Origin of the sequence: Speluncibacter jeojiensis (genome assembly GCF_029589495.1) — a bacterium.
Lineage (GTDB): Bacteria > Actinomycetota > Actinomycetes > Mycobacteriales > Mycobacteriaceae > Speluncibacter > Speluncibacter jeojiensis.
This window is the reverse complement of the sequence record NZ_JAAIVF010000001.1, coordinates 171,643-401,450: the sequence shown is the minus strand read 5'-3', so window position 1 is coordinate 401,450 and position 229,808 is coordinate 171,643. Positions and strand designations below refer to the sequence as shown.

Below are 229,808 nucleotides of genomic sequence, written 5' to 3'. Positions count from 1 at the left end.
GAGTCGCGGGTGGCGCTGGCGATGCGCCGGTCGGTTGAGTTGATGGTGGGCGTGTACGCGGTCCTCGCCGCGGGCGGGGCCTATGTGCCGGTCGACCCGGACCAGCCGGCCGAGCGTATCGACCGTGTTCTCGCCGGTGCGCGGCCGGTGTGTGTGTTGTCCACGAGCCGGGACCCGCTCCCGCTCGAGGTCGAGGTGCCGGTGCTCGACATCGACACGCTCGACCTGTCCGCGCGCTCGGCCGCCGAGCTGACCGACGCGGACCGCAGTGTCCCGCTGGCGGGCTCGAATGCCGCCTACGTGATCTTCACGTCGGGTTCGACGGGTCTGCCCAAGGGTGTGGCGGTCGAGCACGCGGCGGTCGCCAACCAGGTGTTCTGGCTCGCCGGCCAGTACGGTTTCGGCGCCGAGGACGTGGTGCTGCAGAAGACGCCGATCACGTTCGACGTGTCGGTGTGGGAGTTGTTCGTGCCGTTGGTCACCGGTGGCCGGGTGGTCGTCGCGCGGCCGGACGGTCACCGCGATCCGGAGTACCTGGCCCGCGTCATCGACGAGCGGTCGGTGACCGCGACGTCGTTCGTGCCGTCGCTGCTGTCGGTGTTCGTCGACGGGCTGGGCGAGGGTTCGGGACGGTCGCTGCGCGCGGTGTTCGCCGCCGGTGAGGCGCTTGCGGGTGACACGGTCGCCCGCTTCGCCGCGGCGGTCCCGCACGCCCGGCTGCACAACCTGTACGGGCCGACCGAGGCGGCGGTGCACTCGACGCACTGGTCCGTTCCGCGCTCGGGTGAGGTCACGGTCGTGCCGATCGGTGTGCCGGTGTCGAACACGCAGGTGTTCGTGCTGGACGCGCGCCTGCGTCCGGTTCCGGTCGGTGTCGCGGGTGAGCTCTATCTCGCGGGTGCGCAGCTGGCCCGGGGTTACGTCGGGCAGCCCGAGTTGACGGCGGACCGGTTCGTGGCATCGCCGTTCGGCTCCGGCAAGCGGATGTACCGCACCGGTGACCTGGTGCGGTGGAACCGCGCCGGTGAAGTGGAGTACCTGGGCCGCACCGACTTCCAGGTGAAGTTGCGTGGTCTGCGGATCGAGCTCGGCGAGGTCGAGGCGGCGCTGCTGGCGAATCCGGAAGTGGCGCAGTCGGTCGTCGTGCCGCACCGGGGCGAGCGGACCGGCGAGTCGCTGGTCGCATACGTGGTGCCGGTGGCCGGCGCGGTCGTCGACCCGCGGGCCGTCAAGACCGCGGTGGCCGCGGCGTTGCCGTCGTACATGGTGCCGGCGGTGGTGACGGTGCTCGAGACGTTCCCGCTGAACGCCTCGGGCAAGCTGGATCGGCGCGCGTTGCCGGAGCCGGTGTTCGAGGCACGTGCCTACCGTGCACCGTCGACCGCCGCCGAGGAGCTGGTGGCGGGCGTGTTCGCCGAACTGCTCGGTGTCGAGCGGGTCGGTGCGGACGACGACTTCTTCGAACTCGCGGGCAACTCACTGATCGCCTCGCAGCTGACCGCGCGTCTGGGCGCGGCGTTGTCGGCGTCGGTGCCGGTGCGGGTGGTGTTCGAGTCGTCGTCGGTGGCGGCGTTGGCCGCGGCCGTGGAGACGCTGGCGGGTGCGGGTGGCCGGGCGCCGTTGGTCGCGCAGGAACGTCCGGAGCGGATCCCGCTGTCTCTTGCGCAGCAGCGCATGTGGTTCCTCAACCGGTTCGACACCCAGTCGGTGGCCTACCACATCCCGGTCGCGTTGCGGCTGTCCGGCGATCTGGACGTCGCCGCACTGCGGCTGGCGGTGGCGGACGTGCTCGAGCGTCACGAGTCGCTGCGCACCGTGTACCCGGAGGTCGACGGAACCCCGTATCAGGTGATCCTGCCTGCCGCGCAGGCTGTTCCGGACCTGTCCGTCGTCTCCGTGCCCGAGGACCAGGTCCTCGGCCGGGTCGTCGGATTGCTCACGGAGAACTTCGACGTGACCACCGAGGTGCCCATCCGCATCGGCCTGTTGCGGATCGCCCCCGAGGCCTCCGAAGCGGTCGCGTCGGGGGAGCGCGGTGAGTACGTGCTCGTGCTGGTCGTGCACCACATCAGCGCGGACGGATGGTCGATCGCACCGCTGACCCGCGACGTGATGGTCGCCTACTCGGCCCGCACCGCGGGCCAGGCGCCGGCGTGGGCTCCGCTGCCGGTGCAGTACGCGGACTTCGCGCTCTGGCAGCGCGACGTCCTCGGCGACGAGTCCGACCCCGAGGCGCTGGCCGGCCGGCAACTCGAGTACTGGCGCGAGACGCTCGCGGGCCTGCCGGACCTGCTCGAACTGCCGACCGACCGTCCCCGGCCGGCGGTGGCGTCGAACCGTGGTGCGCGCCTGTCGTTCTCGATCCCGGCCGAAGTCCATTTGGGGCTGTCGCGGATCGCCAAGGAGCGCAACTCGAGTCTGTTCATGGTCGTGCACGCCGCGCTGGCGGCGCTGCTGGCCCGGTTGTCCGGTACCACCGACATCGCCGTCGGCGCGCCGATCGCGGGCCGTGGCGAGGCGGCACTCGACGATCTCGTCGGCATGTTCGTCAACACCCTGGTGCTGCGGACCCGGGTCGGTGCCGACGACACCTTCGCGGAGTTGCTCGAGCAGGTGCGCGACACCGATCTGGGCGCCTTCGGCAACACCGATGTCCCGTTCGAGCGTCTCGTCGAGGTTCTCAGTCCGGCTCGGTCGCAGTCGTATTCGCCGCTGTTCCAGGTCTCGCTGACCTTCCAGAACATGGCGCGCACCGAGCTGGACCTGCCGGACCTGCGCATCGAGGCCCTCGACCACGACGCCGCCCTGACCTGGTTCGACCTCGACTTCACCTTCGTCGACCGGTACGACGACGAGGGCCGGCCACTCGGCATCGACACGGCCGTGACCTATGCGACCGACCTCTTCGATCACGCGACGGTCGAGCGGTACGGCCGGGCGTTCGAGCTGATGCTGGAATCGGTCGCGCGCTCGGTCGACACACGGGTCGGCGACATCGACCTGGTCGGGGCACAGGAGCGGGCCGGCGTGCTCGGCGCGTTCAATGCGACGGCGGCGGAGGTGCCCGACGCGACGCTCACGGAATTGATCGACGCTCAGGTCGCCCTGCGGCCCGCCGACGTGGCGCTCGTCTTCGAGGACGACGCGCTCACCTATGGGGAGCTGGGTGCGCGGGTGAACCGCCTGGCGCGCTGGCTGATCGCCGAGGGGATCGGCACAGAGGATCTGGTCGGGCTTGCGGCATACCGGTCAACGGAGATGCTGATCGCGATGTATGCGATCGTGACGGCCGGCGCGGCCTACGTGCCGATCGATCCGGACCACCCGGCCGAGCGCACCGGCTATGTGCTCGGGTCGGCCCGGCCCAAGCTGGTCCTGGTGACGCCGACCGCGCGCCCCGAACTGCCCGTCGGCATCCGGTCCGTCCGGATGGACGAGCTGGAACTGGAGGGCTTCGACGCGGCGCCCGTCCCAGACGAGGAGCGGGTCCGGCCGCTGCGGACCGGCAACACCGCCTACGTCCTGTACACCTCGGGCTCGACCGGCCGGCCGAAGGGCGTGGCGATCGGCCACCGCGCGATCGTCAACCAGTTGCACTGGCTGGCAGGCGAATACGGGGTCACCCCGGCAGACCGCATCATGCAGCGTGCGCCGTTCACCTTCGACGTGTCGGTGTGGGAGTGCTTCCTGCCGCCGATCGTCGGTGCACGGTTGGTCGTCACCAAGCCCGGCGGACACCTGGATCTGGACTACCTCGCCGACCTGATGCGTGAGCACCGGATCTCGTTCGCCGAGTTCGTACCGTCCGTGCTGTCCGCGCTGATCGCGGCCGGATCGGGGGACGCATTGGCCTCGCTGCGGCACTTGCACAGCGGTGCCGAATCGCTCTCGGCGGAACTGGTCGCGAACCTCAGGGAGGTCTTCACCGGGGGGCTGCACAACACCTACGGCCCCACCGAGGCGGCGATCACCACCACCGGCTACGAGATCACCGGGCCGATCCAGGGTTCGGTCCCGATCGGTGGTCCGGTCTGGAACACCCAGGCGTACGTCCTCGACACGCGACTGCGGATTGTTCCCGTCGGTGTCCCGGGTGAGCTGTACCTGGCCGGTGAGCAGTTGGCCCGCGGATACCAGGGCCGCGCCGACCTGACCGCGGACCGTTTCGTGGCGAACCCGTTCGGCGAGACCGGCTCGCGGATGTACCGCACCGGCGACCTCGTGCGCTGGAGCACCCGGGCGAGCGAAGCGACGGGGGATGTCGCAGTCGGGCAACTCGAATTCCTCGGCCGCACCGACTTCCAGGTGAAGCTGCGCGGCCTGCGGATCGAGCTCGGCGAGATCGAGTCGGCGTTGCTGCGCGCCGAGGGTGTCTCGCAGGCGGTCGTGCTGATGGCCACCGACGAGCGCGCCGGCGAGCACCTGATCGGCTACGTGGTGCCGGAGCCCGGCGCGGCGGTCGACGTCGCGGCGCTGCGGGCGGCGGTCGGCGCCGACCTGCCGTCGTACATGGTGCCGTCGCAGATCCTGGTTCTCGACGCGTTCCCGGTGAACACGTCGGGCAAGCTGGATCGCAAGGCCCTGCCTGCGCCGGTGTTCGCAGCCAGGGAGTTCCGCGCCCCCACCAGCGCGGTCGAGCAGACCGTGGCGGACGTCTTCGCCCAGATGCTCGATGCGGACCGGGTCGGCTTGGACGACGACTTCTTCGCGCTCGGCGGCAACTCGCTGATCGCCATGCAGGTCGTCGCCCGCATCGGCGCCGTGCTCGACACCCGGATCGCGGTCCGGGAACTGTTCGAGGCCACCACGGTCGAGGCGCTCGCCGCGCGGGTGCAGGCTTCGGCCGGCACCGGCGGCCGCCTCGAACTGGCTCCGCGGCCGCGGCCCGAGTCGGTGCCGCTTTCGCTCGCGCAGCAGCGCATGTGGTTCCTCAACCGGTTCGATCCGCAGTCGGCGGCCTACAACATTCCGGCTGCGGTGCGACTGACCGGTGAACTGGATGTGCCTGCCCTGCAGGCCGCGGTCACCGACGTCATCGCCCGGCACGAGGTGCTGCGCACGCGCTACCCGGAGCAGGACGGCACCGGCTACCAGGTGATCGATCCAGACTTCCGCGTCGATCTCACGCCGCAGGTGGTGCGGGCAGGTGAGCTCACCGAGCGGATCCTCGGTGTGGTCGGCGTCGGTTTCGACGTCACCGCCGCCGTGCCGCTGCGCGCCGCGTTGCTGCGGGTGGACGGCGCGGAGCAGGAGCACGTGCTGGTCGTGGTGATGCACCACATCGCCGGTGACGGGTTCTCCACCGCGCCGCTGACCCGTGACCTGGTGGTCGCGTACGCGGCCCGCGGTGCCGGAGCGGCACCCTCCTGGGAACCGCTTCCGGTGCAGTACGCGGACTACACGCTCTGGCAGCGTGAACTGCTCGGTTCCGACCGGGACCCGGAGTCGCTGCTGTCGAGCCAGCTCGACTACTGGACCCGCGCCCTGCGGGGGTCGCCGGATGTTCTGGAGCTGCCGACGGACCGCCCGCGCCCCGCGGTGATGTCGAACCTCGGTGCCCTGCACGAGTTCACCGTCGATGCGGAACTGCATACGGCGCTAGACGCGGTTGCCCGCCGCAGCGGTGCGACGCTGTTCATGGTCGTGCACGCGGCACTCGCGGTCCTGCTGGCGCGACTGTCGGGGACGAGCGACATCGTCGTCGGCACTCCGGTCGCCGGCCGCGGCGAGGCGGCGCTCGACGACCTGGTCGGCATGTTCGTCAACACGCTCGTGCTGCGCACCGAGGTCGCCGGCGAGGCGTCCTTCGAGCAGCTGCTCGGGCAGGCCAAGAATGTCGACCTGGGCGCGTTCGGTCACGCGGACGTGCCGTTCGAGCAGATCGTCGAGGTACTCAATCCGGCTCGGTCGCAGGCGTATTCGCCGGTGTTCCAGGTCGCGCTGTCCTTCCAGAACCAGCGGACGCCGGAGGTCGAGTTCGGCGGGCTGTCGCTGAGCGGTGTGGACACCGACGTGGTGCTGGCGAAGTTCGACCTGGACTTCGGGTTCGCCGACAGTTACGACGACGACGGGGCCCCCGCCGGTATCGCCGGCATGCTCACCTACGCCACGTCTCTGTACGACGCCACCGGCGCGGCCCGTCTGGCCGACGCACTGACACGGGTCCTGCGGGCGGTGGCTGTCGATGCCACGACCCCGGTCGGCGACATCGACCTCCTGGAGGCGGACGAGCGCGAGCAGGTCCTGGCCCGGTGGAACGACACCGGTGCGCCGCTCGAGGCGGGCACGCTCGACACGCTGTTCTCGGCCCAGGTCGCCGCGACGCCGGATGCGGTCGCGGTCGTGGACGGATCGACGACGCTGAGTTACCGGCAGTTCGACGACCGCGTCAATGCGTTCGCACGGCGACTGATCGGTCGGGGCGTGGCCGTCGAGTCGCGGGTGGCGCTGGCCATGCGACGCTCGGTGGACCAGGTCGTCGCCATGTACGCCGTCGTCCGGGCCGGCGGTGCCTATGTGCCGGTGGACCCGGATCAGCCGGCCGACCGGATCCGGTACGTGCTCGACACCGCCGATCCGCGGCTCGTGCTGGTCGGCGCCGGTGTGGGCACGGACATCGCCTGCGGACGGCAGGTCGTCGAGGTGAGCAGCGATGGACTCGACGACACGCGGCCGGTCACCGATGCCGAGCGGATCGGGACGCTGATCCCGGGCAACGCCGCCTACGTGCTGTTCACCTCGGGCTCGACCGGCCGACCCAAGGGCGTGGCCGTGACGCACGCGGCGGCGGTGAACCAGTTGGTGTCGATGCAGCGCGAGTATCGGCTCGACGGAACCGACTCGGTGCTGCAGAAGACGCCGGCGACGTTCGACGCATCGGTGTGGGAGTTCTTCTGGCCCTTGCAGACCGGCGCGCGTCTCGTCATGGCGAGCGCGGACGGCCACCGTGACCCGCAGTACCTGGCGCGGACCCTCGTCGAGCAATCGGTGACCACGGTGCAGTTCGTGCCGTCGATGCTGTCCATGGTGCTGTCCGCGCTGGCGGAGACCGGTGCGCCGGCGCTGCGCCGCCTGTTCGCCGGCGGCGAGTCGTTGCCTGCCGAGCTGGCCACGCAGTTCGCCCGGGCCACCGGTGCCCGCGTGCACAACCTGTACGGACCCACCGAGGCGGCCATGCAGGTCACCCGACGCGAGGCCGCCGAAGCGGACACGGCGGTCGTCCCGCTCGGCGGTCCGGTCGAGGGGACGCGCGTGTTCGTCCTGGACGGACGGCTGCGGCCGGTGCCGGTCGGCGTTCCCGGCGAGCTGTACCTGGCGGGTGCGCAGTTGGCGCGCGGTTACGAGTCCCGTGCGGGCCTGACCGCGGATCGCTTCGTCGCCAACCCCTTCGCGGCCGGCGAGCGGATGTACCGCACCGGCGATCTGGCGCGGTGGAACGGCGTCGGCGAGCTGGAATACCTGGGCCGCACCGACTTCCAGGTGAAACTGCACGGTCTGCGGATCGAGCTCGGCGAGGTCGAGGCGGCGCTCGCGGACCACCCGGCGGTGCGGCAGTCGGCCGCGGCCGTCGTCGACACCCAGGTGGGCGCGTTGCTGGTCGGCTACGTCACGGTGGCCGCTGCCGGTGGGGCGAACGGCGAGGTCGACCCGGCCGCGGTGCTGGCGAAGGCCGCCGAGCGGCTGCCCGCGTACATGGTGCCGTCGCAGGTGCTGGTGCTCGAGGAGTTCCCGGTGAACGCGTCGGGCAAGCTGGATCGCAAGGCGTTGCCCGCGCCGGTGTTCGAGGCGGCGGAGTTCCGCGCGCCGACCACGCCGGTCGAGCAGACCGTCGCCGACGTCTTCGCCGACGTGCTCGGCCGGGAGTCAGCCGGCCTGGGCCCGGTCGGTCTCGACGACGACTTCTTCGCACTGGGCGGCAATTCACTGATCGCCATGCGGGTCGTGGCGCGACTCGGGTCCGCGTTGGACACCACCGTGCCGGTCCGCGAGATCTTCGAGGACTCCACCGTCGCGGGTCTGGCGGCGCGGGTGGCGCGCCTGGCGGGCCGTGGACGGCGTGCCCCGCTGGTCGCACAGGAACGCCCCGAGCGGGTGCCGCTGTCGCTGGCGCAGCAGCGGATGTGGTTCCTCAACCGGTTCGATACGGATTCGGCGGCGTACAACATCCCCGCGGCCATTCGGCTGTCGGGCGAGCTCGACGTCGAGGTGCTGCAGGCCGCGGTCGGCGACGTCGTCGCCCGGCACGAGGTGCTGCGGACGGTGTACCCCGAGACCGTCGACGGGCCGATCCAGGTCATCGTCCCGGCCCGGGACGCGATGCCGGACCTGACCCCGGTCGTGGTGACCGAGGCGGAGCTGATCGGCGTGGTCGGCGGGTTCCTGCAGTCCGGGTTCGACGTCACCGCCGACGTCCCGGTGCGGGCCATGCTTCTGCGCATCGACCGTCCCGAGGAGGCGGCCGCCGAGCATGTGCTGGCCGTTGTCGTGCACCACATCTCGGCGGACGGAGCCTCGATGGAGCCGTTCACGCGCGACGTGATGATCGCGTACGCGGCTCACTCGGCCGGCCGGACTCCGGACTGGGCTCCGCTGCCGGTGCAGTACGCCGATTACGCACTGTGGCAGCGGGAACTGCTCGGCTCCGAGGACGACCGGCTGTCGCTGATCTCCGCGCAGCTGGACCATTGGAAGACCGCGCTGGCCGGGCTGCCGGATCAGCTGGATCTGCCCGCGGACCGGCCGCGACCCGAGGTGCAGTCGTACCACGGCGGCCGGGTGGCGCTGGAGATCGACGCAGAGCTGCACCGACGCCTGGCGGAACTCGCGCGGGCCAACAACGCGACGCTGTTCATGGTCGTGCACGCGGCGTTCACGGTGCTGCTGGCGCGGATGTCGGGAACCACCGACATCGCCGTCGGGACCCCGTTCGCGGGCCGCGGCGAGGCGGCACTCGACGACATGGTCGGCATGTTCGTCAACACCCTGGTGCTCCGCGCCCAGGTCGACGGCGACCTCTCCTTCACCGCGCTGCTCGATCAGGTCCGTGACACCGACCTGGGCGCGTTCGGGAACGCGGACGTGCCGTTTGAGCGACTGGTCGAGGTGCTCAACCCGGCACGGTCGACGGCGCGGCACCCGCTGTGCCAGGTCGGCTTCTCCTTCCAGAACCTCGCCCCCACGAGGTTCGAGCTGCCGGGGATGTCCATCGCCGCAGTGGAATTCGACTCCGAGATCTCGCAGTTCGACCTGCACCTGATCGTCGCCGACAGCTACGACGAGCACGGTTCTGCGGCGGGGATCTCGGGCGGGCTCACCTACGCGACCGCGCTGTTCGACGCGGCGACGGTGGAGGAACTGGCCGGCCGGCTCGCGCGGATCCTCGAGGCTGTGGTCGCGGATCCGTCCGCCCCGGTCGGCGACGTCGAGCTGCTCGAGAAGGCCGTACGCTCCGACTTGGTGTTGCGCCGCAACGAGACCGCGCATCCGCTGGAGCCCGGGCTGCTGTCGGACGGCTTCGTCCGTCAGGTGGCGGCCACGCCGCACGCGCCTGCGCTCACCTTCGGGGACGCGACGCTCACCTACGGCGAGCTCGCCGAACGGGTGAACCGCTTGGCGCGTCATCTGATCGCCGAGGGAGTCGGCCCGGAGTCACTGGTCGCGTTGGCGATGCGGCGCTCGATCGACCTGGTGGTCGGCATGTATGCAGTGGTCGCGGCGGGCGGTGCCTACGTGCCGATCGACCCGGATCATCCGGCCGAGCGGACCGGCCATGTCCTGCAGACCGCGGATCCGATGTGCGTGCTCACCACGGCCCGGGACGGCTTCGCCGCGCCGGACCACACGGTGCTGCACGTCGAAGACCTCGACCTGTCGGGCTGGTCGTCGGCGCCGATCTCGGACGCCGATCGGACCACGCCGCTGCGCCCCACCCACCCGGCGTACGTCCTGTTCACCTCCGGTTCGACGGGCGTGCCGAAGGGCGTGGCGGTGCCGCACGCGGCGGTCGCCAACCAGATGGAGTGGATGCGGTCCCAGTACGGCGTGGACGGCACGGACGTGTACCTGCAGAAGACGGCCGCGACCTTCGATCTGTCGGTCTGGGGCTACTTCCTGCCGCTGTCCTGCGGTGCACGGCTGGTGCTCGCGGAGCCCGACGGGCACCGCGATCCGGCTTATCTTGCGGAGACGATCGCCGTGCACGCGGTGACCGTGACGGACTTCGTGCCCTCGATGCTGTCGGTGTTCGCCGGGTCGGTGGAGGCGGTGGACCTGGTGTCGCTGCGGGCGGTGTTCGTGATCGGCGAGGCGCTGCCGGCAGAGACGGTCCGCGACTTCGGACGCGTGTCCGCGGCCGCGGTGCACAACCTCTACGGCCCGACCGAGGCGGCGGTGTCCGTCACCTACGGTGAGGTGACCGGTGCCGCGCAGGGCCCGCTGTCGATCGGCCTGCCGGAATGGAATTCGCAGGTGTACGTGCTGGATTCGCGTCTGCGTCCGGTTCCGGAGGGTGTCCCGGGCGAGCTGTACGTGGCCGGTGCCCAGCTGGCGCGCGGCTACTTCGGACGGGTCGACCTGACCGCGGAGCGCTTCGTGGCGAACCCGTTCGGCGAACCGGGTGCCCGGATGTACCGGACCGGTGACCTGGTCGTGTGGCGCCGCGACGGCGAACTCGGCTACGTGGGCCGCACGGACTTCCAGGTGAAGTTCCGTGGGCAGCGAATCGAGCTCGACGACATCGCGTCGGCGTTCGTGGCGCACGAGGCGGTGCGGCAGGCCGCGGTGCTGGTCGTCCCGACCGCCACCGGCGATCAACTGGTGGCGTACGTGGTGTCCGGCGACCCTGTCGATGCAGACGAACTGCGGGCCTTCGTCGCGCGGTCGCTGCCCGGCTACATGGTTCCGGCGGCGGTCGTCGAGTTGGACACCTTCCCGCTGAACCTGTCCGGCAAGCTCGACCGCCGGGCACTGCCGGCCCCGGTGTTCGCGGCCAAGGCCTTCCGGGCTCCGGAGACGGTCACCGAGCAGACGGTCGCCGACGTGTTCGCCGAGATCGTCGGCATCGAGCGGGTCGGCGCAGACGACAACTTCTTCGAGCTCGGGGGTAACTCGTTGGTCGCCACCCGCGTCACCGCCCGCCTGGCGGAGGAGTTCGGAGTCCGGATCCCGGTGTTGTGGCTGTTCTCCGATGCCACGGCGGCGGCGCTCGCGGCCCGGATCGACGCGGCCGTGGCCGGCGTGGTCGATGTCGGCGCAGGCTCGGCCTTCGACGTGCTGCTGCCGCTGCGGACCGGTGGGGCGAAGCCGCCGCTGTTCTGCGTGCACCCGGTGGTGGGCCTGTCGTGGGCGTTCGGCGGTCTGGCTGCCCACGTCGACCGGGATCGCCCGATCTACGGCCTGCAGTCACCTGCCTTCGGGGACGACGAGGACCTGCCGGAATCGGTCGAGCTGTGGGCCGAGCGCTATGTGCGGGAAATCCGTTCGGTGCAGCCCGAGGGGCCGTACCATCTGCTGGGTTGGTCGATGGGCGGCGTGCTCGCCCACGCGATGGCCGTCCAACTGCAGAACGACGGGCAAGAGGTCGCGCTGCTGTCGATGATGGACAGTGTCGCGGGTGTGTCTGCCGCACAGTCCGATCCGGGCTCACCGGTGACGGTGCGTGAGTTGCTCGGCGGACTGCTGCCCGCCGCGCAGGTCGGTGGTCTCGAGGTGGACGCCCCGGTGACCCCGGAGTCCGTCACGGGACTGCTCGAGGCGCTGCCGGAACCGTTCGCGAGCCTCGGTGCCGACCGCATCGTTCGGGCGCTCGGATCGGTGGAGCGTTCCTACGCGCTGCTCGCCGAGCACCGTCCCGCCGTGTACAAGGGTGACGTGGTGTTCTTCACCGCGCAGCGCGACGATCCCATGGGTCATCGCAACGCCTCGACGTGGGCCGACGTGGTGGACGGACGGATCCTCGACCATGCGGTCGACGCCACGCACTGGGAGATGTCGTCGCCCGGTGCCCTGGCCCGGATCGGTGAAGTGCTCGATGAGGGGTGGGCGAGCGGCCGGTAGATGGGACTGCGCGAATCACCTTGCAGGACAAGACGGATACTGCAGTGCGAGATAGCTTCTGCAGACAGCGGACAGATACACTGACGAAAGAGGACAACCGATGAGCAACCCCTTCGACAACGAGGACGGCCAGTTCCTGGTGCTGGTCAACGACGAGGGCCAGCACTCGCTGTGGCCGGTGTTCGCCGACGTGCCGGCGGGCTGGACCACCGTGCACGGCCCGGCCGCCCGTCCGAACTGTGTCGAGTACGTCGAGACCAACTGGACCGACATGCGCCCCAAGAGCCTGATCGCCGCCATGGCGGGAGATCCGGTGTAGGAGACGTCCTACGCCCGTCACCGGCCCCGAAGCACTCCCTATGCTTCGGGGCCGGTCGCGTTCTGCGGCCGGTTTCGGGCCGGGGACTACCGTGGGATCCGACGCGAGGACGGAGACCACCATGCACACGCAGTTCGACCACGTGGCGCGAGAGCTGTCCGGGGTGGTCGAGGGCGAGGTTCTCTTCGACGCCACATCCCGTGCTCTCTACAGCGCCGACGCCTCGAACTACCGGAAGGTGCCAGCGGGGGTCGTGCTGCCGCGCAACGACTCCGACATCGCCGCCGTGCTGTCGGTCTGCGGCGACCACGACGTGCCGGTGACGATGCGCGGCGGCGGCACCAGCATCGCGGGCAACTCGATCGGCCCCGGTGTCGTGCTCGACACCTCCCGGTACATGAACGCCGTCCTCGACATCGATCGGCGGGCGCGGACGACGACCGTGCAGCCCGGCGTGGTGGCCGGTCATCTGGCCGACGCGCTGGCTCCGCACGGGCTGATCTTCGCGCCCGACCCGTCGACGGTGCGGCGCGCGACGATCGGCGGCATGATCGGCAACAACGCCTGCGGCTCGCACTCGGTCGCCTGGGGCAAGACGTCGGAGAACGTGCGCGAGCTGGACGTGCTGCTCGCCGACGGCACCCGGCTGACCGTCGGCCCGACCACGCCGCAGGAGTTGTCGGCCGTGTGCGCCCGGCCCGGGCGCGTCGCTGAGATCCATCGGGAACTCGGACGTTTGGCCGACGACAACCTGGCCCCGCTGCGCACCGAGCTCGGCCGCTTCGGCCGGCAGGTCAGCGGCTACGGCCTGCACGAGTTGCTCCCCGAGCACGGCCGGAACCTCGCCCGTGCACTCGTCGGCTCGGAGGGCACCTGCGCGGTGGTGCTGTCGGCGACGCTGCAGCTGATCGAACCGCCCGCGCAGCGGGTGCTGCTGGTCGTCGGCTTCCCTGACGACGTCGCCGCGGCCGCCGCGGTCCCGCAGATCCTCACCCACGCGCCGCTGACCGTGGAGGGGATGGGCCGCGCGCTCATCGCCGGACTGCACCCGCACGGCGACACCGCCGCGGCGATCGGCCGCCTCCCCGACGGTGCGGCCTGGCTGTTCATCGAGACCGGCGGCGGCTCCGTCGCCGAGGCCGTGGACCGCGCGAGGCGGATCGCGGCCGACCTGCCCGGAGCGCCCTGTGAGGTGTTCACCGATCCGCGGGCCCGGCGCGCGCTGTGGACATTGCGCGCCGACGGGTCCGGACTGGCCACCCGCGGGCCCGGAGGCGTCCCCGCCTACCCGGGTTGGGAGGACTCGGCCGTCCCACCCGACCGCTTGGCCGGCTATCTTGCCGGACTACGGGAACTGCTGGGGCAGTACGGTTTCGATGGGGTCCCGTACGGGCACTTCGGTGAGGGTTGCGTGCACATCCGGATCGACGCGCCACTCACCTCGCAGCCGGGGACTTCCCGCTACCGCGCGTTCCTCGAGGACGCAACCGATCTCGTCGTCGCGTACGGCGGCTGCCCGTCCGGCGAACACGGCGACGGCCGCGCCCGTTCCGCGCTGCTCGGCCGGGTGTACTCGCCGCGGATGATCGAGCTGTTCGGGCGATTCAAGGCGATCTGGGACCCGGCGAACATGCTCAACCCGGGGATCATGGTCGACCCCGTTCCGGTGGAGGCGGACGTGCGCTGGCTCGACCTGCCCGACCCGACGGCGCCGACCGAGTTCGACTATCCCGGAGAGACGTTCGCGGGAGCGGTGAGCCGCTGCGTCGGCGTCGGCAAGTGCCGGGTCGAGCACGGCACCGCGATGTGCCCGAGCTACCAGGTCACCCGCGACGAGTTGCACTCCACCCGCGGCCGGGCGCGGATGCTGTTCGAGATGCTGCGCGGCGAGGTGATCGAGGACGGCTGGCGCTCCACCGAGGTGCTCGGCGCCCTGGACCTGTGTCTGAGCTGCAAGGCGTGCAAGAGCGACTGCCCCGTCGACGTCGACATGGCCACCTACAAGTCCGAGTTCCTCGCACACCACTACCGGGGCCGGCTGCGACCGCGCTCGCATTACGCGCTGGGCTGGCTGCCACTGTGGTTGCGGGTCGCCGGCGTCGCGCCGGGCATGGTGAACGCGCTTGCGGCGCGGGAACTCCCGGCGCGGATCGCGAAGCGGGCGGCCGGTGTCGATGCGCGCCGCGACCTGCCGGTGCTGGCGTCTCGGGCCGGGCGCGCACCGCTGCGCACGCGCGAGAGCAGCGGTCCGACGCCGCGCGGGGACGTGCTGCTGTGGCCGGACACGTTCACGACCTACCTGGACCCCGACATCGCTGTCGACGCCGCCGCGGTCCTGCGCGCGGCCGGATACCGTGTGCTGCGACCGCGCGGTCGGGTGTGTTGCGGGCTCACCGCGATCACCACCGGACAGCTCGGCCTGGCCAAACGGGTCGCTCGACACAGCCTGCGGGTGCTGGCGCCGCACTTGGCGGCCGGCACACCGATAGTCGGGCTCGAACCCAGCTGCACCGAGGCGTTGCGCCACGACCTGTCCCGACTGCTGCCCGGCGACGACCGGACCCGGTGCCTGGCCGACACCACCTTCACCTTCGCGGAATTGCTGGCCGACCACACGCCCGGCTGGGAGCCGCCGCGGGTCGACGCCGCCGCCGTCGTCCAGACGCACTGCCACCAGCTGTCGGAGAGCGGCGACGACGCCGACCGGCGGCTCGAGCGGCTCGCCGGGATCGACCGGGTGGAGATTGCGCCGGGGTGCTGCGGCCTGGCCGGGAACTTCGGCTTCGAGCAGGGGCATTACGAGGTGTCGATCGCCGTGGGCGAGCAGAATCTGCTGCCCGCCGTGCGGGCACTGCCCGACGATGCGCTGGTGATCGCCGACGGGTTCAGCTGCCGCACCCAGGTGGCCGGCGGCACCGATCGCCGGGCTCGGCACCTGGCGCAGGTGCTCGCCGAGCGGCTCTGATCCGGTCGGGCCGCGATCCGGGCAGGCAGTGCTCCGGGTCAGCGGGCCCGTGCTAGCGCCGGCCGTACCAGGGTGAGCAGCAGGTGCCGGAGCATCGCCACGAACACGAGCAGCCACGCGGCGAACGCCACCCACGACCCGATCTCGCCGATGCGGCGCACGATCGGCAGGTGGTCGGCCTCGCCGAGATAATGCCCGGCGACGCCGTACATGCCGAGCGGGAAGATGATGCTCCACAGTGTCGCGTCGTACCTCAGCGGCAGCTTGTGGACGACGTGGCGCCACCAGCCGGCCGCGATCAGCACCGGGATCAGCCAGGTGCCGAAGGCCCAGAACATCACCGACGCGCCGGCGATCAGGCCGCGGGTCGCATTGACCATCGGGGCGTCGGCCATCTGCACGATGCGGGCACCGGCCAGCACCGTGATCGCGGTCGCGCCCATCGACACCCAGTACGCGGGGATCAGGTCGGCCGGGCGTAGCCGGTAGAGCATCAACCGGGCGGCGACCAGCACCGCGGCGGTGGGGTAGAGGAACGATCCGACGGCCCAGGAGAAGACGGCAAGCAGCGCGAGCTCGCGGCGCCCGAGCCCCTCGCCTGGCTGCAGCGCCGCGGCCAGCACCGCCACGGACTGGCTGGCGACCACCCACACGAACCAGGTTCCGTTGGCGCCGGGCAGGGTCGGGCGGATCGACGGGTTCAGCACCGCGGTCCACGGCACGATGTAGCCGAGCGCGAACCAGCTGATCGATCCGATGATCAGGGCGACGATGGCGACCGGACGCCAGCCCTCGAGCGTGCAGCGGGTGCCCAGCACGCAGGTCGCCGCGACGAAGGTGAAGAAGCCGAAGCCGCGACGGGGGTCGCGGAAGTCGGCGATGAACAGATCCCGGTAGCGGAGGATGCGCCACGCGGTCAGCACCACCAGCACCACCCAGGCGGCCGCCGCGACGGCGAAGAGCGCCCACGACAGTGCCGTGTGGCCCTTGGTGTGCATGGCGATCGAGATGATCCCGCTCGCCATCACCAGCGCGAAGTAGCCGGGGTTGAGGGTGGAGACCGCCTCGCGGATCGTTCCCGCGGACGGCCCCACCTCAGACCTTCACGACGGTGAGCAGAAAGGAGGAGTCCTCCAGCGCCTCGACGCTGTGCCGCGCCGGCGGCACCACCAGCAGGTCGCCGGTGCGGCCTTCCCAGGAATCCTCGCCCGCGCGCAACACGATCCGGCCGGAGAGCACCAGCACCGTCGCTTCGCCGGGGCTGTCGTGCTCGCCGAGCGAACTCGCGGCGTCGAGCGTGATCAGGGTCTGGCGCAGCGCCTTCTCGTGTCCGCCGATGACCGTGCGGGACGCCAGTCCGCGGGAGTTCCCCTCGGCCCGGCCGCGCAGTTCACGAGTGAGCGCATCGAGCGAGATCTTGTTCATGGACACAGCCTTTCACCCGGTGTGCCGGCAAGACCAGCGAATGTGGCAATCGTCCTACGACGAAGGGTCGTAGGACGATTGCCGCTTCTAGTACTGCGCGTCGTGCTCGTCGGACTCGGCCGGGGAGTACTTCGGCGCGTGCCGGTCTTCCTCGATCAGCTCGTTGGGCTTGCGGCCGTGGCCGGGTCCGATGTGCGCCTCGTCGCGCATCCGCTCGACCATGTACGGGTAGTGGAGCTCGAACGCCGGACGCTCCGAACGGATGCGGGGCAGTTCGGTGAAGTTGTGCCGCGGCGGCGGGCAGCTGGTGGCCCACTCCAGGGAGTTGCCGTAGCCCCACGGGTCGTCCACGGTGACGACCTCGCCGTAGCGGTAGCTGCGGAAGACGTTCCACACGAATGGCAGCGTCGAGGCGCCGAGCACGAACGCGAAGATCGTCGAAACTGTGTTGAGCGTGGTGAATCCGTCCGTGGGCAGGTAGTCGACGTAGCGCCGCGGCATGCCCTCGTTGCCCAGCCAGTGCTGCACCAGGAACGTGCCGTGGAAGCCCAGGAAGGTGGTCCAGAAGTGCCACTTGCCGAGTTTCTCGTCGAGCATGCGTCCGGTCATCTTCGGGAACCAGAAGTAGATGCCGGCGTAGGTGGCGAACACGATCGTGCCGAACAGCACGTAGTGGAAGTGCGCCACCACGAAGTACGAGTCGGATACGTGCCAGTCCAGCGGCGGGCTGGCCAGCAGCACACCGGTAAGGCCGCCGAACAGGAAGGTGATCACGAATCCGACCGAGAAAAGCATCGGTGTCTCGAATGTCAGATGGCCCTTCCACATGGTGCCTATCCAGTTGAAGAATTTCACGCCGGTCGGCACCGCGATGAGGAAGGTCATCGCGCTGAAGAAGGGGAGCAGGACGGCGCCGGTGGCGAACATGTGGTGCGCCCACACCGCGACCGACAACGCGGCGATGGAGATCGTCGCATAGATGAGGCCCGTATAACCGAAGCAGGGCTTTCGCGAGAACACCGGGAAGATCTCCGAGACGATGCCGAAGAACGGCAGCGCCACGATGTAGACCTCGGGGTGACCGAAGAACCAGAACAGGTGTTGATAGAGCATGACGCCGCCGTTGGACGGGTCGAAGATGTGGGCGTCGAATCTGCGGTCTATCTCCAGTCCCATCAGCGCCGCGGTGAGGATGGGGAAGGCCAGCAAGACAAGGATCGACGTGACGAAGATGTTCCAGGTGAAGATCGGCATCCGGAACATCGTCATCCCAGGCGCGCGCAGGCAGATTACGGTGGTGACCATGTTGACCGCGCCGAGAATGGTGCCCAGGCCGCCGACGGCCAGGCCGAGAATCCACAGGTCGGCGCCGGAACCCGGCGAGTGAAGCGCATCCGAGAGCGGGGTGTAGGCGGTCCAGCCGAAGTCGGCGGCGCCGCCGGGGGTGATGAACCCGCCGAGGACAGTCAGTCCGCCGAACAGGAACAGCCAGTAGGCGAGGGCATTCAGCCGGGGGAACGCGACATCCGGCGCGCCGATCTGCAGCGGCAGGATGTAGTTCGCGAATCCGAACACGATGGGCGTCGCGTAGAGCAGCAGCATGATCGTGCCGTGCATGGTGAACAGCTGGTTGAACTGCTCGTTGGACAGGAACTGCTGTCCGGGGCGGGCCAACTCGGCGCGCATCAGCAGCGCCATCAACCCGCCGACCAGGAAGAACGAGAAGGCCGTGAACATGTACATCATGCCCAGGACCTTCGGGTCGGTCGTCGTGACCCACTTGTAGATGTAGCCGCCCTTGAGGCCGTGTGTGGGCGGGTAGGGGCGCGCGAGTGTCGGTCGAGGTACGGTCGCGGTCATTGCCATCTCCCAACCCCGGAATGTCCCGGGCGAATCACAACGATCTGGACTTGTGGCGCTGCGGTCCGGTTCGTCGATTCGCTCGTCGGCGAGCGCGTCGAAGGACCCCGGCTGGACCGGCTGGTTCAACGCTAACCGGAATCGTCGACGCGCACAGTCAGTCCGACAGGATTGGTCCGCCGAACCCCGCGGTCGGCGGACCAATCCCTGCAATTGCCCGGATTACTCGTGGGTAGCCGGTGCGTGCCGGTCTTCCTCGATCAGCTCGTTGGGCTTGCGGCCGTGTCCGGGGCCGGCGTGGGCCTCGTCGCGCATCCGCTCGATCATGTACGGGTAGTGCAGCTCGAACGCCGGACGCTCGGAGCGGATGCGTGGCAGTTCGGTGAAGTTGTGCCGCGGCGGCGGGCAGCTGGTCGCCCATTCGAGTGAATTGCCGTAGCCCCAGGGGTCGTCCACGGTGACGACCTCGCCGTATCGGTAACTACGGAAGACGTTCCACACGAACGGCAACATGGAGGCGCCGAGGACGAACGCGAAGATCGTCGAAACTGTGTTGAGCGTGGTGAATCCGTCCGTGGGCAGGTAGTCGACGTAGCGCCGGGGCATGCCCTCGTTGCCCAGCCAGTGCTGGACCAGGAAGGTCCCGTGGAAGCCGATGAACGTGGTCCAGAAGTGCCACTTGCCGAGCTTCTCGTCGAGCATGCGCCCGGTCATCTTCGGGAACCAGAAGTAGACGCCCGAATAGGTGGCGAACACGATGGTGCCGAACAGCACGTAGTGGAAGTGGGCGACCACGAAGTAGGTGTCGGTCAGGTGGAAATCGAGCGGCGGACTCGCCAGCAGCACGCCCGTGAGCCCGCCGAACAGGAAGGTGACCACGAATCCGACCGCGAACAGCATCGGTGTCTCGAAGGTCAGATGACCCTTCCACATGGTGCCTATCCAGTTGAAGAACTTGATGCCGGTCGGTATCGCGATCAGATAGCTCATCGCGCTGAAGAAGGGGAGCAGCACCGCTCCGGTGGCGAACATGTGGTGCGCCCACACGGCCATCGACAGCGCCCCGATCGAGACGGTGGCGTAGATGAGCCCGGTGTAGCCGAAACAGGGCTTGCGCGAGAACACCGGGAACACTTCGGAGACGATGCCGAAGAACGGCAGCGCCACGATGTACACCTCGGGATGGCCGAAGAACCAGAACAGGTGCTGATACAAGATGACGCCGCCGTTCGACGGGTCGTAGATGTGCGCGCCGAATCGGCGGTCGATCTCCAGGGCGGCGAGCGCGGCGGTCAGCACCGGGAACACCAGCAGGATCAGCACGCTGGTGACGAAGATGTTCCAGGTGAAGATCGGCATGCGGAACATGGTCATGCCGGGGCAGCGCAGGCAGATCACTGTCGTCACCATGTTCACCGCGCCGAGGATGGTGCCGAGGCCGGAGACGGCCAGCCCCAGGATCCACAGGTCGGCGCCCGATCCCGGCGAGTGCAACGAGTCGGACAGCGGGGTGTAGGCGAACCAGCCGAAGTCCGCGGCGCCGCCGGGGGTGATGAAGCCGCCGACCACGGTCAGCCCGCCGAACAGGTACAGCCAGTAGGCCAGGGCGTTGAGCCTGGGGAAGGCGACGTCGGGCGCGCCGATCTGCAGCGGCAGGATGTAGTTCGCGAACGCGAACACGACGGGCGTCGCGAACAACAGCAGCATGATCGTGCCGTGCATGGTGAACAGCTGGTTGTACTGCTCGTTGGACAGGAACTGCTGGCCCGGCCGCGCCAGTTCGGCGCGCATCAGCAGGGCCATCAGCCCGCCGACGAGGAAGAACGAGAACGTGGTGAAGAGGTACATCAACCCGATGGTCTTCGGGTCGGTGGTGGTGATGAGCTTGTAGACGAACGATCCGCGCAGCCCCCGCACGGCTGGATGGGGCCTGGTCAGGACCGGGCGTGCCTCGGTGGTGGTCATCGTCTGCTCACCTCAACTCACTTCCTCACCGTCTGAAGCACCAATCCGATCGGAATACTCACCGCGAGAAGGACGATCAGGAGCCGGTACAGGCGCGGCATTGGTCCGGGTTCGGCGCCGCGGATGCCGACGAGCATCACCAGCAGCGTCAGTGTCAGTGCTACCGCGCCGATCCCGAGCAGCCAGGTCTGGCCGGTCACCGTGCCGACGATCACCGCCACGTTGGCGGCGTTGAACACGGCGGCGAGGCCGAGTGCCCGTCGCGGCGATTGCGGTTGCTGCGACAGCGTCGCGTAGCCGAGGCCGATCGCGAACTGGCAGGCGCCGGCGACCAGGACGAGGTAGGCGACGGACCAGGTGCCGTGCTCGGTCGGGTTGTGGGCGGTGGCGGCGGCGAGGATCCCGCCGATCACGATCGCCGCCGCGCCCGCCACTTCGAACGGCAGGGCGCCTGGTCGTCGCGTGGACAACTGCGGTGGCACGGGTGCGGCGGTCGGCCGGGTGTGGTCGACCGCCGATCTCTCGCTGGTGGTTTCGCTCTCGTCGATGCGATCCGTACCGACACCGCAATTATTCACGGCTCCCACTGTAATAAATAGTGAAGTGGGACACCAGACCCCCTGAGGTGCCGGTTCGTCCCCGGTGCTCAGTTGCGGACCCGGATCGTCCCGTGCGCGCCGCGATCGCCGTTGACCATCACGTGATCGAGGAACTGGTAGGTCCCGGGTTCGGGGAAGGCGAGCTCGACGAAGCCACCCTGTCCGGGTGCGAGTGCGAGCACCTGGCTACCGCCGTGCTCGGGGTTGTCCGGTCGCAGCAGGTAGCGGCCGCCGGCGAACACGGTGTCGAACTGGCCGCCGACGACGTGGAACGAGAGGGCTGCGTCGGGCCCGGCATCGACGACCCAGATACGCACGCGATCACGGGTGTTCACATCGATTGTTTGCCTGTCGTACTGGTTCGGGACGCTGTTGAACGCGGCGGACCCGCGTGCGGACGAGGTGGATTCGACCAGCAGGTATTCGCCCGCGACCGGGGCCAGTCCAGGCGGGTTCACGACGATCGCGCCCGTCTCGTCGGTACCGCCGAAGTCGTCGGGGCCCTCGGCGCCGTTGCGGCAGCGGTACAGTCCGGCGCCGCCGCCGAGCGCGGTCAGTCGATAGATCGTGGCATCCGGTTCGGTGCGGACCGAGTCCGTGGCGAGTCCGCCGAATCGGCACGCCCCACTGTGGGCTCCCTTCACGGTGACGACGAAGGTGTCGCCTGGCCGTCCGTGCAGCACCGGGGCAGGGCTGCCGTGCGCGATGTCGACCGTGTGGACGCTTGCCGGGCCCACCGGCGGCAGCGCGGGATCGCGTGGGCTCATGTCGACGCGCGGGCGCGGATTGTCCTGTGCCGCCCTGTCCTGTGCTGCGGTGTCGTGGCCCGCGGTGGTCCCGGGCGGCGCGGCCCCGGAGTGGGCCGCGGCCGGATCCCAGGCGACCCCGGCCACGACGGCCAGTACGACCGCGACCAGGCCGATCGAGGCGCGGCCCGCGCGCTGCCCGGCGCCGATCTCGGGCGGGCGGACCCGCGTAGGAGCCCGGGTGCGGTCGACCGGCACGTCCTCGGCGCGGTGGGTCGCCACGACCGCGGCGATCGTGAGCGGTACGAGGGCGGACATCGACACGACAACGACTGCGCCGCAGGTCCATCGGACGGCGTCGGGTACCGGCAGCACGCACAGCAGCAGTGCGGCATTGGTCGCGACGACCCGCGCGCCGCCCGCGCGATCGAGCATCGCGGTCGCCGCCTGCGTCGCGGACGGGCGGCGGCCCAGCACCACGGGAAGCAGGTAGGACAGCGCCCCGAAGAGCACCTGGCCGAGGAACCCCACCGCGAAGGGAATCGCCAACGTGCGCAGCCGTTCCCCGGCCGTGTGCCAGTCGGGGCCGGCGAACAGCGACACCGCCAGCGCGATCAGGGTGCCGATCAGCCATGCGACGCCGGACAGTGCGGACAGCGTCGGGAACGAGACCGGCGGCTTGCGCCGGGCCTCGTCGACGTGCGGGCGCAGCACCAGCACGACCGCCGCCAGGTACAGCAGCACCCCCGCGCCGGCGAGCGGGCGCAGGCCGCCGAGCGCGCCGCCGGCGATGACCGCGACACCCGCGGGCAGCACGAACAGGCCACGGGCCGCGGCCTTCTCGACGCCGTCGGCCATGCGGGTGCGCAGCATTGTCGGCCACAGCGTCACCAACGTGCCCAGCACGGCCAGTCCGATCCAGCCCAGCACGTTGACCGCCGCGTGGGCGACGAGGAACCGGGCGTGCCAGGTCCCGGGCAGCGCGCCCGCGGCCATCGCGATGCCGAGCCCGATGCCGATGGGCAGGCAGCACCCGGAGGCGATGTAGTACCGCACCATCGGGCCGAAGCGTGACGGCAGCGACGTGCGAAATCGGTGTAACAGCGCGACCGCATGCCAGACGATCGCGGTCCCCGAGGCCAGCCCACCGCCCAATACCACGGGCCACCACGAGGACGCGGATGTGTGGCCGAGGCTGTAGCCCACGACCACCGCGGCGGCGCCGGAGTTGAACAGCGCCAGCCGGGCCGCCTGGCTGCGCCGGTCGGCCTGGTGCGGCAACCGCAGCACCGACTCGGTGAAGTACCAACTCCAGATCAGGATGGCGTTGCTTCCGGCGCCGAGCGCGAGCAGGTGCACGAGCAGCCAGTACGAGTCCGGTGCCGACCGTCCCGCGACGGCGACCGCGAACAGGGCCAGCAGCCACGCGAACACGATCGACCCGGTGCGCAGATGCCAGGGCCTCATGCGGCCTCGTTCCGGCCCGCCGCGGTCGGCCGGCGGGATCGGTGTGGCCGGCTGTGTGATTGCGCTGCAGGAGTCTTCGTCGCCGACCACACGGCCACCGCGACGAACGCGAGCACCGAGACGACGTTCAGCACACCAGCGATCTGCACGGCGGCGGCCACGTCGAGGCTGTCACCGATCCCGATGCGCACCAGCAACGACAACTGCAGCAGTACGGCCGGCCCGTACATGACCGCACTGTAGGGGAGCGGTCGCCGCAGCACCGCCGGGAAGATGATCGGCGCGTGCGCCATGATCATCGACATCACGAAGCCGAGGAACACCGAGTGCACTACCGCGTCGTACGACGCGCCGGCACGGGTGGACCCGGCGAACAGCCACCAGCACGCGGTGACCGCGAGCCAGCCGTAGCCGGCCAGCAGGCAGGCGGCGCTGAACCGTGGAAGCCCCTTGGAGTGCAACGTCTTTCGTGCGACATCGTAGTTGCACAGCCAGGCGACCAGCGTGATCAGTGCGGCGCCCAGCAGCGGATAGCCGGCTGCGGGCCACAGCAGCGACACCGTCAGCGCCGCCGCCACAGCGACCGAGATCAGCACGGCCAGCGGCTCGGCGCGGGGGTCGCCCAGGGCGATCCGGGCCAGTTCGAGCCGCTCGCCGGAGATTGTCAGGACCAGGAAACACACCAGCCACGGCAGCAGCGAGGGCACCGGTACGTCGGCCGCCCACAATGTTGCCGCCCCCACCCCGAGTATCGCCCCGATGGCCTGGATGAGTACCGCGGCGGCGTGATTGCGCCGCCACAACGGCACGTACAGCGCGGCGAGCGCGACGGTGCCGGCGAGCAGCAGTGCCGCCCCGACCTCGCGGGACGTGGGGGTGACCAGCGAGACGGCGCCGATGCCCAGGGAGGCCGGTGCGAGGTATCCCCAGGCGCGGCCGAGCGCCACGGCGCGTTCGAGCGCGACCACCGTGCCGACGAAGCCGAGCGTCATCAGGATGCCGTGGGCCCGGGCCAGCGAGGCGCCGGTCACGGGGGAGGAGACGCCGAGCAGGAGCAGCGCGGCGTCGAGCCCGGCGAGCAGGGCGAACCCGCCCGGGATCAGCAGCAGCAGGCGGGGCAGGCCGGAGCGCCGCCGCGCATCATCCATGGCCCGGATCCGCCGCGCTCAGCACCAGTCGGCAGGCGCCCGGCTCGGCGAAGGGGATCAGGTCGGTGCGATCGGCGGTGCCGCCGAACACTTCCAGTGCGCCGCGCACGATCCCGAGGTGCACCTTGCACACCACGTCCGGGTAGCGCTCGGCCGCGTCGAGCAGCGGGCAGCGTCGCAGCGCGGCGGTCGTGCACGCGGCGTCGGGCTCGGGCGCGAAGCCGAGACCGCGCAGCAGTTCCATCACCGCGGCGTTCGGTGCGGCGGCGGGGTCGGTCGCGCCGGGAACGGCCGGTAGCGCGACGGCGAGTTCACGGCCCCACTCGCGTCCGGCGGCCAGGGCGTCGTCGGCGGGGTGGCTGCTGGTGCGCTGGATGTGGCCGGCCAGCGCAGTGGCCAGTCCGGCGTAGTCCCGCACTCGCACATCGGGTTCGGCGCGATCGGTGGCGCGGTACAGCCAGGCGGGGCGGCCCCGGCCGGAGCTCGGTGCGCGGGTCTTGCTGACGACGTCGAGCTGGACCAGCGCCTCGAGGTGCTCGCGGGCGGTGTTGGTGTGCACGCCGAGCTCGGCGGCGAGGTCCGCGACGAGGACCGGCACATCCTTGCGGCGCAGGTGGTCGAGCACCTGCGCCCGCTGCCCGGACAGGTGCGGCCGGTCCTGCGGCGGCAGCGCGGGACGAGGGCCGGGTTCACTCGGTCTATTTACCACGGAAATAACTGTAGTAAATTGGCGCCGGAGGGGCCACCCGGCCGCCTCAGACATTCCGGGGCGAGGATCCCAGTGCCGGCGTCGCCGGCCACCCCGGACGGCATCGTTCGAGAGGTCAGGGAAGAGATGGCAACAAGCGAAGTCGTGATGGCGACGACCGCGGAAGACGCGGCGGCGCTCGAGGACCTGCGGGCGCGGCACGCGGAGATCAACGGGCGACTGGCCGCACTGGTCGAGTCGCTCATCGGCGCGGCCGGGGCGAGCCTGTCCGCGGTGCACCGGGACGGCGCGGACTTCGTGGCCTCCACGCTGCTGCCGCTGCTGGCGGCCGAGAACGGTGAGTTGTACGCTCCGGCAAGGGCTTCCGGCCGGACGCGCCTGTTCGCCGACGCCGCGTTGGCCGCGGTCACTTTGCTCGAGGTCGAGGCGGACCGGTTCCTGCGGGCCGAGGATCAGGCACGGGCGATCGCCGCGGCCGAGGGGTTGCGGGTGCTGGTGGCGGCCCGCTTCGCGGCCGCCGACGAGTTGCTGGTGCCGGCGGTCGCGGCCGACCCGGCGACCTCGCTCGCCGAGCTGGTGGCGAAGCTGCCGGAGTCGGGCAGCGGGGCCTCCGGTGAGGTGAACGGCGGTGCGGGCCACGGTCACGGCGGCTGCAGTTGCGGCGAGCACGACGACGAGGTCCCGGAACTCGACGTGCGCACGATCCCGCATGCGATCCGGCACGCGACGGTGTTCGGCGCGTTCGACGCGGTGCCCTCCGGCGGCTCGATGATGCTCATCGCCCACCACGATCCGATCCCGCTGCTGCACCAGCTACAGGAGCGCAGCGGCGGCCGCCTCCAGGTCGACTACGAGGAGCGCGGGCCCGAGGCGTGGCGCCTGCGGCTCAGCCGCGTCTGAATCGCGTCGGAAGTCCTTCTCGGGCAACCATTCCGCTCAGCGGCGGCGGGTGAGGCGTCGTGCTCCCAGCAGCAGCACGAGCAGTGCCAGCCCGCCGCCGAGGACGAGCCCGTACCGCAGCACCTGCGTTCGCTCGTGTTCGGGCGTGGCCTGCACCTCGACGTGGTGCGCGACCGCGGCCGCCGGGGGAGCGGCCACGGTCGGCAGGGTCGGGGTGGTCCCGCCTACCGAGCCCGGCGCGACCAGCGTGCCGACGGCCGCCTCCCGGGGCAGTGCGAAGCCGTAGTCGAGCAGCTCGGCGGCCTGGCGCCACGGCACGATCGGCTTGCGGGTGCCCTGCATCAGCGTGACCACCAGCCGGCGTCCGCCGCGTTCCGCGGAGCCGATGTACGTCTGCTGTGCGTCGTCGGTGTAACCGGTCTTGCCGCCGAGCGCGCCTGGATAGCCGACGAGCAGTTCGTTGTCGTTGGCGATCATGAAGCCGGGGTGGTCGTGGTCGCCGGGGATCGCGGGATCGGCGGGATAGCCCGGGAACTGTACGGGTGGCGCCGCCACCAGCTCGGCGAAGGTGGGGTTGCGCATCGCGTCGCGGAAGAACAGCGCCAGATCGTAGGCCGAGGTGGACATGCCGGGGCCGTCGAGACCCGACGGGGTCGCCGCACGGGTGTCCAGCCCGCCGAGGGTGTGTGCCAGCGCATTCATCTTCTCGACCGTCGCCCGGTCGCCGCCCAGCTGGGCCGCGAGCGCGTGCGCGGCGTCGTTGCCGGAGTTCATCACCAGTCCCTGCATCAACTGGCGGTTGGAGTAGTGCCCGCCCGGCCCGATGCCGACCCGGCTGCCGTCCGCGTCCGCATCGGCCTGGGTTCCGACGACGACCTTGTCCAGGTCGAGGTTCTGCAGCGCGACCATCGCCAGCAGCACCTTGATCGTGCTGGCCGGTCGGTGCCGGCCGTGGGGGTCCTTGGCCGCGAGGACCTCTCCGGTGTCGAGGTCCGCGAGTACCCAGCCGGCGGCGGAGACGTCCTGGGGCAACGGCGGCGTGCCGGCCGCTTGGATCGCCCCGCAGGCCCGCAGGCCCGGGCCGCCGACGGGCTGCGTCGGCACCGGCACCGGCGGGGGCGCGGTCTGGCCCGGAGAGGGCACCTCCGAGCGGTCCACCGGTGGCGGGGGACTGATCCGATACGGGCACGCGTCGGTGTTCGGTGTCGTCACCGGCGCCGCCGGGCCGGGATCGGTGACGGGCGCGGCGGCCGCCGGGGTGGCCGTTCCGGGGACGGCGGACAGGCCGGCGAGCGCGAGCGCGGTCGCCACGGCCGCAGCGCGAATGGAGGGCTTCATCGACTCAGCAGGCTAGACGGTCGGGCCGATGCGCGGAAGTGCGGTCGGCCGTTGTCCGGTGCGGGCCGTGGCCGGTCGGGCCACGGGACGGTCAGGCCTGCGGGGCCTCGAGCAACGCCATCGCCAGCGTGCCCAGCTCGTCGGCCAGCGCCGCCCAGGATCTGCCCGCGTCTTGACCGGCCTCGCCACCATCGCCGTCGCCGACTTCTCGGTCGCGTTCGGCGGCCGCGAGCGAGGTGATGACGAAGCGGCACATCAGCGCGACCCGGCGCCGGCGCGCGGGCTCGGGCAGTTGGGTCAGCCGGCTGGAGATCTCCTCGAGCAGGTCGCCGAGCACCCACAGTTCGTCGGTGTCCGGGTTGTGCTCGCGCGACGGTCCGGCCACCCCGGGCCGCACGGTCATCTCGAGGGGCGCGGCCGCCAGCCACTGCTCGTTGAAGCGGGCCCAGTGGCTCGGCCGGTGCCGGGCGATCTCCGCGACCAGCGGGTCGAGGTAGGCGCGCAGAAGGGTGCGCAGCTCGAGCGGCCCGGCCACGCGTTCGCGTGCCAGGATCGCCGCCCGCTCGGCGTTGACCGGCAGCGCATGCAGCCGCCACACCGTGTCGAGCAGTGCATCCCACGACCCGAAGTGGTACGTGATCGCGGAGTTGTTGCGGTGTCCCGCCGCCTTGATGACGTCCCGTGCGGTGACGCCGTGGAACCCGCGCTCGCCGATCAGCCGCTCGGCGGCGCGCGCAAGTGCAGTCTTACCTGGTGAGAGTTCATCGTTCATGATTAAGAACACCATCTTATTCTGAGCCGTCTTTGTTGGCTTCACTCGATCGGAGAATGCTCGTGACCGCTCGTCGAAACCGGGTAACACGTCGTCAGATGATGGGAGTCGTGCTCGCCGCGTCGGCCGTGTTGGCCGCCGCGTGCTCGAGCGGCGGCGGCTCATCGGCCTCGGCGCAGGCCCTCAAGCCCGGTGAGCTGCTCACCAGCCGGCCGCTTACCGATGCCGCCGCACTTCCCGGCGCGGCCGGCAACAAGCTGATCACCTACATGTCCGACGACTCGAGCGGGAACCCGATCGTGGTGTCGGGCACCGTCTCGGTGCCGAAGTCGGCGCCGCCGAAGGGCGGCTGGCCGGTGATCAGCTGGGCCCACGGTACTACCGGCTACGCCGACACCTGTGCGCCGTCCGCGGACACCACCGACGGCCCCGACCACGACTACCTCGGGCCCGTCGACACCGTGCTGAACCAGTGGCTGGACAAGGGATACGCGGTCGTGCAGACCGACTACCAGGGCCTGGGCACCCCGGGCGGGCATCCCTACGTCGACGGAACCAGCGAGGCCAACACGGTCATCGACATCGTGCGCGCCGCGCGGCAACTCGACTCGTCGATCGGCAAGAACTGGGCCGTCGTCGGCCACAGCCAGGGCGGCCAGGCGGCGCTGTTCACCGCGCAGGACGCGAAGAAGCGGGCGCCGGAGCTGGACCTGAAGGCGGCCGTGTCGATCGCGCCGGGCGGCGTCGGCCTGAGCCAGACCGTCGACTACGTCAAGACCAACCAGCCGGGCGCCGAGGCAGCCGAGGCCTTCCTGCCGGTGATGATCCTCGGGGCCGCCGCGGCCGATCCGGCGATCAACCCCGACGCGATCCTGTCGCCGGAGGCGAAGCCGCTGCTCACCGCGGCCCGCACCGGGTGCCTCGCGCAGATCCGTGAGGTCAAGCCGATCCCGCCGACGCAGTTCTTCGCGCCCGGGGCCGATCTGGCGCCGGTCACGAACTTCCTCAAGAAGCAGGACCCGGACCTGGTCAGCCCGGCCGTGCCGACCATGATCGCGCAGGGCACCGCCGACACGGTTGTCGCCAAGCCGGGTACCGACGCTTTGGTCAAGACCTACTGCGGCAAGGGCATCGACCTGGACTACCGCACCTACCCGGGGCAGGATCACCGCGGTAGCGTCCCGGCGTCGCTGCAGGATGCGCAGGACTTCGTCGCGAAGGCGATGGCCGGCCAGAAGACCCCGACCACCTGCCAGGCCTGATCGCGGCGGTCACGCCGACCGCGTGCCCGCCCGACTGTCGGAGCCAGCCGCGGTTGACACAGGGCAGCCGGGCCGCACGGCGCGCTGGGCGCGCCTTCTCACACACAAATCGAGCCGGATCCGGGTGAACCCCGTTTTCGGCTCGATTTGTGTTGGGAAAGGCGCATGGGAGCAGGTGCGCACGGGGCCGGGCGTGAGCGGGGAGCAGGAACGCGCGGGAGCCGGAGCGCGCAGGGCACAGGCAACCGCACCGGACCGACCACACAGACGAGAGAGGACCCGACCGAATGGCCGGGCCCCCTCTCGTCGTCCTACCGGGACCGCCGGGCGATCAGCGCGCGAACAGCAGTGCGCGCTTGACCTCCTGGATGGCCTGGGTCACCTGGATGCCGCGGGGGCACGCGTCGGTGCAGTTGAAGGTGGTGCGGCAGCGCCACACGCCGTCGACGTCGTTGAGGATGTCGAGACGCTCGGCGGCACCCTCGTCACGGCTGTCGAAGATGAAGCGGTGCGCGTTGACGATTGCCGCGGGGCCGAAGTAGCTGCCCTCGTTCCAGTACACCGGGCACGAGGTGGTGCAGCACGCGCACAGGATGCACTTGGTGGTGTCGTCGAACCGGGCGCGGTCCGTCGCCGACTGGATCCGCTCGCGGGTCGGCGCGTTGCCGTGCGTGATCAGGTACGGCTTGATCGCGCGGAACGCGTCGAAGAACGGCTCCATGTCGACGACCAGGTCCTTCTCGACCGGCAGGCCCTTGATGGGCTCGACCGTGATGGTGACCGGCTTGCCGTCCTTGGGCAGCAGGTCCTTCATCAGGATCTTGCAGGCCAGGCGGTTGACGCCGTTGATCCGCATCGCGTCCGAGCCGCACACGCCGTGCGCGCAGGAGCGACGGAAGGTCAGCGTCCCGTCGAGGTAGCCCTTGACGTACAGCAGCAGGTTCAGCATCCGGTCGGTCGGGAGGGCCGGGACCTGGAAGGAATCCCAGTGCGCGCCCTGACCGTCCTCCGGGTTGAACCGGGCGATCTTGAGCGTCACCATCGTTGCGCCCTCGGGAACGGGGGGCAGGGCAGGTGCATCCACAGCAGGCGCCGACATCAGTACTTACGCTCCTTCGGCTCGTAGCGGGTCTGGACCACGGGCTTGTAGTCGAGCCGGATGTCCGAGATGAGCTCGGTTCCCTGCTTGTAGGCCATGGTGTGCTTCATGAAGTTCGCGTCGTCGCGCTTGGGGAAGTCCTCGCGGGCGTGTCCGCCGCGCGATTCCTTGCGGTTGAGCGCGCCGACGACGGTGACCTCGGCCATCTCGAGCAGGAAGCCCAGCTCGATGGCCTCGAGCAGGTCGCTGTTGAAGCGCTTGCCCTTGTCGTGCACGGTGATGTGGTTGTAGCGCTCCTTGAGTGCGCGCACATCGCTCAGCGCAGTGGTCAGCGTCTCCTCGGTGCGGAACACCGAGGCGTTGTTGTCCATCGTCTGCTGCAGTTCCTTGCGGATGTCCGCGACGCGCTCGTGGCCGTGATCGGAGAGGATCAGCGCGAGCCACTCCTGCACCATCTTGGCCGGCTCCTCCGGCAGCGGCACGAACTCGGCGGACAGCGCGTACTCGGCGGCGGCGATGCCGGCGCGACGGCCGAACACGTTGATGTCGAGCAGCGAGTTTGTGCCGAGACGGTTCGCACCGTGCACCGACACGCAGGCGCATTCGCCGGCGGCGTACAGGCCCGGCACGTGGTCCTCGTTGTTGCGCAGCACCTCACCGTGGATCTTGGTGGGGATGCCGCCCATCACGTAGTGGCAGGTCGGGTAGACCGGCACGAGCTCCTTGACCGGGTCGACGCCCAGGTAGGTGCGGGCGAACTCGGTGATGTCGGGGAGTTTCTCCTCGAGCACGTCCTCGCCGAGGTGGGTGACGTCGATGTAGACGTAGTCCTTGTTCGGTCCGGCGCCGCGGCCCTCGAGTACCTCGAGCACCATCGAGCGGGCGACGATGTCACGCGGCGCGAGGTCCTTGATGGTGGGGGCGTAGCGCTCCATGAACCGCTCGCCCTCGGCGTTGCGGAGGATGCCGCCCTCGCCACGCACGGCTTCGGAGATGAGGATGCCCAGGCCGGCGAGGCCTGTCGGGTGGAACTGGTGGAACTCCATGTCCTCCAGCGGCAGGCCCTTGCGGAAGATGATGCCCATGCCGTCACCGGTGAGGGTGTGCGCGTTGGACGTCGTCTTGTACATGCGGCCCGAGCCGCCGGTGGCGAACACGATCGACTTGGCGTGGAACGTGTGCAGCTGACCGGTCGCGAGTTCGTAGGCGACGACGCCGGTGGCGACCGGTCCGTCCTCGGTCTCGGTCAGGCACAGGTCCAGCGCGTAGTACTCGTTGAAGAACTCGACGTCGTGCTTGACGCAGTTTTGGTACAGCGTCTGCAGGATCATGTGGCCGGTGCGGTCCGCGGCGTAGCAGGCGCGGCGGACGGGAGCCTTGCCGTGGTCGCGGGTGTGGCCGCCGAAGCGACGCTGGTCGATCTTGCCCTCGGGGGTGCGGTTGAACGGCAGCCCCATCTTCTCGAGGTCGAGGACCGCGTCGATGGCCTCCTTGGCCATGATCTCGACCGCGTCCTGGTCGGCGAGGTAGTCGCCGCCCTTGACGGTGTCGAAGGTGTGCCACTCCCAGTTGTCTTCCTCGACATTGGCGAGCGCCGCGCACATGCCGCCCTGGGCGGCACCGGTGTGGCTGCGGGTGGGGTACAGCTTGGTCAGGACCGCGGTGCGGGTGCGCGGTCCGGCCTCGATGGCCGCGCGCATGCCGGCGCCGCCGGCACCGACGATGACCACGTCATAACGATGTTCTTGAACACTGGGTTCCGACATGAAGTCTTAGCTCCCCTAGCTCGCCGAGATGTTGGGGTCGAAGGTGAAGATGACGTACGTGCCCAGGCCCATGATGAGGATCATCGAGATCAACAGCAGGGTGTTGAGCCAGAAGCGCGTGGAGTCCTTGCGCGAGTAGTCCGAGATGACCGTGCGCAGGCCGTTGCCGCCGTGCAGCTGGGCGAGCCAGAGCATCAGCAGGTCCCAGCACTGCCAGAACGGGTTGGACCAGCGGCCCGCGACGAAGCCGAAGTCGACCCGGCGGACGCCGTCGCCCAGGACCAGCATGATGAGCAGGTGCCCGAGCACGAGCACGAGCAGCGCGACGCCGGACAGACGCATGAACAGCCAGGCCAGCAGTTCGAAGTTGCCGCGCTTGGCCTTGCGGGGGGAGCGGGGGTTGTCCAGGCTGGCGGGACGGTCGTACTCACGTCCCAGGGTTTTGGCCTCGGTCATGTTCAGAATTCCTCGATGATGTGCTGGATGATCCGGATCGCGCCGGGGATCATCACGACGAACCAGATCACGACGATCGTCCAGAGCATCGGACGCTGGTACTTGCAGCCCTTGGACCAGAAGTCGACGAGCATCACGCGGACGCCGTTGAGTCCGTGGTAGAGGATGGCCGCGACGAGCGCGAGCTCCATGAACCCGACGATCGGGTTCTTGTAGGTCTCCACGACGCTGTTGTAGGTGTCGGGATTGACCCGGACCAGAGCGGTGTCGAGCACGTGAACGAAGAGGAAGAAGAATGTGAGGACGCCCGTGATCCGATGTAGGACCCAGGACCACATGCCCGGGTCGCCCCGGTAGATAGAGCGGGTGCGCTCCCGTTCGGGTGCGACTTCTGCCGTACTGGTCATCGAGTGCAATGCCTCCAACGTCTGGGTACGTCGGACCCGATAGACGTGGTCGACTGCAAAAGGTCCCTGCAGTGCTCCGGCGGGTGTGACTCCCGACGGGGGATCTTGCAGCCAGGCGTCAGGGTCGACGGGAACCTGAACCGACCACTGCACTGTAAACCCACGACAAGGGTGGCACTAATTCACGCCTGGTATAAGCAGGACGGGTGTTCAGAAGTTAGGTTTGCCTGCCCTTTTCTCTGAATGCGTTGCGCGCGAAGCGCAGCCGCGCGTACGTCGTCGTGAAAGGATGGTCGCTGTGTCGAGAGTGGACTGGAATGTGTTGCGCAGCACTGCGATTGATATCCGTTCCCGGGCGTACGCGCCGTACTCGGGGTTTCCGGTGGGGGCGGCCGGGTGGGCCGAGGACGGTCGGGTGGTGGCCGGCTGCAATGTGGAAAATGTCTCACTGGGGCTGACGCTGTGCGCGGAATGCGTACTCGTCGGTAACTTGATTTCGGCTGGTGGCGGACGGCTCGTGGCGCTCGCCTGCGTCGACGGGCAGGGCGCGGCGTTGATGCCGTGCGGACGGTGTCGCCAGGTGCTCCTCGAACATGCCGCGCCCGGGATGCTGATCGATGCCCCCGACGGCCCGGTCGCGCTGGCCGACCTGCTGCCGCACGCGTTCGGTCCCGATCAGGTGGCGCGCGGCGAGCTGGGCGGGCATCGTGCATGACGCCGTGTCGGTCATCCGGGACAAGCGCGACGGCCGGGAACTGTCGGCAGAGCAGATCGACTGGGTGATCGGCGCGTACACCGCCGGCGAGGTGGCCGACGAGCAGATGTCGGCGTTGGCGATGGCCGTCGTATGGCGGGGGATGAGCCGCGCGGAACTGTCCCGGTGGACCGCGGCGATGATCGCGTCCGGCGGCCGGCTCGACTTCACCGCGCTGACCCGGGCCGGCCGGCCGCTGCCGACCGTGGACAAGCACTCGACCGGCGGGGTCGGCGACAAGATCACGCTGCCGCTGGCGCCGCTGGTCGCCGCATGCGGCGCGGCCGTGCCGCAGCTGAGCGGCCGCGGTCTCGGCCACACCGGCGGCACCCTCGACAAACTGGACGCGATCCCCGGCTGGCGCTCGGACCTGACCCCGGCCGAGATGGACCGGCAGTTGGTCGACGTCGGCGCCGTGGTGTGCGCGGCCGGGTCGGGGCTCGCGCCGGCCGACAAGAAGCTCTACGCCCTGCGGGACGTGACCGGCACCGTCGAGTCGATCCCGCTGATCGCGAGTTCGATCATGAGCAAGAAGCTCGCCGAGGGCGCGGGCGCGCTGGTGCTCGACGTCAAGGTCGGGTCGGGCGCGTTCATGAAGGACATCGACGACGCGCGGGCGCTCGCCGCCGCCATGGTCGAACTCGGCTCCGACGCCGGACTGTCGACGGTGGCGCTGTTGACCGACATGGACACCCCGCTCGGGCTCACGGCGGGAAACGCGCTCGAGGTGACGGAGGCCGTCGAGGTGCTCGCCGGCGGCGGCCCACCCGACGTGGTGGAGCTGACCGTGGCGTTGGCGCGGGAGATGCTGGCCGCGGCCGGGATCGACGGCGTCGACCCCGCCGACCGGCTCGCCGACGGGCTGGCGATGGACAGGTGGCGGCGGATGGTCCGCGCGCAGGGCGGCGACCCCGCCGCGCCGCTGCCGCGTGCACGGCACGAGCTGACGGTGCGCGCCGACCGATCAGGGGTTGTCGGGGCCGTCGACGCGATGGCGGTCGGGATGGCCGCCTGGCAGCTCGGCGCCGGACGGAGCCGGCCCGGGGATGCGGTCAGCCTCGGTGCCGGGGTGCGGCTGCACGCCAAACCGGGCGACGCGGTCACCGCGGGGGCGCCGATGTTCACCCTCTATACCGACGATCCCGCCCGGCTCGACCGCGCCACCACGGCGCTCACGGGTGGCTGGCGGATCGGCGACCGGCCCCCGCCCCCACGCGCACTGGTCAAGGAACGGCTCGGTGAACAACCGTCGCACGGCGGGCGCGGCGCCCGTGCCGGCGGTAGCGTCGAACCATGACGACTGCGCGCACGCCCGCGCCCCTGGACGAACGGTTCCTCCGCATCGCGCCGAAGGTGCTGCTGCACGACCACCTCGACGGCGGGTTGCGGCCGGCCACGGTGCTGGATCTGGCGCGCGAGCACGGGTACCCGGATCTGCCGGCCGACACCCCCGAGGGGCTGGCGCACTGGTTCCGCACCGCCGCCGACTCGGGCTCGCTGCCGCGGTACCTGGAGACCTTCGTGCACACGGTCGGGGTCATGCAGCAGCGGTCGGCCCTGGTTCGCGTCGCCCGCGAATGCGCCGAGGACCTGGCGGGCGACGGTGTGGTCTACGCAGAGGTCCGGTTCGCCCCGGAGCAACACCTCGAGGGCGGGCTCGACCTGGACCGCGTCGTCGAGGCGGTGCTCGAGGGCTTCCGCGAGGGCGAGGCCGTGGCGCGGGCCGACGGGCGGTCGATCCGGATCGGTTGCCTGGTCACGGCCATGCGGCACGCGGCGCGGTCGCGGGAGATCGCCGAACTGGCCGTCCGGTTCCGCGATCGTGGCGTGGTCGGCTTCGACATCGCCGGCGCCGAGGCGGGGCACCCACCGAGCAGGCACCTCGACGCTTTCGAGTACATGCGGCAGGCCAACGCGCACTTCACCATTCACGCGGGCGAGGCGTTCGGTCTGCCGTCGATCCACGAGGCCATCGCATTCTGCGGGGCCGACCGGCTCGGGCACGGCGTCCGGATCACCGACGACATCGCCGATCTCGGCGACGGCGCGGCCCCGGTACTGGGACTGGTCGCGAACTACGTGCGCGACAAGCGGATCCCGCTCGAACTGTGCCCGAGCTCGAATGTGCAGACCGGGGTGGCCGCGAGCCTGGACGAGCACCCGTTCGACCTGTTGGCGCGGTTGCGTTTCCGGGTGACCGTCAACACCGACAACCGGCTGATGAGCGACACCACGATGAGCCGGGAGATGGCGAAGCTGGTGCGCACCTTCGGCTACGGCTGGAGCGAGCTGGAGCGGTTCACGATCAACGCGATGAAGTCGGCCTTCATCCCGTTCGATCAGCGGCTGGAGTTCATCGACGGCGTGATCAAGCCTGGCTACGCGGTCCTGGTCGGTTGACGGCTTTCCCCGGTGGGCGCCGGACCGCGCCGATACCGTGACGTCATGAGTGCGCTGTCGCATGCCGGTGAACCGCACACCATGGGATCGTTGGGCGCCAAGCTGAACTGGCTGCGCGCGGGGGTGCTCGGTGCGAACGACGGGATCGTCTCGACGGCCACCAGCGCCCGCGGGCCGATCCTCACGGCGGGGATCGCCGGCCTGGTCGCCGGCGCGGTGTCGATGGCGCTGGGGGAGTATGTCTCGGTCTCGACCCAGCGGGACACCGAGCGGGCGCTGCTGGCGAAGGAGAGCCGCGAGCTGACCGAGACCCCGGAGGCCGAACTCGAGGAACTGGCCGGCCTGTACCGGGCCAAGGGGCTCGGTGACGAGACCGCCCGGCAGGTGGCGACGGAGCTGACCGCGCACGACGCGTTCGCGGCGCACGCCGAGGTGGAACTGGGGATCGACCCGTCCGAGCTGACCAATCCATGGCACGCGGCGGTGTCGTCGGCGATTTCCTTCACTGTCGGCGCGGCCCTGCCGTTGCTCGCGATCCTGCTTCCGCCGGCGGACGCGCGGATTCCCGTCACCTTCGCGTGGTGCTGCTGGCGCTGGCGCTGACCGGTTCGATCAGTGCCCGCCTCGGCGGCGCGAACCCGCGCCGGGCGGTGCTGAGGGTGGTGTTCGGCGGTGCGGTCGCCATGGTGGTGACGTTCGCCATCGGTGCGCTCGTCGGCGCCACCGGGGCCGGCTGAGCCGCCCGCGTTCCATACGCCGGCGCCCGGCAGAGCCCGGCTCAGTGCTTGCGCAGGCGTGCCTCGAAGCCGTGCTCGAGTGCGCGCCACGCGTCGGCCTCCGCGTCGAACGGGGCGCTCGGCGCCAGCCGGGTCGGATCGGGACGCAACACGAACGAGAACAGCCAGCCGAGCGGATTCGACGTCACCAGCGCGGACTTCACCGAATCGTCGTCGGCCCAGTCGGCCGCGTCCGAGACCAGTTCGACCGCCAGTTCCAGCTGCTCGGCGTCGATTGCCGCGGGACCCTCGGCGATGTCCTCGGCCAGACCCGGCAGCACGTACACGTTCTCCTCGGTGACCTCGATCTCGAGGGATCCGTCGGTGGCCGCGTGGACGATGTCCTCGTAGGTGCTGACCTGGGCCAGATCGTGGTCGTGCGCATCGGCCAGGTACCGGGCCAGCGCCCGCTCGGAGGCGAACACCGAGATCAGCCCACCGCGTCCGAGGAACACCGGAGCGTCGTCGAGGTAGCACCGCAGCGAGTAGTAGGTGCCGTCCCGGGTGATGATCCGGACCGGGTCGATGCCGACCTCGGACCAGAACGACTCGTCGTCCCCGTCCTCGTCGCTGTCGGTCGGACCCGACTCGTCTTCGTCCAGCAGATCCAGGTCCTCGTCCGCCTCGTCGACGTCGTCGGTGTCGACCTCGTTCTCGGCGGCCGCGAGAAGCTCCGCCTCGGCCACCGCGACCGCGGCCTGGTCGACGTCGGGGGTGGTGATGATGTGGTCGACGGCGTCGAGGACCGCGTCCCAGCCCTTCGCCACGGCGAGGCCGATGTCGGTCCAGAGCGCCTCGCCGTCCTTGCCGTAGAACGTGGACATGCCGCTGGACACCGCGCCGAGGACCGGGTTGGCGTGGAAGAACCGGGTGACGACGTCGAGTTCGCAGACCTCGCCGATCGACCGCACGATCGACAGGCAGCCCTCGAGCTCCGCGACGATCTCCGGGCTCGGGTCGCCGGCGGCCATCTCGGGCACGCCGATCAGGTCGTAGCTGTGCTCGTCGTCGGGTTCGAACTCGTCGGCCGAGAGCGCCGCGAACACCGACCACGACGGGTGCTCGTCGAGGTCGTGCTCCTTCTCGGTCCGGATGAAGGCGACCAGTTCGGCGACCGATTCGAACCCGAACAGGTCCTCGTCGCGACCGAGGAACGCCTCCCATTCGTCGTCGCCCTCACGCCACTCCGGCGCCCACAGGGTGACCAGGTCGCCGTCGGTGAGACCGAGTTCGATGGGGACGATGTCTCCTGCCATGCGCGGAAGCCTAGCGAGATTTACTGAGAACTGTCGTCCGCGGGGTGGCCGGGGCCGATGGGGCCGCAGGTACGGAGACCGGTCCCGGCGCGGAGGGGAGCGCGATGGGCTCGGTCAGTGTCTGCATCGCGGCGCCCTGACCCGCGAGTTGCTGCTCCACCCCGACCGCCACGGTGATCGCCTTCCCGAGGTGTTCGAGGGCCGCGCCGAGCAGTAGCACCTGCCCCTCGAGGGTGCCGCGCATCGGTGTCAGGTCGCGGGTGATCCGGGCGAACGATTCGAGCAGGCCGTCCAGTTCGGCGGCCCCGGTCCCGACCGTCCCCGCGGCCCGCGAGACCGTCGCGGCGATCTGTGCGCCGCGCTCGGCGAGGTCGGTGACCGCCGCGGTCACCGTGTGCAGCTTGTCCAGCGCGGAGGCTGCGGCCGGGCCGTTCCAGGCGGCGTCGAGCTCGGCGATCGCGGCGGAGCCCTGCTCGTGCAGCGTGGTCAGGCCGTCGGTGGCCGCCGTGAGCGCGGCGGCCGGTCCGTGCGGACCGAGCACCCCCGAGCCGAGTCCGTCGGCGAGGTCGGCGATGGGGCGCACCAGCGCATCCACCGGGCGGGCGAGCGGGTCGCTCATCGCAGGGCCGCCAGCTCGTCGGCGGCGCGGCGCTCCGCGTCCGCATAGGCGCCGGCCGTCGCGTGCGCGGTGTCGGCGACGTCGCGGATCAGCCCGGCCAGCGAGATCAGCGCCTCGCGGTGCCGGCTCTGGGCCGCGTCGCAGGAGGCGACGAATTCGCCTCCGACACAACCGAACACCGGCCGCAGATCGAACCCGGCGGCGTCTCCGACCGCGGCGGCGGCGTGCTCGGCGTGCTCGGACAGTCCGGCGATCCGGTCGGCGGCCGCTGCCATGGCCGCGGTGTCGGCACGCAGGGTGCCCGTGGTGGTGCTCGTGTCGCTCATGTGTGCGCCTCCCCTGATGGCCCTCCCCGGATGGCGGTGGGCCGGTCACCTCGTTGGACGGGGCAGACGGCGAACCGGTTCCCGCGCCAGGGCTTCCGCGATCCCGCACCGGAGCGAGGGCGACCCCCGAGATCGGTCGTGCACGGGCGTCGTTGTGCCTACGCTTGCGGACATGGACGTGCTCGTCGTCGACCATCCGCTGTGCCGCTCCCGGCTCACCACCCTGCGTGACCAGCGCACCGACAACGCGGCGTTCCGCGGGGCGCTGCGTGAGCTGACCACGATGCTGGTCTACGAGGCCTGCCGCGACGCCGCGCTGACCGAGATCGACGTGCAGACCCCGGTCGCCACGACGACGGGGGCGCGGCTGAGCAACCCGCCGCTGCTGGTGCCGGTGCTGCGCGCGGGACTCGGCATGGTCGAACAGGCCCAGGCGCTGATCCCCGAGGCCCAGATGGGTTTCGTGGGGCTCGCCCGCGACGAGGACTCGCACCTGCCGGTGCCGTACCTCGAGGCGCTGCCGCCGGACCTGAGCGCCCGCTCGGTGTTCGTGCTCGACCCGATGCTGGCCACCGGCGGCTCGATGGTGCACACGGTCGACCTGCTCGCGGCCCGTGGTGCGGTCGACATCACCGCCGTGTGCGTGGTGTCCGCGCCCGAGGGCCTGGCGGCGCTCGAGCGGGCGGCGCCGACGGTGCGTGTGGTCACCGCGGTCGTCGACACGGGTCTCAACGACGACGCGTTCATCGTGCCGGGGCTCGGCGATGCCGGTGACCGCCAGTTCGGTCCCCGCTACCTGTGAGCGCAATGCGATGGCCGGACCCCGAAACTCACGCACAGGGCAGGTCCGGGTCGGGATCTCCGGGTGGACCTATCCGGGCTGGCGGGGCGACTTCTACCCGCCGGGGCTGGTCCACCGCCGCGAGCTCGCCTACGCGGCGGAGCGGTTGACCTCGATCGAGGTCAACGGCTCGTTCTATGCGCTGCAGCGCCCGGCGAGCTATCTGCGGTGGCGCGACGAGACCCCGGACGACTTCGTCTTCGCGGTGAAGGCCAACCGGTACATCACCCACATGAAACGTCTCGTGGACGCCGAGACCGCGGTGGCCAACTTCCTCGCCTCGGGGCTGCTGGCGCTCGGACCGAAGCTGGGGCCGATCCTGTGGCAGCTGCCGCCGACGCTCGCGTTCGACGCCGACCGTCTGGAGGCGTTCCTCGGCGTGTTGCCTGCCACCACGGTGCGGGCCGCGGCGCTGGCCGCCAGGCACGACGACACGATCGGCGACGACCGGGCCTGGACCGAGACCGACGCGGACCGGCCGCTGCGGCACGCGGTCGAGGTGCGTCACCACGGTTTCGCGGTCCCCGAGGCGGTGGAGATCTTCCGGCGGCACGCGGTCGCGATCGTCGTCGCCGACACCGCGGGCCGGTACCCGCTGATCCGCGAACGCACCGCGGACCTCGCCTACCTGCGGTTACACGGGGACAAGGAGTTGTATGCCTCCGGCTACACCGACGCCGCGCTGGACCGGTGGGCGGACCTCGTCACCGGCTGGGCGGACGACGGGCAGCAGGTGTTCGCCTACTTCGACAACGACGTGAAGGGACGGGCGCCGTTCGACGCCCTCGGGTTGCTGGAACGACTCGCGCGCCGCTGACCGCCGCCGACCTGGGGTCCCGTCGCGCCGGCCACCGAACACGCGCGGGCGGCGAATTTCGGACTCAATGCGTGCCACCGGGGGATTCGTACTGCATGATGACGGGGACAGTGCATTTACGAGTGGGGAGGATTCCACGCATGGCGCTTCCACAGTTGACCCCTGAGCAACGTGCCGAGGCCTTGGCAAAGGCCGGCGAGGCGCGTCGCGCCCGGGCGGAACTGCTGGCTTCGGTCAAGTCCGGCGATCTGAGCATCGCCGATCTGCTCAAGAAGGCGGAGACGGACGAGATCATCAAGAAGACCAAGGTCTCCGCGGTCGTCAAGGCGCTGCCCGGCGTCGGCGCGGTCGGAGCGAAGAAGCTGCTCGACGAGCTCGGTGTCGCCGACACCCGCCGCATCGGCGGGCTCGGGGCGAATCAGCGCGAGGCGCTGCTCGCCCGCACCGCCTGAGTCAGGCAATCGACGGGCCCATCTCCGCGTGAACGCGCGGGGATGGGTCCGTTCGCCGTTTTCGGGCCGCACCCGCTATCCGATGCGGGCGTAGCGTGAGACCCGGAGCTGTACGACGCCGGAACGCCGAGCCATGGCCGGAAACGCACCTCACGACGACAAGATCCCCGTCGACAAGGTCCCCGATGCCGGGGGCCGCGCTCGCTGTGAGTTCCGCTTCTACGAGGAACTGAACGACTTCCTGCGCCCGGCGCTGCGCAAACGCACCTTCACGCACGACTTCGACGGCACGCCGACGGTCAAGGACCGCGTCGAGTCACTCGGGGTCCCGCACACCGAGGTCGACCTGATCCTGGTCGACGGGCAGTCGGTGGACTTCGACAGGCGGCTGTGCGGCGGTGAACGCGTCGCGGTGTACCCGGTGTTCGAGCGTTTCGACCTGCACGGTGTCACGCGGTTGCGACCGCACCCGCTGAGGTCGCCGCGGTTCCTGCTGGACGTGCATCTGGGCCGGCTCGCCGCCTACCTGCGCCTGCTGGGCTTCGACAGCCGGTACCGCAACGACGCAGACGACGACGAACTGCTGGACATCGCGACCGAATCCGGGCGCATCCTGCTCACCCGCGACGTCGGACTGCTCAAGCGCGCGGCCCTGACCCGCGGCGCCTTCCTGCACGAGACGGATCCGCGCCGGCAACTCCGCGAGGTCGTCGACCGGTTCGAGCTGTGGGGCACGTTTGCGCCGCTGACCAGGTGCGCGCGCTGCAACGGGCTCATCACACCGACCACCCGGCAGGACGCCCGCGGGTCGGTGCCGGAGCAGGTCGCCCGCGAACAGCGGACGTTCAGTCGCTGCGGGGACTGTTGCCGGATCTATTGGCGCGGAAGCCATGTGGAGCGGTTGCGCCGCCGGCTCGCCGAGGTCGGGGTCACCTGGTGAGCATGCTCACTCCCACGGCACCGCGGTGCGCAGTTCAGCCAACAGCCTCTCGGCACGTGCTCGCGCGCCTGCGAGCGCGGCGCGGTCCGCGACCGGCACCACCGCCTCCATGTATGCCTTGAGCTTCGGCTCGGTCCCGGACGGGCGCAGCACCATCCGCACCGATTCGCCCGCGCGGGCGCCGCCGAGCACCACCGCATCGGTGCGCAGGCGGTCGCGCCGGACCGCCAGGTCCTCGGACTCCACCGCCATCCCGGCCAGCGTCGACGGCGGACGGCGGCGTACCGCATCCATCACCGCGGCGCGCTCCTCGATCCTGTCGAAGCGTCGCGAGACCTGGCCCGTCGCATGCACACCGAACTCGACGGCGTGGTCGTCGAGCAGGTCCGCGAGGCTGCGATCCCGCGCCATGAGCCCGGCGGCGAGGTCGCAGACGAGCACTGCCGCGGAGATCCCGTCCTTGTCGCGCACCGCGTCCGGATCCACGCAGTGCCCGAGCGCCTCCTCATACGCGTACACCAGCCCGTTGCCGGCCCGCACCAGGTGCTTGAACCCGGTGAGCGTCTGCACATATCGCGCGCCGCGGGCGGCCGCGAGCGCCTCCAGCAGCCGCGAGGACACCACCGTCGTCGCCACCAGCGAGCCCGCAGGCGCGACGGCGAGCACATGGTCGCCGAGCAATGCGCCCGTCTCGTCGCCGGTGAGCATCCGCCATCCGTGCGGTTCTGGGATGCCCACCGCGCAGCGGTCCGCGTCGGGATCGAGGGCGATCGCGACATCGGCACCCACCCGCTCGGCCAGTGCCAGCAGCGCGTCGGTCGCCCCGGGTTCCTCCGGGTTCGGGAAGGCCACCGTCGGGAAGTCCGGGTCGGGATCGAATTGACCTGCTACCGTGTGGATGTCGCTGAAGCCGGCGCGCCGCAGCGCGGCGACCGCCGTGGCGCCCCCGACGCCGTGCAGCGCGGTCAGCGCGATCCGGATGCCGCGGTCCGTCCCGTGCGGCAGCGCGGCCACCCGGTCCAGGTAGCGCTCGACCAGATCCTCGCCGGCCGGGTCCACCGGCGTTCGCGGGATCGCGTTCGCCGGGCCGGCCTGCGCGATGGCGGCCTCGATCTCGCGGTCGGCGGGCGAGATCAGTTGCGCGCCACCGTCCACGTACACCTTGTAGCCGTTGTCGCGCGGCGGGTTGTGCGAGGCGGTGACCTGCACGCCCGCGACCGCGCCGAGGTGCCGCACCGCGAACGCGACCACCGGGGTGGGCAGCGGCCGGGGCAGCAGCGCCACCCGGAACCCCGCGGCGGCGAGGACCTCGGCGGCGGCGTGGGCGAACGACTCGGAGCCGTGGCGGGCGTCCCTGCCGACCACCACCGTCCCGCCGCCCAGGCAGCGGTCGGTCAGTCGGCGGGCCAGCCCGGCGGTGGTCCGCAGCACGACCGCCTCGTTCATCCCCGACGGGCCCGCCTGCAACGGCCCCCGCAGTCCGGCGGTCCCGAACGTCAGCGGCGACGAGAAGCGCTGGGCCAGTTCGTCGTCGGTCAGCCCGCGCAGCTCGTCCCGCGACGCCGGGTCCGGATCGGCCGCGATCCAGGCGGCGACACGATCGGCGAGGTCGTCGGTTCCGGTCTCCGGGGCGCTCACAACCGCTCGACCACGCCACGCAGCAGTTCGCCCAGCGCGGTCGCCGCGGCGGCCCCGGCCGCCAGTACCTCGGTGTGGTCGATCGGCATGCCGGTGATGCCTGCGGCCGGGTTGGTCACCAGCGACAGGCCGAGCACCCGGGCGCCCGCGGCGCGCGCGGCGATCGTCTCGTGCACGGTCGACATGCCGACGAGGTCGGCGCCGAGCGTGCGGAGCATCCGGATCTCGGCGGGCGTCTCGTAGTGCGGGCCGGGCAGCCCGGCGTAGACGCCCTCGGCCAGCTCCGGGTCGACCCGGCGAGCGAGGGCGCGCAGGTCGGGGGAGTAGGCGTCGACCAGGTCGACGAACTGCGGGCCGACCAGCGGCGATCGGCCCGTCAGGTTGAGATGGTCGCTGATCAGTACCGGCCGCCCGACCATCTGGTCCTCGCGCAGTCCGCCGGCGGCGTTGGTCAGGATCACCGTCTCGGCGCCGGCCGCGCAGGCGGTGCGCACCGGGTGCACGACATAGCCGAGGTCGTGGCCCTCGTAGGCGTGGGTGCGGCCGAGCAGCACCAGCACCCGGCGCTCGCCGACCAGCACGGAGCGGATCCGTCCGCGGTGGCCCGCCACGGTCGGGGGCGCGAAGCCGGGCACCTCGGCCATCGGCAGGTCGGCGAGCGGTTCGCCGAGCACGTCGGCGGCGGCCTGCCAACCGGAGCCGAGCACGATCGCGACGTGATGTTCGGGGATGCCGGTGTGGCGGACCAGGAACTCGGCGGCGCGTCCGGCGCAGAGCTGCGGGTCGGTGACGGGTGTCGGGTCGACTTGACGCGGATCACTGGAGGCCATGGCGTCGATTGTCGCCTCTCGACGATATTCTCGCCGCATGCCATACCTAGAGCGCGAGGGCGACGTCTTCATCCTGTACCTGGGCAACCGGGACGAGGTCGACAACGAGAATCGGTTCCATCCGGACTGGATCACGGCCGTGCACGCCGCGCTCGACGAGGTCGAGGCGCACGAGGGTCCCGCGGCCCTGGTCACCACGGCGACCGGCAAGTTCTACACGAACGGCCTGGACACAGAGTGGCTGTTCGCGAACATGGACTCCTTCGGCGAGTACCTGGACCGCGTGCACACCGTGTACGCGCGGCTGCTGGCCTTCCCGATGACCACGGTCGCGGCCGTGCAGGGGCACGCGTTCGGCGCCGGCGCCATGCTGGCGACCGCGCACGATCTGCGGGTCATGCGCGGCGACCGCGGCTTCTACAACCTGCCCGAGGCCCAGCTGAACATGCCGTTCACGGTGGGCATGAACGCGTTGATGACGACCCAGCTCCCGCGCGCCACCGCGGTGGAGGCGATGACGACCAGCCGGCGTTACGGCGGCGCCGACGCGTTGGCCGCGGGCATCGTCAATCAGGTCGCCGACGAGTCCGAGCTGCTCGGCGCCGCGGTCGCCCGGGCCGCTGCGACCGCCGCATTGCACGGACCGAACCTGGCGGGGATCAAGCGCGGCATCCACGCCGCGCTGCTCGAGGCGCTGTCGGTCAAGACGCCCAAGCTGGTCTGAGCCGGACCGCATCCGGCCGGATCGCCGGGCGCCGGTGTGCACACGGCCCGGCCCGCCCGGTGAGAGACTGGGCGGGTGACTCTCGACGTGCGTGCACCGGTCCTGGCGGCTGCGGCCGACCTGATCGCGCTCTCGCACTCGATCCACGCCGAACCGGAACTGGCGTTCGCCGAGCACCGCAGCGTCGCCAAGCTGACCGAGCTGTTGGGTGCCCGCGGCTTCGAGGTCCGGCGTCCGGTGGCGGGCTTGGACACCGCGTTCACCGCCGAATGCGGTAGTGGCGAACTGGTCATAGGTATCTGCGCGGAGTACGACGCGCTGCCGGGTCTCGGCCACGCGTGCGGGCACAACATCATCGCCGCGGCGGCGGTCGGCGCGGCCCTCGCGCTGGCCGCGCATGCCGACGCGCTGGGCGTGACGGTCCGCGTGATCGGCACCCCGGCGGAGGAGACCGGCGGCGGCAAGGTGCTCATGCTCGAGCGCGGAGTGTTCGACGACGTGGCTGCCGCGATGATGGTGCACCCCGGGCCGCTCGACATCGCCGGGGCGACCTCGCTGGCGCTCGCGGACCTGTCGGTCGCGTACACCGGCAAGGAGGCGCACGCTGCCGCGGCGCCCGAGCAGGGGCGCAACGCCGGCGACGCCGTCACGGTCGCCCAGGTGGCGCTGGGGCTGCTGCGCCAGCACCTCGAGCCCGGGCAGCAGCTGCACGGCATCGTGTCCGAGGGAGGTGTCGCACCGAACGTGGTGCCGGCGCACACCGAGTTGCTCTATTACCTGCGCGCCCCGGACGCCGACTCGCTCGACCGGCTGCGGCGGCGCGCGGACGACTGCTTCGCGGCCGGGGCGCTGGCCGCCGGGTGCACGCACGAGGTGCGCGTCGTGTCGCCGCCCTATGCGGAGCTGCGCCCGGACCCCTGGCTGGTCACGGCCTACCGCGAGGCGGCCCTCGACCTCGGGCGGGTGCTGCTGCCGGTCGAGATGGAGCGGGCGCACCCGTTGGGCAGCACGGACATGGGCAACGTGACCACGGTGCTCCCGGCTATCCACCCGGTGATCGGGCTCGACACGGGCGGTGCGGTCACCCACCAGCCCGAGTTCGCGGCCGCGTGCATCACCGGATCCGCCGATGCCGCGGTGCTCGACGGTGCGACCGCGCTGGCCGCCACCGCGGCCGCACTGGCCTCGGATCCGGCGCAGCGTGCCCGGGTCCTGGACGGCGTGGCCTCACGATCGAGGGGAGTATGCGGGTGAACGAGTGGCTCGACGGCTGGATGGCCAAACACGGTGATCAGATCACGGTGTGGCGCAGGCACATCCACGCACATCCCGAGCTGGCCCGGGACGAGTACGAGACGACGGAGTACGTCGTCTCGCATCTGACCGCGGCCGGGCTGTCGCCACGGGTGCTGCCCGGCGGCACGGGGCTGGTGTGCGACATCGGGTCGCCCGGGCCGGACGGGAAGCGGATCGGGCTGCGCGCCGACATGGACGCGTTGCCGCTGCCGGAGCAGACGGGGCTGCCGTTCGCGTCGACCGTGCAGGGACTGGCGCACGCGTGCGGTCACGACGCGCACACGGCGGTCCTGCTCGGCACCGCGCTGGCGCTGCAGGAGGCGGTCGGTGCCGGGAGGCCGTTGGCGGCGCGGCTGATCTTCCAGCCGGCGGAGGAGGTCATGCCCGGGGGAGCGCTGGACGTGATCGCGGCCGGTGCACTCGAGGGAGTGTCGAGAATCTTTGCGCTGCATTGCGATCCGCGCCTGGAGGCAGGCCGGGTGGGCGTGCGTGAGGGGGCGATCACCTCGGCGGCGGACACCGTCGAGCTGGTGCTTCATTCCGAGGGCGGGCACACCTCGCGCCCGCACCTGACCCAGGACCTCGTCCATGCGCTGGGGATCGTCATCACCGGGCTGCCGGGCCTGCTCAGCCGGCGTATCGACCCGCGCACCGGCACCGTGATGGTCTGGGGTGCGGTCAACGCCGGGCAGGCGCCGAACGCGATTCCGCAGGTCGGGGTGCTGCGCGGCACCGTGCGCACCGCCGACCACCGCACCTGGGACCTGCTCGAGCCGCTGGTCCGCGAGATCGTGACGGCCCTGCTGGCGCCGACCGGCGTGACCTTCGACCTGAACTACCGCCGCGGCGTGCCGCCGGTCATCAACGACCAGTGCTCGACGACGATGTTCCGGCACGCGATCGAACAGCTCGGCCCGGACGCCCTGGCCGACACCCCGCAGTCCGGTGGCGGCGAGGACTTCTCGTGGTACCTCGAGCACGTGCCCGGCGCGATGGCGCGGCTCGGCGTGTGGTCGGGCAGCGGTCCGCAGCTGGACATCCACCAGCCGACGTTCGACCTGGACGAGCGTGCGCTCGCGGTCGGGGTGCGGGTGATGGTGAACCTGGCGGCGCTGTCCGTGCGGCGGTGACGACGCGTCGAAAGGTGCGGCAGGCTCAGCCGACGCCGTTGCCGGGGCCGACGTTGCGGCTCTCGCGGGTGCGCAGGTCGCGCACGTAGTCAGCGGGAGCGCCGGCGATCTCGGCGGCCTCGGCCATCACGCCGAGGTAGCGGGCCGACGGCAGGCCGCCCTCATAGGCGTCGAGCACGTACAGCCAGGCGAGCACCGGGCCGTCGTCGACGGTGTCCACCCGCACCCGGATCTTGCGGTGCAGTCCGAGCTCCGAGCCCTCCCAGCGGTCCAGGCTGTCCTGGTCCTCGTCGGGCACGTCGTAGAGCACGACGAACACCTTCGCGGCCGGCTCCTCGACGACGGTCGCCAGGGCGCCCTCCCAGCCGATGTCGCCGCCACTGAACGTCAGGCGCCACCCGTGGATCCAGCCGGTCCCGGACATCGGGGAGTGCGGCGCGCGCTGCAGCATCTGCTCCGGGTGCATGTTGGACCCGTAGGCGGCATAGATCGGCACAGATCAAGATTAGGCGCTCCTCGCCGGGGCAGGACACGGCGGTCGGAAATGTGAGCAACTCGGTGCGCCGCCGACTGCGCGAACCGCGGCCACGGCGACTAGCGTGGATGCGACCATCGTGTGCGGTCACCCCGTCGGTGGTCACCGAAGTTCTCAGGTGAACCGTATGGAGGACACATGGCACGGATCGTGATCGTCGGTGGTGGACCGGCCGGCTACGAGGCGGCTCTGGTCGCGGCGCAGTACGGGGCGGACGTCACCCTGATCGACGCGGACGGCGTCGGCGGTGCCTGCGTGCTGTGGGACTGCGTCCCGTCGAAGACGTTCATCGCCTCGACCGGCGTGCGCACCGACCTGCGCCGCGCGGCGGCACTGGGGGTCTCGCTCTCGGCCGACGACGCATCGGTCTCGCTGCCCGCGGTGCACGCCCGCGTGAAGAGCCTGGCGCAGGCGCAGTCCGCCGACATCCGCGCGCGGCTGCAACGCGAGGGCGTGAACCTCGTCGCCGGCCGCGGCGAGCTGATCGACCAGGTCGTCGGCATGGCCTCGCACCAGGTGCAGGCCACGCTCCCCGACGGCGAACAGTTGGTATTCGAGGCCGACGTGGTCCTGCTGGCCACCGGCGCGAGCCCGCGGGTCGTGCCGGGCGCCGAGCCCGACGGCGAGCGGATTCTGACCTGGCGCCAACTCTACGACCTCGAGGAGCTGCCGACGCATCTGGTGGTGGTCGGCTCCGGCGTGACCGGTGCCGAGTTCGTCTCCGCCTACACGGAGATGGGCGTCCAGGTCACGCTGGTCTCCAGCCGCGACCGGGTGTTGCCGCACGAGGACGCGGACGCCGCTCTGGTGCTCGAGGACGCACTGGCCGAACGCGGCGTGACGTTGGTCAAGCACGCGCGGGCCGACTCTGTCGAACGCACCGAGGACGGCGTGATCGTCAAGCTCGCGGACGGCCGCACCGTCACCGGCAGTCACGCACTGATGACGGTCGGCTCGGTGCCCAACACGTCCGGGCTGGGGCTCGAGCGGGTCGGCATCGAACTCGAACGCAGCGGCCACATCCCGGTCGACCGGGTCTCGCGGACCCAGGTGGCGGGCATCTACGCGGGCGGCGACTGCACCTCGCTGCTGCCGCTGGCCTCGGTCGCCGCGATGCAGGGGCGCATCGCGATGTACCACGCGCTCGGCGAGGGCGTCACCCCGATCAAGCTCAAGACGGTCGCCTCGGCTGTGTTCACCCGGCCGGAGATCGCCACCGTCGGCGTCAGTCAGGCGACCATCGACAACGGTGAGATCCCCGCGCGCACGGTGATGTTGCCGCTCAACACCAACCCGCGGGCCAAGATGATGGGCCTGCGCCGCGGTTTCGTGAAGATCTTCTGCAGGCCCGCGACCGGCGTGGTCATCGGCGGCGTGGTCGTGGCGTCGACCGCGTCCGAGCTGATTCTGCCGATCGCGATCGCGGTGCAGAACAACCTCACGGTCGCCGACGTGGCCGCGACCTTCTCGGTGTACCCGTCGCTGTCGGGTTCGGTCACCGAAGCGGCGCGTCAGCTGATGCGCCACGACGATCTGGACTGACCGCTCGGATCAGGACGCCTCGCACGGCGTCTTCGGGCCGCCCTGTGCCCGCAGCACCCGCCAGCCCTGGGCGTCGGGGTACTGCGCGTTGACGACGGTGAAAGTCACCTGCGCGTGGTCGAGGATGCCCGGTGCGGTGGGGACCTTGCTGCCGTCCTGCTGGGTGACGGTGATCCCGGTCGGGTTGTAGCACAGCCGGACCTGTGCGGTGGCCTTCTTCTCGCCGCCCTTGTCCCCGGGCAACTGCGTGGACAGGACCGTGACGTGGTCGGCGGCGTAGCTGCCGGTGGCGCTGAAGTGGCGGGTCAGGATGTTCTGCGCGGTCTGGTGCATCTGCTGCGCGGCGCCGCCGGTCGCCACCGTCTCGATCTGCCCCTGGTATTTCGCGGGATCGGTCTGGACCCCGCTGAAGACGGTCATGAACCGCCCCGTCAGGTCCTGCACCTGCTGCTGCGCCGCCGCCTGCGGGTTCCCGCCGCCGGTCGACGAAGAGGACGAGTTGCTGCTGGCGCAGGCGCCAAGTCCGGTGACGGCGGCGACGGCGATCACCGCGGCGCGTGCGGCCCGGTGGCGGAGGGGACGAATCGTCATGGGGGCCATCCTGGTTTGCCGCGTATTCGGTTGTCCAACCGGGTATTCAACGGACCGCCTGAATCCCGCCGGGCGCGGCGGCATAGTGACGAGGTGGTCAACCTCGACATGTCGTGGCGGCAGGGTGGGCTGCTGGCCGGGGCCCTGTTCGTCGCCGCGGCGCTGGCCGGTCGGTCCGGCCGTGCCCGGCTGGTCGCGAGCGCGCCGGCCGTGCGCGAGGCAGGGGTGATCGCCGCGCTGTTCACGCTGTGGCAGTGGGTCGGTGCGCTGGCGCTGACCAGGTCGGCGGGCGCGGTCGAGCGGGGACACGCGATCGTGCGCGCCGAGCGGCGGTGGCTGCCGCTGCCCGCGGAATCGACCGTCCAGCAACTGATCACGCCGCATCCGTGGCTGACTCAGGCGTGCAATCTGTTCTATGCGACCGCGCACGTGACCGCGCTGCTGGTCCTGCTCGTATGGCTGTTCTGGCGCCGCCGCGAGCACTACGCGCGCGTGCGGACCACGCTGGTGCTGGTGACGGCGGGATGTCTGCTGGTGGCGCTGCTGCCGGTCGCCCCGCCACGCCTGCTGCCACGGTCCGGATTCGTCGACACCGCAGCACAATACGGACAGTCGGTGTACGCGGCGTTGGACACGCTGTCCGCCGACCAACTGTCGCCGAACCAGCTGTCGGCCATGCCCTCGGTGCACGTCGCCTGGGCGCTGCTGGTCGCGGTCGGGGTGATCACCGCGGGGGTGAGCCGGTGGCGGTGGCTGGTGCTGGCGCATCCGGCGGTGACGGTGTTCGTGGTGGTGGCCACCGCCAACCACTACTGGCTCGACGGCATCGTCGCGGCCGGGGTGCTGGCCCTGGCGATGGCGGTGCAGTGGGCCGGGCGCCGGTTGATACGCCGAGGTCGGAGGACGGCGCGGCAGCTCCCACCAGCGGCGCAGGCCACGATCCCGGGTCAGGGCCCGACACCGTCCGAGACGGTGGCGCGGGTCACAGAATGACCGCTCTTGTTCTACCTGTGACGCCTCGTTACACTGATTGCCACGATGGTGGCAGTGGGCCGGGATCTGTGGTCCGACGAAAGGAATCGATCGATGACGACGATGGAGACCCCGGCGACGCAGTCCGGCGAGGAGTACGAGGAGATGCTCACGCGCCTCTCCGACGGATCCATCCACCGCAGCTTCGATCCCTACAGGGACATCGACTGGGACGCGCCGGAGTTCCAGGTCGTCCCCGACGACACCCGGTGGATCCTGCCGGAGATCGACCCGCTCGGCGCGCACCCCTGGTACAAGGCGCTGCCGCGCGAGAAGCAGATCGCGGTCGGCATGTACCGCCAGGCCAACGTCGCCAAGGTGGGCCTGGGATTCGAGCAGGTGCTCATCCGGGGCTTCATGCAGTACGTCTCGATGCTGCCCAACGGCTCGGCCGAGTTCCGGTACGCCACGCACGAGGTCAAGGAAGAGTGCAACCACACCCTGATGTTCCAGGAGATGGTCAACCGCACCGGCGTGGACGTTCCGGGGTTCGGACCGGTCATGCGCCGGGTCGCACCGTTCCTCGGGCTGGCCGCGTGGCCGTTCCCGTCGATCTTCTTCATGGGTGTGCTCGCCGGTGAGGAACCGATCGACCACATTCAGAAGAACTACCTGCGCACCGACGGCGACTTCCACCCCACGCTCAAGGGCGTCATGCGCATCCACGTCGCCGAAGAGGCCCGGCACATCTCGTTCGCACACGAGTTCCTGCGCCAGCACGTGCCTGCCAACGGCCGCTTCGCCAAGTACATCCTCTCGCTGGCCTTCCCGATCATCATGCGCATCCTGTGCGACGTGATCGTCATCCCGCCGAAGGAGTTCTTCAAGGAGTTCGACATTCCCAAGCAGGTCAAGAAGGACCTGTTCTGGGACGCCCCGGCGTCGCGCCGCGAGCTCAGCGGTTACTTCGGCGACGTGCGCATGCTCGGCGAGGAACTCGGCCTGATGAACCGGTCCTCGAAGAAGCTGTGGAAGCTGCTCAAGATCGACGGCCGTCCGTCCCGGTTCCGCAGCGAGCCCGAGCGCGAGCCGCTGGCACCCGCCGCCTGATACGGAAGTAGCCGTTCCATGCCTCACGTTGTCACCCAGTCCTGTTGCAGCGACGGCTCGTGCGTCTACGCGTGCCCGGTCAACTGCATCCACCCGACGCCGGACGAGCCGGACTTCCTCACCGCGGAGATGCTGCACGTCGACCCTGTCGCCTGCGTCGACTGCGGTGCGTGTGTGACTGCCTGCCCGGTCGGCGCGATCCTGCCGCATGGCAAGCTCAGCGAGGAGCTGTTGCCGTTCCTGGAGATCAACGCGGACTTCTACAAGCAACCGCGTGAGCGGCCGCTGCTGGCGCCGATGATCGAGTCGACCACAGCCCGCGCCGACCTCGGCGGACTACGGGTCGCCGTCGTCGGGTCGGGACCGGCCGGGATGTATGCGGCCGACGAGATCCTCCGGCAGGCCGGTGCCCAGGTCAACGTCTTCGACCGGCTGCCCGCGCCGTACGGGCTGGTCCGCGCCGGGGTGGCACCCGACCATCAGCACACCAAGCAGGTCACCGACCTCTATGACAAGGTCTCCCGCGAACCCGGCTTCCAGTTCTTCCTCAACGTCGAGGTCGGCGACGTGGCCGCGGGGGCGGACGTCTCGCACGAGGAACTGCTCGCGCACCACCACGCGGTGATCTACGCGGTCGGCGCCTCGTCGGACCGGCGGCTCGACGTGCCCGGCGCGGACCTGCCCGGCATCGCCTCGGCCACCGAGTTCGTCGGCTGGTACAACGGCCATCCCGACCACGCGCACCGCACTTTCGACCTCTCGCACCGGCGGGTGGTGATCGTGGGCAACGGCAACGTCGCGCTCGACGTCGCCCGGATCCTCGCCTCGGATCCCGACCGGCTGGCCGGCACCGACATCTCCGGCGCGGCGCTGGCGGCGTTGCGCGGGAGCAAGGTCGAGGAGATCGTGGTGGTCGGCCGGCGCGGCGCCGCCCAGTCGGCGTTCACCCTGCCCGAGCTCACCGGGCTGGTCGCCGGCACCGACTACCGGGTGGTGGTCGACCGCGATGGCGAGATCATCAGCTCGCAGGAGGAGCACCGGCTGCACGAGGGCGGGCTCGGTCACGCCGCCGACCACAAGCTCGCGGTGCTCGGGCAGCTCCCGTCGGCATCCGATGACGCGGTCGCCGGCGGCAAGCGCATCGTGCTGCGGTACTTGTTGTCGCCCAAGGGGTTCGATGGATCCGATCGGGTCGAGGCCGCCGAGTTCGCGCCCGGGGCGTTCACGGCCGACGGCATCGACTACGCGGACGAGCCGGTGCGGATCGAGACAGGGCTGGTGCTCACGTCGGTGGGCTACCACGGCCGGCGGGTCGCCGACCTGCCCTTCGATCCGGCGACCGGAACCGTGCCGAACGACGGGGGCAAGGTCACCGACAGCCCCGGCGCCTACGTGACGGGCTGGATCAAGCGCGGGCCGTCCGGGTTCATCGGCACCAACAAGAGCTGCGCGCACGACACGGTCGAGCAGTTGCTCGCCGACGTCAATGCCGGGCCGGGACGGACGGTCGGCACGCAGGCGGAGTTGACCGCGCTGGTCCGGCGCCGTCGACCGGACGTGGTCGACCGCGAGGGCTGGGCCGCGCTCGACGCCGCCGAACGCCGGGCCGGCGCCACCCAGGGACGCGTCCGCGACAAGATCATCGATGCCGACGAGGCGGTGCGGACCGCGCTCGCGGTGGCGCCCCCCGCCCCCGAACGTCGCTTCACGCTGCGGCGGAAGTCCTCCGTCCGATAGATCGGTAGCCTCGGTAACGGCCGCCTCGCCTGGAGGCGGCCGTTGTCGAATGGAGAACCGCAATGCTGAACAAGACCGCCACCTCCGCCCTCGCCGCCGCCGGACTCGTCGGCGGGTACGCCGTCGCGCGGCAGACCGGCAACCGGCAGCTCGGCGGCGCGGTGCTCGCGGCGGCCGGCGGGGTGTGCACTTACAGCTGGGTCAAGAACGCCGGCGCGGGCAAGGCCGCCGCGCTGATCGGCACCTATGTCGGCGCCTTCGGGGCCTCGCACCCGCTGTCCAAGAAGGTCGGCGCGTGGCAGTCGGTGGGCCTGGTCGCGGCCGGGACCGCGCTCGCGTCGCAGGTCCTCGGCGGACGCTGACACCGCACGGCCCGGCTCAGACCTGGTCGTGCAGGTCCTTGAGCGCGAGGTAGACCTGTGCGTTGAGGGCGATCTTCGCGCGCTGGGCCTCGGACAGCTCGCGGCGGACCTTGGCGGGCACCCCGGCGACCAGCGATCCGGGCGGGATCTGCGCTCCCTCGGGCACGACGGCACCGGCGGCGATCAGGCTGCCGGTGCCGATGCGTGCCCCGTTGAGCACGACCGCGCCCATGCCGACGAGCACCTCGTCCTCGACAGTGCAGCCGTGCAGGACCGCGTTGTGCCCCACCGACACCCGCTCGCCGACCGTCAGCGGAAAACCGGGGTCGGCGTGCAGCACGCAGCCGTCCTGGATGTTCGTCTCGGCGCCGATGGTGATGTCCTCGATGTCGGCGCGGATCACCGTCGAGTAGAAGATGCCGACCCGCTCGGCGATGCGGGCCCGGCCGACGACGGTCGCGTTGGGCGCGATCCAGGCGGAGTCGTCGATCTCGGGCGTGTGGTCGGCGACGGTGATGATCATCGGTGCGTTACCTCGTGTTCCGGTGGGCTCGGGTCGATCAGGACGCCGGGGTTGAGGATCCCGGCCGGGTCGAGTGTCGATTTTGCCGCGCGCAGTGCGGCGGCGAACGGGTCGGGGCGCTGCCGGTCGTACCAGGGCCGGTGGTCGCGGCCGACGGCGTGGTGGTGGGTGATGGTCGCGCCCTGCGCGGCGAGCGCCTCCGAGACGGCCGACTTGATCTCGTCCCACTGCTCGACGGTCCGGCCCCAGGTGCCGGGCGCATAGATCCCGAAATACGGTGCGGGCCCGTCCGGGTACACGTGGGTGAACCGGCAGGACACCACCCCGGTCGTGCCGACCGACGCGAACGCGGCGGCAGCGGCGCCCAGGACAGCTGACCGCAGCGCATCGAAACGGTCCCAGGTGCACGCGGTTTCGAAGGTCTCGACGATCATCGACCGGGCCGCCAGCGCATCCCGCTGATAGGGCATCCGCAGGAACGACGACCGCCAGGTGCCGGCCGCGCCGGACTCTGCCGCGCCGGGCGTGCGCGGGCCGCTGACCCGGATGCCATCCGGGAGCGTGCCGCCGTGGTCGCGGCAGATCTCGACCGCGCGGGCCAGTGCGGCGTCGACGGGATGGTCGGCCGATTCGAAGCCGAGCACCAGAACACCCCCGCCGCAGGCGGTTCCGGCGTTGATGAATGCCTCGACCGGATCGAGCAGCCGGCAGTTCGCCGGGAACAGTGCGGACTGCGCAATGGTGCGGGTCGCGGCGACCGCGCGGTCGTGGTCGCCGAACACCGCCGAGGCGCCGGCGCGCCACCGCGGGCGCTCCTGTAGCCGCATCCACGCCTCGGTGATCACCCCGAGCGTGCCCTCGGAGCCGAGGAACATCCGGTCCGGCGACGGTCCGGCGCCCGAGCCCGGGAGCCGCCGGGACTCGCCGGTCCCGGCGGGGGAGACCACCCGCATCGACTCGACCATCTCGTCGATGTGGGTGTAGACGGTCGCGTAGTGCCCGCCGGAGCGGGTGGCCAGCCAGCCGCCGAGCGTGGAGAACTCGAACGACTGCGGAAAGTGCCGCAGCGTCAGGCCGTCCGGGCGCAGCGCGTCCTCCAGTGCCGGGCCGAGGATCCCGGCCTGGATGCGCGCGGCCCGGCTGGTGCGGTCGATTTCGAGCACCCGGTTCAGCTCGCCCAGATCGAGCGCGACGGCGCCGGCGTGGTCGCCTGCGCAGCGCGGCTCGACCCCGCCGACCACCGAGGTGCCGCCGCCGAACGGGATCACCGCAACGCCGGCGGTGGTGCACCAGTCCAGCACGTCGACCACGTCGCGCTCGGTCTGCGGGCGCAGCACCAGATCGGGCACGTGCCCGACCCGGCCGAGCAGCATCCGCACCACGTCCCGGAACGCCTGTCCGTGTCCGTGCGAGATCCGGTCGCGGGGATCGCCGGAGGCCAGGTGCGCCAACGGCTCGGGCGTCGAGATCCGCGGGGCGGGGATCGGCAGCGAGTCGAGCGGGGGAGGGTCGTGCGCGGTCAGGTCGGCACTCGGCAGCATGGCCGCCACCCGCGCGGTCAGCGCGCCCAGTTCGCGACCGGTCACCGCGTCGTCGACGTTGCCCCAACCCCACCACGATCTGCGGCCCATGCGCGGTTCCTCCATCGCTCGCCCGGTGACGCAGCGGATGCTAGATGACCGCGGGGCCGATTTCCGGTGATCGCGCCCGTCTCACACCGTGGCGAGCAGGTCGGTGGCGAGTTGTGCGACGGTCTCGGCCGCGCAGCCGCGATTGTCGCCGACACCGCCGGAGGCGCCGCGCTTCGCCCAGCCGACGACGTACAGCCCGTCGAGCGGTTCGCCGGTCTCGGCGGAGATCACCTGGCCCTGCCGGTTGGGGACCACCCCACGCCTGTCGAGCGGGACGCCGTCGATCACCTTGGTGGTGAAGCCGGCGGCGCAGATCGCGGAGCCGGCGTGGAAGGTCCGTCCCGCGGCGGTCGTGATGACGACACCGCCGTCGTCGGTCACCGCGACGTCGGTCGCCTCCTGCCCGAAGGACAGCACGATGCGCAGGCCCGCCGGCTCGGCGTGCGGATCGTGCAGGTCGACGGTGTTCAGTCGCGAGAGTGCCCGCAGTAGTGCGCTGTCCGAACCCGCCGGTGGGAGCGCGCCGGCGTCGTCGACCGTGACCTCGACGCCGTCGAGCTCGAGGAGCTCGTAGAACGCCGACGGGGTGAACGAGGCGCGCTCCGGCGCCGACCGCGACAGGACCACCAGCTGCCCGACCTGACCGCCGGCGGACCGGTCGCGGTTCTTGGCGACCCACCGCACCGCGTCGAAGGCGACGTTGCCCGCGCCGACCACGATGCAGTCGGGTCCGGCCAGGGTTGGCGGTCGCAGGTTCGGGGATCCACTGTTCGCCGCGACCAGCAGGTCGATGGCCTGATGGATGTTGCCGGCCTGCCGGAGGTTCGCGGACCCGTGCGTGCGGTCGCCGGCGGTCGCCGAATCGAGCCGGCGCGGTTGGGTGGCGCCGCAGGCGATCACCACGGCGTCGAACGTCGCGCGCAGTTCCTCTACCGACACGTCGACGCCGATCTCCGTGTCCGGGACGACCGTGACGCGGTCGTCGCCGAAGGGGACGTCGAACAGGCGGATCATGTCCCGCACGCCGGTGTGATCCAGCGACACCCCGCGGCGCAGCAGTCCGCCGAAGGTCTCGTGCTGCTCGTAGACGGTGACCCGGATCGACGTCGAGCGCCGCAGCAGCTCGCGCACCGTGTACATCGCGGCCGGGCCCGAGCCCACGACGGCCACGGTCAGCCGGGCGGCGGGCGTCGCCAGCGGCAGCCCGAAGACCGGGCGCGGGCGTACCCGGGGGGCGGGCGGCGCCGACTCGAAGAACTCACGGTTGCGCTGCGCGAACGGGAGTTCGGTCGCGGTCAGCGCGTAGCCGGGTTTGATGGCCGACGCCGGGCAGGCCTCGACGCACGCGGTGCAGTCGATACACGAGTTCGGATCGATGAAGAGGGTCTCGGCAGAGGCGAAGCCGTCCTCGCCGGGTGCGGGGTGGATGCAGTTCTGCGGGCACACCTGCACGCACGACGCATCCTTGCAGCAATGCCCCAGGATGACGTGGGTCATGGTGACTCCTGGTCAGAGAAGGTTCGACTTCCGGTAGATCCATCGAGCGCCGAAATTCAGCAGTCCTTCTTTGCTCAGGAATTCGATGAACGGTTCCGCGGCCCGGCGGAACATCATGCGGTGGTGTTCGTTGCCGTCGATGTTCGCGCGCACGACCTCCCAGTCGAGGCCGAGGTCCTCGTACACGCGGCGGTTGATCATGCCCTTCGCGATCAAGTGCGTGCCGATCGCGATGATCAGGGTGCTCACCGCGCGCCGGATCCGGGACAGGCCGACCAGCCGGTCACGGATCTTCCGGCGGGCGAACGCCATGTGCCGGGACTCTTCGACGACGTGGATGTAGGCAGCGCGGCGGATCGGCGCGGCGACGTCCTCGTCGGTCATCCAGTCGCGCTGCATGACGTCGAAGATCTCCTCGCCGGCGAGCACCACCCCGTAGGCCACCTCGTCCCAGACGAAGTGCCGGAAGATCCAGCCGAAGAAGTCGAGCGCCCGGTCGCGCTGATAGAACTTCGCACCGATGGCCTCGATGGCGCCCACGAACATCAGCGAGTGCATGTTCTCGTCTGCGCACTCGTTGAACAGGAACTTGATATCCGGGCGGGACGGGTCGGCGCTGTGGCCCGCGCGCAGCAGCGCGACCTGCAGGCCGACCTCCAGCCAGATGCCGACGCCGAGGAACTGTGCGACCTCGTTGCGGGTCAGGCGGGCCCGCTCCTGCTCGGTCATGCTGTTCCACAGCGGGGTGCCGTAGAGCGGGGACCACTCGGGGGTCATCCCATGTCGTTCGTCGTCGCCGCTTTCGAGCTCGTAGAGCTGCGGGCTGCGGGAATCGAAGGACAGCCGCTGGGCAGATTCCAAAAGGTTCTCGAAGAGTGCATCGCTTCTGGAAGCTGTCATCCTTCCTCGTCCTCACTTCGGTCTCAGCAGACCATCGATTCGATCTGGGTGTGCGGGGGATGTTATCTGGCTCACCCGTCCGCTCGTGCGCCCCACCGAACCACATGCCGGGTCCGTGCCCCAGCGGTGTCCCGCACACCGGTACGAAAATCGTTGGTTTTCACTATTCGGTGGCGGATTGCGTTCTGATCTGGTAGTCGGGGTCGGTGTGGTGGGTGTGGCTCATGTTATCCACGGATGCGGGTTCGGCGCGTGTCCTGCGCGCGTCGTGACCAGAACGCAATGCGCGCGGCGTCCGCGCGTGATTCCCGAATGGTGAGATGGCGCTTCCACAGGTTGGTCGGGTGTGTGAAGCTGGACCGGTCGGCGGTGCACTCGAATCGCCGCATCTCCGTTACGCCGGTGGCCCACCGCCGCACGGCACGGATGCCGCATACGCCGCGATCCAGGCGAGGCGAGTCAGCATTTCCGCGCACTCACCCGAGGTGATCCCATGCCCGATCCGTCCGTCCGGCTGTCCGGCTCCGTCCGCGGGGTGGACAGCTCCGCCATCCGCGACCTGCTCACCCTGACCGCACGACCCGAGGTGATCAGCCTGGCCGGCGGCCTGCCCGCGGCCGAGATGCTGCCGACCGCGCGGATGGCCGACGCCGCACGGCGGGTGCTGCGTTCGCCGGAGGCCGCGCAGTACACCGAGACCACCGGCATCGGCGCGCTGCGGGAGCTGCTCGCACAGCGGCAGTCCGCGGAGCTGGGCCGCGAGGTCGACGCGCACGGTGTGGTCGTCACCAGCGGATCGCAGCAGGCGCTCGATCTGATCGCACGGGCGCTGGTCGACCCCGGCGATGCGGTGGTGCTCGAGGAGCCCGCCTATCCGGGGGCTCGGCAGGTGTTCCAATCCGTCGGCGCCCGAATCGAATCCGTCCCGCTGGACGCGGACGGCATGTGCACCGGCCGGCTCGAGGAGATGCTGACGGCGGGGCTGCGGCCCGTGCTCGTGCACACCGTCGCGACCTTTCACAACCCACGCGGGGTCACCCTGGCGGCGGCGCGGCGGGCCCACCTGGCCGCGCTCGCCGATCGCTACGGCTTCCTCGTCGTCGAGGACGATCCCTACGGGCAGCTGTATTTTCACGCACCGCCGCCGGCGCCGGTGGCGGCCGCCTCGGATCGCGTGGTGCGACTGGGCAGCACCTCGAAGACGCTTGCGCCCGCGCTGCGCACCGGATGGCTGACCGGACCGCGCGAGCTGTGCCGGGCGGTCGAGCGGCTCAAGCAGGCGGCGGACCTGTGCGGTTCCGCGCTGTCCCAGTCGATCGCGGTGGAGTTGCTCTCCGACGAGGAATGGTTCGCCGCGCACCTCGCGGCGCTACGCGCCATCTACGGCGAGCGGGCGACCGCGCTGGTCACCGCGATGCGGTCGGCGTTCGGCGAGTGCGTCACCTGCACCGAGTCGGACGGCGGCATGTTCTGCTGGGTGCAGTTCCGGGACGGCACCGACACCGACCGACTGCTCGCGGCGGCGGTCGGGCACGGCGTCGCCTTCGTGCCCGGCGGCGCGTTCAGCCCACGGCTGACCACCGCGCTGCGGCTGAGCTATGCCACCGCGGCGCCGGAGGTGTTGCGCGACGGCGTCTCACGGCTTGCTTCGGCCCACGCGTCGATCTGAGCCGACCCTCGATCCGGGCTCACTCCTCGATCCAGTCGTAGGTCCGTTCGACGGCCCGGTTCCAGTCGTGGAACAGGGCCTCGCGGTCCGCGGCGGGCATGGTCGGGTGCCAGGTGTGCCCGGCGGACCAGTTCTCCCGGATCTCCTCGGTGCTGTCCCAGAAGCCGACGGCCAGCCCGGCCGCATAGGCGGCGCCGAGCGCGGTGGTCTCGTTGACCACCGGCCGGACCACCGGCACTCCGAGTATGTCCGCCTGGAACTGCATGAGCAGGTCGTTGACCACCATCCCGCCGTCGACCTTCAACGTGGTCAGATGCATGCCCGCCGCGGCCGCTGCATCGATGACCTCGCGGGTCTGAAAGGCGGTGGCCTCCAACGCGGCCCGGGCGAGGTGGCCCCTGTTGACGAACCGGGTCAGCCCGACGATGGCGCCGCGCGCCTCGGGCCGCCAGCGCGGCGCGAACAGCCCGGAGAACGCCGGCACGAAGTAGGTGCCGCCGTTGTCGTCGACGCTGCGTGCCAGTTCCTCTGCCTCCGCGGCCGAGGAGATCAGGCCGAGGTTGTCGCGCAACCACTGGATCAACGATCCGGTCACCGCGACCGAGCCCTCGAGCGCGTAGACCGCCGCCTGCTCGCCGAGCTGATAGCAGACGGTGGTGAGCAGTCCCTGCTCGCTGATCACCGGCGTGGTGCCGGTGTTGAGCAGCAGGAAGTTCCCGGTGCCGTAGGTGTTCTTGGCCTCGCCGGGGAGCAGGCACGCCTGCCCGAACGTCGCGGCCTGCTGGTCGCCCAGGATGCCGGCCACCGGCACCCCGCCGAGGACGCCGCGCGCCCGGACCTCGCAGTAGACCTCGGAGGAACTGCGGATCTCCGGCAGCATCGACATCGGGATCCGCAACTGTGCGCAGATCTCCTCGTCCCAGTCCAGGGTTCGCAGGTCCATCAGCAGGGTCCGCGATGCGTTGGTGACATCAGTCAGGTGCAGTCCGCCGTCGACGCCGCCCGAGAGGTTCCACATCAGCCAGCAATCCATGGTGCCGAAACACAATTCGCCGGCCTCCGCGCGCTCGCGGACACCCTCGACGTTGTCGAGGATCCAGCGGATCTTCGGCCCGGCGAAGTACGTGGACAGCGGCAGCCCTGTCGTCTGCCGGTAGCGGGTCACGCCCGCGCCGTCGGCCAGTTCGCGGCAAAGCACGTCGGTGCGGGTGTCCTGCCAGACGATCGCGTGGTACACCGGCTCGCCGGTGGCCCGGTCCCACACCACCGTCGTCTCGCGCTGATTGGTGATGCCGATGGCGGCGATGTCTGCCGGGGTCAGGTCCGAGGCGGCCAGCGCCTCGCCACACACCGCGCGGATGTTCGTCCAGATCTCGACCGGATCGTGCTCGACCCACCCCGGACGCGGGAAGATCTGCCGGTGCTCGCGCTGCGCGATCCGCACGACGGCGCCGTCGTGATCGAAGATGATGCAGCGGCTGGAGGTGGTGCCCTGGTCGATCGACGCCACGTACCGGCGCCCGCTGACGACGTGTTCGCTCATCTGACGCTCCTGCATACTCACGGTCCTGCCGTTAGCCTGAGACTGTGCCGGGGCCGCAACTCTAACCGGCGCGACGGGACGGCGAACGTACAGGAGCTGATCTTGACTGAACAAGCGGGTACGCGGTCACTCGGGCCGGAGCAGCGGGAACGGGCCTGGGAACAGTTGGGTTCCGAACAATTCGACGTGGTGGTGATCGGCGCCGGCGTCGTGGGCAGCGGCGCGGCGCTCGACGCCGCCACCCGCGGGCTGAAGGTCGCGTTGATCGAGGCCCGCGACTTCGCCTCGGGAACCTCGAGCCGCTCGTCGAAGATGTTCCACGGCGGGCTGCGCTACCTCGAGCAACTCGAGTTCGGGCTGGTCGCCGAGGCCTTGCACGAACGCGAGCTGTCCATGTCGAGCCTGGCGCCGCATCTGGTCAAGCCGCTCAAGTTCCTGTTCCCGCTGACCCACCGGCTGTGGGAGCGGCCGTACATGGCCGCGGGCATCTTTCTGTACGACACCATGGGTGGCTCGAAATCCGTTCCCGCGCAGAAGCATCTGACGCGGGCGGCCGCCCTGCGCATGGCGCCGAGCCTCAAGCGCGGCTCGTTGATCGGCGGTATCCGCTACTACGACACCGTGGTCGACGACGCCCGGCACACGATGACCGTCGCCCGCACCGCGGCGCACTACGGTGCGGTGGTGCGCACCTCGACCCAGGTGGTCGGGTTCCTGCGGGAGGCCGACCGGGTCAGCGGGGTGAAGATCCGCGACTCGGAGACCGGCGCGACCACGCAGGTGCGCGGCCACGTGGTGATCAACGCGACCGGGGTGTGGACGGACGAGATCCAGTCGCTCTCCGGCGAGCGCGGGCGCTTCCAGGTGCGTGCCTCCAAGGGCGTGCACGTCGTGGTCCCGCGCGACCGGATCGTCAGCGAGGCCGCGATCATCCTGCGCACCGAGAAGTCCGTGCTGTTCATCATCCCATGGGGCAGCCACTGGATAATCGGCACCACCGACACCGACTGGAACCTCGACCTGGCGCACCCGGCGGCCACCCGCGCCGACATCGACTATCTGCTCGGCCAGGTGAACAAGGTGCTGGTCACGTCACTGACCCCGGACGACATCGAAGGCGTCTACGCCGGGCTGCGGCCCTTGCTCGCGGGTGAGAGCGACGAGACGTCCAAGCTCTCTCGCGAGCACGCGGTCGCGCGGGTCGCGCCCGGGCTGATCGCCATCGCCGGCGGCAAGTACACCACCTACCGGGTGATGGCGGCGGACGCGGTCGACGCGGCCGCCGAGGACGTCCCGGGCCGGGTCGCCGACTCGATCACCGAGAAGGTGCGACTGGTCGGGGCCGACGGATACTTCGCGCTGATCAACCAGGCGGACCAGGTCGCGACCCGGTACGGGGTGCATCCCTATCGGGTGCGGCACCTGCTCGACCGGTACGGTTCGCTGATCGACGAGGTGCTCGCGCTCGCGCAGGACCGGCCGGAACTGCTCGGCCCGATCGCCGAGGCGCCGAACTATCTACAGGTGGAGGCGGTGTACGCGGCGGCCGCCGAGGGCGCGCTGCACCTCGAGGACGTGCTGGCCCGGCGCACCCGCATCTCGATCGAGTACGCGCACCGCGGGGTCGACTGCGCCCAGCAGGTCGCGGAACTCATTGCGCCGGTACTGGGTTGGGATGCCGAGATGGTCACCCACGAGGTCACCAACTACCGGTGCCGGGTGGAGGCCGAGGTGCTCTCCCAGGAGCAGGGCGACGACGAGGGTGCGGACGCGTTGCGTGCGGCGGCCCCAGAGGCGCGCTCGGAGATCCTCGAACCCGTGATCCTGTGATGCCGTGTCCTCCGGTGGGACCCCGGCCCCGAAAGTGTTGTGCTGTAGTACTCCCATGACCCCGGTGGAACAGCTCGACCCGCGCACCCCCGTCCTCGTGGGCGTCGGACAGTACAGCGAGCGGATCGACGACGCCGACTATCGGGCGCTCTCCGCCGTCGCCCTGGCCGCGGAGGCCGCGAGTGCGGCGCTGGCCGACACCGGAGGCGACGTCGCCGCCCTCGCCGCGGCCGTCGACACCGTGGGCGGGATCCGGCAGTTCGAGATCTCCACGCCGGTCGCGTGGGCGCCGCTGGGGCGGTCGAACAACTATCCGCGCTCGGTCGCGGCCCGGGTCGGTGCCGACCCGGCCGGGGCGGTCCTCGAGGTCGTCGGCGGGCAGGGGCCGCAGCACTTGGTCTCGGACGTCGCCGGGCAGATCGCTGCCGGCGACGTTCGCGTGGCCCTGCTGTTCGGCTCCGAGGCGATCTCGACGGTCCGGTACCTCGCGGATGCGCCGGACCGGCCGGACTTCACCGAGACGATCCCCGGTGATCTCGAGGACCGCGGCCTCGGCATCGAGGGGCTGGTGACGCCGTCCGCGCTCGGACACGGTCTGACCGACGCGGCCTGCCAGTACGCGATGCTGGAGAACGCCCGGCGTGCGCGGCTGGGCCGGTCGCGCGCGGAGTACGCCCGCGGCATGGGGGAGCTGTTCGCACCGTTCACCCGGGTGGCGGCCGGCAACCCGCACGCCGCGGCGCCGACGGAACGCGACGCGGCCGAACTGGCCGAGCCGTCACCGCAGAACCGGGTCATCGCCGACCCGTACACGCGCTACCTGGTCGCGCGCGATCAGGTCAATCAGGGTGCGGCCGTGCTGATCATGTCGGTCGGCGCCGCACGGGAACTGGGCATCGGGCAGGACCGCTGGGTGTTCCTGCACGGCCGGGCGGACCTGCGCGAGCGCGAGTTGCTCGAGCGGCAGGATCTGGGCGCGAGCCCGGCGTCGGTCATGGCCGCCCGGTCGGCCCTCGATGCCGCCGGGATCACCGTCGCCGATCTGTCCACGATCGACCTCTACAGCTGCTTTCCGATCGCGGTGTCCAACGTGGCGGACGGGCTCGGCCTGGGCGCCGACGACCCGCGGGGGCTGACGGTGACCGGTGGACTGCCGTTCTTCGGCGGTGCCGGCAACAACTATTCGATGCACGCGATCGCCGAAACCGTCGACCGTTGCCGCAAGGAGCCCGGGTCGTTCGGGTTCGTCGGGGCCAACGGCGGAATCCTGTCGAAATACTCGGCCGCGGTCTACTCGACCACCCCGACCGGGTGGCCGGCCGACCGCAGCGCGCAGGCGCAGGCCGAGATCGACGGGTGGCCCGCGGTCGCGAGCACCGACCGCGCCGACGGCTGGGCGACGGTCGACACCTACACCGTCAAGTACGCCAAGGACGACAGCCGCCTGGCCATCGTCATCGGGCGTCTGGAGGCCACCGGGGAGCGCTTCTATGCGAACGAGGTCGAGGGCGACACGGAGTTCCTCGAGTGGCTGACCGCGGACGAGCCGATCGGCCGGCGCGTGTATGCACGCTCGGTCGAGGGCCGCAACCGGGTGACGCTCACCGAGATCCGGATGAACGAACTCGGTGTCGGTGTGGGTGAGCGTTGTTAGGGTGGCCACCGTGACCCGGATACGGCCGTTCCTCATGTTCCAGGGCGGCGTCGGCGCCGCCGCGATCGAGCTGTACACCTCGGTGTTCGCGGGGGCGGAGGTGATCGCGTCGACCCCGCACGACGATCCGTCGCTGGGCATCCAGCTCGCCGAACTCGATCTGGCCGGTCAGCGGATCCTGGTCAGCGACAGCGCGATTCCGCATGCCTTCGACTTCACCCCGTCGACGTCGCTGTTCGTGGACTGTGCCGACCGTGCGGAACTCGAGCACCTGGTGCAGGCGCTCGCCGCGGACGGCAGCACCCTGATGCCGCTGGGCGAGTACGGCTTCTCCACCGCCTTCGCCTGGGTGGCCGACCGGTTCGGGGTGTCCTGGCAGCTCAACCTGCCGTGACCTGAAGTCGGTTCGGCCTCGGCACCCGGTGACGGATGCCTGCCGGGTGCGGTCCTACTTCGCGCGCACCCGGACCAGGTCGCCCTGACTGTGGCCGGCGAGCGTGCGGGACATCGCCATCGCGGCGAGCAGTGCGACGGTGGTGGCGGTCGTGGCAACGGTGAGTGCGGTCTCGATCATGGTGTCCTCCTGCGCCGAGTGGTCTCCGTTCGAGCATGGCAAGGCGACTCATGCGGGGGCTGAGGGATCGTTGTGGGAAAGCTGAGAATGCCGAGGCGTCGGCCGGTCGTCCAGCCGCCCGGCTGCTCCCCGTCAGGCCCGGCGCTCGGCGTGCACGGGGCAGTAGTGCATCGGGTTCGACCGCTGGGCGGCCGGCGGTAGATTGCGCTCGGGTGTGTGCACCAGTGCGGTGCCGGACGGGATGCGGCCGAGCGCGCGGTCGACCCCGTCGCGCGCCCGCGGGTGCTTGCGGCGGCGCTCGGGAACCAGCCGGAACACCAGGTCGATGGCCTTGCCGGCCAGCGCGTGCAGCCGGCGGTCCCGGTCGGTCCACGAGTAGCCGAGCAACTCGCGCACCGGCTGGTCGTACATGCCGACGGTCAGCCACACGAACGACGGCGCGAGCACCGCGCGGACCGGTCGCCACAGCAGCTCCGGGATCCACGGCGCGAACGGCGGGGGAGGCAGCTCGGTCAGGTCGAGCACGTCCCGGGTGGCCTTGTTGTCCTCGAGTACGTTGCGGCACATGTGATCCCAGTACTGCAGGAAACCCTCCCAGGTCTCCGGGACCGGCCGCATGCTCATCCCGTACTGGCGGTACCACTGCTTGTGCTCCTCGAAGAGCGCCCGCTTGTCCGCCTCGGTGAGCCCGCCCGCGAAGTTGTCGGCCGTCAGGATGGTGCCGACGAAGAACGTGGCGTGCGCCCAGTAGAAGACGTCCGGGTCGAGGGCGTGGTAGCGACGGCCCTGCGCGTCGACGCCCTTGATGTCGCGGTGGTAGTCGCGGACCTCGCGGCCGGTGTCGTACGCGCGGTCGCCGTCGAAGACCACCCCGCCGATCGGGTACAGCGACCGGAACAGCCGTTCCCAGCGCTCCTCGAAGAACCGGGAGTGCTGCTCGACCGCGGCGCCGAGCTTGGGGTGCATGTTCTGCATCGAGCCCGCCCACAGGCCCTGCAGCATGCCGCGCCAGTCGCCGAAGTATCTCCACGTCAGCGAATCCGGTCCGAGCGGTGCGGGCCGCGGACGCTCGGGTGACGACGGTGCCGGGCGTACTGGCGTTTCGGTCATCGCGACTCCCCGATGCGCGCGGCCGACGCCGCGGGTCGAATACTGACTACGAATGTTGTCAGGCTATGAATGACAATGACCGTTGTCAAGGATGTGTGGAGTGTTCAGGAGGTGGCCATGGCCGTCGACCGAGGCGCGACACTCGAGGTCCGGCAGGCCGCCCGCCGGCGGGATCTGCTGGCCGCCGGGATCGCCCTGCTCGGTGATCCCGCTGGTCCCGCGGTGACCGTCCGCGCGGTGTGCCGTCGGGCCGGGCTGACCGAGAGGTACTTCTACGAGAGCTTCGCCGACCGCGACGAGTTCGTGCGGTCGGTGTACGACGAGGTCGGCGCCCGCGCGCAGGACGTGCTGGTGGGGGCGGTCTCCCGTGGCGGGCACGGCAGCCGCGAGCGGGCCACTGCCGCGGTGGAGGCCTTCGTCGCCCTGATGGTGGATCAGCCCGAGATGGGCCGGGTGCTGCTGCTCACGCCGCTGACCGAGTCCGCGCTGAACGGCCGGGGGATGGCGCTGATGCCGGCGTTCGTGACGCTTGTGCACGACCAGCTCTCGGGCGTGCCGGATGCGGACGAGAAGCAGATGACCGCGATCGGGGTGGTGGGCGCGCTGAGCAGCCTGTTCATCGCCCTTCTCGACGGCACGATCGGGGCGCCGCGGGAGCGGTTCGTCGCGCACTGTGTCGAACTGGTGGCCGGCGCCGACACCACCCGCGGCTGATCGCCGGCGTCTGAGCGCACGCGGACGGGGCCCGTCCGATCGGATCAGGAAGGCCACTCGCTCTCGACGGTCAATCCCAGCCCGGACTCCGCGAAGCGCCGGACCGCGGCCTCGCCGTCGGCCAATGCGCCGTCGTGCCCGTCCCGTGCGCGGCCCTCCAGCAGTGCGGTGCCGTCGGTGAGCGTGAGCCCCACCTCGGCGAGCATCTCGCCGCTCGTCGGCTCGCAGATGGCCCACGAGTAGTGCTCGTCGTCGACCCATTGGCGGGCGCGCTGCTCGACGTAGCCAGGGTCGGTGATGCCCATCGACCGCAGCGCGGGACGGTCGTCCACGCGGTCATCGGCACGCATCGCGCGCAGATACCAGCTTCCGGCGTTGACCTCGACCGGTTCCATCAGCTTTCCCCCTGTTGGCTGTCGCATCGACGACGATCGTGGCGGTCGCCCTCGCGCAGGCCCCCGTGCACCTCTGTGCCGACGGGGATGCCGGGCAGGTCGACCATGCATAAAAGGCTAACGCCCGGGTGTCTTCCCGGCCTGGCGACAGACCGAATAGACACCCGGGTGTGAAGCGCGAGCGCTCGACTACTTCAGTTCGAGCAGGACGGTGCCCTGGGTGATGGCGGCGCCCGGCTCGACGGACAGGCCGGTGACGACGCCGGCCTTGTGCGCGGTGACCGGGTTTTCCATCTTCATGGCCTCGAGCACGAGCACCAGATCGCCCTCGGCGACCTCCTGGCCCTCCTCGACGGCGATCTTGACGACGGTGCCCTGCATGGGCGCGGTCACCGAGTCGCCGGAGGCCTTGGTGCCGGCGGCGCCGCCGCGCTTGCGGGGCTTGGGCTTCTTGCGCAGCGCGCCGCCGCCGTTGCCGCCGCCGTTGCCGATGGCCAGATCGCCGGGCAGGGAGACCTCGACCCGGCGGCCGCCGACCTCGACGACGACGTTCTGGCGGGGGGCGTTGTCGTCCTCGTCGAGCTCACCGGGCGCGTTGAACGGCTCGATGGTGTTGTCCCACTCGGTCTCGATCCACTTGGTGTAGATGCTGAAACCGTTCTCGTCGCCGATGAACGCGGGGTGCTCGACGATCGCGCGGTCGAACGGGATGACCGTGGCCAGGCCCTCGACCTTGAACTCGGCCAGGGCGCGGCGGGCGCGGGCCAGGGCCTGACCCCGGTCCTCGCCGTACACGATCAGCTTGGCGAGCATGGAGTCGAACTGGCCGCCGATGACCGAGCCGGACTCGACGCCCGAGTCCATGCGCACGCCCGGGCCGGTCGGGGGCTCGAACAGGGTGACGGGGCCGGGGGCGGGCAGGAAGCCGCGGCCCACGTCCTCGCCGTTGATGCGGAACTCGATCGCGTGTCCGCGGGGGGTCGGGTCCTCGGTGAACTCGAGTTCCTCGCCGTTGGCGATCTTGAACTGCTGCAGCACGAGGTCGATGCCCGCGGTCTCCTCGGTGACCGGGTGCTCGACCTGCAGGCGGGTGTTGACCTCGAGGAAGCTGATGGTGTCGCCCTGGACCATGTACTCGACGGTGCCGGCGCCGTAGTAGCCCGCCTCGCGGCAGATGGCCTTGGCGGACTCGTGGATCCGCTTGCGCTGCTCGTCGGTCAGGAACGGCGCGGGGGCCTCCTCGACGAGCTTCTGGAAGCGGCGCTGCAGCGAGCAGTCGCGGGTGCCGGCGACGATGACGTTGCCGTGCATGTCGGCGATGACCTGGGCCTCGACGTGGCGGGCCTTGTCGAGGTACTGCTCGACGAAGCACTCGCCGCGGCCGAACGCGGAGATGGCCTCACGGGTGGCCGACTCGAACAGCTCGGGGATCTCCTCGACGGTGTGGGCGACCTTCATGCCGCGGCCACCGCCGCCGAACGCGGCCTTGATCGCGACCGGCACGCCGTACTGCTTGGCGAACTCGACGACCTCGTCGGCGTTCTTGACCGGGTCCTTGGTGCCGGCGGCCATCGGCGCGTTGGCGCGCTCGGCGATGTGCCGGGCGGTGACCTTGTCGCCGAGGTCGCGGATGGACTGCGGTGAGGGACCGATCCAGATCAGCCCGGCGTCGAGGACGGCCTGGGCGAAGTCGGCGTTCTCGGACAGGAAGCCGTAGCCCGGGTGGATCGCGTCGGCGCCGGACTTCTTGGCGGCGTCGAGGATCTTGGCGAAGTCCAGGTACGACTCGGCGGAGGTCTGACCGCCGAGCGCGAAGGACTCGTCCGCCATGCGGACGTGCGGGGCATTGGCGTCAGGCTCGGCGTAGACGGCCACGCTCTTGAGACCGGCGTCGGCTGCCGCCCGGATCACCCGCACGGCGATCTCACCGCGGTTCGCGACGAGCACCTTGGTGATCTGTGCGTTTGAGTGGCTGGGCACTGAGCCTCCTGTTGTTCACGTGCGGAGCCCCGGTCCCTCGTGGGGTGGGGTTACTGACATCACATCGGAGTGTAAGCAGCGCTCCTGAGCAGGCTTACACGGGTGCCCCTTTTTACCGGCCTAGCGTTTGCTTGGTGGCGGGGCGAAGGCGCTCAGGCGGTCGCTCGCAGTCGCCGTTTGATCCTGGTCAGCATCGCCGACAGGCCCCGCAGCCGCAGCGGGCTGACGACCTCGGCGAGCCCGAGCGTCGAGTAGAAATCGTCGGGGACCGCGAGGATCGCCGCCGCGCTCTCGCCGTTGAGTCCCTGGTGCAGGATCGACGCGAAACCGCGGGTCGTCGGCGCCTCGGGCGGCGAGCTGAAGTGCAGCACGACGTGCCCGGGATCGGAGTCGTCGACGGACAGGAACAGCGGCGACTGGCACTCCGGCACCGGCTCCATCGCCGCCTCCTCGAGCTCGGCCGGGAGCGGGGGGAGCTCCTGGCTGAACTCGAGGAGCAGGCGCAGCTTGTCCTGACCCTCCACCGCGGCGAAGTCGTCGATGATCTCGGCCAGTGCGGCCGGCAGGGTCGAGCCGGTGTTCATGCCTTCGCCGGCACCTGTCCGGGCTCCTCGCCCTTGACGATCGGAACCCGAACGACGTTGCCCCACTCGGTCCAAGAGCCGTCGTAGTTGCGGACGCGGTCGAAGCCGAGCAGGTGGGTCAGCACGAACCAGGTGTGGCTCGAACGCTCGCCGATGCGGCAGTACGCGACGACGCTCTCGGACGGATCGAAGGCGCCGTAGATCTCCGCGAGTTCCGGGCGGGTGCGGAAGCGACCGTCCGGTGCCGCGGCCTTGGACCACGGGATGGATACGGCGCTGGGGATGTGCCCGCCGCGCAGCGCGCCCTCCTCCGGGTAGTCGGGCATGTGGGTGCGTTCTCCGGTGTACTCCTGCGGCGACCGCACGTCGACCAGCGGGCCCTCGCCGAGGTGTGCGAGCACCTGATCACGGTAGGCCCGGATGGCGCTGTCGTCGCGCTCGACGACCGGGTAGTCGGTGCGCGACGGGGTCGGCACGTCGAGCGTGGTCTCCCGCGCCTCGGCAAGCCAGGCGTCACGTCCACCGTCGAGCAGGCGGACGTCTTTGTGCCCGAACAGCGTGAACACCCACAGTGCGTAGGCGGCCCACCAGTTGCTCTTGTCGCCGTAGACGACGATGGTGTCGTCGCGGTTGATTCCCTTGCGGCTCATCAGATCTGCGAACGCAGGGCCCTCGATGTAGTCGCGGGTGACCGGGTCGTTCAGGTCGAGGTGCCAGTCGATCTTCACCGCGCCGGGAATGTGCCCGACGTCGTAGAGCAGCACGTCCTCGTCGGACTCGACCACCACCAGTCCGGGGCTGCCCAGATGTGCGGAGAGCCATTCGGTGGACACCAGACGTTCGGGGTGGGCGAACTCGGCGAAGGCGGCGTTCTGCTCAGGTGCGACGGGCACTGTGCACTCCTGGATTTCGGCAAGGCGATCGGACGTGATCAGCCTAGTACCCGTGTCCGACGGCGGGTCCGGTCGCGGCCCCCGGTCCGCCGCCGACACTCAGCCGGCGACCTTGGTGGCGACCAGCGAGACCGCGGTCATCTCGCGCCGGTACTTCACGAAGGTCGAGCGCATGTCGAGGACGCGGCGCAGCGCCTGACGGTCGCGCAGCAGGTTCGCGGTGATCCGTGCGGTCCGGGCGACGCCCTCGTCGGCGAGCAGCCGCCGCGCCTCGAGCAGCGCCATCGGCGCGGTGGTCACGGAGGTCACCTCGAAGCCCCCGTCGGTGAGCAACCGGCGCCACTCGGCGATCGTCAGCGGGCGGGCGTTGACCTTGATCGACCGTGCCAGCGAGCGCTGCACCTCGTTCTTGAGCCGGTCGTCGAGGTCGTCCGGGCGCAGGGCCAGCTCGTGGACGGCGTACCGGCCGCCCGGGCGGAGCACACGCGACGCCTCGGCGATGATCTCGGCCTTGTGACGGTCGGTCTGCATGGTCAGCATGGCCTCGCCGAGCACGACGTCGGCACTGTGGTCGGGCAGCCCGGTGCCGGCGGCTTCGCCGACGACGCAGCGGCCCCGCGTGCCGATCCGCTCGCGCACGATCGCGGCAGCGGATTCGTCGTACTCGACGCCGGTGTAGGAGCCCGGGGCCCGGTCGAGCAGTCGGGCCGCCGTGTGGCCGAGGCCCGGCGCGAGCTCGACCACATCGGCTCCGGCGAGCCCAGCCGTCGGCCGCGGCCAGGTTGTCGAGCATGGCGGAGGTCAGTTCGACGCCGCCGGGCCGGAGCACCCGCTTGCCCAGGCGGGCCAGCAGCCAGTGGCCGGGTAGATGGGCGGAGTCGCGTTCGGCCAGCGGGAGCGGCGCAGGTGCCGGCCGTGCGCCGCGGGACGAGCGGGAGGCGGTCGACGCCGTGTGGTCGCCGGGGTGGGTGAGTGCCATGATCTGGTGCCTTCCTGTGCGGGCCGACCGGACCGTCGGATGCCGACGTGAAATTAAGGTAAGGCAAGCCAAAGTAGGCGTCAACGGTTCTGGGCACTAAAATCAAGCAATCTGATCATTCAAATCGACGGGGTGGGAGGTGGAGTCCACATGGCCGCAGACCGGCAGCGCGACCGGGTGCTCGAGCTGGTGCGCGCCCACCAGGGGCCGATCGACGCCCAGGAACTCGCCCGCGCGACAGGGCTGCACGTGACCACCGTCCGCTTCCACGTCGACGCGCTGTGCGAGTCAGGTCTGGTCCAGCGGGTGCGGATGGCGCGCAGCGGAGTGGGTCGCCCTCGCACCGGCTACGAGCCGACGGCGCAGCGGGTCGACTACCGGGCGCTCGCGGAGGTGCTCGCGCTCGAGCTCGGGGCGACACCCACGGTGCGGTCCGGTCGGGCGCGCCAGGCGGGGCGGCGCTGGGCCGCCCGACTGACCCGCGGCGAGTCCGTGGACGACGGCGCGTCCGCGCTGGACCGGTCCACCGCCGCCGTGGCCGAGGCCTTTGCCGCGATGGGCTTCGTCCCGGTGCCCCGGGACGAAGCCGAGACCGGTGCGGGGGAGTCGGAGGCACGCGAGCTGGAGCTGTGCGCCTGCCCGATCCGCGGTTTCGCGCGCGAACATCCCGAGGTCGCGTGTCAGGTGCACGCCGGGCTGCTCGAGGGGCTGGCACAGGAGGGGGTGCAGGTGGCGCTGAGCCCGTTCGTGGAGCCCGAACTGTGCGTGGCGCGGCTTGCGGTGCGGTCGGGACCTGCCGAGCCCGCAGGAGCCGGGGACGCCGGTCATGACTGAGCTGACGACGACCGCCGCGGGCGAGGCGGAGGCGGAGTCGGCCGACCTGGCCGACCGCGCCGACATCGATCGTCTGCTGCGCCACTTCTACGGGCGCGCCCTGTACGACGACGCGCTCTACGAGCTGATGGAGCAGATCCGGGTCAAGGGTCTCGACTCGCATCTGCCGGTGATGTGCGACTTCTGGGAGACGGTGCTGCTGCGGGCCCGCAGCTACCGGAGCAGCGTGCACACCGTGCACGGAGAGATCCATGCCGGCCACCCGTTCGCGGCCGCGCACTTCGTCCGGTGGCTGGAGTTGTGGACGGCGTCGGTGGACGCGCTCTTCCGCGGGCCCCGCGCGGAGCGGGCCAAGCTGCAGGCGGGGCGGATCGCGTGGGCGATGCATCGGCGGCTGACCGGTGGTGATTCCGCGGAACTCGACGGCGTGCTCGCCGGACAACCCGGCACGCGGTTCACCGAGCGGGAGCCCTGAGCCGGCTTCGCCGGTTCAGGTCCGGTTGGCGGCCCAGAGTTCGGCGACGCCGACCCCGAGGTCACCGAGCAGCCTGCGCACCAGCGGCAGGCCGATGCCGATCACCGACGACGGGTCGCCCTCGATGCCCTCGACGAACCAGCCGCCGAGGCCGTCGAGCGTGAACGCGCCCGCGACCTTCAAGGGTTCTCCGGTGGCCAGGTAGGCGTCCAGGTCCGCGTCGGTGGGCGAGGAGAAGTGCACCGTTGTGGTGCTGTGGTCGGCGACCTCGCCGGCGAGTCGGCCGCCGTGCACCCGCAGCACGCAGTGCCCGGTGAGCAACGCGCCGCTACGTCCGCGCATGACCTCCCAGCGGGCGCGGGCCACCTCGGGGGTGTGCGGCTTTCCCTCCAGTCGGCCGTCGACGTGCAGCATCGAGTCGCAGCCGACGATGACTGCGTCGTCGAGCACCCCGCCGTGCGGGTATTCGGCGGACAGTGCGCGCAGCACCTCCCGCGCCTTGGCGGTCGCGAGGGCGGTCACCACGTGTTCGGGGGTGGCGTCAGGTCCGAGTGCCGCCGCGACGGCGTCCTCGTCGACGTCCGAGACGCGTACCAGCGGTTCGACGCCGGCGGCTCGCAGCACCGACAGACGCGCAGGAGAGGCCGACGCCAGCACGAACCGTGGTCCGGCCGGCGTCGGCCCCTCCTGCTGCGACATCCGTGCTACCGGCCCCAGCGCCGGTCGTTCTGGTAGGACAGCGGCGAGCCGGGGACCGTGCGGTCCAGCGCCTCGGAGAAGTCGCCCCACAACTCACGCGGCTTGCCGGAGTCGCCGCCGCCGTCGTCGGCCGAGCCGGCCGCGGCCAGCACGACCACCAGCGCGGCGATCTCCTCGTCGCTGGGGTTGCCCTTGACGATCTTGATCGTCCGGGCGTCCTCGGCCTGCGCTGCCTCGGTGACCGCCGCGACCATGTCGTCCACGACGCCCACCTCGTCCACCAGTTCGTCGATGCTCACAGTCTCGCAGTCCATCACAGCTTCGGTGCTCATAGCGGGATGTTTCCGTGCTTCTTGGGCGGCAATGTGACCGACTTGCGCTCGAGCAGGCGCAATGCGGACGCGATCTGGCCGCGGGTGTGGCTCGGCGGGATGACCGCGTCGAGATACCCGCGCTCGGCCGCCACATACGGGTTCACCAGGGTGTCCTCGTACTCCTGCTGGAGCTTGAGGCGCAGCGCGTCGACGTCCTCGCCGGCTGCCTCGGCCGCCTTGATCTCCTTGCGGTAGACGAATCCGACCGCGCCGGAGGCGCCCATGACCGCGATCTGCGCGGTCGGCCACGCCAGGTTCACGTCGGCACCCATGTGCTTGGAGCCCATGACGTCGTACGCGCCGCCGTACGCCTTGCGGGTGATGACGGTGATCTTGCCGACGGTGGCCTCGCCGTACGCGAACAGCAGCTTGGCGCCGCGGCGGATGATGCCGTCGTACTCCTGGCCGGTCCCGGGCAGGAAGCCGGGCACGTCCACCAGGGTCAGGATCGGCACGTTGAACGCGTCGCAGGTCCGCACGAACCGGGCGGCCTTCTCCGAGGCGGCGATGTCGAGGGTGCCGGCGAACTGCATCGGCTGGTTGGCGACGATGCCGACCGAGCGGCCGTCGATCCGGGCGAAGCCCACGATGATGTTCATCGCGCGCTGGGCCTGGACCTCGAGGAACTCCTCGTCGTCGACCAGGCGGGCGATGACCTCGTGCATGTCGTACGGGGTGTTCGGCGAGTCCGGGATGATCGTGTCGAGATCGAGATCCGACTCGGTCAGGTTCTCCTCGATCGAACCGGCCGGGTTCGACGCCGGGTAGCGGGGGGCCTCGCCGCGGTTGTTGCTCGGCAGGTAGGAGAGCAGTTCCTTGACGTAGTCGAGCGCGTCCTGCTCGCCGGAGGCGACGTAGTGGGCGACACCGGACTTGGTCATGTGCGTGTGCGCACCGCCGAGGTCCTCCATGGTGACGTCCTCGCCGGTGACGGTCTTGATGACGTCCGGGCCGGTGACGAACATCTGGGAGGCCTGGTCGACCATGACGACGAAGTCGGTCAATGCGGGCGAGTAGACGTGACCGCCGGCGGCAGGGCCCATGATCAGCGAGATCTGCGGGATCACGCCGGACGCCTGGATGTTGCGGTGGAAGATCTCGCCGTACAGGCCGAGCGAGACGACACCCTCCTGGATGCGGGCGCCCGCACCCTCGTTGATCCCGATCAGCGGACGGCCGGTCTTGAGCGCCAGGTCCATGACCTTGACGATCTTCTCGCCGTAGATCTCACCGAGGCTGCCGCCGAAGACGGTCGCGTCCTGCGAGAACACGCAGACCTCGCGGCCGTCGATGGTGCCGTAGCCGGTGACCACGCCGTCGCCGAGCGGACGGGTCGCGCCCAGGCCGAAGTTCGTCGAGCGGTGCCGGGCGAGCGCGTCGAGTTCGACGAACGAGCCCTCGTCGAGCAGCGCCGCGATGCGCTCGCGGGCGGTCAGCTTTCCCTTCGCGTGGACCTTGTCCACCGCCGCCTCGCCGACCGGGAGCTTGGTCTCGTCGAGACGCCGTCGCAGGTCCGCAAGCTTTCCGGCAGTCGTGTGGATGTCGATGGCACCGGGATCTTGTGGGTCCGCGGCGCCGGTCGCCGATTCAGTCGCACTGGTCATGTAGGCGATGTTAGCGAGGGGTGGTACAGGTCACCGGAGGCAGGGGCGGTTACCCGTGAGTAGCGCGAGTGGAACACGTGTCAGGTTTGGGCGGCCGTGTCCGCACCGGCCGCGACCTCGGTGACCACCGGGTCCCGGTGAGTGGGAACTGGAACACGATCGGACTCGCCGTACCGCCGATCGCAGGGTCCGCCCCCGTACGCTGAGCCGCATGTACAGCGATTTGAGCCGGCCGCCGCTGAACGCCGCGTCCCTGCGCCGCGGACTGGTCGAGGGGCCGCGCGCCACCTGGTCCCAGCTGGACGTGGTCGCGGAGACGGGCTCGACCAACGCGGATCTGCTCGAGCGGATCCACACGTCCGGTGACCCCGAGTCGCTGGACCGCACGGTGCTGATCGCCGAGCACCAGAACTCGGGCCGTGGCCGACATGCGCGGCCCTGGACCTCGCCGCCGCGCGCACAGATCTCGATGTCGGTGGTCGTGCGCAATCCGGGGGTCGACCCGTCGGCGCTCGGCTGGCTGCCGCTGCTGACCGGGGTGGCCGTGGTCGACGCGCTGCGGTCGATCGCCGAGGTCGACGCGGAACTCAAGTGGCCCAACGACGTTCTCGTCGGCGGACGCAAGATCTGCGGGATCCTGGCCGAGGTGGCGGCGCCGTCCGGTCACGGCGGCGCGCCGACGGTCGTCGTCGGGATGGGACTGAACACCGGTCTGCGCGAAGAGGAATTGCCGGTCGCCACGGCGACCTCGCTGGTGCTCGAGGGCGCCGCGTGCGTCGACCGCGATCCGGTGATCCGTGCGGTGCTGCGTGCGCTCGCCGATCGAATCGATCAGTGGCACAAGGTGGTCGGTGCCGGTGTGTCGGTGGACGAGGCGCTCGTCGCCGCCTATCGAGCGCGCTGCGCGACGCTGGGCCAGCGGGTTCGGGCGATCCTGCCCGGCGACCGCGAACTGATCGGGATCGCGGAGGACGTCGACGAGGAGGGGCGGCTGCTCATCCGCCCCGAGGCGGGCGCGGTGGTGGCCGTGTCGGCCGGCGACGTCACCCACCTGCGCCCGCACTCGTGAGCCGCAGGGTCAGAAGCGATCCGGATCCCAGGTGCTGATCGCCCAGATGACGAAGACGTCGAGTGCGATGACCAGCACCGCCCACCACGGGTTGTAGGGCAGCCACAGGAAGTTCGCGATGATCGACAGTGCGACCAGGATCAGTGCGGTGATCCTCGCCCACGCGAGACCGGCCATCAGCGAGATGCCGGTGACGGCGATCAGGACACCCAGCACGATGTGGATCCCGCCCCAGGCCGTGACGTCGAACTGGTAGGTGTACTGCGGCCCGACGACAAGGATCTTGTCCTTCGCGACCGCCGAGATGCCCTCGAGGAACTGCAGGATGCCGACGGTCAGCAGCACGACGCCGCCTGCGATGGAGCCGACCGCGGCGAACGTCTGCCGTGTCGTGTCCGAGCCCCGCTCCGATGATTCCGTAGCCGTTTGATGCGTCATTCGAGTGCCTCCTGTGGGGGTGGTCTCGCTCACGGATCGCCGGCGCTGTCGTGCCGGCGATCAGAGTGTGCCCACCCCGAGGCGGCGGGCGCCCCATCCTCGACGGGTGATTTGTCGATCATGTTGAGCTCATCGGGCAGCGGACCGTGCCGTTCGGTGCTTGAATCCTGCGAAAGCCGTCCGCTCGGGCGGCCGCGGACCGACATCGGGGAGAACGTCACATGAGTACACCGACCGGGGCACAGCCCTACGGCGCGCAGACCGCACAGGTCGAGGTCCGCTACGACGAACAGACGGTGAAGGCGTTGTCGGGGCTGAGCCTGGTGCTCGGGCTGGTCACCTTGATCCTCGGGATCCTGCTGGTCGCCTGGCCGTCGGCGACGCTGTACGTGCTGGTCGTGCTGCTGGCGATCGACCTGTTCGTGTTCGGGGCGATCCAGCTGGCCCGCGCCTTCCTGGCGGGCAGTGCCGCCACCGGTACCCGGACCCTGGTGGGAATCGGTGGCGCACTGTCGATCCTGCTGGGCTTCCTGGTGCTTCGTCAGCCGCTGCAGACCGTGGTGGTGATCGCGCTGCTGATCGGCGCGTGGCTGGTCGTGCGGGGCGTGTTCGACATCGTCGAGGGCGCGGCCGGCCGCACCGCGTCGCGCGCGTGGTCGATCGTGGTGGGCATCGTCAGCATCGTCGCGGGTGCGATCGTGCTGCTGCAGCCGGACCTCTCCCTCAAGACGCTCGTCGTGATCATCGGTGTCTGGATGATCGTCTACGGAATCCTGTTGGCGCTGGCGCCCCTGGTGCTCAAGCGCGCGCTGAACGAGGCCTGAGTCGCGGCGACGGGTACCGTCGTGGTTCCCGTCCGGTCGTCGAGTCAGGAGTCAGTGTGGCCTATCCGGAGGACGTCCTCGCCGATGACGAGGAACTCCTGCTGCATCGTCACCCGCACTGGCGCGGCATGGTGGTGCCGGCCTCGATCCTTCTGCTGGCCACGTTGATCGCGGGATTCCTGGCGGGCCTGGCGGGCCACCGGTTGCCGGTCGGTGCGCAGGCGCCGGTGCTCGGCATCATCGCGCTGATCTGGGTGGTGCTGGTTCTCTGGCGCTGCGCGGTGCCGCTGATGCGCTGGCGCAGTACGCATTTCATCGTGACGTCGCGTCGGGTGCTGGTGCGCGAGGGCGTCGTGACGCACAGCGGCCTCGACATCGCGCTCAGCCGGGTCAGCGACGTGAAGTTCCGGCGCGGGCTGCTCGACCGCATGCTCGGTACGGGCACGCTGATCCTGTCCTCCGCCTCCGACGAGCCGCTCGAGTTCGACGACATCCCCGACGTGCAGCAGGTGCACGCGCTGCTCTACCGCGAGGTGTTCGACCGTTCCTGGCGGTGACGTGACACCATGGTCACTCGTGTCAGCCTCATCCGAATCCTCCGCCTCGCCGTCCAGCACCCCCGTCTCGCCGACGCCGCGGGACACCGTCGCCCCAGGCCGTGACGGCCAGACGCCCGTCGTCGCGATGATCGGCGGCGGACAGCTGGCGCGGATGACCCACCAGGCGGCCATCGAACTGGGGCAGACGCTGCGGGTGCTGGCGAACGGCCCGCTCGAGTCTGCTGCGCAGGTGACCCCGAACGTGGTCTTCGGCGCCCACGACGACCTCGACGCGCTGCGCGAGGCGGCGAAGGGGGCGCACGCGCTGACCTTCGACCACGAGCACGTGCCCCAGGAGCACCTGCAGACGCTGGTCGAGGAGGGCGTGAACGTGCAGCCGCCGCCGCAGGCGCTGCTGCACGCCCAGGACAAGCTCGTGATGCGCAATCGGCTGCGCGAGCTCGGCGCGCCGGTGCCGGAGTTCGCGGAGGTTGCCACCACCCAGGACGTGCTCGACTTCGGCAACGAGCACGGCTGGCCGGTCGTGGTCAAGGCCGTGCGCGGCGGCTACGACGGTCGCGGCGTGTGGATGCCGGCGGACGCGTCCGAGGCAGTGCAGGTGGTCGAGGAGCTGCTCGACCGGGGCACCCCGTTGATGGTGGAGCAGAAGGTCGCCATGACCCGGGAGCTCTCCGCGATGGTCGCGCGCTCGCCGTTCGGACAGGGCGCGAGCTGGCCGGTGGTCGAGACGGTGCAGCGCGACGGGATCTGCGTCACGGTGGTCGCGCCGGCGGCGGACCTGCCCGCGGACCTCGCCGCCGAGGCCGAGGCGCTGGCGCTGCGGCTGGCGGCCGAACTCGGCGTGGTCGGCTCACTGGCGGTCGAGCTGTTCGAGACGGTCGGCGCGGACGGTGCGCACGGGATCGTAGTCAACGAGTTGGCGATGCGCCCGCACAACTCCGGGCACTGGAGCCAGGACGGCGCCCGCACCTCGCAGTTCGAGCAGCACCTGCGCGCGGTGCTGGACTATCCGCTCGGCGACACCTCGCCGGTCGCGCCGGTGACGGTGATGGGCAATGTGATCGGCGCCGAGGTCACCCCGGAGATGTCGATGGACGAGCGCCTGCACCACCTGTTCGCGCGGCTGCCCGAGGCCAAGGTGCACCTGTACGGCAAGGGCGAGCGGCCCGGCCGCAAGATCGGTCACGTCAACGTGCTCGGCGCGGCCGGCGGATCACTCGAGGACCCCGACTACGTGGCCGGGGTGCGCGAGCGCGCCGAGCGTGCCGCGCACTGGCTTTCGCACGCGGAATGGACCGACGGATGGGATGGGCACACGCATGAGTGACGGCACGCAGACCGGGGCACAGGTCGGGCTCATCATGGGCAGCGATTCGGACTGGCCGACGATGGAGGCCGCCGCCGAGGCGCTGGCCGAGTTCGGCATCCGTTTCGAGGTCGGCGTGGTCTCCGCGCACCGCACCCCGCAGCGCATGCTCGACTATGCACGCGACGCCGCCGGGCGGGGAATCAAGGTGATCATCGCCGGAGCGGGCGGTGCGGCGCACCTGCCGGGCATGGTCGCCTCGGCGACGCCGCTGCCGGTGATCGGCGTGCCGGTGCCGCTGAAGTACCTCGACGGCATGGACTCGCTGCTCTCGATCGTGCAGATGCCGGCCGGGGTGCCGGTCGCGACCGTCTCCATCGGCGGCGCCCGCAACGCGGGGCTGCTGGCCGCGCGCATCCTGGGTGCCTCCGACCCGGCGCTGCAGCAGCGGATGAGTGCGTTCCAGGCCGGCCTCGAGCAGATGGTGCTCGACAAGGACGAGGCGCTGCGCCGCAAGCTCCTGGGCTGACCCTGCCCCGCGTTCGGGGGTCTTGCCGTGCCCTGCCGTGCGGGGCAGGCTGGTCGCTGAGCGCGGGATGCGCCGACCCCAACGGAGGCGGGCATGGAGACCACGACCACCGAGATCGCGCCGGACGTCTACCGGTTCTCGACCTTCGTCGCCGAGGCGAACCTGGTGATGAACCAGTACCTGGTCGACGCGGAGGAACCGCTGCTGTTCCACGCCGGTCAGCGGGCGTTGTTTCCGCTGGTCTCCGCGGCGGTGGCGCGGGTGATCCCGCTGGAGCGGCTGCGGTGGATCACCTTCGGGCACGTCGAGGCCGACGAGTGCGGGTCGATGAACTCGTGGCTGGCGGCGGCGCCGCACGCCGAGGTCGCGCACGGCGCGGTCGCCTGCTTCGTGCAGGTCGACGATCTGGCGGATCGTGCGCCACGGCCCTTGCAGGACGGCGAGGTGATCGCCGTGGGGGAGCGCAGGATTCGGCACATCGGCACCCCGCATGTGCCGCACGGCTGGGACGCGGGGCTGGTCTTCGAGGAGACGACGAACACGCTGCTGTGCGGTGACCTGTTCACCGCCTTCGGCCGGCATCCCGACCTGACCGAGAGTGACATCGTCGGTCCCGCTGTGGCAGCGGAGGGCCTGGGCCACCCAACGGCCCTGACCCCCGATCTCGCACCGACCCTGCGCGCCCTCGCGGATCTCGAACCCACGACGCTCGGCCTGATGCACGGACCCGCCTACACCGGTGACTGTGCGGGCGCACTGCGGGAGTTGGCGGCAAGCTACGAGGCGCTGTTCGAGGCGCGGACCGCCGAATAGCTTTCGGGCTCTGCACGACCGCTACCGTTGATCCATGACCAGCGACGACCCGACCCGGTTCCGGCTTGCCGTCGTCGACGACGCGTTGCGGCTGTTCGCCGAGAACGGGTACGAGGCGACCGCGGTCGACGAGATCGCCGAGGCGGCCGGGATCTCCCGGCGCACGTTCTTCCGTCAGTTCCGCAGCAAGGAGGACGTGGTCTTCGCCGACCACGAACTGCTGCTCGAACAGGCCCGCGAGTATCTCGACCGCGGCCACGACGATCCGTGGGTGGCGGTGTGCGGGGCGGCCATGCTGGTGTTCGAGCGGTTCGCCGGCTGGCAGGACATCGCTCGGCGGCGGTACACGGTGGTGCACGAGGTGCCGGCCCTGCGCGACCGCGAGATCGTCACCACCTTCCGATACGAGCGCCTGTTCGTGGCCTACCTGCGGCGCGCGGTGCCGCAGGTCCCGGACCTCGAGGTCGTGCAGTTCGCGTCCTCGGTGACCGCCACGCACAACTACCTGCTGCGGCGGATGCTGCGCGATGGCGCCGAGATCACCTCGGGGGAGCTTCGCCAGGCGCTGGACGTCCTCGTCGACCGTCGGCGTCAGGCCGCGCGTGCCGAGGCGGGTGAGGTCGTCGTCGCGGTGTTCCCGCGGCAGACCGCGCCAGAAGAGGTGGCGGCGCGGGTGGCAGAGGCCGTCCGCCGCGCGCTGCCGGACGACTGACACCGCCGAACCACCCGCGCTCGCGTTGGCACTCAGTGCCGGGCATGTCGGGAGGATGCTCGGCTATACTCGAAGTCGATCGATATTTGCTGGCACTGAGTGCCCGGTCTCGCCCCCACCTCCAAGGAGCACGCCCGATGGCTGGAAACCCCGATTTCGACCTGTTCAAGCTCGGTGACGAGCACGACGAGCTGCGGACCGCGATCCGCGCGCTGTCGGAGAAGGAGATCGCCCCCTACGCCAAGGACGTCGACGAGAAGTCCCGCTTCCCCGAGGAGGCGCTCAAGGCGCTGGTGAACTCGGGTTTCAACGCCGTGCACGTCCCCGAGGAGTACGGCGGCCAGGGCGCCGATTCGGTCGCGACCTGCATCGTCATCGAGGAGGTCGCGCGTGTGTGCGGCTCGTCCTCGCTGATCCCCGCGGTCAACAAGCTGGGCACCATGGGCATGATCCTCAACGGCTCCGAGGAGATCAAGGCGCAGGTGCTGCCGACGTTGGCCTCCGGTGAGGCGATGGCCTCGTACGCGCTGTCCGAGCGTGAGGCCGGCTCCGACGCCGCGGCCATGCGCACCCGCGCCAAGGCGGACGGCGACGACTGGATCATCAACGGGTCGAAGTGCTGGATCACCAACGGCGGCAAGTCGACCTGGTACACCGTGATGGCCGTGACCGATCCCGACAAGGGCGCCAACGGCATCTCGTCGTTCGTCGTGCACAAGGACGACCCGGGTTTCTCGGTCACCGGCCTCGAACACAAGCTCGGCATCAAGGGCAGCCCCACCGCGGAGCTCGCGTTCGAGAACTGCCGTGTCCCCGGCGACCGGATCATCGGCGAGCCGGGCACCGGTTTCAAGACCGCGCTGCAGACCCTCGACCACACCCGCCCGACCATCGGCGCCCAGGCCGTCGGCCTGGCGCAGGGTGCACTCGACGCGGCCATCGCCTACACCAAGGATCGCAAGCAGTTCGGCAAGTCCATCGCGTCGTTCCAGAACACCGAGTTCATGCTCGCCGACATGGCGATGAAGATCGAGGCCGCCCGGCTGATGGTCTACACCTCGGCCGCTCGGGCCGAGCGCGGCGAGAAGAACCTCGGCTTCATCTCCGCGGCCGCCAAGTGCTTTGCCTCCGACGTCGCGATGGAGGTCACCACCAACGCGGTGCAGCTGTTCGGCGGCGCGGGCTACACCACCGACTTCCCGGTCGAGCGGATGATGCGCGACGCCAAGATCACCCAGATCTACGAGGGCACCAACCAGATCCAGCGCGTCGTCATGTCGCGCGCGCTGCTCAAGTGAGCTGACGCGTCACGCGGCGATCCCCGAGACGACACCGGCGGGCCGGCGAGCATCGTGCTCGCCGGCCCGCCGGCGTCTGTGTTTGCCCCGCCGATGTCTGTGGAGTTGCTGTGCAGTCGGTCCCGGCGGTCGTCGGCCTGTAACGATCTTCCGTGCCTTGGCCGAAACTGGAAATGTGAGGCGGAACACAGCGCACGTCGGGTGTGGCGGCCGCCGGACGGAATCGAGGAGTCATGGGATCGTCGGGAATGAACAGCAAGGTGCTGATGGACATCGTGCAGCTGATCTCTGATCTGCTGACGCCCGGTACCGGTGGCGGGCAGACTTCGCCGCAAACAGGCGGTGGGACGGGCCTCGGTGGCCTGCTCGGCGGCGGTGGCACGGGAAGCCTCTGACGTCTACCGGCGCTTGGTGACCTTCTCCATCTCGGCCCTCCGCTCGAGCGCGCCGAGGTCGGGGTTCGTGACCAGCACCAGCGAGGCACCGGCCGCGAGCGGCGCCAGCAGCCCGTCGACGAGCGCGTCGACGTCGTGCCAGTCCGCGGTGGACAGCACCCGGTCCCCGGCGACCAGCTGCTGCCTCGCCGCGGATTCGCGCGCCGCGGCGAGGACCTGCTCGACACAGCGCCCGTCGAGGGCCGGCGCAGTCGGGGAGGCGGGCATGGGGCGGTACTGGTCGCCGTGCACGCGAACCGAGGTGGCGTAGTCGGTCACCCCGGCGGGCAGGTCCGGTACCGGCCGGCCGAACGCGTCGAGCGAGAGCACCGCGACCTCGTCCAGGTCGGCTACGTCGTCGAAGCGCTCCATGGTCGTCAGCGCCAGTTCGGCGCCGGGATCGGGGGCCGGCGTCACTTCGGCTCCGGCCCACCACAGGCCCAGCAGCACCGCGGCGGTCTGCCAGTGTGCGGGCAGCAGCACCGCGACCCGCGCACCCGGCTCTAGGCCGAACTCGTCGCGCACCAGGTTGGCCGTCTTGGCGGCCCAGTTCATCAGCGTGATCGCGGACAGTTCGATCCGCTCGCCGGTGGCATCGTCGTAGTAGGTGACCAGCGGTGCGGCCGGGTCTGTGGCCATCGCGGGGGCGGTCAACGCGTCGGTCAGGGTGGGGTGCATGTGTTCCCTCTGGTCGTCTGCTAGTTCACGCACGCGGGACCGGAGCCGCCCGCGGTGATCGCACGGTCGGGGGTCGGGGTGGCCGACCCGGTGCCGGTCGGGTCCTGCTGGTCCGAGGATGCACCCGCGCCCGTCGCGCCCGCGGACCCGGGTCCGGAATAGTCGTCGGCGAGCACGACCTGCACGGCCCCCGCGGGCAGGGTCGGATCCGCCTGCACGGTCAGCCCGCCGAGCGCCGCGGCCACCGCCGCCGCGCCGTGGTCGTCGGCGCCCCGGGCGCGCACCTGGCTGGAGTCGACCGACGTGCCGGAGAAGTTGCCGACGTCGCCCTCGCGGTACCCCATCGAGGTCAGCGCCGCCGACACCTCCGAGGCGAGACCGGAGACCGTGCTGTCGTTGGCGACGTCGACGGTCACCGTCGCCGGGTCGACCTTCGGGGCCGGGGTGGCGGTCGCCGCACCGGACGGCGAATGGTCGGAGCGGCCGACCAGCTCGTCCACGAACGCGTGCACCCGTACGGGGTCGACCTTCACGATCGATTCTCCGTCCGGGCTGGTGGCGTCGGGGTTGATCACCGGGATCGTCATGAAGCGCACGTGACCGCCTGCCAGGTTCTGCAACTGCTGCGCGAACTTGATCACGTCCCAGTCCGAGTCCAGCACGATCGACCGCTGCACCGCCTTGGTGAGCTGGTCCACCTTGCCGGGATTGGCCAGCGTGCCCGCCGAGAGCACCTTGTGCGCCAGCGAGGCCATGTACGCCTGCTGCCGCACGATCCGGTCGAGGTCGCCGCGGGGCAGGTCGTGCCGCTGGCGGACGAAGCTGAGCGCGTTCGGCCCGGACAGCGTCTGTTCGCCGGCGGGGAAGTGTGCCCCGGACATCGGCTCGTCGACCGGGTTCTTCAGGCACACGTCGACGCCTCCGACGGCGTCGGTGAGCAGCACGAACCCGAGTAGGCCCACCTCTGCGTAGTGGTCCACGGTGATGCCGGTCAGTCCCGAGACGGATTGGATCAGGGCCTCGCGGCCGGCCTGGGTGCTCTTCTTCTCGACGTCCGCCGGGTTCTTGTCGCCCTGCTCGACCAGTTTCCGGCGGGTCGCCTCCTTGGTGGCGCCGAAGGCCGCGTTGATCTTCGACATCCCGATGCCGGGCACCTTGACCCACGAGTCCCGCGGAATGGAGATCGCGGTCGCGGAACTGCCGTCGTTCGGCACCCGGATCAACACGATGGTGTCGGTGTTGGTGGCGGTCGCGTCGCCCGCGCGGAGCATGTCCAGTTCGCTCTGCGGCAGCGGATTGCCCTGCGCGTCGGTGCGGCTGTCCACACCGACCATCAGAATGTCGGTGGCGCCGTCGTCGTGGCCGCCGAGCCCGAGCCCGCCCACGGTGGTCAGGTGCGACTTGAGAGTGTCCAGTGAGCGCCAGGCGTAGCCGGTGATCACGAGCACGACGACCGACAACACGGCGAGGGTGATCTTGGCGGTCCGGCCCGGCCGCTGCCGGTCCCGCGCCGTGACGCGGGTCTGCTCGGCTCCCACCGGGGTCCCGTTCCCGCTCGCCCCTGCGTCTCCCACCCCTGTCCCTCCGCCTGCGACCTGTGACCCGCCCAGGCTAACGGCGGATCGGGCCGCTGCCGCGGAACCGACGGGCCGGGCGTGCCAGACTGACGCCCATCGCAATGTGATCGGTGAGGAGAAACGGTGAGGCTGTTGGTGACCGGCGGGGCCGGGTTCATCGGTTCGGCGTTCGTGCGCAACGCGTTGCAGGGCCGGCTGCCGGACGTGGAACCGAGCTCGCTGCTGGTGCTCGACGCCCTCACCTACGCCGGCACCGAGACGAACCTCACGTCGGTGGCCGGGGACCCGCGGCTGACCTTCGTCGAGGGCGACATCCGGGACGGACGGCTGGTGCGGGAGCTGGTCGGGGTCGCCGGGGCCCCCGAGGTCGACGCGATCGTCCACTTCGCGGCCGAGTCCCACGTGGACCGCTCGCTGAGTGCGGCCGAGGAGTTCGTCTCCACCAACGTCGGCGGCACCACGACTCTGCTGCAGGCGGCGCTGGAGGCGGGGGTCGCCAAGTTCGTGCACATCTCCACCGACGAGGTGTACGGCACCATCGCGCAGGGCTCGTGGCGCGAGGACCACATCCTCGAGCCGAACTCGCCCTACTCGGCGTCGAAGGCGTCCTCGGACCTGGTCGCGCGCTCCTTCTTCCGTACGCACGGCCTGCCGGTGTGCATCACCCGGTGCTCGAACAACTACGGACCGCACCAGTTCCCGGAGAAGGCGATCCCGCGGTTCGTGACGAACTTGCTCGACGGCGGGACCATCCCGCTCTACGGCGACGGGCGCAACGTGCGGGACTGGTTGCACGTCGACGATCACTGCCGCGGCATCGCGCTGGTGCTCACCCGCGGCCGCGCCGGCGAGATCTACAACATCGGCGGCGGCACGGAACTGAGCAACCGGCAGCTGGTCGACCGGCTGCTGGAGATCCTCGGCGCCGACGAGTCCGTGGTGGTCCCGGTGGCCGACCGGCTCGGCCACGACCTGCGCTACTCGGTGGACATCACCAAGATCGCCGACGAGCTCGGCTATGCGCCGCAGGTCGACTTCGCCGAGGGGCTGGCCGCGACCGTGCAGTGGTACCGCGACAACCGCCACTGGTGGGAGCCGCTCAAGGCGCGGGTGGCGCAGTGAAGGTGCTGGTCACCGGCGCGGCCGGGCAGGTCGGCCGCCAGCTGCCGGCGCGGGCCGGCGACGGCGTGGACGTGGTCGGGCTGACCTCTGCGGATCTCGACATCACCGACGCGGCCGCGGTCGACCGTGCGGTCGTCGACCACGGCGCCGCGGTGCTGATCAACTGCGCCGCCTACACCGCCGTCGATGCGGCCGAATCGGACGAGGAGGCTGCCTACGCGGTCAACGCGGCCGGCCCGGGCAACCTGGCCCGCACCTGCGCGCGCACGGGTACCCGGCTGATCCACCTGTCGACGGACTACGTCTTCGCCGGTGACGCGGCGGCGCCGTACGAGACCGGCGACGAGCCGGGCCCGCGCACCGCCTACGGCCGGACCAAGCTCGCCGGTGAACGCGCCGTGCGCGCCGCCGACCCGACGGCCACCGTCGTGCGCACCGCCTGGGTGTACACCGGCTCCGAAGCCGACTTCGTGGCGACCATGCGGCGGCTGGAGGCCGAGCGCGACACCCTCCGGGTCGTCGACGACCAGCGGGGCTCGCCGACCTACGCGGCCGACCTCGCGGACGGGCTGCTCGAGCTGGCCCGTCGCGTCAGCGCAGGCAGTGTCACAGGCCCGGCCACCGCACCGGTCCTGCACGCCACCAACGCGGGCGAGACCACCTGGTTCGAGTTGGCGCGGGCCGTGTTCGCCGAACTCGGCGCCGACCCGGAGCGGGTGCAGCCGTGCACCACCGACGAATTCCCGCGGCCGGCGCCGCGGCCTGCATACTCGGTGCTGTCCGGGCGGGCGTGGTCTCACGCGGGCCTGACCCCACTGCGGGACTGGCGGGCCGGGCTGCACGCGGCACTGTCGGGGGAGCAGTGCCAGCTCGGCTAGTCTGACCGGCGTGACTTCTCAGCTGGCGGTGGTGACCGTGACGTATTCACCGGGTGAACACCTACGCCATTTCCTCGACACGCTCGCGGACGCGACGGATCTGAATCCGCAGGTCATCATGGCCGACAACGGCTCGACGGATGGTGCTCCCGAGGCGGCGGTCGAGGAATACCCGAACGTGCGGCTGCTGCGCACCGGCGACAACATCGGCTACGGCGGCGCGATCAACCGCGCGGTCGCCGAGGTGGACCCGTCGATCGAGTACGTGCTGGTCGCCAACCCGGACGTGCGCTGGGGGATCGGCTCGATCGACGCGCTGCTCGAGGCCGCCGGCCGCTGGCCGCGCGCCGGTGCGCTCGGGCCGCTGGTCCGTGAGCCCGACGGCACCGTCTATCCGTCGGCACGCGAGGTGCCCGGCCTGGCCTCGGGTGCCGGGCACGCGCTGCTGGGTGCGGTCTGGCCGTCGAATCCCTGGACGAGCGCCTACCTGCAGGACACCGAGATGGTCGCGGAGCGGCCCGCCGGCTGGCTGTCGGGTTCGTGCCTGCTGCTGCGCCGCGACGCCTTCGACTCGGTGAACGGCTTCGACTCGCGGTACTTCATGTACATGGAGGACGTCGACCTGGGCGACCGACTCGGCAAGGCCGGCTGGCTGAACGTGTACGTCCCGGCGGCCGAGGTGACCCACGCGAAGGGGCACGCGGCCGGACGGCACCCCGAACTGATGCTCCCGGCGCACCACCGCAGTGCCTACCGGTTCCAGGCCGACCGTCACCCGCACTGGTGGCAGGCTCCGCTGCGTCTGGCGCTGAGGGCCGGTCTGGCACTGCGCTCGAAGGTCGCCGTGGCCGCGGCGTCGCGCAAGCGCGCGGCGGAGGACGACACCGAACCGCAGGGGGCGCTGCGATGACCGAACCTCGCTCGATCGTCGGCGAGACCGACGCGGTCGTGCTGGTCGGCGGGCAGGGCACCCGCCTGCGGCCGCTGACGCTGTCCGCGCCGAAGCCGATGCTGCCGACCGCCGGGCTGCCGTTCCTGACCCACCTGCTCTCCCGCATCCGGGACGCCGGCCTGACCCACGTGGTGCTGGGCACCTCGTTCAAGGCCGAGGTCTTCGAGGAGAACTTCGGCGACGGTTCCAAGCTCGGCCTGGAACTGGAGTACGTCACCGAAACCGAACCGCTGGGCACCGGCGGCGGCATCCGGAACGTGCTGCCGAAGCTGCGCCACGACAACGTCATGGTCTTCAACGGGGACGTTCTCGGGGGGACCGACCTCGGTCAGGTGCTGCAGACCCACGTCGACAACGCGGCCGATGTCACCCTGCACCTGGTGCGGGTCGGCGACCCGCGGGCGTTCGGTTGCGTGCCCACCGACGCGGACGGCCGGGTGACCGCTTTTCTCGAGAAGACGCAGGATCCGCCGACCGACCAGATCAATGCCGGCTGCTACGTCTTCCGCCGCGAGATCATCGAGAAGATCCCGGCCGGCCGGGCCGTCTCGGTGGAGCGGGAGGTCTTCCCGGCGCTGCTCACCGCGGGCGCCCGGGTCTACGGCCACGTGGATGCCGCGTACTGGCGGGACATGGGCACGCCGGAGGACTTCGTCCGGGGGTCCGCGGACCTGGTGCGCGGGATCGCGCCGTCACCCGCGCTGCCCGGTCAGCGCGGCGAGTCGCTGGTGCACGAGGGTGCGGGCGTCGCTCCGGGCGCGCTGCTGATCGGCGGGACCGTGGTCGGTCGCGGCGCCGAGGTGGGCGCGGGCGCCCGGCTCGACGGTGCCGTGCTGTTCGACGGTGCCAAGGTCGAGGCCGGCGCGGTGGTCGAGCGCTCGATCATCGGCTTCGGCGCGCGCATCGGTCCGCGCGCCCTGGTCCGGGACGCGGTGATCGGCGACGGCGCGGACATCGGCGCGCGGTGCGAGTTGCTGCGCGGCGCCCGGGTGTGGCCGGGTGTGCAGTTGCCCGACGGCGGGGTCCGGTTCTCGACCGACGTCTGAGGCGCCTCGGGACATCACACCGGGCCACGGTGCTTAGCGTGGATAATGAACACCATGAGTGACGCTCCCTTCACGACGTATGTGGCGCTCGGCGACTCGTTCACCGAGGGCGTCGGCGACCCCGACCCGACCCGGCCGAACGGGCTGCGGGGCTGGGCGGACCGGGTCGCGGAGCAGTTGGCCGTCGGCAACCCGGCCTTCCGCTACGCCAATCTGGCGATCCGGGGTCGGCTGCTGCCGCAGATCATCGCTGAGCAGGTCGACGCGGCGCTGGCGTTGTCCCCGGACCTGGTGACGATCTATGCGGGCGGCAACGACATGATGCGGCCCGGCCTGGACGTCGACGCGATGGTGGCCGAGTACGACCTTGCCATCGGCAAACTGGTCGCGAGCGGCGCGAAGGTACTGGTGTTCACCGCCTACGACGCGGGCTGGGCGCCGGTGTTCCGCCGGCTGCGCGGGCGCACCGCCATCTACAACGAGCTGGTACGTGAGGTCGTCGAGCGCAACGGGGCGACTCTCGTCGATTACTGGCGGATGGACGGCTTCGCCGACACCCGCATGTGGGACGTCGACCGCCTGCACATGTCGCCGCTCGGGCACACGAGGATGGCCGCGAACGTGCTGAACCTGCTCGCCGTTCCGCACGTCGTCGATGCGCCCGCCCTGCCGGCCCGCCCGGAGCTGACCGCGGCCGAACAGCGGCGCGAGAACCTGCACTGGGTGCGGATCTTCCTGCTCCCGTGGCTCGGGCGGCGGGTGCGCGGCGCGTCCTCCGGCGACGGCGTAGCGGCCAAACGGCCCGAACCCGCCCCGATCTGAGCCACCCCGGGCACCCGCGCACCCTTGTGTGCGCGGGTTCCCGCTGATACAAAAAGATGTATTCGTCTCTCTGAATCAGCGAGGTGGGTGCGATGACCGGTGTGCTTGCGCCGCCGCCCGTGGGCAGCGACCTCCGAGCGGTGCCCGGTGTGGGTGGCATCGGCGTGGTCGAGACCCTGCGCGCCATGCACGATCCGCGCGGTGTGCAGCGGGAGCGGTACCGCCGTCTCGGCCCGGTGTCGTGGTCGAGCACGCTCGGTGTGCCGGTGGTCGGGTTGCAGGGCCCCGACGCCGCGCAGGCGGTGCTGGTCAACCGCGACGAGGCCTTCGCCAGCGGTCCGGCCTGGGGCTACTTCATCGGCCCGTTCTTCCGGCGGGGCCTGATGCTGCTCGACTTCGACGAGCACCATCACCACCGGATGATCATGCAGGACGCGTTCGGCCGTCCTCAGCTGCGCGGCTACCTCGACGCGATGGGACCGGGCATCGAGCGCGGGCTGGACGGCTGGCTCCCCGGTGCGGGTTTCCGGGTGTACCCGCACCTCAAGCAGCTCACGCTGGATCTGGCGGTCGACGCCTTCCTCGGTCTCCCGCTGGACCCCGGCGAGCAGGACCGGCTCAACGCGGCGTTCGTCGACACCGTGCGCGCCGGCACCGCGATCGTGCGCCACCGTGTCCCGGGCCTGCGCTGGTCCCGCGGCCTGCGCGGGCGTGCCGTGCTCGAGGACTTCTTCCACGGTGCGCTCCCCGGCAAGCGGGCGGCCGCCGAGTGCGGGGACGGGACCGCCGACCTGTTCGCGCAACTGTGCCGCGCCGAGTCCGCCGACGGACATCGGTTCGACGACGCGGACGTCGTCAACCACATGATCTTCGCGTTGATGGCCGCACACGACACCACCACGATCACGATGACCTCGATGGCGTACTTCATGGCGAAGCACCCGCGTTGGCAGGAGCGGGCGCGCGAGCAGTCGGTCGCGCTGGACAGGCCGGTGCTCGACTACGCGGACCTCGAGCGGATGGATGTGCTGGACATGGTGATGCGTGAGTCGCTGCGCATGTGCCCGCCGGTGCCGGCCATCCCGCGGCGCACGGTCGCGGACACCGAGGTGTTCGGTTACTTCCTGCCCGCCGGCACCTTCGTCGCGGTCGCCAACTACACCAACCATTTCCTGCCCGAGTACTGGCCGGAGCCGGACCGGTTCGACCCCGAGCGGTTCGCGCCCGATCGCCGCGAGGACAGGGTGCACCGCTACGCCTGGGCGCCGTTCGGCGGCGGTGCGCACAAGTGCATCGGCATGTACTTCGGGATGCTAGAGGTCAAGTCGGTCTTCCACCAGTTGCTGCGCCGGTTCCGCTGGACCGTGCCCGACGACTACCGCTGGCCGCTGGACGTGACGTCGCTGCCGCGGCCGCGGGACGGATTGCCGGTGACCCTGAGCCGGTTGTGAGCCGGCCGCGTTAGCCTGCAGGACATGACGGCAGACCCCGCTGCGATCGGCGCGTCGCCGCCTGTGGACGAGCTCGACGCGAAGATCCTCGACGCCGCCCTGGCCGAGTTCGAACACCACGGGCTGCGCCGGGTCGGTGTCGACGACGTCGCGCGCCGTGCGGGCGTGAGCCGCTCGACGGTGTACCGGCGTTACGCGGGCAAGAACCAGCTCGCCGAGGCGGTCGTCCTGCGGGAATGCCGCCGATTCCTGCTGGTGCTCGGCGAGGCGGTCACCGGACTGTCGCTCGAGGATGCGGTGGTCGAGGCGTTTGTGGTGGGGCTGCGGACCGTCCGGGAGCTGCCGCTGTTCGGGCGGGTGCTCGTCGGCGAGCCCGGCGCGCTGCTCGAACAGCTCACCGACAGCGGCGCGGCGATCATGCTGGCCGCGCGGGACGTGGTCGTCGACTCGCTCGCGCGGGCCGAGCCGCAGCGGGACCGCGACGACCTCGCCGTCGTGTCGGAGACCATGCTTCGGGTGGGCATCTCCCTGCTGCTGATCCCCGGCGGCGGGCTCGACGTCGACGGGGACGCGCAGGCGCGGGTCTATGCGCGCGACTATCTGGTCCGGCTGCTGCGCTGAAGCAGGTCAGCTGGCGCGGGCCCGGGCCAGCCGGACCAGCTGCGCGATCGTGTCGTGTTCGGCGGTGTCGGGCAGCGCGTCGACCGGCCACCAGCGCAGGTCGTCGGACTCGTCGCTGCGCACGATGCGGGCGCCCTCGGGCGCGCGCACCAGAAAGCGCAGGTCCAGGTGCCGGGTCGGCACACCCAGCGAGCAGGTGATCGGGTGGGTGTGCAGCGCAAGCAGTTCCGGGTCGATGGTCAGCTCGGCGATGCCGGACTCCTCGCGGGCCTCCCGCAGCGCGGCCGCCAGGACGGTGCCGTCGGTCTCCTCGCAGTGTCCGCCCAGCTGGATCCACCGGCCGACCCGCGGATGCAGCGTGAGGAGCACCCGGGTGCCGGTGTGGTCGAGCACCAGCGTCGAGGCGGTGACGTGGCCGGCGACGCACCGGCGCAGGCAGCCGTCGGGCGCGGCATCGAGGAACGCAAGCATGGTGTGCCGCAGCGCATCTTGTTCGCCATCCGGTGCGGACCAGCCGGTCAGTGTGGCGACGGCGGAGTCGTGCAGGCCGGTCACAGCTCCATCAACCGGTCGGTCGTGTCGGCGGGTGGCCGCGGTGACAGCGGCTCGTCGGGATGCCCGACGGCGACGGCGCCGAGGGGCTGCCAGCGTGGATCCAGTCCGAGCTCGGTGCGCACCAGTTCCGGGGTGAAGATCGTGGAGCCGATCCAGCAGCTGCCGAGTTCGCGAGTCGCCAGCGCGACCAGCAGCCCCTGCACGGCGGCGCCGACCGCCACCGTGAACATGGTCTGTTCGGCGGCGGTGCGGCGCTCGTCCGGATAGTCGTGCGCGCCGTCGGGAACACAGAACGGGATCACCAGTTCCGGCGCGTCGTACAGGATCCGTCCCCGACCGGTTCGGGTGGCGATGCGCTCGGCGGACCAGCCGTCGGCGACCAGATCGGCGTCCCAGGCGGCGCGCATGGCGTCGAGCAGTCGGGTGCGGCGGGCGCGGTCCCGGACCCAGACGAACCGGACCGGAGCGGTGTGATGCGGGGCGGGTGCGGTCAGCGCGTCGGCGACGGCGGCGCGCAGGAGGTCGGGCTCGACGGCTTCGTCGGTGAAGGTGCGCACCGAGCGGCGAAGCAGCAGTGCCTCGGCGCGGCCGCGTTCGATGGCCTCGGCGGTGCCCAGCCAGAACAGGTCGTCCTCGCCGCCGCGGACCAGCGCGGCCGCGCCCGGTCCGTCTGGGCGGGGGCCGGAGCCCGGCGCGACGAGTCCGCGCACCACCGCGACAGGAAGGGCGCCGAGCTTGCCCTTCACCAGGTCTCCGGCGGCGGCCAGTTCGTCGGCGACGGCGATCTCGGTGACCACCAGGTCGTTGCCGTGCTCGTCGATGCCGCCGGCGTACGCGTGCGTGACCGGCAGGCCGGCCGCGCCGATGGCCGCGTCGATCTGTCCGACCCGCCATGCGCGGCCCATCGTGTCGGTGATGACCACCGCGACGTCGACGCAGAGCCTGGCAGCCAGTTCGGCGCGCAGGTGCCGGGCACTCGCGTCCGGATCGACCGGCAGCAGCGCGAGTTCGTCGGTGCGCACGTTGGAGCCGTCGATGCCAGAGGCCGCCTGGACGATGCCGAGCCGGTTCTCGGTGATCAGCGTGCGGCCCTTGCGGGCCAGCACCCGGACCGCCTCCTGGTCGATGAGCCGGCGCCGGGCGGCGTCGCGCTCCTCGGGGTCGGTGGGGGCGGCCACGATCCGGCCCTCCACCTTCGAGACGATCTTGCTGGTGACGACGAGCACGTCGCCGTCGGCGAGCCACGGCGCCGCCTCCGCCAGCGCGGCGGCCAGGTCGTCGCCGGGACGGAACTCGGGCAGTCCGGTGACCGGACGGATCTCCAGCGCCGTGGCGGCGTGGTCGGCGACCGGCGCGGAGCCGCCGGTGGGGATCCCGTCCTCGGAGGTCCCGGTCACAGGGTGATCCCGGCGAGATCGAGAGCGGCGCGGGCCATCTCGGCCGTGGCCTCCTCGTCGGTCATCAACAGCGGTACTGCCCGGACCTCGACGCCGGGCACGGCGGCCTGGTCGCCGGTGTGGATCAGCCAGCCGTCGAGCAGGCCGGTGTCGCCCCGGGCGCCGAAGTGCCGCGCGATCGCCTCGGCCGATGTCTCGACCCCGATCACCTCGAGGCATTCGTCGGCCATGCCGCGCAGCGGCTTACCCCCGATGACGGGGGAGAGCCCGACCACCTTCGCGTCGGTGGTGCGCAGGGCCCCGCGGATGCCCGGGATCGCCAGGATCGCACCGATGCTCACGACCGGGTTCGACGGCGCCAGCAGCACCGCGTCGGCGGACTCGATGGCCTCGAGCACGCCCGGCGCCGGGGTGGCCTTGTCGGCGCCCACGTGCACGAAGCCGTGCGTGGGCACCTGGGCGCGGTGACGCACCCACCACTCCTGGAAGTGCACGGCCCGCTGCTCGTCGTCGGTGGGATCGGTGATGACCACGTGCGTCTCGCTGCGGTCGTCGGACGCCGGGAGCAGTCGGACCCCCGGCTGCCAGCGGTTGCACAGGGCCTCGGTGACCGCGGAGAGCGGATAGCCGGTGCGCAGCATCTGGGTTCGGATCAGATGGGTGGCGATGTCGCGGTCGCCCAGGCCGAACCAGTCCGGCTTGGCGCCGTATGCGGCCAGCTCCTCCTTGGCATGCCAGGTCTCGCCCACGTGGCCCCAGCCGCGCTCGGGATCGATGCCGCCCCCGAGTGTGTACATGCAGGTGTCCAGGTCCGGCGTGATCCGAAGGCCGTGCATCCAGACGTCGTCGCCGACGTTCACGATCGCAGTGATCTGGTGCTCTGCAACGGATTTCGATTCGCCTGTCAGCCCCAGCAGCCGCCGGAGGCCGAGGAGGAACCGGGCGCCTCCGACGCCACCGACCAATACAGTCACCTTCACGGGATCCGAGCCTAGTGGGTCCCGGGCGGTGCGGCTTCCGCGGGAGTTCGGTCACCGAGACGGGTACGATGTGAGCGAGAACACAGGCGGATTCGCCGGGTAAACGGACATATCGGGCACCGCTCGTCGTGTCGCCGAAGCTTTCCGGGTCGCTTCGGTGGTAATGCGTTTTTTCCCATTCAGGTTGAACGCCTCCGTAGGGCAGTGTTTAATCACAGCCATGTCATTCAGTGGCCGGTCCGAGTCGGGATCGGTTGCGGCGAGCACTTTTTCCATTCGGTGCTCGAGTTCGAGCGACATCCAGGGGTCGGGCCTTGGTCGTCCGATGGGGTAAGTGGGGGTTGGTTGTGAGTCCTGCAGATTCGGTCAGAAGTTACTGCGCGACAACAGGTGAGGAGGCGGAGCGATGCTGAATGAGCACCGCGGCTTTGATGCACGCAGCGATCTCGGCGACGAACCGCAGACCAGTTTCGAAATCGGCGCAGTCGCCGGTGCGGGCACGGCCTCCGGGTTGACCCCGGTGCCGAGCGAGCGTCCCCAGTTGAGTCTGGTGTCCGTCGGATTCGACGAGATGTTCGACTCGATCGAGGATCAGTGGCAGGAGCGCGCGCTGTGCGCGCAGACCGACCCGGAGGCGTTCTTCCCCGAGAAGGGCGGTTCGACCCGCGAGGCCAAGCGGATCTGCCAGGGCTGCGAGGTGCGCGACGAATGCCTCGAGTACGCACTGGCGAACGACGAACGCTTCGGCATCTGGGGCGGACTGTCCGAGCGGGAGCGCCGGCGCCTCAAGCGCGGCATCATCTGATCCGGACTTCGACCGCCGGGGCCTGCGGGCCCCGGCGTCGGTCGTCTGGCGGTCGCCTTCGGCGTCAGTCGTCCCGAAGGCTCGGGTCGATCGTCTCGGGATCGAGCCCGAGGTAGGTCGCCACCTGTTCGACGAGCACGTCGTGCACCAGCAGCGTGAGCTCGTCCGGGTGCTTCGCGCGCAGTTCCAGTGGGCGCCGGAACAAGACGACGCGGGCGCGCGTCGGGTCGCCGTTGCGGTCCATTCCCGCAGGCACCAGTCGGGACAGCGGCACCGGCCCCTCCGCGACCACCTCCGGCGGCCAGGTGACCGAGTCCGGATCGAGCGCGCGGATACGCGGGACGTCGTCGACCGCGATGTCCAGCTTGGTCAGTTGGTCGTGCCAGCGCCGGTCGATCTCGGAGAAGGCCTCGATCACCAGCCCGTCGAAACGTTCCGAACGGGTGCGCCGGCCGGGTACGCCCAACGGCAGCAGCGACCCGCGGATGCCGCGGCCGCGTCGCTGCGAACCCCGTGACGACAGTCGACGTCGACTGCTCTCATCGTGCTGTCGGACCATGTCCGAACCATAACCGCTTCCGCCCGACGGCCGACGCCCCGCGGACGCGGCCGCGTCTTCTCGACCGGGCGTCGTCCGGGCGACCTGACCGCCGCGCGGCGCGTCGCGATAGGAGAGTGGCGCTCGGCACGCTACCCTCCCTGATTGTGAGAGCTCTACGGAAATGCTGCCGACCCGGGTGCAACAACCCTGCCGTCGCCACATTGACGTACGTGTACTCCGACTCGACCGCGGTCGTCGGTCCGTTGGCCACCAACGAGGAACCCCACTCGTGGGACCTGTGTGAGGCGCATGCGGTGCGCATCACCGCGCCGCGGAACTGGGAGTTGGTGCGTTACGAGGGCGGATTCGCCGTCGGCGAACCCGACGAGGACGACCTGACCGCACTGGCCGAGGCGGTACGCGAGGCCGGTCGTGGTGAGCGCGCCGTGCCGGCGCCCGAGGACGGCGAGGACCCGGCGCGGCCCATCTCCATCGCCGCACGCACCGGGCGCCGCGGACATCTGCGGGTGCTGCCGGACCCGACCCAGTAGTGCGCGGCGGGGCGACTAGGCTTTCCCTGTTCGATCCCGCAGCAGGTCCGCATTGTTCAGCACTATCCCAGGAGTCTTCACCGTGGTGCGCGCAGCCGAGTCCGTTCACGCTGTCATCAAGGCCTACGACGTCCGTGGAGTGGTCGGGGAGCAGATCGACGAGCAGTTCGTGCGTGAGGTCGGCGGTGCCTTCGCCCGGCTGATGCGTGCCGAGTCGGCCACCCGGATCGCGATCGGGCACGACATGCGCAGTTCGTCGCCGACGCTGGCGCGCGCCTTCGCCGACGGGATCGTCGGGCAGGGCCTCGACGTCGTCCTGATCGGGCTGGCCTCGACCGACCAGCTGTATTTCGCCTCCGGTCTGCTGGTCTGCCCGGGCGCGATGTTCACCGCCAGTCACAATCCGGCGCGGTACAACGGCATCAAGATGTGCCGAGCCGGTGCGAAGCCGGTCGGGCAGGACACCGGGCTCGCGCAGATCGCGGCCGACGTCATCGCGGGGGTCGCCGACCACGAGGGCGCCCGCGGCGAGGTCACCGAGCAGGACGTGCTCCCGGACTACGCCCGCTTCCTGCGCGGACTGGTGGACCTGTCGGGTCTGCGTCCGCTGCGGGTCGCCGTGGACGCGGGCAACGGCATGGGCGGTCACACCGTGCCGGCGGTGCTCGGGCCGCTGCCGCTGGAGATCGAACCGCTGTACTTCGAGCTCGACGGCACCTTCCCGAACCACGAGGCCAACCCCCTCGACCCGGCGAACCTGGTCGACCTGCAGCGGCACGTGGTCGCCACCGGGGCCGACATCGGCCTGGCGTTCGACGGGGACGCGGACCGGTGCTTCGTCGTCGACGAGAAGGGTGATCCGGTCTCGCCGTCGGCGGTCACCGCGCTCGTCGCCTCCCGCGAGCTGACCCGCGAGCCCGGCGCGACGATCATCCACAACCTGATCACTTCGCACGCGGTGCCGGAACTGGTCACCGAGCTCGGCGGTACGCCGGTCCGGACCAGGGTCGGGCATTCGTTCATCAAGCAGCAGATGGCCGAGACCGGCGCGATCTTCGGCGGCGAGCACTCGGCGCACTACTACTTCCGCGACTTCTGGGGTGCCGACTCCGGCATGCTCGCGGCGCTGCACGTGCTGGCGGCGCTCGCCGAGCAGGACGGGCCGCTGTCCGAGCTGATGGCGGAGTACGAGCGGTACGCGGCGTCGGGTGAGGTCAACTCCACCGTCGCGGATGCGGCCGGGCGCACCGAGGCGGTCGTCGCGGCCTTCGCCGCCCGGGCAGTGGAGGTCGATCGGCTCGACGGCGTCACCGTCGACCTGCCCGGCGGGGCCTGGTTCAACCTGCGGGCCTCGAACACCGAACCGCTGCTGCGGCTGAACGTCGAGGCGCGGACCCGCGGCGAGGTCGACGCGCTCACGGCCGAGATCCTGGGGATCGTGCAGGCCTGATTCGGGTGGGGCACGTCGACCCCGCCGGTGACGTAGGTTGAGAGGTCGACGGCTTGCGCGCGGGCGGCCCCGAGGGTGCCGCTTCGACGAAGACCGTGAACCGTAAACGAGGAAAGGGATGTTCGCCATGGCTGTAGTTCTGGACCCGGTTCTGCAGGAGATCCTGGCGTGCCCGGCACCGGACCACGGTTCCCTGCGCGTCGGTACCCCGACGGACCCCGAGGCCGACGCACTCACCTGCACCGTCTGCGGCCGGATCTATCCGGTCGAGGACGGGATCCCGGTGCTGCTGCTCGACGAGGCCACCGACGCTCAGAGGGAGGAACCGAACGAAGGGGCCTCGCAATGACCGCACCCGCCTCGGACATCGACTTCGACGACGTCGAGGCGTTGCTCGCGGGTGACACCCGTGGTGCCCTGCGGTCGGCGGCACTGGGCGGAGCCCAAGTGCGTGCGGTGGCGGCCGCCGTCGAGGAAGGCGCGCTGGCCCGGCTCGCCGGGCTGCGCCCACGCAGTGTGGTGCTGGTGGCCGGACACGGCTCGTCCGCGCGGGCGGCCGGGCTGGTCGTCGCGACTCTGGGTGCGCGACTGGGTGTTCCGCTGATCCACGTGGCGCAGGCGCCGTCCTGGGTGGGGCCGCTGGATCTGGTCGTCGTCACCGGCGAGGACGCCGGTGATCCGCGGCTGGTGCATTCGGTCGCGCAGGCGGTCCGGCACGGCGCCGAGGTGATCGTCGCGGCACCGGACGAGGGGCCGCTGCGGGCGGCCGGTGCGGGCCGCGCGATCACGGTCCCGCCGCGCATGCACGTGCTCGACATCAATTCGCTGATGCATCACCTCGCGGTGATGCTCGCGGCACTCGAGGTCGTCGAGTCCGGCACGGCGACCGCGCCTTCCGGCTTCGCCGAGTTCGCCGACGTGCTCGACGGCGAGGCCCTGCGCAACCATCCCCGCCGCGAGTTGTTCCACAATCCGGCCAAGTCCCTGGCCTCACGCATGCAGGGCCGACGGGTGGTGCTGGCGGGCGACTCGGCCGGGGCGCGGGAGTTGGCGGGGCACGGCGCCGCCGTGCTGCTGCGGGTCGCCGGCACCGTCGCGGCGGCCGCGGAGTTGTCGGATGTGCTGGCCGCCGGCCCCGCGTTGACGAGCGGATCGCTCTTCCACGATCCCGATTTCGACGAGCCGGGCGCCGGTGCCCGGCTCGTGCGGGTGTTCGCGCTGTCCACGTCGGCGTCCGCACGCGCGGTCGAGATGCGCATGGCCGCACTGCCGGACGCGGACCTGGTGCTGGCGGGGGAGGAGCCCACGCCGGCACATTTGCATCGGCAGGAGGGCCGGGCGGACCACGGTGCGGCCGGTCGGCCGGGCGTCGTGCAGGCGCCGGCGGCACCCCCGGCGGCGGAACTCGACGACCGGGCCGAGATCGAACAGCTCGCAGTGCTGGCCACGCGTCTGGAGATGGCGGCGGCCTACCTGCAGTTGGTTGGTGCGGGCTAGTGCGTCTGCTCGAAGGTGCGGTCCGCCCCTACGCGTGGGGTTCCCGGACCGCCATCGCCACACTGTCGGGGCGCCCGTCGCCCACCCCGCACCCGGAGGCGGAACTGTGGATGGGCGCGCATCCGGCGAACCCGGCTCGGTTGCTGGGGCCGGAGGGATCACGCTCACTGCTCGACGCGCTCGGTGACGCACCCGAGCGGCAACTGGGTACGCGCAGTCGCGCCGCCTTCGGGGACCGGCTGCCGTTCCTGCTCAAGCTGCTCGCGGCGGACGAACCGCTCTCGCTGCAGGCGCACCCGAGCATGAGCCAGGCCGAGGAGGGGTACGAGCGCGAGGAACGCCTCGGCGTCCCGCTGGACTCGCCGATCCGCAACTACCGCGACCGCAACCACAAGCCCGAACTCGTCGTCGCGCTGACCGAGTTCCACGCACTCGCCGGGTTCCGCGACCCCGCGCGCACCGTCGAATTCCTCTCGGCCCTGGACGTGCCCGAACTCGAACCGCACATTGGCCTGCTGCGCGGCCAGCCCGACGCGGCCGGGTTGCGCGCGCTGTTCACCACGTGGATCACGCTGCCGCAGCCTGTACTCGACGCGCTGGTGCCCGCGGTGCTCGACGGCTGTGTGCGGCACCTGTCGGCCGGCGATGCCCCGTTCCGGGACGAGGTGCGCACGGCGCTCGAACTCGGCGAGACCTATCCGGGCGACGCGGGCGTGCTGGCGTCGCTGTTGCTCAACCGGGTCACGCTGGAGCCGGGGCAGGGTCTCTACCTGGCCGCGGGCAACCTGCACGCCTACCTGCAGGGCATGGCCGTGGAGATCATGGCGAACTCCGACAACGTGCTGCGCGGCGGGCTGACGCCGAAGCACGTCGATGTGGCGGAACTGCTTCGGGTGCTGGACTTCTCCGCTGTGGACGCGACCGCGCTGACCGGTACGCCCACCGACGCGGGCGAGTTCGTCTACCGGACGCAGGCGCCCGAGTTCCGGCTCTCCCGGATCGAACTGGACGTGACCGCGGAGGACCGCGACGCCGCCGTCGCGGTGGACGACGACGGCCCGCAGATCCTGTTGTGCACGCTCGGTACGGTGATCGTCCGGTGTGCCGATCAGGTGCTCGAATTGTCGGCGGGGCAGTCGCTGTGGATCCCCGCCGCCGACCCGGGGGCGGTCGTCAAGGCCGAGATCGGTCGCGCCCAGGTCTTCCGGGCCACCATCGGCCCGCGCTGAGACGCGCCGGCGGACCATTGCCGTCGGACAACGAGAGGGAGGCCGATGTCGGCGGAGGGAAGCAAGAAGGCGATCTTCGCGGCGTTGGCCGCGAACGCCGGTATCGCGGTGTCGAAGTTCGTCGGCTTCGCGATCACCGGATCCTCGTCGATGCTCGCGGAGGCGGTGCACTCGGTCGCGGACACCTCGAACCAGGGGCTGCTGCTGATCGGCCAGCGGCAGGCCGCCCGCCGGGCGGACCGGTTGCACCCGTTCGGCTACGGCCGCAACCGGTATTTCTACTCCTTCGTCGTGGCGCTGGTGCTCTTCACGCTCGGCTCGGTGTTCGCCCTGTACGAGGGCGTGCACAAGATCGAGCATCCCGAACCGCTGACCATGCCGGTGGTCGCCGTGGTGATCCTGTTCATCGCGATCGCGTTGGAGGGCTTCAGCTTCCGCACCGCCTTCCGCGAATCCCGGCCGCTCAAGGGCGACGCGAACTGGTGGCAGTTCATCCGGAACTCGCGCAGCCCCGAACTCCCGGTGGTGCTGCTCGAGGACACCGGCGCGCTGATCGGTCTGGTGTTCGCGCTCGCCGGTGTGGGGCTGACGGTGCTGACCGGGGACCCGGTGTGGGACGGCATCGGCACCGTGGCGATCGGCCTGCTGCTCGGCATCATCGCGATCGTGCTGATCGTCGAGATGAAGTCGCTGCTGATCGGTGAGGGTGCCACCGAGCAGGAGGAGCACCTGATTCTCGACGCACTGGTCGGCGGCGGAGTCGACCGCGTGATCCACCTCAAGACCCAGTATCTCGGCCCGGACGAGTTGCTGGTGGCCGCTAAGGTCGCGATGCCGCCCGGCACCGGACTGCCCGCCGTTGCGGCCGCGATCGACGATGCCGAGGTGCGCGTGCGCGCGGTGGTGCCCGCGGCGCGGGTGATCTACATCGAGCCGGACCTGGATAGGACACCGTCCCACCGAATCGGTTGAACTGCGCAATACTGACACCTCGAAGTGCCGGGTGAACCGGGTGTGCGAGGAGGCGGTGGATGGTGCGCAGTACGGGGCCGGTCGAGAAGGGGGCGCCGACCGGGGCCGGTGCCCGCCGCGGGATCTGGCGCACGAAGTCGGTCGAGCAGTCCATCCGCGACACCGACGAGCCCGACACCAAGCTCCGCAAGGATCTGACGTCCTGGGACCTGACCGTGTTCGGCGTCGCGGTGGTCGTCGGCGCCGGCATCTTCACCGTCACCGCCTCGACCGCCGGTGACGTCGCCGGGCCGTCGGTGTCGCTGGCCTTCGTGCTCGCCGCGATCGCCTGCGGCCTCGCCGCGCTGTGCTACGCGGAGTTCGCCTCGACGGTGCCGGTGGCCGGCAGCGCATACACGTTCTCGTACGCGACCTTCGGCGAATTCGTCGCCTGGATCATCGGCTGGGACCTGATCCTCGAGTTCGCGCTCGCCTCGGCGGTGATCGCCAAGGGATGGTCACAGTACCTGGGCACCGTGATCCACGAGCCGTCGTGGACGGTGCTGAACTGGGGGCCGGTCAAGTTCGACTGGGGCGCGCTGCTGCTGGTCGTGGTCATCACGGCGCTGCTCGCGCGCGGCACCAAGCTGTCCTCGCGGGTGTCGCTGGTGATCACCGCGATCAAGGTGGCCGTGGTGCTGCTGGTGATCGTGGTGGGCGCCTTCTACATCGACAAGCACAACTACAGCCCGTACATCCCGCCGGCGGAGGGCGGCTCCGGCGCCGGCAGCGGCCTCAAGCAGTCGCTGTTCTCGCTGCTGACCGGCGCCGGTAACAGCACCTACGGCTGGTACGGGTTGCTCGCCGCGGCCAGCCTGGTGTTCTTCGCGTTCATCGGGTTCGACGTGGTCGCCACCACCGCCGAGGAGACCAAGAACCCGCAGAAGGCCTTGCCGCGCGGCATCCTCGGGTCGCTGGCCATCGTCACCGTGCTCTACGTCGCGGTCACCCTGGTGCTCACCGGGATGGTCAGCTACACCGACCTGCGCTCACACAACGGCGAGTCCGCGACGTTGGCGACCGCCTTCGCCATCCATCATCTGGACTGGGCCAAGAACATCATCTCGATCGGTGCGCTGCTGGGCCTGACCACGGTGGCGATGGTGCTACTGCTCGGCCAGGCGCGGGTGCTGTTCGCGATGTCCCGTGACGGGCTGATGCCCCGCAAACTCGCGCACACCGGCAAGCGCGGCACCCCGTTCCGGATCAACATCCTCGTCGGCGTCGTGGTCGCCGTCCTCGCCACCTTCGTGAACATGGGCGATCTCGAGGAGATGGTCAACATCGGCACGCTGTTCGCGTTCGTGCTCGTCTGCGGCGGCGTGATCGTGCTGCGCCGCACCCGTCCCGATCTGGAGCGCGGCTTCCGGGTGCCGTGGGTGCCGGTCGTGCCGATCCTGGCGATCCTGGCCTGCTTCTGGCTGATGCTCAACCTGCAGGTCGAGACCTGGCTGCGATTCGTCATCTGGATGGCGATCGGATTCGTCGTCTACTTCTCGTACGGCCGACGGCACTCGGTGCTCGGTCGACGGGAGCGGGCCGGGCTGGGCGGCTGAGTCCGGCGCGCCGAGAGGCGCGTGAGCGGGCTGTGTTGTCCGACGGGCCGGTTGTTCGACGGGCTGTTTGACGGGGGCCCGGCGTGGTGTAACTGTCGTGTACATGACGACGAAGCCGCGTATCCGCGTGCCCTATCAGGAGGCCGCGCGTCAACTGCTGCGGCAGTCGGTGTTCGACGCGACCCGCGAGCTGCTCGACGCGCGCGACTGGGGCGAGATCACCATGGCCGATCTCGCCACCGCCGCCGGCATGAGCAGGCAGACCCTCTACAACGAGTTCAAGTCGCGCCAGGGCGTGGCCCAGGCCTACGTCCTGCGCCTCGTCGACGGCTATCTCGACGACGTCGAGAAGGCGGTCGCCGACCACCCGTTCGACGCGAAGGGAGCGCTGCGCGAGGCGTTCTCGGGCTTCCTCGCCGGGGCGTCCTCGGACCCGATGGTGCGCTCGGCGATCCTCGGCATCGCCAATCCCGACGTCATGCGGCTGGTCACCAGCGAAGGGGCGCCGCTCCTGGAGGTCGCGACCGCGCGGCTGGGCCGGATCTTCGTCGAGTGCTGGGCGCAGGTCGACGAGGACCAGGCGCGGCTGCTGAGCACGCATCTGGTGCGGTCGGCGCTCAGCTATGTCACCCTCGGCCCCACCGCGGGGGAGCACCCGGCCGAGGACATCAGCGCACTGCTCGCGCCGTTCGTCGACGCCGTCATCGGTGCCCAGGTGTCGCAGGACGAACCGGGCCGATAGCCTTGGGCCGGTGACGACATCCGACGAGGAGAGGTACATGACGCAGCTGACCGCGGACAACCGGAACGGGATCGACTTCAAGGTGGCGGACCTGTCGCTGGCGGAGTTCGGCCGAAAGGAGATCCGCCTCGCCGAGCACGAGATGCCCGGACTGATGGCGCTGCGGCGTGAGTACGCGGATGTGTTGCCGCTCAAGGGTGCCCGCATCTCCGGCTCGCTGCACATGACCATCCAGACCGCCGTGCTGATCGAGACCTTGGTCGCGCTGGGTGCCGAAGTCCGTTGGGCCTCGTGCAACATCTTCTCCACCCAGGACCACGCGGCCGCGGCCATCGTCGTCGGCCCGAACGGCACGCCGGAGGAGCCGCAGGGCGTCCCGGTGTTCGCGTGGAAGGGCGAGAGCCTCGAGGAGTACTGGTGGGCCGCCGAGCAGATGCTCACCTGGCCCGGCGAGCCCGCCAACATGGTCCTGGACGACGGCGGCGATGCGACCATGCTGGTGCTGCGCGGTGCACAGTTCGAGAAGGCGGGCGTCGTGCCGTCGGCGGATGCCGAGCACGACAGCGAGGAGTACCAGGTCTTCCTGAACCTGCTCCGCCGCTCGCTCGAGGCGGACGCGAAGAAGTGGTCGACGGTCGCCGCGTCGGTCAAGGGCGTGACCGAGGAGACCACCACCGGCGTGCTGCGGCTGTACCAGTTCGCGGCCGCGGGCGAGCTGGTGTTCCCCGCCATCAACGTCAACGACTCGGTCACCAAGAGCAAGTTCGACAACAAGTACGGCACCCGCCACTCGCTGATCGACGGCATCAACCGCGGCACCGACGTGCTCATCGGCGGCAAGAAGGTGCTGATCTGCGGCTACGGCGACGTGGGCAAGGGCTGCGCGGAATCGCTCGCCGGACAGGGTGCCCGCGTCCAGGTCACCGAGATCGACCCGATCAACGCGCTGCAGGCGCTGATGGACGGCTTCGACGTGGTCACCGTCGAGGAGGCCATCTCGCAGGCCGACATCGTCGTCACGTCGACGGGCAACAAGGACATCATCGGCCTCGACCACATGCGGGCGATGAAGGATCAGGCCATCCTCGGCAACATCGGCCACTTCGACAACGAGATCGACATGGCGGCGCTCGAGCGTTCGGGTGCGGTGCGCCTGAACATCAAGCCGCAGGTCGACCAGTGGACGTTCGGCGACAGCGGCAAGTCGATCATCGTGCTGTCCGAGGGTCGGCTGCTCAACCTGGGCAACGCCACCGGCCACCCGTCGTTCGTGATGAGCAACAGCTTCTCGAACCAGACGATCGCGCAGATCGAGCTGTTCACCAAGCCCGACGAGTACGACAACGAGGTCTACCGGCTGCCGAAGATCCTCGACGAGAAGGTCGCGCGCATCCACGTCGAGGCGCTCGGCGGGTCGCTCACCAAGCTGAGCAAGGACCAGGCCGAGTACATCGGTGTGGACGTCGAGGGCCCGTACAAGCCCGAGCACTACCGCTACTGACCGCTGTGCGTGAGTTGCGGGGTCCGGACCCCGCAACTCACGCACGGGTCGTTAGGCTCGGCGGCCGTGGGCACACTGCTGGTCATCGAGGGCGTCGACGGCGCCGGTAAACGCACGCTGACCGACAAGCTGGTCGGCGCCTGGCGCGGCCGCGGACTGTCGGTGGCCACCGAGGCCTTCCCGCGCTACGGGCGGTCGGTCACCGCCGACCTCGGTGCAGAGGCGCTGCGTGGGGCTCATGGCGACCTCGCGGAGTCGGTATATGCGATGGCGCTGATGTGGGCGCTCGACCGCCACGCCGCGCGCGGTGAGCTCGACGAGCTGGTGCGCACGCACGATGTCGTGCTGCTCGACCGGTATGTCGCCTCCAACGCCGCCTACGGTGCGGCCCGGCTGCATCAGGAGCCCGGCGACGGTTTCGTGGAGTGGGTGCGCGAGCTCGAGTTCGAACGTTTCGCCTTGCCGGTCCCGGACCGTCAGTTGTACCTGGACGTGCCCGTGGAGCTCGCCCGGGCGCGCGCGGTCGCCCGCGCGCAGTCCGACCCCACCCGCGAGCGAGATGCGTACGAGCGTGATGCGGAACTACAGGCGCGGACGGCGCAGGCGTACCGGCAGCTGTCCGCCGCGGGCTGGGGCTCGCCGTGGACCACGGTGGACCCGGACGCCGACGCCGAGTCCCTGGCCGACGGATTGCTCGGCTGACCACCCGGCCGGCACGCGTACCCTGGACAGGGCAACGCGCCGAGCGGCCCAGGTGAAGCCGCTCGCGGTCGAACTGGTGCCACGATGGAGATATGAAGCCGAGGATTCTGGTCGTCGATGACGACGCCGCATTGGCGGAAATGCTCACGATCGTGCTCCGCGGAGAGGGCTTCGAGCCGACCGTTGTCGGCGACGGGGCGCAGGCGCTGGGCGCGGTCCGGCAGGTGCGCCCGGATCTGGTGCTGCTCGATCTGATGCTTCCCGGGATGAACGGCATCGACGTGTGCCGCGCGGTCCGCGCCGAGTCGGGCGTGCCGATCGTCATGCTCACCGCGAAGACCGACACGGTCGACGTGGTGCTGGGCCTCGAGTCCGGTGCCGACGACTACGTTGTCAAGCCGTTCAAGCCGAAGGAACTGGTCGCGCGGGTGCGCGCCCGGCTGCGCCGCGCCGACGACGAGCCGTCCGAGGTGCTCGGCATCGCCGACGTGCTCATCGACGTGCCCGCGCACAAGGTCACCCGCGAGGGCGCGCTGATCCCGCTGACCCCGCTCGAGTTCGATCTGCTGGTCGCGCTGGCGCGCAAGCCGCGTCAGGTGTTCACCCGTGAGGTGCTGCTCGAACAGGTGTGGGGCTACCGGCACGCCGCCGACACCCGGCTGGTCAACGTGCACGTGCAGCGGCTGCGCGCCAAGGTCGAGCAGGATCCGGACAACCCTGAGGTGGTGTTGACCGTCCGCGGGGTCGGGTACAAGGCCGGACCCCCGTGATCGGTATGCACAAATCGCGGCGCCGGCTGAACGGAGCGTTCTCGCCGGTGCTGCGTTGGTTTCGGGGCTTCGGCCGTTTCCTCGCCCGTCGGTGGCGCAGGTCGCTGCAGTTCCGCGTGGTCGTCTCGACGCTGACGCTTTCGCTCATCGTCATCCTGATCCTGGGCTTCGTGCTGTCGAGCCAGATCACCGACCGCATGCTCGAGACGAAGGTCGGCGCCGCCACCGAGGAGATCGACCGCGCCCGCGGCACGGTCGAGCGGGTCCTCGCCAACAGTGACGAGTCCACCTCCACAGAGAGCCGGCTCGAGGTCGCGAAGGCCGCGCTGATCGATCCGTCCGCCGAGTCGCAGAGCTCCGGCGGCGCCGGCGCGTTCGACCCGGTGCTGGTCGCCTCGAGCAGCGCCCCCGGGCGGAGCACCTCGGCCGGACCGGTCGGCGAGATCCCCAAGACGCTGCGCTCGTTCGTGCAGGCCGGACAGGTGAGCTATCAGTACTCGTCGGTGCCCGGACCGGACGGGGCGATGATGCCCGCGCTGATCGTCGGCACCCCGGTGAGCTCGAACATCACCGGTGCGGAGCTGTACCTGGTTTTCCCGCTCGGCGCGGAGGAGCGCAGTCTGTCGCTGATGCGCGGCATCCTGCTGACCGGCGGCGTGGTGCTGCTGGGCCTGCTCGCCGCGATCTCGATGCTGGTCGCGCGGCAGGTGGTGTTGCCGGTGCGGTCGGCCTCGCGCATCGCCGAGCGGTTCGCCGACGGCCGGCTCAAGGAGCGGATGCCGGTCCGCGGCGAGGACGACATGGCCCGGCTCGCGATGTCGTTCAACGACATGGCCGAGAGCCTCTCGCGTCAGATCACCCAGCTCGAGGAGTACGGCAACCTGCAGAAGCGGTTCACCTCGGACGTGAGCCACGAATTGCGCACGCCGCTGACCACCGTGCGGATGGCGGCCGACATCATCCACGACGGCAGTCCCGGTCTCGACCCCACGCTGCGACGCTCGGCTGAGCTGCTGGTCACCGAGCTGGACCGGTTCGAGTCGCTGCTCAACGACCTGCTCGAGATCAGCCGGCACGATGCGGGCGTGGCGGAGCTGGCCGCCGAACAGCTCGACCTGCGGGTGTGCGCCCGAGCGGCGGTGTCGACGGTGCGCCACCTCGCCGAGGAGACCGGCACCGAGCTGGTCGTCGACCTGCCGGACGAGGCGGTGGTCGCCGAGGCCGACCCGCGCCGGGTCGAGCGGGTCCTGCGCAACCTGCTGGCCAATGCCATCGACCACGGCGAGAGCCGGCCCGTGCTGCTGCGGATGCGCGCCGATGACGACGCCGTCGCGGTGGTCGTGCGGGACCAGGGGATAGGGCTGCGACCCGGCGAGGAGAAGCTGGTCTTCAACCGGTTCTGGCGGTCGGACCCGTCGCGGGTGCGCCGATCCGGCGGCACCGGGCTGGGCCTGGCGATCAGCGTGGAGGACGCGCGCCTGCACCAGGGGCGGCTCGAGGCCAGCGGCGAGCCGGGTAAGGGCGCCTGCTTCCGGCTGACGCTGCCACGCCACCACGGACACAAGCTGACCGGCAGTCCGCTGCCGCTGCGGTCGACCGCACCGGCGAAGTCGGACCGGCCCGCACCGCCGGTGCCACAGGAACCTCGGGTGGAACGGGAGCCGAGCGCGTGACCCTCTTCGGAAGCCGCGCGGGTGCCGTGCGCAGTCGTGCCGCGCGTGGTCGTGTCGCGAAGGCGCTGGCCGCGGTCGCCGGCGCGACCGTCATCGCCACCGTCGCCGCGGGATGCGCCACGCTGCCGACGTCGTCCTCGCCGCAGGCGATCGGCACCGTGGCCCGCGAACCCGACACGTCGTCGGTGCCCGCCCCGACACCGGGGCGCGAACCGGACCTGCTGGTGCGCGACTTCCTCAAGGCGAGCACCGAGCCTGCCGGCCGGCACGCCGCGGCCCGGCAGTTCCTCACCGCGCAGGCCAACTCCAAGTGGGACGACTCGCAGAGCGCACTGGTGGTCGACAAGATCGATGTCTTCTTCGAGAACCGCGCGACCGACTCCGCACGGATCCTTGTCAGTGCCGCGAAGGTCGGCGAGCTGAGCCCGGACGGGGTGTTCAAGGCGGACGACGGCACGCTCGAGGCGCGCTTCGAGATGGTCCGGCAGGACGGTCAGTGGCGGATCGACAACCTGCCGGCGGGCGTGATCATGGACCGGTCGCAGTTCCTGAGCGTGTACCACCGCCAGTCGCTGTACTTCGTCAACTATGCGGGCACCGCGCTGGTTCCGGATCCGCGGTGGATCGCGGTCCGTAAGGAGGGGCTGGCCGCCCAGCTGATCGCGATGCTGCTGGCCGGGCCGAAGGCGCCGCTCGCGCCGGCGGTGCGGACCCAGCTCGGGGAGGGCGTGCACCTGCGTTCGACCCTCACGAAGATCGACGGGCGCGACAGCGACGTCGGGGTCGGCCCCGGCGGCATCCGGATGGACTTCCAGGGGATCGGGAACCTCGACCCGCACGACCGTGAACTCCTCGCCGCACAGGTGGTGTGGACACTGTCCGGCGCGGGTATCACCGGTCCGTACGAGGTGCTTGCCGACGGGGCGCCGATCGACCCGCGCTTCGCCGAGGGCTGGACGACCGCGAGCCTGGCCGCCTGGGATCCGAGCTTCCCGGCCGGCCCGTCCGTCGGCCTGCACGCCATCGTCGACGGCGTGCTCGACAGCGTCGACGACTCGAGCGTCACCCCGGTGGCGGGTCCGCTCGGCAAGCCCGCGCCGGACGGCGGGAACGTGCTGTCGGCGTCGCTGTCCCGCGACGGCAAGCTGGTCGCGGCCGTGCGCTCGACCGGGCGTCCCGGGTCCGGGGTCGAGCTGGTGGCCGGACCGCTGGAGGGGCCGCTGAACGTGGTCGCGGGCGGCGCCACCATCACCCGCCCGACCTGGGGCGGTGACGACCACGTCGTGTGGGCGGTGGTCGACGGGACGAAGGTCACCCGGGCGGTCGTCGACCCCGCCGCCGGGGCGACAGCGGCGCCGGTCGACACATCCGCGATCGCGGCGCTCGGCGGGCCGATCACCGAGCTGCGGCTGTCGCGGGACGAAGCCCGCGCTGCGTTGATCGTCGGCGGCCGGGTCTACGTGGCGTATGTGACGCCGGGGGCGAACGGGGGATTCGCCTTGACCAGCCCGCGTGCCATCGCGTTCGCGCTCGGCAGTTCGGCGATCTCCCTGGACTGGGGGCGGACGGACACGATCTTCGTGACCCGGTCCGGGGCCGACGCGCCGGTCGTCCAGCTGGCGGTGGACGGTTCGAGCATGCAGGCGTTGCCGAGTCGGAACCTGTCGCCGCCGGTCACGCTCATCGACGCGACACCGACCGCGAAGCTGGTCGCGGACAGCCGCGGCGTGCTGACCCTGTCGACGACCTCGCCGGACGACGAGCAGTACTGGCGCGAGATCCCCGGGCTGGTCGGCCGGCGTGCGGTGCCGGTGATGCCGGGCTGACCGGCGCCGGGTGGCCTGCTCGCACAGGGGTCTCGCCCCGCAGGTTGTGCACAACCGTCCGCGTTGTCCACAGCATCCCGCCGCCGGCCCGGCCGGGCGGGCGGCGGCTGTCAGTCTGAGCGGATGCGCGCACTGATCGACTTGGTGCTGCCGCTCGAGTGCGGCGGCTGCCGGACACCGCGCACCCGCTGGTGCCGGCAGTGCGGGGAGGCTGTGTCCGGCGAACCCGTCGGGGTGCACACCCGGCTGGATCCCGGAGTCCCGGTGTGGAGCCTCGGCCCGCACGACGGGCCGCGGCGCCGCGCGGTCATCGCCGCCAAGGAACACGGCCGCAGGGACCTCGCACGCCCGCTCGGCGTCGCGCTGGCGGGCGCGGTGGACATGTTGCGCCACTGGGGCGAGCTGGACCCGCCGCAACTGGCCCCGCTGGTGCTGGTGCCGGCGCCCACCCGAGCGGGCGCTGCCCGCCGCCGCGGGGGCGATCCGGTGACCGCGATGGCCCGCGCGGCCGCGGCCGCACTGCGGCCCGAACCGGTCACCGTCGCGCCGCTGCTGCGGCTGGGCGCGGGCGTGCGCGACTCGGTGGGGATGTCGGCCGCGCGCCGACGGCGTAACCTCGCCGGCCGGGTCCGCCTGTGCGGGGGACTGCGGCCCAGCCCGGCATCGACGGTCGTGCTGGTCGACGACGTGGTCACCACGGGGGCGACCGCATGTGAGTCGCTGTCGGCGCTGGCGGCGGCGGGCGTGCGGGTGCACGCGGTGCTCACCGTCACCTTCGCCGAGTGACGTTCGCCGAATGCCGGTGGCCGGTGTGGTCGGGTTGGTCACGTCCCCCCGACCGGACGCCGACACGAGTGCCGGTGACCATACGCGTAAATGTGCCGAAACGCTGCGTGAACACCCCGCCGACACGCCGTGACGAAAGCGACGCGCGGTGTGTGGCGCAAACCCTGGCACTGGCGTCCAACCCGGACTACCGTCGCGTTCACCAGCCCCGAATGCACGGTAGGAGGTGAACTCTTCCGAACTGGTGCCGGGCGGTGCAGTGGTCCTCTCACTCCCGGCACAGCAGGTGGTACCGCCGGTACCGGGCAAGGGTGCCGGCCAGATTTGGGAGGTACGAGTGTCGACCAGTTCAGAAGCCGCGATGGTCACTCAGGTCGCCGAGAGGTTGGCAGCCGACGGAGCCAGCACGGAGCACATGGACGTTCCCCAGGCCGACGTCGTGGTCAAGGGCCGCAATGTCGAGGTCCCCGATCATTTCCGCGCCTATGTCGCGGACAAACTCGCGCGATTGGAACGCTTCGACCCCTCCATACATTTGTTCGACGTCGAGCTGAAGCATCAGCCGAACCGTCGCCAGCTCAAGAACTGCCAGCAGGTCGAGATCACCGCCCGGGGTAAGGGTCCGGTGGTCCGGGCGGAGGCCAAGGCGGACAGCTTCTACGGGGCGTTCGAATCGGTCAGCGCCAAGCTCGAGAGCCGGCTGCGCAAGGTCAAGGACCGCCGGAAGGTCAGCTACGGCGAGAAGACGCCGGTGTCGGTGTCCGAGGCCACCGCGCGGCTCGCCGCGGACGACTCGCTGGGCATCTCGCCGGGTGTGGGGCTGGACAACGAGACACCCGAGGCCGTGGGCCCGGGCCAGATCGTCCGCACCAAGGTGCACTCCTCGGCCCCGATGAGCGTGGACGACGCGTTGTACGAGATGGAACTGGTCGGACACGACTTCTTCCTGTTCCACGACGCGGCCACGGATCGTCCGTCGGTGGTCTATCGCCGCCACGCGTTCGACTACGGATTGATCCGACTCGCCTGATCACGCGGATCTGCGCCTACCATGGGTCCGGCCGGGGTGAATGCGCCCCGGCCGGACCTCTCGTTCCGGGCCCGTGACGCCCGGTCGAGTGTGAACCGACTTCCGACACAGGATTGAGGACGAGGGAACCCGTGCTGTCGAAGCTGCTCCGCATCGGTGAGGGTCGCATGGTCAAGCGACTCGCACGTATCGCCGACGTTGTCTCCAGTCAGTCCGAGGACGTGGAGGGTCTCTCCGACGCCGAACTGCGTGCCAAGACCGACGAGTTCCGCAAGCGCTACGCGGACGGCGAGTCCCTCGACGAGCTGCTCCCCGAGGCGTTCGCGGTGGCCCGGGAGGCCTCGTTCCGGGTGCTCGGGCAGAAGCACTACCCGGTCCAGATCATGGGCGGCGCCGCGCTGCACTTCGGCAACATCGCCGAGATGAAGACCGGTGAGGGCAAGACGCTGACCTGTGTGCTGCCCGCCTACCTCAACGCCATCTCGGGCGACGGCGTGCACGTGGTCACGGTCAACGACTATCTGGCCAAGCGCGACTCGGAGTGGATGGGCCGGGTGCACCGGTTCCTCGGCCTCGAGGTCGACGTGATCCTCGGCGGCATGTCCCCGGTCGAGCGCCGCAAGGCCTACACGGCGGACATCACCTACGGCACCAACAACGAGTTCGGCTTCGACTACCTGCGCGACAACATGGCGCACTCGCTCGAGGAGCTGGTCCAGCGCGGCCACGCCTTCGCGGTGGTCGACGAGGTCGACTCGATCCTGATCGACGAAGCCCGCACGCCGCTGATCATCTCCGGTCCGGCCGACGCGTCGTCGAAGTGGTACTCGGAGTTCGCCCGCATCGCCCCGCTGCTCAAGCGCGACGTGCACTACGAGATCGACATCAAGAAGCGCACCATCGGCGTGCACGAGGCGGGCGTCGAGTTCGTCGAGGACCAGCTCGGCATCGAGAACCTGTACGAGGCCGCGAACTCGCCGCTGGTGAGCTACCTGAACAACGCCATCAAGGCCAAGGAGCTCTACACCCGCGACAAGGACTACATCGTCCGCGACGGCGAGGTCATCATCGTCGATGAGTTCACCGGCCGTGTGCTCGTCGGACGCCGCTACAACGAGGGCATGCACCAGGCGATCGAGGCCAAGGAGAAGGTCGAGATCAAGGCCGAGAACCAGACCCTTGCCACGATCACGCTGCAGAACTACTTCCGGCTCTACGACAAGCTCTCCGGCATGACGGGTACGGCCGAGACCGAGGCCGCAGAGCTGCACGAGATCTACAAGCTCGGCGTCATCCCGATCCCCACCAACAAGCCGATGGTCCGCCAGGACATGGGCGATCTGATCTACAAGACCGAGGAGGCGAAGTTCGATGCCGTCGTCGACGACGTCGTCGAGCGGCACGAGAAGGGTCAGCCGGTCCTCATCGGCACTACCAGCGTCGAACGTTCCGAGTACCTGTCGCGGCAGTTCACCAAGCGTGGTGTCCCGCACAACGTGCTCAACGCCAAGTACCACGAGAAAGAGGCGACGATCGTCGCCGAGGCCGGCCGGATCGGCGCGGTCACGGTGGCCACCAACATGGCCGGCCGTGGTACCGACATCGTGCTGGGCGGCAACCCCGACATCATCGCCGACCTCGAGCTGCGCGCTCGCGGTCTCGACCCGGTGGACACCCCCGAGGAGTACGAGCAGGCCTGGGACGACGAGATCGTCAAGGTGAAGGACCAGGTCAAGCAGGAGGCCGGGAGGGTCCTCGAGGCCGGCGGACTGTACGTCCTGGGTACCGAGCGGCACGAGTCCCGGCGGATCGACAACCAGTTGCGCGGTCGCTCGGGCCGCCAGGGCGACCCCGGCGAGTCCCGCTTCTACCTCTCGCTCGGCGACGAGCTGATGCGCCGGTTCAACGGCGCCACCGTCGAGGCGATCATGACCCGGCTGAACCTGCCGGACGACGTGCCGATCGAGGCCAAGATGGTCTCGAAGGCGATCAAGAGCGCGCAGACCCAGGTCGAACAGCAGAACTTCGAGATCCGCAAGAACGTCCTCAAGTACGACGAGGTGATGAACCAGCAGCGCACCGTCATCTACGAGGAGCGCCGCCGGATCCTCGAGGGCGAGGACTTCGAGGGTCAGGTCGAACACATGATCACCGACGTGATCACTGCCTACGTCGACGGCGCGACCCGCGAGGGCTATGTCGAGGACTGGGACCTCGACGCGTTGTGGACCGCGCTCAAGGCGCTGTACCCGGTCGGCATCGAGTGGAAGAGCCTGACGGAGGAGAACGAGTTCGGCGAGCGCGGCGAGCTGAGCCGCGACGATCTGCGTCAGGCCGTGCTCGACGATGCCCGTGCGGCCTACGCGCGGCGCGAGGCCGAGATCGACGCGCTCGGCGGTGAGGGCGCGATGCGTCAGATCGAGCGCAGCATCCTGCTGCAGGTGCTCGACCGCAAGTGGCGCGAGCACCTGTACGAGATGGACTACCTCAAGGAGGGCATCGGCCTACGGGCGATGGCCCAGCGTGATCCGCTGGTCGAATACCAGCGCGAGGGCTTCGACATGTTCAGCGCGATGCTCGACGGGCTCAAGGAGGAGTCGGTCGGGTTCCTGTTCAACGTCGCGATCGAACCGGTGCAGGCACCCGAACCCGAGCCGGAGTTGGCGGGGGTGTCGCTCGGCAAGCCCGCGGCACCGTTGCCGACCGAACAGGCGGCCGCGGAGGCACCGCAGTCCGCGGCGCCGACCGCGCTGCGCGCCAAGGGACTCGACGAGCAGTCCGCCCGCGGACTGATGTACTCCGGACCGTCCGAATCCGGTGGCACCGAGGTACGCCGCGGCAAGGACGAGGACGGCGAAGAGGCCGGTGGCACGCGCCGTGAGCGCCGCGCCGCGGCCCGCGCGAAGTCGAAGGGGCCCAAGCCCAAGCGCAAGAAGTAGGGCATCCAGGCGCGGCCCGTGCGGCCGTGGCCGTCCCCGGAATCAGACGATCCGCAGTGCGACGCACCGCCAACCGGCGGTGCGTCGTTCTGTACGGGCCGCGATCGCGAACACGCGCGGTCCGCGGGCATAGGTGGCGAAGACCTCGGCCGCGGCGGGGCCGACCATCGACACGTGTACGCGGGACAGGGCGGCCGCGCCCAGTCGGCGGGCGGGCAGTTCCGCGCGCGACAACGTGGCGACGGTGTCGACCAGCCCGGCGGCGAGCATCGGACGCAGATGGTCGGGTTTGCGCCGCCGGTCGAGCACCTCCAGGATCATCCGCAGCGTGTGATCGGCGAAAGCCCTTGCCTCGGTGACGTTCTGCGGCGCAGGTGGAGCTACCCGCGCAGGTCCGGCAGGTCTCTCGGGCCGCGCGGACGCCGTCACGCACAACTCGGCAGACCCCGGCGCCGGTGAGTGCCGCGACGGTGAGGACCGGGCCAGGGGCGCATGGGATCCGTCCGCGCGGCGGCCGGTCAGCGGCCGGGCCGCGGGCTCGCAGTGCGGCGGGTGTGAGAGGAACCGTGCGGTGAGCGGGTCGGACATGATCTCTCCTCGTCGGGCACCACCGAGTCGGTGGTGAGTTCGGCCGGACGGCGCCAGGGCAGCCCGAATCGGACCGGTCGACAGGAGAGGGTGTCGGTACGGCGCCTGTGAGAATGCCATGAACGGTCCTCGCGCGGCGCGTTTTCGTCCGCGGAGATCGGGCCGCCGGCTCCGGCTCCACTAGGGTTGGCTCATGCGGGATGAGTCCAGTCCAGAGCTTTTCGGCCCCGAGTTTCCCGGCGGGCCGTCGACCGGCCCTCAGATGCCGGCGCACCGCACCGGGGGTGCGTCTCGGTGGTGAGCAGGCTGGACGGTCAGGACGCCGCGTTCTACTACCTCGAGACGGCCGCGACCCCGGCCCACATCGGCTCGCTGGCGATCTTCGAGACCCCGAAGGGCGGGGTCGACTACGAGGACCTGCTCGCCCTGGTGGATGCCCGGCTGGCGCTGGTGCCGCGGTACCGGCAGAAGGTCCGTGAGGTCGCGCGCGGGCTGGCGCGTCCGGTGTGGGTGGACGACCTGGATTTCGACCTGACCTATCACGTCCGCCGCTCCGCGCTGCCCAAGCCCGGATCGACCGAGCAGCTGACGGATCTGGTCGCGCGGCTGTCGTCGCGACTGCTCGATCGCCGCCGTCCGCTGTGGGAGATGTACCTGATCGAGGGGCTCGAGGGCGGCCGGTTCGCGATCTTCACCAAGTCGCATCAGGTGCTTGTCGACGGGGTCGCCGGGCGGGAGATCGACCAGGTCGTGCTCGACCCGACGCCGACGCCGCGGCAGCTGCCGGAGGAGATGTGGATGCCGCGGCCCGAGCCGGGGACCTCGAGCCTGCTGCTCGGCGCGGCCGCCGAGCTGGTCACCAGCCCGGGGGAGGGTGTCGAGTTGGTGCGCCACGCGGTCGGCGACGTCGCCGGCATGCTGGGGCGGGCGACCAAGCTGGTCACCGGGGTGGCGTCGATTCTGCGCAGCGCGACCAATTCGGCGCCTGCGAGCCCGCTGAACGTGCAGGTGTCGAACAGCCGACGCTGTGCGGTCGCCACCACCCGGCTCGCCGACTACCGCGCGATCCGGGCCAGGTACCGCTGCTCGATCAACGACGTGATCCTGACCGTGATGACCGGGGCGCTGCGCAACTGGCTGATCTCGCGCGGCGAGCCGGTGCAGGCATCGAGCACGATCCGGGTGCTGGTGCCGATCTCGGTGTACTCCACGGAGCCCGGTGTGCCCGACGAGGAGCAGCCGCCGGCGGAAAGCCCAGCGCGACCGGAGGTCTCGTCGGTCCTGGTCGACCTGCCGGTGGGGGAGCTGAACCCGGTGGTGCGGTTGTCCCAGGTCGCGCACGCGATGGGCAACGAGCCCGGTCCGGTCCGCCAGGTGGCGGCGAGCAGCCTGGTCCGGCTCTCCGGTTTCGCGCCGCCGACGATGCACGCGATGAGCGCACGGGTCGCCAGCACGATGTCGCGGCGGGCGTTCAACCTGGTCATCACCAATGCGCCGGGGCCGCAGATGCCGCTGTACGTCGCGGGCGCGAAGATGGTGGAGATCTATCCGGTGGCACCGCTGCTGCGGAACCAGGCCCTGACGGTCGGCCTGACCTCGTACGACGGCAAGGTCTTCTACGGGATGAACGGCGACCGCGATGCCATGCCGGACCTGGACCTGTTCCCGGAGCTGATCCGGGAATCGGTCGAAGAACTGCTCGACGCCTGCGGGTGACCCACCGACGAGAGGACAGTGCCAGATGAGAGTCTTTGTGCCGGTGACGATCCGGATGCTCCAGGGCCTCGTCGCCGACGGCGAGCTGCGGGCGCGCAGCGGTACCGCGTTCGCGGTGACGCCGGCGCTGCGCGAGGCGTACACCTCCGATGACGACGATGAGCTGGCCGACGTCGCCATCCGGGAGGCGGCGCGCGCGTCGCTGCGGCTGCTGGCCGCGGAGCTCGACGCCGACGCGGGCGAGCCCGCGTTCCCGGTGCGCCGCGCGGTGCTGGCCGCGGACGTGGACGGGGCGAAGCCGCGGCCCGACCTCGACGACGCGGTCGTGCGGTTGGACGGGCCGATCGCGATGCGTCAGGTCGCCTCCGTGCACGTGGACCTGTCCGACGCGGAGGAGTCGCTGCTGCGGGCCGTGGAGGTGATCGACGCGGCGGATCTGGGCGACGAGGACGCGGAGTTCGTCCTCGGGGACGCCGAAGATCACGAGCTGGCGTGGTACGCCACGCAGGAGCTGCCGTTCCTGCTGGAGCTGCTCTAGTTTTCGGTGCTGGCGGCCACCGCCCCGACCCGGTAACCTACGGGACCGTAGGTTAGGTCGGGCGGTTGAGCGGATGGGCACATCACAATGGGATTGAAGGAATGGCTGGAAGCGCCGGTCGGTGAGGCGACCACGTCGAAGGCTCCGTTGAACATGTTGCGCGGCGCGCTGGCGCGGGTCACCACGCCGCTGCTGCCGGACGACTACCTGCACCTGGCGAACCCGCTGTGGTCGGCGCGGGAGTTGCGCGGGCAGATCGTCGAGGTGCGCCGCGAGACCGGCGACTCGGCCACGCTGGTGATCAAGCCGGGCTGGGGCTTCACCTTCGACTACCAGGCCGGTCAGTACATCGGCATCGGCCTGCTGGTCGACGGCCGCTGGCACTGGCGCTCGTACTCACTGACGTCGGCGCCGCAGCGCAACCAGAAGCTGATCTCGATCACCGTCAAGGCGATGCCCGAGGGCTTCCTGTCCTCGCACCTGGTCGGCGGCGTCGCTCCCGGCACGATCGTGCGGCTGGCCGCGCCGAAGGGCAACTTCTCGCTGCCCGAACCGCCACCGGCGAAGATCCTGTTCCTGACCGCGGGCAGCGGCATCACCCCGATCATCTCGATGCTGCGCACCCTCGACCGGCGCGGCGACATGCCGGACGTCGTGCACGTTCATTCGGCTCCGACCGAGGACGATGCGATGTTCCGCATGGAGGTCGAGCAGCTCCAGTCCGAGCACGCGGGCCTGCGGGTGCACCTGCAGCTCACCCGCAGCATGGGCAAGTTCGCGCTGGACGAGCTCGACGAGGTCTGCCCGGACTGGCGTGAGCGTCAGGTGTGGGCCTGCGGCCCGACCGCCATGCTCGACGACGTCGAGGCGAAGTGGCGCGAGGCCGGGTTGGCGGAGTCGCTGCACACCGAGCGTTTCGCGATCGAGCGGTCGGCGCGCGGCGGTGAGGGCGGCACGGTGACGTTCGCGCGGTCCGGCAAGTCGGTCGAGATCGACGGTGCGACGACGATCCTCGAGGCCGGCGAGAAGGTCGGCGTGCAGATGCCGTTCGGCTGCCGCATGGGCATCTGCCAGACGTGTGTGGCCACCCTCGAGGAGGGCTGCGTGCGCGATCTGCGCAACGGTCGCGAGCACGAGGAGGGTACGCGGGTCCAGACGTGCGTATCCTCGGCATCGGGTGATTGCACAATCGATCTGTGACCACCGTCAACATCGCGCACTAGCGGAGGCGTCCGGGTGGCCATCACCGACATCAAGGAGTTCGCGCATCTGACCGAGGCGGACATCGAGGAGCTCGGCCGCGAGCTCGACACGATCCGCCGCGACGTCGAGGAGTCCCTCGGCGCCCGCGATGCGCGGTACATCCGGCGCACCGTCGAGTTCCAACGGATCCTCGAGGCGACGGGCCGGATCGTGCTGTTCCGCAGCCGGACGCGGACGAGCTGGTGGGTCGGCACCGGAATCCTGGCGGTCGCGAAGTCGATCGAGAACATGGAGCTGGGGCACAACGTCATCCACGGCCAATGGGACTGGATGAACGAACCCGAGATCCATTCCACGTCGTGGGAGTGGGACATGGCGTGCCCGGCGCCGCAGTGGAAGCACTCGCACAACTTCCTGCACCACAAGTACACGAACGTGGTCGGCATGGACCACGACGTGGGCTTCGGGGTCATGCGGGTGACCCGCGACCAGCAATGGAAGCCGATGCACCTGCTGCAGCCCCTGCAGAACCTCATCCTGGCGGTGACGTTCGAGTGGGGCATCGCGGTCCACGACATCAAGATCGGACGGCTTCGCACCGGCACCGAGCAGGAGCAGCAGGAGACGCGCGCGCAGTTGCGCGAACTCGCCCGCAAGGTCCGGCGCCAGGTGGCCAAGGACTACGTGTTCTTCCCCGCACTGTCGGGGCGCCGGTTCGTCAGGACGTTGCAGGCCAACGCGCTGGCGAACGTGCTGCGCAACCTGTGGACTTATGTGGTGATCTTCTGCGGGCACTTCCCGGACGGCGCGGAGAAGTTCACCGTGGAGGAGCTCGAGCACGAGACGCCGGCCGAGTGGTATCTGCGCCAGATGCTCGGTACCGCGAACATCGACGCCGGACCGGTGATGGCCTTCATGACCGGCAACCTGTCGTACCAGATCGAGCACCATCTGTTCCCGGACCTGCCGAGCAACCGTTACGCGGAGATCGCGGTACGGGTACGCGCGCTGTGCGAGAAGTACGACCTGCCGTACACCACGGGGTCGCTGGCCAGGCAGTACCTGCTGACGCTGCGCACGATCTACAAGCTGGCCCTGCCGAACGAGATGCTCAGCGCCACCGCGGACGACGCCCCGGAGACCAGTTCGGAACGCAAGTTCCGGTCGGCCGCGGGGACGGGCCGCACCGCGCTGCGTGAGGCGATCGCGGTCGACCCGACCACCGGTCGGCGGCGCGGCCTGCGCACCGCACTACGGGAGATGCGCGGTCGCTGACCGGTCCCCGCTCGGAACGTCCGGTCGGGCTCGGTCACGGTGTGGCCGTGGGCTTCCCGTCGGGGAGCTCTTGTGATGCAATGGATCCGTGCATCTCACGCAGATCCGACTGATCGTCTCGGACTTCGCCGGGACGTTCGAGTTCTATCGGGATGTGATCGGCCTGGTCCCCCAGAATCCCGACCCCACCCCACCGTATGCGGCGTTCAAGCCGGACCTCGGCAGCGCGCTGTGCCTGCACGAGCGCGCCGACCTGGCACGGGCGCTGGGCGGCGCGGCGGAGGTCGACGGACCGCGCGGGCGCGACGCCGCATTGGTGGTTCTCCGGGTCGACGACCTGGAGGGTTACCTCGAGGCGATCACCGCGCGTGGTGCGCGCCCGCTGGCGCCACCGTCGATCCGGTGGGGAACGATCGCCGGTGCCTACCTGCGCGACCCCGAGGGCAACCTGATCGAGATCCAGCAGTGGATGGCCACCCGTGACGGCGGTCCGGTGCCGCCGGCGTCGTGACCGGGCGGCACCGGGCTGGACCTGACGCCGACCCTCACGGAGCCGAATTCGTCTCCCACGCACGGGCGTACCGACGGCTCGGACGCACGCGGTCCCGGCTGCGGTAGACCACATACGGGCGCACCAGGTACCCGACCGGCGCGCTGAACATGTGCACCAGTCTCGTATACGGCCAGATGGCGATCAGGCTCAGCACGATCAGGTTGTGCACCTGGAAGCTCGGCGGCGTGCCGACCATCAACTCGGGTTGCGGGTGCAGGGTCAGCAGGCTCCGGAACCACGGCGCCACGGTCTGGCGGTAGTCGTAGGGTCCGCCGATCAGGTTGCCGCCGATCGTGTTCCACAGTCCGGCCAGCATGGCGCAGACGAGCAGCGAGTACATGACCCTGTCGCCGCGGGTGGTCGCCTGACGGACCGCCGTCACCGTGCAGCGGCGATAGAGCAGGATCGCCATGCCGGCCACGGTGACCAGCCCGACCACGGTGCCGGCCGACACCGACACCAGGTGGTAGGCCTCCTCGGACACGCCCAATCCGGCCGTCCAGGTCTCCGGGATCAGCAGGCCCAGCACGTGCCCGCCGAACACCCCGACCAGGCCGAAGTGGAACATCGGGCTGCCCAGTCGCAGCAGGCGAGCCTCGTGCAGCTGCGACGAGCGGGTGGTCCAGCCGAACTGGTCCTGGCGGTAGCGCAGCACGTGCCCGACGACGAACGACGTGAACGCGATGTACGGCAACGTCATCCACAACGCGGTGGTCATTTGCGGCCTCCGGCCCCTGTGGTCATTTGCGGCCGCCGATGTCGGGGAGCAGGCTCGGGTCCATCGCGAACGGATCGAGCCCGACCTCTTCCTCCGGCGGCCCCTCTGCGGCGAGCGCGGCAACCCGCCCGCGGTCCACCTCATCCAGGTCGGGCAGCGTGACACTGATCGCGTCGAGCACCGATGCATAGCCGGAACCGTTGTCGTGCAGCGACAGTCGCAGCAGTTCGATCACCGGCAGGTGGTCCATGAGCAGTCGTCGTCCGCCCTCCGGGTCGGCGGTGGCGGCGAACTCCAGCACCACCGCGAGGTGATCGGGCAGTTCGTGGTCGCCGAGCTCCACCCCGGCGGTGCGGTAGGCGTGCTTGAAGCGCAGCAGTGCCATCCCGCGCTTGCGGGTGTCGCCGTACGCGTAATAGGTCAGGTGCAGGCAGCTGCGCCGGCGCAGGTCGAACGTCTCGACATAGTCGGCGGCCAGTGCGATCGGGTCGCGTCCGGCGACGTCGTCCAGGAAGGCGCGCAGCGCGAGTCCCGCGCGACCGGGGATGGTCTGCGCCGCATCGGACAGTTGCGGCACCAGACCGAGCAGTTCCGCATCGGGGTAGTCCAGCGCGAGCGCCGCGATCCGCCAGACCAGTCGTTCCTGCTCCGGGGTCAGTTCGGGTGCGCGCGTGCGGGCGCGGCGCAGGGGCAGTGTGATCACGGCACCGACTCCTCGGACCTGGTGGGGAGCAGGCCGTCGGTGGTGCGGCCGTCCCAGTTGAGCAGGTTGATGCGACGATCCTTCTCCTGCGGCGCGGCATCGTTGGTGTCGGTCAGGTGGAAGCGTTCGGCCACAGCGTCGAACGCGGTCATGCCGGGCCCGCCGTCGTCGTCCAGGCTGCATCCGGTGGCGAGCGCGTCGAGCCGGTGTGCGTCCGAGCCCGCGCCGGTGGGGATGACGTAGCGGTCCTGGTACTTGGCGATGGCCAGCAGCCGGTACATCTCCTCGACCTCGTCGGGATGCAGGCCGACCGAGTCCGCGATGTGCGGACGCCGGGGTTCACCGAGGTTCACGGTGCGCATGTGCGCGCGCATCGCGGCCAGCCGCTGCAGCGCCGCGCGGACCGGGCCCACGTCGCCGGCGGTGAACAGTTCGGCCAGGTACTCGACCGGGATGCGCAGCGAGTCGATGGCCCCGAACAGGTTTCCGGCGTCTTCGCCGTCGTGGCCGGTCTCCGCCAGCACATCCACGACCGGGGACAGCGGCGGCACGTACCAGACCATCGGCATCGTGCGGTATTCCGGATGCAATGGCATCGCCACCTGATAGTCGACGATCAGCTTGTACACCGGCGAGTTCTGCGCCGCCTCGATCCACTCGCCGGAGATGCCGGCCCGCTCGGCCTCGGCCACCACGCGCGGGTCGTGCGGGTTGAGGAACACACCCAGCTGGGACGGGTACAGATCCTTGTCGTCCTTCACCGACGCCGCCTCGAGCACCGCGTCGGCGTCGTAGAGCAGCACCCCGATGTAGCGCAGCCGTCCCACACACGTCTCCGAGCACACGGTCGGGATGCCGACCTCGACGCGCGGATAGCAGAAGGTGCACTTCTCGGCCTTGCCGGTCTTGTGGTTGAAGTAGATCTTCTTGTACGGGCAGCCGCTCACGCACTGGCGCCAGCCGCGGCACTTGTCCTGGTCCACCAGAACGATGCCGTCCTCGCTGCGCTTGTAGATCGCGCCGGACGGACAGGAGGCCGCGCACGCGGGATTGAGGCAGTGCTCGCAGATCCGCGGCAGATAGAACATGAACGTCTGCTCGAACTCCAGCTTGACCTGATCGGACAGCTTGGCCAGCAACGGGTCCCGGCTGATCTGCGCGGATCCGCCGCCGAGGTCGTCGTCCCAGTTGGCACCCCAGGTCACCGCGGTGTCCTCGCCGGTGATCGCCGACTTGGGCCGGGCCACCGGGGTGGTGTCCGACGCCGGTGCGGAGAGCAGGTTCTGGTAGTCGTAGGTCCACGGGTCGTAGTAGTCCGAGACCGTGGGCAGGTCCGGGTTCGCGAAGATGTTCAGCAACCGGCGCATCCGGGATCCGGTGCGCAGCGTCAGCTTGCCGCGCTTGGTCAGCGTCCAGCCACCCTTCCACCGGACCTGATCCTGGTATCCGCGCGGATAGCCCTGCCCGGGACGGGTTTCGACATTGTTGAACCAGGCGTATTCGACACCGCCGCGGTTGGTCCAGGCCTGCTTGCAGGTCACCGAGCAGGTGTGGCATCCGATGCACTTGTCCAGGTTCATCACCATGGCCAGCTGTGCCATGACCCTCATGGGTTCACCTCGTTCACGCGTGCATTGCTCATCAGTACTGCACCTCCTGCGAACGCTTGCGGATCGTGGTGACCTCGTCGCGTTGGTTTCCGGTGGGCCCGTGGTAGTTCATCGCGAACGACTGCTGGGCGTAGCCGCCGATCAGGTGGCTGGGCTTGATCATCAGCCGGGTCAGCGCGTTGTGGATGCCGCCGCGCTTGCCGCCGGCCGACCGACGGGCCGGGTCGGCGCTGTCGGGTGCCGGGTCGATGCGCGGCACGTTCACGGCCTTGTCCTGCGCGTGGTACATGAACACCGTGCCCTCCGGCATGCGGTGGCTGACGATCGCCCGGGCAACGACGATCCCGTTGCGGTTGACCGCCTCGATCCAGTCGTTGTCGACCACGCCGATCTTGTGGGCGTCGACCTCCGACATCCAGATGGCCTGTCCGCCACGGGAAAGCGTGAGCATGTGCAGGTTGTCCTGGTACGCGGAGTGGATCGACCACTTGCTGTGCGGCGTCAGGTAGCGCACGGTGACGCCGACCTCGCCGTCCAGCTTGCCGACCGCACCGACCGCCGGCTCGCTGAACAGTGCCGTCATGTCGAGCGGTGGCCGGAAGATCGGCAACTGCTCGCCGAGTTCGGCCATCCAGTCGTGGTCGAGATAGAAGTGCTGTCGGCCGGTCAGCGTGTGCCACGGCTTGAGCCGCTCGGTGTTGATCGTGAACGGCGAGTAGCGTCGGCCACCGGTCTCGCTGCCGGACCACTCCGGCGAGGTGATCACCGGGACCGGTCGGGACTGGGTGTCGGCGAACGTGATCCGCTTGCCCTCGTTCTCGGCCGCGAGGTCGGCGAGTTCGGTGCCGGTGCGCTGTTCGAGAGCCTCGAAGCCCTCGGTGGCGAGGCGGCCGTTGGTGGTTCCGGACAGCGCCAGGATCGTCTCGGCGGCGTGCACGTCCTTGGACAACGACGGCCGTCCGGCCGCGACACCCGAGGCGGCCGTGCCGTTGACGCCGCGCAGGTACTCGACCTCGACGCCGGGGTGCACCGTCACGCCCTTGGTGGTCAGCCCGACCGTTTCGACAAGCGGCCCGAGCGCGGCCATCTTCTCGGCGATCGTGCCGTAGTCACGTTCGACGACGACGATCCGCGGCATGGTCTTGCCCGGGATCGGGTCGCACTCACCGTACTTCCAGTCCCGTACGCGCCCGCCCGGTTGGGCCAGCGCGTCCGCGGTGTCGTGGGTCAGCGGCACCGCCACGACGTCCTTGCGTACGCCGAGGTGCTTCTCGGCCAGCCAGGAGAAGCCACGGGCCAGGCGGTGGAAGGCGTCGAAGTCGGTCTTGGTCTCCCAGGGCGGCGAGATGGCCGGCGAGAACGCGTGCACGTACGGGTGCATGTCGGTGCTCGACAGGTCGTGCTTCTCGTACCAGGTCGCCGCCGGCAGCACGATGTCCGAATAGAGCGTGGTGCTGGTCATCCGGAAGTCCAGCGACAGCAGCAGATCCAGCTTCCCGACGGGGGCCTCGTCGCGGCGGCGGACCTCGGCGGGCCGCACGCCCTCGTCGCGGGCCTGCACGTTCGAGTCGGTGCCGAGCAGGTGTCGCAGGAAGTACTCGTTGCCCTTCGCCGAGGACCCCAGCAGGTTCGCCCGCCACACCGTCAGGGTGCGCGGAAAGTTCTCCGGCGCATCGGGATCCTCGCAGGCGAACTGCAGGTGTCCGGTCCTCAGCCCGTCGACGACGTGGTCGGCGGCGTCCCTGCCCAGCCTTTCGGCCTCGTCCGCCAGGTCCAGCGGGTTCCGGTTGAACGTCGGGTAACTCGGCATCCACCCCAGCCGGGACGCCAGCGCGATGTTGTCGGCGGCGGTGCGCCCGGCGAACCGGCCCTCGGCCAGCGGTGAGGCCATCGCCTCGGCCGTGAACGGGTCGTAGCGCCACTGGTCGGTGGCGAGATACCAGTAGACGGTGCCCTGCATCTGCCGGGCCGGCCGCTGCCAGTCTCCGCCGGACGCCAGTGTCGCCCATCCGGTGACCGGGCGGCACTTCTCCTGCCCGACGTAGTGGGCCCAGCCGCCGCCGTTGACGCCCTGGCACCCGGTGAGGATCGTCAGCGTCAGGAACGCCCGGTAGATCTGATCGGAGTGGAACCAGTGGTTGGTGCCGGCCCCCATGAGGATCATCGAGCGGCCGCCCGACCGGTTCGCGTTGTCGGCGAACTCTCGGGCGATGCGCGCCGCGGCCGCGCCCGGGACACCGGTGATCTTCTCCTGCCAGGCGGGGGTGGTCGGGTCGTCGGCGTCGTCGTAGCCGGCCGGCCACTGCCCGCGCAGTCCCGGACGGCCCACCCCGTACTGGGCGAGCAGCAGGTCGAAGACGGTCGTGACCCGGTGTCCGGCAACGAGCTTCGTCGGGACCCCTCTGCCGACGACGCCCGGCCGGTCGCTGTCGAACCGCGGCAGTGCCAGCTCGACCGACTCGTCGGCGAACGCGTGCACCGACAGCAGTGGCCGCACCTCGCCCAGATCGAGGTTCCACCGCCCCGCCCCCGACGCGGTGAACCGGTGCCCCAGTGACCCGTTCGGGACGACGGGCTCGGCGTTCTCGTCGAGCAGCACCGTCTTCGACTCCGCGCCCTCCCTGTCGTCGCCCAGGTCGGCGGCGGTGAGGAACTTACCGGGCACGATCACCCCGCCGCGCTCCTCGAGCGTCACCAGGAACGGCAGGTCGGTGTAGCGGCTGACGTAGTCCGTGAAGCGCGGTGTCATCTTGTCGACGAAGAACTCCTTGAGGATCACCTGCCCCATGGCCATCGCGAGCGCGCCGTCGGTGCCCGGGCGGGCGGGCAGCCACTCGTCGGCGAACTTGGTGTTGTCGGCGTAGTCGGGGGAGACGACGACGACCTTCTGGCCGCGATAGCGGGCCTCGGTCATGTAGTGCGCGTCCGGGGTTCGCGTCACCGGCACGTTCGAGCCCCACATGATCAGGTAGCCGGCGTCGAACCAGTCCGCGGACTCCGGCACGTCGGTCTGGTCGCCGAACACCTGCGGCGAGGCCACCGGCAGGTCCGCGTACCAGTCGTAGAACGAGATCATCGAACCGCCGAGCAGCGAGATGAACCGCGATCCGACCGCATGGCTGACCATCGACATGGCGGGGATGGGGGAGAAGCCGGCGACCCGGTCCGGCCCGTAGCGTTTGATCGTGTGCACGTGCGCGGCCGCGGCGATCTCGGTGGCCTCCCACCATTCGGCCCGGACGAAACCGCCCTTGCCGCGCGCGGACTTGTATCGCCGGGACAACTCGGGGTCCTCGACGATCGACGCCCAGGCGAGCACGGGATCCTTCAGCCGCTCCTTGGCCGCCCGGTACATCTCCAGCAGTACGCCGCGCACGTACGGATAGCGCACGCGCGCAGGCGAATACGTGTACCACGAGAAGGAAGCGCCGCGTGGGCACCCGCGGGGCTCGTACTCGGGCTTGTCCGCGCCGATCGACGGATAGTCGGTCTGCTGCGACTCCCAGGTGATGATCCCGTCCTTGACGTACACCTTCCACGAACACGATCCCGTGCAGTTGACGCCGTGGGTCGAGCGCACCACCTTGTCGTGCGCCCACCGGTCCCGGTAGAACACGTCGGCCGCGCGGCCGCCGCTCTTGTGCACTGTACGTAGATCCTCGGACGTCTCGCCCCGCTGGAAGTGGCGTCCGAGTCGCAGCAAGGTGTCGGCGAAATCGGTGGAATCAGGCACGGCACAGCCCCTTCCGTGGCGGTCACGACCGGCCCCGTGCGGATCGGTTTCCCGACTGTAGGGCGGTGCGGCAGCGGATCGAAAGCCCTCACTGCGCCGCCGTCGCGGCTGTGGACCCGCCGTAACACGGCGGTCATCGGACGGGCGGACGCGCGGCGGCGCACGCCGCGAGAACCTGCGCCGACAGGAGGAACCGGGCACGGCGAGGCGGAGTATGCGAGGGCCGGCTGCGCCGAAATTATCGCCTCGTTCACACGGGAAACCCCGCGGTTACCAGCTCTCGTTGGTCGCCAATGCGGTCAGCAGCAGTCGCACCGCGGACACCCGGGCCGCACTGTGACCGGTGAGCCGGTCGAGCGTGCACTCCGGATCCGCGGGCGGTCCCAGATGGGTGCAGCCGCGCGGACAGTCCTGCGCGGCCTCGGCGAGGTCGGCGAACGCGTCGACCACGTCCTCCGGTGAGATGTGCGCGAGCCCGAACGAACGGATGCCCGGTGTGTCGACCACCCAGCCGCCGTCGGGCAGCGGCAGCGCGACCGACTGGGTGGAGGTGTGCCGGCCCTTGCCGACCCCGGACACCACGCCGGTGGCCCGATCGGCTTCCGGCACGAGACGATTGACCATCGTCGACTTGCCGACGCCGGAGTGTCCGATCAGTGCGGTGACCCGCCCTGTGAGCATGGTGGCGACCGCCTCGATCGGGTCCTCCCGCCCGGCCAGCACGATCGGCAGGTCCAGCCCGGTGAACGCGCTGACGAACTCGTCGGGATCGGCCAGGTCGTTCTTGGTGAGGCAGAGGATCGGCTGCAGGCCACCGACGTACGCGGCGACGAGCGCCCGCTCGACGAAGCCGGTGCGCGGAGGAGGGTCGGCCAGGGCGACCACGATCAGCAGCTGCTCGGCGTTGGCGACCACCACGCGCTCGAACGGATCGGTGTCGTCGGCGGTGCGCCGTAGCACGGTGCGCCGCGGGGAGACCCGCACGATCCGGGCCAGGGTGTCCGGCCGGCCGGACAGGTCGCCGACGACGTCCACCTCGTCGCCGACGACGACCGGGGTGCGGCCGAGCTCGCGGGCCCGCATCGCCACGACCGGACGGTCCGGGTCGCCGCCGAGCACGCAGCCCCACCGGCCGCGGTCCTTCGAGACGACCATCGCCGACTCGGCGTCGCGGTGCTCGGGGCGGTTCTTGGTGCGGGGCCGCGAGCCCTTGCCCGGGCGGACCCGGACGTCGGACTCGTCCCAGTGCTGGGTCCCGGCGCGGCGGCTCAGGAGCCGACCCCGGTGGCGAGCATGCGCGCCCACATGCTCTCGAACCCCGGCAGGGTCTTGCCGGTGGTACCGATGTCCTCGACCATCAGGTCCGGTACGCGCAGGCCGAGGATGGCCCCCGCCGTGGCCATCCGGTGGTCCGCGTAGGAGTGCCAGGTGCCACCGCCCAGTGGCGCCGGCTCGATCGCCAGGCCGTCCTCGGTCTCCGCGACCCGGCCGCCCAACGCATTGATCTCGGCGGAGAGCGCCGCGAGCCGGTCGGTCTCGTGACCGCGCAGGTGGGCGATGCCGCGCAGCCGGGACGGTGCGGCGGCCAGCGCGGCCAGCGCGGCGACGGTCGGGGCGAGCTCGCCGATGTCGTGCAGGTCGACGTCGATACCGCCCAGCTCGGCGGGGCCCTCGACGGTCAGCGCGCCGTCCGCCCAGCCGACCTCGGCGCCCATCTGGCGCAGGATCCCGCGGATGGCGTCGCCGGCCTGGGTGGTGGTCTCCGGCCAGTGCGGAATGGTGACGCGACCGCCGGTGACCGCGGCGGCCGCCAGGAACGGCGTCGCGTTGGACAGGTCCGGCTCGACCGTCCAGTCGACCGCCTTGACGGGGCCGGGCTGCACCTGCCAGGTGTCCGGGGTGGCGGAGCCGGCCGACGAGTCCTGTCCGACCTGTACGCCGCTGCTGCGCAGCATCGCCAGCGTCATCTCGATGTGCGGCATCGACGGTACCGGGCGGCCGATGTGCCGGATGGTCACCCCGTGGCGGTACCGGGCGCCGGAGAGCAGCAGGCCGGAGACGAACTGGGAGGAGCCGGAGGCGTCGATCTCGACGTGTCCGCCCTCGGCGGCGCCGGTGCCGCAGACCGTGAACGGCAAGGCGTTGCCCGACACCTTGACGCCGAGCACCCGTAGTGCCTCGAGGATGACGCCGAGCGGTCGCAGTCGGGCCTGCTCGTCGCCGTCGAAGACGACCTTGCCCTCGGCGAGGGCGGCCAGCGGAGGCAGGAACCGCATGACGGTGCCGGCCAGGCCACAGTCGATCGCGCCGCCGTGCAGCGCGCCGGACTCGACCACCAGTTCGGTGTCGTCGCCGGTGATCGACACGCCGAGCGCGCGCAGGCCGTAGATCATCAGGTTGGTGTCGCGACTGCGCAGCGCGCCGTTGATCCGCGAGGTGCCCTCGGCCAGGGAGGCCAGGATCAGCGCACGGTTGGTGATCGACTTGGACCCCGGCAGGCTCACGGTGGCGTGCACGGGGCCGTCGGTGGTGGGCGCGCTCCAGTAACTCACCCCCCCATCTTGGACCATTGCCGCGCGAACTCCCGGAGGCGTGCCAGCATGGAGGCGTGTGCGGCAGATATGCGACCACGGTCGATCCCGCGAAGCTGGCGGTCGAGTTGGACGCGGTCGACGAGACCGGCGCGGCGGGGGCACAGGCGTGCAGCTACAACGTCGCGCCGACCACCGAGGTCCTCGCCGTCGTCGAACGTCATCGGGACCCCGGCGACGACCCCACACTGCGGATCCGGCTGATGCGCTGGGGTTTCGTCCCGCACTGGGCCAAGCGCGTCGGTGACGGGCCGCCGCTGTTCAACGCGCGGGCCGAGACGGTGACGTCGAAGGCGATGTTCAAGGCTGCGGCGTCGGGTAAACGCTGCCTGGTGCCGATGGACGGCTGGTTCGAATGGGAACGCGGGGTCTCGGCCGCCGGCAAGCCGGTGAAGGTGCCGTTCTACATGACCCCGCGGGACGGCTCGCGCCTCTACATGGCCGGTCTGTGGTCCGCCTGGCGGGGCGGCTCCGGCGAGCCGCCGGTGCTGAGCGCGACGATCCTGACCACGGACGCGGTCGGGGAACTCGAGGGGGTGCACGACCGGATGCCGCTGATCCTGCCGCGTGAGAGCTGGGAGCGCTGGCTCGACCCGGACGCGGCGATGGACTCCGCGCTGCTGGCCCCGCCGGACCCCGCGGTGGCGGCGGCGATCGAGATCCGCCGGGTCTCGACACTGGTGAACAGCGTCCGCAACGACGGTCCGGAACTCGTCACGCCGGATGCGGGGGAGGACCCGGCCGAGCAGCTCACCCTGCTGTGATCTCGGCGGTGACCGCGCCGCTCAGCCGCACCAGCTCGCGCGGGTCGAGTTCGATCTCCAGGCCGCGCCGCCCGGCGCTGCACAGCACGCGATCGAACGTCAGCGCGGAGGAGTCGACGACCGTCGGCAGCGGCTTGCGTTGCCCCAGTGGGGAAACCCCGCCGAAGACGTAGCCGGTCGCCCGTTCGGCCTCCGCGCGTTCCGCCATCGCGGCCTTGCCGATGGACAGCGCGCCCGCGGCGGCCTTGAGCGACAGTTTCGCCGGCACCGGCAGCACCGCGACCGCGAGCTTGCCGTCGGCCTTGATCACCAGCGTCTTGAAGATCTGCTCGGGTATCACCCCTAGGCGCTCGCCGAGATTGTCGACGGCCTCGGTGCCGTACGAGTCGGCGCGTGGGTCGTGCGGGTAGCTGTGCACCAGGTGCGCGACCTTCTGCTTGTCGAGCAGCTTCGTTGCGGGGGTGGAGGTACCGGCCATGACCGCGAGCCTAGTGGCGGGCGGGCGCGAGGCGCGTCCCTCGCGAGGGTACGGCCCGCGGTCGGGCGGCCACATGATCGGACGGCCGGGGAACACACCCGCGCCCGCCTGTGTTGAACCGACCGTCGAGGGCGTGCCTCGGCAGCAGGAGGTGTGGAGACATCGTGGCGGTGTTGTGTACCCGGCGTGAGCGTTCGGCATCCGACGATCTGGTCTGGACAATCCCGGTAACGTTGGACACCGAAGCCGGCGAAGGGACGAGTGTGCCGAGTAACGACGGGCCTGCCGGCGGCAGGACAGCTGCCGCCGAGACTGCAGCCGCGGAAACCGCCGCGGTGGAAGCTGCCGCCGAGGACCAGGCCGCGGAGTTGACCGCGCGGTTCGAACGTGACGCGCTGCCGCTGCTGGACCAGCTCTACGGCGCCGCCCTGCGGATGACCCGCAACCCCGCCGATGCCGAGGACCTGGTGCAGGAGACCTACGTCAAGGCCTTCTCCGCGTTCGCCTCCTTCAAGGAGGGCACGAACCTCAAGGCCTGGCTGTATCGCATCCTGACCAACACCTACATCAACGGCTACCGCAAGAAGCAGCGCCAGCCCGCGCAGTACCCGACCGACGAGATCACCGACTGGCAGCTGGCCGCGACGGCCGAGCACACCTCGACGGGGCTGCGCTCCGCAGAGGTCGAGGCGCTCGACGCGCTGCCGGACGACGACATCAAGGCCGCGCTGCAGGCGCTGCCCGAGGACTTCCGGATGGCGGTGTACTACGCCGACGTCGAGGGCCTCCCGTACAAGGAGATCGCCGAGATCATGGGCACGCCGATCGGCACCGTGATGTCGCGGCTGCACCGCGGTCGCAAGCAGCTGCGCGGGCTGCTCGCCGATGTCGCCCGTGAGCGCGGGATCCGGACCGAAACCGAGCAGGAGGCCACCCGATGAGCGAGCAGGACAATCGGGGCGCCGAGCTCGACTGCTCGGCGGTACTCGCCGACGTCTGGCTGATGCTCGACAACGAATGCGACGAGGCCACCCGGCGCCGGCTCATGCAGCACATGGAGGAGTGCGGCGCCTGCTTCGAGGCCTACGGCATCGAGGAGAAGATCAAGGGCCTGCTGCACCGCAAGTGCTGCGAGCATGCGCCCGAGGGGCTGCGCGAGCGGCTGCGCATCGAACTGCACCGGACCACCATCATCCAGGTCGATCCGGGGGCCTGAGCCCGAACGTGAGAAGGGCCGGGACGCATGGCGTCCCGGCCCTTCTGCTCACCTTCGGCGCGTCAGGCGTTCGGACGCTTGCCGTGGTTGGCCTTGTTCTTCTTGCGGTCGCGCTTCTTACGGCCACGCTTGCCCATGGATGTTCCTTCCGGTCCTGCAGTTCCTACCGGTTCTGCCCTGTCGACGGTTCATTCTCGCACGACGCCCCGGCTGTGGTTCGATTGGCGGGACAGATGTGCGGCCGGGCAAGAGGAGGACGTCGATGACCGAGGACGTGCGCGCCGAGATGGTGGCGAGCGTGTGGCAGGTCGTGGTGCACGAGGGTGACGCGGTCAAGGAAGGCGACACCCTGGTGATCCTCGAGTCGATGAAGATGGAGATCCCGGTCCTCGCCGAGGTCGACGGCACCGTCAGTTCCCTGGCCGTGGTCGTGGGGGACGTCATCCAGCAGGGCGACCTGATCGCGACGATTTCCTGATCAACGTGACCGCGCCGAGCGCCCGGGCACGCACCGATCGGCTGGAGCCCGATGTCGACGCTCAGTGACCTGCTCGCCGAACACACCCACCTGCCCGGTGGTGCGGTCGACCACCTGCAGCGGGTGGTCGGCGAGTGGCAGTTGCTGGCGGACCTGTCGTTCGCCGACTTCCTGCTGTGGGTGGCGCAGACCGGGGCTGCCCCGATGGTGTGCGTCGCGCAGTGTCGCCCCACCACGGCGTCCACCGCGTACTCGGAGGACGAGGTCGGCTCCACCGTGACCGACGTCGACGCCCCGCAGGTGCTGCGCGCCCTCGACGAGGGTGAGGTCTTCCGCGACGAGCAGACCCGCTGGTACAAGGGCGTACCGTTGCGGATGGAGGCCGTGCCGGTGACCTGGCGCGGCCAGGTGATCGCGGTGCTGTCGCGGTCGACGAACCTGGCGCAGCCGCGGTTCCCCAGCCCGCTGGAGATCGCGTATCTCGACTGCGCAGACGATCTGTGCCAGATGATCTGCGACGGCACCTTCCCGATGCGCGAGGAACTGACCGCCGTCCACTCGAGCCCCCGCGCGGGGGACGGCTTCATCCGGCTGGACCCGGCGGGAAATGTCGCCTATTCGAGCCCGAACGCGCTCTCGGCCTATCACCGGATGGGGTTGTCCACCGACCTGGCGGGCCGCGACCTGGCCGAGGTCACCCGCTCGCTGGTGTCGGACTCGTTCGACGCGCAGGAGGTGGCGTCGCGGTTGCGCTCGACGCTGACGGGCGATTCGACGCTGCGGATGGAGATCGACGCACGCGGCGCAACGGTGCTGCTCCGGGCGCTGCCGCTGCACCCGCGCGGCGAGCCGACCGGAGCTGCGGTGCTGGTGCGCGACGTCACCGAGGTCAAGCGGCGGGACCGCGCCCTGCTCAGCAAGGACGCCACCATCCGCGAGATCCACCACCGGGTGAAGAACAACCTGCAGACGGTCGCGGCGCTTCTGCGGTTGCAGGGCCGGCGCACCGACAACGAGGAGGCCCGGCACGCGCTGACCGAATCGGTCCGGCGGGTCTCGTCGATCGCGCTGGTGCACGAGACGCTGTCGATGTCGGTGGACGAGGAGGTCAACCTCGACGAGGTGGTCGACCGCCTGGTACCGATCATGGCGGACGTGTCGGCCGCCGGCAGCCGGGTGCAGGTACGCCGCGAAGGCGGTCTCGGCGTGCTGCAGGCGGAGCGGGCCACGCCGTTGGTGATGGTGCTGGCCGAGCTCGTCCAGAATGCACTCGAGCACGGGTTCGGACCGGACGACGCCGGCGAGGTGGTGATCACCGCCAAGCGGTCGGCGCGCTGGCTCGACGTCCTCGTGCACGACAACGGCTCCGGGCTGCCGGAGGGGTTCTCGATCGAGCACTCCAAGCGGCTCGGACTGCAGATCGCGCGCACGCTGGTCGACTCGGAGCTGGGCGGGTCACTGGGCCTGCACCCGGCCTCCGGCGGCGGCACCGACGCGGTGCTGCGGGTGCGGCTCGGACGTCGGCCGCGGCTCGGCCCCGACGTGCGGTGATGCGCCGGAGTGTCCCGCGACGGTGAGCCCGCACGCAACGACAGTGGCCCGACACCATACGGTGCCGGGCCACTGTCGTAAGCTCTGGTCTGCTAGACCGCGCTACGCGAACGAGTGCGCGCGTTGCGACGCTTGAGCGCGCGACGCTCGTCCTCGCTCATGCCGCCCCACACTCCGGCATCCTGTCCGGACTCGAGCGCCCAGGACAGGCACTCGGCGGTCACGGGGCAGCGGTTGCAGACAAGCTTGGCATCTGCAATCTGCGCGATCGCCGGACCGCTGTTCCCCACCGGGAAGAACAGTTCGGGGTCCTCGTCGCGACAGATTGCCTCATGGCGCCAGTCCATGCCTGCTCCTCCTAAGTGCGATCCGCACCGTGTAGTCATGATTTGTTCATCCGCGCGGCAGTGTGCTGCACGCGTTGTTGCTTGTGAATGCTTTCACGAACTGGGCAGATGTCAATAGAGATCGTGTAACTCGTGGGCAAGGTCACTTGACGCCACGAACCGCTGTTCGCCGCGTGTTCACCGTGCTATCGGGGCCGTCCGGGTGGGGTTGTCCGGGCGCCGCGACGTGCGTCGGACGCGGTGCTCGATCAGGGCGCCGGCGGCGCGACGACGTCCAGCGCGGAGGGGACGGAGGCGAAGTGCACCTCGGTCCGCTGCCCGATGTAGTCACCGTCGAGTTGCAGGCCGATGGGCTCGCTGCTGTGGATCGTGAGATTCGACACGTCGTCGATTCGGGTGAGCGCGCCGACCTTGGGCTGAGCCCCGGGCGCGAGCAACTGGCGCGACAGGCGCAGGCTCGTGAACACGCCCATGCTGCGCATCGCGAACAGGCCCAGTCCGGTGTCGTACCCGGTCTCCGGGTTGGTGTGCACCGGGCGCTGGTTCAGGTAGGTCCACGGGCTGGCGTTGGAGACGAACGCGTAGTGGACGCCCTCGATCGGCGGCCGGCCGGGCAGCCGCACAGAAAGGGTCGGCGCGCGCCGCGAGGTGCGGAAGAACGTGCGGACCGCGGTGCGCACGTAGCGGGCGGGGGTGGCGGTGCGGCCGGCGTGCCGGGCCGCCTCGATCGCCTCGACGACCATCGCGTCCAGCCCCATGCCGGCATTGAAGGTGAACCAACGATTGTCGCAGTGCGCCAATCCGATTCGGCGTCGCTCCTTGGCGGCCAGCAGGTCCAGCAGCTGGTTCGTGGCCTCGACCGGATCCGCGTGGATGCCCAGCGACCGGGCGAAGACGTTGGCCGAGCCGCCGGGGACGACGGCGATCGCGGGGATCGGGCCGATCGGCACGGACTGCATCGACGCCGGCTTGGGCGGTCCGAGCAGACCGTTGACGACCTCGTTGACCGTGCCGTCGCCGCCGTGCACCACGATCAGCGACGCGCCGTCGGTCGCCGCCTGCCGGGCGAGTTCACCGGCATGACCGCGATGCGTGGTGTGCACGACCTTCAGCCGCAGCCGGCTGGCGAGCGCATGCGCGAGCAGATCGCGACCGGCGGGGGTCGTCGAGGTCGCGTTGGGGTTGACGATCAGCAGCGCACGCACGGACATTCACCCTAGTAGGCGACAGTTGCCCCGCCTGTCTTAGGCTGGTGACGTGCCAGTTCAGCCAGATCACGACCAGCACGCGCTCCTCGGACCGCCCCGCACGTTCCTCGCCGCGGGCGCGTTGGTGGCCCTCGAAGGCGCGGTGGCCGTCGTCGTCGCCGTCGTCCTCGTCATCCGGGCGCTGACCGGCCACGACCAGTCCACCGCGCTCGGCTACGGCGTGGCCGCATGGCTGGTGATCCTCGGCGGCGCGGTGCTGGCCGCCGGCGTCTCGATGTTGCGCAGCGGCCGGTGGGGCCGCGGGGTCGGCGTGCTGGCCCAGCTGCTGCTCGCGCCGGTCGCCTGGTCGCTGCTGGGCGAATCGCACCAGGTGGCCTGGGGTGCGCTGCTGACCATCGTCGTCGTGCCGACGTTCGTGATGCTGGTGCTGCCGTCGTCGACGGCGTGGTCGGGCCGCCCGCGCGACTGACGCGGAACCGATCCGTCCGCGACGCTCAGTCGGCGCGTTCGGCCAGCGCGGCCAGCTCGGCGCCGGTGAGCCGGAAGTTCGTCCACTCGTCGCGCGACCGCGCCCCGATTGAGCGGTAGAAGCCGATCGACGGCTCGTTCCAGTCGAGCACCTCCCAGCCGAGCCGGGTGTATCCGTGGGTGGCGCATTCGCGGGCGAGCGCGGCCAGCAGCGCAGTGCCGTGGCCGCCGCCGCGACGATCCGGCCGGACGTAGAGGTCCTCGAGGTAGATGCCGTGCACCCCGTCCCACGTGCTGAAACTGAGGAACCACAGCGCCATCCCGACGACTTCCTCGCCCGCGGCGTCGGGTGTGGCCTCCACCGCCACGTGGCCGAACACCGCCGGGTTCGGGCCGAACAGTGCGGCCTCGATCTGCTCGGGGGTGACCGTGCACTCGTGCCGGAGCTTCTCGTACTCGGCGAGACCGTAGATCAGGTCCACGATCGCCGGCACGTCCTCGATCTGCACCCGGCGGATCATCGGGCCACCGCCAGGGGGGTGCGACCGAGCGAGGCGATCTGACGCACCCCGTGCTCGAAGCCGAGTTCGGCGACCCCGGCGGCGGCCATCGCGAACCGCGACCCCTCGGTGACCGGCAGCTGGACCCAGCGGGCCAGCAGCGCGCGGGAGAAGTGCCCATGACCGACGAGGACCACGTCCTGGTCGGCGACCGCCCCCAGCGCGACCTCGAGGACCCGGTCCGCGCGTTCCCGGACCTGTGCGGCGGTCTCGCCACCCGGGCACGGGCGGGTGAACACCGTCCAGTCCGGGACTGTTCGGCGGATCTGCGGTGTGGTCAGGCCCTCGTAGTCGCCGTAGTCCCATTCCTGCAGGTCGTCCCACACCCGGTCGACGGTCAACCCGGCCAGGGCCGCGGTGTCGCGGGCGCGGGCGCGGGGACTGCTGATCACCAGCGGGCGGGTCAGCGTGAGGTCGGCGAACGTGCCGGCGAGCGCCTGGGCCTGGGCGGTGCCGCGATCGTTCAGGGGGACGTCGGTGCGGCCGGTGTGCCTGCCGGTCGCCGACCATTCGGTCTCGCCGTGCCGGACCAGGAACAGTCGGCCGAGATCAGAAGCCATGGGTTCATCATGCCGGGTCAGGACCGGGGGACCGGCCGCCGGTACCGGCTTCGGGACGGTACTGGCTTCGGGTGGGAGTTTGGGCAAGGATGGGCCCGTGACGACGGTACTCGCGGTGGCAAATCAAAAGGGTGGGGTCGCGAAGACGACCACGGTGGCCTCGTTGGGGGCGGCGCTGGCCGCGCTGGACCGGCGGGTGCTGGTCATCGACCTCGATCCGCAGGCGTGCCTGACGTTCTCGCTGGGCCACGACCCCGACCGTCTGCCGGGTTCGGTGCACGAGGTGCTGGTCGGCGACGTCAAGGTCGAGGAGGTGCTGCTCGACACCCATGACGGGGTGCGGCTGCTGCCCGCCACCATCGACCTGGCCGGCGCCGAGGCGCTGCTGCTGATGCGGCCGGGACGCGAGCACGCGCTGCGGCGCGCCCTGGCCCAGGTCGAGGGCCAGTTCGACGTGATCCTGATCGACTGCCCGCCGTCGCTCGGTGTGCTCACGCTCAACGGGCTCACCGCGGCCGACGCGGTGATCGTGCCGCTGCAGTGCGAGACCCTGGCCCACCGCGGTGTCGGCCAGCTGCTGCGCACCGTGCACGACGTACAGGCGATCACCAATCCGAAGCTCGAACTGCTCGGCGTGCTGCCCACGCTGTACGACGCCCGGACCACCCACAGTCGCGACGTCCTCGGCGACGTCTCCGACCGGTACAGCACCCCGGTGCTGGCGCCGCCGATCCCGCGCACCGTCCGGTTCGCCGAGGCCTCCGCATCGGGCGCCACCGTGCTCTCGGGGCGAAAGTCCAAGGGTGCGCAGGCATATCGCGATCTCGCTGCGAATCTGGTCGGCTACTGGGACGGCAACGCCGATCTGATCACGTTCTCCCCGTACGAATCCTGACCGACACCGCTCAGGAACCCTTGAGCGCCACCAGTTCCGGGCCGCGCCGCTCGAGCAGCATGTCCCCGGTGGCGGCGAGGCCGATCGGCCCGCGCACGTTTTCGGGGCGCGGCACCGGGATCCGCGCGTTCTCGCGTCCGGTGACGACGTCGACGACCGCGACGGCCCCAGGCGTGGGGACGAGCAGGGAGCCGGCCATCATCGTGCCGGGGCCGAGCGTGCCCGGCACCGTCCAGCGCGGGGTCAGGTCGATGGCGTTCAGCGCCACCGTCGAATCGCCGGTCCAGAAGGTGAACATCGAGCTGTCGTCCACTGCGGCGGTCACGTCGGCACCCCCGTCGGGCGGCGTGGCCACCGGGTAGGCCGAGATGAGGTTGGCGTCGCCGTCGAAGATCCCGATCTGCGCGGTGGTGCCGGGCAGGAACACCGCGGTCAGCTGGCCGGATACGGCGAGAATGCGGGCGCCGCGCACGGCCTGTCCGTTGCCGATCAGGATGGTCGATCCGTAGGGCTCGGGCTTGCCGGGGTCCTTGGGTGCCGGGCTCATCACGGTGAGGCGGTCGCCCTGCTCGCCGGGGCATGTCTCGACCACTGCCAGGCGGCTGTTGCCGATCCCGTCGGAGCGCAGCGTGCATCCGGTGCGCGGTTGCGCATCCGGATTGACGGGGGCGTCGACCCGGCCGTACTCGAGGGTGCGCACCAGATCCGAGCGCCACACCTCGAGGCGGGTGTCGCCGCGGGAGACGACGTAGGTGCCGTTCGTCGACAACTGGACCGTGTGGTCCGCCAGGCTGGAGCGCTGCGGTTGGCGGACGCCGGTCGCGGCGTCGAGCGCGGTCACCTCGCTGCAGCCGCGCCGGTCCCGGTAGACCGACACGGCCCGGTCCCAGGCGCCGACCACCCCGCACAGCGCGATGTCACGCTGGTACTTCCAGATCTGGCGTCCGGTGCGGGCGTCCCGGCCGACCACCGAACCGCTGTCCGCTGTGACGACCGCACCGGACTCCACCGTCGGCAGTGCGGTCGCCGGGCTCGGCGCACTCCAGGCCTCGGTGAAGGCGGTCGGCACCTGCAACGCGGCCGGCGCCGGAACCACCGGACCCGAGGCGACCTCGTCGCTCGTGTGACGTTCGGGGCTGCGCCACCACACGAGCGTGGCCAGCACCACCACCAGCACGACGATGGACGCGGCGGCGATCAGGTCGGCGCGGGTCCGACGCTCCGGTTTCGGCACAGCGTCAGGCTAGTGGCTACTCCTGCGAGCCGGCGTCCGCACCGGGCGTGGCCGCGGTGGCGGCGGGCTTGCGGCGACGCCGGCGGCGCTTGCGAGCCGGTGCGTCACCCTCGGTGGCCTGGCCCGACTCGGCGGAGTCGGCGGTGGCCTCGGAGGCTGCGTCCTTCGATGCGGTCGCCCCCTGCTCGGCTGCGCCCTCGCCGGTCTTGCCGCCGCGGGTGCGCCTGCGATTCCGCGTCGACTTCGGCCGGGTCGAGTCGCGCCCCTCGCTCTCGCCGTCGGCGTCACGGGCCGGGCGCTGGGCCTTGGGCCGGGCGATCGAGCCCTTGGCATCGGTGGGGATGTCCAGGTCCACGTACAGGTGCTCGGAGCTCGAGTAGGTCTCCAGCGGGTCCGGGACCCCGAGGCTCAGCGCCTTGTCGATCAGCTGCCAGCGGGGGACGTCGTCCCAGTCGACCAGGGTGACGGCGGTGCCGGTGCGGCCGGCGCGGCCCGTGCGGCCGATGCGGTGCACGTAGGTCTTCTCGTCGTCGGGGCACTGGTAGTTGATGACGTGGGTGACGTCGTCGATGTCGATGCCGCGCGCGGCGACGTCGGTCGCAACGAGCACGTCGATCTTGTGGTTGCGGAAGGAGTTGAGCGACTTCTCACGGGCGACCTGGCCGAGGTCACCGTGCACCGCGCCGACCTTGAAGCCGCGCTCGGCGAGCTCGTCGGAGACCTTCTGTGCGGTGCGCTTGGTGCGGGTGAAGATCATCGTGGCGCCGCGCTCGCGGGCCTGCAGCACACGCGAGACCATCTCGACCTTGTCCAGCGCGTGGGCGCGGAAGATGTGCTGCACGGTGCGGTCGTGCACGGCCGACGAATCCGGCTCCTCCGCGCGGATGTGCGTCGGGCGCGTCATGAAGGTGCGGGCCAAGGTGATGATCGGCCCGGGCATTGTGGCGGAGAACAGCATGGTCTGACGCTTGTCCGGGACCATGCCGAGGATGCGTTCGATGTCGGGCAGGAAGCCCAGGTCGAGCATCTCGTCGGCCTCGTCGAGGACGAGTACGCCGACCTTGCCGAGGATCAGGTGGCCCTGGTTGGCCAGGTCGAGCAGGCGGCCGGGGGTGCCGACGACGACGTCGACGCCCCTGCGCAGCGCGTCGATCTGCTGCTCGTAGGGGCGGCCGCCGTAGATCGAGAGGATCTCGAGCTTGCCGGTCGGGCCGGGCAGGTGCTTGGCGGCGTTCTCCAGGTCGGAGGTGACCTGGATGCACAGTTCGCGGGTCGGCACGATGACCAGCGCGCGCGGGGTGCCGTCGAGCGGCATCGCCGCGGCCGGGTCGCTGACCCGGTGCAGCAGCGGCACGCCGAAGCCGAAGGTCTTGCCCATGCCGGTGCGGGCCTGACCGATCAGGTCGTCGCCGGCGAGGGCGAGCGGCAGCGTCAACTCCTGGATGGCGAAGGTGTGCTCGATGCCGATCTCGGCGAGCGCGCGCACGATCTCGTCGCGGACGCCCAACTCGGCGAACGAGGGAGCGGGGGCATCCGGGGTGTGGTTGAGGGTGCTGGAATCGACGTCCGGCGCCGGCGGATTCGTGTCGACAGTCGTCTTGCTCAGGGGTCTGGCCTTCCTCGCGTCTTCGCGCGCACGAGGAGGAACCGGGCCTTGGGGCCCACGTTCGGCACTCCCGGCGCGGATGCTCTCGGCTCGGCGGGACGGGGCGTCCCGGATGCTGCGCGGCCGGTCATGCGGCCTGCGACAGGCGTGGCGGCGAGCTCATCCGACAAGTGGTGCGCGCACAGTATCGATCAGTCGTGACGGAAATGCCGACGACCTGCAGCCATGGTACCCGTAACCCGCGTCCAGGGTGACCGTGCCCGTCGCGGGGCGACTAGTGTCCACGACCATGGCGTCGAATGTGTCCGAGTCCCCGGTCCCCACGATCTCGTCCGATGACCCCGGCGTGACTGAACTGTTCGCGTTGCTCGCCTACGGCGAGATCTCCGCGTTCTATCGACTCTCCGCCGACGCCGCCAAGGCGCCCGACCTGCGCGGCAAGGTCGCGCTGGCCAGCATGGCCGCCGCCGAGATGGGCCACTACGAGCGGCTGCAGGAGGCGCTGGAGCGCCGCGGGGTGGACATCTATCAGGCGATGGAACCGTACGTGCAGGCGCTCGAGGACTATCACGCGTCGACGACGCCGAGCACGTGGCTGGAGTCGCTCGTCAAGGCCTACATCGGCGACGGGCTCGCCGCGGACTTCTACCGCGAGATCGCGGGCACGCTGTCCGGTGAGGTCGCGGAGATCGTGCGCGAGGTGCTCAGCGAGACCGCGCACTCGACGTTCGTGGTCGACGAGGTGAGCAAGGCGGTCGCGGCGAGCCCGCAGACCAAGGCGCGGCTGACGCTGTGGGGCCGGCGGCTCCTCGGCGAGGCGATCACGCAGGCCCAGTACGTCGCGGCCCGGCGTGAGGAACTCGCCGATCTGGTGCTTGCCGCGGTCGGTGACATCAACCATCTCGTCGAGTTGTTCGACCGCATGCAGGAGCAGCACGAGGTGCGGATGGAGGCGCTGGGCCTGGTCTGAGCGGTGTTCGCTCAGGGCACAGCGCCGGAGTCCTGTTCGCGCCGTCGGGCTGCACTAGCCTGGTCGGAGAATCTTCTGCCACACGAATTCGGAGGTTGACCGTGGAGGTCAAGATCGGTGTTTCGGACAGCCCGCGCGAGCTCGTCATCAACAGTGGGCAGACGCCGGAAGAGGTCGAGAGCGCGGTGCGCGCGGCCCTCGAGGGCGACCGGTCGGGCATGCTGACGCTCGAGGACGACAAGGGGCGCCGCTACCTGGTGGCCGCCGCGCGCGTCGCCTACGTCGAGATCGGCCCGTCCGACTCGCGCCGGGTGGGCTTCGGCGCTCGCTGAACATTCGCGGACGCGGCGGTGTGGGAGTTCCCGCACCGCCGCGTCGTCGTATCAGGGTGGTATCGGGGTGGGTCAGAACGACTCGAGCAGGGCATCCCGCGCCGACCGCCACTGCACGCCCAGCTCGTCGTGCGTGCGTGAGTCGTCGGTCGGGGTGGCGGCGGTCAGCAGGCTCGCGGCCTCGTAGCTCAGCCCGGAGCTGACGGGGACGACCTTCGACAGGGCATCGGTGATCCGGCCGAGGCCGAGCATCACCTTCCGGCCGGTCGGGATGCGGCGCAGTTTGCGGCCCGAGGCGCGCTCGAGCAGGTCGACCAGATCGTTGAACGGGATCAGCTCGCCGCCGCACATGTAGCGGCGCGGCCCCCGGCCGGGTTTCATCACCGCGGCATGCACCGCTGCGACGTCGCGGACGTCGATCATCTGCATGCCGCCCTCGAATGTCGGAGCGACACCCATCTTCAGGATCGCCTGCCAGCCGTCGGCGGTCACGCCGCGTCGGTCGCCGAGCGCCGGGCCGATCACGCTGGACGGATAGGTGATCACCACCGGGGCGCCGGCCGCCTGCAGGGCGCGGGCCACCCGGTCGGCGGCCGATTTGGTGCGGCCGTAGGCGCTGCGACCGACCGCGGTCGGGCTGTCCGGCCCGATAACCGGATCGGGGCTGGGGAACAGCACGGCGTAGCTCGCCACGTGCACGATCGGGTCCAGGCCCATCATCGCCGCGCGGACCAGCACGTCCGTGGTCGCCTGTGTGTTGATCTCCCACATCAACTGCTCGCGGGTGTCGTCGGTGCCGACCACGCCGGCGGCGTGCAGCACGGCGTCGCAGCCGGTGAGCAGCGCCCGCACGGTGTCGGGGTCGCGCAGATCGCCGACGAGCACGTCGACGCGGCCGGCGGCAGGGCCGAACAGCGCGAGCGTTTCCGTGACGTCCTCGGCCGGATGGACCAGCAGGCGGACGTCGTGACCCGACTCGAGCAGGGCCGCGGTGGTGTGGGTGCCGAGGAAGCCTGTTCCGCCGGTGACTGAAATCTGCACGAACTCTCCCTAGAAATACGGTGCCAGTGGACTCGTATTGGGAGACTACCGGCCTCGGTGGCCGATAATGCAAGGCTGTGGACGTGGTGAAAGGCAGTGATTCGGGACCGAGCGACACCGCGGGTACCGCCGCCGGACCCGGCCGGCCGCGCGACCCGCGCATCGATGCCGAGGTCCTGGAGGTGACCCGGGCGTTGCTGCTCGAGGTCGGGTGGGACGCGTTGAGCGTGCGCGGTGTGGCCGCCCGGGCCGAGGTGAGCCGGGCGGCGCTCGCCCGCCGCTGGCCGTCGAAGGCGCACCTCGTCCTCGACGCGCTGCTCGGCGCGACGCCGGACCTCACCCCGTTCGAGGGGACCGACCGCGCGGGCTGGATTCGCTGGGTGGTCGCCGGGAGCACGGAGCTGTTCGCGCGGCCGGAGGTGCGGGCCGCCGCGCCGGGGCTGTTGGCGGCGCTACGCGATCACGAGGATCTGCGCACCCTGCTGTGGCGGGGGTTCAGCGAGCCCAGCACCGCCCTGTTCGCGCGCGGCGGGCCCGCCGACGACGACGATCTGCTGGACGCTCGGGCGGTGCTGGTGATGGCCGCCGGGGCCGCGCTGTTCACGAGCCTGGTGGCGGCCGACGACGACACCGCGCAACTGCGCGGCCGGATCCTGGAGTTGCTGCTGCCGGCGGCAGGTGACGCCGACTAGACCGGGTGGGTCAGTCGTCGCGGCCGGACTGCAGGGGCACGTGCGACAGGCCGCCCCACGCGAGTGCGGCGGTGGTGTCGATGGCCACATCCTTGGGGATCGGCCGGTTGGCCTCGAGCCAGTAGCGGGCACTGACCTGACTGGCGCCGACCAGCCCGACGGCCAGCATCCTGGCGCGGTAGGGATCGAGGCCGGAGTCGGCGCTGACCACGTCGAACACCGCGTCGATGCAGGCGTCGGTGGCCTTCTCGACGCGTTGCTGCACGCCCGGGTCGCCCATCAGGTCCGATTCGAAGATCAGCCGGTAGCCCTGGGTGTCGTTGTCGACGAAGTCGAACAGCGCCTGCACGGCCGCGCGCACCCGTCGCTTGTTGTCGGTGGTCGAGCGCAGCGCCTGGCGCACGCCGGAGATCATCTGCTCGACGTGACTGTGCAGCACGGCGAGGTACAACTCGAGCTTCCCGGGGAAGTGCTGATAGAGCACCGGCTTGCTGACGCCGGCGCGCTCGGCGATCTCGTCCATGCCGGCGGCGTGGTAGCCGCGGGTGACGAAGACCTCGCTGGCCGCGATGAGCAACTGCTGACGGCGCTCGTCCCGCGGCATCCGGGTGCCACGCTTCGAGGGCTCCGCGGGCGGCCGGTTCCGGGTCCCATTCGGAAGTCGCCGCGTGTGCGCGAGGTCGGTCATCGCTCTCCAGTCTGCGCGCGGTCGCTGCGGGTCGGTGTCCTCGAACGTATCCAGACGCGGTCCATCGGGTGCCAATGGTGGTCGACCACCGGCGAATGTGCATTAGTGAGATACACAGAATACGCGGCGGCGATGCCCAGGCGTGCGCGCCGCCCCGCTGAGTCGGATCATCGCCGGGTGACCGCGGAGGTCGGGTGTCCGGTCACCGGCGGGTGTCGGCGCGCCGGGTGACCCGCCACGGCCCGTATGAGATTCTGTCGCGGTGACCTACCGCGGAGAGCCACATCGATCCCGCGATCGCGCCGACTCTCCCCCCGGGACGGACCCGCAGTCCGGTCGTGACATGTTCGGCTACGACACGCACGAACTGCACGAGGGGGACCTGTTCCGGGAGCCGGACTTCGACCGCCCCGGTTGGAACGACCCGCTCCGCGCCGACCGCGACCCGACGGCGGAGCCCCGGGCGCAGGCCCGGGGTCCACGGCGCAGCGAACTCGAGGGGATCCGGCGCAGGACCAGGCTCGGCACCTTCTTCGCCGCTTATGGCTGGCGGGCCTACGCGGTCCCGATCCTGCTGGTGGTCACGATCCTGGTCGTGGTCAGCGCCGTGCGGTCCTCGGGCGGGGGCAGTGGCAGCGGCGGTGACCCGGGACTGGGCGCCCGTGAGGCGAACGTCAGCGGCATCGTCGGCGCGCCGAAGGGCGACGGGCGCTTCGACGCCTCGGTCGAGTCGGCCGCGCTGCCGGTGGGGGGACCGTTCACGGAGGCGGGCAAGGGCACCTTCCACGTCATCCCGGGTTCGACCGGGCAGGTCGGTAAAGGCGCCGAGCACGTGTTCGCCTACACCGTCGACGTCGAGGACGGCGTCGACACCGTCGGCTACGGCGGCGACGGCGCCTTCGCGCAGATGATCGATCAGACACTGGCCAACCCGAAGAGCTGGATCCGCGACGAGAAGGTCGGCTTCCGGCGCGTCGACAACCCCGACGAGGCCGACTTCCACATCTCGCTGACCTCGCAGATGACCGTCCGGCAGGACTGCGGCTACACGATCCCGGTCGAATCCTCCTGCTACAACGCCGACCTCAAGCGGGTGATCCTCAACGAGCCGCGCTGGGTGCGCGGGGCGGTGTCGTATCAGGGGGACATCGGTTCGTACCGGCAGTACATGATCAACCACGAGGTCGGGCACGCCATCGGCTACGCGCAGCACCAGCCGTGCGAGTCGGACGGCGGGCTGGCGCCGGTGATGATGCAGCAGACGTTCGGCACCGCGAACAACGACATCGCCCGGCTCGACCCGGATGGTGTGGTGCCGATGAACGGGCTGGTCTGCAAGCCGAATCCGTGGCCGTATCCTCGAGGGTGATCCGCCTGACGAGGAGTGTTGATGGGGCTGCCGCCGCTGGTTGAACCGGGTCCGGAACTCACCACGCAGGAGTCGGCGCGGTACAGCCGGCACACGCTGCTGCCGGAGCTCGGTGTGACCGGGCAGCGCCGCCTGAAGAACGCCCGCGTGTTGGTGATCGGTGCCGGCGGGCTCGGTTCGCCGACACTGCTGTACCTGGCCGCCGCGGGCGTCGGCACGATCGGCATCGTCGAGTTCGACGACGTCGAGCTGTCGAACCTGCAGCGCCAGATCATCCACGGCGAGTCGGACATCGGCCGGCCCAAGGGGGAGAGCGCGCGCGAGTCGATCGCGGCGATCAATTCCGGCATCGACGTGGTGCTGCATCCGGCGCGGCTGGACGCGGCGAATGCGGTCGCGCTGTTCGAGCGGTACGACCTGATCCTCGACGGCACCGACAACTTCGCCACGCGGTATCTGGTCAACGATGCGGCGGTGCTCGCGCACCGGCCGTACGTGTGGGGCTCCATCTTCCGGTTCGCCGGCCAGGTGTCGGTGTTCTGGGAGGACGCACCCGACGGCCGCGGGCTGAACTATCGCGACCTCTACCCGCAGCCGCCGGAACCCGGCACGGTCCCGTCCTGCGCCGAGGGCGGCGTGCTGGGCGTGCTGTGCGCGGCGGTCGGGGCGATGATGGCCACCGAGGCGGTCAAGCTGATCACCGGCATGGGTGAGTCGCTGCTCGGCCGGCTGCTGATCTACGACGCACTGGCGATGTCGCACCGGACGATCGAGCTGCGCAAGGACCCCGACGCGCAGCCGATCACCGAACTGGTCGACTACGAACTGTTCTGCGGCACCGCACCGCAGCCGTCCGGCGCGGACACCATCGGCGCGGCCGAGTTGCACGGGCTGATCGAGTCGGGCGCGGACGTGCGACTGGTCGACGTCCGAGAGCAGGTCGAGTGGGACATCGTGCACCTGCCGGGGGCGACGCTGGTGCCGAACTCGAGCATCCAGTCGGCCGGAGTGGACGGCGTCGGCGCGCTGCTGGGGCTGCCGGCCGAGGACCCGGTGGTGCTGTACTGCAAGTCGGGGGTGCGGTCGGCGCAGGCGCTGGAGTTGTTGCGCGCGGCCGGGTATCGGAACCTGCGGCACCTCGAGGGCGGCATCGAGGCCTGGGCGAGCGTGGTGGACCCGACGATGGTGCGGTACTGATCGAGGCCGTTATCGACACGTGACCGCGCTGCCGGACCGGACCGTTTACCGACGGTAACCTCCTGAGAGTGAGTCCTACGGAGCCGCCGCAGCATGTTCGCTCGACCTTCGGTCTGCGCGAGATAGAGCCGGTGTACCTCGGGGATGCTTGGGACGGCGGCTGGCGGTGCGGGGACGTGGTGCTGTCACTGGTGCCGGATCACGCCAGGGCCGCATGGTCGGCGAAGGTGCGCGAGACGCTGTCGGTGGAGGGTGTTCGCCTGGCCCGGCCGGTGCGGTCGAGTGACGGGCGCTATGTCGTGTCCGGGTGGCGTGCGGACACCTTCATCTCCGGCTCGCCCGAGCCGCGTTACGACGAGGTCGTGTCGCTGTCGGTGCGGTTGCACGCGGAGACGGTCGCGCTCGACAAGCCCCGGTTCCTCGGCCAGGCGCCGGTGCCGCCGTGGCAGGACGTCGACGTGTTCGTGCTCGCGGATCGGGCGGCGTGGGAGGACGTTCCGTTGCGCAGCGCGCGCGTCGGCGGTCCGGTCGAGACCACCAGCCCGGAGGGGGAGCGCAGCCTCGACCTGATCCGTCAGCTGGCGACGCTGCGCAAGCCGATCCGCACCCCGGACCAGCTCGTGCACGGCGACCTGTTCGGCACCGTGCTGTTCGCCGGCGCGGCCGCTCCGGGACTGACCGACATCACCCCCTACTGGCGCCCGGCTCCGTGGGCGGCCGGTGTGGTGGTGGTCGACGCGCTGTCCTGGGGCGGGGCGGACGAGGGGCTGATCGACAGGTGGAGTCAGCTGCCGGAGTGGCCGCAGATGATGTTGCGCGCCTTGCTGTTCCGGCTGGCCGTGCACGCCCTGCACCCGCGGTCCACGCCGTCGGTGTTCCCGGGCCTGGCGCACACCGCCGAACTGATCCGCATGCGGCTGTAGCCGGGCCTGCGGGGGAGTGCTTGCGCGGTCGGCCGTTACGTCGCGCGCGGGGACAGGCGCTGCAACGCCAGGGCCAGCAGTCGTGGCATCTGTTCGGCCGGATCGTCGGTCCGGGAACCGCATCCACCGTCGGCGGCAAGATGGTTGGACATCGCGAGTCCGTGCAGGATCACCCAGAGCAGCGGACCGACGTCCCGTACGTCGCCTGCGAGGAGGGTCCGGGTGCGCTGTGCTTCGACGACGAGTTCCTCGAAGTAGGAATTGAAGTCGGCGGAGGCCGTACCGAGTGCCGAGTTCGGCGTGAACGTGTGGTCGCCGGCGAATTCCAGCCGGTAGTGGTTCGGGAACTCCCAGGCGGTGCGGACATAGGCGAGACACGCGCGGTACAGGGGTGTGGACTCCGGTGCGCCGAGGTGTGCGTCGGCGGTGCTCGGTGTGGTCGCATCGGCGGCGGCGAGCTGCATCACCAGCTTCATGCGGACAAGGCTTTCCGCGGCCACGGTGCTGAGCAGATCGTCTTTGTTGCGGAAATGCCGGTAGGGCGCGGTACGGGACACCTCCACCGCCGCACCGACCGCGCGCAGGGTGACCAGGGCGGGCCCGCCGCGCGACAAGAGGTCGTCGGCCGCGGCGATCAGCATGCGGCGCGTGTCCGGGGCGTCTTCCTGCACTCCCGGAGGATAAGTCAGGTTGACGTTGTCAACAAACGAGCTTAGGTTGACGCTGTCAACTCGGCCGGGCCGGCAATGCACCAGGGGATCGCCAACCGGCCCGCACGTCCGTCCAATGGGAGGCTCGATGACGTCCGCGTCGCCATCCAGGCCGACGCGCAGTCCGGTCCGGGAGGTCCCGACGGCGCGGTCGACGTCGAGTTCGCGCGAAAGCTCGGCTGATCTGCTCCGGTCCGGCGTTGCCGCCTGGAACCTCGCCCGAGCCGAACGTCCTTCGGTAGAAGTCGATCTCGTCGACGTCGATCTGTCCGGGCTGAACCTGGCCGGCGCCAACCTCAACGGCGTGGATCTCACCGGGGCCGACCTGTCGGGAACCGATCTCACCGGTGCGGTTCTCGCGGGCGCGAACCTGACCTCCGCCGACCTCTTCGGGGCCGACGTGGCGAGGGCCGACCTGACGGGTGTGGTCGCGCACGACGCCGATTTCACCCGTGCGTACCTGACCCGCGCGTGGTTGCGAGACGCGGACCTGACGATGGCCTATCTGACGTCGACCTTCCTCGGGCACGCGGACCTCACCGGGGCGGACCTGTCGGGCGCATACATGACCGGTGCGTATCTCGGCGAGGCCGACTTGACCGGCGCCACACTCGCGGGCGCCTTCCTCGGGAAGGCGAACCTGACCGGCGCGACGATGTCCGCCGTCGTCCTCGACGGCGCAGATTTCCGGGACGCCACCATGCCCGACGGCATCACTCACGACTGAGCGATCGCGTGTGCTGGTGCGCGACGTCGGCGGAGATCCTCAGCCGCTGAAGCCGGGGACCACCAGACCGGACTCGTACGCGATCACCACGGCGTGGGTGCGGTTCTGCGCGCCGAGCTTGGTGAGCACGTTCCCGACGTGTGTCTTCACGGTTTCCGCACTCACCGTGAGCGCGGTGGCGATCTCCTGGTTGGACAGACCGGTGGCCACGAGCCGGAGCACTTCCTCTTCCCGATCCGTCAGTCCGGCCGCCGGCAGGGCGTCCGCCGAACCGAGCGGCTGGGCCGAGACCATGCGGCGCAGCGCCGTCGGGAACAGGATCGCCTCGCCGTCGGCGACCACCCGCACCGCATCCGCGATCTGCCGGACCGGCAGCCGCTTGAGCACGAACCCGCTCGCCCCCGCGCTGAGCGCGGCGGTGACATAGCCGTCGTGCTCGAAGGTAGTGATCACCAGGACCTTCGGCGGATCGGCCGAGTCGCCGAGCAGTTCGCGGGTGGCCTCGATGCCGTTGCGCCGCGGCATCCGCACGTCCATCAGCACCACGTCCGGCCGCAGCAGTCGTGCCTGCTCGACCACGTCGACACCGTCGACGGCCTCGCCGACCACCGCGATGCCGGGCTGCGCGGCGAGCAACGTGCGCAGCCCGCTGCGGGTGACCTCGTCGTCGTCCGCGATCAGCAGTCTGACGGTCGCGTCGCCCGGCTCGGGTGTGCTCGCCTCGGTGCCGGTCATTCCGACAACCGTAGCGGCAACCGGACCGCCAGCCGCCAGTGCCGCGGTTCGGTGGGGCCGGACTCGATCTGCCCGCGCAGCAGCCGAACCCGCTCGGCCAGGCCGGGCAGGCCGTGCCCGGACGTCGGGAACGTCCGTGCGGCCGAATCGGTTTCGTCCGGCGTCCCGGTCCGGTTGACGACCTCGAGGTCCACCGCGTCCGCCGTGGCCACCAACCGCACCTGGACGGGACCACGGGCCCCGTGTCGGAGCGCGTTCGTCAACCCTTCCTGCAGGATCCGATAGGCCGCGCGCGACACCGTCGCCGGAACCGCGGTCAGATCACCCGAAAGCTCCGGCTCCACGACCGCTCCCGTGTGCCGCACCCGGTCCAGCAGCTCGGGCAGGTCGGCCAGGGTCCGGGTCGGCGCCGTGCCGGCCGCCTCCTCGCGCAGCACGCCCAGCACGTGGTCGAGGTCCTCGAGCGCGGCCCGGGTCGACTCCTCGATGCTGCGCAGGGCGGCGCGCGCCGCCACCGGATCGGTGGCGAGCATCTCGCCCGCCACCGCTGCCTGGATCGTGGCCGCCGTCAGCGTGTGCCCGATCGAGTCGTGCAGCTCGTGGGCCAGTTCGTTGCGTTCGGCCAGCAGCCGCTCGCGTTCGGCCGCGTGCACCAGCAGCTCGGCCGGCGACGGCCCGAGCAGTCGCGGAGCCGCCCACCGCAGCACGCCGGTGACCGCCGCGCACAGGACCGGCGCCAGCAGCAGGCAGCCGAGCGCCACCGCCCAACTCCACCCGCCATCGGTCACCCGCACGGACCAGCCGAACAGGCTCAGCCGAAGCTCACCGCCGAGCCACCCGCCGGGCAGACAGACGGCCATGATCAGCAGCACGGGGACCAGCGCCGCCAGCCAGCCGAGGGCCACGTGCAGCAGCATCCAGACGGAGGTGCGCCACCGGGCGGTGCCCGGGGCGCGGCCGGCCACCGGATCCGGCAGCGGCACCCGTAGCAGGCGGCGGACGGCGACGATCAGCACCCGCCGCGTCGTGCGGGCAGCGCCGACAGCCGCGACCAGTACCGCCCAGATGAGCAGGGCCAGGGCGATCCGCGCGCCCTCGGGGCCGGACTGCCACGCCATCGCCGGCACCAGCGCGAAGGGCTGCAGCACCAGGCTCGCCAACGCGCCGCACCACGCCAGCAGCACTCCCGTGTACGTGGAGCCGCTCAGCAGCGGCCGCAATCCCCAGCTCACGATCAATCAGTATCACCGGCGCCGGCGCCGGGCGCCTCCCCCGATGGAGTGAGCCGATTTTCCTCCGGCGGGGCGATGTGGCGACGGCGTGCGGGAACCCATGATCATGTCCGGCCCGAATCGTGGAAGGACAGCCGATGGAAACAGAAGTGATGCGTGCGCCGACGAAGCGGAGACGGACGCGGCTGATGATCGTCGCGTCGGCGGCGGTCGTCGCGGTGGTCACCGCGGTCGTCCTGACCGGCATCGCCCTGGTCTGGTACGCAGACCGGACGCAGAACTGCTACCAGTTCAACCACATCCGCCAGTACGGGCAGTGTGTGGCCGGTCAGTTCAGTTCGACAGGCGGCCTCATGAGCAGGCTCGGCCACGCCCTCGGATGCCTGCTCGCGCGCGGCTGCACGCCGGCCGGCATTCCGCTTCCCCGATGACCGAACAGGAGTCGACCCATGTTTGATCGAACAGGACAGCAGACGCGTTCATCCCGACGGGACGGTCGACGGAAGACCGTGACGGCGGTCGCCGCGGCGGCGGTCGGCGTGATCGCGGTGGGTGCGGTCATGGTGGGCGGTCTGGTGCCGCGCGCGGGGTCCGCCACCACCGAGCCCGACGCGGTCCAGCAGGGCCTGACCGCACTTGTGCACGATGCCGGCCTGCCCTCCGCGTCGGCCGGTGTGCGCGACGGTCGCGGCAGCAGGAACTACACCGCCGGTGTCGGCGACCTGGCCACCGGCGCGCCGGTGCCGGTCGACGGGCAGGTGCGGATCGGCAGCAACACCAAGGCCTTCACCGCGGTGGTCGTTCTGCAACTGGTCGGGGAGGGCAAGATCGCGCTCGACAGCCCGGTCGAGACCTATCTGCCGGGGCTGGTCCGCGGCGACGGGATAGACGGACGCCGCATCACCGTCCGCGAACTGCTCCAGCACACCAGCGGGCTGCCCGACTATGTGAACTACATCGACGACGCAGCGCTGCGGGACCGCTACTTCGAGCCGCGCGACCTCGTGGACATCGCCCTGCAACACAAGGCCGATGCGGCGCCAGGGGCGCAGTTCGGGTACAGCAGCACCAACTACGTGCTGGCCGGGCTGATCGTCGAGAAGGTCACCGGCCGGCCGCTGGCCGAGGAGATCGACCGGCACATCATCGACCGCATCGGGCTGCGCCACACCTACTTTCCCGCTCCGGGCGACCGGACCATCCGTGGGCCGCACCCGCACGGCTACCTCGCGGATCCGGCCAGCGGACCCCCGCAGGATTTCACGGAGATGGATCCCTCCGCGGGATGGGCCGCGGGCCAGATGATCTCCACCAACTCCGACTTGGACGAGTTCTTCACGGCACTGCTCGCCGGACGACTGCTCCCGCCGGCCCAGCTGGAGCAGATGCGCACGACCGTCCCGATGGGGGTCGGCGGCGCGCGCTACGGACTGGGCATCGTCAGTAGGCCGTTGTCGTGCGGCGGGGTCTACTGGGGTCACGGCGGTGATCTACCCGGATTCGAGACGCGCGGCGGTGCCACCGATTCCGGACGCGCCGCCAACATCGCCATCACCGCGGTGCCCGCCGACGACGCCGTCGCCGGCGCGGTGGAGAAGGTCGTCGACACCGCGCTGTGCGGCTGAGGTGCGGGTGAGCCGACCACGCTGAGTGCAGTCAGAGTTGTCTCAACCACTCGGAAAGGGGAAACTTGGCGTCGCCGGACTGTCGGCTGGGGTGAGGGGAAGTGAAGCCCTCAGGCGCTCGCTCCGTCTCGCTCAACCGAAAGCCGTGACGAACTCGGCAACGAGTTCGGGCCAGTCGAGTCCGTAGGTGTGGAGCGCGGTGCGAAGCGTTGCCAGGCCGCATGGAGAGGGTCGTCAAGGTAGGGGGTGAAGAGTGCCAGTACGGCCATATCCTGCTCGATGAATTCCCACTCGAGGTGACGGCCCGGGACGATCCGCCGGCTGATCCGTTGATCGGCCCACATCCGGTTAAGAACCGCCCCGCTACCTGCTAGATCCTTAGGAAACGGTCGACCCGCGTCGATTCGGTCGAGCAGTTCACTGATCCAATCGATATCGGCGAGGCCCGCACGTACGCATGCGCGGCGTGCAGCCCAGCGGGCCATGGATCGCCAGCGATCCGATCGAGCGGATTCGACAACGTCGATGATCCTGCGATCGAGTTCGGCCAAGGTTTTTGCATCCCAGTAGTTGCTGAGCGTACTGCTGGGCTCTCGCCCACCCCAGGGCACGCGCTGGGCAAGGGCACCGTTATATTCCGAGCCCAGCGCCTTCACGGTCCGCCATCTGCCGTCCGGTGACACGAGCGTCACCTTGGTCATGTCAGGTGTAAGAACCTCTCCCGGCGCCTCGCCCCAGGCCTGGTCCTCCTTCTTCAGCTGCACGACCCTCACGTCACCGCCCGTACTGGGCCAGAGTTGAAGCAGGTACTTCTCGCTCGGTTCGGTGACGTCCATGTCCCAGTTGGCGTCGCGGCCGTGTGCATGTGCCCGCAACCGGTATGTTCCGGCCGGTTGGTCCGCGAAGTGGCTGAACCCTTGGGCCGGTTCGCCTTCGAGTGTCATGACCACCATCGCCGCCGAGTCGACCGTCAGTTCGGTCTCCTCAACCACTTCCCAGCCGGTGAAATCTGCTGTCGTGGGCGGCCCATCGAGGAGGTCGACGGTGACCTCGACCGGTCCGTAAGCGGCGCCGGTGAGCACGGTGGCGAACCCGGGACCCGCCTCGATCAGCGTGGCCCGTTCGTGCACGTCAAGAGTATCCGCCGCGGGCGCGCCGAGGCAGAACTGATGGTGATCCGTGTGGACCAACGCCGTCTCGCTCATGTCCGCACCTTATAGCTGCGCTACCCAGCCGTTCGCGAGCAGCGATCTGTCCGTCGCCGAACAGCAGTCCAAAAGCAGGTTCTCAGTACACGTCCCGGACGTACCGCTTCTCGGTGCCGAGTTGCTTGAGGTACCTGCTCGCGGCGTCGTCGTCGAGTCTGCCGTGGTTGCGGGCGATCTCGTGCAGGGCGCGGTCGACGTCCTTGGCCATCCGGCCGGCGTCGCCGCACACATAGAAGTGCGCGCCCTCCTGCAGCCACTGCCACAGCTTGGCGCCGTGCTGGCGCATCTGGTCCTGGACGTAGACCTTCTGGCGCTGGTCGCGGGAGAACGCCAGATCGAGTCGCGTCAGGAAGCCGTCGCGGTGCATGCCCTCGATCTCGTCGCGGTAGTAGTAGTCGGTCGCGGCATGCTGCTCGCCGAAGAACAGCCAGTTGCGGCCGCCGTGGCCCCGGGCGCGCCGCTCGTGCAGGAAGGCCCGGAACGGTGCGATGCCGGTACCCGGCCCGACCATGATCATCGGGGCGTCGGGTGCGGTCGGCGGCCGGAAGTGCGCCGACCGCTGCAGGAAGACCGGGATGTCCGCGTCCGCGCCGCGATCGGCCAGGAACGTCGAGCAGACCCCACCGCGGGTGCGGCCGTCCGCGTCGTACCGCACGGTCGAGACGGTCAACTGCACCTCGTTCGGGTCGACCTTCGGGCTCGACGAGATCGAGTACAGGCGTGGCTGCAGCCGCTTGAGCACGCCCATCCAGTCGACGACCTCGGCGCGGAACCCGAACGCGTGCAACAGGTCGACCGCCTGGCGACCCCACAGCCACTGCTGCAGCTCGATCTTGTTCTGCGGTCGCATCAGTTTGGCGAGCTCGGCGTCTTTGGTGCGGTCCAGGACGAAGCGCAGCAGATCGGGTGTGACCTTCGAGATCTCGAGTCGGCTCGTGAGTGCCTGTCGCAGCGGCATTTCCGGGGCGTCCCCGACGGCGACGGGGACGCCCGGGTCCAGGCCGGTGACCGTCAGCCATTCGTCGACGACGTCGGGTGGGTTGGTCGGCCACACACCGAGCGCGTCGCCGGCCTCGTAGGCGAAGTCGTCGGGCAGTGCGAAACCGATCTGCCGCACCTCCTTCGCGGAGCCGGCTGCGTTGAGCCGGACGTTGCGGGTCAGCCGGGTCAGCAGCGGAGACCGCCTGGTGAACGGGGCCTCGACCTTCTCCGCCGACGCGCCGGCCGGCGGCGCCACCGGTGACGGGCCGGTCGCAGCGGACGCATCCGGTCGGCGCAGCGCCGCCTTCACCTGCTCGAGCCAGGCCTGGGCGGTGGCGAGGTAGTCGGGCTCGCAGTCCGTGCGCGGCGCGATCCGCTGGGCGTCCAGCTCGGCCAGTCGCGCATCGAGCCGCCGGCCGTGACCGCAGAAGTCGTCGTAGTTCGAATCGCCGAAGGCCAGCACCGAGTACCGCGTGTTCGGCAGCCGCGGGGCATCCGAGCCCGACAGCCGCGCCCAGAAGTCGCTGCCGTTGTCGGGGGAGTCGCCGTCGCCGAAGGTACTGGTGACGATCAGCAGTTCGCGGGCTGACTCGAGTGTGGCGATGTCGCAGTCGGCCATTTCGATCAGGTCGACGGCGGTGCCGGCGGCGCGGAGCTGCTCGGCGCACTCGGCGGCGAACTCCTCGGCGTTGCCCGTTTGCGAGGCCCACGTGAGCAGCACCGGTGCCGGTCGATCCGCCGCGACGGATCCCGCAGGCGCTGCCGCCACGGAACCGGCCGGGGCCGCGAACATCCCGGCGAGCAGGCCGTCGAGGAACAGACGTTTGTCGGTGGCGATCGGTGCCCCGACGGGCAGCACCGGAACCGCCGCGCCGGTGCCGACGGTCTTGAGTGCGGTGAGATAGCCGGTCAGGTAGGACGATTCGGCGCCGTCGAGTTCCGGCATGCGCAGCTCGCCCAGACCGAGGGCGGCGGCGAGCAGGTCGACGGCGACCGGGGCCGCGGAAGGGAGGGAGGGCTCCGATGGCTTTGTCTGTGCAGTCTTCGTCTCCGCCGCAGCGGCCGCGGTGGTGGCCACGCGGGTCAGCGACACCGCGCAGGCCTTGTACTCGGGCTGATACGAGATCGGGTCGACGGCGTCGTTGGTGACCGCGTTGATGCTCAGGTACTCGCCGTAGGCGTCGTTCCAGTGGAACGGTGCGAAGCAGTTGCCGGCCAGCACCCGGTCCGAGACGACCGCGGGCAGCACCGCGCGCCCGCGCCGCGACGCGACCTCGACCTGGTCGCCGTCGACGACACCGAGCCGCTCCGCGTCGCCGGGGCAGATCTCGACGAACGGTCCCGGGTTCAGTTTGGTCAGCTTCGCGACCTTTCCGGTCTTGGTGAGCGTGTGCCACTGGTGGGGGAGGCGGCCGGTGTTGAGCACGAAGGGGAAGTCGTCGTCGGGCAGCTCGGCCGGCGGCATGTGGGGCCGCGCGTGGAACACCGCCCTGCCGTTGCCGGTCGGGAACCGGACGGCCGCTGAATCCGCGTCGACATAGCGGATCGGGTTGCGACTGTCCGAATTCTCTGTTGCGCAAGGCCATTGGGCCGGGGTGCGGCGCAGTCGGTCGTGGCTGATGCCGCGCAGGTCGTAGCCGGTCTGCGGGTTCGCCGCACGCTTGAGCTCCTCGAACACCTCGGCGGCACTCGCATAGGTGAAGTCGGCTTCGAATCCCATTGCACAGGCGACCTCGGCGATGATGCGCCAGTCCGCAAGTGCCTCTCCGGCCGGCTCGATCGCCTGCTCGATCAGGGTCAGGTTGCGCTCCGAGTTGACCATCACCCCCTCCGACTCGACCCACAGCGTCGCGGGCAGCAGGATGTCGGCGTAGTCGTTGGTCTCGGTGTCGGTGAACACGTCCTGCGCGATCACCAGTTCGGCGGCCTCGAGCCCCTCGATGACGGTGCGCCGGTTGGCCACGGTGGCAACCGGATTGGTGCACATGATCCAGCAGGCCTTGATCCGGCCCTCGGTCATCGCCGCGAACATGTCGATTGCTCCGGTGCCGACGTCGGCGCGCAGGGTTCCCTCCGGCAGCTTCCACAGGTCCTCGACGAACCGCCGGTCCGGTTCGGCCAGCACCGAGCGCTGGCCGGGCAGCCCGGGACCGAGGTAGCCCATCTCCCGTCCGCCCATCGCGTTGGGCTGGCCGGTCAGCGAGAACGGCCCGCTGCCCGAGCGACAGATCGCACCGGTGGCCAGGTGCAGGTTGCAGATCGCGTTGGTGTTCCAGGTGCCGTGGGTGGACTGGTTCAGCCCCATCGTCCAGCAGCTCATCCAGTTCCGCGCCGCGCCGATCATCGCCGCGGCGGCGCGGATGTCGGCCTCGGGGATCCCGGTGGTCGAGGCCGCCACGTTCGGCGGGTAGTCGGCGAGGAACTGCGGCATCGACTCCCAGCCCTCGGTGTGGTCGGCGATGAACTCCGGGTCGGTGTGGCCGGCCTCGACGATCAGGTGCAGGAGGCCGTTGAGCAATGCCAGGTCGGTCCCGGGGTTGATCTGCAGGAACAGGTCGGCCTTGTCGGCGGTGGCCGTGCGGCGCGGGTCCACCACGATCAGCTTGGCGCCCGCCTTGACGCGATCCATCATGCGCAGGAACAGGATCGGGTGGCAGTCGGCCATGTTCGACCCGATCACGAAGAACACATCGGCGTGGTCGAAGTCCTCGTAGGAGCCGGGCGGGCCGTCGGCGCCGAGCGAGAGTTTGTAGCCGCTGCTCGCGCCCGCCATGCACAGCCGCGAATTCGACTCGATCTGGTTGGTGCGCAGGAACCCCTTGGCCAGCTTGTTGGCCAGATACTGCGCCTCGAGGGTCATCTGGCCCGACACGTACAGCGCCACGGCGTCCGGACCGTGCGTGTCGACGATCTCGGTGAGGCGGCGGGCCGTCTCGGTGATGGCCTCGGCCATCGGGGCCGGCAGGCGGTCGTCGCCGCGACGCTCGCGCACCAGTGGCTGCTCCAACCGCCCGGGCGCGCGGAGCATGTCGGCGCTGGTCGCGCCCTTGGTGCACAGCCGGCCACGGTTGGTGGGGTGCTCGGTGTCACCGCTGACCTTGAGCACCCGTCGTCGGCCGGTGTCCGGGTCCGTCTCCACCTCGAGCACCATGCCGCAGCCGACCCCGCAGTACGAGCATGCGGTCCGGACGGTCGACGTGGCGAGATCGGCGCGCATCAGGGCAGCCCCTTCCCGTCGGGCAACTCGGGTCGACGACCATGCTGCTGTGGAGTTGTTTCTGCCGGATTAACCCCGGTGAGCCGGCGGTGACATTTGGCCGGACCCGGCGTGCCCGGAACGGGTCAGCCGCGTTGCCGGACCTCACGTCCGGGTTCCGGTCGCGGCGCGGCGACGGTGAAACCGTCCGCGACGATCGCCGCGAGCTCGAGGAACGAGCGGCGCGTGGTCTTGCCGATCAGATCCAGGTCGATCTCGGCGCCCTCGGCCAGGTGCTCGTCGTAGGGCACCACGTGCACCGCGCGGCAGCGGCCGAGGAAGAGGTTCTTCAACTGGTCCAGGTCGATCGAGGACGCGCCGCGGCGTGCGGAGTTGACCACGACGATCGAGCGCTTGACCAGCTCGCCGTAGCCGTGGTGGTCGAGCCAGTCCAGGGTCGCCGAGGCGCTGCGTGCGCCGTCGATTGCGGGGGAGCTGACCAGTACCAGTGCATCGGCGGTGTCGAGGGCGCCGTTCATCGCCGAGTGCATCAGCCCGGTGCCGCAGTCGGTGAGGATGATGTTGTAGTACGCCTGCAGGATCTTGACGACGGAGCGATAGTCGTTCTCGCTGAACGCCTCCGAGACGGCGGGGTCCTTCTCGCTCGCCAGCACCTCGAGCCGGCTCGGCGCCTGCGAGGTGTGGGCGCGCACATCCGAGTAGCGCTGCAGGTTCGGGTCCTCGAGCAGGTTGCGGACGGTCGAGGTGGTCTGGCTGGGCACCCGCTGGGCCAATGTGCCCAGGTCCGGGTTGGCGTCGACCGCGATCACGCGGTCGCCGCGCAACGACGCGAAGGTGGCGCCCAGGCCGACCGTGGTGGTGGTCTTGCCGACTCCACCCTTGAGGGACAGGAAGGCGATCCGGTAGTCGCCGCGGATGGGCTGGTTCACTCGGTCGACCAGCTCGCGGTAGGCGATGTCGGCCGGGGACTCGCCCGGGTTGATCCGGCCGCCGGAGATGCGGTGCACCAGCTTGCGCCAGCCGCTGCGCGGCGGGCGCTTCGCCCGGCGCAGCAGATTCAGGTCGGCGCCGGGGGCGAGCTTGGCCGGCGGCGGGGTCGGTGCACCCCACTGAGGGGCGGCGTCCGGCTGCTGGGGCAAGGGCTGCTGGGGCAGGGGTTGCTGCGGCAGTTGCTGCTGCGGCAGGGGCGGATGTCCCGGGTGCGGGGGCTGCGGCGCCATCGGCATCGGCTGGACCGGAACCTGCTGTGGGGAAGCCTGCTGCGGGTAGCGATACGGCTGTAGCTGTTGCGCCGGCGCGAACTGTGCGGCGTCCGGCGGGACCGGTGCGGTCCACTGCGCGGCGACCTCGGACAGCGGTTGTCCGGTGGGCGGTTCGGTGACCGCCTGCTCGGTGACTGCCTGTTCGGTGACTGCCTGTTCGGCCGGCAGCCACGGCGGGTTTGCCGCGCCGGTCTGTTCGCCCCCGGAAGTCTGGTCCGGCCCCGTGTTCATGCCATGGTTCTGCACTTCGATCCCCCCGAAATGTGATTGTCGAACGTCCCGCCCAGGCTAACAGTGGCCGGTCAATCGCCCAGGGGAGAGCCGTGGGCGTCGAGCAGCCCGGCGAGCAGGCCGCGTGCGGCGGAGGCGGCGCGCTCGGGATCGCCGTCGATGACCGCCCGGACCAACTCGGTGTGTTCGTCGTTGAAATGGCGGCCGGTCAGCGCCGAGTTCGTGTCGACGGAGACCTCGATGTCGGGCACGAGCGCGTCATAGACCTCGAGGTAGAGCTGATTGTGGGTGGCCGCGACGACCGCGCGGTGCAGAGCGACGTCCGCGGTCACCGCGGCCGCGGCGTCACCGCCTGGCCACAGCGCCAGGCGCTCCTCGAGCAGCGCGGTGAGGGCCCGAACGTCGTCTTCGTCGCGGCGGGTGGCGGCGAGTGCCGCGGCGGTGACGTCCAGCGCGTGCCGCAGTTCCAGGACCTCGCGCAGACGGGCGGCGCTCACCCGGCGGCCGAGCGCGCCGACGACCTCCGAGGTGGCCAGCACGTACGTCCCCGAGCCCTGCCGCCGCTCGACCAGCCCGGCGTGGGCCAGCGACTGGACGGCCTCGCGGACCGTGTTGCGTCCGGCGCCGGTCAGCTCGCACAACTCGACCTCCGTGGGGATCCGGCTGCCGACCGGCCAGCGACCGGCGCAGATCTCCTCGCGCAACTGCTCGGTGATCTGCTCCACCAGGCCTGCCCGTCGCACCGTCTGCACGGCGCACCTCCTCTGTTGGCCGACTCCTCCGCTGACCGTCGGGGTCGTTCTCGTCGGGTATCGCCGAGCATAATTGCGTTGGCGCGATACATCGGGTCATCCTACAATTTGTGCTGTCGTGTTGGGACGAGCGAGTGGGGTAGGTATGAGTGTCGGTGCGGGTGAAGAGGTGAGTCGGCAGATGACGAGCGGGCAGGAGCGGGACGCACGGCCGGGCCTGATCGCGGGTCGGGTGCTCGTCCTGCTCGCGATCGTGCTGTCGGCGCTGACGTTGCGCACGGCGGTCACCGCGATCACGCCGTTGCTCGACGTCATCGGCGACGAAGTCGGCTTCGGCTCCGCAGTGGCCGGTGTGTTCGGCATGATGCCGACCGCGATGTTCGCGCTGTTCGGGTTGCTCACCCCGATGCTCGCGACGCGGTTCGGGCTCGAACGGATCGCGCTGGTGGCGATGGTCATGGCCGGCGTCGGCATGCTCACCCGGGCCATGGTCGGCGACACCGCCCTGCTGCTGGTGTTGTCCGCGGTCGCCCTCGGCGGCATGGGAATCGGCAACGTGGTCATCCCGCCGTTGGTCAAGCGCTACTTCTCCGACCGGGTCGCGCTGATGAGCGCCGTCTACATCACGTGCGTGCAGCTGGGTACCGCGGTGCCGCCGCTGCTGGCGGTGCCGGTGGCGCACGCGCACGGCTGGCGGGTCTCGCTCGCGGTCTGGTCGGTCGTGGCCTTCGCCGCGGTGCTGCCGTGGATCGGGGTCATCGTCGACCGGCGGGGCCGCGACGCGCGCGCGATCACGACTCCGCAGGCGCCGCAGCATCATTCGACGCACTCCGGTCGGCCCATCTGGCATTCGTCGCTGGCCTGGGGGATGGCCGCGATGTTCGGCATGACCTCGCTGATCACCTATTCGCTGTTCACCTGGCTGCCGAAGATCCTGACCGAGTCGGGCGCCTCCGCGGAGTTCGGCGGCGCGATGGTGGCGATGTTCTCGGCGGTCGGGTTCATCGCGGCGCTGGGCGCGCCGACCCTGTGCGCCCGGATGGTCAACCCGTTCCCGGTCGTGATGGCCTGCGCGGTCTGCTATCTCGTGGGCTTCGCCGGCCTGGTGTTCGCGCCGTCGACGGTGCCGTGGCTGTGGGTGCTGGCGATCGGACTGGGACCCAGCACCTTCCCGATGTCGTTGACACTCATCAACCTTCGATCGCGCACCGGTGCCGGCTCGTCCAAGCTGTCGGGCTTCACCCAGGGGGTCGGCTATACGGCGGCATGCCTGGGCCCGGTGCTGTTCGGCGTGCTGCACGAGAGCACCGACGGGTGGGGATGGCCGTTCGCGTTCCTGCTCGTGGCGGTCGCGGTGATGCTCTTGGGAGGCCGACGGGCGTGCCGGCCCAGCATGATCGAGGACGACCTCGCGGCCTGACTATGCGAAAGGCATACCGGCGCGGGGACGTTCGGCACCGGACTGGTCGTCGGGAAGGTCCTGTGAGTCGCTGTTGATCAGGCGTTCATCGTCGGTAGCGTCGGCGCAACACCCGGTGCCTAGCTTGGGGACATCCCCGAGCACCTGGAGGCATCCGTGTCGAGATCTGCCGAGAAGCGCACCCGCCGCATCGCGAACTGGGACCCCGAGGACGTGGTCGCCTGGGATGCCGGCGGCAGCCGGATCGCCCGCCGCAACCTGATCTGGTCGGTGATCGCCGAACACGTCGGGTTCTCGGTCTGGTCGATCTGGTCGGTCATGGTGCTGTTCATGCCGGTCGACGTCTATCACATCGACGCGGCCGGCAAGTTCTTCCTGATCGCGATGCCGACGCTGGTCGGCGCGGTGCTGCGGATCCCGTACACGACCGCGACCGCGCGGTTCGGCGGGCGCAACTGGACGATCTTCAGCGCGCTGGTCCTGCTGGTCCCGCTGCTGCTGACGATGTACGCGATGGCCCACCCGGGGCTGTCCTACACCGCGTTCATGGTGATCGCCGCGGTCGCCGGGTTCGGCGGCGGCAACTTCGCGTCGTCGATGACCAACATCAACGCGTTCTATCCGCAGCGGCTCAAGGGCTGGGCCCTCGGACTGAACGCAGGCGGCGGCAACATCGGCGTCACCGTGGTGCAACTGCTGGGCCTGCTGGTGATCGCCACCGTCGGCGACCGGTCACCGCAGATCGTGCTGTCGGTGTACCTGGTGCTGGTCGGGTTCGCGGCATTGGGCGCGGCGCTGTTCATGGACAACCTCGACGGCGTCGAGGCCTCGGGGCGCCGGATGGTCGAGGTGCTGCGGTACCCGGACTCGTGGGCGATCGCCTTCCTCTACATCGGCACGTTCGGCTCGTTCATCGGCTTCAGCTTCGCCTTCGGCCAGGTGCTGCAACTGAACTTCCTCGCCGAACCGGGCACCACCGCGGCGAGCGCGTCGCTGCACGCCGCGCAGATCGCGTTCCTGGGGCCGCTGCTGGGCTCGCTCACCCGGCCGATCGGCGGGCTGCTGGCCGACCGGATCGGCGGCGGCAAGATCACGCTCGGCTGCTTCGCGGCGATGACGCTGGCCGCCGGCACGCTGGTCGTCGCCGGCACCCGCGACGACGCCACCCCCGGGGCGGCCACCGGCGGCGTCTTCGCCGCTTACCTGATCGGCTTCATCGCACTGTTCCTGCTGTCCGGTCTGGGCAACGGCTCGGTCTACAAGCTGATCCCGGCGGTGTTCGCCGACCACGCCGCCCGCCTGCGCGGCGTCACGCCCGACGAGGCCGCCGCCTGGGCCCGGGCGATGTCCGGCGCACTGATCGGGGTGGCCGGCGCGGTCGGCGCCCTCGGCGGCGTCGGCATCAACCTGGTGCTGCGGGCCTCCTACTCGGGCTCGGCGCACTCGGCGACGATGGCCTTCTGGGTCTTTTTGGGCTTCTACGCGCTGTGCATCGGCGTCACCTGGCTGCGATACATCCGGCCGTCCTCGCACGCCGAAGTGCCCGTCGCCGCCCCGGCCGCGCCGGCGGGTGAGCCTGCGTTCACACGCCGGTAACGGGCCCCGACCACCGGCGTTCGCCCGTCACCTGCGGTGACGGGCGACCCGGCCGTTACCGCCGTGTGAACCGGCACCCGCTCACGGGCGGTGAACGTGAGAACCAGTTGACCTGCTGTTCATCTGAGGCAGCACCTGCGCAATACCGCGCTCGTAGTTTTGGGACGTCCCCGCAGGCAGGGCTGATGAGAAAGAAGGTGCAGCATGACGACGCAGACGGTCGTGGTTGTCGGCCACGGGATGGTCGGACACCGCTTCGTCGAGGCACTCCGTTCCCGTGACGCCGAGAACCGCTGGGATGTGCTGGTGCTGTGCGAGGAGCCGGTTCCCGCCTACGACCGGGTGGGCCTGTCGTCGTACGTGAACTCGTGGGACCCCGCGCAACTGGCGCTGTCCGGCAACGACTACCCCGGCGACGACCACGTGAGCGTGCGCCTGGGCACCCGCGCCGAGTCAGTGGACCGCGACGCCAAGACGGTCACCACGTCGTCGGGCGAGGTGATCGGATACGACGCGCTCGTGCTGGCGACCGGCTCCTACCCGTTCGTCCCGCCGGTGCCGGGCAGCGACGAGGCCGGCTGCTTCGTCTACCGCACCCTCGACGACCTCGACCGGATCCGGGACGCGGCCGAGGCCGCCGGGACCGGGGCGGCGGCGGTCGTGGTCGGCGGCGGCCTGCTCGGATTGGAGGCGGCGAACGCGCTGCGGATGCTGGGGCTGACCCCGCACGTCGTCGAGTACAACTCGCGGCTGCTGCCCAACCAGGTGGACGAGGGCGGCGGTATCCTGCTCGAACGACTGGTCACCGACCTGGGGCTGGCCGTGCACACCGGGGTGTCGACCCAGTCGATCACCCAGGACGCCGGCGGGTCGCTGCGGGTGTCGCTGTCCGACGACTCCGACATCAGTGCCGCGATGCTGGTCTTCTCCGCCGGGGTCCGCCCGCGCGACCAGATTGCCCGCGACTGCGGTCTGCAACTGGGCTCGCGCGGCGGCGTGCTCGTCGACACCGCCTGCCGGACCTCGGATCCGGATGTCTACGCGATCGGCGAGTGTGCCGCGGTCGAGGACCGCTGCTACGGGCTGGTCGGTCCCGGCTACGCGACCGCCGAGGTCGTCGCCGACCGGTTGCTGGCCGGCGGCGCCGAATTCCCCGGTGCGGACCTGTCGACGAAGCTCAAGCTGCTCGGCGTCGACGTCGCGAGCTTCGGTGATGCGCTGGCCGAGTCCGAGGGGGCCCTGGAGGTCGTGCTCAACGACGCGGCCAAGCGCACCTACGCCAAACTGGTGCTCTCCGACGACGCGAAGACCCTGCTCGGCGGTGTCCTCGTCGGCGACGCGAGCGCCTATGCGAGCCTGCGCCCGCTCGTCGGCCGGGAACTGCCCGCCGATGCGGCGTCGTTGATCTCGCCGGCCGGCGCCCAGGTCGGTGCGGGAGCACTTCCGGACGATGCGGAGGTGTGCTCGTGCAACGCCGTCACCAAGGGCACGATCTGCGGGGCCATCGCCGACGGCGCCTGCGACATCGCCGCGATCAAGGCGTGCACCTCGGCCGGCACCACCTGCGGCGGCTGCGTCCCGATGATCAAGCAGATCCTCGAATCCTCCGGTGTCGAGATGTCGAAGGCGCTGTGCGAGCACTTCGAGCAGTCCCGCGCGGAGCTGTTCCAGATCGTCCAGGCGACCGGGATCCGCACGTTCTCCGGGCTGATCGCCAAGTACGGCAAGGGAACCGGCTGCGACATCTGCAAGCCGACGGTCGCCTCGATCCTCGCGTCGACCTCCGGCGACCACATCCTCGACGGCGAGCAGGCCGCGCTGCAGGACTCGAACGACCACTTCCTGGCGAACATCCAGAAGAACGGCACCTACTCGGTGGTGCCGCGGATGCCCGGCGGCGAGTGCACCCCGGAGCAGCTGATCGTCATCGGAGAGATCGCCCGCGACTTCGGCCTGTACACGAAGATCACCGGCGGTCAGCGCATCGACCTGTTCGGCGCGCGCGTCGAGCAGTTGCCGCTGATCTGGCGGCGACTGGTCGATGCCGGCATGGAATCCGGTCAGGCATACGGCAAGTCGGTGCGCACCGTGAAGAGCTGTGTCGGCTCGAGCTGGTGCCGGTACGGCGTGCAGGACTCGGTCGGCATGGCGGTGGCGCTGGAGAACCGCTACCGTGGGTTGCGGTCGCCGCACAAGCTCAAAATGGGCGTGTCGGGTTGCGCCCGCGAGTGTGCGGAGGCGCGCGGCAAGGACGTCGGCGTCATCGCCACCGAGCGCGGCTGGAACCTGTACGTCGCCGGCAACGGCGGGCAGAGCCCCAAGCACGCGCAGTTGCTGGCGGGGGATCTGGACTCCGAGACCCTGGTCCGGTACATCGACCGCTACCTGATGTTCTACATCCGGACCGCGGATCGGTTGCAGCGCACGGCCCCGTGGCTCGAGGCGCTCGACGGGGGACTGGATCACCTGCGCGCGGTGGTGTGCGACGACAGCCTCGGCATCGCGGACGACCTCGAGGCGGCGATGGCCCGGCACGTGCACAGCTACACCGACGAATGGGCCGGGGTGCTGGCCGATCCGGAGAAGCTGGCGCGGTTCGTCTCGTTCGTCAACGCGCCCGACGAGCTCGACCCGACCGTGGCGTTCAACCAGGACGCCGCCTACGCCGAGGACGGATCACGGAAGGTGCCCGTGCTCATCGGGATGCCGGCCGTGCGGTCCCCGCACGACGACTTCGTCACCGCCGACTGACCGACCGTCGGACCCGACAACTCGACCATCGACGAACGCATGATGAAGGGAGAAACACCATGACCGTCATGGACATTCGACCGAAGGTGACCGCCGCTCTCGGACGCTCCACCGACTGGACCCCCGCCTGCATGATGGGCGACCTGATCCCCGGGCGCGGTGTCGCGGTGCTGATGCGTGGCGGCGACCAGGCGGCGCTGTTCCGGCTCGCCGACGACTCGCTGCGCGCGGTCGGCAACATCGACCCGTACGCCTTCGCCGCCGTCATGTCCCGCGGCATCGTGGGCGACCGGGCCGGCGAGCCGACCGTCGCGTCGCCGTTGCTCAAGCAGGTCTTCTCGCTGGAAAGCGGCGTGTGCCTGGATGATCCGTCACATGCCCTCCCGGTCTACCGGGTCCGTGTCGTCGACGGTGTGGTCCAGGTCGCCCATGGTGGGTAGTGCGGCCGTGGCGGACCGGACCGCAGCGACCGACGGTGCACCCGGCGCCCAGCTGGCCGGGTTCACCGTCGGCATCACCGCGGCCCGGCGGGCCGACGACTTCGCCGCACTGCTGACCCGGCGCGGCGCGGAGGTCGTGCAGGCCCCGGCGATCCGGCTGATCCCGCTGCCCGACGACGTGCAGCTACGGCAGGCGACCGCCCGGGTGATCTCGAGTCCGCCCGACATCGTGGTGGCCACCACCGCGATCGGGTTCCGCGGCTGGGTCGAGGCCGCCGACGGCTGGGGGCAGGCCGACGAACTGCTCGGCGCGCTGCGGTCGGCCCGCGTGGCCGCGCGCGGACCCAAGGTGACCGGCGCGGTCCGGGCCGCGGGACTGCGCGAGGACTTCTCTCCCGAGTCCGAGTCGTCGGTCGAACTGCTCGAGCACCTGCTCGGTGCCGGGGTGTCCGGCTGCCGGATCGCGGTCCAGTTGCACGGCGCGGCCACCGAATGGGAACCGATCGTCGACGTGTGTTCGGCGCTGCGGTCCGCCGGCGCGGAGGTGATCGAGATCCCCGTCTACCGGTGGCTGCCCCCGGAGGACCCGCGGGCGGTCGACGCGCTGCTGCGCACCACCATCGACGGCGGGCTCGACGCGCTGGCCTTCACCAGCGCCCCCGCGGTCGCCGCGATGCTGGGGCGGGCCGACGACAACGGGCTGCTCGAGCCGTATCTGGCGGCGCTGCGCGGCCAGGTGCTGGTCGCCTGCGTCGGGGCGGTGACCGCGGCACCGCTGACGAGGCTCGGCGTGGAGACGTTCCAGCCGAGCCGGGCCCGGCTCGGCGCGTTGGCGCGGGAGCTGGCCGAGGCGCTGCCGGCTCGGGCCGTCCAGGTCCGCGCGGGCGGGCGCGAGCTCAGCATCCGGCGCAACTGTGTGGTCGTCGACGGCGCGGTCCGGGAGGTCACCCCGGCGGCGATGGCGTTGCTGCGCGAACTGGTCCGCAGCCCCGGCCGGGTCGTCTCCCGGACGGACATGCTGCGCGCGCTGCCCGGGGGCAGCGCGGACACCCACGCGGTGGACTCGGCGGTCGCGCGGCTGCGGGCGTCGCTCGGCGACGGGCAGATCGTGCAGACGGTGTTCAAACGCGGCTATCGGCTGGTGACAGAACAGGAGCGACGATGAGCGACAGCAACATCGGCAGCAGGGACCCCGAACTGGTGCTGGTCGCGCACGGCACCCGCAACCCGCGCGGAGTGCAGGTGATCGGTGCGCTCGCGGAGGCGGTGTCCGAGCGCGTCGGCCGGACGCGGGTCGCCTTCGTCGACGTGCTCGGGCCGTCACCGTCGGAGGTGTTGCGGCGCATGGAGACTCCGACGGTCGTGCTGCCGGCCTTCCTCGCCTCCGGCTATCACGTGCGGGTCGACGTGCCGCGCGAGGTCGCCGACAGCGGCCACGCGGATGTGACGGTCACCCCGGCGCTCGGGCCGTCGCCCGCGCTGGCCGGGGTGCAGTTCGACCGGCTGCGCGCGGCGGGCTGGCGCCCCGGCGACGACGTGGTGCTGGTCGCCGCGGGATCGTCCGATCCCCGGGCGCTGGCGGACGTCCGCGCCGCCGCCGCCGTGCTCTCCGACCTGATCGGTCGTCCGGTCGAGATCGGCTACGTGACCACCGCCGCGCCCCGAGTTCCCGAGGTCGTCGCACGGATCCGTGCTCGCGGGGCGCGGCGGGTTCTCCTGGCCCCCTACCTGTTGGCGCCGGGGCTGTTCCACGACCGGTTGCGTGAGGCCGGCGCCGACGCGGTCGCCGACCCGCTGGGTGTGCACCCGGGACTGGTCGACCTGGTCGTGCGGCGCTACACCGACGCGGTCCGGGTGCCGGCCAGGGTGCGCTGACCCGCGTGGCCCCGGTCGTTACGCTGGTGGCCGGGTGCCGGCGCATGTTGCCGCACATGAGCGGCAGGGATGGCGTCGATGGGCAGGCAGCGCGGCGGCGGATCGCGTAAGGGACGCTCGAGCGGTGGTGTCAGGTCCGGCGCGGCCCGGTCGGGCGGTGCCGGGGTCCCGGTGGCCGGTGTCCACGAGATCGACACCGGCACCTGCGAACTCGAGCCGGACCCGTTCGACTCCAACGGCTGGGTGCTGCGGATCAACGGCGAGCCGAGCTCGCACATCGACCTGGCCGAGCCGCGCGCGCTGTCCTTCGACTACATGCGGTGGATCGCCGAACTCGTCTACTCGCAGTGGGATCCGTCTTCGGCGGAGTCGTCACCGCGGATGCTCCATCTCGGCGGCGGCGCCTGCACGCTGGCGCGCGCGTTCGGTGCGGTCTACCCGCAGGCCCGTCAGGTGGTCGTCGAACTCGACGGGCGCCTCGCGGTGCTGGTGCGCGAGTGGTTCGACCTGCCGCGCGCCCCGCTGCTACGCATCCGGGTCGGTGAGGCCCGCGCGGTCACCGAGACGCTCACCGAGAACAGCCGCGACCTCGTGATCCGCGACGTGTTCGCCGACCACAGCACCCCGCTGCCGCTCACCACCGTCGAGTTCGCCGCGCACGTCCGCCGGGTGCTGTCGCCCGGCGGGATCTACGTCGTCAACTGCGGCGACACCGCGGACCTGCGCGGCGCCCGCGAGGAGGCCGCCACGATCGGCGAGCGCTTCGAGCACACCGCGGTCATCGCCGACCCCGCCACGCTCGGCGGCAAACGTCGCGGCAACATCATCCTTGCGGGAAGTGATGTCCCGCTGGGGAATTCGCCGCGGCTTGCGAGTCGGCTGTTGGGTGGCGGAACCCAGGCGCACGTGTGGCAGGACGCGCAGGTGCGCCGATTCGCCGGTTCGGTCCGCGCGCGCCGCGACCCGGCCGGCGCCTGAGTTCCGGGGTCAGAACCGCCAGCGCGCGACCGCGAGGTCGACGCGCCCGTCGAGGATCGGCGTCCCCTCGCCGGCCAGCCGTTCCAGCTGGCGCTCGGCGAGGTGTGCTGCGGGCCGTCCGTCGGCGCGCAGCACCCGATGCCATGGCAGATCGGCCGCGTCGGTGCGCATGATCCAGCCGACCGTGCGCGGGGTGCTCAGACCCGCCGCGGCGGCGATGTCCCCGTAGGTCGCGACACGGCCACGCGGGATCGACGCGACCAGCTCGCGGACCCGTTCGACCTGTGCCTCGGTGGTCGGCATCTACAGCAGCTCCCGCACCAGCCGGCCGACGACATCGGGCCTGGCCTGGGGGATCATGTGGTCGCAATCGACGTCGTGCACCGTCAACCGGTCGGCGAGGTGCGCGCGCAACGCCGTGCGGAAGTCGTCGGTGACGAACGGCGGCTGCACCCGCATCGCCTGCACCAGCACCGTGCGCAGGCCCGCCGGCGGCAGCACGAAATCGCGGGCCATCTCGCCCCACGCGGCGATCGCCGCCGGTGTGCTGACACGCCAGCCGACGCGGCCGCTCGGCAGCTCGACAAGGTGCTCGACCAGCTCGTGCTCGAGCACCGCCGCCGGCACATCGGTCCAGCCGCCGTGCTGCTTGTCGCTGCGCGCCTCCGCGACGTCGGTGTAGTCCGGCGAGGCGATCGTCAGGTCGGCGACCTGCAGCGCCCACTTCGGGTCCAGCCCGATCGCCGGGTCCAGCAGCACCAGCGCGCCGATCAGCTCGGGCACCGTGCGGGCGAGGTGGATCGAGAGCATCGCGCCGAACGAATGCGCGACCAGCACCACCGGCGCCGTCGCCTCCCGCCGCAGCAGCGCCGCGAGGTCGGCGACGTGCCCCTCGATCGTCCACGGTGGCGTCCACGGGGAGTGACCGTGCCCGCGCAGGTCGGGGGCGAGCACGCGCACACCCGGTAGCTCGTCGGAGGTCAGCGTCGACCACCGCTTGCCGTGGCCGGTGAGCCCGTGCACGGCGAGCACCTGCACGGGTCGGTCGTCCGGTCCGAAGCGGTGCACGTGCAGCGAGTCCATGTCTCGATTCTCGCAAAGCGGTGCGAACCGTACGCAGGTGCTTGTCGTGCGAGGCGATCACAGTGGATCATGGATCGAGGTGGTTTCCGTCAGGAGAGGGGAGTCACGATGACCGGCACAGACCCGGCCCAGCAGGAGCAGGCTCACGCAGAGCTGTCCGGCGATTACGACATCGACGTGGCGCACTCCAGATTCGGGTTCATGGCCAGGCACGCGATGGTCACCCGCGTGCACGGCACGTTCAACGACGTCGACGGTGTGCTGCACCTCGACGCCGGCGACATCGGGCGGTCGACCGCGCGGGTGACGCTGGTCGCGGACAGCATCGACACCGGTGTCGAGCAGCGTGACCAACACCTGCGCAGCAACGACTTCTTCGACATGCCGACGTACCCGGAGATCACCTTCGTCAGCACCGCGATCAACGGGTCGGCACCGTCCTTCGAGGTGACAGGGGACCTGACGGTGAAGGGGATCACGAAGCCTGTCACGGTCGACGTCGAATTCACCGGCGCCGCGGTCGATCCCAGCGGGAACCACCGGGTCGGCTTCGAGGTCTCCGGGACGCTCAACCGGCGCGACTGGGGCGTGAACTGGAACGCGGCCATGGAGGCCGGCGGGATGCTGGTGGGCGACAAGGTCACCCTCGAGATCGACATCTCGGCGATCCGTCGGCAGGAGTGATCGCCTCGGCGGTATCCCCGTGCGCGCCACGGGGCGTGTGAACGATCCGTGAAAACTCGCTGTTCGACGGCGATATGGGCGCATCGGGGGTTACCGTCGGGGCTGGCCGAAACCGGCCATCCGTTGCCGGCGATATGGGGAACACCATGAAGCACGCAATGACAGTCCGGGCCGTCGAGGCCGGTGCGCTGAAGACGGGGGCGGTGAAAGCGGCCGCACTCAAGACGCTGGCGGCGACGACGATCGTGGCCGCTGCCGCGGCCGGTGCCGGGGTGGGTGTGGCGGCCGCAGCGCCGGTCACGACACCCGTCGGCCCGTCCATCACCCTCGCCGACGCGCCCGCGGCACCGGCGCATCCGCGCAACAAGGCCGAGGCCCTGGCAAACCTGCAGAACGAGCTCGGGAAGGGCTTCGTCAACGGCGGCGGCGCGGGCACCGCGATCGGCGGGGCGATCGGGCTGGTGATCGGGTGCCTGTCGATGTTCCCGGGCAGCCTCGCCGGCTGCATGATCGGCGCGCCGACCGGATCGGCGACCGGTGCGGCCATCGGCACCGCCACCGGCAACCCGCAGGTCGGCCAGGCCATTCAGGATTACCTGAACGCGCCGAACTGAGCGACGTCCGGCGCGGGACGGCCGCGGCGTACTGAACGGTCGGCGGCGACGCTGTCGGTGCCTCGTGGTGTCATGCTCGCATGAGCGAAGGCGGCGCCGGCCACGGAGACGATCGTCGGTGGGCGCGGCTGGTGCCGCAGCAGCAGGTGGACGCCGCCGACGGCAGGGAATGGACCGGCGCGGCGGCGGACCTGCTCGCTGAGCCGGACAGCCCGGTCGGCGGCGCGGTGCAGATCCTCGGCGGACCCGGCACCGGCAAGACCTCGCTGCTGATCGACCTCGCCCGCAATCGTCTCGCGCGAGCGGGCACCGACCCGGAGTCGTTGCTGGTGCTCGCGCAGTCGCGGCGTGCCGCCCTGCGCATCCGGGAGTCCGTCACCGCCGGGCTGCTGGTCGACGGCCGGCTCCGGGCCACTCGCGAGCCGCTGGTCCGCACCGTGCACTCCTACGCGTTCGGGGTGCTGCGGCTGCACGCGGCCCGCCACGACAATCCGCCGCCGCGCCTGATCCCCGGCGCCGAGCAGGACGCGGTGATCCGCGAGCTGCTGCGCGGCGACGAGCTCGACGGCACCGGGAAGTGGCCACCGCACCTGCGCCCGGCGCTGGGACTGGCGGGTTTCGCACACGAGGTCCGTGACGTGATGCTGCGTGCGACCGAGCGGGGGCTCGGCCCCGAGGGGCTGGCCACGCTGTGGCAGCACTCCGGCTACGAGAAGTGGCGCGAGGTCTGGGAGGCCGTCGCCGACTTCGCCGTCCGGTACGAACACGTCCAGCAGCTCCGGGCATCGGTCGGCATGGAGGCGCCGGAGGCGACCGCCCCGGCGGTCAACGCGGCCGAACTGGTCGGCGCGGCGCTCGACGCGTTCACCGCCGACCCGGAACTGCTGGCCGCGGAGCGGTCGCGCATCCGCTACCTGCTGGTCGACGACGCACAACACCTCGATCCGCTGGCGGCCGAGCTGGTGCGGGCGCTGGTCCCGGGCAGCGCGCTGGCCGCGATCGCCGGCGATCCGGCCCAGTCGATCTTCCGGTTCCGTGGCGCCTCCCCGCGCTTCCTCGAAGGTCTCGGTGCGGGCCGATCGGTCGCGCTGACCGTGAACCACCGCAGTGACGAAGCCGTGGTGCGGGCGGCGGCGGGTATCGCCCGGAAGATGCCGCGGCACCTGCCGCAGTCCCCGGCACCGGAGCGATCCGGTGGCGTCGTTCGCGTCGAGGTGCACACGACCGCGGCGAAGGAGGCGGCGGCCGTCGCCGACACCCTGCGCCGCGCCCATCTCGTCGACGGCGTGCCGTGGTCGTCGATGGCGGTGATCGTGCGGTCGGTGCCGCTGTCGATGGCCCCGCTGCGGCGCGCGCTGCTCGCCGCGGGCGTGCCGGTCATCACCGCCGCGGCCGAGCTGCCGCCGGCCCGTCAACACGGCACGGCCGGGCTGCTGCTGGCGCTCCGGGCGGTCGCCGCGCCGTCGGTCATCGGCGGGTTCGGCCCCGACGATGCGCTCGCGCTGCTCGCCGGCCCGCTCGGCGGCGCCGACCCGATCGCGCTGCGCCGGTTGCGCCGCGGCCTGCGCCGCCTGGAGCTGGGCGCGGGCGGTGAGCGGGACTCGGCGGAACTGGTGCGGTCGGCGCTGCTGTCCGCGCCCGGCGACCCCGACACCGACAGGCTGCTGAGGGAGCTGAGCGAGGTCGAATCCGCGCCGTTGGTGCGGGTGCGCAGGATCGTCGCCAAGGCGCGGGCGGCGGTGGCACGCGGGCGGGGCGTCGAGGAGGTGCTGTGGGCGCTCTGGCAGGCGAGCGGTCTGCAGCGCCGGTGGGTCGAGGCGGCCGCCCGCGGTGGGTCGGTGGGGGCGCAGGCCGACCGCGACCTGGACGCGGTGGTCGCCCTGTTCGACGCGGCCGCGGACCACGCCGACCGGTCCCCGTCGGCCAACGTGTCCGGTTTCGTGGACCACATTGTGGCCCAAGAGATCCCGGGTGGGTCGCGGCTCCGTGCGGAGGTCGTGCCCGAGGCGGTCACGGTGCTGAGCGCGCACGCGGCGGCCGGTCGCGAATGGGACGTGGTCGTGGTGGTCGGTGTGCAAGAGGGCATCTGGCCGAACCTGCGTACCAGGGGCACGCTGCTCGGCGTCGGCGACCTGGTGGACGCGGTCGAGCTGGGCGGCGGCCCCGGTCAGGAGACCAGGCAGCTGTCGAAGATGGCGCCGCTGCTCGACGAGGAACGGCAGCTGTTCGCGCTCGCATGCAGCAGGGCGCGCAGTCGGCTGCTGGTCACCGCGGTCGAGTCGGCGGGTGACGGTGACGAGCTGGTCCCGTCGCGTTTCCTCGACGAGATCCGGTCGAGCGGCGAAGGCGACGATGCCGTGGAGCCCGAGGACACCGGTGCGGACGGGCCGGAGGAGCGCCGGGTGCTGGCGTTGCCCGCGCTGGTCGCCGAGTTGCGCAGCGTCGTGTGCACCGATCCCGGCGACGACGGGGTCCGCCGCGCCCGGCGGGATCGGGCGGCGCGGCAGCTGGCGCGGTTGGCCGCGGCCGGCGTGCCCGGAGCCCACCCCGACCAGTGGTACGGGCTGGCCCCGTCGAGCACCGACGCGCCACTGTGGCGACCGGAGGACGGTCCGGTGCGGCTGTCGCCGTCCACCGTCGAGACCCTGCACCGCTGTCCGTTGCGCTGGCTGCTCGAGCGGCACGGCGGCACGGACGGCGATTCTACGACCGCGGTGACCGGCACGCTCGTGCACACGCTCGTGCAGGCGGTCGCGGGCAACGTGCCCGATGAGCAGGTGCGTGCGGCGCTCGGCCGGGCGTGGACGGAAGTCGACCTGGGTTCGCCGTGGTTCTCCCGGCACGAGCTGGTCCGTACCGAGGGCATGCTCGAGAGCTTCCGGACCTGGCTGCGCGAGACCAGGACCGAGCTGACCGAGGCGGGGGTCGAGGTGACGGTCGAGGGAGTGCTGCCGGCGCCGGAGTCCGGCGGACCGGACGTGAAGCTGACCGGCCGGATCGACCGGCTCGAACGCGACGCGCTCGACAGGCCGGTCATCGTCGACGTGAAGACCGCCAAGACCCCGGTCAGCAAGGCCGACGCGGAGGCGCACGCGCAGCTGGCCACCTATCAGGTCGCGGCCGCGAAGGGTCTTGTGGAGGGTGTGGACGCGGGCGAACCGGGCGGCGCGAAACTGGTGTTCGTCGCGAAGCGGACCAAGACGCAGGCCGCCACCGAACGCACCCAGGCGCCGCTGGACGGCGACCGCATCGACGAGTGGATCGGCGAGATCCACCGCGCCGCCGCCGCCACCCGGGGCCCGACCTTCGAGGCGATGGTCAACGATGGATGCCGGCACTGCCCGGTGCGGACGAGTTGTCCGGTCCAGGACTCGGGGAGGCAGGTGTGCGGAGCATGAACGCGGTGGTGAGCGCATCGGTACTGGCGAAGGCGCTGGGCGACAACGAGCCCACGCCGGAGCAGGCCGCGGTGATCGAGGCCGATCCGACGTGCCCCGCGTTGGTGGTGGCCGGCGCCGGGGCCGGCAAGACCACCACGATGGCGGCCCGGGTGGTGTGGCTGGTCGCCAACGGGCATGCCCGGCCGGAGCAGGTGCTGGGCCTGACGTTCACCCGCAAGGCCGCGCAGCAGCTGAGCAAGAAGATCCGGGGGAGCCTGAACCGGCTCAAGGCGCCGGATGCGCTGAGCGGGATCGGCGCCGGGGCGGAGTTGCGTGAGATCCTCGCCGCGGGCGAGCCGGAGATCAGCACCTATCACTCGTATGCGGGGCGGCTGCTCACCGAATACGGGCTGTTGCTGCCGATCGAGCCGGGTGCCCGGCTGCTCGGCGAGACCGAGCTCTGGCAGCTGGCCTACCGGGTGGTCAGCGGCTGGGACCGGGACCTCGAGACCGACAAGAGCCCGGCCACGATCACCGAGGCGGTGCTCGGGCTGTACGGGCAGCTGGCCGAGCACCTTGTCGACCTCGACCGGCTCGACGAGACGTACCGGGAGCTCGAGCACCTGGTGCACAACCTGCCGCCGGGTCCGGGGAAGAAGGGCGCCCCCAACCAGAAGCTCCTCTCGGTCGTCGACGCCCAGCAGCGCCGGGTGGCGCTGCTGCCGCTGGTGATCGCGTTGCGCGACACGCTCCTTCGCGAGGGGCTGCTGGACTTCGGCAGCCAGATGTCGCTGGCGGCGCAGGTCGCCGACCGGCACCGCGAGGAGGTGGGCGGGGCCGAGCGGGAGCGGTTCCGCGCGGTTCTGCTCGACGAGTACCAGGACACCGGTAATGCGCAGCGGGTGCTGCTCGCGAGCCTGTTCGGTGTGGGCGTCGACGGTTCCGGCACCGGCAGCCCCGGGCACACGCTGGCGCTGACCGCGGTAGGCGACCCCATCCAGTCCATCTACGGCTGGCGCGGTGCCTCCGCGGTGAACCTCGACAAGGTCGTCGAGGACTTCCCGCGGCCCGACGGCACCCCCGCGCCGCGCCTGGAGATGCTCACCAGCTGGCGTAATCCGCCAGAGGCGCTGACGCTGGCCAACGCGGTCTCCGAGTCGCTGCGCGCCCGCGGGGCGAAGGTGGGCACGCTCAACGCGCGTCCAGGGGCCGTGGCGGGTGACATCCGGGCGGCGTTGCTGCCCGACGTGGGCGCCGAACGTCGCTGGGTGGCCGAGCAGATCGCGCAGACCTATGCCGCCGCCCGCGCCGAGGGGAAGGCCGTGCCCAGCGCGGCGGTCCTGGTGCGGCGCAACGCCGATTCCGCGCCGCTCGCGGAGGCGCTGCGCGAGCAGGGTCTGCCGGTCGAGGTGGTCGGGCTCGGCGGTCTGCTCGACGAACCCGAGGTCCGTGACGTGGTTGCCATGCTGCGACTGATCGCCGATCCCCTCGCCGGCAGCGCGGCGATGCGCATCCTCACCGGCGCGCGCTGGCGGATCGGCGCTGCCGACCTGGCGGTACTGGCGTCGCGGGCGCGGGCCCTGGCCATCCGCACCGCCTTCGCCGAGGCCGGTGTGCTCGACGACGCCGAGACGCTGGACCGCGGGCTCGCGGCGGCGCTGCCCGGAGAGCACGCCGACCAGGCGGGGCTGGCCGATGCGATCGCCGATCCCGGTCCGGCCGAAGCGTATTCGGCCGCCGGCTACCACCGCATCACCCAGATCCGCCGCGAGCTGGCCTCGCTACGCGAACGTCTCGGCCAGCCGCTGACCGAACTGGTCGCCGAGGTCGAGCGCACGCTACGCATCGGCATCGAGTCGGTGGCCCGTCGCCCGGACGAGCCGGCCGGCGCGGGTTCGGTGGCCGGTCGTGAACATCTCGATGCGTTCGCCGACGTGGTGGCCGGCTATGCGAGCCTGCCGAACGCGACGCTCACCGGAATGCTGGCGTATCTGGCCGCGGCCGAGTCGATCGAGGACGGCTTCGACAGTGCCGAGGTGGCCGTGCACCCGGAGCGGGTGCAGGTGCTCACCGCGCACAAGGCCAAGGGCCTGGAATGGCAGGTGGTGGCCGTTCCGCACATCGTGGACGGCGTCTTCCCGTCGGACCGGGCGTCGAGCACGTGGCTCGGCGACGTCACCGAACTGCCGCCGCGGCTGCGCGGCGACGCCGCGGTACCACCCGACGGATCCGATCCGGGTGCGAACCACGTTGCGGTCGAGGGGTTCCCGTTGCTCGATCTGGACGGGGTGAACACCCGCAAGGACCTCGAGGAGGCGATCGAGCGGCACAAGAAGGCGCTGGCCGCGCGTCGGCTCGACGAAGACCGCCGGCTGCTCTACGTGGCGCTCACCCGCACCGAGCGGGTGCTGCTGGTTTCCGGGCACCACTGGCCGGACGAGGGTAAAGCCAAGGGGCCGTCCGGGTTCCTGCTCGAGCTCAGGGAACGCATCGAGGCAGGCGTCGGCGAGGTGCAGGAGTGGGCGCCGACGCCCGAACACCCGGAGGCCGAACACAATCCGTTGAGCCAGGAGAAGCGTGCGGCGCCCTGGCCTCCCGTGCAGCCGCTGGGTGCGCGGCAGCGTGACGTCGAGGACGGCGCCGAACTCGTGCGGCACGCGGTGGCGGAATTCGCGAGCACCACCACCACCGCCGCGGCCTCCGCTACGAAAGCCGCCACGACCTCGGCGGAAGCCGACGAGGACGGCGAACCTGCCGAGGACGAACCGGACGTGGACGATCCGGAGGGCTGGTCCCGGGATGTCGAAGTGCTGCTGGCCGAACGCGCACAGCGCCTCGCGCCGCAACTCGCGGTACCGCTGCCGCATCAGCTCTCGGTGAGCCAGCTTGTCGAACTGCGCGCCGACCCGGACCTGCTCGCGCAGCGGCTGCGCCGGCCGCTGCCGTACCCGCCGAATCCGTTCGCCCGCCGCGGAACCGCGTTCCACGCCTGGGTGGAGCGCCGATTCGGGGCGACGCGGCTGCTCGACCTGGACGAGCTGCCCGGGGCCGCGGACAGCGAGAACGGCCCCGTGGCCGACCTGGCCGAGCTGCAGGAGGCGTTCCTGCGCTCGCCCTGGGCGCAGCGCAACCCGGCCGAGGTGGAGGTCCCGTTCGAGACCTCGATCGCCGGAACCGTGATCCGCGGCCGCATCGACGCGGTGTTCCGCGACGCGGACGGCGGGTGGACGGTCGTCGACTGGAAGACCGGCGGCGAGCCGACCGCCGAACAGCGGCGGTCGGTGCTGATCCAGCTGGCCGCCTACCGGGTGGCCTGGGCGGAGCTGGCCGGCGGCGACGAGCCCGTCCCGTTGACGAGCGTCCGCGCGGCGTTCCACTACGTGCGCACCGGCCGCACCATCGCCCCCGACGACCTGCCCGACCGCGAGGAACTGGGCCGGTTGATCGAGTCCGCCGGCGCGGACCGGCACCAGTAGGGTCGCCCTATGACGCGACGAATCCTGCAGATCGGGGCCACCGGTCACACCGGCGCACTGACGGCGGCGGCGCTGGTCGCGGCCGGCGAACGTCCGGTCCTGGTCGGTCGCGACGCGGACGCGTTGACGGCCGCCGCGCAGAAACTCGCACCCGACCGCCCACTCGAGACCCTGGTGCTCGACGTGACGGATGTGGGCGCGTTGCGCCGCACTATCGGCGGCGACGACGTCGTGCTCAGCACCGTCGGCAGGTTTCCGGATCGGGGGCGTCCGGTGGTGGAGGCCGCCGCCGAGGCCGGGGCGTCCTACCTGGACTCCAGCTGGGAGCCCGGGTACATCCGCTGGGTTTTCGACAAGCTCGGCCGCCGGGCGCAGGTGCGCGGCGCACGGCTGATGCCCGGTTTCGGCTACGACTACGTGCCCGGTCAGCTGGCCGGGGCATGGGCGCTCGAGTCGGCCGCCGAGGTGGGCATCCCGTTCCGGCTGGAGGTCGGCTACTTCTGCGACGGTGTGTGCCGGGCCAGCGGTGCGCGGGGCCTGGCCGCGGTGACCGAGACGGCACTCGAGCCGGGGTTCACCTTCCGCGGCCGGGTGTGTGAGGACCGCCCGGCGGCGCGTACCGCCGAGTTCGAGATCGGCGGACACACCCGGGTCGGGCTGTCCACCGGGTCCGCCGAGCACCTCACGTTGCCCGAGCTGGCGCCGAGCCTGTCCGAGCTGGACGTCTATCAGGGCTGGTTCGGGTGGGCCACCGAGATCGTGTCGAAGCTGTCCGTGCTGGGGCCGGTGATCGCCGGGGTCCCCGGCAGCCGGGCACTTGCCGGCCGGATCAGCACGCTGCTCGCCGGCGGTCCGGATTCCGAGGGCCCGTCGGCCGAGGCGATGGCGCAGGGCCGCAGCCTCGTCGCGGCACGGGTGACCGACACCGGCGGGACCGTGCTGGCCGCGCTCGACCTCGAGGGCCCGGGACCGTATCCGCTGACGGCGCAGTCGCTCGCCTGGGCGGCGGCCGTCGAGGCGCACACCGGGCCGAAGACCGTGCACCGCCGAGTCGGCGCACTGGGGCCGGTCCAGGCGTTCGGCCTGGACGCGCTGCGCGACGCCGCGACACAGGCGGGCCTCGAAGCGCAGGTCGTGACCGCGGCCGGTTGATCCGCGTCGGCGCGCGGTACGGCGGTCAGCGCGCGGTACGCGCGACCTTGAGCGCCTCGGTCACCAGCGGGACCTGCAACGGCAACCGTCCCAACGCGACCGCGCGGTACGGCAGCGGGCGTCGCCACCACTGAGCGGCCATCGCGACGTTCGCCGGGAACACCGCGACGAACAGGGCCGCCGCGGCGAGCCCGCCGATCCGGCGGGTGCGCGGGACCGCCAGTGCCGTGCCGACGGCGAGTTCCGCGACACCTGATGCGTGGGTCCACAGGCGCGGTTCGCCGGGCAGTGCGCGCGGCACGATCGAGTCGAACGGTGCGGGGGCGACCAGGTGCAGGGTGCCGGCGCCGAGCAGCAGCGCGGACAGGCGAATCGCCGCGCGCGTGGCGCGGTCGCGGCCGGTGCGGGCAACGATCTGGGGTGCGTTCATGCCGACAAGCCTGCCAGTCGCAGCGGCCGCGACGGAATCTCGATACGCTGCCGCCTTGTGATCATCAGCGAATGTGGGGCCGGGTGCACCGATGGCCGGTAAGTTGCGCAGCCGCATCGCGCTCGACGACGAACTGACCGACCGGCCCGACTACGACCTCGTCAACGTCGTACGCGTCCCGGTGCGCCGTTCGAGCCCGTCGCGGTCCATCACCCTCCGCGTCGTCGTCGCGGTGGCGCTGGTCGTGCTCAGCGGACTGATCGTCTACCTCCAGCGCGACGGCTACCAGGACATCTCCGGCAAGCCGATGACGCTGCTCGACTGCATGTACCACGCCACGGTGTCGATCACGACCACCGGATTCGGCGACATCTCGCCCGTCTCGGAGAGCGCCCGGCTGGTCAACATTCTCATCATCACCCCACTTCGGATGGCCTTCCTGGTCGTGCTGGTCGGTACCACCATCGAGGTGCTCACCGAGCGGTCCCGGCAGGCCGCCAAGATCCAGCGATGGAGGCGCAAGTTGCGTAATCACACGGTCGTCGTCGGCTATGGCACCAAGGGCCGCTCGGCCGTCGACGCGCTGATGGGCGACGGCGTCCCGGCCTCGGAGATCGTCGTTGTCGACACCGACCCCGCGGTGCTGGAGAAGGCGAGTCACGTCGGGCTGGTCACCGTCAACGGCTCCGGCGCGAAGTCCGACGTGCTGCGGCTCGCCGGTGCGCCGCGGGCCTCGGCGATCATCGTCGCGGCCAACCGCGACGACACCGCGGTGCTGGTCACCCTGACCGCGCGGGAGGTCGCGCCCAAGGCCAAGATCGTCGCCTCGGTTCGCGAGTCCGAATACATGCACCTGCTCAAGCAGTCCGGGGCGGACTCGGTGGTCGTGTCGTCGGAGACCACCGGCCGGCTGCTGGGCGTCGCCACCGCGACCCCGGCCGTCGTCGAGATGATCGAGGACCTGCTCACCCCGGAGGCCGGGTTCGCCATCGCCGAGCGTGACGTCGAGCCCACCGAGGTCGGCGGCTCGCCGCGGCACCTGTCGGACATCGTGCTGGCGGTGGTGCGCGGCGACCGCTTGCTACGCGCCGGCACCGCCGAGGTCGACGCACTCGAACCGGCCGACCGGTTGCTGTACATCCGCAAGGTCTGACGTGGCCGTCGCGACGGCCACGGGTCGATAGGCTGGGGCGTGGCCTTCGCTCCGCGCTACCGCCGACTCACCCTGGGAAACGGGCTGCGGGTGCTCATCGCGCCCGACCGGAACACACCGGCGGTGGCGGTCGCCGTCCACTACGACGTCGGCTTCCGGTCCGAACCCGAGGGGCGCACGGGTTTTGCGCACCTGTTCGAGCACCTGATGTTCCAGGGATCGGCGTCGCTGCCGAAGCTCGAGCACGCGCGCGTCGTGCAGTCCTCCGGCGGCTCGTTCAACGGGTCGACCCGACCCGATTACACCGACTATTACGAGGTGCTGCCGGCCGCCGCTCTCGAGCGTGCGCTGTTCCTCGAGGCGGACCGGATGCGCGCACCGCGGATCACCGCCGAGAACCTCGCCAATCAGGTGGAGGTCGTCAAGGAGGAGATCCGGCTCAACGTGGTGGGTCGTCCGTACGGCGGGCTGCCGTGGATCCTGGTCCCGCCGCTGCTGTTCGACACCTTCGCCAACGCGCACAACGGGTACGGCGACTTCGCGCACCTCGACGACGCGACCGTCGCGGACTGCGAGGATTTCTTCGCCACCTTCTACGCCCCCGCGAACGCGGTCCTCACGATCGCCGGCAATGCGGACCCCGACCGCGTGGAGGAACTGGTGCACCGGCACTTCGGCGACATCGAACCTCGCCCGGCGCCGCCGCGCCGGTCCTTCGCCGAGCCCGGTCTGCGCGCCGAACGCCGTGGTACACATCATGATCCGTACGCGGAGTTGCCGGCGGTCGCGGTCGGCTACCGGATGCCCGACGCCGCGACCGATCTGACCGGGTATGTCGCGCACGTGGTGCTGGCGGCGGTGCTGGCCGACGGCGACTCGGCGCGGCTGCAGCGCGGTCCGGTCCAGCGCGACGGCATCGTCACCGACATCACCGTGGGCCCGGGGCTGTTCGGCACGCCGCTCGACTCCCGGGACCCCGAGCCGCTGCTGCTCACCGCCGTCCACCCGGACACGGTCGGCACGGATCGGGTGCTCGCGGCGATCGACGCCGAACTCGACGAGTTGGCCGCCGCCGGGCCGAAGGAACGCGAGCTGGCCGGGGTGGTGGCGCGCTGGCGCGCCGACACGCTGCGGCACAGCGATCGGCTGACCGCCCGCACCCTCGAACTCGGTTCGGCGGAACTGCTGTTCGGAGTGCCGGAGATGACGTGGCAGCTCGCCGACCTCGTCGCCGCGGTCGACCCGGAGCAGGTGGCGCAGGCGGCCGCGGCCGTGCGGGGGCAGTCGAGAGCAGTACTGGAGGTCACCGTGGAACAGGAGTGCTCGTGACGGACCACGACCGGCCCCGTCGGCTGCCGGAGCTGACCGCCGCGCCCGTCGAGGTGCCGATCGCATCGGCGACGTCGGTGTCGGCGAACGGCCTGCGGGTGGTGGCCGTGCGCATGCCGACCGTCCCGATGGTCGAGCTGCGGATGACGGTGCCGTTCGCCGGGCCGGACCGGCGGCACGCCGCCCGCGCAGACCTGCTCTCGTCGTGCCTGATGACGGGGACACGCTCGCGCACCCGGCTCGATCTGGACACCGACCTCGCCGTGGCCGGTGCGGCGCTGGGCGCGGCGGCCGGACCGGACTTCCTCACCTTCGCGGGATCGGCTCCGGCCGAGCATCTTCCGACTCTGCTCGACCTGCTCGACGACGTGCTCGAGCACGCCGCGTATCCCGTCGGCGAGTTCGACGGCGAGCGGGACCGGTTGGCCGAGCGGCTACGGGTGTTCCGCGCGCGCCCCGGTGTCCGAGCGCGGGAAGCGTTGCTGGCTAAGGCGTTCGGCGCACACCCGGTGACCTTCGAGGTGCCGCTGGCCAAGGATGTGGCCGCGCTGGGCGTCGAGGAGGTGCGCGCGCTGCACCGGGCCGGGGTGTCGCCGCGCGGATCGGTGCTGACGCTGGTCGGCGACCTGGACCCGGACACCGCGATCGACGCGGTCGGTGCGGCGCTCGCCGGATGGACCTGTCCGCGGCCCGCGGCGGTCCTGGAGCGGTTCGAGCCGGTCCGGCCGTCGCCGCTGCAACTGGTCGATCGGCCGCGCGGGGTCCAGTCGCAGATCCGGTTGGTCGGCAACTCGGTGGCACGGTCGGACCCGTCGTATCCGGCGGCGAAGATCGCGAATCTGGTGTTCGGCGGCTACTTCTCGTCGCGGCTGGTCGAGAACGTCCGTGAAGACAAGGGATACACCTACGGGGCTTCGTCGCTGCTGGACTCGGGTATCGCCGGCGACATGCTGCTGGTCGCGCTCGACACCGCGCGCGAGACCACCGCGGCGGCCGTGCTCGAGACCGTCTACGAACTGTCCCGCATGGTGACCACGCCACCGACGGCAGCCGAGGTGGACGCAGCACGCCAGTATGCGATCGGCGCGTTGAGCATCTCGCTGTCCTCGCAGTCCGGGCTGGCCGGCACGGTCGCCGGGATGCAGACGGTCGGCCTGGGCCTGGAGTGGCTCACCGAGCACCCGCGGGCGCTGGCGACGGTGACCGTCGACGAGGTCGGTGCGGCGGCCGCTGCGCTCTTCGGCGCCCACCGGTTCACCGGAATCGTTCAGGGCGACGCGGCGTCGCTGACCGATTCGCTGCAGTCCGTGGTAGGTGTGGTGTCGTGACCGACTTCGAACTGTTGCAGGAGCCGCTGCTCTCCCGGGGCGCACTCGACCGCCCGGTGACCCTCCGGTCCGATGAAGACGCGCTGGACGCCGGCTGGGGGGATGCGCTGGTGCTGCGGGTCAGTCCGCGCGGGCGGGTCCGGTTGCAGGGCGACCGTCTGCTGCTCGAGCGGGCCGCGCAGTTGTTCCCGCAGCGCCCGCAGGAGGCGGTGCTGCTCGGCGTCGACGCGGGCTTGCACGTGTGGGCGGTTCGGGACACGGGTTTCGACGAACGGGTGGTGCCGGGGGAGTCGGACGGGACGGTCGAACTCGGCGACCTGCGATCGTGCGGCGCGCTGCTGGGATCGACCGAGGCCGGTCAGTACGTGACCGCGCTGGCGGTGCTCAGCTGGCATACGAACGCCCGCTTCTGCTCGCGTGACGGCGCGGCGACGAAGCCCGTGCAGGCCGGATGGGTGCGCATCTGTGAGAGCTGCGAGCGCGAGGAGTATCCGCGTACCGACCCGGCGATCATCTGCCTGGTGCACGACGGAGCGGACCGGATTCTGCTTGCCCGCCAACCGGTGTGGCCGGAGCGGATGTACTCGGTGCTGGCCGGGTTCGTCGAGGCCGGCGAATCGTTGGAGGCCTGCGTGGCCCGTGAGATCGCCGAGGAGGTCGGTGTGCTGGTGCACGATGTGCACTATCTGGGCAGCCAGCCGTGGCCGTTCCCGCGCTCGATCATGCTCGGCTTCCACGCGAAGGCCGACCCCGCACAGGAGTTCGTCTTCGCCGACGGCGAGATCGCCGAGGCGCAATGGTTCACCCGCGCCGAGGTCCGCGAGGCGCTCGAGGCGGGAGACTGGTCCACCCGGGCGGATGCGAAACTGCTGCTGCCGGGTTCGGTCTCGATCGCGCGGGGGATGGTCGAATCGTGGGCGGCGGTGGGTCGGTAGAGCGGTTCCCGGGCTCGGCCCGACCCACGCGGGTAGCGTCCACACCGATTCCGTCCGAACGAAAGGCCGAACCATGCGGCTGTCCACCCGAAATCAGCTCTCCGGTGTGATCGTGTCGGTCACGCCCGGCGCGGTCATGGCCACCGTCAAGGTCCGTCTCGACGGCGGTGACCAGATCGTCACCTCGTCGATCACCAAGGAAGCGGCCGAGGAAATGGGGCTCGCGGCGGGCCAACCCGTCACCGCCTTGATCAAGTCGACCGAGGTCATGCTCGGCGTCGACTGATCGGCGGAGCACCGACCCGCCGCGCGGCCACCAGGGGGCGGAGTTCTACAGGCCCAGCGTGCGCTTCACCGCCGCCAGGGTCGGGTTGGTGGCGGTGGTCCCGTCCGGGAACTCCACGGTGGGAACCACGTGGTTGCCGCCGTTGACACTGCCGACGAACTCGGCCGCGGCCGGATCCTGCTCGATGTCGACCTCGACGTAGCCGATGCCGGCCTCCTTGAGCTGGGTCTTGAGGCGACGACAGTACCCGCACCAGGTGGTGGAGTACATGGTCAACGTGGGGGCGGACTGTTCCTGATCAGCTGTGGTCACGGCTGCGGTAACGATGCCGCCGCCGGGTTTGTTCCCCGCGTCGCCCGGTGCCGCGCCGTTGCCGTCGGTACGCACTGCAATGATGGCTGCATGCCTACTGCCGCCACCGTGACCGGTCTGGACCCGGAGCAGACGGCGGCGGTGCTGGCCCCCCGCGGTCCCGTCTGCGTGCTGGCCGGCGCCGGTACCGGCAAGACCCGCACGATCACCCGGCGGATCGCGCACCTGGTCGCCGACGGTCACGTCGCGGCCGGTCAGGTGCTGGCGGTCACGTTCACCGCACGCGCGGCGGGGGAGATGCGCACCCGGCTGCGCGAGCTGGGCATCTCCGGCGCCGGGGGTACCGTGCAGGCCCGCACCTTCCATGCTGCAGCCCTGCGTCAGCTGAAGTACTTCTGGCCGCAGGTGGTCGGTGACGTCGAGTGGCAGTTGCTCGACCGCAAGTTCCAGGTGGTCGGGCAGGCCGCCGCGCGGGCCGGTGCGGGCACCAGCCGGGAGAACATCCGCGACCTGGCCGGCGAGATCGAATGGGCGAAGGCCTCGCTGATCGCGCCGGAGGACTATCCGGCCGCGGTCGCCCGGCTGCGCCGCGAGCCGCCCGCCCCGGCCGAGCAGGTCGCCTCCGTCTACGCCGGCTACGAGGCGCTCAAGGCGCCGCACAACGCGCTGGACTTCGACGACCTGCTGCTGCACACCGCCGCTGCGCTCGAGGACAATGCGGCCGTCGCCGAGGAGTTCCGGGACCGCTACCGCTGCTTCGTCGTCGACGAGTACCAGGATGTGACGCCGCTGCAGCAGCGGGTACTGGACGCGTGGCTGGGCGACCGCGACGACCTGACGGTGGTGGGCGACGCGAACCAGACGATCTACTCGTTCACCGGCGCCTCGCCGAAGTTCCTGCTCGACTTCTCCCGCCGCTTCCCGGACGCGACGGTGGTGCGCCTCGAACGCGACTACCGGTCCACGCCGCAGGTCGTCTCGCTGGCGAACCGGGCGATCGGCGCGGCCCGCGGCCGCATCGCGGGCACCCGGCTGCAACTGATCGGCCAGCGTCCGGCAGGCCCGGAGCCGCAGTTCGCCGAGTACGACGACGAGCCGGCCGAGGCCGCCGCGACCGCGAAGGCGGTCAAGATGCTGATCGACTCCGGGGTCCCCGCGTCCGAGATCGCCGTGCTCTACCGCATCAACGCCCAGTCGGAGGTGCACGAGCAGGCGCTGACCGAGCTCGGGGTGCCCTACCAGGTGCGCGGCGGTGAGGGGTTCTTCACCCGGGCCGACGTGCGGCAGGCGGTCGGCGCGCTGCGCCAGCTGGCCGGCCGTGCGGATCTGCCCGCCGAGGCCACCTCCGGTCCCGAACTGGTCCGGCTCGTGCGGGCGGCGCTGGTCCCGCTCGGGCTCACCGACGCCGAGCCGGTCGGTACGCAGGCCCGCGAGCGCTGGGAGGCGCTGCGCGCGCTGATGCAGCTGACCGAGGATCTGCAGGTCCACGAGCCCGCGCTCACCCTCGAGGGACTGCTGCGCGAACTGCAGACCCGCGCGGAGTCGCGGCACCCACCGGTCGTCGAGGGTGTCACGCTCGCGTCGCTGCACGCGGCGAAGGGCCTCGAATGGGATGCGGTGTTCCTGGTGGGGCTCACCGACGGCACCCTGCCGATCGCGCACGCGCTCGGCAGCGGCGGCGAGCCCGACGACCAGGCGGCGGTCGAGGAGGAGCGCCGGTTGCTGTACGTCGGCATCACCCGCGCGCGTGAACACCTGCAGCTGTCCTGGGCGCTGGCGCGGTCCGAGGGTGGCCGCAAGTCGCGCCGCCGGTCGAGGTTCCTGTACGGGCTGATCCCCGAGGACTCGCCGGCCGCACGGATCGCCGCGCCGGCGAAGGAACGCAAGCGGCCGCGCTGCCGGGTGTGCGGCAAGCCGCTGGTCGGGACCATGGCGACCAAGCTGGGGCGCTGCGAGAAGTGCCCGTCGAACCTCGACGCAGCGTTGTTCGACGCGCTCAAGATGTGGCGGTCGGAGAAGTCGAAGGAGTTGAAGGTGCCGGCGTTCGTGGTGTTCACCGACGCCACCCTCACGGCCATCGCCGAGCAGTTGCCGACAGACGAGGCCGCGCTGGTGGCGATTCCGGGCATCGGTGCGGCGAAGCTGGAGCGGTTCGGGTCCGAGGTGCTCGCCGTGGTGCGCGCCGCCGGCTGACCCGGATGCGCCCGCGCCGCGGCGTCGGGTACGAAACTGCAGGTCAAAAATAGGTTGTGGGTTTCCGGAACGATCAATACCCTTGGACCGTATCGTTCGACCCGTGCGGTCCGAGTTGTTCGGGACCGAGACTCGACGGACAATGTTCCGCTGATGTAGTCCGATACCGACAGCGTGGGGTTCGCCCCGCGGAGGCACGAGCGCGTAAGGGAGGTGATGAGAATGTGGATCAAGGATCAGTGCGTGACGGAAGTCGCAGTCGCACTTGCTCCTTCGGCACCCCGTGCCGCAGCGACTCCGGCCCTTCGCGCAGCAGCGAGTCGGGCACCGCGTGCAGCGGCACCGCGTCCGGCATTCCGTCGTCGCACCGCAACCCGCGCATCCGTGAGCAGACATCCCGGCCAGGGGTAGAACACCCCTGACGCCGATGGCCACGGATCCGCACAGCGGGCCCGTGGCCTTCGTTTTTCATCACCTCTCGTCTCGGTCGAGTCAGGTGTGGACGACGGTCCGGGTCACCGACCATCGACCACACAGCTACCGACAGAGGAGATCGACGTGTTGACCACAACCCGCCGACCCATCACGCAGACCGTCCCCGCGCACAGTGACCGCATCAGGCTGGATCGGCTCCCGTGCCGCGCCGGCGAACCGGACCTCTGGTTCGCGGAGAACCCCACCGAACTCGAACAGGCCAAGGCGCTGTGCGGCGACTGCCCCGTCCGGCAGTCGTGCCTGTCCGCCGCACTCGAGCGGGGCGAGCCGTGGGGCGTGTGGGGCGGCGAGATCCTCGATCACGGCACGGTGATCGTCCGCAAGCGCCCCCGCGGCCGCCCGCGCAAGGTGGTGTCGGCGGCGTGAGCCCAGCGTTCACCGCACCCGGCGTCACCCGGCGCTCGGCGCCACCGCGGACGAGGGTGAAGATCACTCCGCGAGCGGCTCCGGGTCCGGCGCGTCACCGTGTGACGCGCCGGAGTCCGGGTCGATCAGCATCTCGGGCGCCCACCGACGGATCACCTCGCGGTAGGGCGCCTGGGCGTCGAGTTGGCACAGGATGGCCACCGACCCGAGCAGCACGCGGTGGACCATCAGGTACTGGGGCGGCAGCGTGAACGAGCGGCTGGTGGCGAACTCCCTGCCGCGCACGTCGGAGTAGCGGCCGGCGATCTCCTGCATCCACGCTCGGGTGAAGTGGAAGCGGTCGGTGTGCAGCGGTTCGACGAACGGGCGCAGGAACTCCATCGCATCGGCGGCGTCGAGCCGTTCACGTCGGGTGACGTAGCCCGCGAGTGTCATCAGGTTCACGAGTTCGTCGCGCCGGTCGTGCACTGCCAGGCGCACCATGGTGGTCAGCTCCGGCGGGATGCCGGCCGACATCTTCACCGCGGCGCCGAAGTCGATCACGCCGAGCCGTCCGTCGCCGAGCATCATGAAGTTGCCCGGGTGCGGATCGGTGTGCATCAGCCCGACCCGGGCCGGTGCCGCGAAGTGGAACTCGCACAGTCGTTCTCCCGCGGCGTTGCGCTCGTCACGACTTCCCCCGGCGATCACCTGAGCGAGCGGGGTGCCGGTCATCCACTCGGACACCACGACCTTCGGCGAGCTGGCGATGACCGCCGGCACCGCGATGTGCGGATCACCGGCGAACTCGGTGGCGAACGCGCGCTGGTTGTCGGCCTCGATCCGGTAGTCGAGTTCCTCGACCGAGCGGTCCGTCAGCTCGTCCATCAGACCCTTGATGTCGGTGCCGGGCGCGAACGGTTTGAACAGCGGTGCCAGCCGTCGCAGCTGGCGTAGGTCCGACAGCAGCGCCTCGTCGGCGCCCGGGTACTGGACCTTGACCGCCACGTCGCGCCCGTCGGACCACACCCCGTGGTGCACCTGCCCGATGCTGGCGGATGCGGACGGGGCGTCGTCGAACGAACGGAAGCGTTCGCGCCAGCGGGTGCCGAGCTGGTGGTCGAGCACCCGGTGCACCGTCTTGGCGGGCATCGGCGGGGCCTCGTTCTGGAGCTTGGTCAGCGCCTCGCGGTACGGCTCGGCTAGCTCGTCGGGCATGGCGGCCTCGAACACGCTCATCGCCTGCCCGAGCTTCATCGCACCGCCCTTGAGCTCGCCCAGGACGGCGAAGAGTTGCTCGGCGGCCTTGGCGGACAGCTCGGCGGTGATCTCGTCGCTGCTCTGGCCGGCCAGCCGCTTGCCGAGGCCGGCGGCGGCACGCCCCGCCATGCCCAGCGGAAGGGTCGCCAGCTTGGCAGTTCGTGCGGCACCGCGGCGGGGAATGTCGGACACGTGTCCCATTGTTCCTGATTCTGCCGCCGCGGGTCGGTCAGGTGGCGGGGGACGCATCGCGGAGGGTGCGGCAGCGGCACAGGGGATGCGGTGACCATGGGCGTGTGACCAGCGCGTTCGTGTCCAGTTCGACCTCGACGGTCGCGTCGAGCGTCGCCGGTGGACGGTCGGCGACCCGGCGGAACACGCGGTCGATCTCGTGCAGTGCGACGGCGGTGGTGGCCATGACCGTCGCCGTCGGTGCGCACCCGATGGTGCCGAGCAGCTGGGCGGCCAGGTGCGGCCATTCCGGATCCCGGTCGCGGCGGTGCAGGTCGGCGCAGCCGAGGCAGCTGGTGCTCCCCGGGAACACCAGTGGGCCCACGATGCCGACCCCGTCGCGCAGCCGAACCTGCAGATGCGGCACACCGGCCTCGATCAGCGCCATGACCAGGCGCGGATCGGCCACCTGGTCGTCGGTGAGGACGACCAGGTCGGTCTGCCACCGGTCGACCGCGAGATCACAGGTGTAGCGCCGGGACCGGCTCACCTGCGCACCGTCGCCCGTGAGCGCCGCGCACAATCCGTCGCCCAGGGGGCCCGGCCCGTGTACCCGGACCCGCCGCTCCGAGCGGGACGGGGCGGCGGCGACCGCGGTGACCAGCCCGGCGTGCTCGAGCTCACGCAGCACCGCATCCACCTCGGCGGGGTGGGCGCCGGACTCCGCGACCCGCGCGCGCAACTGGTCGGGGCCGGCGCTGCCGTCCAACGAACGCAGCCACGCGGCGAAACGAGCGGCGGGCACCCCGTCCGGCGGCGTGACCAGCAGGGCGCGTTCTGGATCGGAACCGATCTGGATCCGGCCGGTCGGCCGGATCAGCACGGCGAGATCGCGACGCAGCGCCAGTGGCCTGTCGTGCACAGCTGTCATGCGGGCATGGTGACACGCCGGACCACCTCGCGCCCCCGTCCGGGAGGGAGTTGTCCACAGGCTCCGGCTTTCTCCCCAGGGCGTGTTCCGTGCGGGTGCTCACCGGGGGATGAGGCCGGCATGTCGGTGCCGGTCGCTACGTTGTCGGTCATGAGTGCAGCGGGTGGGGGCGGGGCTTGCGCAGACGGGCGCTTCGCAGACCGGACTTCCGAAGGAACGCCGGCGGTCAGGTCGGCGCCGGTGGTGGAGATCAGGCGCAGCACGCGGCGCCGCCGCACGGTCAGCGCCCGCCGCGAGGGCGAGACGGTCGTGGTGCTGATGCCTGCGGGGCTGTCCGCGCAGCAGGAGTCCGAACTGGTCGCGGAGATGATCGAGAAGCTCGAACGGGCCGATCGCCGGGCGGCGCAACGTAGCGCCCGCAGCGACGACGAACTGGCGCGGCGCACCGCCGAGTTGTCGGTGCAATGGCTCGACGGCCGGGCCCGGCCCAGCTCCGTGCGCTGGGTTCCGCCGATGCGCACCCGGTGGGCGTCCTGCACGCCGTCGGACCGGACCATCCGGGTCAGCGAACTGCTACGCGGCGTGCCGCCGTACGTGCTCGACTATGTGCTGGTCCACGAGCTCGCGCATCTGCTGGTCGCCGGTGGGCACACACCGCAGTTCTAGGAGCAGGTGCGCCGCTATCCCAAGACGGAGCGTGCGCTCGGTTATCTGGAGGCTTACGCCGCGGTCGGACGGTTGCCGGGTGCCGTCCCCGGCATGGACTCGGACCCTGACGTCGCGTCCCAGCCGGGCGTGCCCGGCTGGGACGGCGAATGCGAGGCGGCCGGCTAGCGGGTCCTGCCTGCGGCCCTGATCCCGCGGACCCTAATCCCGCGGTCCCGGGTCCCCGGGCTTCGGGTCTTCGGTGTCGGCGTCGCCAGGGGGCGCGCCACCGTCGGCGTCGCGTTCGCGCTGGGCACGCTCGCGCTCGGCGGCTTCTTTCGCCTCGGTCCGCAGCAGTTGCGCGATCGGGTCGTCGAAGGCGCTGGTCCCGCCGCCGAGGACGCGATCGATGAATGCCGCGGGATCGTCCAGATCGGAGCCGTCGGGCAGCAGATCCGGGTGGGCCCACACGCCGTCGCGCTTGTCGATGCCGCCGGCCTCCGCCAGCCGCGTCCACAGTGCGGCGGCCTCACGCATCTTGCGGGGCCGCAGCTCCAACCCGACCAGTGTGGCGAACGTCTGCTCGGCGGGCCCGCCGCTGGCCCGGCGGCGGCGCAGCGTCTCGCTTAGCGCGTCGACGCCGGGCAGTCGGTCGCCGAGGGCGGCGGACACGACGGTCGACACCCAGCCCTCGATCAGTGCGAGCAGCGTCTCGAGTCGCTCGAGCGCGAGCTTCTGCTCGGGTGTCGTCTGCGGCTCGAACGCGCCCTGCTGCAGGATGTTCTCCAGCGCGGACGGATCCGCCAGCATGGACGGGTCGAAGTTCTTTGCGGCCTCCTCCATCGCGGAGAAGTCGACGCTGATGCCGCGGGCGTACTCCTCGACGGTGGCCAGCACCCGCTGGCGCAGCCACGGGACGTGGCTGAACAGGCGGTGATGGGCGGCCTCGCGGGCCGCCAGGAACACCACCAGCTCCCGCTGCGGCTGGTCGAGCCCTTCGCCGAAGGCCGCGATGGCCTCGGGCATCAGGGCGGCGGTGCCGGCCGGGCCCAGCGGCAGACCGATGTCGGTCGAGGTGAGGACCTCCTTGGACAGCTGGCCGAGCGCCTGGCCGAGCTGGGAGCCGAAGGCGAAACCGCCCATCTGCCCGACCATCCCGAGTAGCGGGCCGGCCATCTCCCGGGCCTCTTCGGGCAAGCCGCCCATCCACATCGTCGACAGCTTCTCCGCGACCGGGTCGCAGAGTCGCTGCCAGGTGTCCATGGTGTGCTCGAGCCAGTCGGCAGGGGTCCAGGCGGCGGTGACGGTGGCACCGGCCGGAAGTGTGGTGGCGTCGTCGAGCCAGAGCTCGGCCAGTCGCACGGAGTCGGCGACGGCCTGGGTGCGTTCGGCACCGATCGGTGTCGCCGATCCGATCTGCTGAAGTGCGAGCTTCTTGGCGAGGCCGTAGTCGACCGGTCCCTTCTGGGTGCCCGAGGCCATCGAATTGCCCATGCCGCTGAGCATCTGGCCGAACTGCGTCAGCATCTGACCCAGCGCTGCCGGGTCGAATCCGCCCATGGCGCCGGGATCGGTGCCGCCGGCACCCGGGCCTCCGAACATCCCGCCGAGCCCACCGGGGCCGAAGCCGAACGGGAACTGCTGGCCGCCGACGTCGTCCCCGCGGCCTTGGTCGTCCTTCCGCTTGCCGGAATCGCCCGAGCCGGAATCGTCCGGGTCGGAGTCGTCACGGTTGGAGAAGCCGAACGGCACATCGCTCATGGCTTCACGGTACAAGGATTCGCGGGCCCGGACCCGCCCCGAGATCACGCTCACGGCGAAATCCGGTTCCTGCGACCGGCGGGGCGAGGGCCGGATCGGGGCGCCTGCGTCCGGCATCGAGGCGACTATCCTCGAAGGCAGTGGCCGGACGTGCCGACCCCGCATTCCCGGAGCGATCTGCGCCGGGCGACCGGGTCGGGACGGCGGGCCCGCTGAAGGGGGCGTTCGGTGAACGATGGCCCGATCCTGGTGCTCGCGGCGACCGGCGGGCAGGGCGGTGCCGTCAGCGAGGCCCTGCTCGTCCGCACCTCGCACCTGCGGGCGCTGGTGCGCGATCCCACCTCTTCGTCGGCCGGACGGCTGGCCGATCGCGGCGCCGAGATCATCACGGGTTCGCTCGAGGACGTCGTGTCGCTGTGCGCGGCGATGCACGGTGTCGCCGCGGTCTATGCGATGACGACCCCGTTCGAGTCCGGAGTCGAGGCCGAGATCGCGCAGGGGCGGGCGATCCTGACCGCGGCGCGCCGCGAACACGTCCCCCACCTGGTGTTCAGCTCGGTGGCGGGCGCCGACCGGGGCAGCGGGGTGCCGCACTTCGAGAGCAAGGCAGTCATCGAGGGCGAACTCGCGGCCAGCGGGATCCCCTACACGATCCTGGGGCCGACCTATTTCTTCGACAACGCGCTCGCCGGCGCGCGGCGCATCGGTGAGGGTGTGCTCGAGTTGCCGCTGCCGTCCGATCGGCCGCTGCAGCAGTTGGCCCGCGTCGACCTCGGCCGGTTCGCGGCCCGGGTGCTGCTCGAGCCCAACGGCTACCTCGGCCGGCGGATCGACCTGGCCGGCGACGAACTGACCCCGAGGATGATGGCCGTGGAGTTGGGGCGGGCGCTGGGGCGGACGGTCCGGCACGAGCGGGTCGCGCTCGAAGCGATCCGCGACCCGGACCAGCGGGCCATGTGGCGCTTCCTCGACGATCCCGGGTACCGCGTCGACATGCGCGAACTGCGCGCCGCGCACCCCGGACTGGCGTGGACGTCGTTCGCGGGGTGGGCCGGTCGGGCGTTCGGGACCGCCGCCTAGTGGCCCGCCGCAACCGCGGGCACTCTACGCTGGTCCGAGTGAACCGACGGATTGTGACGATTGTCGCCGCGCTGGTGCCGATCGTGGTGCTCTGCGTGATCGGCTCGACGGTGCGGGTGCCGTTCGTGGCGTTGGGCCCGGGCCCGACGTTCAACACCCTCGGCAACGTCGACATCGACGGCAAGTCCACGCCGGTCGTCGACATCCAGGGCACCCAGCTGGACCCGACCGCCGGGCACCTGAACATGACGACGGTCTCGGTGCGCGACGACCTGACCGTCTTCGAGGCGCTGGGGCTGTGGGCCAGCGGCAGCCAGGGCCTGGTCCCGCGCGACGAGGTGTACGCGCCCGGCAAGTCGCGCGAGCAGATCGACAAGCAGAACACCGCCGAATTCCAGGGCTCGGAGGCCGACGCCGAGTCCGCCGCGCTGCGCTATCTGAAATATCCCTTCGTTGCCACCGTCGGCGGGGTCTCCCAGAGCGGACCCGCGCAGGGCAAGCTCGAGACCGGTGACGAACTGGTGCAGGTCGACGGCGCGCCGGTCGCCACCTCGGATCAGGTGCAGGCGGTGATGAAGGACACCAAGCCGGGTCAGCAGATCCCGGTCGTCTACCGCCGCAAGGGCGTCGAGGGTGCCACCTCGATCACCCTGGCACCCGGTCCCGACCCGAAGGACTCGAAGGGCGTGATGGGGATCGTGCTCGCGGATCGCCCGCAGGTGCCGTTCACCGTCGACTTCAACCTGGCCAACATCGGCGGTCCGTCGGCGGGACTGATGTTCTCGCTGGCCGTCGTCGACAAGCTCAGCCCCGGCGAGCTCAATGCCGGCAAGTTCGTTGCGGGCACCGGCACGATCGATCCCGACGGCCAGGTCGGGCCGATCGGCGGGATCGAGTACAAGATGCGCGCGGCCCGCGATGCCGGTGCGACCGTCTTCCTGGTCCCTGCCGACAACTGCAGTGTCGCGAAGCAGACTGCGCCGCAAGGACTCTCGTTGATCAAGGTCGACAGCCTCAGCAGTGCGATCGCCGGACTGGGGGACTACACCACCGGCAAACCCGTCCCTCAGTGCTGACCGTGCAGTGCTGATTCCGCAGTGCTGATCCGGTACTGACCGCCCAGGCCTGGTGCGTCCGCGGACGGTGTCTCGCTCGGCGGCGAAAATGGACAGAGTTGGAACTATGCGCACACTTCCAAGTTTGGCGCGGCGGTGAGACACGCCGCCGTGAGGCTTGAGGCTCAGCCGGGTCGGCCGTTGCCCGAGACGCGGTCGGCCACGGCGGCCGGCACCAGTTCGTGCCGCAGATGGGTGCGGGCGAACTCGGCCGTCCCGCGACTGAGCGCCCGCAACTCGATCGGGTAGCGGGCGAGTTCGATCTCCGGGACCTCGGCGCGCAGCCGCGTCATGCCCTCGTCGCCGAGTTCGGATCCCAACACCCGCCCGCGCCGGCCGGACAGGTCGCTCAGGACGGCGCCCTGGTACTCGTCGGGCACGAGCACGCTGACCGCGGCGACGGGTTCGAGCAGCCGGATCGAGGCGTGTTCGGCCGCATCCTTGAGCGCCATCGCGGCCGCCGTCTGGAAGGCCGCGTCCGACGAGTCGACCGAATGCGCCTTGCCGTCGACGAGCGTGATCCGCACATCGACCAGCGGGTGTCCGGTGGCGACGCCCTTGCTCAGCTGGGCCCGGACCCCCTTCTCGACCGACGGGATGAAGTGGCGCGGCACCGCGCCGCCGACCACGTGCTCGCAGAACTCGACGCCCGATCCGGTGGGCAGCGGTTCGACCTGGAGGTCGCAGATCGCGTACTGGCCGTGTCCGCCGGACTGTTTGACCAGCCGGCCGTGCCCCGACGATGCCGAGCCGAACGTCTCCTGCAGCGCCACCTGGTAGGGCACGGTGTCCACGTGCACGGCGTACCGGCTGCGCAGCTGGTCGAGGACGGCGTCCGCGTGGGCCTCGCCGGTGCACCAGAGCACCAACTGGTGGGTGTCCGGGTTCTGCTCGAGCCGGACGGCCGGATCCTCGGCGCACAGCCGGGCCAGCGCCTGCGTGAGCTTGTCGTCGTCGGCCTTGCTGTGCGGCTCGATCGGCACCGGCAACAGCGGCTCGGGGACCGGCCAGCTCTCCAGCGCGTCGTGTTCGCCGTCGCCGAGGGTGTCGCCGATGCGCGCGCCGGAAAGGCGCGGCACGCACACCAGATCGCCGGCGAGCGCCTCGCGCACCGGTCGCTGCTGCTTGCCGAACGGGCTGGTCAGCGTGGTGATCCGCTCATCGGACTCGGTGTCGGTGGTGGCGGTGGACCGGCCGGGGCCGGACACGTGCACGTGCATGTCCGGGCGCAGCGTGCCGGCGAACACCCGCACCAGGGAGATCCGGCCGACGTACGGGTCCGAGGCGATCCGGACCACCTGCGCCGCGAGCGGGGAGTCGGGGTCGCCGGACGCGGGTCCGCGGCGGTGGGTGGGGTCGGGGAACGAGGTGACGACGAGGTCGAGCAGTTCGGCCGCACCGAGGCCGGCGTCGGTGACCGCCAGCGCCGGGTGCAGCGCGCAGTCGTGCACCTCCCGGCGGATGCCCTCCTCGAGCATCGCCGCGTCGATCGGTTCGCCGGACAGGAAACGCTCGAGCAGGGTGTCGTCCTGGCCGGACACCGCCTCGATCAGGCTCTCCCGCGCGGCCGCGACCGACGGTGCGGCGGCGTCGGATTCGGTGGCCTCGCCGTAGGTGCGGCCGGTCAGCAGGTCGACCGATCCGCAGGGCACGCCGTCGCGCAGCACCGGTGCGTACACGGGCCGGAGCGTGTCCGGCCCCAGACCGAAAGCGTCGTGACAGGCGGTGAGGATGTCCTCGAAACCGGCGCGGGCCACGTCGAGCTTGGCGACGGCGATCGCCCGCGGGATCCCGGCTTCGGCGCACTCGTGCCACAGCAGCCGGGTGGGTTCGGTGACCGGGTCGGTCGCCGAGACCACGAAGACGGCGGCGTCGGCAACGTGCAGGCCGGCCCGCAGTTCCGCGGCGAAGTCGGGGTGGCCCGGGGTGTCGAGCAGGTTGATCTTGGCCCCGTTCCACGGCAGCGGAAGCACGGCCAGGTGCACGGAGTGCTGCTGCTTCGTCTCGATCGGCTCGAAGTCCGAGACGGTGGTGCCCTCGGTAACCTGCCCGGCACGGCCGATCATGCCCGCGGCCAGCGCCAGCGACTCCGCGAGGGTGGTCTTGCCGACTCCGCTGCACCCGATGAGCACCACGTTGCGGAGCTGGTCGGGTCCCGACACCGGTGGCGCCTGTCCGGCACGGGCAGAGGTGCGGTCGGACATGGGGCTCTCCTCCCAGACGGCGGGGCCGAGCTCGAGTGGATGGCCTCCCAGTCTAGGAGCCGAGGAGCGGCAGGGAGACGGGTTCGCCGGACGGGGTGTGGGAACGCGCCGGGTCAGTCCGCGGTGAGCTCGAGTGACGCGCGCAGGTACCGCTCGGTGATCAGCGACTGCCCGAGGCGCCCGAGCGGACCGGACCACCGGGCGACCCTGGTCGCCGGGCGGGAGAAGGCGCGGATGCGCAGCCGCACACCGCCGTCGGGCTCACGTTCGACAAGGAAAAGTTCCTCGCCGCTCTCCGGATGTCCGGGCAGCGTGCCGTAGGCGAATCCGCGCGCGTGCTCGTCCTCGTACACGGCGACGACCCGGCAGGGCGCCGTCAGACCCAACGGCACCACCCCGAGCCGGAGTTCGCACACGGCGTCCGGCTCGACCGTCGGCGACGACGCCCGTGGGCGCAGTCCCGCGCCGAGTTGCAGCCCCCAGGACAGCACCAGGTCGGAGGCGCGGCGAAAGTTCTCGTCGCCGTGCCCGATCCGTGCGGACCGCTCGAACTGCTTATGACCGGCGGGCGCGGCGCGCGCGGCGCGCTCGGTGCCGATCAGCGGGTAGGTCAGCGGTGCGGCGCGCAGTTCGGCGACCCGTCCGGATGCTAGCGGCTCGACCGTGCGTCGAGCGTTCACCAGGGTTCGGCGTCCTCGAACGTCGCGTGCAGGGCGTTGACCAGGTTCGGTGCCAGGCCCTCGTACCGGAGCAGCTCCACGGGGGCGTCGGGATCGGCCCCGGCCTCGGGCCGTAGCTGCAGCAGGCAGAGCGACTCGCCCGTGCGCAGCGTCGCTGCCACCAGTCGTGCCTCGCGTCGTTCGGGGTGCGCGTCGGCCACCGACCGCAGGGCGCGGTCGGCCGCGGCGGCCTCGGCGTCGGCGGTTGCGCCGTCGCCCTCGAGCAGGGCGTCGTCGAGCAGTGCCGCGTCGATCGTCTCCTCGGCGGCCGGCGGCAGCACGACGATCTCCTGCACCAGCGCACAGCCGGCGACGGCTTCCGGCCAGCTGATCGTGGCGAGCACCTCGTCGAGTTCCGGCGATCCCCCCGAGACCGACGGCGGCAGCGACTCCTGCTCGACGGGGGTCAGCTCGGCGTCGGTGGTCAGTGCGTCGACCAGTTCGGGTTCGGTCTCGGCGAGCAGCGCGGTCGGCACCAGTGCGAACATCTGCGGCGGCTGGTCCCAGCCGGCGGCGTCGACGAACTCGACCACCTCGCGCACGCACCGGCCGAGGGCATCCGGCCCGATGTCGAGCGGATGGGCGCCGGAGTCGTCGGCATGGTTGCGGTCGGAATCGTCGAAGTCGTGGCGATCGGTCACCGGTTCATCTTCGCACCGCGCAGTGCCGTGTCGCCGTCCCCCGTCGGCCGCGCGGCCGCTCCCGCCGCCGGACCGCGCGGCGAGGGAACCGGACCGTGCGCCGGTCCGTTGCCACTGTGGCCGACACCCGACGCGGGTTGTCACTAGAGTCGGACCAAATGGCGGCAGCGCCGGATCGGCGGGCGCCGGATGTTTCGGAGCCTGCCCGTGCGGTGGTGTCGCCACGGTTGCGACGGGTCGCGCCCAGCCGGGTGCCGACCGTCGCCGGAGAGGTTGGAGCGTGACAGGTGGGCATGCGGGCCCCTAGCGGAATGCCGAAGTTGTCCCGTCGTAGCCGAATCTTGCTGATCGTGGCGGTGATCATCGCCGCGCTGTTGCTGATCGGCCCCCGGCTGCTGGGCGCCTACATCGACTGGCTGTGGTTCGGGGCGATCGGGTTCCGCGAGGTGTTCAGCACGATCCTGCTGACCAGGATCGCGTTGTTCTTCGTCGTCGGACTGGTGGTCGGCGCGATCGTCTTCGGCGCGTTGCTGCTGGCGTACCGGATGCGGCCGGTGTTCGTCCCGGTGTCGGGGCCGCACGACCCGATCGCGCGGTATCGCACGGTGGTGATGAGCAGGCTGAAGCTGTTCGGGCTCGGCATCCCCATCGTGGTCGGTGTCATCTCCGGACTGGTCGCGCAGAGCAAGTGGGCGATGATCCAGCTGTTCCTCAACGGCGGATCCTTCGGCATCGAGGACCCGCAGTTCCACAAGGACGTGGGCTTCTACGCGTTCGACCTGCCGTTCATCCAGTTCGTGCTGAGCTGGCTGTTCGCCGCGGTGCTCGTCGCCTTCTTCGCGAACCTGGTGACGCACTACGTCTTCGGCGGGCTGCGCCTCGCCGGGCGGGACGGCACCCTCACCAAGGCCGCCCGCGCGCAGCTGGCGATCCTGGCCGGCACCTTCCTGCTGCTCAAGGCCGTCTCGTACTGGTTCGACCGGTACTCGTTGCTCACCGCGACCGACAAGGAGCCGACCTTCACCGGGATGGGCTACACGGACGCCAATGCCGTGCTGCCCTCCAAGCTGGTGCTGATGGCGATCGCGATCATCTGCGCGGGGGCGTTCTTCGCGGCGATCGTGCTGCGTGATCTGCGGATCCCGGCGCTGGCGACCGCGCTGATGGTGCTCTCGTCGATCCTGGTCGGCGCCGCCTGGCCGCTGGTGGTCGAGCAGTTCTCGGTCAAGCCGAACGCCGCCGACAAGGAGCGGACGTACATCGAGCGCAACATCCAGGCGACGCGTGAGGCGTACGGCATCACCAAGGACAACGTCACCTACGTCGACTATCCGGGCGTGGGTACCAAGGCCCCGCAGGATGTTCCCGCCGACGTGACGACCATCGCCAACACCCGGCTGCTGGACCCGAACCTGCTGTCGCCGACCTTCACCCAGCAACAGCAGTTGCAGAACTTCTACGGCTTCCCGTCCAAGCTGGCGGTGGACCGCTACACGATCGACGGCAAGAAGCAGGACTACGTCGTCGCCGCGCGCGAGATGTCGCCGTCGAACCTGACCGGCAACCAGACGGACTGGATCAACAAGTACACCGTCTACACCCACGGCGACGGCTTCATCGCGGCGCCGGCGAACCAGGTGACGGCCAGCGGCCCGGACAGCAAGGCCAACGCCGGCGGCTACCCGATCTACAAGGTCAGCGACCTGGCCTCGCAGAAGAGCGGCAACGAGCTGATCAAGGTCACCCAGCCGCGGATCTACTACGGCGAGGTCATCGCCAAGCCGAAGCCGGACTACGCCATCGTCGGCGGCAAGGACGACGGGCAGGGCCGCGAGTACGACGGGCAGGGCGCCAAGTACACCTATACGGGCTCCGGCGGCGTCTCGATCGGGAACTGGTTCAACCGGCTTGCGTTCGCCGCCAAGTACGGCGAGCGCAACATCTTGTTCTCCGGCGCGATCGGATCCGATTCGAAGATCCTGTTCGACCGCGACCCGCGGGACCGCGTGCAGAAGGTCGCCCCGTGGCTGACCACCGACGGCAGCGCCTACCCGGCAGTCGTCGGCGGCAGGATCGTCTGGATCGTCGACGGCTACACCACGCTCGACAACTTCCCGTATGCCCAGCGCACCTCGCTCGAGGGTGCGGTCGCGGACAGCGTCGACACCACCACCGGCCGGCCGCTGCCGAAGAAGGAGGTGTCGTACATCCGGAACTCGGTCAAGGCGGTGGTCGATGCCTGCGACGGCACCGTCAAGCTCTATCAGGTCGACAAGAACGACCCGGTGCTCAAGGCGTGGATGAAGACCTTCCCGGGAACCGTGCAACCGGAGAGCGCCATCGACAAGGTGCCGGGGTTGCGCGAGCACTTCCGTTACCCGGAGGACCTGTTCAAGGTGCAGCGCGAGATGCTCGCCAAGTACCACGTCTCCGACCCGGTGCAGTTCTTCAACGGCAACGGGTTCTGGTCCGTACCCAACGATCCGACGGTGGACACCAACCAGAAGCAGCCGCCGTATTACGTGATCGCCGGCAACCCGGACACGGGCAAGCCGGAGTTCGAGCTGACCAGCCCGATGAACGGCTTCAACCGGCAGTTGCTGTCCGCCTACATCTCGGTGGACTCGGATCCCGAGAACTACGGCAAGTTCACCGTGCTGCAGTTGCCGACCCAGGTGCAGACCCAGGGTCCGCAGCAGGCACAGAACACCATGAAGTCCGATCCGCGGGTGTCGTCGGACAAGACGCTGTTCCAATCGAACAAGATCCAGTACGGCAACCTGCTCACACTGCCGATCGCGGACGGCGGCATCCTCTACGTGGAGCCGCTCTACGCGGAGAACAGCGGCGACAGCAGCGGCTCGACCTTCCCGCAACTCTCGCGGGTGCTGGTTAGCTACAGCGTCGGCAACAACAAGGTCATCGTCGGCTATGCGCCGACGCTGGCGGAGGCGCTCTCGCAGGTGTTCGGGCCCGGAGCCGCGAACTCGGCGACGGCACCCAGCCCGGAGCCACAGCCGCAGTCGCCGGCCCCGGGACAGCCGGCCACCCCGCCGACGTCGCCGACCACGCCGTCGCCGGAGCCCACCCCCGCCCCTGCGCCGACGGCACCGGCGCCCGCCGGTGAGGCCGCCGCGGTCGGTCAGCTGAACGCGGCGCTGCAGAATCTGAGCAAGGCGCAGTCCAGCGGCGACTTCAACGCCTACGGCCAGGCGCTCGCGCAGTTGCAGACCGCGATCGACAACTACGAGAAGGTGACAGGGAACACAGGAACCGGTGCGTCGCCGGCCCCGGCCCCCAGCGGCGGGGGGAACTGAATAATTCCAGGTCAGGGCGGGTCGGAGCGGTAGCGGCCGGGCGATTTGCTTTCCGTTCCGATCCGCCTGTAACCTGGGCTTCACCCAACGCGGGGTGGAGCAGCTCGGTAGCTCGCTGGGCTCATAACCCAGAGGTCGCAGGTTCAAATCCTGTCCCCGCTACTACAAGGAAACGGTCCCGGACATCACGTCCGGGACCGTTTCCGTTTATGACGGGCGGGTGGGAACGGCGGCGAACCGGGGTTTCCCTCGCGGCGGCACGCCGGGGTGCGGGCCCGATTTGCTTTTCGTTCCCGCCCGTCTGTAACCTGGGTTTCACCCAACGCGGGGTGGAGCAGCTCGGTAGCTCGCTGGGCTCATAACCCAGAGGTCGCAGGTTCAAATCCTGTCCCCGCTACCAAGTACGAAGAACACCGGCGTCCTGCACAGCAGGACGCCGGTGTTCTTCGTCGTGGGTGTTCTTTGTGCTCGGCAGGGTGTTTACGGGCGGGTGCTCAGCAGTCGAACACCGACCAGCAGATGTCGTTCCGCAATCGTTGATCGTCGAGCACGAGCGCGTGGACCGCCTCGGGGAGCTGCTCGCGCTGCCATCGGCACTCGAGTCGTTCCGCGGCCTGCTGCTCGCTCTTCGGCGCGGCGGCACGCGCGGCCTTGATCGCATAGGCGGCGGCGCCGAGATCATGCGCGGCGACGTGGGCGACGCAGGCGGCCTGTCCGGCGGCGTAGGCGGCGAACCGTGGTGCCCCAGCCAGATCCCTGGCCGCCCCCATCGCGTGCCCGCCGGCGGCGCGGGCATCCATCATCTTGGCCTCGCCACGCACCCAGGCCCGGGCCTGCTCGATCGCGTGGCGCGGCCGGGGGTCCTCGGGGCAGGCCGTCTCGAAGTGCCCGAGGACGTGCTCGGCGCAGGACGCCGCCCACAATGCGAGCAGATGGTGGTCCGCGTCGGTGAGCGTCCCGCCGCGGCGGATCGTGGTCAGACGGGGATCGCGGACCTTCGGAAAGATCATGAGTGCACTCCCGGTGGCGGTTCGGCGCGGCTCGCTCGGGCCTACCGGGCGACGGAACCGAGCATCACCCGGCAGCCGGTGCGCAGGTCGGATTCCGCCTCACGCATCGACATGCGGGCGCCGAGGGTGGCCTGCAGCAGGCCCAGCCACATCAGCTGGACCAGACGCAGGATCGCGGCCTCCTCGACTGTCGGGACGTCGATGCCGAGCATCTCGAGCAGCAGCGCGTTGAACTGTTCGTCGATCCGTCCGAGCTCGGCCGCGACCTCCGCACCGCCGGCGGAGGCGGACCGGAGCATCGAGGTGGTCAGCTTGGGCTTGTTCAGCAGCGACCGGGTGGCGCGCCAGAGAACGTCGGCGACCCGCTCGTGGGGTGCCTTGGCGGGGTCGGCGAAGCGAGCGATCGATCCGGACAGCGACTCCACCTCGGCGACCATGACCCCGGCGAACAGGTGGGCCTTGGAGGGGAAGTAGCGGTACAGCGTGCCCAGGGCGACCCCGGCGCGGGTGGCGACCTCGGTCATCTGCACGGCGTCGAGACTGTTCTCGGTGCCCAGTTCCGCGGCGGCCCGCAGGATCCCGTCGCGGCGCTCACGCTGTACCGCCGAGGTCGGCTCGGCCGCTGCTCGTCCCTCCGCCACCCGTGGCACCGCGCCTCCTCGTCCGCTCCTCGATCGACCTCGCGACAGTATCAACAGATCCGCCGATCCCCGGCGGGCGCACGCTCGGTGGCCGCCGGGGATCGGTGGAGAGGGTGGTGACGCGGAGCCGCGAGGCCTACTTCACCTGCAGTCCCTGACCGGTGAGGATGATGTTCGGGTTGGCCAGCACGTCCTTGTTCTTCTCGAACAGGGCCTGCCAGCCGCCCGGGGTGCTGTACTCGGTCGCGATCTTCGAGAGGGTGTCGCCGGCCTTGACGATGTAGTCGGCGCCCTCCGGCGAGACGTTGAGGACCGCGTCGGCGGCCTGGCTCGCGGTGTCCTGCACCTGGGTGGCCGCCTCCTGCTGCGGGGTGGTCTCCTCGACCTGGGCCGGGGCCTGCTGGACCGGCGCGTTGTAGGACGCGTCGGTGGTGTCCGCGCCGCCCGAGTAGTCGCCCTGCAGGTACTGGCCGCACACCGGCCAGGCGCCGGGGCCCTGGGTGTCGAGGACGTTGTTGGCGACACGGATCTGCTCGGCGCGCGACGCGTTGGCCGGGCTGCCGGTGCCGCCGTTGGCCTGCCAGGTGCTCTGGCTGAACTGCAGTCCGCCGTAGTAGCCGTTACCGGTGTTGGTGTTCCAGTTGCCGCTGCTCTCGCACTGGGCGACCGCGTCCCAGTCGCTGGCGTTGGCGGTGCCGGCGGCGAGGCCGAGCGGGACGGCGACGAGCGCGCCGGTCAGGGTGACCCAGCCGAGGGCCTTCGCTGCGCGATTCGTGGTCATCTGGGTGGATCCTTTCCGCACCGCTGACGAGTTCCGCGCACGCCGGCCACCCGGGATGGATGCTGCCACTGCGTGGGAGATGGTGAACTCGTCCCCGCCCCGAGGTGGGTTCGTGGTGCCGGGCCGCGGGGCGGGTTGGGTCGATCAGCGGGCGGACCGGCAGTGGCCCAGGCTTGCGGGCCGAGGACGACACTAACGACGGATCTCGGGGCGGTCACGGGGCCGGAAATCGCACGTAACGCCCACAGCGTGGGATTCGATCCGGCTTATATCGCCAGGTCATCGCGCCGCTACACCTCTGCGTATCCGGTTTGTTATGCATTTGTTATGTGTCGGGTCTCACACGGGGACAGGCGATTTCCGCCGGTTCACGACGCGAGGGCCACCCGGAACGGGCGGCCCTCGCGGTCTGAACGGTGTGCGGCTGCGGCGCTCAGATCTCCATCTGCTCGAGCACCTTCCGAAGGACCTTGCCGGTGGCGTTGCGCGGCAACTCGTCGATGAAGACGACCTCGCGAGGCGCCTTGTACCGGGCCAGGTTCGCCTTGACGAACGCCTTGATCTCGTCGCCGTCGCGGGCGGAATCCGGCCCGGGGACGACATACGCGCGCAGGCGATGCCCGAAATCCGCATCGGGCACGCCGACGACGGCGGCATCGAGTACATCCGGCCGGTCCGCGAGCAGGTTCTCGACCTCGAGCGGATAGACGTTCTCGCCGCCGGAGACGATCATGTCGTCGTCGCGGCCGTCGACGAACAGCAGCCCCTCTTCGTCGAAATGTCCGACGTCGCCGCTGGAGAGCAGGCCGTCGATGATCTCCTTGTGCCGGCCATCGGTGTAGCCGCCGAAGCTCAGGCCGCTGGCGACGAAGATTCGCCCGGTGTGGTGCGGTTCGGTGATGGGCTTGCCGTCGGCGTTGAACAGTGCGACCCGGCAGGTGACCGGGGCCCGCCCTGCGGTGCCGGGGGCCCTGCGGAGCTCCTCGGGGGTGGCGACGGTCGCCACCGCGACCTCCGTCGAGCCGTACAGGTTGTAGAGGACGTCCCCGAAGCACTCCGCGGTGCGGCGGCACAGGTCCGGGGACAGCGCGGAGCCGGCCGCGAAGATGATGCGCAGCGCGGAGGTGTCGTAGCGCGCGAGCACCTCGGGACCGAGGTCGATGATCCGCTGCAGCATCGTCGGGACCACGATCAACGCGTCGGCCTTGTGCTCGGCCACCCCGCGCAGCGTCTTCTCCGGGTCGAACCGCCGGCTCATGATCACCGTGCAGCCCAGTGCGAACGACAGCACGAACTGGGACAGCCCTGTGCCGTGGAAGATCGGCGCCGCCATGTAGGTGATCCCGCCCGTGCGCAGCGGCACCCGGTCGAGGAACTGGGCGCTGGCGAACACCGAGGTGTGCTCGCGGGGGGCGCCCTTGGGGGTGCCGGTGGTGCCGCTGGTGAGCAGCACGAAGCCGCCGGGCTTCGGCGGTACCGGGACCGGATCGGTCGAGGTGTTCGCGATCAGGTCGTCGAGGGTGGGGATGTCGGGGTCCACGGCGTGCTCGGGGTCGACCCAGGCGAGGAAGTGCGGCGTCGATGCGGGGATGCCGGAGAGCAGTTCGGTGAACTCGCTGTCGTACACCAGGGCCTGCACGCCCTCGCGCGCCGAGACATCGGCCAGCTGGGGCCCGGCGAACCCGGTGTTCATCATCACCAGCCGGGCGCCCGTCTTGCCTGCGGCGAGCATGCACAGCACCAGGCCGCGGTGGTCGCGGCACAGCACCGCGATCACGCTGCCCGGTCCGAGTCCGCGCTGCGACCAGGCGCGGGCGAGGGCGTTCGACTGGGCGTCGAGCTCGGTGAAGGTCATCGGGCCGCGTTCGTCGATCAGTGCCACCGCGGCCGAATCCTGGTGGGCCGCATGGCGGGTGGCCGCGACGAACGGGCCGAACCGGCGGGCCGCCAGCAGTGACTCGACGCCCAAGTCGGGGCGGGTGACGGGGATCAGTCCCGAGCGGTACATCACCTGCACACTCTTGGCGAAGTCCACGGCGCGTCCGGTGACGTCGCGCAGCAGCGGTGCGGCGGTGGTGAGAAGTTGCGTCATCGATGACCCCTCCGGCCGGGTACGGACTCGGCGTCCGCCCGCGGCTCCGTTATGTGGTACCAGCCGTATCACGTTATCGGATCGTGAGACCCGCGTCACTGTCGAGTGTGCTACCTGTCCCGGACACACTCGGACGGCTCCGGGAAAGTGGTTCCGGAGCCGTCCGAGTGCGGGGGTGACTACTTCAGTTCGCTCGACGAGAGGCCGAGCACGCGGCGGGCGACCACCAGCTGCTGGATCTGCTGGGTGCCCTCGAAGATGTCGAGGATCTTCGAGTCGCGCGCCCACTTCTCGAGCAGGGTCCGCTCGGAGTAGCCCAGCGAGCCGGCCAGCTCGACGGCCTTGAGCGTGACGGCGGTGCCCATCCGGCCGGCCTTGGCCTTGGCCATCGACGCCTGCAGCGAGTTCGGCTGCTTGTTGTCGGCCATCCAGGCTGCGCGGATCGAGAGCAGGTACGCGGCCTCCCAGTCGGCCTCGAGCTCGAGATACGTTGCGGCGGCGGCATGCTGGCTCATCGCCGGGGTGTCGTAGGAGATCTCGATGCCCGCGTCGGTGAGGATCGTGCGCAACTCCTCGAGCGCCGCGCGGGCGCAGCCGATCGCCATGCCGGCCACCAGCGGACGGGTGTTGTCGAACGTCGCCATCACCCCGCCGAAGCCCTTCTCGGTGTCGACCTCGGGGCTGCCGAGCAGGTTGTCCTTCGGGATGCGGCAGTTCTCCAGCAGCAGCACCGCGGTGTCCGACGCACGGATGCCGAGCTTGTGCTCGAGCCGGGCCACCGACAGGCCGGGGGCGTCACGCGGGACGACGAACGACTTGATCGCCGCGCGGCCCTTGGACTTGTCGACGGACGCCCACACCACGATGTGGGTGGACCGCTCGCCGGCGGTGACGAAGATCTTCTCGCCGTTGAGCACCCACTCGTCGCCGTCGAGGACCGCGGTGGTGGTCACGGCCGAGGAGTCGGAGCCGAAGCTCGGCTCGGTGATGGCCATCGAGGCCCACACCTTGCCGAAGCGTTCCATCTGCTCGTCGGTGGCGACCGAGGCGATGGCCGAGTTGCCCAGGCCCTGATAGGGGATCGACAGCGTCAAACCGACGTCACCCCAGCAGGTTTCGATGACATTCATCAGCGAGGCCATGTTGCCGCCGTTCACGTTGCCGGCGGCCTTGGCCTGCGTGCCGCGGCCGAGGGTCGCGCCCGAGGCGGCCTGACCGGCGTCGGCCAGGCCCTCGACGAGGCTGGCCATGGTGTCCAGCTCGACCGGACGGGTGTGCTCGGCGAGGTCGTACTTGCGGGAGATGGGCCGGAAGATCTGCGCCGCGGCCTGGTGTGCCTGGTTCGACGCGGCCTTCATCTTCTTGGGGAGTTCGAGGTTGATCATGGTGTCTCCGTTACGGAAGGACTACGAGGTCCGGGATCAGAGTGGGACTGTCGCAGAAAGGCTGGTCAGAGGAGGACGACACCCTCGGCGATGCCGATGGCGCGCAGGTCGCGGTACCAGCGTTCGACCGGGTGCTCCTTGGTGAACCCGTGCCCGCCGAGCAGCTGCACGCCGTCGAGGCCGATCTGCATGCCCTTGTCGGTCGCGAGCCGCCGGGCCAGCGCGGACTCGCGGGCGAACGACAGTCCCTGCTCGGCACGGGCTGCGCCGCGGTAGGTGACCAACCGCAGGCCGTCGAGCTCGATGGCGATGTTGGCGACCATGAACGCGACAGCCTGACGGTGGCTGATCGGCTCGCCGAAGGCCTCACGCTCGTTGACGTACGGGGTGACGTAGTCGAGTACGGCCTGACCGGTGCCGGTCGCCAGGGCGGACCAGCCCAGCCGGGACAGGTGGATGGCGTCGGCGTACTGCCCGCTGCGCTCGACCGCGTCGGGGGAGCCGAGCAGGGCGGACTCCGGCACGCTCACGTCGGTCAGCTCGATCCGGCCGAGCCCGGCGGCGCGCAGGCCCATGCTCGGGTCGGCCTCGACGACGAGGCCCGCGGTGTCGGACTCGACGATGAAGAAGGCGGGGCGACCGTCCAGCTCGGCGGCGATGACGAACAGTTCGGCAGACCCGGCCGAAGGCACCAGCGACTTGACGCCGTTGAGGCGGTAGCCGCCCGGCGAGCGAACGGCCTTGGTCTGCAGGGCGAATGGATCGAAGAGTGCGCGGGGCTCGTTGACCACGACCGCGGCGGCGGGGACGTTCTCGCCGGCGAACGCGGGCAGATAGGTCTGCTGCTGGGCGTCGGTGCCCCACTGCGTCAGCGCGACCGCGACTCCGCTGGGGGCGAGGATCGGCAGGGCCAGGCCCATGTCCCCGTGCGCGAGGGCCTCGGCGACCAGCGCGTTGGTGACCACGCCGCGCTCGTCGGCGGCGCCCTCGAAGTCCTCGGGGATGTTGATCATCGTGACGCCGAGTTCGGCGGCGCGCTCGAGCAGATCGGACGGAGCCTTCGCCGACTCGTCCGCGGCGTGGGCGGCCGGACGCAGGATCTCGGCGGCGAACTCGGCGACCGTGTCGACGATCATCTGCTGCTCGTCGGACGGGGTGACGTCGAAGAAGTCGGTCCGTGCGGCGGCGTTCGGCAGGCGCTTGGGCTGGCTCGAGCCGCCGACCTTGTCGAACACGCGGGTGGCGGCGCCGAGCGTGCGGAACCCGGTCTTGGTGCCCTCGTAGGCGACCCGGTCGACCGGTCCGCGCAGGTTGTACTTCTCGGCCAGGTCCGACCCGGTGAAGGCGGTCAGCACGCGCATGGCCGTGCCGATGACGTCGCGCTTGATCGGGTTCAGGCCGATGGTGGAGTCGTCGCGGCGCTTGCCGCGCGCGGACTTCGGCTGGGCCGAGGTGTCTTGCTTGCTCATGATCACCAGCTGTTTCTGCGATGAAGGGGCGTGGATGGCCTCCACCTTACTCCTGAGTAAGATGACTCACCAGTAGGGAACCGTGGTCGGTGCGCGGAGTCGTCATCCGCGCAGGTTGCAGCCTGTGCCGAAGGCCGGAGGGAGTGCCGGTCGAGGTGCGGCGCCGGGCGGCAGGAGGGGGCCGCCCGGCGCCTATTCTTGAGCCGTGCCCCCGACCAGCCCGACCGCGCCGCTGCGTGACGTCCTGGCGTGGGTGCGCTGGCTGCCGCTGGTGGTGGTCCCGGTGCTGCTGCTGGTCAGCGACTATCCGGGCCGCTACCAGGTGCCGTGGACGTACTGGTTGGCCGCGCTGGCCGCGGCGGTGGTGTTCCTGTTCGGCGGACGGTGGCCGCTGCCGGTGTCGGTGTCGCTGTCCGCGCTCGCGGTCCCGATGTTCGCCGCCCACTCCTGGGGACTGTCCGGACTGGTGCCGTACCTGGGGGCGGTGGGGCTGGCGGAGGTCGCGATGCGCACCCACCGGCCGGCGCCGATCGCGGTGGCGACCGGATGCTGGGCCGCGGCGGTGCTGCTGGGGATCGGCTCCGAGACGTACACGACCTTCTGGCGGGCCGCGACCGCGGTGCAGGCGCTGGCCTACGTGGGGCTGCCGCTGCTGGTCGGTCTGTATCTGCGGGCGCAGCGCGACCTGGCGGTGACATATCGGGCGCAGGCGGCCGAGGCGGAGGCGCGTCGGGCCGAGGCGACGGTCCGGGCCAGGGCCGCCGAACGTGAGGCGCTCGCGCGTGAACTGCACGATCTGGTCGCCCATCACATGGCGTCGATCGTGCTGCGGATCTCGGTGGCGCGGCACGTGGTCGACGAGGCCGATCCGCGAGTGCGCGCCGTCCTCGACGACGTGTACGGCACCGCGTCCGGCGCGCTGACCGACATCCGCCGGTTGCTGGTGGCGCTGCGGGACCCGGCGCTGGGCGAGGTGGCGCTCGTCGAACCGGACGCGGTACCGGTCGAGATCGCCGCAGCAGTGGAACGCGCCCGTGCGGCCGGGTTCGCGGTGGCCGCCGAGGTCGATCCCGATCCGGGGCCGTTGGACACGATCGGCAGGCTCACCCTGCTGCGGGTGGTGCAGGAGTCGTTGACGAACGTGATGAAGCACGCGGACCCGGCCGGGGAGGTCGACGTGGTCGTGACCCGGCGCGGCGCCGGGGTGGCGGTGCGGGTCGCGAGCAGCCGGCGCGCCGACGACCCGCCGAACCCGGACGGGCACGGCGTCGTCGGAATGCAGGAGCGGGTCGCGCTCGTCGGCGGCACGCTGGAGGTGGGCGCGCTGGACGTGGGCGCGACCGGGTCGACCTGGCGGGTCGAGGCGTGGATCCCCGGTGCGGCGCCGGGAGGGGGAGCAGCGCGATGATCCGGTTGCTCATAGTCGACGACCAGCGGCTGGTCCGGGCCGGCCTGCGGATGCTGTGCGAGTCGACCGACGACGTCGAGGTCGTCGGGGAGGGCGCCGACGGTGCCGAGGCGATCAGGCTCGCGATGGAACTGTCGCCGGATGTGATCCTGATGGACCTGCGGATGCCGGGGCTCGACGGGGTCGAGGCGACACGCCGGATCCTCTCCTCCCGGTCGGACGGCGCCGCCCCGAAGGTGCTGGTGCTCACCACCTTCGACGACGACGAGCACCTGTATCCGGCGCTCGCCGCGGGCGCGGCGGGATTCCTGGTCAAGGACACCGCGCCGGCAGATCTGCTGCAGGCGATCCGCCGCTCCGCCCAGGGCGAACTGCCGTTCTCGCCGGCACTGCTGCGCAGGCTGGTCGACCGTGCGGTCGAGCGGGGCCGCCCCGAAGGGCGTTCTGCGCCGGCAGAATTGACGCCCCGCGAACGTGACGTGCTGGCCCTGGTGGGGGAGGGCCTGGGCAACCAGGAGATCGCCGACCGCCTGCACCTCGGCATCACCACGGTGAAATCACACGTCGCCAACCTGATGGGCAAGACCGGCTGTGACAACCGGGTGCGGCTGGCGCTCTACGCGTGCCGCCTCGACTGACCATCGCCGTGCTCGCCCATCGGCATGTCCATCGTCATCGGTGCGGGTTGCTGTCCCGGCGCGAGCACCAGGAACTGGCCCATCATGCCCTGATCCTCGTGGAATAGCATGTGGCAGTGGTACATGTACGGCAACGTCGGGTCGGTGTAGTCGGCGAACCGCAGCGCCAGCCGGAACGTCCTGCCGGGGGTGGTGTAGATCGTGTCCTTCCAGCCCGCGAGGTCCGGGGGCGGCGGGGTGCCGTCGATGTCGAGGATCTGGAACTGGGTGTCGTGCACGTGGAAGCTGTGCGGCCAGTTGTCGGTGTTGCGGACCGTCCACACCTCGGTGGTGTCGACTGCGGACGAGAAGTCGATGCGGTTCATGTCCATCCGCTCGCCGTTGATCATGAACCACTTCAGCTCGAAGTGGCGCTCGGCGGCCACCGCGGACAGGTCCGGTCGGGGGATCGAGGCAAGCACGGCCGGGAGCGCCGCGGACCGGCCGAGGTTCGCGGCGGGACGCAGTTCGAGGACGTCGAAGGTGTCCTCGACCCCGAACTGGGCGGCGTGCGAACGGTCGAGCCCGGCGCGGTCCTCGAACGGGAACGCGCGCAACATGACCGGCACGCCACCGTCGACGGCGACGACGATCTCCGCGCGCTCACCGGGACTGAGCGCGATCCGCTCGAGCGCCACCGGCGCTCGCAGCAGACCGCCGTCGCTCGCGATCATCTGGAATCCGCGGCCGTCGGCGAACCCGAAGTTGTACATCCGGCCGGCCGAGCCGTTGAGGATGCGCAGTCGCACCAGGCTCGTACGCACCGGGAGGTACGCGCCCGCGATGCCGTTGGTCACGAGGGTGTCGCCGAGTAGCCCGACGTCGGTGGGATCGGACTCGTCGAGCGTGCCGTCCGGGTGGAACCGCTTGTCCTGCACGATCAGTGGGATGTCGTCGACGCCGTAGTCCTTGGGCAGGTCCGGGGCGTCGGAATCCTCGTCGTCGATCAGGAACATGCCCGCCAGGCCGCGGTAGACGTGCTTCTCCGTGGCGCCGTGCGGGTGCGGGTGGTACCAGAGCGACGCGGCCGGCTGGTTCACGGTCCAGGTGGGGTTCCAGCGCGCGCCGGGCGCGATCGTCTGGTGCGGTCCGCCGTCGAAGCGGGCCGGGACGTGCATGCCGTGCCAGTGCACGGTGGTCGCCTCCGGGAGCGCGTTCTCGATCGTGAAGGCGACCGTCTCGCCGCGCCGGGCCCGGATCGTCGGCCCCAGGATCGAGCCGTCGTACCCCCAGGTGGGGGTGCGCTTGCCCGGCAGGATCTCGGTGCTCCCGGGCCGGGCGGTCAGCGTGAACCGCCGGACGCCGGCGGTGTCGGTGGTCGCCGTCGCCAGCGGGGGGATCGGCAGCGAACGCAGGCCGTTCGGTGCGGCAACCGCACCGGGCGCGGGCGTGCTCGACCCGCCCAGCGCGCATCCCGCGGACACCGCCAGCGGGGCAGCGGCAAGTCCGAGCAGGAAGGTCCGCCGGGACAGGGCGGTCCGGGATGAGGCTGACAATGAGGCTCCTCGACGACGACGATGGGGTCGACGTCGAGTCTGCGGACCGGGAGCGTCGCGGACCTCCGCCCGGAGGACGGAGATCCCGCGACGAAAACCCTCCCCGCGGCCCTTGTGGAGCCGGTGCTGGTCTGCTAAGCGGTCTGGTCCGCCGGCTTCTTGTCGCCGGGTTTCTTGTCCACGACGACGTGGTCGAACCGCCCGCCGTCGAAGCTGACCTCGAACGCCTTACCGAAGCCGACGACGTAGCGGCCGTCCTGCGGCGTGAGCCGGAACAGGTGGAAGTCGAGGCCGCGCAGCGTCTCGACCAGTTTCGCGTTGGTGTGCTCCGCGAACTTCTCGAAGACCGCGTCGCGGCCCTCGTCCGACTGCTGCTCTGCGGTGCACACGAAGGCGGCACGCTCGACGCCGAAGACGTTGGGGGAGGCGGACTCGTCGCCGTGGACGAGGATGCGGACGGACTGCGCGTCCCGCAGGTAGCGGTAGTGGTCGGCGACCTCGCTCACGTATACGTAGAGCGCGCCGTCGTGCACGACGAACGGCGCGATGGACAGGAACGGGTCGCCGTTCTCGTCGCGGGTCGCGATCACGACGGTCCTGCGCCCGGCGAGGAACGACCGATAGTCGGCCAGCGCCTTGTCGTTCTGGGAGTCGGTCAGCATGTCAGTTCTCCTCGGTGACGGGGTCGGCGACGGCGGTGTTCCACTGCCGCCTGACCAGGTGAATTCGTGGGTGCGCGGTGACGGGGTGCGCCTCGACCTCGGCCTCCATGCCGTACACGTTGCGGATCAGCCCGGGGGTCAAGACATCGCCGGGCGTGCCGTCGGCGACGACCCGTCCCGCGGCGAGTGCGACGATGCGGTCGCTGAAGGTCGCCGCCTGGTTGAGGTCGTGCAGCACCATCAGCACCGAGATCCCGAGCGTGCGGTTGAGCGAGGTCACCACCTCGAGGACCTCGTGCTGATGTGCGATGTCGAGGTACGTGGTCGGCTCGTCGAGCAGCAGGACGCGGGGGCGCTGCGCGAGCACCATCGCGAGCCACGCCCGCTGCGCCTCGCCGCCGGACAGTTGCGCGACCGGCCGATCGGCCAGCGTCTTCAGCTCGGTGTGCGCGATCGCCCAGTCGACGGCCTCGCCGTCCTCGGCGGTGGTGCGCTCGTACCAGCGGCGGTGCGGGTGCCGGCCGTAGCCGACGAGTTCGCGCACCGTCATGTCCGGTGGCGCCGTGTTGGTCTGGTTGAGCATGCCGATCGCCCGCGCCCGCCGCCGCGACGACCACGACGCCATGTCGGCCCCCTCGAGCAGGACGGTTCCGGTGCGGGCCGCGAGCCGTCCGCTCAACGCCTTGAACAGGGTGGACTTCCCGGACCCGTTCGGCCCGATGAGGGTGACCACCTGCTGCGACCCGACGGCGATGGAGGCGTCGTCGACGATCTGCTTGTCGCCGTACCAGATGCCCAGGCCCCGGCCCTCGAGCAGCATCACTGCGCTCCCTGCCGGTACATCAGGTACAGGAAGTACGGCGCGCCGATCGCCGCCATGATGATGCCGGCGGGGATCTCGGTGGGGCTGAAGGCGGTTCGTCCCACCGTGTCCGACACCAGTACCAGCAGCGCACCGACCGCGGTGCTCATCGGGATGAGCACCGCATGGTTCGAACCGACGATCATCCGCGCGATGTGCGGGACGACCAGGCCCACGAAGCCGATGATCCCCACCGCGGACACCGCGATCGCGGCGAGGAAGACAGCGACCAGCGACAGCAGGATGCGGGTCAGGTTCACCCCCTCGCCGAGGTTGCGGGCGACCTCGTCGCCCAGGCGCATCACGTTCGCCGAACGGATGCACAGCAGTGCGACCACGAGCCCGACCACGGTGTACGGCAGGATCATCCAGACCGAGTTCATGCCCTTGGCGGCGAGGCTGCCGTTCATCCACTGGATCGCGGCGGGCAGTCGGTCGCTGTAGCGCAGCGACAGGAACGCGATGAACGCGCCGGCGAGCGCGTTGACGGCCACACCTGCCAGGATGATGTTCAGCGGCTTGATTCCCTCACGGCGCCAGGCCAATGCGTAGACGAGGGCCGCGGCGACCACGCCGCCGCCGAACGCCGCGAACGGGATCATCGAGGTGTGGCTCGGCGCGGCCAGCAGGATCACCAGGACCAGCGACGCCGCTCCGCTGGTGACCCCGGTCAGTCCGGGATCGGCCAGCGGGTTGCCCATCACGGTCTGCAGCAGCGCCCCGGACACCGCGATGCTCGCGCCGACCAACAGGGCCAGCAGCACACGGGGCAACCGCACGTCCCACACGATGGTGCCGAGCGATCCGCCGCCGGACCGGTCTGCCAGCAGCGAGACGATCTCGGCGGGGGAGATGTGCACGCTGCCGAGGCCGAGGCTGATCAGGGCCACCGCCGCGAGCAGTATCCAGGCGGTCGGCAGTGCCCAGCCGGCGCGCGGACGCGGGGGTGCGGTCGGCGCGCTCACGGGTGGAGCAGGCCGGTGAGCGCGGGGACGGCGCTGTCGAGCCGGCCGAGCGAGGTGTAGCCGAAGGTGGCGTAGTCCAGCACGTGGATGCGTCCGGCGGCATACGCGGGCAGGCTCTTCCACGCGGGATTCTTCGCGACCGCGGCATCGAAGGCGGCCTGGCCCTCGGCGACGTCGCCCGACCGCAGCACGAGCACGACGTCCGGCGCCGCCGCGATGATGTTCTCCAGGTTCACCGCGCTGTAGGTCTCCGTGGCCCGCAGCGCCGAGTCCGCGACGTTGTCGGCCCCGGACAGGTCGATGAGGCTGCCCAGGAAGGTGTCGCCGTTCATCACCATGAACGAGTCCGCGGCGCCGATGAGCATCAGCACCTTGGGGGCCGGAGATCCGGCGCCTGCCTCCGCGAGCGCCGACTCGTGCCCGTGCATCGCGCCGAGGAGCTTGTCCGCCTGCGGCTTTCGATCGAAGGCGGTGCCCAGCACCCGCACGGCGAACTCGAGGTCGCCGAAGGAGTCGGTGTCGAGGAAGACCGCGGAGGCGCCGGTGGGGGCCAGGCCCGCCTCGATCGCGCTGCGCGAGGACCCGGCCGCGAGAACCAGATCCGGAGCGAGGTCGACGATCTTCTCCACGTCGGGAGCCATCGTCGAGCCGATCCGGGGGACACCGTCGAGTGCCGCGGGCAGCTGCTGTGTGGTCGTGGACGGGACGCCGGCGACCGGGATGTCGAGCAGCGTGAGGACCTCGGCGAGGGGGACCGAGGCCGCCACCACCGTGCGCGGCGGGGTCGCGGGGAACTGGGCCAGGGCCTGCTCGAGCTTCGCGGTGTCGTCCCCCGGGTCGGCAGGCGCGGCGGCGTCCGCGGAGGAGGCCGGCCGGGTCGGTGCGGAAGTGTCGGTGCCGCAGGCGGTCATGCCGCAGGCGAGGGCCAGGCAGATGGCCAGTGGCGCCATCGACGCGGGACGGAATCGCACGGCAGGGCACTCCTCGGGAGATCGGACACGAATGGCTAAGGCATGGCTATCCGAATGCAGGTTAGCCTTGGCTAAGAACATTCCTGTCACGCTATCGGTTGTCAAATCGGCACCCGACATGTGGTCCCGCCGTGGGCTCCCGGCCCAACTCGCCGACGCTGCCGTCATCCGCCGACTCCGCGACGTCGGGTTCGGCGTGTCCTCGATCGGGGCGCTGCTCATCACGGCCGGCGCGCCCGCATCCTGGTCCGGATGCTCGACGAAACCCTCGAGGAGGCCGCCATGACCACCGTCGAACTGATCGAGATGCCTGCGCACGCCTTGGTGTGCCTGCGCGGCACCGTCGCGGACTACTCCGCGGAAGGTGAACTGTGGCAACGCTTCCTGCCCTCGTTGGCGCAGCAGGGCATCGAGGCGACCGGGCCCGGCGGCTGCATCGGACACGACGGGGAGTTCCGTGAGTCGGACGTCGACGAGTCGGTGTTCGTCACGGCTCCCGACGCTTCAACGTCTACGTCGGCGACCCGAGCGCGGTGCCGGAGGCAGACCTGCGGACCGCGGTGTACCTACCGGTGCGCTGATCCGCGACCTGCCGGGCGGGCGCTCAGGTCCAGGCCGGCGGCGGGCGCTTGACCCACATGATCTTCTCGTCCGCGTGCGCAGGGACGGACCGGGGATCATCGGGGTGGCGGCCGGCCCACTCGGACTTGCGGTCGAGCAGTTCGGCTGCGAGGTTCCAGGTCTCGCGGGTGCTCGGCGGGTTGACGCCGGCGGCGCGGGCGAGCTTGCGCAGCCGATCGTCGGGGAGTGCGAGCAGTTCGGCACCGCCGATCGCGCGGTCCCAGGCGAATCGGGCCAGCGCGGTCGCCTTCTCGGCGCGGCGGCGGTCCGCGTCCGCGCCGTGCGAGAAGTCGCCGTCCATGCCCGTCACATCCGATGCGTGGCGGTCAGGCGGTGCCGAGGCGATCGAGCACGGCGTCGTGTAACAGCCCGTTGCTGGCGACGGCGCTGCCGCCGTGCGGCCCCGGCGCGCCGTTCAGCGCGGTGAACCGGCCGCCGGCCTCGCGGACGAGGATGTCGAGCGCGGCCAGGTCCCACAGCGACACCTCGGGCTCGGCAGCGATGTCGACCGCACCCTCGGCCAGCAGGCAGTAGGAGAAGAAGTCGCCGTAGCCGCGGACGCGCCACACCTCGTCGGTCAGCGCGAGGAAACGGTCGCGGATGCCGAGTTCGCGCCATCCCGACAGGCTCGCGAACGACAGGCTCGCCGCGGCCGGATCGGCGACCGCGGAGACCTCGATACGCCGGGCGTCGCCGCCGGCGACCGCCGCGTGCGCGCCGAGCCCCGCGGCCGCCCACCAGCGCCGGCCCAGCGCGGGGGCGCTGATCACGCCCACCACCGGGACGCCGTCCTCGAGCAGCGCGATCAGCGACGCCCACACCGGGACCCCGCGCACGAAGTTCTTGGTGCCGTCGATCGGGTCGACCACCCATTGGCGGCCGCTGAACACGGCGTCGCCGCCGAACTCCTCGCCGAGGACGGCGTCGGACCGGCGCTCGAGCGCGAGCCGGTCGCGGATCAGCCGCTCGACGGCCAGGTCCGCATCGGACACCGGCGTCAGGTCCGGCTTGTCGTCCACCCGCAGGTCTCCCGCACCGAACCGCTTGCTCGTGATCGAGTCGGCATTGTCGGCGAGGGTGAGCGCCAGAGCGAGGTCGGCGGCGTGATCGTTCACGACCGGGACGCTACGCGATCGGCCACCGGCGACGATCGACCGGTAGCCTGGGGAACTGTGCATCCCGACGTTTCTGCAGACCTCGCCGAACTGGACACCACTTTGACCACCGTCGAGAAGGTGCTCGACGTCGACGAGTTGCGTCAGCGCATCGACGAACTCGAGCATCAGGCGTCGGATCCGGACCTGTGGAACGACCAGGACCACGCCCAGCAGGTCACCAGCGAGCTGTCCTACAAGCAGGGCGAGCTGCGCCGGGTCGAGGACCTGCGCGGCCGCCTCGAGGACCTGCCGGTGCTCTACGAGCTGGCCGAGGAGGAGTCAGGCGACGCGGCCGCCGCCGCGAAGGCCGACGCGGACACGGACCGGGCGAAGCTGCGCGAGGACATCGAGGCGATGGAGGTCCGGACGCTGCTGTCCGGCGAGTTCGACCAGCGTGACGCGCTGGTGAACATCCGCTCCGGCGCCGGTGGTGTCGACGCCGCGGACTTCGCCGAGATGCTCATGCGCATGTACATCCGCTGGGCGGAGAAGCACAAGTACACCGTGGAGGTGTACGACACGTCGTACGCCGAGGAGGCGGGCATCAAGTCCACCACCTTCGCCGTCAAGGCGCCGTACACCTACGGCACGCTCTCGGTCGAGCAGGGCACGCACCGCCTGGTGCGGATCAGCCCGTTCGACAACCAGGGCCGCCGGCAGACGTCGTTCGCCGAGGTCGAGGTGCTGCCGGTCGTCGAGACCACCGACCACATCGACGTGCCCGAGAACGAGGTCCGCGTCGACGTCTACCGCTCGTCCGGGCCGGGCGGACAGTCGGTCAACACGACCGACTCGGCGGTACGCCTGACCCACATCCCCACGGGCATCGTGGTCACCTGCCAGAACGAGAAGTCGCAGCTGCAGAACAAGGTCGCCGCGATGAAGGTGCTGCAGGCCAAGCTGCTCGAGCGCAAGCGCCAGGAGGAGAAGGCCGCGATGGAGGAGCTGGGCTCCGGCGGCAACGCCTCGTGGGGCAACCAGATGCGCTCCTACGTGCTGCACCCGTACCAGATGGTCAAGGACCTGCGCACCGAGTACGAGGTGAACAACCCGTCCGGCGTGCTCGACGGTGACATCGACGGGTTCCTCGAGGCGGGCATCCGCTGGCGCATGCAGCACGCCGAGGAGTGACCGGCCGGTGACGGTGGTTGCGGCGCTGCCGCACGTGTTCGGTCCGACCAACGACATCCAGACCTGGGCCCGCTCGAACGGGCTGCAGATCGTGCTGATCGTGATCGGGTCGATCTTGCTGACCCGCATGGTGACCTGGATCGGCTATCGGGTCACCAAGCGCATCGACGACGAGTTCAAGACCAACGACGAACTGGTCCGCACCGAGCAGGCCAAGCACCGGCACGCTGTCGCCCAGGTGATCACCTGGGTGACGATCGTGCTGATCTACACGATCGCCACGCTGATGGTGCTGGACCGGATCGGGATCCCGATCTCGTCGCTCGTCGCGCCCGCGACCGTGCTCGGTGCTGCGCTGGGCTTCGGCGCACAACGCGTCGTGCAGGACCTGCTGGCCGGCTTCTTCATCATCACCGAGCGCCAGTACGGCTTCGGTGACGTCGTGAACATCATGGCCGTCGGCGCCGGCGACCCCGCGCAGGGCACCGTCGAGGACGTCACGCTGCGGGTGACCAAGCTGCGCACCGCCGACGGCGAGGTGGTCACGATCCCCAACGGTCAGATCGTCAAGTCGATCAACCTCTCGCGCGACTGGGCCCGGTCGGTGATCGACGTGCCGGTCCCGGCCACCGCAGACGTCAACCGGGTCAACGAGTTGCTGGTACGGGTCGGCACAGACGCCTTCGAGGACACCCGGCTGCGCCCGCTGCTGCTCGACACCCCCTCGGTGATGGGCGTCGAGTCGCTGTCGATGGACGAGGTGCACGTCCGCATGGTCGCGCGCACGCTGCCCGGCAAGCAGTTCGAGGTGGGCCGCGAGTTGCGGGTGCGGATCGTCACCGCCTTCGCGCGCAGCGGCATCGCGGTCAAGGTCGAACCCGAACAGGCGACCGGCGAGTCGGTCGCCGAAGCGGTACAGCGATGAGCGACGGGACGCCCAAGACCGATGGGGCCCGCGGTGACGAGCGCCGGCGCTGGTGGCGCCGGGTGCCGCCGCGCCTGTTCGGCGGCCGGGTGCGCACCTCGACGGTGGCGTTGGTGGTGGCCTTCCTCGCCGTGCTCGAGCTGTACCTGATGGTGCGGCCCGCCCCGGTCGTGCAGCGCCCGCCGGTGAACGGGACCGCCCGGTACGTGCCCGTGGTGCCCGTGCCGACGACCGTCGAGCCTGCTCCGACCACGACCGAGTCGGCCCCGACCACCACCGAGCCGACCGCCACGACCAGCCCGACCGAAACCCCGACGGCGACCACCGAGCCGTCGCCGACGACCACACCCGCCCCGCCGCCGCTGTTCCGGCTGCCGCAGTTGTTCCCGGCCCCGCCGGAGCCGACTCCAGCACCGCAGCAGACCCCTTCGGTCGCGCCGACGACGCCGGCGACGCCGGGCTGACGCGCCGCGGACGAGCCCCGGGCGTTGCCAGGAGCCGCCGCTACACTGGCTCCCCGTGATCAGTGTCGAGAATGTCTCCAAGTCGTACAAGACATCGACCAGGCCGGCCCTGGACAAGGTGAACGTCTCGATCGACAAGGGAGAGTTCGTCTTTCTGATCGGGCCGTCCGGCTCGGGGAAGTCGACGTTCCTGCGGCTGCTGCTCAAGGAGGAGAACCCGACCAAGGGAGACATCCGGCTCGGGGACTTCCACGTCAACAGGCTCTCGGGCCGCCGCGTGCCGAAGCTGCGTCAGCGGATCGGCTGCGTGTTCCAGGACTTCCGGCTGCTGCAGCAGAAGACCGTCGCCGAGAACGTCGCCTTCGCGCTCGAGGTGATCGGCAAGCCGGCGCCGACGATCCAGAAGGTCGTCCCCGAGGTGCTGGACCTGGTCGGCCTCGGTGGCAAGGCGAACCGGCTGCCGCACGAGCTCTCCGGCGGCGAGCAGCAGCGCGTGGCGATCGCGCGCGCGTTTGTCAACAGGCCGTTGGTGCTGCTGGCCGACGAGCCGACCGGCAACCTCGACCCCGACACCAGCCAGGACATCATGCTGCTGCTCGAGCGGATCAACCGCACCGGCACCACCGTCGTGATGGCCACGCACGACCACCAGATCGTCGACTCGATGCGGCGACGCGTGGTCGAGCTCGACCTCGGCAAGGTGGTCCGCGACGAGTCGAGGGGCGTGTACGGCGTGGGCCGTTAGCCCGCAGCCCGCCCCGGCCACCGGTACGTCCCCGACCCCAGAGGATCTTCACACCCCATGCGCGCAAGTTTCATCTTCAGCGAGGTCCTCAGCGGCCTGCGCCGCAACCTGACCATGACGATCGCGATGATCCTCACCACCGCGATCTCGCTCGGCCTGTTCGGCGCGGGCCTGCTGGTGGTGCAGATGACCAACAAGACCCAGCAGATCTACCTGGACCGTGTCGAGGTCGAGGTCTTCCTCAACGACGACCTGTCGAGCAACGACCCGGGCTGCCAGCAGGCGACCTGCGAGGCGCTGCGCACCGATCTGGAGAACACTCCCGGCGTGCAGTCGGTGTCGTATGTCAACCGTGCCCAGGCCTACGAGATCTACAAGCGCAGCTTCGCCAACACCCCCGAGCTGATCAAGCTGGTGCGGCCCGAGTCGCTGCCCGCATCGTTCAAGGTCAAGCTCACCGACCCGAATCGGTTCGGGGTGATCACCGACCAGTTCGCCAACCGTCCGGGCGTGCAGAGCGTGCGCAACCAGCAGGATCTGGTGCAGCGGCTGTTCTCGGTGCTCGACGGCGTCCGGAATGCGGCGTTCGCGATCGCGATCGTGCAGGCGATCGGCGCGCTGCTGCTGATCGCCAACATGATCCAGATCGCGGCGTACACCAGACGCACGGAGGTCGGCATCATGAGACTGGTCGGCGCCTCCAGGTGGTACACGCAGCTACCGTTCCTGCTCGAGGCGATGGTCGCCGCGGTGGTCGGCTCCGTGCTGGCGATCGTCGGGTTGTTCACCGCGAAGAACGTCTTCGTCGACAACGTGCTCGGTGACGTCTACAACGCGAACATCGTCGCCAAGATCTCGAACTCCGACATCCTGCTGGTGTCTCCGTTCCTGGTGCTGATCGGCGGGGCGCTGGCCGCGGTGACGGCGTACGTCACGTTGCGCCTCTACGTGCGGCAATAATCGGTTGCCCCGGACCGTAAGGTGGGGCAGTAATCGACGACACCGGATCCGCAAGGGTCCCAGCACAAGAGGCACAGACGTGAAAGAGAAGGGCCGCAAGGTCATCGCGACCAACCGCAAGGCGCGGCACAACTACGCGATCATCGACACCTACGAGGCGGGCGTCGCGCTGGTGGGCACCGAGGTCAAGAGCCTGCGCGAGGGCAAGGCGTCGCTGGTCGACGCCTTCGCCACCGTCGACGACGGTGAGGTGTGGCTGCGTGGGCTGCACATCCCCGAGTACTCCCACGGCACGTGGACGAACCACTCGCCGCGTCGCAACCGGAAGCTGCTGCTGCACAAGCGGGAGATCCAGACGCTGATCGGCAAGACCCACGAGGGCAGCCTGACGCTGGTCCCGCTGTCGATGTACTTCTCCGAGGGCAAGGTCAAGGTCGAGCTCGCGCTGGCAAAGGGCAAGCAGGCGTACGACAAGCGGCAGGACATCGCGCGCCGGACCGCGGAACGCGAGGTCACCCGGGAGCTGGGCCGGCGGATCAAGGGGATGCGTTGACCCGACCCGCGCCCGATGCGCAGGCGCCGGCCGCGGCCGCCGCCACCGACGCGGTGCAGCGCGGGTGGCGGTGGCTCACCTCGTCGGAGGTCACGCCGGGTGAGGCCGCGGGCCGCATCTCCGCCTACGTCTACGGCAACATCCTCATCCTGGCCGCGCTGGTCCCGCTGACACTGTCCAAGAGTGACACCGCCGGCATCCTCATCGTGGTGGGGACCAGCTTCTCGACCTTCCTCGCGCACCTGTTCGCGGAGAGCGTCGGCGACCAGGTGCGCGGCAGCCCGGAGCCGCTGTCGCGGCTGCTGCGCGACTCGTTGCCGATCTTGACGTCCGCCGTGATCCCCGTGCTGGTGCTGGTGACGGTCTGGCAGGGCTGGCTGACCCCACGGCTGGGCCACCTCCTCGCGGAGCTCTACCTGGTGGTCAGGCTCGCCGGGATCCCGGTGGTGATCACCCGGCTGCGCGGCACCCGACCGACCGGCGCCACCCTGTTCGGTGGTCTGGGACTGGTCGTGGTCGCGCTGGTGATCGTCGTGCTGAAGGTGGCCTTCGCGCACTGAAACGGGCACGGCGCCGGGGGCCTGATCGTGTGCCCGGAAAACCGGGATGACTCTGTCGGGGGAAAGCGTTACAGTTGGTGGCCCGGTGAGAGACACCGGGGCGTACGGGGCTGAACGGTTTCGACTGCGTACGTTGAGTCAGGGGAAGCGTGTCGGTGCAGGCAAGAGACCACCGTAAGCGTCGTTGCAACCAATTAAGCGCCGATTCCAATCAGCGCGACTACGCTCTCGCTGCCTAAGTAGCGAAGCGTGTCTGTCAGTCCGATCTCGCCCTCGGGTCGGGTACTGGCATCAGCTAGAGGGCTTCACCGTCCGGCCCGGTCGCGGAGTCGTACGGGACAACCAACAGCGACTGGGATCGTCATCTCGGCTGGTTCGCGAGACCGGGAGATCCAAGTAGAGACATAGCGAACTGCACACGGAGAAGCCCTGGTGACGCGGCGGAGGACCCGGGTTCGATTCCCGGCAGCTCCACGGACGAAGGCCCCGGACCGACACGGTCCGGGGCCTTCGTGCTGCGCATGTGCGGTCAGCGGCGGCGGCCGGCGCAGTGCTGCTTGGCCTGCATGATCTGGTTCTCGGTCAGCGCCGGAACCGGCAGCGGGCACCGCGGCAGGTCGTCGCTGCGCAGCCCGTCGAGCATCACCGCCAGATAGCGTCGCCACACCTCGGCATTGACCGGGCGGGCGAAGTCGGCGATGGCCTCGATCATCCGGATCAGCGCGAAGAAGTCCGAGACCTCGGCCTCGGCCCGCAGCGTGCCCGCGTCCCGCGCGCGGACCAGGATCTGCTCGATCACCGGTGTGATCCGCTCACGGGTGCAGCTGATCCGCTGCAGGTCCGTCATCCGGTCGGTGATGACATCGCCCAGTCCGCGGTTGACCGCCATCGTCAGGCACGAGTACTCGAGGAAGGCCACCAGCGCATGCCAGGGATCGGGGTCGGCGAGGCACTCGCGGGCCTTGGTCTCCATCTCCTCGAGCGTGCGCTCGAACAGCGCGTCGACCAGCTCCTGCTTGTTGGCGAACCGCCGGTAGACGGTCCCGACGCCGACGCCGGCCTGCCGGGCCACGTCGTCGAGGGTGACGTCCAGGCCCTCGGCGGCGAAGAGGTCGGCGGCGGCGTCGAGGATCCGCTGACGATTGCGTTCGGCGTCCGCGCGGAGCGGGCGCCCGGTGACGGTACTCACGGTGTCCATGATGCCTGGTATCCGGAAGGTCTCGGTGGAAACGTCGCTGTCGTCGAAGGTCGCGGCCGAATCTCCCGGTCGAAAAATAAGTGGAGACATTGCCTCCGGTTCGGTGTACGGTGTTGCAAGTGGAGGTTCTTCCTCCGCTTCACTCTCACCCAGACTACCCGTCCCTCCGGCCACGGAGTCTCCCGATGGCCACCCCGATCCCGGTGAGGATTTCCCATGACAACGACAACAGTCGACCGGACCGCGACCCCGCCTGGTCGCACGGGCAACCACCACCGTCTGCGCTGGTTCTCGCTCGGCGTGCTGGGTCTGGCCCAGCTGATGGTGGTGCTCGACGCCACCATCGTGAACATCGCGCTGCCGGCCGCGCAGCACTCGCTCGCGTTCTCCGACGGTGACCGCCAATGGGTGGTCACCGCCTATGCGCTGGCCTTCGGCAGCCTGTTGCTGCTC

General features: G+C 70.6%; 207 protein-coding genes, 2 tRNA genes, 1 other RNA gene and 2 pseudogenes (2 of these 212 only partly in view). 121 read left to right on the top strand and 91 right to left on the bottom strand.

Annotated features, from left to right (window positions below; genetic code table 11):
* From G4X40_RS01870 to G4X40_RS01860, 3 genes are all read left to right on the top strand, one after another.
* Positions 1-12,054 carry the end of a non-ribosomal peptide synthase/polyketide synthase gene (locus tag G4X40_RS01870; protein ID WP_277829775.1) on the top strand. 24,012 nt of this gene lie to the left of the window's left edge, so only the last 12,054 of its 36,066 coding nucleotides appear in the window; the start codon falls outside the window, past its left edge; the stop codon is at positions 12,052-12,054.
* 100 nt (positions 12,055-12,154) lie between these two features.
* Entirely contained in the window at positions 12,155-12,373 is a 219-nt protein-coding gene (locus G4X40_RS01865; RefSeq protein WP_277829773.1) for an MbtH family protein, read from the top strand.
* Positions 12,374-12,494: 121 nt separating this feature from the next.
* Positions 12,495-15,338: an FAD-binding and (Fe-S)-binding domain-containing protein gene (locus tag G4X40_RS01860; RefSeq protein ID WP_277829772.1), complete on the top strand. Its 2,844-nt coding sequence runs from the start codon at positions 12,495-12,497 to the stop codon at positions 15,336-15,338.
* Between the two features lie 38 nt (positions 15,339-15,376).
* On the opposite strand, the gene G4X40_RS01855 is transcribed toward G4X40_RS01860, so the two are convergent.
* From G4X40_RS01855 to G4X40_RS01820, 8 genes are all read right to left on the bottom strand, one after another.
* Positions 15,377-16,432: a tellurite resistance/C4-dicarboxylate transporter family protein gene (locus G4X40_RS01855; RefSeq protein WP_277829770.1), complete on the bottom strand. Its 1,056-nt coding sequence runs from the start codon at positions 16,430-16,432 to the stop codon at positions 15,377-15,379.
* 1 nt (position 16,433) lies between these two features.
* Positions 16,434-16,763 (bottom strand): cupin domain-containing protein, encoded by a 330-nt coding sequence (locus tag G4X40_RS01850; RefSeq protein ID WP_277829769.1) that lies wholly within the window; start codon positions 16,761-16,763, stop codon positions 16,434-16,436.
* Positions 16,764-16,850: 87 nt separating this feature from the next.
* Positions 16,851-18,623: an aa3-type cytochrome oxidase subunit I gene (ctaD, locus tag G4X40_RS01845; RefSeq protein WP_277829768.1), complete on the bottom strand. Its 1,773-nt coding sequence runs from the start codon at positions 18,621-18,623 to the stop codon at positions 16,851-16,853.
* 222 nt (positions 18,624-18,845) lie between these two features.
* On the bottom strand, positions 18,846-20,588 hold the full coding sequence (gene ctaD, locus G4X40_RS01840; protein ID WP_277829767.1) for an aa3-type cytochrome oxidase subunit I: 1,743 nt from the start codon (positions 20,586-20,588) through the stop codon (positions 18,846-18,848).
* A gap of 17 nt (positions 20,589-20,605) precedes the next feature.
* Positions 20,606-21,166 (bottom strand): hypothetical protein, encoded by a 561-nt coding sequence (locus tag G4X40_RS01835; protein WP_277829765.1) that lies wholly within the window; start codon positions 21,164-21,166, stop codon positions 20,606-20,608.
* Between the two features lie 68 nt (positions 21,167-21,234).
* Entirely contained in the window at positions 21,235-23,400 is a 2,166-nt protein-coding gene (locus tag G4X40_RS01830) for a copper oxidase (RefSeq protein WP_277829764.1), read from the bottom strand.
* On the bottom strand, positions 23,397-24,548 hold the full coding sequence (locus G4X40_RS01825; RefSeq protein WP_277829762.1) for a hypothetical protein: 1,152 nt from the start codon (positions 24,546-24,548) through the stop codon (positions 23,397-23,399). The genes G4X40_RS01830 and G4X40_RS01825 overlap by 4 nt, the downstream gene beginning before the upstream one ends.
* Complete coding sequence (locus G4X40_RS01820) at positions 24,541-25,257, bottom strand: helix-turn-helix transcriptional regulator (RefSeq protein WP_277829760.1); 717 nt, start codon at positions 25,255-25,257, stop codon at positions 24,541-24,543. Before G4X40_RS01820 ends, G4X40_RS01825 begins: the two co-directional genes overlap by 8 nt.
* Positions 25,258-25,383: 126 nt before the next feature.
* On the opposite strand from G4X40_RS01820, the gene G4X40_RS01815 reads away from it, so the two are divergent.
* Positions 25,384-26,157, top strand: a complete 774-nt coding sequence (locus G4X40_RS01815; protein WP_277829759.1) for a DUF2249 domain-containing protein — start codon at positions 25,384-25,386, stop codon at positions 26,155-26,157.
* A 36-nt stretch (positions 26,158-26,193) separates the two neighbouring features.
* On the opposite strand, the gene G4X40_RS01810 is transcribed toward G4X40_RS01815, so the two are convergent.
* Both G4X40_RS01810 and G4X40_RS01805 read right to left on the bottom strand, forming a co-directional pair.
* Positions 26,194-27,495 (bottom strand): D-alanyl-D-alanine carboxypeptidase family protein, encoded by a 1,302-nt coding sequence (locus tag G4X40_RS01810; RefSeq protein ID WP_277829758.1) that lies wholly within the window; start codon positions 27,493-27,495, stop codon positions 26,194-26,196.
* A gap of 91 nt (positions 27,496-27,586) precedes the next feature.
* Positions 27,587-28,267 carry a TetR/AcrR family transcriptional regulator gene (locus tag G4X40_RS01805; protein WP_277829757.1) on the bottom strand — a complete coding sequence of 227 codons (681 nt, stop codon included), beginning with the start codon at positions 28,265-28,267 and terminating at the stop codon, positions 27,587-27,589.
* A gap of 98 nt (positions 28,268-28,365) precedes the next feature.
* Here G4X40_RS01805 and G4X40_RS01800 point away from each other — a divergent pair, with 98 nt between their 5' ends.
* Complete coding sequence (locus tag G4X40_RS01800; protein ID WP_277829756.1) at positions 28,366-29,529, top strand: alpha/beta hydrolase family protein; 1,164 nt, start codon at positions 28,366-28,368, stop codon at positions 29,527-29,529.
* A gap of 331 nt (positions 29,530-29,860) precedes the next feature.
* Here the strand turns inward: G4X40_RS01800 and G4X40_RS01795 are convergent, their stop codons facing one another.
* From G4X40_RS01795 to sdhC, 4 genes are read right to left on the bottom strand one after another with little or no spacing between them, the layout of a single operon-like run.
* Positions 29,861-30,628: a succinate dehydrogenase iron-sulfur subunit gene (locus G4X40_RS01795; RefSeq protein ID WP_277829754.1), complete on the bottom strand. Its 768-nt coding sequence runs from the start codon at positions 30,626-30,628 to the stop codon at positions 29,861-29,863.
* Positions 30,628-32,394 (bottom strand): succinate dehydrogenase flavoprotein subunit, encoded by a 1,767-nt coding sequence (sdhA, locus tag G4X40_RS01790; protein ID WP_277829753.1) that lies wholly within the window; start codon positions 32,392-32,394, stop codon positions 30,628-30,630. Before sdhA ends, G4X40_RS01795 begins: the two co-directional genes overlap by 1 nt.
* Before the next feature lie 15 nt (positions 32,395-32,409).
* Positions 32,410-32,850, bottom strand: a complete 441-nt coding sequence (locus G4X40_RS01785) for a succinate dehydrogenase hydrophobic membrane anchor subunit (protein WP_277829751.1) — start codon at positions 32,848-32,850, stop codon at positions 32,410-32,412.
* A 2-nt stretch (positions 32,851-32,852) separates the two neighbouring features.
* Positions 32,853-33,257, bottom strand: a complete 405-nt coding sequence (gene sdhC / locus G4X40_RS01780; RefSeq protein ID WP_277829750.1) for a succinate dehydrogenase, cytochrome b556 subunit — start codon at positions 33,255-33,257, stop codon at positions 32,853-32,855.
* Between the two features lie 289 nt (positions 33,258-33,546).
* Here sdhC and G4X40_RS01775 point away from each other — a divergent pair, with 289 nt between their 5' ends.
* The 4 genes and pseudogenes from G4X40_RS01775 (at position 33,547) to G4X40_RS01760 (ending at position 37,148) form a co-directional block, all read left to right on the top strand.
* Positions 33,547-33,972, top strand: a complete 426-nt coding sequence (locus G4X40_RS01775; RefSeq protein WP_277829742.1) for a cytidine deaminase — start codon at positions 33,547-33,549, stop codon at positions 33,970-33,972.
* Positions 33,965-35,308 (top strand): thymidine phosphorylase, encoded by a 1,344-nt coding sequence (locus G4X40_RS01770; RefSeq protein WP_277829741.1) that lies wholly within the window; start codon positions 33,965-33,967, stop codon positions 35,306-35,308. The genes G4X40_RS01775 and G4X40_RS01770 overlap by 8 nt, the downstream gene beginning before the upstream one ends.
* Positions 35,305-36,411 carry an adenosine deaminase gene (locus G4X40_RS01765; RefSeq protein WP_277829740.1) on the top strand — a complete coding sequence of 369 codons (1,107 nt, stop codon included), beginning with the start codon at positions 35,305-35,307 and terminating at the stop codon, positions 36,409-36,411. Before G4X40_RS01770 ends, G4X40_RS01765 begins: the two co-directional genes overlap by 4 nt.
* A gap of 45 nt (positions 36,412-36,456) precedes the next feature.
* Positions 36,457-37,148, top strand: a pseudogene (locus G4X40_RS01760) (VIT1/CCC1 transporter family protein).
* 41 nt (positions 37,149-37,189) lie between these two features.
* Here G4X40_RS01760 and G4X40_RS01755 read toward each other — a convergent pair.
* The 3 genes from G4X40_RS01755 to G4X40_RS01745 are packed head-to-tail and all read right to left on the bottom strand — an operon-like array spanning position 37,190 to position 39,388.
* Positions 37,190-38,443 carry a primosomal protein gene (locus G4X40_RS01755; RefSeq protein ID WP_277829738.1) on the bottom strand — a complete coding sequence of 418 codons (1,254 nt, stop codon included), beginning with the start codon at positions 38,441-38,443 and terminating at the stop codon, positions 37,190-37,192.
* A gap of 10 nt (positions 38,444-38,453) precedes the next feature.
* Entirely contained in the window at positions 38,454-39,062 is a 609-nt protein-coding gene (locus G4X40_RS01750; protein ID WP_277829737.1) for a hypothetical protein, read from the bottom strand.
* Entirely contained in the window at positions 39,059-39,388 is a 330-nt protein-coding gene (locus G4X40_RS01745) for a type VII secretion target (RefSeq protein ID WP_277829735.1), read from the bottom strand. Before G4X40_RS01745 ends, G4X40_RS01750 begins: the two co-directional genes overlap by 4 nt.
* Positions 39,389-39,560: 172 nt before the next feature.
* On the opposite strand from G4X40_RS01745, the gene upp reads away from it, so the two are divergent.
* From upp to G4X40_RS01725, 4 genes are all read left to right on the top strand, one after another.
* Positions 39,561-40,190 carry a uracil phosphoribosyltransferase gene (upp, locus tag G4X40_RS01740; protein WP_277829734.1) on the top strand — a complete coding sequence of 210 codons (630 nt, stop codon included), beginning with the start codon at positions 39,561-39,563 and terminating at the stop codon, positions 40,188-40,190.
* A gap of 10 nt (positions 40,191-40,200) precedes the next feature.
* Positions 40,201-41,046 (top strand): DUF72 domain-containing protein, encoded by an 846-nt coding sequence (locus G4X40_RS01735; protein ID WP_277829733.1) that lies wholly within the window; start codon positions 40,201-40,203, stop codon positions 41,044-41,046.
* A 140-nt stretch (positions 41,047-41,186) separates the two neighbouring features.
* Positions 41,187-41,498 carry an integration host factor, actinobacterial type gene (gene mihF / locus G4X40_RS01730; RefSeq protein WP_277829731.1) on the top strand — a complete coding sequence of 104 codons (312 nt, stop codon included), beginning with the start codon at positions 41,187-41,189 and terminating at the stop codon, positions 41,496-41,498.
* 133 nt (positions 41,499-41,631) lie between these two features.
* Entirely contained in the window at positions 41,632-42,438 is an 807-nt protein-coding gene (locus G4X40_RS01725) for a Mut7-C RNAse domain-containing protein (protein WP_277829729.1), read from the top strand.
* 6 nt (positions 42,439-42,444) lie between these two features.
* Here G4X40_RS01725 and G4X40_RS01720 read toward each other — a convergent pair whose 3' ends face one another.
* Positions 42,445-44,076 (bottom strand): phospho-sugar mutase, encoded by a 1,632-nt coding sequence (locus tag G4X40_RS01720; RefSeq protein WP_277829727.1) that lies wholly within the window; start codon positions 44,074-44,076, stop codon positions 42,445-42,447.
* A complete protein-coding gene (locus G4X40_RS01715; RefSeq protein WP_277829724.1) occupies positions 44,073-44,906 on the bottom strand; it encodes a purine-nucleoside phosphorylase in 834 nt (277 codons plus the stop codon). The genes G4X40_RS01720 and G4X40_RS01715 overlap by 4 nt, the downstream gene beginning before the upstream one ends.
* 37 nt (positions 44,907-44,943) lie before the next feature.
* On the opposite strand from G4X40_RS01715, the gene G4X40_RS01710 reads away from it, so the two are divergent.
* The 3 genes from G4X40_RS01710 to G4X40_RS01700 all read left to right on the top strand — a co-directional run bounded on the left by G4X40_RS01710 (position 44,944) and on the right by G4X40_RS01700 (position 48,056).
* Positions 44,944-45,630 (top strand): enoyl-CoA hydratase/isomerase family protein, encoded by a 687-nt coding sequence (locus G4X40_RS01710; protein ID WP_277829723.1) that lies wholly within the window; start codon positions 44,944-44,946, stop codon positions 45,628-45,630.
* A gap of 75 nt (positions 45,631-45,705) precedes the next feature.
* The gene (locus tag G4X40_RS01705; protein WP_277829722.1) at positions 45,706-46,884 is read left to right on the top strand and encodes a M20 family metallopeptidase; all 1,179 of its coding nucleotides are present in this window, start codon (positions 45,706-45,708) and stop codon (positions 46,882-46,884) included.
* Between the two features lie 20 nt (positions 46,885-46,904).
* The gene (locus G4X40_RS01700; protein WP_456299994.1) at positions 46,905-48,056 is read left to right on the top strand and encodes a M20 family metallopeptidase; all 1,152 of its coding nucleotides are present in this window, start codon (positions 46,905-46,907) and stop codon (positions 48,054-48,056) included.
* A 25-nt stretch (positions 48,057-48,081) separates the two neighbouring features.
* Here the strand turns inward: G4X40_RS01700 and G4X40_RS01695 are convergent, their stop codons facing one another.
* Entirely contained in the window at positions 48,082-48,552 is a 471-nt protein-coding gene (locus G4X40_RS01695) for a gamma-glutamylcyclotransferase (RefSeq protein WP_277829719.1), read from the bottom strand.
* 177 nt (positions 48,553-48,729) lie between these two features.
* On the opposite strand from G4X40_RS01695, the gene G4X40_RS01690 reads away from it, so the two are divergent.
* Positions 48,730-50,133: an NAD(P)H-quinone dehydrogenase gene (locus tag G4X40_RS01690; protein ID WP_277829718.1), complete on the top strand. Its 1,404-nt coding sequence runs from the start codon at positions 48,730-48,732 to the stop codon at positions 50,131-50,133.
* Between the two features lie 9 nt (positions 50,134-50,142).
* Here G4X40_RS01690 and G4X40_RS01685 read toward each other — a convergent pair whose 3' ends face one another.
* Positions 50,143-50,724 carry a hypothetical protein gene (locus G4X40_RS01685; protein ID WP_277829717.1) on the bottom strand — a complete coding sequence of 194 codons (582 nt, stop codon included), beginning with the start codon at positions 50,722-50,724 and terminating at the stop codon, positions 50,143-50,145.
* 93 nt (positions 50,725-50,817) lie between these two features.
* On the opposite strand from G4X40_RS01685, the gene G4X40_RS01680 reads away from it, so the two are divergent.
* The 4 genes from G4X40_RS01680 to G4X40_RS01665 all read left to right on the top strand — a co-directional run bounded on the left by G4X40_RS01680 (position 50,818) and on the right by G4X40_RS01665 (position 54,905).
* Positions 50,818-51,717 (top strand): phosphatase PAP2 family protein, encoded by a 900-nt coding sequence (locus tag G4X40_RS01680; protein ID WP_277829716.1) that lies wholly within the window; start codon positions 50,818-50,820, stop codon positions 51,715-51,717.
* 93 nt (positions 51,718-51,810) lie between these two features.
* Positions 51,811-52,806 (top strand): AurF N-oxygenase family protein, encoded by a 996-nt coding sequence (locus G4X40_RS01675; protein WP_408642093.1) that lies wholly within the window; start codon positions 51,811-51,813, stop codon positions 52,804-52,806.
* A gap of 18 nt (positions 52,807-52,824) precedes the next feature.
* The gene (locus G4X40_RS01670; protein WP_277829715.1) at positions 52,825-54,543 is read left to right on the top strand and encodes an FAD-dependent oxidoreductase; all 1,719 of its coding nucleotides are present in this window, start codon (positions 52,825-52,827) and stop codon (positions 54,541-54,543) included.
* A gap of 62 nt (positions 54,544-54,605) precedes the next feature.
* Positions 54,606-54,905 carry a hypothetical protein gene (locus G4X40_RS01665; protein ID WP_277829714.1) on the top strand — a complete coding sequence of 100 codons (300 nt, stop codon included), beginning with the start codon at positions 54,606-54,608 and terminating at the stop codon, positions 54,903-54,905.
* Between the two features lie 16 nt (positions 54,906-54,921).
* Here G4X40_RS01665 and G4X40_RS01660 read toward each other — a convergent pair whose 3' ends face one another.
* The 4 genes from G4X40_RS01660 to G4X40_RS01645 form a co-directional block, all read right to left on the bottom strand.
* Entirely contained in the window at positions 54,922-55,428 is a 507-nt protein-coding gene (locus tag G4X40_RS01660; protein ID WP_277829713.1) for a gamma carbonic anhydrase family protein, read from the bottom strand.
* Entirely contained in the window at positions 55,425-57,059 is a 1,635-nt protein-coding gene (locus G4X40_RS01655; protein ID WP_277829712.1) for an FAD-binding oxidoreductase, read from the bottom strand. Before G4X40_RS01655 ends, G4X40_RS01660 begins: the two co-directional genes overlap by 4 nt.
* An 81-nt stretch (positions 57,060-57,140) precedes the next feature.
* Complete coding sequence (locus tag G4X40_RS01650) at positions 57,141-58,556, bottom strand: FAD-dependent oxidoreductase (protein WP_277829711.1); 1,416 nt, start codon at positions 58,554-58,556, stop codon at positions 57,141-57,143.
* Positions 58,557-58,568: 12 nt separating this feature from the next.
* Positions 58,569-59,456 carry an AurF N-oxygenase family protein gene (locus tag G4X40_RS01645; protein ID WP_277829710.1) on the bottom strand — a complete coding sequence of 296 codons (888 nt, stop codon included), beginning with the start codon at positions 59,454-59,456 and terminating at the stop codon, positions 58,569-58,571.
* A 493-nt stretch (positions 59,457-59,949) separates the two neighbouring features.
* Between G4X40_RS01645 and G4X40_RS01640 the strand changes: the two genes are divergently transcribed.
* The gene (locus G4X40_RS01640) at positions 59,950-61,125 is read left to right on the top strand and encodes an aminotransferase-like domain-containing protein (RefSeq protein ID WP_277829709.1); all 1,176 of its coding nucleotides are present in this window, start codon (positions 59,950-59,952) and stop codon (positions 61,123-61,125) included.
* 19 nt (positions 61,126-61,144) lie between these two features.
* Here G4X40_RS01640 and glpK read toward each other — a convergent pair whose 3' ends face one another.
* Positions 61,145-62,668 (bottom strand): glycerol kinase GlpK, encoded by a 1,524-nt coding sequence (gene glpK / locus G4X40_RS01635; RefSeq protein WP_277829708.1) that lies wholly within the window; start codon positions 62,666-62,668, stop codon positions 61,145-61,147.
* 102 nt (positions 62,669-62,770) lie between these two features.
* Here glpK and G4X40_RS01630 point away from each other — a divergent pair, with 102 nt between their 5' ends.
* From G4X40_RS01630 to G4X40_RS01620, 3 genes are read left to right on the top strand one after another with little or no spacing between them, the layout of a single operon-like run.
* On the top strand, positions 62,771-64,498 hold the full coding sequence (locus G4X40_RS01630; RefSeq protein ID WP_277829707.1) for a glycerol-3-phosphate dehydrogenase/oxidase: 1,728 nt from the start codon (positions 62,771-62,773) through the stop codon (positions 64,496-64,498).
* Between the two features lie 55 nt (positions 64,499-64,553).
* Positions 64,554-66,152 carry an acetyl-CoA acetyltransferase gene (locus G4X40_RS01625; protein WP_277829706.1) on the top strand — a complete coding sequence of 533 codons (1,599 nt, stop codon included), beginning with the start codon at positions 64,554-64,556 and terminating at the stop codon, positions 66,150-66,152.
* A 10-nt stretch (positions 66,153-66,162) separates the two neighbouring features.
* Entirely contained in the window at positions 66,163-66,546 is a 384-nt protein-coding gene (locus G4X40_RS01620; protein ID WP_277829705.1) for a VOC family protein, read from the top strand.
* A gap of 54 nt (positions 66,547-66,600) precedes the next feature.
* Here G4X40_RS01620 and G4X40_RS01615 read toward each other — a convergent pair whose 3' ends face one another.
* Together G4X40_RS01615 and G4X40_RS01610 are read right to left on the bottom strand one after the other, a co-directional pair.
* The gene (locus tag G4X40_RS01615; protein ID WP_277829703.1) at positions 66,601-66,726 is read right to left on the bottom strand and encodes a hypothetical protein; all 126 of its coding nucleotides are present in this window, start codon (positions 66,724-66,726) and stop codon (positions 66,601-66,603) included.
* Between the two features lie 132 nt (positions 66,727-66,858).
* Positions 66,859-67,836, bottom strand: a complete 978-nt coding sequence (locus tag G4X40_RS01610) for an oxygenase MpaB family protein (protein WP_277829702.1) — start codon at positions 67,834-67,836, stop codon at positions 66,859-66,861.
* Positions 67,837-67,953: 117 nt separating this feature from the next.
* On the opposite strand from G4X40_RS01610, the gene G4X40_RS01605 reads away from it, so the two are divergent.
* Positions 67,954-68,550, top strand: coding sequence for a TetR/AcrR family transcriptional regulator (locus tag G4X40_RS01605; protein WP_277829700.1), 597 nt, complete (start codon positions 67,954-67,956; stop codon positions 68,548-68,550).
* A 44-nt stretch (positions 68,551-68,594) separates the two neighbouring features.
* Here G4X40_RS01605 and G4X40_RS01600 read toward each other — a convergent pair whose 3' ends face one another.
* The 5 genes and pseudogenes from G4X40_RS01600 to G4X40_RS01580 all read right to left on the bottom strand — a co-directional run bounded on the left by G4X40_RS01600 (position 68,595) and on the right by G4X40_RS01580 (position 73,381).
* Positions 68,595-68,945 (bottom strand): hypothetical protein, encoded by a 351-nt coding sequence (locus tag G4X40_RS01600; protein ID WP_277831217.1) that lies wholly within the window; start codon positions 68,943-68,945, stop codon positions 68,595-68,597.
* Between the two features lie 189 nt (positions 68,946-69,134).
* Positions 69,135-70,925 (bottom strand): acetyl/propionyl/methylcrotonyl-CoA carboxylase subunit alpha, encoded by a 1,791-nt coding sequence (locus G4X40_RS01595; RefSeq protein WP_277829699.1) that lies wholly within the window; start codon positions 70,923-70,925, stop codon positions 69,135-69,137.
* 152 nt (positions 70,926-71,077) lie between these two features.
* Positions 71,078-71,509, bottom strand: a complete 432-nt coding sequence (locus tag G4X40_RS01590) for a SufE family protein (RefSeq protein WP_277829698.1) — start codon at positions 71,507-71,509, stop codon at positions 71,078-71,080.
* Positions 71,506-72,402, bottom strand: a complete 897-nt coding sequence (locus G4X40_RS01585) for a sulfurtransferase (protein ID WP_277829697.1) — start codon at positions 72,400-72,402, stop codon at positions 71,506-71,508. Before G4X40_RS01585 ends, G4X40_RS01590 begins: the two co-directional genes overlap by 4 nt.
* 99 nt (positions 72,403-72,501) lie before the next feature.
* A pseudogene (locus G4X40_RS01580) lies at positions 72,502-73,381 on the bottom strand (methyltransferase domain-containing protein).
* A 150-nt stretch (positions 73,382-73,531) separates the two neighbouring features.
* Between G4X40_RS01580 and G4X40_RS01575 the strand changes: the two are divergent.
* Both G4X40_RS01575 and G4X40_RS01570 read left to right on the top strand, forming a co-directional pair.
* Positions 73,532-74,215, top strand: coding sequence for a helix-turn-helix transcriptional regulator (locus tag G4X40_RS01575; RefSeq protein WP_277829696.1), 684 nt, complete (start codon positions 73,532-73,534; stop codon positions 74,213-74,215).
* Complete coding sequence (locus G4X40_RS01570; RefSeq protein ID WP_277829695.1) at positions 74,208-74,690, top strand: group III truncated hemoglobin; 483 nt, start codon at positions 74,208-74,210, stop codon at positions 74,688-74,690. The genes G4X40_RS01575 and G4X40_RS01570 overlap by 8 nt, the downstream gene beginning before the upstream one ends.
* Positions 74,691-74,705: 15 nt before the next feature.
* Here the strand turns inward: G4X40_RS01570 and G4X40_RS01565 are convergent, their stop codons facing one another.
* From G4X40_RS01565 to G4X40_RS01555, 3 genes are read right to left on the bottom strand one after another with little or no spacing between them, the layout of a single operon-like run.
* Complete coding sequence (locus G4X40_RS01565) at positions 74,706-75,389, bottom strand: Maf family protein (protein WP_277829694.1); 684 nt, start codon at positions 75,387-75,389, stop codon at positions 74,706-74,708.
* Between the two features lie 5 nt (positions 75,390-75,394).
* Entirely contained in the window at positions 75,395-75,721 is a 327-nt protein-coding gene (locus G4X40_RS01560; RefSeq protein WP_277829692.1) for an acyl-CoA carboxylase epsilon subunit, read from the bottom strand.
* Entirely contained in the window at positions 75,718-77,367 is a 1,650-nt protein-coding gene (locus G4X40_RS01555; protein WP_277829691.1) for an acyl-CoA carboxylase subunit beta, read from the bottom strand. The genes G4X40_RS01560 and G4X40_RS01555 overlap by 4 nt, the downstream gene beginning before the upstream one ends.
* A gap of 211 nt (positions 77,368-77,578) precedes the next feature.
* Here G4X40_RS01555 and G4X40_RS01550 point away from each other — a divergent pair, with 211 nt between their 5' ends.
* Complete coding sequence (locus G4X40_RS01550) at positions 77,579-78,436, top strand: biotin--[acetyl-CoA-carboxylase] ligase (RefSeq protein ID WP_277829689.1); 858 nt, start codon at positions 77,579-77,581, stop codon at positions 78,434-78,436.
* 9 nt (positions 78,437-78,445) lie between these two features.
* On the opposite strand, the gene G4X40_RS01545 is transcribed toward G4X40_RS01550, so the two are convergent.
* Positions 78,446-78,874, bottom strand: coding sequence for a DUF7144 family membrane protein (locus tag G4X40_RS01545; protein WP_277829687.1), 429 nt, complete (start codon positions 78,872-78,874; stop codon positions 78,446-78,448).
* Positions 78,875-79,095: 221 nt separating this feature from the next.
* Between G4X40_RS01545 and G4X40_RS01540 the strand changes: the two genes are divergently transcribed.
* The 8 genes from G4X40_RS01540 to G4X40_RS01505 all read left to right on the top strand — a co-directional run bounded on the left by G4X40_RS01540 (position 79,096) and on the right by G4X40_RS01505 (position 85,311).
* Entirely contained in the window at positions 79,096-79,698 is a 603-nt protein-coding gene (locus G4X40_RS01540; RefSeq protein ID WP_277829686.1) for an HdeD family acid-resistance protein, read from the top strand.
* A 56-nt stretch (positions 79,699-79,754) separates the two neighbouring features.
* A complete protein-coding gene (locus tag G4X40_RS01535) occupies positions 79,755-80,255 on the top strand; it encodes a PH domain-containing protein (protein ID WP_277829684.1) in 501 nt (166 codons plus the stop codon).
* Between the two features lie 19 nt (positions 80,256-80,274).
* Positions 80,275-81,585, top strand: coding sequence for a 5-(carboxyamino)imidazole ribonucleotide synthase (locus tag G4X40_RS01530; protein WP_408642092.1), 1,311 nt, complete (start codon positions 80,275-80,277; stop codon positions 81,583-81,585).
* The gene (purE, locus tag G4X40_RS01525) at positions 81,578-82,093 is read left to right on the top strand and encodes a 5-(carboxyamino)imidazole ribonucleotide mutase (RefSeq protein WP_277829683.1); all 516 of its coding nucleotides are present in this window, start codon (positions 81,578-81,580) and stop codon (positions 82,091-82,093) included. The genes G4X40_RS01530 and purE overlap by 8 nt, the downstream gene beginning before the upstream one ends.
* A gap of 93 nt (positions 82,094-82,186) precedes the next feature.
* Complete coding sequence (locus tag G4X40_RS01520) at positions 82,187-82,906, top strand: oxygen-binding di-iron domain-containing protein (RefSeq protein WP_277829682.1); 720 nt, start codon at positions 82,187-82,189, stop codon at positions 82,904-82,906.
* A 34-nt stretch (positions 82,907-82,940) separates the two neighbouring features.
* Positions 82,941-83,618 (top strand): TetR family transcriptional regulator, encoded by a 678-nt coding sequence (locus tag G4X40_RS01515; protein ID WP_277829681.1) that lies wholly within the window; start codon positions 82,941-82,943, stop codon positions 83,616-83,618.
* Positions 83,619-83,755: 137 nt separating this feature from the next.
* Positions 83,756-84,916 (top strand): acyl-CoA dehydrogenase, encoded by a 1,161-nt coding sequence (locus tag G4X40_RS01510; protein WP_277829680.1) that lies wholly within the window; start codon positions 83,756-83,758, stop codon positions 84,914-84,916.
* Positions 84,917-85,164: 248 nt separating this feature from the next.
* On the top strand, positions 85,165-85,311 hold the full coding sequence (locus G4X40_RS01505; protein WP_277829679.1) for a hypothetical protein: 147 nt from the start codon (positions 85,165-85,167) through the stop codon (positions 85,309-85,311).
* Positions 85,312-85,314: 3 nt separating this feature from the next.
* On the opposite strand, the gene G4X40_RS01500 is transcribed toward G4X40_RS01505, so the two are convergent.
* Both G4X40_RS01500 and G4X40_RS01495 read right to left on the bottom strand, forming a co-directional pair.
* On the bottom strand, positions 85,315-86,028 hold the full coding sequence (locus G4X40_RS01500; RefSeq protein WP_277829678.1) for a TIGR03089 family protein: 714 nt from the start codon (positions 86,026-86,028) through the stop codon (positions 85,315-85,317).
* A 20-nt stretch (positions 86,029-86,048) separates the two neighbouring features.
* Complete coding sequence (locus G4X40_RS01495) at positions 86,049-87,566, bottom strand: LCP family protein (protein ID WP_408642091.1); 1,518 nt, start codon at positions 87,564-87,566, stop codon at positions 86,049-86,051.
* A gap of 162 nt (positions 87,567-87,728) precedes the next feature.
* On the opposite strand from G4X40_RS01495, the gene rfbB reads away from it, so the two are divergent.
* The 7 genes from rfbB to G4X40_RS01460 all read left to right on the top strand — a co-directional run bounded on the left by rfbB (position 87,729) and on the right by G4X40_RS01460 (position 94,497).
* Positions 87,729-88,727 carry a dTDP-glucose 4,6-dehydratase gene (gene rfbB, locus G4X40_RS01490; protein WP_277829677.1) on the top strand — a complete coding sequence of 333 codons (999 nt, stop codon included), beginning with the start codon at positions 87,729-87,731 and terminating at the stop codon, positions 88,725-88,727.
* On the top strand, positions 88,724-89,605 hold the full coding sequence (rfbD, locus tag G4X40_RS01485; protein WP_277829676.1) for a dTDP-4-dehydrorhamnose reductase: 882 nt from the start codon (positions 88,724-88,726) through the stop codon (positions 89,603-89,605). The genes rfbB and rfbD overlap by 4 nt, the downstream gene beginning before the upstream one ends.
* Positions 89,606-89,615: 10 nt before the next feature.
* The gene (locus G4X40_RS01480; RefSeq protein ID WP_277829675.1) at positions 89,616-90,515 is read left to right on the top strand and encodes a glycosyltransferase family 2 protein; all 900 of its coding nucleotides are present in this window, start codon (positions 89,616-89,618) and stop codon (positions 90,513-90,515) included.
* Positions 90,512-91,603: a mannose-1-phosphate guanylyltransferase gene (gene manB / locus G4X40_RS01475; protein ID WP_277829674.1), complete on the top strand. Its 1,092-nt coding sequence runs from the start codon at positions 90,512-90,514 to the stop codon at positions 91,601-91,603. Before G4X40_RS01480 ends, manB begins: the two co-directional genes overlap by 4 nt.
* 54 nt (positions 91,604-91,657) lie before the next feature.
* A complete protein-coding gene (locus G4X40_RS01470) occupies positions 91,658-92,425 on the top strand; it encodes an SGNH/GDSL hydrolase family protein (RefSeq protein WP_277829673.1) in 768 nt (255 codons plus the stop codon).
* 92 nt (positions 92,426-92,517) lie between these two features.
* Positions 92,518-93,876, top strand: coding sequence for a cytochrome P450 (locus tag G4X40_RS01465; RefSeq protein WP_277829671.1), 1,359 nt, complete (start codon positions 92,518-92,520; stop codon positions 93,874-93,876).
* 24 nt (positions 93,877-93,900) lie between these two features.
* Complete coding sequence (locus G4X40_RS01460) at positions 93,901-94,497, top strand: TetR/AcrR family transcriptional regulator (RefSeq protein WP_277829670.1); 597 nt, start codon at positions 93,901-93,903, stop codon at positions 94,495-94,497.
* 6 nt (positions 94,498-94,503) lie between these two features.
* Here G4X40_RS01460 and G4X40_RS01455 read toward each other — a convergent pair whose 3' ends face one another.
* The 3 genes from G4X40_RS01455 to cofD are packed head-to-tail and all read right to left on the bottom strand — an operon-like array spanning position 94,504 to position 97,429.
* Complete coding sequence (locus G4X40_RS01455; protein ID WP_277831213.1) at positions 94,504-95,043, bottom strand: NUDIX hydrolase; 540 nt, start codon at positions 95,041-95,043, stop codon at positions 94,504-94,506.
* A 5-nt stretch (positions 95,044-95,048) separates the two neighbouring features.
* Positions 95,049-96,449, bottom strand: coding sequence for a coenzyme F420-0:L-glutamate ligase (locus G4X40_RS01450; protein WP_277829669.1), 1,401 nt, complete (start codon positions 96,447-96,449; stop codon positions 95,049-95,051).
* Positions 96,446-97,429 (bottom strand): 2-phospho-L-lactate transferase, encoded by a 984-nt coding sequence (gene cofD, locus G4X40_RS01445; protein WP_277829667.1) that lies wholly within the window; start codon positions 97,427-97,429, stop codon positions 96,446-96,448. Before cofD ends, G4X40_RS01450 begins: the two co-directional genes overlap by 4 nt.
* Before the next feature lie 571 nt (positions 97,430-98,000).
* On the opposite strand from cofD, the gene G4X40_RS01440 reads away from it, so the two are divergent.
* Positions 98,001-98,234 (top strand): WhiB family transcriptional regulator, encoded by a 234-nt coding sequence (locus G4X40_RS01440; protein ID WP_277831212.1) that lies wholly within the window; start codon positions 98,001-98,003, stop codon positions 98,232-98,234.
* Between the two features lie 64 nt (positions 98,235-98,298).
* Here the strand turns inward: G4X40_RS01440 and G4X40_RS01435 are convergent, their stop codons facing one another.
* Positions 98,299-98,793, bottom strand: coding sequence for a metallopeptidase family protein (locus tag G4X40_RS01435; RefSeq protein ID WP_277829666.1), 495 nt, complete (start codon positions 98,791-98,793; stop codon positions 98,299-98,301).
* A gap of 146 nt (positions 98,794-98,939) precedes the next feature.
* Between G4X40_RS01435 and G4X40_RS01430 the strand changes: the two genes are divergently transcribed.
* The 16 genes from G4X40_RS01430 (at position 98,940) to secA (ending at position 118,038) form a co-directional block, all read left to right on the top strand.
* Positions 98,940-99,326 carry a DUF3499 domain-containing protein gene (locus G4X40_RS01430; RefSeq protein WP_277829665.1) on the top strand — a complete coding sequence of 129 codons (387 nt, stop codon included), beginning with the start codon at positions 98,940-98,942 and terminating at the stop codon, positions 99,324-99,326.
* Positions 99,327-99,408: 82 nt separating this feature from the next.
* Positions 99,409-100,776 carry a phosphomannomutase/phosphoglucomutase gene (locus G4X40_RS01425; RefSeq protein WP_277829663.1) on the top strand — a complete coding sequence of 456 codons (1,368 nt, stop codon included), beginning with the start codon at positions 99,409-99,411 and terminating at the stop codon, positions 100,774-100,776.
* Between the two features lie 127 nt (positions 100,777-100,903).
* Positions 100,904-101,125: a Trm112 family protein gene (locus G4X40_RS01420; protein ID WP_277829662.1), complete on the top strand. Its 222-nt coding sequence runs from the start codon at positions 100,904-100,906 to the stop codon at positions 101,123-101,125.
* Positions 101,122-102,273 carry a tobH protein gene (locus G4X40_RS01415; RefSeq protein WP_277829661.1) on the top strand — a complete coding sequence of 384 codons (1,152 nt, stop codon included), beginning with the start codon at positions 101,122-101,124 and terminating at the stop codon, positions 102,271-102,273. Before G4X40_RS01420 ends, G4X40_RS01415 begins: the two co-directional genes overlap by 4 nt.
* Positions 102,273-103,502: a mannose-6-phosphate isomerase, class I gene (gene manA, locus G4X40_RS01410; protein WP_277829660.1), complete on the top strand. Its 1,230-nt coding sequence runs from the start codon at positions 102,273-102,275 to the stop codon at positions 103,500-103,502. The genes G4X40_RS01415 and manA overlap by 1 nt, the downstream gene beginning before the upstream one ends.
* A 45-nt stretch (positions 103,503-103,547) precedes the next feature.
* The gene (locus G4X40_RS01405) at positions 103,548-104,474 is read left to right on the top strand and encodes a cation diffusion facilitator family transporter (protein WP_277829659.1); all 927 of its coding nucleotides are present in this window, start codon (positions 103,548-103,550) and stop codon (positions 104,472-104,474) included.
* Positions 104,475-104,533: 59 nt separating this feature from the next.
* Complete coding sequence (locus G4X40_RS01400; RefSeq protein WP_277829658.1) at positions 104,534-106,069, top strand: APC family permease; 1,536 nt, start codon at positions 104,534-104,536, stop codon at positions 106,067-106,069.
* Between the two features lie 103 nt (positions 106,070-106,172).
* Positions 106,173-106,811: a TetR/AcrR family transcriptional regulator gene (locus tag G4X40_RS01395; protein ID WP_277829657.1), complete on the top strand. Its 639-nt coding sequence runs from the start codon at positions 106,173-106,175 to the stop codon at positions 106,809-106,811.
* A gap of 37 nt (positions 106,812-106,848) precedes the next feature.
* The gene (gene ahcY, locus G4X40_RS01390; RefSeq protein WP_277831210.1) at positions 106,849-108,312 is read left to right on the top strand and encodes an adenosylhomocysteinase; all 1,464 of its coding nucleotides are present in this window, start codon (positions 106,849-106,851) and stop codon (positions 108,310-108,312) included.
* 66 nt (positions 108,313-108,378) lie between these two features.
* Positions 108,379-109,014 carry a dTMP kinase gene (locus G4X40_RS01385; RefSeq protein WP_277829656.1) on the top strand — a complete coding sequence of 212 codons (636 nt, stop codon included), beginning with the start codon at positions 108,379-108,381 and terminating at the stop codon, positions 109,012-109,014.
* 92 nt (positions 109,015-109,106) lie between these two features.
* On the top strand, positions 109,107-109,784 hold the full coding sequence (gene mtrA, locus G4X40_RS01380; RefSeq protein ID WP_277829655.1) for an MtrAB system response regulator MtrA: 678 nt from the start codon (positions 109,107-109,109) through the stop codon (positions 109,782-109,784).
* Between the two features lie 5 nt (positions 109,785-109,789).
* Positions 109,790-111,457, top strand: coding sequence for an MtrAB system histidine kinase MtrB (gene mtrB, locus G4X40_RS01375; protein ID WP_408642090.1), 1,668 nt, complete (start codon positions 109,790-109,792; stop codon positions 111,455-111,457).
* Positions 111,454-113,283 (top strand): MtrAB system accessory lipoprotein LpqB, encoded by a 1,830-nt coding sequence (gene lpqB / locus G4X40_RS01370; RefSeq protein WP_277829651.1) that lies wholly within the window; start codon positions 111,454-111,456, stop codon positions 113,281-113,283. The genes mtrB and lpqB overlap by 4 nt, the downstream gene beginning before the upstream one ends.
* A 123-nt stretch (positions 113,284-113,406) precedes the next feature.
* Positions 113,407-114,069 (top strand): ComF family protein, encoded by a 663-nt coding sequence (locus tag G4X40_RS01365; protein ID WP_277829649.1) that lies wholly within the window; start codon positions 113,407-113,409, stop codon positions 114,067-114,069.
* Positions 114,070-114,406: 337 nt separating this feature from the next.
* The gene (gene hpf, locus G4X40_RS01360) at positions 114,407-115,099 is read left to right on the top strand and encodes a ribosome hibernation-promoting factor, HPF/YfiA family (RefSeq protein ID WP_408642089.1); all 693 of its coding nucleotides are present in this window, start codon (positions 114,407-114,409) and stop codon (positions 115,097-115,099) included.
* 167 nt (positions 115,100-115,266) lie between these two features.
* A complete protein-coding gene (gene secA, locus G4X40_RS01355; RefSeq protein WP_408642126.1) occupies positions 115,267-118,038 on the top strand; it encodes a preprotein translocase subunit SecA in 2,772 nt (923 codons plus the stop codon).
* Positions 118,039-118,080: 42 nt separating this feature from the next.
* Here the strand turns inward: secA and G4X40_RS01350 are convergent, their stop codons facing one another.
* Complete coding sequence (locus G4X40_RS01350) at positions 118,081-118,626, bottom strand: Rv3235 family protein (protein ID WP_277829646.1); 546 nt, start codon at positions 118,624-118,626, stop codon at positions 118,081-118,083.
* 294 nt (positions 118,627-118,920) lie between these two features.
* Between G4X40_RS01350 and G4X40_RS01345 the strand changes: the two genes are divergently transcribed.
* The 5 genes from G4X40_RS01345 (at position 118,921) to G4X40_RS01325 (ending at position 123,869) form a co-directional block, all read left to right on the top strand.
* Positions 118,921-120,342 carry a WS/DGAT/MGAT family O-acyltransferase gene (locus tag G4X40_RS01345; RefSeq protein ID WP_277829645.1) on the top strand — a complete coding sequence of 474 codons (1,422 nt, stop codon included), beginning with the start codon at positions 118,921-118,923 and terminating at the stop codon, positions 120,340-120,342.
* 25 nt (positions 120,343-120,367) lie between these two features.
* Positions 120,368-120,880, top strand: coding sequence for a DUF6912 family protein (locus G4X40_RS01340; RefSeq protein ID WP_277829644.1), 513 nt, complete (start codon positions 120,368-120,370; stop codon positions 120,878-120,880).
* A gap of 87 nt (positions 120,881-120,967) precedes the next feature.
* A complete protein-coding gene (locus G4X40_RS01335) occupies positions 120,968-122,080 on the top strand; it encodes a ferredoxin reductase (protein ID WP_277829642.1) in 1,113 nt (370 codons plus the stop codon).
* A gap of 36 nt (positions 122,081-122,116) precedes the next feature.
* On the top strand, positions 122,117-123,358 hold the full coding sequence (locus G4X40_RS01330) for a fatty acid desaturase family protein (protein ID WP_277829641.1): 1,242 nt from the start codon (positions 122,117-122,119) through the stop codon (positions 123,356-123,358).
* Between the two features lie 88 nt (positions 123,359-123,446).
* Positions 123,447-123,869, top strand: a complete 423-nt coding sequence (locus G4X40_RS01325) for a VOC family protein (protein ID WP_277829639.1) — start codon at positions 123,447-123,449, stop codon at positions 123,867-123,869.
* 34 nt (positions 123,870-123,903) lie between these two features.
* On the opposite strand, the gene narI is transcribed toward G4X40_RS01325, so the two are convergent.
* The 6 genes from narI to aroA form a co-directional block, all read right to left on the bottom strand.
* Positions 123,904-124,629, bottom strand: coding sequence for a respiratory nitrate reductase subunit gamma (narI, locus tag G4X40_RS01320; protein ID WP_277829637.1), 726 nt, complete (start codon positions 124,627-124,629; stop codon positions 123,904-123,906).
* Positions 124,630-124,651: 22 nt separating this feature from the next.
* The gene (gene narJ / locus G4X40_RS01315; RefSeq protein WP_408642088.1) at positions 124,652-125,332 is read right to left on the bottom strand and encodes a nitrate reductase molybdenum cofactor assembly chaperone; all 681 of its coding nucleotides are present in this window, start codon (positions 125,330-125,332) and stop codon (positions 124,652-124,654) included.
* Positions 125,329-126,942, bottom strand: a complete 1,614-nt coding sequence (narH, locus tag G4X40_RS01310; protein ID WP_277829636.1) for a nitrate reductase subunit beta — start codon at positions 126,940-126,942, stop codon at positions 125,329-125,331. The genes narJ and narH overlap by 4 nt, the downstream gene beginning before the upstream one ends.
* Before the next feature lie 31 nt (positions 126,943-126,973).
* Positions 126,974-130,675 carry a nitrate reductase subunit alpha gene (locus tag G4X40_RS01305; protein ID WP_277829635.1) on the bottom strand — a complete coding sequence of 1,234 codons (3,702 nt, stop codon included), beginning with the start codon at positions 130,673-130,675 and terminating at the stop codon, positions 126,974-126,976.
* Between the two features lie 270 nt (positions 130,676-130,945).
* Positions 130,946-131,980, bottom strand: a complete 1,035-nt coding sequence (rsgA, locus tag G4X40_RS01300; protein ID WP_277829634.1) for a ribosome small subunit-dependent GTPase A — start codon at positions 131,978-131,980, stop codon at positions 130,946-130,948.
* The gene (gene aroA, locus G4X40_RS01295; RefSeq protein WP_277829632.1) at positions 131,944-133,245 is read right to left on the bottom strand and encodes a 3-phosphoshikimate 1-carboxyvinyltransferase; all 1,302 of its coding nucleotides are present in this window, start codon (positions 133,243-133,245) and stop codon (positions 131,944-131,946) included. The genes rsgA and aroA overlap by 37 nt, the downstream gene beginning before the upstream one ends.
* Before the next feature lie 38 nt (positions 133,246-133,283).
* Here aroA and G4X40_RS01290 point away from each other — a divergent pair, with 38 nt between their 5' ends.
* Positions 133,284-134,030 carry an SOS response-associated peptidase gene (locus tag G4X40_RS01290; protein WP_277829631.1) on the top strand — a complete coding sequence of 249 codons (747 nt, stop codon included), beginning with the start codon at positions 133,284-133,286 and terminating at the stop codon, positions 134,028-134,030.
* On the opposite strand, the gene G4X40_RS01285 is transcribed toward G4X40_RS01290, so the two are convergent.
* Positions 134,017-134,508 (bottom strand): aminoacyl-tRNA deacylase, encoded by a 492-nt coding sequence (locus G4X40_RS01285; protein WP_277829630.1) that lies wholly within the window; start codon positions 134,506-134,508, stop codon positions 134,017-134,019. The two genes, G4X40_RS01290 and G4X40_RS01285, sit on opposite strands and share 14 nt — an antisense overlap.
* A gap of 335 nt (positions 134,509-134,843) precedes the next feature.
* On the opposite strand from G4X40_RS01285, the gene G4X40_RS01280 reads away from it, so the two are divergent.
* Together G4X40_RS01280 and rsrA are read left to right on the top strand one after the other, a co-directional pair.
* Positions 134,844-135,449 carry a sigma-70 family RNA polymerase sigma factor gene (locus G4X40_RS01280; protein WP_277831206.1) on the top strand — a complete coding sequence of 202 codons (606 nt, stop codon included), beginning with the start codon at positions 134,844-134,846 and terminating at the stop codon, positions 135,447-135,449.
* Positions 135,446-135,724, top strand: a complete 279-nt coding sequence (gene rsrA / locus G4X40_RS01275) for a mycothiol system anti-sigma-R factor (RefSeq protein ID WP_277829629.1) — start codon at positions 135,446-135,448, stop codon at positions 135,722-135,724. The genes G4X40_RS01280 and rsrA overlap by 4 nt, the downstream gene beginning before the upstream one ends.
* Positions 135,725-135,786: 62 nt before the next feature.
* On the opposite strand, the gene G4X40_RS22910 is transcribed toward rsrA, so the two are convergent.
* On the bottom strand, positions 135,787-135,861 hold the full coding sequence (locus G4X40_RS22910; RefSeq protein WP_408642125.1) for a 50S ribosomal protein bL37: 75 nt from the start codon (positions 135,859-135,861) through the stop codon (positions 135,787-135,789).
* Between the two features lie 125 nt (positions 135,862-135,986).
* Here G4X40_RS22910 and G4X40_RS01270 point away from each other — a divergent pair, with 125 nt between their 5' ends.
* On the top strand, positions 135,987-136,202 hold the full coding sequence (locus G4X40_RS01270; protein WP_277829628.1) for a biotin/lipoyl-binding carrier protein: 216 nt from the start codon (positions 135,987-135,989) through the stop codon (positions 136,200-136,202).
* 51 nt (positions 136,203-136,253) lie between these two features.
* The gene (locus G4X40_RS01265; protein WP_277829627.1) at positions 136,254-137,753 is read left to right on the top strand and encodes a sensor histidine kinase; all 1,500 of its coding nucleotides are present in this window, start codon (positions 136,254-136,256) and stop codon (positions 137,751-137,753) included.
* 92 nt (positions 137,754-137,845) lie between these two features.
* Here G4X40_RS01265 and G4X40_RS01260 read toward each other — a convergent pair whose 3' ends face one another.
* The gene (locus tag G4X40_RS01260) at positions 137,846-138,100 is read right to left on the bottom strand and encodes a WhiB family transcriptional regulator (RefSeq protein WP_277829626.1); all 255 of its coding nucleotides are present in this window, start codon (positions 138,098-138,100) and stop codon (positions 137,846-137,848) included.
* Between the two features lie 248 nt (positions 138,101-138,348).
* Complete coding sequence (locus G4X40_RS01255; RefSeq protein ID WP_277829625.1) at positions 138,349-139,305, bottom strand: diacylglycerol/lipid kinase family protein; 957 nt, start codon at positions 139,303-139,305, stop codon at positions 138,349-138,351.
* 52 nt (positions 139,306-139,357) lie between these two features.
* On the opposite strand from G4X40_RS01255, the gene G4X40_RS01250 reads away from it, so the two are divergent.
* The gene (locus G4X40_RS01250) at positions 139,358-139,777 is read left to right on the top strand and encodes a hypothetical protein (RefSeq protein WP_277829624.1); all 420 of its coding nucleotides are present in this window, start codon (positions 139,358-139,360) and stop codon (positions 139,775-139,777) included.
* A gap of 25 nt (positions 139,778-139,802) precedes the next feature.
* Here the strand turns inward: G4X40_RS01250 and G4X40_RS01245 are convergent, their stop codons facing one another.
* Both G4X40_RS01245 and G4X40_RS01240 read right to left on the bottom strand, forming a co-directional pair.
* On the bottom strand, positions 139,803-140,297 hold the full coding sequence (locus G4X40_RS01245) for a GNAT family N-acetyltransferase (RefSeq protein WP_277829623.1): 495 nt from the start codon (positions 140,295-140,297) through the stop codon (positions 139,803-139,805).
* Positions 140,294-140,896 (bottom strand): acid phosphatase, encoded by a 603-nt coding sequence (locus tag G4X40_RS01240; protein WP_277829622.1) that lies wholly within the window; start codon positions 140,894-140,896, stop codon positions 140,294-140,296. The genes G4X40_RS01245 and G4X40_RS01240 overlap by 4 nt, the downstream gene beginning before the upstream one ends.
* A gap of 97 nt (positions 140,897-140,993) precedes the next feature.
* On the opposite strand from G4X40_RS01240, the gene G4X40_RS01235 reads away from it, so the two are divergent.
* Positions 140,994-141,791 (top strand): ParA family protein, encoded by a 798-nt coding sequence (locus G4X40_RS01235; protein ID WP_277829621.1) that lies wholly within the window; start codon positions 140,994-140,996, stop codon positions 141,789-141,791.
* Between the two features lie 10 nt (positions 141,792-141,801).
* On the opposite strand, the gene G4X40_RS01230 is transcribed toward G4X40_RS01235, so the two are convergent.
* Positions 141,802-143,025, bottom strand: coding sequence for an Rv3212 family protein (locus tag G4X40_RS01230; RefSeq protein WP_277829620.1), 1,224 nt, complete (start codon positions 143,023-143,025; stop codon positions 141,802-141,804).
* A 16-nt stretch (positions 143,026-143,041) separates the two neighbouring features.
* A complete protein-coding gene (locus G4X40_RS01225; protein WP_277831204.1) occupies positions 143,042-144,631 on the bottom strand; it encodes a DEAD/DEAH box helicase in 1,590 nt (529 codons plus the stop codon).
* Between the two features lie 289 nt (positions 144,632-144,920).
* Here G4X40_RS01225 and G4X40_RS01220 point away from each other — a divergent pair, with 289 nt between their 5' ends.
* Entirely contained in the window at positions 144,921-145,601 is a 681-nt protein-coding gene (locus tag G4X40_RS01220) for a ferritin-like fold-containing protein (protein WP_277829619.1), read from the top strand.
* Positions 145,602-145,702: 101 nt separating this feature from the next.
* A complete protein-coding gene (locus G4X40_RS01215; protein WP_277829618.1) occupies positions 145,703-145,933 on the top strand; it encodes a DUF3107 domain-containing protein in 231 nt (76 codons plus the stop codon).
* Between the two features lie 72 nt (positions 145,934-146,005).
* Here G4X40_RS01215 and G4X40_RS01210 read toward each other — a convergent pair whose 3' ends face one another.
* Positions 146,006-146,974: an NAD-dependent epimerase/dehydratase family protein gene (locus G4X40_RS01210; RefSeq protein ID WP_277829617.1), complete on the bottom strand. Its 969-nt coding sequence runs from the start codon at positions 146,972-146,974 to the stop codon at positions 146,006-146,008.
* An 83-nt stretch (positions 146,975-147,057) separates the two neighbouring features.
* Here G4X40_RS01210 and G4X40_RS01205 point away from each other — a divergent pair, with 83 nt between their 5' ends.
* Positions 147,058-147,666 (top strand): helix-turn-helix domain-containing protein, encoded by a 609-nt coding sequence (locus G4X40_RS01205; RefSeq protein WP_277831202.1) that lies wholly within the window; start codon positions 147,058-147,060, stop codon positions 147,664-147,666.
* Between the two features lie 10 nt (positions 147,667-147,676).
* On the opposite strand, the gene G4X40_RS01200 is transcribed toward G4X40_RS01205, so the two are convergent.
* On the bottom strand, positions 147,677-148,354 hold the full coding sequence (locus tag G4X40_RS01200) for a TetR/AcrR family transcriptional regulator (RefSeq protein WP_408642087.1): 678 nt from the start codon (positions 148,352-148,354) through the stop codon (positions 147,677-147,679).
* A gap of 343 nt (positions 148,355-148,697) precedes the next feature.
* Between G4X40_RS01200 and G4X40_RS01195 the strand changes: the two genes are divergently transcribed.
* The 3 genes from G4X40_RS01195 to G4X40_RS01185 all read left to right on the top strand — a co-directional run bounded on the left by G4X40_RS01195 (position 148,698) and on the right by G4X40_RS01185 (position 151,843).
* The gene (locus G4X40_RS01195) at positions 148,698-149,723 is read left to right on the top strand and encodes a DUF3152 domain-containing protein (RefSeq protein ID WP_277829616.1); all 1,026 of its coding nucleotides are present in this window, start codon (positions 148,698-148,700) and stop codon (positions 149,721-149,723) included.
* A gap of 21 nt (positions 149,724-149,744) precedes the next feature.
* On the top strand, positions 149,745-150,920 hold the full coding sequence (gene moeB / locus G4X40_RS01190; RefSeq protein WP_277829615.1) for a molybdopterin-synthase adenylyltransferase MoeB: 1,176 nt from the start codon (positions 149,745-149,747) through the stop codon (positions 150,918-150,920).
* Between the two features lie 68 nt (positions 150,921-150,988).
* Positions 150,989-151,843 carry a TIGR02569 family protein gene (locus G4X40_RS01185; protein WP_277829614.1) on the top strand — a complete coding sequence of 285 codons (855 nt, stop codon included), beginning with the start codon at positions 150,989-150,991 and terminating at the stop codon, positions 151,841-151,843.
* A 35-nt stretch (positions 151,844-151,878) separates the two neighbouring features.
* Here G4X40_RS01185 and G4X40_RS01180 read toward each other — a convergent pair whose 3' ends face one another.
* Positions 151,879-152,514 carry a TetR/AcrR family transcriptional regulator gene (locus tag G4X40_RS01180; RefSeq protein WP_277829613.1) on the bottom strand — a complete coding sequence of 212 codons (636 nt, stop codon included), beginning with the start codon at positions 152,512-152,514 and terminating at the stop codon, positions 151,879-151,881.
* Positions 152,515-152,589: 75 nt separating this feature from the next.
* Here G4X40_RS01180 and G4X40_RS01175 point away from each other — a divergent pair, with 75 nt between their 5' ends.
* Entirely contained in the window at positions 152,590-152,736 is a 147-nt protein-coding gene (locus tag G4X40_RS01175) for a hypothetical protein (RefSeq protein ID WP_277831327.1), read from the top strand.
* 1 nt (position 152,737) lies between these two features.
* Positions 152,738-153,280 carry a pentapeptide repeat-containing protein gene (locus G4X40_RS01170; RefSeq protein WP_277831198.1) on the top strand — a complete coding sequence of 181 codons (543 nt, stop codon included), beginning with the start codon at positions 152,738-152,740 and terminating at the stop codon, positions 153,278-153,280.
* A gap of 39 nt (positions 153,281-153,319) precedes the next feature.
* On the opposite strand, the gene G4X40_RS01165 is transcribed toward G4X40_RS01170, so the two are convergent.
* Positions 153,320-154,015, bottom strand: a complete 696-nt coding sequence (locus G4X40_RS01165; RefSeq protein WP_277829612.1) for a response regulator transcription factor — start codon at positions 154,013-154,015, stop codon at positions 153,320-153,322.
* Positions 154,012-155,247: a sensor histidine kinase gene (locus G4X40_RS01160; RefSeq protein ID WP_277829611.1), complete on the bottom strand. Its 1,236-nt coding sequence runs from the start codon at positions 155,245-155,247 to the stop codon at positions 154,012-154,014. Before G4X40_RS01160 ends, G4X40_RS01165 begins: the two co-directional genes overlap by 4 nt.
* A gap of 137 nt (positions 155,248-155,384) precedes the next feature.
* Here G4X40_RS01160 and G4X40_RS01155 point away from each other — a divergent pair, with 137 nt between their 5' ends.
* Both G4X40_RS01155 and G4X40_RS01150 read left to right on the top strand, forming a co-directional pair.
* Positions 155,385-155,678 (top strand): hypothetical protein, encoded by a 294-nt coding sequence (locus G4X40_RS01155; protein ID WP_277829610.1) that lies wholly within the window; start codon positions 155,385-155,387, stop codon positions 155,676-155,678.
* Positions 155,679-155,756: 78 nt separating this feature from the next.
* Positions 155,757-156,872 (top strand): serine hydrolase domain-containing protein, encoded by a 1,116-nt coding sequence (locus G4X40_RS01150; protein WP_277829609.1) that lies wholly within the window; start codon positions 155,757-155,759, stop codon positions 156,870-156,872.
* A 110-nt stretch (positions 156,873-156,982) separates the two neighbouring features.
* Here G4X40_RS01150 and G4X40_RS01145 read toward each other — a convergent pair whose 3' ends face one another.
* The 4 genes from G4X40_RS01145 to G4X40_RS01130 all read right to left on the bottom strand — a co-directional run bounded on the left by G4X40_RS01145 (position 156,983) and on the right by G4X40_RS01130 (position 164,523).
* On the bottom strand, positions 156,983-158,077 hold the full coding sequence (locus G4X40_RS01145; RefSeq protein ID WP_277829608.1) for a hypothetical protein: 1,095 nt from the start codon (positions 158,075-158,077) through the stop codon (positions 156,983-156,985).
* 82 nt (positions 158,078-158,159) lie between these two features.
* Positions 158,160-162,278 carry a bifunctional nitrate reductase/sulfite reductase flavoprotein subunit alpha gene (locus G4X40_RS01140; protein ID WP_277829607.1) on the bottom strand — a complete coding sequence of 1,373 codons (4,119 nt, stop codon included), beginning with the start codon at positions 162,276-162,278 and terminating at the stop codon, positions 158,160-158,162.
* A gap of 125 nt (positions 162,279-162,403) precedes the next feature.
* On the bottom strand, positions 162,404-163,771 hold the full coding sequence (locus G4X40_RS01135) for an AAA family ATPase (protein ID WP_277829606.1): 1,368 nt from the start codon (positions 163,769-163,771) through the stop codon (positions 162,404-162,406).
* 71 nt (positions 163,772-163,842) lie between these two features.
* Positions 163,843-164,523: a FadR/GntR family transcriptional regulator gene (locus G4X40_RS01130; RefSeq protein ID WP_277829605.1), complete on the bottom strand. Its 681-nt coding sequence runs from the start codon at positions 164,521-164,523 to the stop codon at positions 163,843-163,845.
* Between the two features lie 181 nt (positions 164,524-164,704).
* Here G4X40_RS01130 and G4X40_RS01125 point away from each other — a divergent pair, with 181 nt between their 5' ends.
* The 7 genes from G4X40_RS01125 (at position 164,705) to G4X40_RS01095 (ending at position 173,583) form a co-directional block, all read left to right on the top strand.
* Positions 164,705-165,943, top strand: coding sequence for a CynX/NimT family MFS transporter (locus G4X40_RS01125; protein WP_277829604.1), 1,239 nt, complete (start codon positions 164,705-164,707; stop codon positions 165,941-165,943).
* Positions 165,944-166,099: 156 nt separating this feature from the next.
* A complete protein-coding gene (locus G4X40_RS01120; protein WP_277829603.1) occupies positions 166,100-167,539 on the top strand; it encodes an MFS transporter in 1,440 nt (479 codons plus the stop codon).
* A gap of 204 nt (positions 167,540-167,743) precedes the next feature.
* Positions 167,744-170,290: a nitrite reductase large subunit NirB gene (gene nirB / locus G4X40_RS01115; RefSeq protein WP_277829602.1), complete on the top strand. Its 2,547-nt coding sequence runs from the start codon at positions 167,744-167,746 to the stop codon at positions 170,288-170,290.
* A gap of 59 nt (positions 170,291-170,349) precedes the next feature.
* Complete coding sequence (gene nirD, locus G4X40_RS01110) at positions 170,350-170,730, top strand: nitrite reductase small subunit NirD (RefSeq protein WP_277829601.1); 381 nt, start codon at positions 170,350-170,352, stop codon at positions 170,728-170,730.
* The gene (locus G4X40_RS01105; RefSeq protein ID WP_277829600.1) at positions 170,720-171,895 is read left to right on the top strand and encodes a uroporphyrinogen-III synthase; all 1,176 of its coding nucleotides are present in this window, start codon (positions 170,720-170,722) and stop codon (positions 171,893-171,895) included. Before nirD ends, G4X40_RS01105 begins: the two co-directional genes overlap by 11 nt.
* The gene (locus G4X40_RS01100; RefSeq protein ID WP_277829599.1) at positions 171,892-172,605 is read left to right on the top strand and encodes a sirohydrochlorin chelatase; all 714 of its coding nucleotides are present in this window, start codon (positions 171,892-171,894) and stop codon (positions 172,603-172,605) included. Before G4X40_RS01105 ends, G4X40_RS01100 begins: the two co-directional genes overlap by 4 nt.
* Before the next feature lie 78 nt (positions 172,606-172,683).
* Positions 172,684-173,583, top strand: coding sequence for a spermidine synthase (locus G4X40_RS01095; RefSeq protein ID WP_408642086.1), 900 nt, complete (start codon positions 172,684-172,686; stop codon positions 173,581-173,583).
* A 9-nt stretch (positions 173,584-173,592) separates the two neighbouring features.
* Here the strand turns inward: G4X40_RS01095 and G4X40_RS01090 are convergent, their stop codons facing one another.
* Together G4X40_RS01090 and G4X40_RS01085 are read right to left on the bottom strand one after the other, a co-directional pair.
* The gene (locus tag G4X40_RS01090) at positions 173,593-173,886 is read right to left on the bottom strand and encodes an MGMT family protein (protein ID WP_277829597.1); all 294 of its coding nucleotides are present in this window, start codon (positions 173,884-173,886) and stop codon (positions 173,593-173,595) included.
* Positions 173,887-174,666: an alpha/beta fold hydrolase gene (locus G4X40_RS01085; RefSeq protein ID WP_277829596.1), complete on the bottom strand. Its 780-nt coding sequence runs from the start codon at positions 174,664-174,666 to the stop codon at positions 173,887-173,889.
* 108 nt (positions 174,667-174,774) lie between these two features.
* Between G4X40_RS01085 and G4X40_RS01080 the strand changes: the two genes are divergently transcribed.
* The 5 genes from G4X40_RS01080 to G4X40_RS01060 all read left to right on the top strand — a co-directional run bounded on the left by G4X40_RS01080 (position 174,775) and on the right by G4X40_RS01060 (position 183,972).
* On the top strand, positions 174,775-175,350 hold the full coding sequence (locus G4X40_RS01080; protein WP_277829595.1) for a YceI family protein: 576 nt from the start codon (positions 174,775-174,777) through the stop codon (positions 175,348-175,350).
* 146 nt (positions 175,351-175,496) lie between these two features.
* Positions 175,497-175,964, top strand: a complete 468-nt coding sequence (locus G4X40_RS01075) for a hypothetical protein (protein ID WP_277829594.1) — start codon at positions 175,497-175,499, stop codon at positions 175,962-175,964.
* Positions 175,965-176,044: 80 nt separating this feature from the next.
* Positions 176,045-179,362, top strand: coding sequence for an ATP-dependent helicase (locus tag G4X40_RS01070; protein ID WP_277829593.1), 3,318 nt, complete (start codon positions 176,045-176,047; stop codon positions 179,360-179,362).
* Complete coding sequence (locus G4X40_RS01065; protein ID WP_277829592.1) at positions 179,359-182,820, top strand: ATP-dependent helicase; 3,462 nt, start codon at positions 179,359-179,361, stop codon at positions 182,818-182,820. Before G4X40_RS01070 ends, G4X40_RS01065 begins: the two co-directional genes overlap by 4 nt.
* Before the next feature lie 9 nt (positions 182,821-182,829).
* On the top strand, positions 182,830-183,972 hold the full coding sequence (locus G4X40_RS01060; protein WP_277829591.1) for a saccharopine dehydrogenase NADP-binding domain-containing protein: 1,143 nt from the start codon (positions 182,830-182,832) through the stop codon (positions 183,970-183,972).
* Between the two features lie 25 nt (positions 183,973-183,997).
* Here the strand turns inward: G4X40_RS01060 and G4X40_RS01055 are convergent, their stop codons facing one another.
* Positions 183,998-184,402 carry a DoxX family protein gene (locus tag G4X40_RS01055; protein ID WP_277829590.1) on the bottom strand — a complete coding sequence of 135 codons (405 nt, stop codon included), beginning with the start codon at positions 184,400-184,402 and terminating at the stop codon, positions 183,998-184,000.
* Positions 184,403-184,493: 91 nt separating this feature from the next.
* On the opposite strand from G4X40_RS01055, the gene G4X40_RS01050 reads away from it, so the two are divergent.
* The 5 genes from G4X40_RS01050 (at position 184,494) to G4X40_RS01030 (ending at position 189,433) form a co-directional block, all read left to right on the top strand.
* A complete protein-coding gene (locus G4X40_RS01050; RefSeq protein ID WP_277829589.1) occupies positions 184,494-185,555 on the top strand; it encodes a potassium channel family protein in 1,062 nt (353 codons plus the stop codon).
* Between the two features lie 39 nt (positions 185,556-185,594).
* The gene (locus tag G4X40_RS01045) at positions 185,595-186,884 is read left to right on the top strand and encodes a M16 family metallopeptidase (protein WP_277829588.1); all 1,290 of its coding nucleotides are present in this window, start codon (positions 185,595-185,597) and stop codon (positions 186,882-186,884) included.
* Positions 186,881-188,212, top strand: coding sequence for a M16 family metallopeptidase (locus tag G4X40_RS01040; RefSeq protein ID WP_277829587.1), 1,332 nt, complete (start codon positions 186,881-186,883; stop codon positions 188,210-188,212). Before G4X40_RS01045 ends, G4X40_RS01040 begins: the two co-directional genes overlap by 4 nt.
* Positions 188,209-189,147, top strand: a complete 939-nt coding sequence (gene nudC / locus G4X40_RS01035; protein ID WP_277829586.1) for an NAD(+) diphosphatase — start codon at positions 188,209-188,211, stop codon at positions 189,145-189,147. The genes G4X40_RS01040 and nudC overlap by 4 nt, the downstream gene beginning before the upstream one ends.
* 73 nt (positions 189,148-189,220) lie before the next feature.
* Positions 189,221-189,433, top strand: coding sequence for a TOBE domain-containing protein (locus G4X40_RS01030; protein ID WP_277829585.1), 213 nt, complete (start codon positions 189,221-189,223; stop codon positions 189,431-189,433).
* 45 nt (positions 189,434-189,478) lie between these two features.
* Here the strand turns inward: G4X40_RS01030 and G4X40_RS01025 are convergent, their stop codons facing one another.
* Positions 189,479-189,703: a mycoredoxin gene (locus G4X40_RS01025; protein WP_277831195.1), complete on the bottom strand. Its 225-nt coding sequence runs from the start codon at positions 189,701-189,703 to the stop codon at positions 189,479-189,481.
* A gap of 132 nt (positions 189,704-189,835) precedes the next feature.
* Between G4X40_RS01025 and G4X40_RS01020 the strand changes: the two genes are divergently transcribed.
* Together G4X40_RS01020 and G4X40_RS01015 are read left to right on the top strand one after the other, a co-directional pair.
* Positions 189,836-191,938 carry an ATP-dependent DNA helicase UvrD2 gene (locus G4X40_RS01020; protein ID WP_277829584.1) on the top strand — a complete coding sequence of 701 codons (2,103 nt, stop codon included), beginning with the start codon at positions 189,836-189,838 and terminating at the stop codon, positions 191,936-191,938.
* A 582-nt stretch (positions 191,939-192,520) separates the two neighbouring features.
* The gene (locus G4X40_RS01015) at positions 192,521-192,799 is read left to right on the top strand and encodes a WhiB family transcriptional regulator (protein ID WP_277831193.1); all 279 of its coding nucleotides are present in this window, start codon (positions 192,521-192,523) and stop codon (positions 192,797-192,799) included.
* Between the two features lie 63 nt (positions 192,800-192,862).
* Here G4X40_RS01015 and G4X40_RS01010 read toward each other — a convergent pair whose 3' ends face one another.
* Positions 192,863-194,239 (bottom strand): ABC1 kinase family protein, encoded by a 1,377-nt coding sequence (locus G4X40_RS01010; RefSeq protein WP_277829583.1) that lies wholly within the window; start codon positions 194,237-194,239, stop codon positions 192,863-192,865.
* A 28-nt stretch (positions 194,240-194,267) separates the two neighbouring features.
* On the bottom strand, positions 194,268-195,140 hold the full coding sequence (locus G4X40_RS01005) for a hypothetical protein (RefSeq protein WP_277829582.1): 873 nt from the start codon (positions 195,138-195,140) through the stop codon (positions 194,268-194,270).
* A gap of 240 nt (positions 195,141-195,380) precedes the next feature.
* On the opposite strand from G4X40_RS01005, the gene G4X40_RS01000 reads away from it, so the two are divergent.
* Positions 195,381-195,806 carry a M48 metallopeptidase family protein gene (locus G4X40_RS01000; RefSeq protein WP_277829581.1) on the top strand — a complete coding sequence of 142 codons (426 nt, stop codon included), beginning with the start codon at positions 195,381-195,383 and terminating at the stop codon, positions 195,804-195,806.
* 6 nt (positions 195,807-195,812) lie between these two features.
* The gene (locus tag G4X40_RS00995; RefSeq protein ID WP_277829580.1) at positions 195,813-195,974 is read left to right on the top strand and encodes a hypothetical protein; all 162 of its coding nucleotides are present in this window, start codon (positions 195,813-195,815) and stop codon (positions 195,972-195,974) included.
* A gap of 33 nt (positions 195,975-196,007) precedes the next feature.
* On the opposite strand, the gene G4X40_RS00990 is transcribed toward G4X40_RS00995, so the two are convergent.
* Positions 196,008-197,546, bottom strand: a complete 1,539-nt coding sequence (locus tag G4X40_RS00990) for a zinc-dependent metalloprotease (protein WP_277829579.1) — start codon at positions 197,544-197,546, stop codon at positions 196,008-196,010.
* Between the two features lie 228 nt (positions 197,547-197,774).
* On the opposite strand from G4X40_RS00990, the gene G4X40_RS00985 reads away from it, so the two are divergent.
* Positions 197,775-198,626, top strand: a complete 852-nt coding sequence (locus G4X40_RS00985; protein WP_277829578.1) for an NmrA/HSCARG family protein — start codon at positions 197,775-197,777, stop codon at positions 198,624-198,626.
* A 38-nt stretch (positions 198,627-198,664) separates the two neighbouring features.
* On the top strand, positions 198,665-199,702 hold the full coding sequence (locus G4X40_RS00980; RefSeq protein WP_277829577.1) for a YlbL family protein: 1,038 nt from the start codon (positions 198,665-198,667) through the stop codon (positions 199,700-199,702).
* Between the two features lie 164 nt (positions 199,703-199,866).
* On the opposite strand, the gene G4X40_RS00975 is transcribed toward G4X40_RS00980, so the two are convergent.
* The 3 genes from G4X40_RS00975 to G4X40_RS00965 all read right to left on the bottom strand — a co-directional run bounded on the left by G4X40_RS00975 (position 199,867) and on the right by G4X40_RS00965 (position 203,233).
* Positions 199,867-201,945 (bottom strand): elongation factor G-like protein EF-G2, encoded by a 2,079-nt coding sequence (locus G4X40_RS00975; RefSeq protein ID WP_277829576.1) that lies wholly within the window; start codon positions 201,943-201,945, stop codon positions 199,867-199,869.
* A 113-nt stretch (positions 201,946-202,058) separates the two neighbouring features.
* Complete coding sequence (locus tag G4X40_RS00970; protein ID WP_277829575.1) at positions 202,059-202,625, bottom strand: DUF1990 family protein; 567 nt, start codon at positions 202,623-202,625, stop codon at positions 202,059-202,061.
* On the bottom strand, positions 202,622-203,233 hold the full coding sequence (locus G4X40_RS00965) for a PPA1309 family protein (protein WP_277831192.1): 612 nt from the start codon (positions 203,231-203,233) through the stop codon (positions 202,622-202,624). The genes G4X40_RS00970 and G4X40_RS00965 overlap by 4 nt, the downstream gene beginning before the upstream one ends.
* A 365-nt stretch (positions 203,234-203,598) precedes the next feature.
* On the opposite strand from G4X40_RS00965, the gene G4X40_RS00960 reads away from it, so the two are divergent.
* From G4X40_RS00960 to G4X40_RS00950, 3 genes are all read left to right on the top strand, one after another.
* Positions 203,599-206,622, top strand: a complete 3,024-nt coding sequence (locus tag G4X40_RS00960; protein WP_408642085.1) for a UPF0182 family protein — start codon at positions 203,599-203,601, stop codon at positions 206,620-206,622.
* 88 nt (positions 206,623-206,710) lie between these two features.
* A tRNA-Met gene (locus G4X40_RS00955) sits at positions 206,711-206,784 on the top strand.
* Positions 206,785-206,945: 161 nt separating this feature from the next.
* Positions 206,946-207,022 (top strand) — tRNA-Met (locus tag G4X40_RS00950).
* Positions 207,023-207,116: 94 nt separating this feature from the next.
* Here G4X40_RS00950 and G4X40_RS00945 read toward each other — a convergent pair.
* From G4X40_RS00945 to G4X40_RS00920, 6 genes are all read right to left on the bottom strand, one after another.
* Positions 207,117-207,632: a putative immunity protein gene (locus tag G4X40_RS00945; RefSeq protein ID WP_277829573.1), complete on the bottom strand. Its 516-nt coding sequence runs from the start codon at positions 207,630-207,632 to the stop codon at positions 207,117-207,119.
* A 41-nt stretch (positions 207,633-207,673) separates the two neighbouring features.
* Positions 207,674-208,282, bottom strand: coding sequence for a TetR family transcriptional regulator (locus G4X40_RS00940; RefSeq protein WP_277829572.1), 609 nt, complete (start codon positions 208,280-208,282; stop codon positions 207,674-207,676).
* 127 nt (positions 208,283-208,409) lie between these two features.
* Positions 208,410-209,054, bottom strand: a complete 645-nt coding sequence (locus tag G4X40_RS00935; protein ID WP_277829571.1) for a transglycosylase family protein — start codon at positions 209,052-209,054, stop codon at positions 208,410-208,412.
* Between the two features lie 433 nt (positions 209,055-209,487).
* On the bottom strand, positions 209,488-211,146 hold the full coding sequence (locus tag G4X40_RS00930; RefSeq protein ID WP_408642084.1) for an acyl-CoA synthetase: 1,659 nt from the start codon (positions 211,144-211,146) through the stop codon (positions 209,488-209,490).
* Positions 211,147-211,325: 179 nt separating this feature from the next.
* Positions 211,326-212,531, bottom strand: a complete 1,206-nt coding sequence (locus G4X40_RS00925; RefSeq protein WP_277829570.1) for an acyl-CoA dehydrogenase family protein — start codon at positions 212,529-212,531, stop codon at positions 211,326-211,328.
* A gap of 65 nt (positions 212,532-212,596) precedes the next feature.
* Positions 212,597-214,006, bottom strand: a complete 1,410-nt coding sequence (locus G4X40_RS00920; RefSeq protein ID WP_277831189.1) for an acyl-CoA dehydrogenase family protein — start codon at positions 214,004-214,006, stop codon at positions 212,597-212,599.
* A gap of 199 nt (positions 214,007-214,205) precedes the next feature.
* On the opposite strand from G4X40_RS00920, the gene G4X40_RS00915 reads away from it, so the two are divergent.
* Entirely contained in the window at positions 214,206-215,408 is a 1,203-nt protein-coding gene (locus G4X40_RS00915; RefSeq protein WP_277829569.1) for a sensor histidine kinase, read from the top strand.
* A complete protein-coding gene (locus tag G4X40_RS00910; protein ID WP_277829568.1) occupies positions 215,405-216,046 on the top strand; it encodes a response regulator in 642 nt (213 codons plus the stop codon). The genes G4X40_RS00915 and G4X40_RS00910 overlap by 4 nt, the downstream gene beginning before the upstream one ends.
* On the opposite strand, the gene G4X40_RS00905 is transcribed toward G4X40_RS00910, so the two are convergent.
* The 5 genes from G4X40_RS00905 to G4X40_RS00885 form a co-directional block, all read right to left on the bottom strand.
* On the bottom strand, positions 216,025-217,581 hold the full coding sequence (locus G4X40_RS00905; RefSeq protein ID WP_277829567.1) for a multicopper oxidase family protein: 1,557 nt from the start codon (positions 217,579-217,581) through the stop codon (positions 216,025-216,027). The genes G4X40_RS00910 and G4X40_RS00905 overlap by 22 nt on opposite strands.
* Before the next feature lie 134 nt (positions 217,582-217,715).
* Complete coding sequence (locus G4X40_RS00900; protein WP_277829566.1) at positions 217,716-218,243, bottom strand: HugZ family pyridoxamine 5'-phosphate oxidase; 528 nt, start codon at positions 218,241-218,243, stop codon at positions 217,716-217,718.
* A 1-nt stretch (position 218,244) separates the two neighbouring features.
* Entirely contained in the window at positions 218,245-219,063 is an 819-nt protein-coding gene (locus G4X40_RS00895) for an ABC transporter ATP-binding protein (protein ID WP_277829565.1), read from the bottom strand.
* A complete protein-coding gene (locus G4X40_RS00890; protein ID WP_277829564.1) occupies positions 219,063-220,070 on the bottom strand; it encodes a FecCD family ABC transporter permease in 1,008 nt (335 codons plus the stop codon). The genes G4X40_RS00895 and G4X40_RS00890 overlap by 1 nt, the downstream gene beginning before the upstream one ends.
* Positions 220,067-221,041 (bottom strand): ABC transporter substrate-binding protein, encoded by a 975-nt coding sequence (locus G4X40_RS00885; protein WP_277829563.1) that lies wholly within the window; start codon positions 221,039-221,041, stop codon positions 220,067-220,069. The genes G4X40_RS00890 and G4X40_RS00885 overlap by 4 nt, the downstream gene beginning before the upstream one ends.
* Before the next feature lie 252 nt (positions 221,042-221,293).
* On the opposite strand from G4X40_RS00885, the gene G4X40_RS00880 reads away from it, so the two are divergent.
* Positions 221,294-221,674 carry a hypothetical protein gene (locus G4X40_RS00880; protein ID WP_277829562.1) on the top strand — a complete coding sequence of 127 codons (381 nt, stop codon included), beginning with the start codon at positions 221,294-221,296 and terminating at the stop codon, positions 221,672-221,674.
* On the opposite strand, the gene G4X40_RS00875 is transcribed toward G4X40_RS00880, so the two are convergent.
* Together G4X40_RS00875 and G4X40_RS00870 are read right to left on the bottom strand one after the other, a co-directional pair.
* Positions 221,646-221,963 (bottom strand): hypothetical protein, encoded by a 318-nt coding sequence (locus tag G4X40_RS00875; protein WP_277829561.1) that lies wholly within the window; start codon positions 221,961-221,963, stop codon positions 221,646-221,648. The two genes, G4X40_RS00880 and G4X40_RS00875, sit on opposite strands and share 29 nt — an antisense overlap.
* 25 nt (positions 221,964-221,988) lie before the next feature.
* On the bottom strand, positions 221,989-222,777 hold the full coding sequence (locus tag G4X40_RS00870) for an inositol monophosphatase family protein (RefSeq protein WP_277829560.1): 789 nt from the start codon (positions 222,775-222,777) through the stop codon (positions 221,989-221,991).
* 57 nt (positions 222,778-222,834) lie between these two features.
* On the opposite strand from G4X40_RS00870, the gene prfB reads away from it, so the two are divergent.
* The 8 genes from prfB (at position 222,835) to ssrA (ending at position 228,634) form a co-directional block, all read left to right on the top strand.
* Positions 222,835-223,950, top strand: a complete 1,116-nt coding sequence (gene prfB / locus G4X40_RS00865; protein WP_277829559.1) for a peptide chain release factor 2 — start codon at positions 222,835-222,837, stop codon at positions 223,948-223,950.
* 7 nt (positions 223,951-223,957) lie between these two features.
* Positions 223,958-224,875, top strand: a complete 918-nt coding sequence (locus G4X40_RS00860) for a mechanosensitive ion channel family protein (RefSeq protein WP_408642083.1) — start codon at positions 223,958-223,960, stop codon at positions 224,873-224,875.
* The gene (locus tag G4X40_RS00855) at positions 224,872-225,339 is read left to right on the top strand and encodes a hypothetical protein (RefSeq protein WP_277829558.1); all 468 of its coding nucleotides are present in this window, start codon (positions 224,872-224,874) and stop codon (positions 225,337-225,339) included. The genes G4X40_RS00860 and G4X40_RS00855 overlap by 4 nt, the downstream gene beginning before the upstream one ends.
* Before the next feature lie 55 nt (positions 225,340-225,394).
* Positions 225,395-226,084 (top strand): cell division ATP-binding protein FtsE, encoded by a 690-nt coding sequence (ftsE, locus tag G4X40_RS00850; RefSeq protein ID WP_277829557.1) that lies wholly within the window; start codon positions 225,395-225,397, stop codon positions 226,082-226,084.
* A 57-nt stretch (positions 226,085-226,141) separates the two neighbouring features.
* On the top strand, positions 226,142-227,044 hold the full coding sequence (ftsX, locus tag G4X40_RS00845) for a permease-like cell division protein FtsX (protein WP_277829556.1): 903 nt from the start codon (positions 226,142-226,144) through the stop codon (positions 227,042-227,044).
* 79 nt (positions 227,045-227,123) lie between these two features.
* Positions 227,124-227,597: an SsrA-binding protein SmpB gene (gene smpB, locus G4X40_RS00840; RefSeq protein WP_277829555.1), complete on the top strand. Its 474-nt coding sequence runs from the start codon at positions 227,124-227,126 to the stop codon at positions 227,595-227,597.
* Entirely contained in the window at positions 227,594-228,157 is a 564-nt protein-coding gene (locus tag G4X40_RS00835) for a hypothetical protein (RefSeq protein WP_277829554.1), read from the top strand. The genes smpB and G4X40_RS00835 overlap by 4 nt, the downstream gene beginning before the upstream one ends.
* 106 nt (positions 228,158-228,263) lie before the next feature.
* Positions 228,264-228,634: a transfer-messenger RNA gene (gene ssrA, locus G4X40_RS00830) on the top strand.
* A 52-nt stretch (positions 228,635-228,686) separates the two neighbouring features.
* On the opposite strand, the gene G4X40_RS00825 is transcribed toward ssrA, so the two are convergent.
* Positions 228,687-229,355 carry a TetR/AcrR family transcriptional regulator gene (locus tag G4X40_RS00825; protein ID WP_277829553.1) on the bottom strand — a complete coding sequence of 223 codons (669 nt, stop codon included), beginning with the start codon at positions 229,353-229,355 and terminating at the stop codon, positions 228,687-228,689.
* A 216-nt stretch (positions 229,356-229,571) separates the two neighbouring features.
* Between G4X40_RS00825 and G4X40_RS00820 the strand changes: the two genes are divergently transcribed.
* Positions 229,572-229,808, top strand: partial view of an MFS transporter gene (locus tag G4X40_RS00820; RefSeq protein WP_277829552.1) — the 5' portion only. 1,257 nt of this gene lie beyond the right edge of the window; the window shows 237 of its 1,494 coding nt (coding positions 1-237); the start codon lies at positions 229,572-229,574; its stop codon lies beyond the right edge, outside the window.

Excerpts from the sequence above, each read along its gene's own strand:
- G4X40_RS01590 (WP_277829698.1), bottom strand. The coding sequence starts at position 71,509 with ATGAACACCGGCTCGACCCTGCCGGCCGCACTGGCCGAGATCATCGAC.
- G4X40_RS01060 (WP_277829591.1), top strand. The coding sequence starts at position 182,830 with ATGACGCGACGAATCCTGCAGATCGGGGCCACCGGTCACACCGGCGCA.
- G4X40_RS01340 (WP_277829644.1), top strand. The coding sequence starts at position 120,368 with ATGAGAGTCTTTGTGCCGGTGACGATCCGGATGCTCCAGGGCCTCGTC.
- G4X40_RS01125 (WP_277829604.1), top strand. The coding sequence starts at position 164,705 with ATGACGAGCGGGCAGGAGCGGGACGCACGGCCGGGCCTGATCGCGGGT.
- G4X40_RS01095 (WP_408642086.1), top strand. The coding sequence starts at position 172,684 with ATGGGCAGGCAGCGCGGCGGCGGATCGCGTAAGGGACGCTCGAGCGGT.
- G4X40_RS01395 (WP_277829657.1), top strand. The coding sequence starts at position 106,173 with ATGACGACGAAGCCGCGTATCCGCGTGCCCTATCAGGAGGCCGCGCGT.
- G4X40_RS01685 (WP_277829717.1), bottom strand. The coding sequence starts at position 50,724 with ATGACGATTCGTCCCCTCCGCCACCGGGCCGCACGCGCCGCGGTGATC.
- G4X40_RS01795 (WP_277829754.1), bottom strand. The coding sequence starts at position 30,628 with ATGTCGGCGCCTGCTGTGGATGCACCTGCCCTGCCCCCCGTTCCCGAG.
- G4X40_RS01775 (WP_277829742.1), top strand. The coding sequence starts at position 33,547 with ATGGTCGCTGTGTCGAGAGTGGACTGGAATGTGTTGCGCAGCACTGCG.
- G4X40_RS01600 (WP_277831217.1), bottom strand. The coding sequence starts at position 68,945 with ATGGAACCGGTCGAGGTCAACGCCGGAAGCTGGTATCTGCGCGCGATG.
- G4X40_RS01625 (WP_277829706.1), top strand. The coding sequence starts at position 64,554 with ATGACCCCGGTGGAACAGCTCGACCCGCGCACCCCCGTCCTCGTGGGC.
- G4X40_RS01055 (WP_277829590.1), bottom strand. The coding sequence starts at position 184,402 with ATGAACGCACCCCAGATCGTTGCCCGCACCGGCCGCGACCGCGCCACG.
- G4X40_RS01785 (WP_277829751.1), bottom strand. The coding sequence starts at position 32,850 with ATGACCGAGGCCAAAACCCTGGGACGTGAGTACGACCGTCCCGCCAGC.
- G4X40_RS01850 (WP_277829769.1), bottom strand. The coding sequence starts at position 16,763 with ATGAACAAGATCTCGCTCGATGCGCTCACTCGTGAACTGCGCGGCCGG.
- G4X40_RS01640 (WP_277829709.1), top strand. The coding sequence starts at position 59,950 with ATGCCCGATCCGTCCGTCCGGCTGTCCGGCTCCGTCCGCGGGGTGGAC.
- G4X40_RS01460 (WP_277829670.1), top strand. The coding sequence starts at position 93,901 with ATGACGGCAGACCCCGCTGCGATCGGCGCGTCGCCGCCTGTGGACGAG.
- G4X40_RS00960 (WP_408642085.1), top strand. The coding sequence starts at position 203,599 with ATGCGGGCCCCTAGCGGAATGCCGAAGTTGTCCCGTCGTAGCCGAATC.
- G4X40_RS01420 (WP_277829662.1), top strand. The coding sequence starts at position 100,904 with ATGGCTGTAGTTCTGGACCCGGTTCTGCAGGAGATCCTGGCGTGCCCG.
- G4X40_RS01465 (WP_277829671.1), top strand. The coding sequence starts at position 92,518 with ATGACCGGTGTGCTTGCGCCGCCGCCCGTGGGCAGCGACCTCCGAGCG.
- G4X40_RS01805 (WP_277829757.1), bottom strand. The coding sequence starts at position 28,267 with ATGAACGATGAACTCTCACCAGGTAAGACTGCACTTGCGCGCGCCGCC.
- G4X40_RS01505 (WP_277829679.1), top strand. The coding sequence starts at position 85,165 with ATGAACAGCAAGGTGCTGATGGACATCGTGCAGCTGATCTCTGATCTG.
- G4X40_RS01470 (WP_277829673.1), top strand. The coding sequence starts at position 91,658 with ATGAGTGACGCTCCCTTCACGACGTATGTGGCGCTCGGCGACTCGTTC.
- G4X40_RS01540 (WP_277829686.1), top strand. The coding sequence starts at position 79,096 with ATGAGTACACCGACCGGGGCACAGCCCTACGGCGCGCAGACCGCACAG.
- G4X40_RS01400 (WP_277829658.1), top strand. The coding sequence starts at position 104,534 with ATGGTGCGCAGTACGGGGCCGGTCGAGAAGGGGGCGCCGACCGGGGCC.
- G4X40_RS01690 (WP_277829718.1), top strand. The coding sequence starts at position 48,730 with ATGGCACGGATCGTGATCGTCGGTGGTGGACCGGCCGGCTACGAGGCG.
- G4X40_RS00925 (WP_277829570.1), bottom strand. The coding sequence starts at position 212,531 with ATGATCAACCTCGAACTCCCCAAGAAGATGAAGGCCGCGTCGAACCAG.
- G4X40_RS01175 (WP_277831327.1), top strand. The coding sequence starts at position 152,590 with ATGCACCAGGGGATCGCCAACCGGCCCGCACGTCCGTCCAATGGGAGG.
- sdhC (WP_277829750.1), bottom strand. The coding sequence starts at position 33,257 with ATGACCAGTACGGCAGAAGTCGCACCCGAACGGGAGCGCACCCGCTCT.
- G4X40_RS01050 (WP_277829589.1), top strand. The coding sequence starts at position 184,494 with ATGGCCGGTAAGTTGCGCAGCCGCATCGCGCTCGACGACGAACTGACC.
- G4X40_RS01575 (WP_277829696.1), top strand. The coding sequence starts at position 73,532 with ATGGCCGCAGACCGGCAGCGCGACCGGGTGCTCGAGCTGGTGCGCGCC.
- G4X40_RS01335 (WP_277829642.1), top strand. The coding sequence starts at position 120,968 with ATGGGATTGAAGGAATGGCTGGAAGCGCCGGTCGGTGAGGCGACCACG.
- G4X40_RS01765 (WP_277829740.1), top strand. The coding sequence starts at position 35,305 with ATGACGACTGCGCGCACGCCCGCGCCCCTGGACGAACGGTTCCTCCGC.
- sdhA (WP_277829753.1), bottom strand. The coding sequence starts at position 32,394 with ATGTCGGAACCCAGTGTTCAAGAACATCGTTATGACGTGGTCATCGTC.
- G4X40_RS01245 (WP_277829623.1), bottom strand. The coding sequence starts at position 140,297 with ATGATCCGCCGGGTGCAGATCGAGGACGTGCCGGCGATCGTGGACCTG.
- G4X40_RS01610 (WP_277829702.1), bottom strand. The coding sequence starts at position 67,836 with ATGACCGAAACGCCAGTACGCCCGGCACCGTCGTCACCCGAGCGTCCG.
- G4X40_RS01200 (WP_408642087.1), bottom strand. The coding sequence starts at position 148,354 with ATGACCGACCTCGCGCACACGCGGCGACTTCCGAATGGGACCCGGAAC.
- G4X40_RS01350 (WP_277829646.1), bottom strand. The coding sequence starts at position 118,626 with ATGTCCGACCCGCTCACCGCACGGTTCCTCTCACACCCGCCGCACTGC.
- G4X40_RS01080 (WP_277829595.1), top strand. The coding sequence starts at position 174,775 with ATGACCGGCACAGACCCGGCCCAGCAGGAGCAGGCTCACGCAGAGCTG.
- G4X40_RS01440 (WP_277831212.1), top strand. The coding sequence starts at position 98,001 with ATGTTCGACTCGATCGAGGATCAGTGGCAGGAGCGCGCGCTGTGCGCG.
- mihF (WP_277829731.1), top strand. The coding sequence starts at position 41,187 with ATGGCGCTTCCACAGTTGACCCCTGAGCAACGTGCCGAGGCCTTGGCA.
- ctaD (WP_277829768.1), bottom strand. The coding sequence starts at position 18,623 with ATGACCGCGACCGTACCTCGACCGACACTCGCGCGCCCCTACCCGCCC.
- G4X40_RS01515 (WP_277829681.1), top strand. The coding sequence starts at position 82,941 with ATGACCAGCGACGACCCGACCCGGTTCCGGCTTGCCGTCGTCGACGAC.
- G4X40_RS01220 (WP_277829619.1), top strand. The coding sequence starts at position 144,921 with ATGGCGTCGAATGTGTCCGAGTCCCCGGTCCCCACGATCTCGTCCGAT.
- narH (WP_277829636.1), bottom strand. The coding sequence starts at position 126,942 with ATGAGGGTCATGGCACAGCTGGCCATGGTGATGAACCTGGACAAGTGC.
- G4X40_RS00895 (WP_277829565.1), bottom strand. The coding sequence starts at position 219,063 with ATGCTGCTCGAGGGCCGGGGCCTGGGCATCTGGTACGGCGACAAGCAG.
- G4X40_RS01030 (WP_277829585.1), top strand. The coding sequence starts at position 189,221 with ATGCGGCTGTCCACCCGAAATCAGCTCTCCGGTGTGATCGTGTCGGTC.
- G4X40_RS00945 (WP_277829573.1), bottom strand. The coding sequence starts at position 207,632 with ATGATCTTTCCGAAGGTCCGCGATCCCCGTCTGACCACGATCCGCCGC.
- G4X40_RS01005 (WP_277829582.1), bottom strand. The coding sequence starts at position 195,140 with ATGACAGCTGTGCACGACAGGCCACTGGCGCTGCGTCGCGATCTCGCC.
- G4X40_RS01605 (WP_277829700.1), top strand. The coding sequence starts at position 67,954 with ATGGCCGTCGACCGAGGCGCGACACTCGAGGTCCGGCAGGCCGCCCGC.
- glpK (WP_277829708.1), bottom strand. The coding sequence starts at position 62,668 with ATGAGCGAACACGTCGTCAGCGGGCGCCGGTACGTGGCGTCGATCGAC.
- G4X40_RS01260 (WP_277829626.1), bottom strand. The coding sequence starts at position 138,100 with ATGGACTGGCGCCATGAGGCAATCTGTCGCGACGAGGACCCCGAACTG.
- G4X40_RS01240 (WP_277829622.1), bottom strand. The coding sequence starts at position 140,896 with ATGGCTTCTGATCTCGGCCGACTGTTCCTGGTCCGGCACGGCGAGACC.
- G4X40_RS01545 (WP_277829687.1), bottom strand. The coding sequence starts at position 78,874 with ATGACGCATCAAACGGCTACGGAATCATCGGAGCGGGGCTCGGACACG.
- G4X40_RS01165 (WP_277829612.1), bottom strand. The coding sequence starts at position 154,015 with ATGACCGGCACCGAGGCGAGCACACCCGAGCCGGGCGACGCGACCGTC.
- G4X40_RS01800 (WP_277829756.1), top strand. The coding sequence starts at position 28,366 with ATGATGGGAGTCGTGCTCGCCGCGTCGGCCGTGTTGGCCGCCGCGTGC.
- G4X40_RS01655 (WP_277829712.1), bottom strand. The coding sequence starts at position 57,059 with ATGGGCCGCAGATCGTGGTGGGGTTGGGGCAACGTCGACGACGCGGTG.
- nirB (WP_277829602.1), top strand. The coding sequence starts at position 167,744 with ATGACGACGCAGACGGTCGTGGTTGTCGGCCACGGGATGGTCGGACAC.
- G4X40_RS01025 (WP_277831195.1), bottom strand. The coding sequence starts at position 189,703 with ATGTACTCCACCACCTGGTGCGGGTACTGTCGTCGCCTCAAGACCCAG.
- G4X40_RS01700 (WP_456299994.1), top strand. The coding sequence starts at position 46,905 with ATGGCCAAACACGGTGATCAGATCACGGTGTGGCGCAGGCACATCCAC.
- G4X40_RS00930 (WP_408642084.1), bottom strand. The coding sequence starts at position 211,146 with ATGACGCAACTTCTCACCACCGCCGCACCGCTGCTGCGCGACGTCACC.
- G4X40_RS01825 (WP_277829762.1), bottom strand. The coding sequence starts at position 24,548 with ATGGATGATGCGCGGCGGCGCTCCGGCCTGCCCCGCCTGCTGCTGCTG.
- aroA (WP_277829632.1), bottom strand. The coding sequence starts at position 133,245 with ATGGTCCAAGATGGGGGGGTGAGTTACTGGAGCGCGCCCACCACCGAC.
- G4X40_RS01070 (WP_277829593.1), top strand. The coding sequence starts at position 176,045 with ATGAGCGAAGGCGGCGCCGGCCACGGAGACGATCGTCGGTGGGCGCGG.
- G4X40_RS01735 (WP_277829733.1), top strand. The coding sequence starts at position 40,201 with ATGGCCGGACCCCGAAACTCACGCACAGGGCAGGTCCGGGTCGGGATC.
- G4X40_RS01010 (WP_277829583.1), bottom strand. The coding sequence starts at position 194,239 with ATGGGACACGTGTCCGACATTCCCCGCCGCGGTGCCGCACGAACTGCC.
- G4X40_RS01265 (WP_277829627.1), top strand. The coding sequence starts at position 136,254 with ATGTCGACGCTCAGTGACCTGCTCGCCGAACACACCCACCTGCCCGGT.
- G4X40_RS00910 (WP_277829568.1), top strand. The coding sequence starts at position 215,405 with ATGATCCGGTTGCTCATAGTCGACGACCAGCGGCTGGTCCGGGCCGGC.
- G4X40_RS01365 (WP_277829649.1), top strand. The coding sequence starts at position 113,407 with ATGCGCGCACTGATCGACTTGGTGCTGCCGCTCGAGTGCGGCGGCTGC.
- G4X40_RS01660 (WP_277829713.1), bottom strand. The coding sequence starts at position 55,428 with ATGATCATCACCGTCGCCGACCACACGCCCGAGATCGACGACTCCGCC.
- G4X40_RS01865 (WP_277829773.1), top strand. The coding sequence starts at position 12,155 with ATGAGCAACCCCTTCGACAACGAGGACGGCCAGTTCCTGGTGCTGGTC.
- G4X40_RS01105 (WP_277829600.1), top strand. The coding sequence starts at position 170,720 with ATGGTGGGTAGTGCGGCCGTGGCGGACCGGACCGCAGCGACCGACGGT.
- G4X40_RS01550 (WP_277829689.1), top strand. The coding sequence starts at position 77,579 with ATGTACAGCGATTTGAGCCGGCCGCCGCTGAACGCCGCGTCCCTGCGC.
- nirD (WP_277829601.1), top strand. The coding sequence starts at position 170,350 with ATGACCGTCATGGACATTCGACCGAAGGTGACCGCCGCTCTCGGACGC.
- G4X40_RS01405 (WP_277829659.1), top strand. The coding sequence starts at position 103,548 with ATGTCGGCGGAGGGAAGCAAGAAGGCGATCTTCGCGGCGTTGGCCGCG.
- G4X40_RS01270 (WP_277829628.1), top strand. The coding sequence starts at position 135,987 with ATGACCGAGGACGTGCGCGCCGAGATGGTGGCGAGCGTGTGGCAGGTC.
- G4X40_RS00975 (WP_277829576.1), bottom strand. The coding sequence starts at position 201,945 with ATGTCCGACCGCACCTCTGCCCGTGCCGGACAGGCGCCACCGGTGTCG.
- G4X40_RS01075 (WP_277829594.1), top strand. The coding sequence starts at position 175,497 with ATGAAGCACGCAATGACAGTCCGGGCCGTCGAGGCCGGTGCGCTGAAG.
- G4X40_RS01065 (WP_277829592.1), top strand. The coding sequence starts at position 179,359 with ATGAACGCGGTGGTGAGCGCATCGGTACTGGCGAAGGCGCTGGGCGAC.
- G4X40_RS01565 (WP_277829694.1), bottom strand. The coding sequence starts at position 75,389 with ATGTCGCAGCAGGAGGGGCCGACGCCGGCCGGACCACGGTTCGTGCTG.
- G4X40_RS00825 (WP_277829553.1), bottom strand. The coding sequence starts at position 229,355 with ATGGACACCGTGAGTACCGTCACCGGGCGCCCGCTCCGCGCGGACGCC.
- G4X40_RS00935 (WP_277829571.1), bottom strand. The coding sequence starts at position 209,054 with ATGACCACGAATCGCGCAGCGAAGGCCCTCGGCTGGGTCACCCTGACC.
- G4X40_RS01570 (WP_277829695.1), top strand. The coding sequence starts at position 74,208 with ATGACTGAGCTGACGACGACCGCCGCGGGCGAGGCGGAGGCGGAGTCG.
- rsrA (WP_277829629.1), top strand. The coding sequence starts at position 135,446 with ATGAGCGAGCAGGACAATCGGGGCGCCGAGCTCGACTGCTCGGCGGTA.
- manB (WP_277829674.1), top strand. The coding sequence starts at position 90,512 with ATGACCGAACCTCGCTCGATCGTCGGCGAGACCGACGCGGTCGTGCTG.
- mtrB (WP_408642090.1), top strand. The coding sequence starts at position 109,790 with ATGCACAAATCGCGGCGCCGGCTGAACGGAGCGTTCTCGCCGGTGCTG.
- G4X40_RS01725 (WP_277829729.1), top strand. The coding sequence starts at position 41,632 with ATGGCCGGAAACGCACCTCACGACGACAAGATCCCCGTCGACAAGGTC.
- G4X40_RS01665 (WP_277829714.1), top strand. The coding sequence starts at position 54,606 with ATGCTGAACAAGACCGCCACCTCCGCCCTCGCCGCCGCCGGACTCGTC.
- G4X40_RS01710 (WP_277829723.1), top strand. The coding sequence starts at position 44,944 with ATGCCATACCTAGAGCGCGAGGGCGACGTCTTCATCCTGTACCTGGGC.
- moeB (WP_277829615.1), top strand. The coding sequence starts at position 149,745 with ATGGGGCTGCCGCCGCTGGTTGAACCGGGTCCGGAACTCACCACGCAG.
- G4X40_RS01435 (WP_277829666.1), bottom strand. The coding sequence starts at position 98,793 with ATGGTCCGACAGCACGATGAGAGCAGTCGACGTCGACTGTCGTCACGG.
- G4X40_RS01020 (WP_277829584.1), top strand. The coding sequence starts at position 189,836 with ATGCCTACTGCCGCCACCGTGACCGGTCTGGACCCGGAGCAGACGGCG.
- G4X40_RS01645 (WP_277829710.1), bottom strand. The coding sequence starts at position 59,456 with ATGACAGCTTCCAGAAGCGATGCACTCTTCGAGAACCTTTTGGAATCT.
- ahcY (WP_277831210.1), top strand. The coding sequence starts at position 106,849 with ATGACGCAGCTGACCGCGGACAACCGGAACGGGATCGACTTCAAGGTG.
- narI (WP_277829637.1), bottom strand. The coding sequence starts at position 124,629 with ATGACCACCGCGTTGTGGATGACGTTGCCGTACATCGCGTTCACGTCG.
- G4X40_RS00855 (WP_277829558.1), top strand. The coding sequence starts at position 224,872 with ATGAGCGACGGGACGCCCAAGACCGATGGGGCCCGCGGTGACGAGCGC.
- G4X40_RS01860 (WP_277829772.1), top strand. The coding sequence starts at position 12,495 with ATGCACACGCAGTTCGACCACGTGGCGCGAGAGCTGTCCGGGGTGGTC.
- G4X40_RS01675 (WP_408642093.1), top strand. The coding sequence starts at position 51,811 with ATGACGACGATGGAGACCCCGGCGACGCAGTCCGGCGAGGAGTACGAG.
- purE (WP_277829683.1), top strand. The coding sequence starts at position 81,578 with ATGAGTGACGGCACGCAGACCGGGGCACAGGTCGGGCTCATCATGGGC.
- G4X40_RS01145 (WP_277829608.1), bottom strand. The coding sequence starts at position 158,077 with ATGAGCGAGACGGCGTTGGTCCACACGGATCACCATCAGTTCTGCCTC.
- secA (WP_408642126.1), top strand. The coding sequence starts at position 115,267 with ATGGTCAAGCGACTCGCACGTATCGCCGACGTTGTCTCCAGTCAGTCC.
- G4X40_RS01155 (WP_277829610.1), top strand. The coding sequence starts at position 155,385 with ATGGAAACAGAAGTGATGCGTGCGCCGACGAAGCGGAGACGGACGCGG.
- G4X40_RS00900 (WP_277829566.1), bottom strand. The coding sequence starts at position 218,243 with ATGCTGACCGACTCCCAGAACGACAAGGCGCTGGCCGACTATCGGTCG.
- G4X40_RS01085 (WP_277829596.1), bottom strand. The coding sequence starts at position 174,666 with ATGGACTCGCTGCACGTGCACCGCTTCGGACCGGACGACCGACCCGTG.
- G4X40_RS01750 (WP_277829737.1), bottom strand. The coding sequence starts at position 39,062 with ATGAGCGACCCGCTCGCCCGCCCGGTGGATGCGCTGGTGCGCCCCATC.
- G4X40_RS01285 (WP_277829630.1), bottom strand. The coding sequence starts at position 134,508 with ATGGCCGGTACCTCCACCCCCGCAACGAAGCTGCTCGACAAGCAGAAG.
- G4X40_RS01195 (WP_277829616.1), top strand. The coding sequence starts at position 148,698 with ATGTTCGGCTACGACACGCACGAACTGCACGAGGGGGACCTGTTCCGG.
- upp (WP_277829734.1), top strand. The coding sequence starts at position 39,561 with ATGGACGTGCTCGTCGTCGACCATCCGCTGTGCCGCTCCCGGCTCACC.
- G4X40_RS01100 (WP_277829599.1), top strand. The coding sequence starts at position 171,892 with ATGAGCGACAGCAACATCGGCAGCAGGGACCCCGAACTGGTGCTGGTC.
- G4X40_RS01745 (WP_277829735.1), bottom strand. The coding sequence starts at position 39,388 with ATGAGCGACACGAGCACCACCACGGGCACCCTGCGTGCCGACACCGCG.
- G4X40_RS01755 (WP_277829738.1), bottom strand. The coding sequence starts at position 38,443 with ATGGCAGGAGACATCGTCCCCATCGAACTCGGTCTCACCGACGGCGAC.
- G4X40_RS01715 (WP_277829724.1), bottom strand. The coding sequence starts at position 44,906 with ATGGCCTCCAGTGATCCGCGTCAAGTCGACCCGACACCCGTCACCGAC.
- G4X40_RS01520 (WP_277829682.1), top strand. The coding sequence starts at position 82,187 with ATGGAGACCACGACCACCGAGATCGCGCCGGACGTCTACCGGTTCTCG.
- G4X40_RS01510 (WP_277829680.1), top strand. The coding sequence starts at position 83,756 with ATGGCTGGAAACCCCGATTTCGACCTGTTCAAGCTCGGTGACGAGCAC.
- G4X40_RS00990 (WP_277829579.1), bottom strand. The coding sequence starts at position 197,546 with ATGAGCGATGTGCCGTTCGGCTTCTCCAACCGTGACGACTCCGACCCG.
- G4X40_RS01810 (WP_277829758.1), bottom strand. The coding sequence starts at position 27,495 with ATGAAGCCCTCCATTCGCGCTGCGGCCGTGGCGACCGCGCTCGCGCTC.
- G4X40_RS01135 (WP_277829606.1), bottom strand. The coding sequence starts at position 163,771 with ATGAACACGGGGCCGGACCAGACTTCCGGGGGCGAACAGACCGGCGCG.
- G4X40_RS01415 (WP_277829661.1), top strand. The coding sequence starts at position 101,122 with ATGACCGCACCCGCCTCGGACATCGACTTCGACGACGTCGAGGCGTTG.
- ctaD (WP_277829767.1), bottom strand. The coding sequence starts at position 20,588 with ATGACCACCACCGAGGCACGCCCGGTCCTGACCAGGCCCCATCCAGCC.
- G4X40_RS01090 (WP_277829597.1), bottom strand. The coding sequence starts at position 173,886 with ATGCCGACCACCGAGGCACAGGTCGAACGGGTCCGCGAGCTGGTCGCG.
- G4X40_RS01140 (WP_277829607.1), bottom strand. The coding sequence starts at position 162,278 with ATGCGCGCCGATCTCGCCACGTCGACCGTCCGGACCGCATGCTCGTAC.
- G4X40_RS01560 (WP_277829692.1), bottom strand. The coding sequence starts at position 75,721 with ATGAGCACCGAAGCTGTGATGGACTGCGAGACTGTGAGCATCGACGAA.
- G4X40_RS00875 (WP_277829561.1), bottom strand. The coding sequence starts at position 221,963 with ATGGACGGCGACTTCTCGCACGGCGCGGACGCGGACCGCCGCCGCGCC.
- G4X40_RS01615 (WP_277829703.1), bottom strand. The coding sequence starts at position 66,726 with ATGATCGAGACCGCACTCACCGTTGCCACGACCGCCACCACCGTCGCA.
- G4X40_RS01830 (WP_277829764.1), bottom strand. The coding sequence starts at position 23,400 with ATGAGGCCCTGGCATCTGCGCACCGGGTCGATCGTGTTCGCGTGGCTG.
- G4X40_RS01815 (WP_277829759.1), top strand. The coding sequence starts at position 25,384 with ATGGCAACAAGCGAAGTCGTGATGGCGACGACCGCGGAAGACGCGGCG.
- G4X40_RS01500 (WP_277829678.1), bottom strand. The coding sequence starts at position 86,028 with ATGCACCCCACCCTGACCGACGCGTTGACCGCCCCCGCGATGGCCACA.
- G4X40_RS01670 (WP_277829715.1), top strand. The coding sequence starts at position 52,825 with ATGCCTCACGTTGTCACCCAGTCCTGTTGCAGCGACGGCTCGTGCGTC.
- G4X40_RS01555 (WP_277829691.1), bottom strand. The coding sequence starts at position 77,367 with ATGACCAGTGCGACTGAATCGGCGACCGGCGCCGCGGACCCACAAGAT.
- ftsX (WP_277829556.1), top strand. The coding sequence starts at position 226,142 with ATGCGCGCAAGTTTCATCTTCAGCGAGGTCCTCAGCGGCCTGCGCCGC.
- mtrA (WP_277829655.1), top strand. The coding sequence starts at position 109,107 with ATGAAGCCGAGGATTCTGGTCGTCGATGACGACGCCGCATTGGCGGAA.
- G4X40_RS00880 (WP_277829562.1), top strand. The coding sequence starts at position 221,294 with ATGCTCGACGAAACCCTCGAGGAGGCCGCCATGACCACCGTCGAACTG.
- G4X40_RS01650 (WP_277829711.1), bottom strand. The coding sequence starts at position 58,556 with ATGACCCACGTCATCCTGGGGCATTGCTGCAAGGATGCGTCGTGCGTG.